The organism is Pseudomonas sp. FP818, from assembly GCF_030687335.1.
GTDB lineage: Bacteria > Pseudomonadota > Gammaproteobacteria > Pseudomonadales > Pseudomonadaceae > Aquipseudomonas > Aquipseudomonas shahriarae.
Genome location: NZ_CP117427.1, coordinates 403,194 through 633,879, shown reverse-complemented (window position 1 = coordinate 633,879; position 230,686 = coordinate 403,194). Strand labels below are relative to the sequence as shown.

Genomic DNA, 230,686 nt, shown 5'->3' with positions numbered 1-230,686 from the left:
AACCGCGATGGTGATCATGCTCGCCCTGGCGATTGTTTTCCCGCTGGTCGGCGCCTCGCTGATCGTGGTCTGGGTATTGGATCGGCTGGTCTTGTCACGCCTGTTCAAGCAACGTGAATCGGCCTCATCTTCTGCATGAGGTAGGCGAGATGCCCTACATAGAGGCGTTATGTAGTCTTACGCGGGCTTTCATCCTCCACGTAAGAAGTGTTAACTTATAACACTTATTGCACTGTCCCCACTCGCCGCGCCCAGCGGCGAGTACCGTCTCGAAGAAGCGATCTGCCGCCCGATGAACAAGTACCTTGCCAGCGGCCTGTGCCTGCTTGCCTTGCACAACAGTGCCCAGGCACTGACCCTGCCCGTCAGCCCCGTGACCGCCCCGGCGGTGGACAGCGCACCGGTCGACCTCAACACCCCGACCACCGCCGGTTCGCGCCTGGGCCTCAGTGCCCTGCAAACCCCCGGCAGTGTCGAAAGCCAGACCGGCGAGCAGATCCGTGAACGCGCTGATGCCAGTGTGCAGGACGCCATCTCCCGCGCCACCGGCATCAGCCGCACCGGCACCCCGGGCGACGGCGGTACCTCGCTGCAGGCTCGGGGTTTTGCCGGCCAGGGCTCAGTGATGCAACTGTATGACGGCAACCGCCTCTACAACGGCATGGGCACCTCGACCTTTCCGGTCGACACCTGGGCCGTCGAGCGCGTGGACGTGCTGCGCGGCCCGGCATCGGTGCTGTATGGCGAAGGTGCCACCGGCGCGGTGGTCAATACCGTCGCGAAAAAGCCCTTTGAGGGCGAGATCGAAAACCACATCCGTCTCGGCTACGGTTCCTATGATCGCCAGCAACAGGCCCTGGACAGTGGCGGCTCGCTGACCGACACCCTGAGCTATCGCCTGAACCTCAATCGCCTGCGCAGCCATGGTTTTATCGACCGTGGCGACTCGGCCAGCGATTTTGCCAGCGGCGCCCTGCGCTGGCAGGCTGCCGACAACCTGAGCTTCACCCTGGCCCACGACTACGGCGACCAGCGCCCGCAGAACTACTTCGGCACACCACTGCTCAACGGCCACTTGCACAAGGGCCTGCGTGACAAGAACTACAACGTCAGCAACGACACCCAGCATTACAACGACCAGTGGACCCGCCTGAGCAGCGAGTGGCAGATCAACGACAGCGTCAGCGCGCGCAACGAGCTGTACTACCTCAAGGCCCAGCGCCGCTGGCAGAACGCCGAGAACTACAATTTCAGTGCCGGGCAACTGACCCGCAGCGGCTTCTACGGCATCAAGCACAACCAGGAACAGGTCGGCGACCGCCAGACCTTTACCTTCAAACACACCCTGTTTGGCCTCGACAGCCAGACCGTGACCGGCGTGGAATACAACCGCATCCGCTTCCGCCTGGCCAGCAACTATCCGTTTACGGATGCAGTGACCGACGGCCAGCCCATTGACCTGAAACACCCGGCCCAAGCACCGTTTGAAAGTGCCACCCCGTTCCTGCCGCTGTTCGCCACCACCACCAAGCAGTTCGCGGGCTTTGCGGAAAACCGCCTGCAACTGACTGACCGGCTCTCGCTGATCACCGGCATCCGTCGCGACTACGTGCACCTGGACCGCGATGAACTGCGCAGCGGTGAACGCAACGACAAGACCCTCACCGGCAACAACTGGAAGGCCGGCCTGGTGTTTACCCTCACCCCGGACACCTCGGTCTACGGCCAGTACGCCACCAGCACCGATGGGGTCGGCGGCCTGATCTCCCTGAGTTCAAGCCAACAGGCGTTCGACCTGTCCACCGCCAAACAGACGGAAATCGGCATCAAGCAAGCCTTCTGGGACCAGCGCGGCGAGTGGACCCTGGCGGCCTACCATATCGTCAAAAAGAAACTGCTGACCGATGTACCGGGCAACCCGCAGTTCAAACAGCAGGTGGGCCAGCAATCCTCCGACGGCCTGGAGGCCAGCCTCGACCTGCAACTGCCCCACGCCTGGCAACTGCAGGCCAATGCGGCCATCGTGCGGGCGCAGTACGACGACTTCCAGCAGGACGTCGGCGGCGTGCAGGTTTCGCGCGACGGCAATCGCCCGGTGGACGTGCCGCGCCGCACCGCCAACCTGTGGCTCAGCAAGGCCGTGACCGACGACATCCGTGCCGGGGCCGGCGTGCGTTATGTGGATGCGCGTTACGCCGACATGGCCAACCGCAATGAGCTGCCCAGCTACACCGTGGTCGACGCCACTGTTTCGTGGAAAGCCCTGCGCAACACGACATTGGGCCTGCAATTGAATAACCTGTTCGACCGCACCTATGCCGTAAGCCAATACAATGACGGCCAGCAATGGATTCTGGGGGAGCCGCGCTCGTTCTTCGTGACGGCGGACTACACCTTCTGACCCCCACCCCGGATCGCTGTTTGACTTGAGATATTTGATGCCCACACTCAACCTTCACCACCTCGCCTGGTCCCCCCTGGGGCATGGCCACTGCCATCACCAGTTCCATCTGCGTGATGCCAGCCTGCAGGTGGGTGCCGGGGAGTTTGTCGGGTTGATCGGGCCCAATGGCAGCGGCAAGACCAGCCTGTTGCGCTGCGCCTACCGCTTCAGCAAACCCGAGCAGGGCGAAGTGCACCTCGATCACCAGAACGTGTGGAAGCAATCCTCGCGCTGGTGCGCCCAGCGCATCGCCGTGGTGCTGCAGGAATTCCCCGATGCCTTCGGCCTGCGGGTCGATGAAGTGGTCGCCATGGGCCGCACTCCGCACAAAGGGCTGTTCGACAGCGATACCCTGCACGACCGCCAATTGATTCAACAGGCCCTCGAGTCCGTCGGCCTGCTGGGCTTTGAAGACCATGCCTTCGCCACCCTGTCCGGCGGTGAAAAGCAGCGCGTGATCCTCGCCCGCGCCCTGGCCCAGCAACCGCAACTGCTGATCCTCGACGAGCCGACCAACCACCTTGACCCGCGCTACCAGCTGGAGCTGCTCAAGCTGGTCAAGCGCCTGCAGATCGGCACCCTGGCCAGCATCCACGACCTGAACCTGGCCGCGGCCTTTTGTGATCGCCTGTACGTGATCAACCATGGCCGCATCGTCGCCAGCGGCACGCCCCACCAAGTACTGACCGTCGAGCTGCTGCGTGAGGTGTTCGGGGTTGATGCCTTGATCGACACCCACCCTTTGTCCGGCTACCCACGAATCACCTGGATAACCCAACCATGATCCTGCGTTCCCTGCTGTGCCTTACCCTGCTGTGCGGTGCAACCCAGGCCTTTGCCGAAGCCACCCGCTACCCGTTGAAGATCCAGAGCTGCAACCGCGAGGTAACCTTCAATCAAGCCCCTGAACACGCGGTCAGCCACGACATCAACATGACCCAGATGATGCTCGCCCTGGGCCTCAAGTCGCGCATGGTCGGCTACAGCGGCGTGACCGGCTGGAAGGCGGTGACCCCGCAAATGGCCACCCTTCTCGACGGCCTGCCGGAGCTGGCGGCCAAGTATCCGTCGGTGGAAACCCTGCTCAATGCCAACGTGGATTTCTTCTTCGCCGGCTGGGACTACGGCATGCGCGTCGGTGGCGACCTCACCCCGCAAACCCTGCAACCGTTGGGCATCAACGTGCTGGAATTGACCGAGTCGTGCGCATTCGTGATGAAGCGCCCGGCTGCGACCCTGGACGACACCTATAACGACCTGCGCAACCTGGGCCGGATCTTCGACGTGCAGGACCGCGCCAATGCCCTGATCGCCCGGATGCAGGCCCAGGTCGGCGCCGTGCAGAAAACCCTGCCCGCCGAACAGCCACGGGTATTTCTCTACGACAGCGGCGAAGACCGCGCCATGACCTCCGGCCGCCTGGGCATGCCCCAGGCGCTGATCGCGGCCGCCGGCGGGCGCAATATCCTCGACGATGTGGATGCCAGCTGGACCCGGGTCAACTGGGAGACCGTCGTCGAGCGTAACCCCCAGGTGATCGTGATCGTCGACTACAGCGAAATCACTGCCGAGCAGAAAATCCAGTTCCTGTTGGATAACCGGGCCCTGCAATCGGTGGATGCGATCAAGCAGCGGCGCTTTATCGTGATCCCCTACGTGCAGGCCACGCCGGGCATCGACAATGTGCTGGCGGTGGAAACCCTGGCCAAGGGGTTCCACGGCCAATGATCGAGCGCCGCTATGCCCTGCTGCTCGCCGCCCTGGGTGCGGTGCTGCTGGTGTCCTGTGTGGTCTCGCTGGGCTTCGGCTCGGCGCGGGTGCCGGTGGACGTGGTGTGGCGGATTCTGTTGCACAAGGCCCTGGGAATCGGCGAAGTGGATTGGTCGGTGGGCCAGGAGCATATCGTCTGGCTGATCCGCGTGCCGCGCATGGTGCTCGGGGCACTGGTGGGCGCCGGCCTGGCGCTGATCGGCGCGGTCTTGCAGGCAGTCACCCGCAACCCGCTGGCCGACCCGCACCTGCTGGGCGTGACCTCGGGCGCCACCCTGGGCGCGGTGATTGTGGTGCTGCATGTCGGCCAGATCATCGGCCTGCTGACCCTGCCCATCGCCGCCTTTATCGGCGCCTTGCTGAGCATGCTGGTGGTGCTGGCGGTAGCCAGTCGCAACGGCCGGCTGGAGAGTGATCGCCTGTTGCTGTGCGGCGTGGCGGTGTCGTTTGTGATGATGGCGGCAGCCAATCTGCTGCTGTTCATGGGCGACCATCGTGCCGCGTCGGCGGTGATGTTCTGGATGCTCGGCGGCCTCGGCCTGGCACGCTGGGAACTGCTGGCGATTCCCAGCGCCACCGTGCTGTTGGGCCTGCTGTTGCTGCTGGGCATGGCCCGCCCACTGAACGCGCTGATGGCCGGCGAGCAGACCGCCGTGACCCTGGGCCTGAATGCCCGCACGGTACGGCTGCGGGTGTTTTTGATTGCCTCGCTGATGACCGGCGTACTGGTGTCGATCAGCGGCTCTATCGGCTTTGTCGGGCTGATGGTGCCGCATATCGCCCGGCGCCTGGTGGGCGCCGAGCACCGGCGCTTATTGCCGGTGTGCGTGCTGGTGGGCAGCCTGTTCCTGGTCTGGGTGGACGTCGCCGCGCGCACCCTGATCGCCCCCGAAGACCTGCCGATAGGCGTAGCCACGGCGGCGATTGGCGGGCTGTTTTTTATTGGCCTGATGCGCAGGCGCTAGGCCTCCTCAACACTCATCGACCGGCGGCGTATCGGCAGGTGACCCTCGCCCTTACAACTCATCGCGGTCGCGTATCCTCAACGCTTCATCCATCTGGATTTCTTCGGTTTGCGTGTCGTCGCGGGTATCGACCTGAGCGTCTGACAGGCGTCCCTCGTACCGCCATAACGCATCCCGCTCCAGTACAAAAAGCTCACCGCTACTGGTCACGCGTTTCAAAAAGACACTGGGCTGAAGACCGGTGCCCAACACCATGACCTCCTCTTCCATCCTGGAAAAACTCGGGATGTATTTGAGGAGCGCCCCTTCGCGAACCGACAGATAAACGCTGGCTGGCCGTTGCGCATGGGCACGTACCACGCGCAGATAGAATCCGAGGAGGGTCGGGCCGACAAAGTTATTGATCAGCCTCTGTTCCTTGGGATCACTGCTTTGAGTAGACGGCATGCTTTTATAGACAAGCTGGGCAGCGACCACTTCATAGCGCGACGGGAACACGGGTAACGGCACCGGGCGGCCCACCGGCTGTACCAGAGGCTGTACCGGCCCGTCGGGCCCCGTGTAGAAAAGTGCCAGTTGCTGCGCCGTATCGAGCCCGGCCGCCAATGGTTGCGTTCCGACAAACGAGGTGCGCGTGGGGTTGCCCAATACGGCGGCCAGGTACTCCCGCCCCCGATACGGCGCGAGCCTGCGATGGATGGCGCGCGCTGCATCGTCGGCAAGGGAAAAGAGCGGGCCACAAGCCTGCCAGGTTGCAAAAAAGCCTTCCCCCGTACCGGGTCGCCAATCGGCGGCGACCCGCACAGTGCCGGACCAGACACGGCCCTCGATCAATATATCCAGATTGCCTCGGGCAATCAGGCTGCGCACGTAGTCGAGCATGCGGGCGCCCCCCTGCAGTAGCTGCAAACGCAGGGTCTGTAGCGTGCTCAGGGTGTCCAGTTGCTCATCAGTGCCAAGGTACTGATACCTGAGCAGCGCGCCGTCCAGGCACGACAGGTAAAACGTTAGTTTTTTGTCCTTGAGCCCGTGAATGGAGAAGCGTATCCCCGTATCAATATCCGAGGGCAGAAAGAACGCCTGATGCAACGGGTCATCCTCCGCTGTCAGAACCTCCCGGGTAGCACAGAGGTAGAAACCTTCGAGCGTATAGCCCTGGGGAAACAGGCCCTGGGGGAAAACCTGGTTGTAGTCGCGATAGCTCTGGCGCACCAGCGGCAGACTGACCATGTAATGCCCCGATCTGTGCGACTTGAAGATGTAGCCGAACTGCAGGCTTTCGCCGTGCCTGCAGTGCTCATGGGCATAGCGCACGGCATCCTGTTCCTGAGTGAAGACCGGGCTGAACGGCGGATCGGCCAGCGAGTTCCTGATCAATAACGGCTCAGGTCGGTCGAGGTTGGCAATGAACGGGGTGCTGATCCTGCGGGGCAGACCCCACACCTGGCTCCCCTCCACGACCCGCAATACACCGGCCTGGCCCAACCGGGAAACAAACTCGACCGGGGTCAGCGTGCCATCGCGCATCTGGCGCTCGACAAGGTTATCCAACAGTTCCGCCCGTTCGAGCTTCAACGGCAGCAAGGCCTTTTTCAGCTCATCCTCCAGGACTGTATGGCTTCGGGTGTAACTGAGCACACAGCCGTCACTGCCCAATAGATACTCACGGGTCAGGCGCGTGTCCGGGGACTGCAACGATGAACTGATCACCCGGGTGGAGAGCATGTTGCGATAGACGTTTTTTTGCGTGACCTCCAGAGCAAACGGCAACTCCCGCACCGGGCTGGTGCGGTAGCGCGCGACAATCGTGTGTCCCGCCGGAAAGCCCCCGGAGGCGACCACTTCATCCGGCAGGATCCACTTGGGATCGAAATCTTCCCGAGGCACCCTCAACGGTTCGGTCGCCACGAACAGGCCGTCAGAGCGTTTGAGGATCACCCCCCCCATCCCTCCGTTATCGTGATTGCTCAGCTGCGAGCGCACATGCCGCACCGCATCATCCTGCTCCTGGAAAGCCGGCCCCAGGCGACGACGGATAAAGTTCCTGTAGGGCCGCCATAACACAGCGTTTTCGCTCACCGGGCCCCGTCGGTCCCAGCACTGGCTGCTGTACAACACCCGCAAGTCTCCGGCCTTGGCAATCAGCGAAATATAGCGGCGGGTATCCAGGGAGCCATTGCGCAGGCTCATGCCCTGGATCGTCACACCGTCCCCGCCACTACTCTGCTTGAGCAATGACGAAGCCTGGGGCTGATACCGCAGCAAGGCCCCGTCCAACGTCGAAAAATACACCGGCAGCACGGGAGTGGTGGAAGACCGCGGTAAATTCCGGGCATCCTCTTCAGCACGCAACAACACCTCGGGCGTGACAAAAAAACTCGTCAGCCAGGCCTCTGTCGTGGATAGCCCCACGGGCAGCCATTGCTGTGAATACAGCAGGCCCACCAGGACAAACCCCTTGGCGAAATCGCCACCGGCCAGATACCCGGCGCCTCGGGTGGAATCACTCAACCAACGCCCGTCCGGCTTGACCGGCAACAGTTCACTGACCACGAATTCATCGCGTTGTGGGTGTTTGAGGATGTAGGCCGCCCCTCCCTGGGCATCCAGGTTCCTGCCGTACCAGCGAACGTGGGCGTTGAGTGCCGCCGCGTCCTGGCTGTTGAAAATCGCACCAAACGCCGGGGCTTGCAGAGCCACTTCGGCGTACTCGAAGTTGGGCGTCCAGTCGTTGTAGACCTTGCCACGCGGCCCCCACAACTGGCTGCGAATCAGCACCTGCAGATTGCCCGCCTCCGCCAGGCGGCTGACAATGTCCACGGGCTTGAGCTTGCCGCTTTCCAACCGTTCGAAATACCCATGCTGGCCCGGCTCGCGGGTGGTGTTGTTGAGCACCAGCAATTCATTGGCCGAGCCACTGGGGGTGTAGCCGATCAGGTTGTTCGGCGACCCGCTCAGATAGGCCGGCTGCCGGGACTCGATCACCGAGCGGATCTCCCTGTCCGAGAACATCGTGATATTCACCTCCAGGTCGGCAAGGGTCCAGCCAAGACGCCGCTGGCGCCCCAGGTCACTCAAGGACAAAGCCGCATGGGACGCGTAGCGGGCATGAATTTCATAACCCGCCGGGGGCACCAGCAAGCCACTGCCCTGTGTCGGCAGCAGCAGGTCGGAGGCAAAGCCGTCACCGTGGATGCTCACCGGATCAGTGAACACAAACCGCCCGTCGGTCTTCTTGAGGAGGTAGCCACCCAGAGCGGTCCCACGGCGAAAGCCGATCTTCTCGTGGGCATGGCGTGCGGCGTCATCGGCCGTCAGGAACGAGGCACTGAGCACCATGGCGCCCGAGCCCAACGGCAGTTGCTCAAGGTCATGCATCGGCCCCAGGACGTTCCATAACCCGCCCTGCTGAAGCACCACCAACTCCCCAGCGCGGATGACCCGGCGCACGAACTCGCGCGGGGTCAGCGAGCCATCGAGCAAGGCGGCCTGGTTGCCGTTGTCGGTTACTGCCTGGCCCGCCACGCTGAACAGTTCGTTGGCGGTCTGCGCACTCGGCACCTGCCAATGCAGCAGCGCGTTGTCGGCGGTCTGCAGATACAGCTTGAACCCCAGTCCGGCGATTTGCAGGCCGAAGGTGGCGATGGCCTGAGTCATGGCGTCCACCCACAGCGCCGGGCTGGCAAAGCGCTTGTACAACCAGGCTTCGCTGGCCGGCAATTGCCCGGGCTCGAAGCGCGGTGCGTTCCGGTAGACGCCGACCACCCGATAGTTAGAGAGCAGTTTCGGCTGACCGTCGGCGCGGGTCGGGAACAGGCTTGCCAGGGTCGAGCCCGCCGCCACCGGTAACGTCGCGACATACGACGAGCGGGTCTGATGCTTGAGGACAAACCCCTGGTATGCAGCAGGCGGCAGCGAGTCGAGATTATTCAGGGCGATCAGCGCCGCCACATGCCCCATGCCGGCGACCGGCGTAAAGAACGGCTGTTCCTGCACACTGCCGGCGGGGGCGACCGGGTTGCCGAGACGCCAGCCTCTGGATATCCGACCGCGAGCACCGCCCCAGACACGATTGGGCAAAACCACCCGCAGGTCTCCAACATCCGCAAAGCCCCAGATGGCCCCTTCAAAGTCAGTGAATGGCTCGATCTCCAGCTCGCCGGTCAGTTGCTTGAGCAGCTTCTGCTCCGCTGCCGAGCCGCTGCTCATGTACTTGAGCAAAGAGCCCTCCGGCCCCGAGAGATAGTGGGCCGGGGCGAACTCGCGGTTACCGATGATAAACGCCTGGTCGGCCGACGAGAAAAAGCTGATAAACACCCTGACCTGGTCGGCGGAAAACTGTTCGTGCAGCTGTTGTTCCCCAGCGGAGCCTGCCGGATGCGAATGGTAGAAGGCGTGGCAGTCATAGGGCGACGGTGCAATGAAGTAGTCATGCTCGTCGGTGGCCATGATGGTGCGGAAATCAAACTGAATGGACGCACCGGCCACCGGTTCAGTGGCGAAATAACGCCCGCCCTGTTTCAGTACCGCGCCGCCATACTCCTTGTCACGCCGCTCGCCGATCCGATTGTGGGCCCAGCGGGCAGCATCGTCGGCTGTGGCAAAAGGCGGGCTCAAGACGGGCTTGGGAATCAACGAACAAGCACGCCAGTGCCCATCGACCGGGCCAACCTTGTCCCAGATCTTCCCTGCCCGGATCACCGCCAAATGCCCGGCCGCTGCCACGCGCAGTACAAAATCCCGCGGCCGCAACGTGCCGGCAAGCAGCGCCGAATCAATCTGGTTATCCACCACCCGACCGCTGGGCGCGACGCGAAAAAGCTCCGTCTCAGCCGCCGAAAACCCACAGGTGTATCGCAACAACGCGCCATCGTTGAGGTTGCGATAGAACCACAGCTGGCGCCCCGGCCCCAGTAAATCCGTGGCCTGGTGCCCCTGATAAAGCTGGGTCGCCAGCTCAAGCGGAGTAAAGAAGTTACGGTACAGCCAGGGTTCCAGGGCGGCGAGCCGCACTGGCGTCGGGGTTTTTCCCAGATAGACCCCGACCCAATGAAAATGGTCGTGCACCACGCGCTTGCCATCCGGGGTGCGCGGGAAGAGCTGTTGAACCGACAGCGCCGGTGCGCCATCGGCCTGGGGTTCGCTCAGCACATAGTCTTCTTTGTCGACGTGCTTGAGGATAAACACCGGCCGTGTCCGCTGGGGGCTGCGCGCCTGCAGCACCGCCAACGCAGCCGTCAGTCCCGCCTGGACAGGCCCGCAGGCAGGCAGGTCGTAGGTGTGTGAGGCAAAGGGTGAATACGCCTGCCACTGCTTGGGAACGGTGCCCACCGAACCGCCCCACAAGGGACTGGACACCACAAAGGACAGTTGGCTGACACTGAGCACCTTCTTGATAAGGCTTTCCGGTTTGTTGTCGGGGATCCCGTCCTCATGATTGAAGTGCAGCTTTTGATCAAGCCAGACCCCGAAACGGCGCTCCTCTTCCGAGCCGCTGGTGACATGCTTGAGCAGCGCGCCGTCGGGAGCGGACAGATAGGACGCAGAGAAAAAACCGCGCTCCAGAATATTGATGGCCAGATCAATGTCCGAAAAAAAGCCGTTCAGCGCCCGGACCTGACGATCGGAAAACTGCGGATTATTGGCTTCGAACTCATCGAACAGATCGGGGTGAGAGTGGTAGTCGGCCACACACCGATAGCCTTCCGGGGCCAGGTACTGCCCATTGCTGTCGACTTTCAGTACCTTCCAGTGATCGAAACTATTGCGCTCCCCGGCGATGGGCTCGGTGGAATGAAAGTAACCATCCGCCAGGCTCTCCAGAATCACTCCGCCGTACTCCACATCCCGCCGCCGACCAATCTGCTGATGAGCATAACGAGCCGCATCATCCATGCTGGCAAAGGCCGGCCCCACTGGCGGCAGCACCGCATCTGACTGCAAACCGCCCCCGAACCAGCCGCGTTTAGGTCGCTCCATGACATCCCCTCCAATTGGATAATCGCTGTGGCCAGACGCTGGCCACACAACCAGCCAAATAATCACCGCTGCGGCCAGGCAGGGGGCGCTAGATAGTTATCTGCCGCCGCGCCCTGCCCTATTCGGGCGCGCGTCACGCACCAGCATGCAAAACAGGCCCTCACTTGGTGCAGCGTGCCTTGCCCACCCAGTCGATAGCCCCTGCAACCGCGCGGTGCAGGCACTAGGCACAGCCTTTGCAAACGCTCCAGCAATGCCCCTATCTGCCCTCATGAAAATAATCAGTTCTGGAGATCGCACCATGAAGCGTCGCAGCTTGATCAAGGCTTTCACTCTGTCGGCATCCATTGCCGCCATGGGCCTGACCTGGACCGTCCAGGCCGCCGAGACCATCAAGGTCGGCATCCTGCATTCGCTGTCCGGGACCATGGCCATTTCCGAAACGTCCCTCAAGGACATGGCGCTGATGACCATCGACGAGATCAACGCCAAGGGCGGAGTGAACGGCAAGATGCTCGAAGCGGTGGTGGTCGACCCGGCCTCCAACTGGCCGCTGTTCGCCGAGAAGGGCCGACAGTTGCTGACCCAGGACAAGGTCGCGGTGGTGTTCGGCTGCTGGACCTCGGTGTCGCGTAAATCGGTGCTGCCGGTGTTCGAAGAACTCAACGGCCTGCTGTTCTACCCGGTGCAATACGAAGGCGAAGAGATGTCGCCCAACGTGTTCTACACCGGCGCCGCGCCGAACCAGCAGGCGATCCCGGCGGTGGAATACCTGATGAGCGAAGAAGGCGGCAGCGCCAAGCGTTTCTTCCTGCTGGGCACCGACTACGTGTACCCGCGCACCACCAACAAGATCCTGCGTGCGTTCCTGCATTCCAAAGGCGTGGCCGACAAGGACATCGAAGAGGTCTACACCCCGTTCGGCCATAGCGATTACCAGACCATCGTGGCCAACATCAAAAAGTTCTCGGCGGGCGGCAAGACCGCCGTGGTCTCCACGGTCAATGGCGACTCCAACGTGCCGTTCTACAAGGAACTGGCCAACCAGGGCCTGAAGGCCACCGAGGTGCCGGTGGTGGCGTTCTCGGTGGGCGAAGAAGAACTGCGCGGCATCGACACCAAGCCGCTGGTGGGCAACCTGGCGGCGTGGAACTACTTCCAGTCGGTAGAAAACCCGGTCAACGCCAAGTTCGTCGCCGACTGGAAAGCCTACGCCAAGAAACACAACCTGCCGGGCGCCGATAAAGCGGTGACCAACGACCCGATGGAAGCCACCTACGTCGGCATCCATATGTGGGCGCAGGCCGCTGAGAAAGCCAAGTCCACCGACGTCGACAAGGTGCGCGAAGCCCTGGCCGGCCAGACTTTTGCGGCACCGTCGGGCTACACCCTGACCATGGACAAGACCAACCACCACCTGCATAAGCCGGTGATGATTGGCGAGATCCAGTCCGACGGCCAGTTCTCGGTGGTGTGGCAGACCGAAGGGCCGATCCGTGCCCAGCCGTGGAGCCCGTACATCCCTGGCAATGACAAGAAGCCGGATCACGCGGTGAAGAGCAACTAAACCGCACCACAGATCAAATGTGGGAGCAGGTCGAATCGCCGCTCCCACATAAACCTAGTCCGCGCATGACCAGGACATTTGTTTATGCCCACTGCCCTCCACCGCTTCCTCCTGGCCTGCCTGCTGCTGCTGCCCCTGGCCGCACACGCCGGTGATGCCGAAGACTTCCTCGCCGCCAACCCGAGCCAACAAGCCAAGCTGTTGCAGGACTGGGCCGCCCAGCCTGACCCGGCGCGCATCGAGTTGGTCAACGCCCTGCAACAAGGCCAACTCACGGTCAACGGCGAACCCAAGACCGTGCGCCTGAACAACCGCCTGCGCGGCCTGATCGACAATGTGCAGGCCAGCCAACAACTGCTCGCCGCCGATCCCACGGTGCGCCTGGCCGCTGCGCGAACCCTGCAAAAAAGCGCGCAGCCTGCGCAACTGAAATTCCTCGACCAGCAACTCGCCAGCGAAGCCGACGACGACGTCCACAGTGCCCTGAGCCTGGCCCTGGCCAACCTGCAACTGGTCGACCCCGATCCGGCCGTGCGCCTGGCTGCCGTGCGCCTGCTTGGCAGCACCGGCGACCCGCTCGCCCGCACGCGCCTGGAAGCCTTGCTGGCGCCCGGCGTGGAAACCGATGCCGGGGTGCACACCGCCGCCGAAACCAGCCTGGCCCAGGTCAAGCGCAAGTTGCTGGTGGGCGAGATCCTCGGGCAAGCCTTCAGCGGCATGTCCCTGGGTTCGATCCTGCTGCTGGCGGCCCTGGGCCTGGCGATCACCTTCGGCTTGCTCGGGGTGATCAACATGGCCCACGGCGAGATGTTGATGCTCGGTGCCTACTCCACCTACGTGGTGCAGTTGCTGATGCAGCGCTACATGCCCCAGGCAATCGAGTTCTACCCGCTGATCGCGCTGCCGGTGGCGTTTTTTGTCACCGCCGGCATCGGCATGGCCCTGGAACGCACGGTGATCCGTCACCTCTACGGCCGCCCCCTGGAAACCTTGCTCGCCACCTGGGGCATCAGCCTGATGCTGATCCAACTGGTGCGCCTGCTGTTCGGTGCACAGAACGTCGAAGTGGCCAACCCGGCCTGGCTGTCAGGCGGGATCCAGGTGCTGCCCAACCTGGTGCTGCCGTACAACCGCATCGTGATCATCGGCTTTGCCTTGTGTGTGGTGGTGCTGACCTGGCTGCTGCTGAACAAGACCCGCCTGGGCCTCAACGTGCGTGCCGTGACCCAGAACCGCAACATGGCCGCCTGCTGCGGCGTGCCCACCGGGCGTGTGGACATGCTCGCCTTTGGCCTCGGCTCGGGTATCGCCGGCTTAGGTGGCGTGGCCCTGAGCCAGATCGGCAACGTCGGCCCGGACCTGGGCCAGAGCTATATCATCGACTCGTTCCTGGTGGTGGTGCTCGGCGGGGTCGGCCAGTTGGCCGGCAGCGTCATGGCCGCCTTTGGCCTGGGGATCGCCAACAAGATTCTCGAACCGCAGATCGGTGCCGTACTCGGCAAGATCCTGATCCTCGCGCTGATCATTCTGTTTATCCAGAAACGCCCGCAAGGACTCTTCGCACTGAAAGGACGGGTGATCGACTGATGAACCAGCCATTGATGCTTACAGCCGCGCAAAAGGCCGGCCCCAAGGTAACGATCGCGGTGGGTGTGGTGATCCTCGCCGTGCTGCTGGCGTTGCCGCTGCTGTCGCTGCTGCCTGCCGATAACGCATTGCATGTCTCGGCCTACACCCTGACGCTGGTGGGCAAGATCCTCTGCTACGCCATCGTCGCCCTGGCCCTGGACCTGGTGTGGGGCTACGCCGGTATGTTGTCCCTGGGGCACGGCCTGTTTTTTGCCCTAGGCGGTTATGCCATGGGCATGTACCTGATGCGCCAAGCCGCCGGCAGCGAGTTGCCGGCGTTCATGACCTTCCTGTCGTGGACCGAACTGCCGTGGTATTGGCTCGGTACCCAGCACTTCCTCTGGGCCTTGTGCCTGGTAGTGTTGGCCCCGGGTTTGCTGGCGCTGGTGTTCGGCTTTTTCGCCTTTCGCTCGCGGATCAAGGGCGTGTACTTCTCGATCATGACCCAGGCCCTGACCTTTGCCGGGATGCTGTTGTTTTTCCGCAACGAGACCGGCTTTGGCGGCAATAACGGCTTTACCAACTTCCGCAGCATCCTGGGCTTCGGTATCACCGAGCCCGGTACCCGCGCGGTGCTGTTCCTGGCCACGGTGCTGCTGTTGGTGGGCAGCCTGTTTATCGGCTGGCGCCTGGCCCGGAGCAAGTTCGGGCGGGTGCTGACGGCCCTGCGCGACGCGGAAAACCGCCTGATGTTCTGCGGCTATGACCCGCGTGGCTTCAAGCTGTTTGTGTGGGTGTTGAGCGCGGTGCTGTGCGGCCTCGCCGGGGCGCTGTACGTGCCGCAAGTGGGCATCATCAACCCTAGTGAAATGTCGCCGACCAACTCTATCGAAGCCGCCGTATGGGTGGCCCTGGGCGGGCGCGGCACACTGATCGGCCCACTGCTGGGTGCCGGCGTGGTCAACGGCATGAAGAGCTGGTTCACCGTGGCCTTCCCGGAGTACTGGCTGTTCTTCCTGGGGGCACTGTTCATTATCGTCACCCTGTACCTGCCCAAGGGCATCATCGGCCTGCTGAAGAAAAGGGGCGAACAATGAGAGTCACGGCAACCGACCAGTTCATGCTCGAACCGATCATCGAACCGAACCGCGACCAGGGCACCAGCCGCGACGCCATCGGCCTCGGCCAGGCCGCCGGCAAGGGCCTCAATACCCGCCATGGCACGATCCTGACCCTGGAAGATATCAGCGTCAGCTTCGATGGTTTCAAGGCCCTCAACGACTTGAACCTGTACATCGGCGTCGGCGAATTGCGCTGCATCATCGGCCCCAACGGCGCGGGCAAGACCACGCTGATGGACGTCATCACCGGCAAGACCCGCCCCAGCCACGGCAAGGCGTGGTTCGGTGAAACCCTGGACCTGACGCGCATGAGCGAAGTGCAGATCGCCCAGGCCGGTATCGGCCGCAAGTTCCAGAAGCCCACGGTGTTCGAGGCCCTGAGCGTGTTCGAGAACCTGGAGCTGGCACAGAAGACCGACAAATCGGTGTGGGCCAGCCTGCGCGCGCGTCTGAGCGGTGAACAGAAAGACCGCATTGAGGAGGTGCTCGACACTATTCGCCTGACCACGTCGGTACAGCGCCCGGCCGGCTTGCTGTCCCACGGCCAGAAGCAGTTCCTGGAAATCGGCATGCTGCTGATGCAAGACCCGCAACTGTTGCTGCTCGACGAGCCGGTGGCCGGCATGACCGACGCCGAGACCGAGTTCACCGCCGAACTGTTCAAGCGCCTGGCGGGCAAGCATTCGCTGATGGTGGTGGAGCACGACATGGGCTTTGTCGGCTCGATTGCCGACCATGTGACGGTGCTGCACCAGGGTAGCGTGCTGGCCGAAGGGTCGCTGGAGCAGGTGCAGGAAAACGAGCGGGTGATCGAGGTGTACCTCGGTCGTTGAGCCAGACACAGACCGCTTACTGTGGGAACCAAATCAAATGTGGGAGCTGCCTTGTCGGATCGCCGCATCGCTGCGATCCAGACAACTCGGTATGTCTGATGGACCGAGGTGATGCCATCGCAGGCAAGCCAGCTCCCACAGTTGATCCGGTTCCTACCAGGGATTTGAGGAGAGTTTGAACATGTTGCAAGTCGACAAGCTGCACCAGTACTACGGCGGCAGCCACATCCTGCGCGGCCTTTCGTTCGACGTGAAAGTCGGTGAAGTCACCTGCCTGCTCGGCCGTAACGGTGTGGGCAAGACCACCCTGCTCAAATGCCTGATGGGCCTGCTGCCCGCCAAGGAAGGCGCGGTGAACTGGGAAGGCAAGGCCATCACCGGCTTCAAGCCGCACCAGCGGGTACACGCCGGCATCGCCTACGTGCCCCAGGGCCGCGAGATTTTCGGCCGGCTGACGGTGGAAGAAAACCTGCTGATGGGCCTCTCGCGTTTTCCCGGCAGCGAAGCCAGGGAAGTCCCGGCGTTTATCTACGAGCTGTTCCCGGTGCTGCTGCAAATGAAGCACCGGCGCGGTGGCGACCTGTCCGGTGGGCAACAGCAACAACTGGCCATCGGGCGCGCCCTGGCCAGCCGTCCGCGCCTGTTGATCCTCGATGAGCCCACCGAAGGTATCCAGCCGTCGGTGATCAAGGAGATCGGCGCGGTGATCAAGAAGCTCGCCGAGCGCGGCGACATGGCAATTTTGCTGGTGGAACAGTTCTACGATTTTGCCGCCGAACTGGCCGATCAATACCTGGTGATGTCCCGGGGTGAGATCGTCCAGCAGGGCCGTGGTGAAAATATGGAGGCCGACGGTGTACGCGGCCTGGTTACCATCTAATCTGTAGCGTCCCGTTGATTAAGCCCTGACCATGACCGTTCCTGCCCCCACCGCCCTGTTCACCCCCAGCTGGCACGCCGCGCTGGAGTTGGGCTATGCACGCTTCGGCGCCAGCACACGCCCGGTGATGCGCCGCCACCTGGGCCCGCTGCGGGTGCAAAAGCACCTGTACGCCGAAGGCCCCGAGGTGTGCCAGCACATCATCGTGCACCCGCCGGGCGGGATTGCCGGAGGGGATCGCCTGGAGATCACCGCCCACCTGGCTGAGGGCGCGTGGGCGCAATTGACCAGCCCCGGCGCCGCCAAGTGGTACCGCGCCAGCGGGCCGGCCTATCAGCAGGTGGCTTTGACGGTCGAGGCCGGCGCCACCCTGGAGTGGCTGCCCCAGGAAACCATCGTGTTCAGTGCGGCCCAGGCCGAACTCAGCACCCGCATCGACCTGCACGGCGACGCCCGGCTGTTGTACTGGGATGTGGTGGCGCTGGGGCGCCCGGCCAGTGGCGAGCGTTTCGAGCGCGGGCACTTCCAGTCGCACCTGGACATCCGCCGCGACGGCCAGTTGCTCTGGCATGAGCGCCAGCGCATCGTCGGCGACGACGGCCTACTCGACTCGCCGATCGGCCTGGATGGCCAGCCGGTGTTTGCCACCTTGCTGGTGACCGGTGAAATCGACAGTGAACTGCTGGAACAGTGTCGCGCCCTGTCCCATGCAGTACGCGGCGACCTGACCCAGTTGCCGGGCTTGCTGGTGGCGCGCTGCCTGGCCAGCGAGACCCTGCTGGCGCGGGCGTGGTTGATTGATTTATGGCGACTGTTGCGCCCGGCACTGCTGGGGCGTGAGGCTGTACCCCCAAGAATTTGGAACACATGAAGGTGGAACCGGGCTTGTGTGGGAGCGGGTTCCCACAATGAATCTTCGGTGTTTTTTAGAATGCTTTTTATGACGGACTGCTGACCATGGACCTGACCCCAAGGGAAAAAGACAAACTGCTGATCTTCACCGCAGGCCTAGTGGCCGAGCGCCGCCTGGCGCGCGGGGTGAAGCTCAATTACCCGGAAACCATCGCCTATATCTCCGCCGCCCTGCTTGAAGGCGCGCGCGACGGGCGCACCGTGGCCGACCTGATGCACTTTGGCACCACCCTGCTCAGTCGCGAGCAAGTGATGGAAGGCATCCCGGAGATGATCCCGGATATCCAGGTTGAAGCCACTTTCCCGGACGGCACCAAACTGGTGACCGTCCACCAACCCATCGCCTGAGGCCCGGCCATGTCCTTGCTGATTCGTGACGCGGTACACGGCGACCTGCCGGCCATCTGCGATATCTACAACGATGCCGTGCTCAACAGCACCGCCATCTGGAACGACCAACCCGTGGACCTGGGCAATCGCCAGGCCTGGTTCAGTGCGCGCCAGGCGCAGTGCTATCCGATCCTGGTGGCGGTGGAAGCCGAGGAGGTGGTCGGCTATGCCTCGTTCGGCGATTGGCGGCCCTTCGACGGTTTTCGCCACACCGTCGAACATTCGGTGTACGTGCGCAACGACCAACGCGGCAAAGGCCTTGGCCCCTTGCTGATGCAGGCACTGATCGAACGCGCCAGGGCCTGTGACAAACACGTGATGGTCGCCGCCATCGAAAGCGGCAACCAGGCCTCGATCCGCCTGCATGAGCGCCTGGGCTTCAGTGTCACCGGGCAGATGGCCCAGGTAGGCACCAAGTTTGGCCGCTGGCTGGACCTGACCTTTATGCAACTGCTGCTCAACCCTGGCGCCCAGCCGCCGGCGGTTCACAAGGAGTAATAGCGATGAACGCTGCCCAACTGCGTCGAGTGAATGCCGAAAGTTTTGCCCATTACCGCCAGGGCTTGATTGAGTTGTTGCTGGACGCCGTGCAGCACGGCGCATCGGTAGGTTTCATGGCCGACCTCGACGCGGCCCAGGCGCGCAGCTACTTCGATGGCGTACAAGCCGGCGTCGAGGACGCCAGCGTGTTGCTGTGGGTGGTGGTGCGTAATGAGCAAGTCCTGGCCAGTGTGCAACTGGCGCTGTGCCAGAAAGCCAATGGCCTCAACCGTGCCGAGGTGCAGAAACTGTTGGTGCGCAATGACGCCCGGCGCCACGGCCTCGGCCAGCAATTGATGAGCGCCCTGGAGCTGTGCGCGCGCCAGCACAAGCGCGGCCTGCTGTACTTGGACACCGAAGCCGGCTCCCCCGCCGAAGCCTTCTACCAGGCCCTGCGCTACACCAAAATCGGCGAGCTGCCGGATTACTGCCAAAGCCCGGACGGGCGCTACAGCCCGACCGCCATCTACTACAAGACCCTGGGGCAACCTGCATGATTCCTGGCCAATTCCAGATCCAGCCTGGCGACATCGAATTGAATGTGGGCCGGCGCACATTGAGCCTGAGCGTGGCCAACAGTGGCGACCGGCCGATCCAGGTCGGCTCCCATTACCATTTTTTCGAGACCAACGACGCGCTGACCTTTGACCGCGCCCTCAGCCGCGGCATGCGCCTGAACATCCCGGCGGGCACGGCGGTGCGCTTTGAACCGGGGCAGAGTCGCGAGGTGGAGTTGGTGGAGCTGGCAGGGTTGCGCCGGGTGTTTGGCTTTGCCGGACGGATCATGGGCGACCTCGACTGACTGATCGTTCCCACGCTCCGCGTGGGAACGCCGCCTGGGACGCTCCGCGTCCCGCTCTTAACGTCGTGACGCAGAGCGTCAGCGGATGCATTCCCACGCAGAGCGTGGGAACGATCAACACAAATTTTTCAGGACACCCCAATGAAAATCAGCCGCCAAGCCTACGCCGACATGTTCGGCCCCACCGTCGGCGACAAGGTCCGCCTGGCCGATACCGAGCTGTGGATCGAAGTCGAACAGGACTTCACCACCTACGGCGAAGAAGTGAAGTTCGGCGGCGGCAAGGTCATCCGGGACGGCCAGGGCCAGAGCCAACTGCTGGCCGCCGAGGTGGTCGACACAGTGATCACCAACGCGCTGATCATCGACCACTGGGGCATCGTCAAGGCCGATGTCGGCCTGAAAAATGGCCGCATCGCCGGGATCGGCAAGGCCGGCAACCCGGACATCCAGCCCGGCGTGACCCTGGCCATCGGCGCCAGCACGGAAGTGATTGCCGGCGAAGGCATGATCCTCACCGCCGGCGGCATCGACACCCATGTGCACTTCATTTGCCCGCAGCAGATCGAAGAGGCGCTGACCAGTGGCGTCACCACCATGATCGGCGGCGGCACGGGCCCGGCAACCGGCACCAACGCCACCACCTGCACCTCCGGCCCGTGGCACCTGGCGCGCATGCTGCAATCAGCCGACGCGTTTGCGATGAACTTGGGCTTTACCGGCAAGGGCAACGCCAGCCTGCCCGAGCCTTTGATCGAGCAGGTCAAGGCTGGGGCGATTGGCTTGAAGCTGCATGAAGACTGGGGCACCACCCCGGCCAGCATCGACAACTGCCTGAGCGTGGCCGACGAGTACGACGTGCAGGTGGCAATCCACAGCGACACGCTCAACGAGTCGGGCTTTGTCGAAACCACCCTCGCCGCCCTCAAGGGCCGCACCATCCACACCTATCACACCGAGGGTGCCGGCGGCGGGCATGCGCCGGATATCATCAAGGCCTGCGGCTTTCCTAACGTGCTGCCCAGCTCCACCAACCCGACCCGGCCGTTCACCCGCAATACCATCGACGAACACCTGGACATGCTGATGGTCTGCCATCACCTCGACCCAAGCATTGCCGAGGACGTGGCCTTCGCCGAAAGCCGCATCCGCCGCGAGACCATAGCCGCCGAAGACATCCTGCATGACCTCGGCGCCTTTTCGATGATCAGCTCCGACAGCCAAGCCATGGGCCGCGTAGGCGAAGTGATCATGCGCACCTGGCAAACCGCCGACAAGATGAAGAAACAGCGCGGGCCGCTGCCCGGCGACGGCGAGGGCAATGACAACTTCCGCGCCAAGCGCTATATCGCCAAGTACACCATCAACCCGGCGATCACCCACGGTATCAGCCATGAAGTGGGCTCCATCGAAGTCGGCAAATGGGCAGACCTGGTGTTGTGGCGCCCGGCGTTCTTCGGTATCAAGCCCACGTTGATCCTCAAGGGCGGAGCAATTGCGTCCAGCCTGATGGGCGATATCAACGGCTCGATCCCCACCCCGCAGCCGGTGCACTACCGCCCGATGTTCGCCAGCTTCGGCAGCTCGCTGCACGCCACCAGCCTGACGTTTATCAGCCAGGCGGCGCTGGCCGAGGGCCTGCCGCAGGCGTTGGGCCTGAAGAAGCAGATCGCCGTGGTCAAGGGGTGCCGCCAGGTGCAGAAGACCGACCTGATCCACAACGACTACCTGCCAGACATCGACGTAGACCCGCAGACCTACCAGGTCAAGGCCGATGGCGAACTGTTGTGGTGCGAGCCGGCGGACGTGCTGCCGATGGCCCAGCGTTACTTCCTGTTCTGACCGTTCATCGGCAGATACCCGCCGTGCCAGTGAAGCGAAGAGGTGTAAGGCGCTACGATGCGCCACGCTTCTTCACTGTCTTGCACTTGGGAACCTGGCTATGCGCCTATCCGAATTCATCGTGTTACATGCCGACCGGATCGTCGATGAATGGGAACAGTTTGCCGAAACCTTGACCCCGGCCGCCGAAACCCTGAACCGCACGCAACTGCGCGACCACGCGCACTCCATCCTGCTGGCCGCTGCGCGGGACATGAACACCCGCCAGAGCGCCAGCGAACAGGCGGCCAAGGCCAAGGGCGAAGGCCTGGAAAAAACCCCGAGCCTGGACGAAGCCGCCGCCAGCCATGGCGAGCTGCGCCATACCGTTGGCTTTGACCTGGTACAGATGACCTCCGAGTTCCGCCACCTGCGCGCTTGCGTGATCCGTCTGTGGGTCAATCACCTGGAATCGCCAGAGCTGACCTATTTCCAGGACATGATCCGCTTCAACGAAGCCATCGACGAAGCCCTGGCCGAATCCACGGCGGCCTACGCCGAGCAGGTCAATCGCTCGCGGGATATCTTCCTCGCCATCCTCGGCCACGACCTGCGCGCCCCCTTGCAGGCGGTGAAGATGTCCACCGAGATGTTGTTGCGCAAAGCCCCGCTGGACAGCAAAGGCCTGAGCCTGGTGGGCAATATCCAGAATGGCGCCCGGCATATGGGAGCGATGGTCAGCGATCTCTTGGAGTTTGTGCGCAGCCGGCTGGGCAGCAGCCTGCCGATCGAGCCCAAACCGATGAACCTGGCCGATGCAGCCAGGGAGGCCATCGCCGAAGCGTGCGCAGGCCGCCCGGATTGCCAGGTTCACTTGCATACCGACGGGGACACCCAAGGGCAGTGGGATCGCGGGCGCATTGATCAACTGCTGCAGAATCTGATCGGCAATGCGTTACAGCACGGGCTCAACGGCCAGGCGCCGACCCTGAGCCTCGACGGCACCGCCGACAGCGTGGAACTACGCATGCACAACTTTGGCCCGCCGATTCCCCAGGCGGCGCTAGGTACCGTATTCGACCCGCTGGTGCGCAGCGCCACTGAAGAACTGGGCAGCAACTCGACCAGCCTTGGGCTGGGGTTGTTTATCGTCAAGGAAGTGGTGCAGGCCCACCGAGGCACGATTGAAGTGGCGTCCAGCGAGGCGGCGGGCACCACGTTTACCGTGGTCCTGCCACGCCGATAGGCCACGCAAATCCTTTGTGTGTCGAGCTTTAGCGAGGCTGCGATAGCGGTGGGTCAGCCAACATCAATACTGGCAATGCCGCCGCCATCGCAGCCTCGCTGGGGCTCGACAGCTCCCACAGTAAACTTGCGTTCCTGACACAGATTGAGAGGCGCCGCCAATCCCTGTGGGAGCTGTCGAGCTTTAGCGAGGCTGCGATAGCGGTGGGTCAGCCAACATCCACGCTGGCAATGCCGCCGCCATCGCAGCCTCGCCGGGGCTCGACAGCTCCCACATTGGGCTTGTGTTCCTGACACAGATTGAGAGGCGCCGCCGATCCCTGTGGGAGCTGTCGAGCCCCAGCGAGGCTGCGATAGCGGTGGGTCAGCCAACATCAATACTGGCAATGCCGCCGCCATCGCAGCCTCGCCGGGGCTCGACAGCTCCCACATTGGACTGGTGTTCCTGACACAGATTGAGAGGCGCCGCCAATCCCTGTGGGAGCTGTCGAGCTTTAGCGAGGCTGCGATAGCGGTGGCTCAGCCAACATCCACGCTGGCAATGCCGCCGCCATCGCAGCCTCGCCGGGGCTCGACAGCTCCCACAGTAAACTCGCGTTCCTGACACAGATTGAGAGGCGCCGCCGATCCCTGTGGGAGCTGTCGAGCTTTAGCGAGGCTGCGATAGCGGCGGGTCAGCCAACATCAACGCTGGCAATGCCGCCGCCATCGCAGCCTCGCCCGGGCTCGACAGCTCCCACATTGGACTGGTGTTCCTGACACAGATTGAGAGGCGCCGCCAATCCTGTGGGAGCTGTCAGCGGCTCCAGGTTTCCCGTGGATCAAAGTTGGCCTTTTTCGCCAACTCCTGCCACAACGCCTTGACCTCTTCGTCGCTGCTTTTTGGCATCACCGCCTTGAGCTGCACAAACAGATACCCGCGCTGCCCGGCCTTGTTCAGCAAGCCATGGCCCTTGGCCCGCATGCGCTGGCCATTCTGGCTGCCGGCCGGGACTTTGAGGTTGATCTTGCCGGTCAGGGTCGGCACCGCGACTTCTGCACCCAGGGCCAATTCCCACGGTGCCAGCGGCAAATTAATCACCAGGTTTTCGCCTTCCACCTCAAACTTCGGATGCGGCGCAAAGCGGATGATCAGGTACAGGTCGCCATTCGCGCCGCCACCAATCCCCGGTGCGCCCTGGCCCTTGAGGCGGATGCGCTCGCCATCGGCCACGCCGGCCGGGATCTTCACGTTCAGGCTCTTGGTGGTGTTGCTGACGTGCTGGCCCGCCGCATTGTATTGCGGCACCTGGAAGCTGATCGCCTTGGACTCGGTAGACAGCGTCTCTTCCAGGAACACCGGCAGTTCCATCTCCACATCCTGGCCGCGACGGCCGGGGCTGCGCCCTTGAGCGCCGCCGAAGCCGTTGCCACGCGAACCAAAGATCGAGCTGAAGAAGTCCGAAAACTCGCCCGTGTCCTGGCCACCGCCAAACCCGCCACGGCTCTGCCAGCCTGGCGGCCCCTGGAAAGGTTGACCGTGCTGGCCATAGCGGCGCAATTCGTCATATTCGGCGCGCTTGTCGGCACTTTTCAGTGCTTCATAGGCTTCCGAGGCGTCCTTGAACTTCTCTTCCGCGTCCTTTTCCTTGCTGACGTCGGGATGATACTTACGGGCCAGCTTGCGATAAGCGGCCTTGATTTGCTTGTCATCGGCCGTCGGCTCGACACCAAGAATCTTGTAATAGTCTTTGAAATCCATGGGGGCATCACCATCCGTTATCGAGATCGCACAGTCGAGCCCTGCCTGCCGGGGCATTGCGGGGCGATTCGAGGTGCGTCAGAAAAATATCGGCGGCTTGCAGGACACACTTGATCCTTTCGACAGCCACCAACCGTATGCACAGGAGTTGGGGGCAAGGAGCCGACCTTTCAAGGTAACAAGTCTGCTGTATTTAGCGGATAGTCGGCCTACGCATCTGCACGCGAGTGACATACACTGCGCGGCCGTTTTTTAACCGGAACCTGTTAGACATGAACAACACCTCCCCAGCCCGTGCCTGCGGCATCGACTTCGGCACGTCCAACTCCACTGTCGGCTGGATCCGTCCCGGCATGGAAACGCTTATTGCGCTGGAGGACGACAAGATCACCCTGCCGTCGGTGGTGTTCTTCAACTTCGAAGAACGCCGCCCGGTGTACGGCCGCCTGGCGCTGCACGAGTACCTGGAAGGCTACGAAGGCCGCCTGATGCGCTCGCTCAAGAGCCTGCTGGGCTCCAAGCTGATCAAGCACGACACCAGCGTGCTGGGCACGGCCATGCCGTTCAAGGACCTGTTGGGCCTGTTTATCGGCCAACTCAAGAACCGCGCCGAAGCCACCGCCGACCGTGAATTTGAAGAAGTGGTGCTGGGCCGCCCGGTATTTTTCGTCGACGACGACCCGATGGCCGACAAAGAGGCCGAAGACACCCTGGTGGACGTGGCCCGCAAGCTCGGTTTCAAGGAGGTCTCGTTCCAGTACGAGCCGATTGCCGCGGCCTTCGACTACGAGTCCACCATTGAAAAAGAAGAGTTGGTACTGATTGTCGACATCGGCGGCGGTACCTCCGACTTCTCCCTGGTGCGCCTGTCGCCCGAGCGACGCAAGCATGACAACCGCCACGACGACATCCTCGCCACCGGCGGCGTGCATATCGGCGGTACCGACTTCGACAAACAGCTCTCGCTGGCCGGCATGATGCCGCTGTTCGGCTATGGCAGCCGCATGAAAAGCGGCGCCTACATGCCCACCAGCCACCATATGAACCTGGCCACCTGGCACACCATCAACTCGGTGTACTCGCAAAAATCCCAGCTGGCCCTGGGCAGCATGCGCTACGACATCGAAGACACCGGCGGCATCGACCGCCTGTTCAAGCTGATCGAACAGCGTGCCGGCCACTGGCTGGCCATGGAAGTCGAAGAGACCAAGATCCACCTCACCCACGAGGACAGCCGCCATGTGCCGCTGGACCGGGTAGAACCGGGCCTGAGCGTGGAACTGAGCCGCGCCCTGTTCGAGTCCTCCATCGACAACCTGCTGGAACGGGTGCGCAACAGCGTGACCCAACTGCTCGACGACGCCTCGGTGGATGTGGCCCAGGTCGACACGGTGTTCTTCACCGGCGGCTCCAGCGGCATCCCGGCCCTGCGCCAGAGCATCTCGGCAATGTTGCCCAATGCCCGGCACGTGGAAGGCAACATCTTCGGCAGTATCGGCAGCGGGCTGGCGATTGAGGCCAGTAAGCGTTACGGCTACTGAGTGAAGAAATCGCCTCGTGATGGCACGGGGCGATTCATCACAACTTACCTGTGGCCAACTGATCGACCCATGCCTTGAAGGTATCGGCATAGTCATAAAAACCGACAACCGTACGGACTAATTTTCCGTCCCGGAAAAACAGCGTGGTTGGCGCGGACTGCACGTCATAAGCAGGCGTTTTCTCGATTGGGCCATTGACCTCCAGCGTCTTGTCGAGGAACTCAATAGCCGTGCCCTGATCCCGGGCTGCAGCCTCCAGTGTCACGACCATTCTGTTTGAAGAGGGCTTGCTGGCATTACTGAACAGCACAATCACTGGGGTCGTGGCCTTGAGCACACGACTTTCAAAGCTGCTGGCATCTACCGTAGGCAAAGACATGATTTAGCTCCTGTCGAAACGAAAAATGATATTCCGCACTCAGGAGCAGAGCAGCAAACCCGTGGTGGGTCTACTGTCAGAAGTAACAGGTGTGAACCAACGTCAGCCTCTTACCGCGGCTCTCTACACCATCCCGCCCAGCTTCAATTCACTCTTCAAATACGCATAGTAGATCGGCCCCGCCACCACTCCCGGCAGGCCAAAGGCGGCCTCGAACACCAGCATCGCCAACAGCAACTCCCACGACTTGGCGCTGATCTGCCCGCCGACGATGCGCGCATTGAGGAAGTACTCGACCTTGTGGATCACGATCAGGTAGCCCAGCGCCGCCACCGCCACCCAGATCGACACCGACAACGCGACGATGGTGATCAGGGTGTTGGACATCAGGTTGCCGATCACCGGCAGCAGGCCCAGCAGGAAGGTGAGGACGATCAGGGTCTTGGTCAGCGGCAGGTGGATCCCCGCCAGCGGCAGCACCACCGCGAGGAATATCCCGGTGAAGATGGTGTTGAGGGCGGCAATTTTGATTTGCGCGAAGACAATGTTGCGAAAGGCCTGGACCAGCAGGTGCAGGCGGTCGAACAGCACGGCGGCCAGGGGTTTGCGCTTGGTCAGGTCGGGCACCCGCTGCAGGGCGATGATCGCCCCCAGGACCATACCGATCAGCAAGGTTACGAACATATGGGCGGCGTCTTTGCCCACCAGTTGCAGTTCGCTCAGGTGCTTGCTCAGCCATTCGCCGATGGCCACGCGAAACTCGGCGGCGCTGGCTGGCAGGTAGGCGTCGAGGAACGGCGGCAACTGGCCGCGCGCGCGGTCGACCACGCCCATGAATTTATCGAGGGAGGCCCCGGGGTTTTCCGCTTCGTGCAGCAGGAAACTGATGGCGCCAGCGAAAATCAGGGTCAGCGCGCTAACAATCACAGTGCCAAGCAACGCCACCGCCAGCCAGCGCGCACGCCGGCCTTCGATCAGGCGTTGCAGCTGTGGGGTAAGCATGTTGACCAGTTCGAAAACCAACAGGCCGGCCAACAGGCTGGGCAGCAGTTTTAACGGTAGGACCAGCAACAAGCCGCCGAAAATGATGATGTAGCTGGCCAGCAACAACACATGACGCTGAGAAAACGTTGGCATACAGCCTCTAAACGAACGGCGTTAAAGGATGGGCAGTCTGCCAGCCTTGGGACAATCAAGCGAGAAGTCTGATGGCTGTAAACGCCATCGACTGTGGGAGCGGGCTTGCCCGCGATGGCGCTGGCTCAGTCGATATCTCGCCGGCTGACACACCGCAATCGCGGGCAAGCCCGCTCCCACAGGGGTATTTAAGCGGGTCAGCCTTTGAGGCAGGTGCTCATAAAGGTTTTACGCGCATCGCCGGTCAGCGCCTTGGTTTTTGCCGACGCGTTGCAGTCCTTCATTTTTTGCTGCTGCGGGGTCAGGGTCTTGGCGTCGTTGGCGGCCGGGGCCGAGAGGCAGGTTTTCATGAAGGCCTTGCGCTCGTCGCCCTTCAAGGTCTTGGTCGAGGCTTCGGCATTGCAGGTGGTCATTTTGTTTTGCTGGGCAGTGGCCGCAAACCCTTGGGAACAGAGCAGCAGACCGATCATCAACAACGGAATACGCAACATCTTCATGGAGTTTTCTCCCTGTTACCACGCCGAGGGGCGCGGCCTCCCCTGCAGTGTAGACAAAGCCTGTTACACCTTCACCTGCTACGTAAGTTCGTTCGTCGATACTGCTCCGGCGTACAACCGGCCTGGCGCTGGAACATCGCAATAAACGCCGAGGCGGTGCTGTAACCCAGGTCAAACGCCACTTCCTGCACGCTGCGCGTGCTTTCCAGGGCCTCGATGGCCGCCAGAAAGCGCAGGCGCTGACGCCACTCGCCAAAGCTCATGCCCAGTTCGCGCACAAACTGCCGAGCCAGGGTGCGCTCGCTGACATGCACCTGCTGCGCCCACAGCGCCAGCGCACGGTTGTCCCCAGGATCGGCCTGCATGCCTTCAAGCACGCTGAGCAGGCCGGGGCTGCTGGCATACGGCAGGAAACAGTCATGCACCGGCGCCTGCTGGAGTTGGTCCACCAGCACCTGGGCCAGGCGCACGTCGGCTTCGTTGGCCGGGATATTCACGTCGCGCTCGGCGAAATCACTGAGGATCGCCTTGAGGATGTTGCTGATGGTCAGGGTGCAGGGCTGCTTGGGCAATAGCTCGCACAACGACGGCGACAGGTACACCGAGCGGTAGACAATCGCCTGGGCGTTGTAGGAACTGTGCTGGGTGTTGGGCGGGATCCACACCGCGTATTGCGGCGGCGACATAAACCGGTTGCCGCCCACTTCAAAGCGCATCACGCCACGGGCCGAGTAGTCCAGGGAGCCCCAGGCATGCTGATGGCGGGAGGCGCGGCTGTCGGCGGCAAACTCCGAGTAGCGGAAGTACACCGGGGCCGGTAGCACGTCGAAATCGGGCAGGTTGATGTAGGTCTTGGACATATTGTCTGGATACAAAGGCGGCTTGTCTGGATCGAAGTATAGGCTTCGATCCAGACAAAGGATAATCAACCCTCACTAACGTTCCTGGTTCCTTGCAATGCAATACGCTTATCCGCTGCTGGCCATCTTTATCTGGGCTGGCAATACCGTGGTCAACAAACTCGCCGTGGGCTCGATTTTCCCGGCCGAGATCGGTTTTTATCGCTGGCTGCTGGCGGCCATCCTGTTCACCCCGTTCATGCTCAAGCCGGTCATTGCCAACTGGGCATTGATCCGCCCCAACCTAGGCAAGATCGCTGTGCTCGGCGTGCTCGGCATGGCGGTTTACCAGAGCCTGGCGTACTACGCCGCGAGCCTGACCAGCGCCACCAATATGGGGATCATCCTCTCGCTGATGCCATTGATGGCCCTGACTGCGGCGATTATCAGCCTCGGCCAGCGCCTGACCTTCGGCGCCCTGACCGGGGCGGTACTGTCGTTTGCCGGGGTGGCGGTGGTGGTGTCGGCCGGCAGCCTCGGCGCGCTGCTGCAACACGGGGTGAACCTGGGCGACGCGATGATGTTGGTGGCCACCCTGGCCTACGCGATCTACAGCACCCTGTTGAAAAAATGGCAGCTGCGCCTGCCGCCCCTGGTGCTCCTGTATTTGCAGGTGCTGGTGGCTGTAGTGGTGCTGTTTCCACTGTTCCTGGCCTCGGACAAGGTCGGCCTCGGCCCGTCGAATATTGGCCTGGTGGTGTACGCCTGCCTGCTGGCCTCGATGATTGCGCCGCTGGCGTGGATGCATTCAGTCAAGCAGTTGGGGCCGAGCCGGACCACGCTGTTTTTTAACCTGCTGCCGTTGATCACCGCGCTGATTGCCGCAGTGGTGCTCAAGGAACAGCTGGCGCTGTATCACCTGGTCGGCGGCGTACTGACGCTGGGCGGGGTGATTTTGTCGGAGCGCTGGACGACGCCCGTAAGACGTTAGAGCCCGGCCGCCTTCAACCGCTGAGCATGCTCGACAAACAGGCGGATCGGCTCGGCCCCCTTGCCCACCAGGCCCAGCGACTGGTTGACGATATCGAAATGGTCCAGCGCATAGTCGTCACCGATCACCGTGCCCAAGTGTGAGCTGTAGCGCCCGACCATGCCGTCGCACTGGCCTTTCTCCTTGACGAAGGTCCGCGCAAACAGCCGGCAACTGCGGTTGGTGCCGTCCAGCAGGTTGCGCCCGCGATCGGTCTTGCCCGGCTGCAGGGTGCCGGACCAGGAGTAATAGCGCACACCGCCCACTTCCTCGGCGCCCTGCCCGCCCCAGGTGTCTGGCAGGCCCTGAGGGTACTGGCGATTGAACAGCGCCACACCCTCGCTGGTCAGCGACTGATGGGAGGCGTGGATATCCGCCGCAAAACGCGGGCCGCGATAGCCGGTTTCCAGAAGCCCCATCAGCACGCCCACCAGGCGCAACAGCGCACTCATGATCCGGCCCTTGGCGCTGTCGGCCGGGTAGTGGGTGTGCAGGTAGTCTGCCAACTCCGAGCCGTGATTGGGTCCCGCCACCGACGTCACCGAAGCCACCCATTCCGGGCGTTTGGCCGCTGCGTAACGGGCGGTGAGCGAGCCCTGGCTATGGCCGATCAGGTTGACCTTGTCGGCGCCGGTCTGGCGGCGTATCTGCTCGATCTGCACCAGCAACTGCTCGCCACGCACCTCGCTGGAGTTGAGCGGCGCCACCTGCACCGCAAACACCTGCGCCCCGCCGGCACGCAAGGCCGGGATGATGCCGTACCAGTACGGGTACAGCACCAGCCGTACAAACCCGAGCATGCCCGGCACCAAAACCAGGGGATAACGTGTAGCCAATGTCTGCGTCATAGGGGCAAACGTCCTTGAAAGAGGCGATTAGGCTGATCCTAGACCAGCCCTGCCGCCACCGATATGACACCCGGCAACATCCGATAAAACTTTTTGCGCCGCGCAGCACTCACAACTTGGAGCGATCACACCCCGAGAGTGTGGCGCAAAACCGGATTAGCCTCAGGAGATTGAAATGACTGACATGCATTTGTCTGACGTAAGCACCCTTCGCGAACGTGCACGCAAGAATGTGGAAAACGGCGCGGTGACCGAAGGCTACAGCGCCGACCGCGAAGAGATCCTGCGCCTGCTCAATGAGTCGCTGGCCACCGAACTGGTCTGCGTGCTGCGCTACAAGCGCCACTACTTCATGGCCAGCGGCCTGAAAGCCAGCGTCGCCGCCGATGAGTTCCTGGAGCACGCCAACCAGGAACTGGAACATGCCGACAAACTGGCCGAGCGCATCGTGCAACTGGGCGGCGAACCCGAGTTCAACCCGGACCTGCTGTCCAAGAACTCCCACGCGCAGTACGTAGCCGGCAAGACCTTGAAGGAAATGGTCTACGAAGACCTGGTGGCCGAGCGCATCGCGGTGGACAGCTATCGCGAGATCATCCAGTACATCGGCGAAAAAGACCCGACCACCCGCCGCATCTTTGAAGACATCCTGGCCCAGGAAGAAGAGCACGCTGACGATATGGCGGACATTCTCAAAGACCTGTAAGGCTCTGCCAGCACAGCTAACGACGGTGGGAGCGGGCTTGCTCGCGAGAGCGGTGTATCAGTCAGCATTTTAGCAACTGACCCACAGCTATCGCGGGCAAGCCCGCTCCCACATTGAGCTATCGGTTTCTTCAGTTAGCCTTTCACCGTTTTCGGTGCCTTGCCTTCCCGCATCTGCTGCAACAGCGGCACGCACTGGTTCGGCTCATCCCCACTCGGCGCCACCAGCGCCAGCAAGCCCGCCGCAGGGGCGACGATCACACCCAGCGCCACCATGCCTGCGCCACGCAACAACAGTGGCACCGTCTTGACCCCGGCATTGGGCTTGATAAACGGCCCGTTGACGTACAACGGCGAACGCAGCGAGAACAGGCGAAAGCCCTTGGACTCTGGGCTGATCGTCAGGTCCAGCTGTTCGCTGGCCATGTTCGCGGTGCCGTCGATGTAGATGATCGCGTTCTCGGTATCGAACACAAACAGGCGGGTGGTGGCCAGGCCGGTCTTGATGCCGAAATCTGCCGCCGCGCAGTTGATCTTCACTTCCTTGTCGCCAAACAGTTTGCCAATCACATAGTTGCCCACGTTCAGCCCGGCGATTTCCATCAAGCCACGGCTGATGGCTCCGTCGTTGATGAGCATTTTCAGATCGCCATTGGCACTGCCCAGCAACGCTGCCACCGAGTTGCCGCGCCCGGCGATATCGGCATCGCCATTGAGCTCGCCGAAGCTGGTCTTCATCGGTTCAAAGGTGGGGAACAGTTGCTTGAGCTTGAAGTTGCGCGCCGTCAGTTTCGCCCGGCCTTCCAGCGGGGTGATGCGGCCATTGAGGCGAATCTGCGCATCGAGCTTGCCGCCCGCCACACCGAAACGCAGGGGTTCGAGGCTCAGTTGGCCGTCGTTGAGCACCAGGTGCGTGTAGAGGTCGGTAAAGGGCAATTCGGCACTGTGGACGATGCGTTTGCCGGTGAACTCGACATCCGCGTCCATATCGCGCCAGCGCTCGGTGCGGAACTCCTCCACCGGCAACACCTTGGTCGCCGGTTGCTTGCTTTCACCGCCACGAGCTTTTTGCTTGGCATTGGAGTCGGCACCGATCAGCGGCGCGAGGTCGGCCAGCAGCAGTTGATTGGACACCAACGCGCCGCTGAGCTTGGGCCGTGGCTGACTGGCGACATAGGCCAGGTCGCCGTGGATGTCGCTGTTGCCGATCTTGCCGTTGAAGTTCTCATAGCGGAACGACGCACCGCCGGCCTCCTGCAACTTGGCGATCAGGCGCCCATCGGTGGAATAGGCCGGCGAGTCCGGCAGGGTCACGCCAGTCAGTGGGTAAAGGTTGCCCAGGCTGGTACCGGACAGTTTCAGGCGCAGGTCCAGGGCGCCGAGGTTCAGTGGGTCGGTCAGGGTGCCGGCCAAGGCAATACTGGTATCACCGATTTTCGCCTGGGCTTGCAGGGGGAATGGCTTGGCAGCGTCCTGCAGGGCCAGCAGCCCGCCGATCTTGCCGCTGCCCGCGAGTTTCTGGCCGTGGTACTGGCCGCTGACCTTGAGGCCGAAGGCATAGTCCTGGGGTGTCGCGCCCTGCTCCAGGGCCTTTTTGGCATCGCGCTCGCCGACGATTTCGCTGAATGCGATGGGTTTGCCCAGGAGGTCGATCAGCACATCGAGACGGGTCTTGAGGGTCTGGTCGTCGAGGGTCACGTGGCCCTTGTCGAAACCGATGGCACCGATATCCACCACCCAGTTGGACGGTTCGGCATTCGGATCCTTGGGATCAAAGGTGAAGGTCCAGTTGGCGCGGCCATCGGCCAGGCGCTGCAGCTCGGCGCTCGGTTCGGTCAGGTCGATGCGCGGGATCACCACGCGCTGGGCCAGCAAGGCCAAGGGCGAGATGCGCAGTTCAACGCGCTTGAGGGTGACCATTTGCGGTTTTTTCGACCACTCGGGGTTGCCCAGGCTCAGGTCTTCGGCCACCACATGGGGCCACGGCACCCAGGCGCGCCAACCGCCCTCGTCCGGCTCGCGCTGCCAGACCACCGCCAGGTTGCCATTGATGGCAAAGGCGCGATGCAGCTCTTCGGAGACTTTGGCATTGAGTTGCGGCTTGATCCGGTTCCAATCGAAGAACACCAGGATCAGTACCACTGCGGCGATCAGCAGGACGAAGCAAGCACTGCTCCAGGCGAGAATTTTACGAGTGCGCGTCATTGCACAGGGCTCCTGATTACGACTGCGCGTGCCACGGGCCACGCGCGCAAGGGCTAAAGCTTATATGGCTACGACTGGCAAATGGCCTGGGGGTTTAACCGCAGAGGGCAATTAGCAGTGAAAAGCGTTTTTTCTGACTAATCCGACAGCTTCTTTCATCAATGACGCACCATTGTTACCCACGCCCGTGTCAAAAATACCCACCTCGGTGCAAAAGCGCGTGCTTGAGAGCCGCGATTTAGAGCCTCGGCGCAGAACAATCAATTCTGTTGATTATTACCATTGCGTTTATGAACTTTTATATCGAGATATCGAGAGTAGCATTGGCTCCGTACCCACTTTATCGCCCTCCCAAGGAGCCACTCTCATGAAACGCCAATTACTGCTCAGTGTTGCACTCTCCGTCCTGGCCACCAGCGCTTTTGCCCTGCCAGCCGCAGAACAAGCCATCCCACAAGCCAAGGCTGACGCCGCGCACATCAGCCAGACCGTTGCCGAAGGTGGCCGCGATCGCCTGGAACAGAAAGGTCTGGTTGAAGGCGGTTCCGACCGTCTGCAAGAGCGCAACGCCGTCGCCGAAGGCGGTCGCGATCGCCTGGAACAGAAAGGCCTGGTTGAAGGCGGTTCTGAGCGTCTGCAGAAACGTGAATTCGTAGCCGAAGGCGGCCGTGATCGCCTGGAACAGAAAGGTCTGGTTGAAGGTGGCTCGGACCGCCTGCAACAGCGCGAATTCGTTGCCGAGGGCGGCTCCGACCGTCTGGATGACATGCATAAAGCTACGAGCTAAGCCCGTGCCGGCCCTGAAAAAAGCCCGATCCCCAGTGATCGGGCTTTGACTTTGTGGGACCTACCCCCCTTTTGCCCTGTTTCAAGTTCGACGCCGGTAAAGTTGTTTTGCTAGAGTGCGTCGCTGTCCTTGTCTACAAAGCCCAGCTGCCAATGCTCCCCCGCGCCGAACAGAAGCAACAGACCCGCCTTGCCTTGATGGACGCAGCCCGCCATCTGATGGAGGGTGGCCGTGGGTTTGGTAGCCTGAGCCTGCGTGAAGTGGCAAAGAGCGCCGGCATCGTGCCCACCGGTTTTTACCGTCACTTTGCCGATATGGACCAACTGGGCCTGGTGCTCGTCAGTGAGGTCGGCCAGACCTTCCGCGCCACCATCCGCCTGGTACGCCACAACGAATTCGTCATGGGCGGCATCATTGATGCCTCGGTGCGGATCTTTCTCGATGTGGTAGCGGCCAACCGTTCGCAATTCCTGTTCCTGGCCCGCGAGCAATACGGCGGTTGCCTGGCCGTGCGCCAAGCCATCGGCGCGCTGCGCGAGGACATCACCTCGGACCTGGCAGCCGACCTGACGCTGATGCCCAAGCTCCAGCACCTGGATGCCGACGGCTTGCATGTGATGGCCGACCTGATCGTCAAGAGCGTGTTCGCCACCCTGCCCGACATCATCGACCCGCCCGCCGCCGCCCTGCCGCCGCATCTCACGCCCCAGGCCAAGATCACCCAGCAACTGCGCTTCATCTTTATCGGCCTCAAGCACTGGCAAGGCCTGGGCAGCACCGAGTAGCGCGGTCAACGCACCGTGTGAAAACGCTTGGCGGTGGTGTAGTTCTTCTTCCAGTAGTTGTTGGCCAGGGAGTCGATGCGGATGCTCTTGCCCTTGCGCGGCGAATGAATGAACTTGCCCTCACCCACATAAAGGCCGACATGGCCGACCTGGCTGCTGCCATTGGCCTTGAAAAACACCGCATCGCCGGGCTGCAGCGCATCACGCTTGATCGTCGCCGCCGTTGACCGGTGCATCGCCGCCGTGGTGCGCGGGATGACAATATTGGCCTCGGTCTTGAACAGATAGACCAGCAACCCGCTGCAATCGAACCCCTGCTCCTGGGAGCTGCCGCCCCACTTGTACGCGGTGCCCAGCAACTCATGGGCGCGGTCGACCACACTCTCGATGGTGGGTTGCGGCACGGCCTGCAACGATGAACTGAAAGGGGCCAGGGAAGTGGTGCGCTTATTGAAGTTGGCCGAAGCCGATGAGGTGATGCCAAACAGACCGACCATGACTACACATAAAAATGACTTAAACATGAGGAACGTCGCAATGGATTAAACACGGGGGCGAAATCCTAGTGAAACGACGCGTAGAAATATGAGCGAGGAATCCCCTATGCGCGTAGGAGCAATCCCAAATCAACCCTGGGACAAGTAGCTGAAGGAAACGCCCTGCAAAACAGCTGGCGGGGCCCGCCAAAACCGCCCAATTCGGGTGCTTGCGCAGCCCATGACGCACCACAATGAATCACTCCCTCACCACCCCCTCGCCCCGTTTAGTGGCGCAACGCCCCAGACCTACGGCGTTTTCCTACGTCCAGCAGGGTTGGCAAGCCCCTTGCTCTAGCCTGTTTATCGCTCATAGCTGGAAGCTTCCTGATGCTGGTGATCCACCGCCGAATCGCCCCCCAACCCACCTGGGCCGCAGAGTTGCTGCTGAACTTCGAAGCCCGCAGCAAAAGCCGCCTGCGCTGTTTCAGTGCCGAGGGAGAAGACGTCGGCCTGTTTCTGGAGCGCGGTCAGCCGCCGCTGCACGATGGGGAATTCCTACAGGCTGAAGACGGACGTGTCGTACGTGTCTGCGCGCGCCCTGAACAACTGCTGCACGTAACCTGCAGCAGCGCCTTCGAGCTGACCCGCGCGGCCTATCACTTGGGCAACCGCCATGTGGCCCTGCAAGTGGGTGACGGCTGGCTGCGCCTGCTTGATGACTACGTGCTCAAGGCCATGCTCGAGCAATTGGGGGCCCATGCCGAAACCCTCGAAGCACCGTTCCAGCCCGAGCACGGCGCCTACGGTGGCGGTCATCATCACTCACGCCACGGTGACGAAGACTTCAACTACCCGCCCAAACTGCATCAGTTCGGCGTGCGCCTGTGAACCCGGCCTGGGCGCTGTTGCGTCTGGCCAGTCCGCAATTGCCGATTGGCGGCTACAGCTATTCCCAGGGCCTGGAAATGGCCGTGGACAATGCCCGTGTCAGCGATGCCGACAGCGCCCGACGCTGGATCAGCGACCAACTGCTACTCAACCTCGCACGCTTCGAAGCGCCGCTGTTGCTTGCCCAGTGCCAGGCCGCCGCCGACCAGGACTGGGCGCGCCTGCGCCAGCTCTGCGAAGAGCATCGTGTCAGCCGCGAAACCCGCGAGCTGTTCCAGGAGAGCCGGCAAATGGGCTACTCCCTGCAACAACTGCTCAACGGTCTGCCGGAACTGGATGACGCAGCGCGCCGCTTTCTCGACGCCACCCCCGAACCCCACCTGGCCCTGGGCTGGGCACTTGCCGCGCGCGCCTGGGCGATCAGCCCCGAGGATGCCCTGGCCGCCTGGCTGTGGAGCTGGCTGGAAAACCAGTTGGCGGTGCTGATGAAGACCCTGCCCCTGGGCCAGCAGGCCGCCCAACGCCTGACCAGCGAGCTGCTGCCGTTGCTGCAACAAGCCCAGCAGGACGCCCGCCAGTGCGATCCCCATCACGTTGGCAGCGCCGCGTTCGGCCTGTCCCTGGCATGCATGGCCCACGAGCGCCAGTACAGCCGCCTGTTCCGTTCCTAGGAGAAACCCATGAACACACAACCTCTGCGCGTCGGTATCGGCGGCCCCGTTGGCTCCGGCAAGACCGCCCTGACCCTGGCGCTGTGCCTGGCCCTGCGTGATCGCTACAACCTGGCGGTGGTCACCAACGACATCTATACCCGCGAAGACGCCGACTTCCTGGTGCGCAACCAGGCCCTGGCACCCGAGCGCATCATCGGCGTAGAAACCGGCGGCTGCCCGCACACGGCGATTCGCGAAGACGCGTCGATCAACCTCGAAGCCGTGGATCAACTGAACCGGCGCTTCCCAGGCCTGGACCTGATCCTGGTGGAGTCGGGCGGCGACAACCTGTCGGCCACCTTCAGCCCCGAGCTGTCGGACCTGACCATCTATGTGATCGATGTGTCGGCCGGCGACAAGCTGCCACGCAAGGGCGGGCCGGGGATCTGCAAGTCGGACCTGTTGGTGATCAACAAGATCGACCTGGCGCCGCTGGTCGGCGCCTCGCTGGAACTGATGAACAGCGACACCCAGCGCATGCGCGGCGGCAAGCCGTTTGTGTTCAGCAACCAGAAAACCGGCGTCGGCCTGGAAGAAATCGTCGCCTTTATCGAACGCCAGGGCCTGCTGACCGCAGCCTGATCCCTTACCAAGGAGCTGTTTATGAGCCTCAACAAACTGTTTGCCGCCGCCACCCTGCTACTGGTCCCAGCCCTGGCCTTTGCCCATCCGGGCCACGGCGACAATGGCCTGGTGGCCGGCATCAGCCATCCCCTCGGCGGGCTGGACCATCTGCTGGCGATGCTGGCCGTCGGCCTATGGGCGGCGCAGCAACAAGGGGCGGCGCGTTGGGCGCTACCATGTACGTTTGTCGGCACCATGCTGCTCGGCGGCGTGCTGGGGTTTGAAGGGTTGGCCTTGCCGGCCCTGGAAAGCGGGATTGCCGCGTCGGTACTGGCCCTGGGCCTGGCGGTGGCCTTGGCGATTCGCCCGTCGGTGGCGCTGGCCGTGGCCGCAACAGCGGTGTTTGCCCTGTTCCATGGCGTGGCCCATGGCCTGGAGCTGCCGGACATGACCAGCCCCTGGGCGTATGCAGCCGGGTTTGTCGGGGCGACGGCGGTGCTGCACGCGGCCGGGTATGCGCTGGTGCGCTTCTTGCCGGCTGCGGCGGCGCCGCTGGTGCGGCTGGCGGGCGCGGCTTCGGCGGCGACCGGGGTCTGGTTGCTGGCGGGCTGAGCCTTGCGGTGCCTGTAAGGGCCCCATCGCAGGCAAGCCAGCTCCCACATTTGAAGGGGTTCACACTTCAAAAATGGGGAGCGGGCTTGCCCGCGATAGCGCTCGCACAGACACCACTGTTCTCAAGCCTGCTACCATGCGCGGCAAACACCCCTGCCGTGACGACGCCAGCCGATGCCCATCGCTCCAAGCTCCGCCCACAAGCCTCAATTGAACGCCGTGCTCACGCACTTCAACGACCTGATCGTGCCGCTCTGGCAGGGTCCGGGCTGGAATGCCGAGCTGGCGTTGCCCTATGAGGCGCTGGACGCCGACCATCGCCCCTTGCCCCCGCAACGCTACCGCGCCATGGCCTGTGCCCGGCAGTTGTATGTGTTTGCCAGCCTGATCGGCGAGCCAGGCAAAGCGTTTGCGCAAGAGCGCGCTGCGGCGTTGTTTCGCTCGCTGCAACGGCACTTCCATGACGCCGAGCACGGCGGCTGGTTCTACAGCATCGACCCCCACGGCAATCCGCTGGACCAGCGCAAAGACCTCTACACCCACGCGTTTATCATCTTCGCCTGCGCCCATTACTGGGCCAAGGTCCGCGAGCCGTTGGTGGAGTCGGTGCTCAATGCCGCCCTGGAAGTAGTCGCCGAGCGCTTTGCCACGGGCGACGGCCTGTATGAGGCGGTCCTGGAGCGTAACTGGTCGTCCCTCAAGTCCGGCCCGCTACAGAACCCGCTGATGCACCTGGCCGAAGGCTTCCTCGCCACCCTCGCGGTGCGTGAAGACGCGGCGGTGCAACAGGCCCTGCTGGCACTGGCGACGGCCATGCAACAGCGCTTTATCGAGCGCCAGCATGGCGTGATGATGGAAAAACCCCTGGGCGCTGTGGATAACTGGTTCGAGCCGGGGCATCAGTTTGAATGGTTCTTCCTGCTGGAGTCCTCGCCCCTGCTGCGCGGCACTGCGCTGCATGCCTCGCTGAGCCGGGCATTTGCCTATGCCGAGCAAACCGGTGTGGATAACCTCACTGGCGCCGTCAGCGGCATGTTGGCGCTGGACGGCAGCGTGCGTGACGCCACCCAGCGCATCTGGGCCCAGGCCGAGTACCTGCGGGCACTGACCTTGCGCCCGGGCAGCGCGGCGGTGCTGGAGCGCCAGTTGCTGGCGTTGCAGCAGCATTTCCTGCATGCCAGGGGCTGGAATGAGTGCCTGGATGCCAAGGGTGAGGTGAGCCGGCGGGATATGCCGTCGACTACGCCTTACCATTTGGCTACCTGCTATCAGGGGTTGAGCGAGTTTCTCGGCTGATTTTCCCGGCCCCATCGCAGGCAAGCCAGCTCCCACACTTGAACGGTTTCCATCGTTGGAACGCAGTCGAATGTGGGAGCTGGCTTGCCTGCCAGAGCCTCACCTCGGTCTAACGGCCGATCACGCAATCCACTTGCGATCCCCAGTAAAACTGATCGTCAGCCACCGCGCCTTGTCCGGCGCGCCCAGCCCTGTGGATATCTCTTCACGTAGCCCGTCGAGCGTCGCAACCTTATCCACCGGGTAATCGGCCGGCAACACCACATGGATCTCGATAAACCGCGCCCGCCCGTGTTTCTGCACGTAGGACACGTAATCCTCGAAACCATGCCGGGCCTGGGCCGCATCCATCACTTCGCGCACCTTGTCGTCCAACTGGTCCGGGGCAATCCCCAGCACGTCGCGCAAGGCCGGGCGCAGGATCTTCAAGGCCGGCGCCAGCATGCTCAGGGCCAGCAGGATCAGGATCAAGGGGTCGACATACACCGCCCACTCGCCGTAGCCCTGGGACTTGAGCAACAACGCGGCCAGGAAGCTCACCAGCAGGCCCACGGAGAGCATCGCGTCCACCAGCCAACTGATATTGTCGAACTGGATCAGCGACGACTGCAGCTTGCGGTTGCGGTGGCGCACATAGAAGAAGTAGGCGAACTCGACCACGGTAAACACCGCGGCGTAGATGATCACCAGCCCCAACTCGATCTCGCGCCCGCCATTGATAATGCCGAACACCCCGTTGAGAAACGCGTAGATGGCGATCAACAGCAGGAAACTGCCCTCGATCAGCAGCACCATGGGTTCCAGGTGCCAGTAGCCGAACTGGAAGCGGTCATTGCTTTTCTTGGCGATCAGCTTGGCCGTGATCAGCATCAGCACCTTGATAAAGGTCGCGATCAGCGAGAAAAAGCCATCGAATAAAATGGATTGGGCGCCTGATATCACACCCGTGACAATCCCGGCGATCGCCACGGCGAACATCAGGATGGTCGATTGTTTGAGCAGTGCCTGCTCACCTCGGTTACTCACATATCCTCCTGTCAAAACCTTTAAACCGCTGGTTGCGGTGGGGTTTTCAGGAGTGGAGTGTACCTTATGTCGCCTTTTGGCCGATTTGCCGCCTTCGCTGGCAACCCCGGCTCCCCCATTTGATTGCATTTCAGAAGAGGGAGCCGCGCTGCGACGATTCGACTTGCCCGCGCTGCAGGCGGCGCGGTGCTAAGCCTTATTTAGCCCCACGCTCAATCGCAAACCCAGCCCAGGTCTGGCTGACCGGCATCAGCTCCAGGCGGTTGATGTTCACATGCGCCGGGGTGTTCATCACCCAGAAGATGGTGTCGGCAATATCTTGCGGCTGGATCGGCTCGGCGCCCGCATAGGTGGCGTCGTAACGCGCCTGGTCACCGCCGAAGCGCACCAGGGAGAACTCGCTCTCGCACAGGCCCGGCTCGATGTTGGTCACGCGTACGCCGGTGCCTTGCAGGTCGCAGCGCAGGTTCAGGGAGAACTGTTTGACGAACGCCTTGGAGCCGCCATACACGTGGCTGCCCGGGTACGGGTAGTTACCGGCGATGGAGCCCAGGTTGATGATCCCGGCGCCACGACCATGGGCGATCAGGCGCGGCAGCAGCAGGCTGGTAGTGGTCAGCAGGCCCTTGATGTTGGTGTCGACCATGGTTTCCCAATCGTCGAGGCTGCACTTGGGCGCCGGGTCGGTGCCCACGGCCAGGCCGGCATTGTTGATCAGCCCACGCAGTTTGCTGAACGATGGCGGCAGGTTGGCAATTGCCTCCTCCATGCCCTTGCGATCACGCACGTCCACCACCAGGCCATGCACCTCGGTCTGCTTGGAAAGCTCTTCGACCAGGGCATTCAAGCGCTCGGCGCGCCGACCGGTGAGCACCAGTTTCCAGCCAGCCTCGGCAAAGCGACGGGCACAGGCTTCGCCGAAACCTGAAGTTGCGCCAGTAATAAACAGCGTGTTGGACATGGTGTTCTCCTTGCGGGCATCGGGAAAAAATCAGCCAGCAGAATGCCCTTACGCCGCCGTTGCGGCAACCGCTATGCACATAACTTCATGCACACCTGATCACTTTTTAACCACCCCAGGTAAAGCCTTGTAAACCGTGGCCTGCAGCCATATGCGCGCAGGTTATCCACAGCTGCGCCCACAGTCTTTGGGGGCAAGTACAAAACCCTCCAGGCCCCTATGTACAAGGCTTTCAGGGCGATTCAAAAAGTTTTTTGCTTGACCTTGGGCGGGCCATATGTAGGCCCCTGCGGGAGGATGAGTCGGGATGCATGGCTCCAGGCCAGTAAATCCGGCCTCTACACCAGTCTTTCCAGAGTTTAACCACAGACTTATCCACAGGCTTGAAGGTCATGTTTCGGTCATATACCTGTGTCTATGAACAGGTTGACAAAACCTGCGACACTCCACAAAAAAGCCCCTGATCAAAAAACAACCATAGCGCTACAGGCCACGTAGATAAAGGCTTGTAGCCAGCTACTCCCATGTTACCCACAGCCGGTTCCACAGTGGATGGGGACAAGTCATTTGTGTGACAAAACAGGGATTGGCGGCGGCTATATGTCGCGCTTGAGGAGGTGTGTGGATTTGTTTTCCACAATTTGCCGGAGGGCCTGTGGACGACCGAAAAATGCAGGCACCCGCTGATCGTTCCCACACTTCGCGTGGGAATGCCGCCAAGGACGCTCTGCGTCCCAAAGCGTGACGCGGAGCGTCACAGGATGCGCTCCCACGCGGAGCGTGGGAGCGATCAGGCCGGGTTAGTGCCCGCCGAGGTAGGCGTTGCGCACTTCCTCGTTCACCAGCAACTCCTTGCCGGTGCCGGTCAAACGGATTTCGCCGTTGACCATCACATACGCCCGGTCAGACAGGCGCAACGCATGGTTGGCGTTCTGCTCCACCAGGAAGATGGTCATCCCCGTGGCGGCCAGCTCGCGCAAGGTGGCGAAGATCTGCTTCACCACAATCGGCGCCAGCCCCAGGCTCGGCTCATCGAGCAGCAACAGCTTCGGCCGGCTCATCAATGCCCGGGCAATGGCGAGCATTTGCTGTTCGCCACCGGACATGGTCATCGCCCGCTGGTTACGCCGCTCCTTGAGCCGTGGAAACAGCTCGAACATGCGCTGCATATCTTCGCTGGCGTGCTTGTCGCCAATGGGGATGGTGCCCATCAGCAGGTTTTCCTCGACGGTCATGTCCGGGAACACCCGCCGCCCTTCCGGGGACTGGGCGATGCCGTTGGAGGCGATGTAGTGGGACGACTTGTGGGTGATGTCCACGCCCTGGTAGAGGATCTGCCCGGACTCGGCGCGCGGCTGGCCGAAGATCGACATCAGCAGCGTGGACTTGCCCGCGCCGTTGGAGCCGATCAGGCTCACCGTTTCACCTTCGTCGATGTGCAGCGAGACTTTTTTCAGGGCCTGGATCGGGCCGTAAAACACGTCCAGGTCCTTCATTTCGAGGATAGGCGTACTCATACCAACTCCTCTTCATCGGCGCCCAGGTAGGCCGCAATCACTTTCGGGTCGTTACGGATCGCTTCCGGCCCGCCCTCGGCGATGACGTTGCCGTGGTCCAGCACCACGATGTGGTCGGAAATACTCATCACCATGCCCATGTCGTGTTCAATCAGCACCACTGTGAGGTCGTGTTCGTCGCGCAGCAGGCGAATCATCGCGCTGAGGGCTTCGGTTTCCTGGGGGTTGAGGCCCGCTGCCGGTTCGTCCAGGCAGATGATCTGCGGCCGGGTGCACATGGCACGGGCGATTTCCAGGCGGCGCTGCTGGCCGTAGGAAAGCTCGCCGGCCAGGCGGTTGGCACAGTCCACCAGGTCCACCACTTCCAGCCAGTAGAAGGCGTGGTCCAGTGCATCGCTTTCTGCCTTGCGGTAGCCCTTGGTGTTGAGAATGCCCGCCAGCATGTTGCGGTTGACCCACATGTGCTGGGCCACCAGCAGGTTTTCCACCACCGACATTTCCTTGAACAGGCGAATGTTCTGGAACGTACGCGCCAGGCCGGCACGGTTCACCAGGTGGGTGCCGCCGAACATCTTGTAGTACACCCGGCTGAAAAAACTCTTGGGCGACACGAAGTCGGTGGGCTTGAAGCGTTCGCCGAGCAACTGGATCACGTTGGTCTGTTTGCCACGGATATTGAGTTCGATCTTGCCGCCGCTGGCTGTATAGAAGCCGGTCAGGCAGTTGAACACCGTGGTCTTGCCAGCGCCGTTGGGGCCGATCAGGGAGAAGATCGAGTTGCGTTCGACCTTGAGGCTCACATCGCTCAAGGCCTTGATGCCACCGAAGTGCATCATCAGGTGTTCCACGTTGAGGACCACTTCCTTGCTCATGGCGCTACCCCCTTGCGTGGTGTCACGCCGCTACGGCTGATCCGGATCAGGCCACGCGGTCGCCAGATCATCATCACCACCATCAACACGCCAAACAGCAGCACACGGTACTCGGAGAAGCTACGCAGCAGTTCAGGCGCCACGGTCAGCACGAACGCGGCAATCACCACGCCCACCGTCGAGCCCATGCCGCCCAGTACCACGATGGCGAGGATCAATGCCGACTCGAAGAAGGTGAACGAAGACGGGTTGACGAAGCCCTGGTAGCTGGCAAAGAACACCCCGGCCAGACCGGCCGTGGAGGCGCCGATGGTGAAGGCCGAGAGTTTGACCAGCACATGGTTCAGGCCCATGGAGCGGCAAGCGATCTCATCTTCACGCAGGGCTTCCCAGGCGCGACCCACTGGCATGCGGGTCAGGCGGTGCTTGATGTACAGCACGGCCAGCACCACCAGGAACAGCACGATGTAAATGAACAGGAATTTCACGTTGGGGTTGTAGGCAATGCCGAAGAACTCATGGAACGGCACCCCGCCTTCTTTGGCGCGGCGGCCGAACTCCAGGCCGAGGAAGGTCGGCGATGGCACCGGCATACCGTTCGGCCCGCCGGTAAACGACAGCCAGTTGTTGAGCACCAGGCGGATGATTTCACCGAAACCCAGGGTCACGATGGCCAGGTAGTCACCGTGCATTCGTAACACCGGGAAGCCGAGTATGCACCCCGCCAACGCGGCCGCAATGGCCGCCAGCGGCAACACCGTCCAGAACCCCAGCCCGAGGTATTGGTACCCCAGGGCCAGGCCATAGGCGCCGATGGCGTAGAAAGCCACGTAACCCAGGTCGAGCAACCCGGCCAGGCCCACCACGATGTTCAGGCCCAGGCCCAGCAACACGTAGATCAGCCCGAGGATCACCACGGTCAGCAGGTATTTGTTGGCAAAAAACGGAAAGACAATGGCGATCACGATCAGCGCCGGGATGATCCAGCGCAGCCGCGACTTGTAGTCCGGCGCCAGCACATGCACCCCGGAGCCCGAGCTTTCAAAACCCTGGAGGATCTTCAAGCCCTTGGGCGTTTGCAGGAACAGGCTCATGACCAGCCGCCCGGCCATGACGATGGCGACCAGCAAGCCCACGCGGGCCGGCTCCAGGTTGAAGCTGTAGCCGTCCAGGACCACGCCGACGATAGGGCCGAACACGATCAGGGAAATCAGCCCGGCGAGGACCGCATCGACCACACTTTTCTTGATATCAATAGATTTGGCAGCAGACATGTTTACACCTTCGCCACGAGAGGGCGACCAAGCAGGCCCTGGGGACGGAAAATCAGAATCACCACCAGCAGGGAGAAACTGAACACGTCTTTGTAGTCAGAGTTGATCAACCCCGAGAACAGCGACTCGGAAATCCCCAGGATGATCCCGCCCAGCATCGCCCCAGGCAGGGAGCCGATGCCGCCGAGTACCGCTGCGGTAAATGCCTTGATGCCGATGATAAAGCCGGCATAGAAGTCGAACGTGCCGTAGTTCAGGGTAATCAGCACACCGGCCAGGGCCGCCATGGCGGCACCGATGACAAACACGTAGGAAATCACGCGGTCGGTGTTGATCCCCAGGATCGAGGCCATCTTGCGGTCTTGCTGGGTCGCACGGCACATGCGGCCGAGCTTGGTGTACTTGATGATGTAGGTCAGCAGCGCCATACCGGCAAAGGCTGCGACCAGGATAAACACCTTGGTGTAGGTCAACTGGACGAACCCGGTGCCGATATCGACGCGCCAGGCGCCGGCCAGCAGGGTGGGAATGCCTTGTTGCTTGGCGCCCTGGGCGATCTGCGCGTAGTTCTGCAGGATCAGCGAAATCCCGATGGCGCTGATCAGCGGGGCCAGGCGCGTGGAGTTACGCAACGGTTTGTAGGCGACACGCTCGATGACCCAACCGTAGACGCCCGTGACGACAACGGTGAACACCAGGGTGCCAAGAATGAGCAGCGGGAAGGATTCGAGGCCGAAGTAAGCCAGCAGTGCCAGACTGATCGCCGCGAGGTAAGCGGAAATCATATAAACCTCGCCGTGGGCGAAGTTGATCATGCCAATGATGCCATAGACCATTGTGTAGCCGATGGCGATCAGGCCATAGACCGACCCGAGGGTCAGACCGTTGACCAGTTGCTGCAGGAAAATACCATCCATAACGCAATCTCACGCGGTGAGAACCTGCACACCGTGGGGTGTGCGGTCCTTCTGGAGGAAAAGACAGATCTGGTGCCGGACGCAATGGCCCGGGCAACCGCGATCCAGTGTGGGAGCTGGCTTGCCGGCGATAGCGGTCTCACATTCAACACAGGTGCTGGCTGTCAGTCCGTCATCGCGGGCAAGCCCGATTCCCACAAGGGGTCGGTGGTGGCTGGTTGATTACTTCTGCTTTTCCAACTGGTGGTATTTGCCGTCCTTATCCCACTGGTACACCACGTAGTCGGAGACTTTCAGGTCACCCTTGGTATCCCATTCTTTCTTGCCCATCACGGTTTGCACCGGGTTGGCCTTGAGCCACTTGGCTGCATCTTCGCCCTTGTTGGACTTGGCGCCGTTGAAGCCGGCGGCCAGGGCCTGGATCGAGGCGTAGGCATACAGGGTGTAGCCTTCAGGCTCGGTGCCATTTTTGCGGAACTCTTCCACCACGGCCTTGCTGTCTGGCAGCAGGCGCGGGTCGGCGCCGAAGGTCATGTAGACGCCATTGACGTACTGCGCACCACCGGCGGTCGCCACCAGTTCGTCGGTCACGACACCGTCGTCGGACATGAACTTGACGTCGTTGAGGCCGGCTTCACGGATCTGGCGTACCAGTGGACCGGCTTCCGGGTGCAGGCCGCCGAAGTACACAACGTCGGCACCCAGCGAGCGGATCTTGGTGACCAGGGCGCTGAAGTCTTTTTCGCCACGGGTCAGGCCTTCTTCCAGCACCGGCTTGACGCCGCGCTTGGTCAACTGGGCGGCGGTGGCATCGGCCAGGCCTTTGCCGTAGGTGTCCTTGTCGTTGATGACCGCGACTTTCTTGCCCTTGAGCACGTCGACGATGTAGTCGCCGGCCACGATGCCTTGCTGGTCGTCACGCCCGCACATACGGAACATGGCCGCCAGGCCACGCTCGGTCACTTGTGGGTTGGTGGAGCCTGGAGTGATAGCGATGATGCCCGCTTCGTCGTACACCTCGGAGGCTGGAATGGTGTTGGACGAGCAGAAGTGGCCGACCACGCCGATCACTTTGTCCTGGTCGGCCAGGCGGTTGGCCACGGCCACGGCCTGCTTGGGTTCGCACGCATCGTCACCGGCCACCAGCTTGATCTGTTCGCCGTTGATCCCGCCCGCCTTGTTGATCACATCGGCTGCCGCCTGGGCACCTTTCATGTACTGCTCACCGAAGGCTGCGTTGGCGCCCGTCATCGGCCCCGCCACGCCAATCTTCACATCAGCTTGAACAAACGTAGAAACACCCAGCGCGGCAGCTACCGCGAGGGCCAGGAAACCTTTCTTGTAAAACGTCTGGGACATGAGTGGTGCTCCGAGTTTTTTGTTGAATGGGCACTGCAATTTCACTTCAAACTTTCACTTGAAACCTTCACCGGAAAGCTGAGAGCAAGCGGCGTGCCATTGCGTTTTTATATTTCAAAAAGACACGGTGTCATTGTTATTACAGGCGTTTCGGTGCCTTTTTGCCGGGACGTGCAACCCTCTGGAACGCAGAGGTGCAACCAAAGGCCCGAAAGAGTGAAACCCGCCGATTGGACTGATGTCAGCCAGCCATCAAGCGCCCCTTCGGACATCTGTAACCACGCGCGTAACGGAAGTGCACATTTACAGTGCGTCACTGCTACGACTCGCACCAATACAGATTAGTAGCCGGCTAAGAAAACGCCGGCTTTTGGGCGGTATTTCGCTGATCAGATGACAATTCGCAGGCATTGGCCGGCGTGATACAACGAAAACCCGGCTTCATACAGGCAACTGCGCAGGCCCACCCCGGCCAGAGGCTGCATCGGTGCAAACGGAATCGGCAGAGCCTGGGGATCCTGGTGACACAGGTAGTCGGCAAATGCCTTACCCACCACCGTCCCGGTGGTCACGCCACGCCCGTTGTAGCCAGTGACGGCCACCAACCCGGGCGCGGGCTCGAACAGCCGCATCAGATGGTCCGGGGTAAAGGCGATACAGCCGGTCCAGGTGTATTCCCAGTCCACCGCCTTGAGGTACGGGAAATAGTGCTGCTGCACACGGTCGGCCCAGGCCTTGAGGAACCAGGCGGGCTTCTGGTTACCGTTGCCCAGGCTGCCCAGCAACAGACGCCCGTCGGCATCACGCCGGATACTGCTCAGCACCTGACGGGTATCCCAGGAACCCTGGCCGCCCGGCAGGATTTGTTGCGCGGCGGCATCGGTCAACGGCGCGGAGGCTACCTGATAGTAATAACCGGGGAAAAAGTTGCGCCGCAGCTCGGTCCATTCACCTTCGGTGTAGGCGTTGGAGGCGATCACCACTTGTGCAGCCTGCACCGCGCCCTGGGCAGTTTGCACAGACCAGTGCTGCCCCTGGCGCTCCAGTTGGGTCACCGAGGAATGATCGAACAATTGCCCACCCAGGCCCACGGCTGTATGGGCCAGGCCGCTGGTGTAGGCCATCGGGTTCAAGGTACCGGCACGCCGGTCGAGCAAGGCGGCGGCGATCTTTCGGGTGCCGGTGGCCTCCTCGCACGCGGCCCCCGTCAACAGTTCGACCGGTGCACCACGGCGCTTCCACTGCTCCTCGCGGCTACGCAGGTCCGCTTCGCCACGGGCGTTGTGCGCCATGTGCAACGTGCCCTCGCGGCGCAGCTGGCAATCAATGTTGTATTTGTCGATCAGGCTGAACACCAGGGACGGTGCCGCACCGAGCATGCGGTTGAGCTGGCTGCCCACCGCCGTGCCGAAACCGGCCTCGATCTCGTCCGGAGGAATCCACATCCCGGCGTTGACCAGCCCCACGTTGCGCCCCGAACCGCCATGGCCGGTGCGATGGGCCTCCAGCACGCAGACACTTTTGCCTTGCTCCAGCAGGTGAATGGCCGCCGACAAACCGGTGATACCGGCGCCGATCACGCACACATCCACCTTGACCTCACCCTTGAGGGCGGCGCGATCCGGCCGGCCAGGGGTCAGTTGTTCCCACAAACACGCTTCGCGTAATGGCATTGCCAGACTCCGGGATCTAACCAACAACGCTTATTCTGAATTGCGAACCCAATCGGATGTGGGAGCTGGCTTGCCGGCGATAACGATGGTGAGTCCAATACCGCTATCGCCAGCAAACCAGCTCCCACATTGACCGCACCTGATTCAGTCGAAGGTAATGCCCTGGGCCAACGGCAGTTCCAGCGAATAGTTCACGGTGTTGGTCTGCCGGCGCATATACCCGCGCCACGCGTCCGAACCCGACTCACGCCCGCCACCGGTCTCTTTCTCGCCGCCAAACGCGCCGCCGATCTCCGCGCCACTCGGGCCGATATTGACGTTGGCGATCCCACAATCACTGCCCACTGCCGACATGAACTGCTCGGCCTCGCGCACATCGGTGGTGAAGATGCACGACGACAAGCCCTGCGGCACCGCGTTATTCAGGCGCAATGCCTCGCTGAAGTCCTTGTAGCCGACCACATACAGAATCGGCGCGAAGGTTTCACTGCACACCACATCGCTCTGCTCGGGCATTTCGACGATGGCCGGCGACACGTAGTAAGCGTTGGGGAACTGGTCCTGCAACTGACGCTTGCCGCCAAACACCTTGCCGCCTTCGCTCAAGGCCTGCTCCAGGGCGTCCTGCATGTTTTCAAAGCTGTGTTTGTCGATCAGCGGGCCGACCAGGTTGCCTTGCAGCGGGTGACCGATGCGCACCTTGGAATAGGCGGCCTTGAGGCGCGTGACGATTTCGTCCTTCACCGACTCGTGGGCGATCAGCCGGCGCAGGCTGGTGCAGCGCTGGCCTGCGGTACCGACCGCACTGAACAGGATGGCACGCACGGCCATGTCCAGGTCGGCGCTGGGACCGAGGATCATCGCGTTGTTGCCGCCCAGTTCCAGAATGCTGCGAGCAAACCGTGCGGCGACTTTCGGCGCCACTTCGCGGCCCATGCGCGTGCTGCCGGTGGCGCTGATCAGCGCCACACGCGGGTCGTCCACCAGGGCGGCGCCGGCATCGCGCCCGCCGATGACCACCTGGCAGAGATACGGCGGCGCGTCGCTGAAGTTTTTCGCGACACGTTCAAACAGTGCCTGACAGGCCAGGGCGGTGAGTGGGGTCTTTTCCGAGGGTTTCCAGATCACCGCGTTGCCGCACACCAGCGCCAGCGCCGTGTTCCACGCCCACACCGCCACCGGGAAGTTGAAGGCGCTGATCACACCCACCACGCCCAACGGGTGCCAGGTTTCACGCATATGGTGGCCAGGGCGCTCGGAGGCGATGGTCAAGCCGTACAGCTGACGCGACAGGCCCACGGCGAAGTCGCAGATGTCGATCATTTCCTGCACTTCACCCAGGCCTTCCTGGGTGATCTTGCCGGCTTCCCAGGACACCAGTTCGCCCAGGTCGGCCTTGTACTCACGCAGCAGGTCGCCGAACTGGCGCACCAGCTCACCGCGACGAGGCGCCGGCACCTTGCGCCAGGCGTCGAATGCATGCTCGGCGCGACTGACCTGCTGCTCGACCTCGGCCGCCCCTTCCCAGTGCACACTGGCGATGCGGCTGCCATCTATAGGTGAATGCACAGGCTGCTTCCCCGCCTGGTACAACGCCGGGTCTACACCGAGACGATCAAGCAATGCGGCAACCATGGGTCACTCCTTCAATCCACCAACAGAAAAATTGCGCCGTGGCCCGCACGACGATCCAGGCCTTATTTGTAGCTGGCCCAGGACTTGCCAACAAACGACGATTAGGCGAGATATCATTCCGTTTATTCATGCAAAACAAAAAAAGAGGCGTGCCGTGCTCAATAAAAGACATTTGCCCTCGATCACCGCCCTGCAGTGCTTCGAGGCCGTGACCCGCCACCTGAGCTTCACCCGCGCCGCCGAGGAACTGAACCTCACCCAGAGCGCCGTCAGCAAGCAGGTCGCACAATTGGAGGAGTTGCTGCAGCACCTGCTGTTTCGCCGGGTCCGCCGGCGCTTGCAGATGACCCCGGCGGGCGACCTGTACCTGGTGGAAGTACGCAAGATTTTGAGCCAGGTGGAGATGTCGACCCACTACCTGCGCTCCTACGGCGGCGAAACCGAAGTGCTGCGCGTATCGACGCCCTACACCTTTGGCGCGCGCTGGCTGGTGCCACGGCTCAAGGGCTGGCGCCTGCGCCACCCGCAGATCCACCTGGACCTGTGCAACGAGCAGACGCCGGACGAGTTGCTGCAAGGCAAGGCCGACCTGGCCTTCTACTTCGGCACAGGCGCAAGGCCAGGCACCGAAAGCCTCAAGCTGTTCAGCGAGGAACTGGTGCCGGTGTGCGCCCCCGACAGCCTGCCGGCCCAGCCCTTCAGCGACCCCACGCAACTGAGCGAGTTGGTGCTGCTGCAAAATGCCTCGCGCCCCCAGGGCTGGCATGACTGGTTCGCCAGCCTCGGCTACCAGACCGAACACAGCTACCACGGGCCGCGCTTTGACACCTTCTATATGTGCATCCGCGCCGCGCAGGTAGGTTGTGGCGTGGCGCTTCTACCGCGGTTTTTGGTGGAAGAAGAGTTGGCAGACGGCAAGTTGGTGATCCCCTGGCAGCACGCAATGCCCAGCCAGGATGCGTACTACCTGGCGTATCCGGAGCATTCGGCAGAGGTGCCCAAGGTGCGGGATTTTGTGAAGTGGATGATGGAGCAGGTTGTTTAGCCCCTGGAATACCGCCATCGCAGGCAAGCCAGCGCCCACATTTGGAATGCATTCTCCTGTGGGAGCTGGCTTGCCTGCGATGACGCCAGAGGCCACGACAAAAAAACCTCTGGCAAAACAACACAGGTCTATGCGCCACTAGCGCCATTCTTGTCTGGAGATTCCCGTTATGAGCGAGAGTGTGTTTGCCGATCGCATCGTGCAGAACCTGCTCGACACCGACTTCTACAAGCTGACCATGATGCAGGCGGTGCTGCACAACTACCCCAACGTGGAAGTTGAATGGGAATTCCGTTGCCGTAACAGCGAGGACCTGCGCCCCTATCTGGCAGAAATCCGCTACCAGATCGAGCGCCTCGCCGAGTTGAGCCTGAGCCCGGACCAGTTGGGTTTCCTGGAACGCATCAGCTTTATGAAGCCGGACTTCCTGCGCTTCCTGGGTTTGTTCCGCTTCAACCTGCGCTATGTGCAGACCGGCATCGAGAATGGCGAGCTGTTTATCCGCCTGCGCGGCCCCTGGCTGCATGTGATCCTGTTTGAAGTGCCGCTACTGGCGATTGTCAGCGAAGTGCGTAACCGCTATCGCTACCCGACCATCATCCTGGAGCAGGCCCGCGAGCAGTTGTATCGCAAGTTCGACTGGTTGACCGCCAATGCCAGCAGCGACGAGCTGGCCGAGTTGCAGGTCGCGGACTTCGGTACCCGCCGGCGCTTCTCCTACCGCGTGCAGGAGGAAGTGGTGAATGTGCTCAAGCACGACTTCCCCGGCCGTTTCGTCGGCACCAGTAACGTGCACCTGGCCCGCGAACTGGACATGAAGCCCCTGGGCACCATGGCCCACGAATGGATCATGGCCCACCAGCAACTGGGCCCGCGCCTGATCGACAGCCAGATCGCCGCCCTTGATTGCTGGGTCCGCGAGTACCGTGGCCTGCTGGGGATCGCCCTGACCGATTGCATCACCACCGATGCCTTCCTCAGCGATTTCGATCTGTACTTCGCCAAGCTGTTCGACGGCCTGCGCCATGACTCCGGCGACCCGGTGCAGTGGGCCGAAAAAGCCATCGCCCATTACCACAAGCTGGGCATCGAGCCGATGAGCAAGACCCTGGTGTTCTCTGACAGCCTGACGCTGCCCAAGGCCCTGGAGATTTTCCGCGCGCTGCGCGGTCGGATCAATGTCAGCTTTGGCATCGGTACCAACCTGACCTGTGACATTCCAGGTGTGGAACCGATGAGCATCGTGCTTAAAATGACCGCCTGCAATGGCCAGCCCGTGGCGAAGATCTCCGATGAAGCGGGCAAGACCCACTGCACGGATCCGAACTTCGTCGCCTATTTGCGCCACGTTTTCAAAGTACCTGCCATCTCTAGCGAGGAGTGAATCATGCAAGCCGTACAGCGTGAGATTGCTGAACAGCTCAAGGTCCAACCACCGTTCCAGGACCACGCCGCCCTCGAAGCGGAAGTGGCCCGGCGGATTACCTTTATCCAGGACTGCCTGCTCAATTCGGGGCTCAAGACCCTGGTGCTGGGCATCAGCGGCGGCGTCGACTCCCTGACCGCCGGCCTGCTGGCCCAGCGGGCGATGAAAGAGCTGCGCGCGCTCAAAGGCGATGACGCTTACCGCTTTATCGCGGTGCGTCTGCCTTACGAGACCCAGTTCGACGAACACGATGCCCAGGCCAGCGTTGACTTCATCAACCCCGACGAACGCCACACGGTCAACATCGGCCCGGCGGTCAAGGCCCTGGCCAATGAAGTAGCGGCCTTCGAGGGCAAGGCGGCGGTGTCCCGCGATTTTGTACTGGGCAATACCAAGGCGCGGATGCGCATGGTCGCGCAATACACTATCGCCGGCGCAGCGAGCGGCCTGGTGATCGGCACCGACCATGCGGCGGAAGCGGTGATGGGGTTTTTCACCAAGTTTGGTGATGGTGCCTGCGACCTGGCACCGTTGAGCGGGCTGGTGAAAAACCAGGTACGGGCGATTGCCCGGTACTTTGGTGCGCCCGAGTCGCTGGTGGAGAAGATCCCGACAGCCGACCTGGAAGACCTCTCACCGGGCAAGCCGGATGAAGCGTCCCATGGCGTGACCTATACCGAAATCGATGCGTTCCTGCACGGCCAGCCGGTGCGTGAGGAAGCGTTCAGGATTATCTGCGAGACCTATCGCAAGACTGAGCACAAGCGGGTGATGCCGTTTGCGCCTTGAGGTGAGGCGGGTGGTTGTGTATTGATTGTCAGGCCGCTATCGCGGGCAAGCCCGCTCCCACAGTTGAATGTATTCATACATCAAAATGTGGGGGGCGGGCTTGCCGGTGACGAACGATAACGCGGTCTGTGGCCTTACTTCAGGGTCACAGTGCCTTTCATCATCGCGATGTGGCCTGGGAACGAGCAGAAGAACATGTACTTGCCGTCAGCCTTGAGCTTGGACACATCGAAGGTCACCGAGTCGGTCTCGCCCGCGCCGATGATCTTGGTATGGGCGATGATGCGGGTGTCGTCTTTTTTCAGGTAGTTGTTGTCGATACCGGCGGCCATGCCCTCGGTTGCAACCGGCTGCATATCAGCCTCAGTGGTCAGCACCCAGTTATGGCCCATGACGTTCTTCGGCAGGTTGCCCGAGTGCTTCAGCTCAACGGTGAACGTCTTGCAGCTCTTGTCGATTTCAATGGCCTTGGTGTCGAAGGACATTTGGTCGGTGGAGTCGACAGTGACCTTGCACTCTGCAGCGAGCAACTGACCGCTGGCCAGAGTCAGCAGGGAAACAGCAACGATTTTGGCGAACATGTGAATCTCCAAGGCAGGGTTTAAAAAACGCATATGCGACAAGGGTGCCTGAGGCAGGCAGATGTTCCAATGATCTGAATCAACAGATTGTATACAACTTTAGGCTATCAGACTGATCGACAGAATCAACCAGCCAAAGTGCCGCACGCTGCCTATGATCGGCTCATCTTTCCTTCCTGGAGTCCGAGCCATGCACCTCAATAGCCTGTTATGCAGCCTGCTTGCCGCTTACGCCTGTGGCGCCAGCGGTACTTACGAAACGGTTAATGTCGACTAACGTTTAGTCAGCAGAGACGATTCTGAAACCCGATTACCCCTTGGAGCCCGTTTAAAGGCAGAATACCCGCCGCTCAACCTCACCTTCGACCCCAGAGGATCGCCCATGGCAAAACCTAATTACTCCTTCGCCAAACGTCAGAGAGACTTGGCCAAGGAACAGAAGAAAGAGGAAAAGCTGCAACGTAAGAAAGCTGCGGCCGACGAAGAAGCAGGCGCACTGAACCCGGATGCTGAAGGGGAAGTGATTGCTGACGAAACTGAAACCCCGAAAGACCCGGCACCCGAGGCCTGAACCCCCGCCTCAATGAATGCCTGACCTGTGGCGAGCAGGCTTTATGTGGCGAGCGGGCTTGCCCGCGTTGGGGCGCGAAGTGGTCCCAGAACTGGGACGGCTACGCAGTCCAGCGGGAGCAAGCGCCCTCGCCACAGCACACGCTCGCCACAGCGGCCTGCTCTCCACGGGAGCATTGGCCACACCGCATCGGTTATTCCAGCGGCATCACCGTCACCCGTACTTCCGGGTCATGGCTGCCCCCTCCCAGAATCACCCCGCGCAACGGCGAGACATCGGAAAAATCCCGGCCCCAGGCCAGGGTGATGTGCTCCAGTGCCGGCTGCACATTGTTCGTCGGATCAAAATCCACCCAGCCCGACAACGGGCAAAACACCGACACCCACGCGTGCGACGCATCAGCGCCGATCAGCCGTGGCTGGCCGGGCGGTGGCTGGGTCAGCAGGTAGCCACTGATGTAACGCGCCGCCAGGCCCCGTGAGCGCAGGCAGGCAAGCATCAGGTGGGCAAAGTCCTGGCACACCCCCCGTCGACGCTCCAGCACCTCCACCAGCGGCGTGGCGACCTGGGTGGCTTCGGCATCGAAGGTAAACTCGCTGAAAATCTTCTCCATCAACGCCTGCACGCCCAGCAACAGCGGCCGGCCAGCCGGAAAGCAGCTCTCGGAAAAATCGACGAAGTTTTTCTTCAAATGCACGTAGGGCGATTCGAAACGATAGCGGCACGCCTCGATCGCCTCTGCCGACAACGGCTGGCCACTGTAGGTCAGGCGGTTGCGGGTCTGGTCCCAGGGCGGTGACTGGTTGAAATCCAGCACAGGCCGGGCCAAAACCTCCACGGTCAGGCCGGCGTTGACTAGCAATTCATCATGGGGCCGCTCGAACGCCAGCCGGGTGATCGGGTTGCCGAACACATCCAGCTCATCACGGCGCGCCGTCGGCTCGGGGCTGATCTCCAATTGCCGTGAAGTGCAGCGCTGCCACGCACACGGGCGCGGCCATAAGTGCGCCAGTTGCTGGGCCAGGGACACCGGGCTGTCGTAGTGATAATGGGTATCGTGGAAAATCTGATAGCGCGCGCTCATTACACAGACACCGTTTGCTGGCTGACATCATCCACATGGGCAAAATGGCGCAGGGCCAGGCGATCAGAGACTTGCCCGCTTTCATCGGCGACCGCCTGCAACAGGTCCGCCAGGCCGTCGAGGGCCGCGCGCACGCTGGCGTCACCAAACAACGGGTTCTCCAGGCAACCCAGGTCAAAGCGCGACAGGCGCTCCACCAGCGGCGCCAGCCCGGTCTCCCGAGGCACGCCGAAGTCATCGTTGAGGCGACGCAGGGTGCGACTCACCAGCTTGAGCTGGAACACCACCGCGTGGGGGTTCTGTTCATCCAGCAGCAACAGGTCCAGCACCGGAATCAATTGCGGCACTGCCAGGTAACGCGAGCGGTAGGTGATGCTGCTGTTGCCCAACTCCAGCAACCACTCCAGCCCGGCCTGGTCGAACACCGCCACGCCGCGCAGGAAGGCCGCGAGGCTGCTGCTGAGAAACTGCAGGCGCTCGATGCGCCGGCCCATCATCAAAAAGCGCCAGCCTTCGTCGCGGGTCATGTCGTCGAGGGCAAAGCCGGACAAGGCCGCCAGCGACATCACCAGGCGATTGAGAAAATCCAGCAGCTCGCCAAAATCCGGCGTCTCGCGCTCCAGCTCCAGGGCTTCGCGCTGCAACTCCACCAGAGCCTGCCAGTTCTCCCGGGACAGCTTGCCGCGCACCTGGGATGCCGCCCACTGCAAGCGCTGCAAGTTGGCGCGCAGGCTCGACGGCCAGTCATCACCGAGCAGGGCCTGCAGCAGGCGCTCGGGCAACTCGCCCTCCTCCGGCAGCAGGCGCAGGCTCTCACCGAGTTCTACGGCGGCCTGCAGGGCCAGCGGGTCGTCACCATCGACATAGCGCGCGAGCACCACACGCAGCCAGCGCGCACTGTTATCGCAGCGCTCGCAGTAACGGCCGAACCAGAACAGGTTTTCCACCACCCGCGAAGGCAGGTAGGGGTCGCGACGCACCAGGTCATGGGTGCCGATCACCCGCTGCGCACGCCATTGCTCGCCACCGGGGGCCCGCTCGCCCAGCACCCAGGTGTCCTTGCTCGCCCCGCCACGTTGCATAGACACCACTTCGGCGTCCGCGTGGGCTGCCACGCGGGTCAGGCCGCCCGGCAGCACCCGGTAACCATCCTCACCGGCCACCGCGTACACGCGCATGCCAATGGCGCGATGTTGCAGATGATCATCCACGGTGTGCCAGACCGGCGCCTGGGACAGCTGCGCCAGCTCCTGGGCCACGTAGGCGTATGGGCGCGCCTGCATGCGTTCGGCCAGGGCCTGGCGTTGTTCGTTGTTCAAGTCGCGGCCAAACACCGGGGCAAAACTTTGCGAAGGAAACGCCGGCTTGATCAGTAACTCCGGCAGTTTTTCCAGGGCTTCGGCCAGTACCGGGGCCTCGCCGCACCACCAGGTGGCGATGGACGGCAGGATCAGTTCTTCGCCAAACAGAAATTGATTGATCTTCGGCAGGAAACCCAACAGTCCAGGGGACTCCAGCACGCCGGCGCCCAGGGCATTGGCCACCAGCACATTGCCCTGGCGTACCGCATCCAGCAGGCCGGGCACGCCCAGGGCCGAGTCGGTGCGCAGTTCCAGGGGGTCGCAGAAATCATCGTCCAGGCGGCGCATGATCGCGTGCACGCGGCGCAGGCCGCTGAGGGTCTTGAGGTACACCGTGCTGTCGCGCACGGTCAGGTCGCCGCCTTCTACCAAGGGGTAGCCAAGCTGACGGGCCAGGTACAGGTGTTCGAAATAGCTTTCATTGAAGCGCCCCGGGGTCAGCAGCACGATCAGCGGCGGCTGGTCATCACCGGGCGCCTGGCGGGCCAGGGTTTCCTGCAGGGTGCGGAAGAACCCGGTGAGGTGCTGCACCTGCAAGTCGCGATACAAATCCGGGAATGCACGGGAGACGATGGTGCGGTTTTCCAGGGCATAACCGGCGCCGGAGGGCGCCTGGGTGCGGTCTGCCGTGACCCACCAGCGGCCATCCGGGGTGCGCGCCAGGTCCACCGCGTACAGGTGCAGGAACACTCCATCGGGCGGCTGGATGCCCTGGCACGGCCAGAGGAAGTTGTTATGCCCAAACACCAGTTCTGCCGGCAGCAAGCCTTCGGCAATCAGGCGTTGCGGGCCATACAGGTCGGCCAGCACCGCATTGAGCAAGCGCGCACGCTGGGCAATGCCTGCCGACAAGTGCGCCCACTCATCCGCCGCCAATACGTGGGGCAGCAGGTCCAGCTCCCATGGGCGGTCGGCGCCCTTGGGGTCGGCATAGACGTTGTAGGTCACGCCGTTTTCCTGGATCTGCCGCGTCAGCAACGCCTGGCGCTGGGCCAGTTGCGCCGGGGTGCTGCGCTGCAGGTGGTCGAGCAGGCGCTGCCAATGGGCGCGCACCGCGCCGCTGCCATCCAGCAGTTCGTGATAGGTGCCCGCAGTCAGCGGGTAACGGTCGAGCAAGTCGGACATGGAACGCTCGGCAGGGGCAAGGGAAGCCAGATTAACCTAACAAACACTGCAAATCCTCTGTGGAAACTGGCCGTGTGGAGAAGCGGGCTCGCTCGCGATAGCAGTGCGTCAGCCAATGCATGTCCTGGCTGATACTCGGTCATCGCGGGCAAGCCCGCTCCCACATAAGCCCGCGCCTACAGGTGGGGTTGTGTTTAGTCATTTTTATTGGGGAACCGCCGCAGATCCAGGGTCATTGGCAGTTCATCGTTGATCACCATCGCCGGCACCGGCAATTTGCCCGGGCTGTGGCCCAGGCGGAAAAACCGCGCCATGCGCCGGCTTTCCGCTTCGTTGGCATTCACCGGCAAGCTGTCGTAATTGCGCCCACCCGGATGGGCCACGTGGTATTGGCAGCCGCCCAGGGAGCGTTGCATCCAGGTATCCAGCAAATCGAACACCAGCGGTGCATGCACCGCGATGGTCGGCTGCAGGCAATTGGCCGGTTGCCAGGCGCGATAACGCACGCCCGCGACGAACTCCCCCACCCGGCCGGTGGCGTGCAGTGGCACCGCCACCCCGTTGCAGGTCAGCACATAGCGCTGCGGCGCCAGGCCGCTGAGTTTTACCTGCAAGCGCTCCAGGGATGAATCCACGTAGCGCACCGTACCGCCCGCCGCGCCCTCTTCGCCCAGCACATGCCAGGGCTCCAGGGCCTGGCGCAGTTCCAACTCGATACCGCTGACGGCATAGTCGCCGACTTTGGGAAAACGGAATTCCAGGTGTGCCGCGAACCACTCGGCGCGCAGTGGATAACCGGCGGCGTTGAGCTCGACGATCACGTCGGCAAAGTCCTGCTCGATAAAGTGCGGCAGCAGGAAGCGGTCGTGTAGCTCCGTGCCCCAGCGCGCCAGCTTCGGCGGCGCGTAGGGCTCACGCCAGAAGCGCGCCACCAGGGCGCGCAGCAGCAGCTGTTGGGTCAGGCTCATGCGTGCATGGGGCGGCATCTCAAAGGCGCGCAGCTCCAGCAGGCCCAGGCGCCCGGTAGCACCGTCCGGCGAGTAGAGCTTGTCGATGCAGAATTCGGCGCGGTGGGTATTGCCGGTGACGTCGATCAGCAAGTTGCGCAGCAAGCGGTCCACCCGCCACGGCGGGCATTCCTCGCCTGGCGCGGGCATCTGCGCAAAGGCGATTTCCAATTCGTACAACGCGTCATTGCGCGCCTCATCCACCCGTGGCGCCTGGGAGGTCGGGCCGATAAACAGCCCGGAAAACAGGTACGACAACGACGGATGGTTATGCCAGTAACTGATCAGGCTGCGCAGCAGGTCCGGGCGGCGCAGGAACGGCGAATCCTTGGGCGTGGCCCCACCCAGCACAAAGTGGTTGCCTCCGCCGGTGCCGGTGTGGCGCCCGTCGATCATGAACTTTTCGGTGGTCAGGCGGGTTTGCCGGGCCTCTTCATAGAGGAACTCGGTGCGCTCCACCAGTTCGTCCCAGGTGGCGGACGGCTGCACGTTGACCTCGATCACGCCAGGGTCTGGCGTCACGCGGAAGTTGCTCAGACGCGGGTCGCTCGGCGGCTCGTAGCCTTCCAGCAATACCGGGCAATGCAGTTCCTGGGCGGTGGCCTCGATGGCGGTCACCAACTCCAGGTAATCCTCGACCCGCTCCAGGGGCGGCATAAACAGGTAGAGCCGCCCTCCCCGTGCCTCGGCGCACAAGGCGGTGCGGGTCAGCCAGTCGGCAGACTCGTCGACCTTGGGCACACGCTCGTCGCTGGGGGCCGGCTCGCCCGGGCCTGACGCGCTGATGGCCAGCGCCGGCAGATCTTGATTGGGATCGGTGGGGTGCACAAAGGGGTAATCTGCCGCCGTCACCCAGGGCTGCGAAGCCAGGGGCAAGCGATAGCCCAGCGGCGAATCACCCGGCACCAGCCGGCAATGGGTGTCGCGCAGGTACCAGCGGCCGCTCTGCCAGCGATCATTGGCTGCGGTGCGCGCCAGGGGCAGCACATGACCGATGATTTTATCCAGGCCCTGGCTGAACACCTTGCGCAGGCGTTCGCGCTCCAGCTCATCCTCCAGGCGCGAATCCTGGGCGCTGACGTTCTGTGGCAAGGCACCTTCGCGCCACAGGTAGTAAAAATTGTCCTCGAAGGCTGGGAATACAAAGCGCGCAGGGAGCTTCAGGCGCTCGGCAATGCTCGCCAGGAAGCGCCCGGCCATGACCTCATCCGCGCCGTAGTCTTGCTGCTCGTCGGCAATCAGCGCGTCGTTGTGCCAGACCGGCACACCGTCCCGACGCCAATGACAATTGAGCGACCAACGCGGCAGTTGCTCGCCGGGGTACCACTTGCCCTGGCCGAAGTGCACCAGGCCCTTGGGCGCGTAGTGCTTGCGCATGCGCTGGAACAGCTCGGCGGACAGTCGGCGCTTGTCCGGGCCCAGAGCAGCGGTGTTCCACTCGGCACCGTCGGGGTCGTCGATGGACACAAAGGTCGGTTCGCCGCCCATGGTCAGGCGCACATCGTCCTTGAGCAGGTCGCTATCAATCTGCCGGCCCAGGGCCTGGATCGCCAGCCATTGTTCTTCGGTGTAGGGCTTGGTCACCCGAGGGGCTTCCCAAATGCGCTCCACCGACATTTCGTGGGTGAACTCACACTCGCACGGCTCCACCAGCCCACTGATCGGGGCGGCAGACGATGGATCGGGACTACAGGCCAATGGGATATGCCCTTCACCGGCGAATAGACCGGAGGTGGCATCCAGGCCGATCCAGCCGGCGCCGGGCAAATACACCTCGCACCAGGCGTGCAAGTCGGTGAAGTCCACCTCGGTGCCGGAGGGCCCGTCGAGGGCTTTGACGTCGGCGGTCAACTGGATCAGGTAACCGGAGACAAACCGCGCCGCCAAACCCAGGTTGCGCAGCAGCTGCACCAGCAGCCAGGCCGAGTCGCGGCACGAGCCGGAGGCGTTTTCCAGGGTGAATTCCGGGGTTTGCACGCCCGGTTCCATGCGGATCAGGTAGCCGATATCCGCCGCCAGGCGCTGGTTGAGGCCGACCAGGAAATCCACGGCCGGCAGCGGCGTGCGGTCAATACCGGCCAGGTACGCAGCAAACTTCGGCGTCAGCGGCAGAGTTTCCAGATACGGCGCCAGCTCGCGCTGCTCGTCGGCGGCGTAGCTGAAGGGGATTTTTTCGGCGTAGGGCTCAAGAAAAAAGTCGAACGGATTGAACACCGCCATCTCGGCGACCAAGTCGACCTCGATACGCAGCTCATCGGTCTTTTCCGGAAACACCAGGCGCGCCAGGTAATTGCCCTGGGGGTCTTGCTGCCAATTGATGAAATGCTGCTCGGGCAGCACCTTCAGCGCGTAGGACAGGATCCGCGTGCGGCTATGGGCCGCCGGTCGCAGACGCACAATCTGTGGGCCAAGCTCCACAGCGCGGTCGTAACGGTAATGCGTAACATGGTGCAACGCGACATGAATCGACACGGCGGCCTCCTGCGAGCCAGAGCATGAACACAAAGCGCGCAAGACTTATGCCAGAGCGGCGGTCATTGCGCTTTATCGAGGGAGCCGGTGCAGTACAGCACCAAAACGGCGCGAGAGCGGCCGTCGTGGTGCGAGGGTTGCACATATTTGTGGCGCAAGTGCGGGGCGCAGTGGTGAATCTACCCAATCAGCGCTTTTTGCGCGTTGCGTTGAAACCGGTTATCGAAGGCAACGCCTTCACATGCGACTACTCGATCTAGCGGTTGATTTGACAGACTGCCGAATGCGACGGATTCCAACGAGTTTTGTACGCATCTCTCGTTGAACCTTGCTGTTAAGTGTCAACAATCCAAGGAATGGGAATAACAGCGCCAACCCATAGAGAACTTTATGAGGCTGGTACTGAACCATTGGAACTACAAACACTAGACAGGCGAGGTAGATACCGACCATCACCCACACCCAGGAGGGTCGGCCCCGCAAAATCATAAAGTTGCTATGGACCGTCAACAGAATGAGCAGCGCCCCGACCAACATGATCTTGAGCCCCACTTGAGCCAGCGGCACATCACGAAAATAAGTGACGAACGCCAGCGCAACAGCCAATGCCAACGAAAAATACGCAGCGAATACACCACCCAGAAACGTCAGAAAGTATTGCCTGAAAAAGTCGCGTAGCGTCATTAACTCGTTCATTCGCTTACCCCATCAACGCTTTTTGCGCGTTGCGATTACGGCTTGGCGCAGGTGGCGTATTTCGAGCAGCCGCTGGCGCATTTCGCGATGGCGCTGACTATTGAGCAACAGCAAGCCCAGCAGTGGGAACAATAAGCTCAAGCTATAGATCAACGGATGCTGCTGATCACGGATGGCGGGCAACACACCTAGGAAGCACAACCCCAGGAGCACCGCCAGCGGCCGCACCCATTGCGGACGCCCGCGAGCAATCATGAAATTGCAGTGCACCACCACCAAAGTGAGCGCGATGCCACCCAGGAACGAATACTTTGCATTGTCCTCCATGGGAAGGTCCTGAAAATAGCTGTCGAAAAACAACGGAACTGCAAATACCAACGTAAAAATGGACGCGAATATCCCCCCCATAAAGACCGGAAAATACTGCGACAGAAAACTACGAATGCTGGGAATCTCATTCATTGCTCAATCTCTTCGTACAGGCCTACAGCAACAGTCCGAACATTCCCCGAAATCGCACTGCCGGTAAAACCGACCGCAGCACCCAAGGCATCCTTAATTTGCGTGACTGTTGCATGCTTGACTTCGGTAGGCGCGAAACGCTTGGGGAGTTCACGGCTAGTGAATCTGCACAATCACCGTTTTTTGTACTTTGCGGTCGCAGCCTGGCGCAGATGGCGCAGCTCGACGAGTTTCTGTCGCATTTCCCGATGACGCTGACTATTGAGCAACAGCAACCCCGCCAACGGAAACAGCAGCCCCATTACATACGCTGCCATATGTGGCCGATAGCTATAGGTTGGCAACACGACCAGCAAACATACAACGTAGAAGGCTGCGATAGCCCAAGCCCCCCATTCTCGCCCTCTGATCATGACGAAATGGCTGAACGCCAAGAGCAAGCCCAAGAAAACTGCCGCCAGAAAAGAGTAACGCGCCCGCTCTGGGTCACTGCGAAAAAATGTACTTGATGCCAATGAAATAGCGGCAGAGAGAGAGAAGCAGGCAAGGAAGAACGCGCATATAAACGCTGGAAAATATTGCGCCAAAAAAGCTCTTAATGAACCAGGACGATCCATCACTCAACCTCCTCATAGAGGCCAACTGCAATCGTTCGAATGTTGCCTGATATAGCGCTCCCGGTAAGACCAACGGCAGCCCCGAGGGAGTCTCTGATCTGCGTCACAGTAGCGTGATTGATCTCGCTAGCTGAATAGCGCTTGGCCAGCAGACCGGAGCGCTGGCGCAGTTTCAAGAGTTTATTGCTCAGTCTTGGATCTTTCAGGCTCAGCAACTCTTTGGTGAGCGCCTTGCGTTGCTGGCGGGTCAACCCCTTGGACAACTCGTACCAACTTCTGCCAGTGGTCACCTTTCGAGCCTGCAGCAGCCGAAGAGTGGTCAGAGTAGAGGCGCCGGCACCCAGCAGTGAAGCGGCGTCCAATACCGGCATTGCATAGCGATACCAGTCCTCGCTATCCATATCGTCGTTGGCTGCCGGGTCATTGAGTTCGTTGATAGTTCTCACCCCCCCGACGACACATTGCGCAGTACTGGCCGCTGCAGCCGTCGCACCGATGCCCGCCACCACCAGGCTCGCGCCACCCGTGAAAGGCACGGCGACTGTACCGCTGAACACAACAATCCAACCGAGGATTGCGCCCGCACAAGACAGGGTCGTATTGACTGCTTCGCCCACCAACCGGGACTCACGCGGGTTGTTAGCCACCTGATTGGCAAACTGCGCCGGCGAAATGTACCTCTGCGCCTCACGCAAAATGATGCGCTTGGGCTTGATGCTGCAGATCGGCTTGAACTCGCGCAGGGTAATGACATTGAAGTCAGCGTCGATATACACCACCCCTGCGCCGACGATGCCGGGGTCGGCGTCGATGGCCGCGAACAGCCGTGGCAGGTTGATCTGGCTTTCGATGCGCTGGCGCGCCATGAACTGGGAGCGGTTGGAGTCCATGCCGATGTTGAGCAAGGGGTTGCTCATGGGGTGTTCTTCCTTGAAATAGGTGGTGTCTGAACTGGCGCCTTCGCGAGCAAGCCCGCTCCCACAGTTGACCGAGTTCCAGCATGAGAATGCGGTCGAATGTGGGAGCGGGCTTGCTCGCGAAGGCGATTCAATGGGCGCCACCTTAACAAACAGGTTTCCCACCCGCTAGAAAGCAAAACGCCAGCACGAGGCTGGCGTTTTGCATTTCAGGCTGCGATCAACGCGGTACGACCGGCTTACGCGCAGGCTTCTTGCCTTTGCCCTTGGCCGCGTCGGTGCGCTCTTTAGCCGCCTGCTTGTTGCGGGCCATGGCCGCGGCCTTGGCTTGTTCGCGCTTGTCCCACGGGTTGCTGCCGTCGCTGCCACGAGGCGGCAGGCCGGTGTGCTGGGTGAGGATCCTGGTGGTGGTTTCCTTGGCGACCTTATGGCTGCCCACCGGCGTCGAGTTCTTGCGACGGGCGCTCTGGTAGCTGTCGGTGGACGGCTGATGCAGCGGAATCAACTGATCCTTGCCCGGCCCGATCAGGTCGGCGCGGCCCATGCGGGTCAGCGCTTCACGCAGCATCGGCCAGCCTTTGGGGTCGTGGTAGCGCAGGAACGCCTTGTGCAGACGGCGCTGTTCTTCGCTCTTGACGATGGTCACCGCGTCGCTCTTGTAGGTGACCTTGCGCAGCGGGTTCTTGCCCGAGTGGTACATCGCGGTGGCGGTGGCCATTGGCGACGGGTAGAACGCCTGCACCTGGTCGGCGCGGAAGCCATTGCCCTTGAGCCACAGGGCCAGGTTCATCATGTCTTCATCGGTGGTGCCGGGGTGGGCGGCGATGAAGTACGGGATCAGGTACTGCTCCTTGCCCGCTTCCTTGGTGTACTTCTCGAACATGCGCTTGAACTTGTCATAGCTGCCAATGCCCGGTTTCATCATCTGGTTGAGCGGACCTTCCTCGGTGTGTTCCGGGGCGATCTTCAGGTAGCCACCGACGTGGTGGGTCACCAGCTCTTTGACATATTCCGGCGACTCCACGGCCAGGTCGTAACGCAGGCCGGAAGCGATCAAAATCTTCTTCACACCCGGCAAGGCACGGGCGCTGCGGTACAGCTGGATCAGCGACGAGTGGTCGGTGTTCAGGTTCGGGCAGATGCCCGGGAACACGCAGGACGGCTTGCGGCACGCGGATTCGATTTCCGGGCTCTTGCAGGCGATGCGGTACATGTTCGCGGTCGGCCCGCCAAGGTCGGAAATCACCCCGGTGAAGCCTGGGACCTTGTCGCGGATCTCTTCGATCTCGCGGATGATCGACTCTTCGGAACGGTTCTGGATGATCCGGCCTTCGTGCTCGGTGATCGAGCAGAAGGTGCAGCCGCCGAAGCAGCCACGCATGATGTTCACCGAGAAGCGGATCATGTCGTAGGCCGGGATTTTTTCCTTGCCGTACACAGGATGCGGGACACGGGCGTAAGGCATGCCAAACACGTAGTCCATTTCTTCGGTGGTCATGGGAATGGGCGGTGGGTTGAACCACACGTCCACTTCGCCGTGCTTCTGCACCAGGGCGCGGGCGTTGCCTGGGTTGGTTTCCAGGTGCAACACGCGGTTGGCGTGGGCATACAGCACTGCGTCGCCACGGACCTTTTCCACCGATGGCAGGCGGATCACGGTCTTGTCGCGGGTCATGCGCGGGCTGGCGAGGATCTGTACGACCTTGGCTTCTTCCGGGTCTTCAACCGGGCCCTTTTCCTGCTCGATGGCGCAGGCCTGGGTGTCCTGGGTATTCACGTACGGGTTGATGATCTTGTCGACCTTGCCCGGGCGGTCGATACGGGTGGAGTCCACTTCGTACCAGCCCGCTGGCGTGTCACGGCGAATGAACGCGGTGCCACGCACGTCGGTGATGTCTTCGATCTTGTGGCCCCACGACAGGCGCTGGGCAACTTCGACAATCGCCCGCTCGGCGTTGCCGTACAACAGGATGTCGGCGGTGGCGTCGATCAGGATCGAGTTGCGCACCCGGTCCTGCCAGTAGTCGTAGTGGGCGATGCGGCGCAGGGAAGCCTCGATGCCACCGAGCACGATCGGCACGTTCTTGTAGGCTTCCTTGCAGCGCTGGCTGTACACCAGGCTCGCACGGTCCGGGCGTTTGCCGGCCATGCCGCCAGGGGTGTAGGCGTCGTCGGAGCGGATTTTCTTGTCGGCGGTGTAGCGGTTGATCATCGAGTCCATGTTGCCGGCCGCGACGCCGAAGAACAGGTTCGGCTCGCCGAGCTTCATGAAGTCGTCTTTGGACTGCCAGTTGGGCTGGGCAATGATCCCGACGCGGAAGCCCTGGGACTCCAGCAGCCGGCCAATGATCGCCATGCCGAACGAAGGGTGGTCCACGTAGGCATCACCGGTGACGATGATGATGTCGCATGAATCCCAGCCAAGCTGATCCATCTCCTCCCTGCTCATGGGCAGGAATGGCGCTGGACCGAAACATTCGGCCCAGTACTTGGGATAGTCAAATAACGGCTTGGCTGTTTGCATGACGGTGACCGGTGTTGAGATGAAAAATCGCGGGCGCGGAATATAGCACAAAATTTGACCAATTCCGACGGTAATGGTCGGAATTGTGCTGACTCCATCGCGGGCTAGCCCGCCCCCACACTTGAATGGTGAATGCTTTCAAATGTGCGGGCGGGCTTGCCTGCGATAGGGCCCTTATAGACGCTGGAAACTATTCGTCGTCGTCGAAGTTATAACTGCCCGGCGCCAGGTTCTCGAAGCGCGTGTACTTACCGATGAACGCCAGGCGGATAAAGCCGATCGGCCCGTTCCGCTGCTTGCCGATGATGATTTCGGCAATGCCCTTGTGCTCGGTTTCCGGGTGATACACCTCGTCGCGGTACACGAACATGATCACGTCGGCGTCCTGCTCGATCGCTCCGGATTCACGCAAGTCGGAGTTCACCGGGCGCTTGTTGGGACGCTGCTCCAGGGAACGGTTGAGCTGGGACAGCGCCACCACCGGGCAGTTGAATTCCTTGGCCAGGGCTTTGAGGGACCGGGAGATTTCGGAAATCTCGTTGGTCCGGTTGTCGCCGCTGGAGCCGGGGATCTGCATCAACTGCAGGTAGTCGATCATGATCAGGGCGATATCGCCGTGCTCACGCACCAGGCGCCGGGTACGCGCACGCATCTCGGACGGGCTGATACCGGCGGTGTCGTCGATAAACAGCTTACGGTCGTTGAGCAGGTTGACCGCCGAGGTCAGGCGCGGCCAGTCGTCGTCTTCCAGGCGACCGGCACGCACTTTGGTCTGGTCGATCCGGCCCAGGGACGAGAGCATACGCATGATCAGCGATTCGCCTGGCATCTCCAGGGAGTACACCAGCACGGCCTTGTCGCTGCGCAGCACGGCGTTTTCCACCAGGTTCATCGCAAAGGTCGTCTTACCCATGGATGGACGGCCGGCGACGATGATCAGGTCGGACGGCTGCAGGCCGCTGGTCTTCTCGTCGAGATCGGTGTAGCCGGTGGAAATACCAGTGATGGCGTTGTCAGTGTTGAACAAGGTGTCGATACGGTCGATGGCCTTGGTCAACAGGTCGTTGACGCTGACCGGGCCGCCGGTTTTCGGGCGGGCCTCGGCGATCTGGAAGATCTGCCGTTCGGCTTCGTCGAGGATCTCGGCGGCGGTGCGGCCTTCAGGGTTAAAGGCACTGTCGGCGATTTCGGTGCTGATGCCGATCAACTGGCGCAGGGTCGCCCGCTCGCGCACGATCTGGGCATAGGCCTTGATGTTGGCGACGGACGGGGTGTTTTTTGCCAGCTCACCGAGGTAGCCGAGGCCACCGACTTGCGAGGTCTGGCCTTCCTTGTCCAGTTGCTCGGCCAGGGTCACCACGTCAATCGGTGAGTTCTGGTCGGCCAGCTTGGCAATGGCGCGGAAGATCAGGCGGTGGTCATGCCGATAGAAATCACCGTCCGAGACCTGATCGAGCACACGTTCCCAGGCGTTGTTATCCAGCATCAAGCCACCGAGCACGGCCTGTTCGGCCTCGATGGAATGCGGCGGCACCTTCAGGGCAGCGGTTTGCAGATCGTATTGCTCAGGAGCTGAAATATCGTTCATGGCCACTTGGAATTAGGGGGTGTGAAAAAAACAAAAGGCACGACCTGTAAACAGGATCGTGCCCGATGTTAACCGCCTGGCACGCGAGGTGCCAGTCAGTTAAGTGCTACTTAAGCTGCTACCACGACAACGCGTACGGTGGCTTCAACTTCAGCGTGCAGGTGCACGGCTACGTCGAATTCGCCTACGTTGCGGATGGTGCCGTTCGGCAGACGAACTTCGCTCTTCTGCACTTCAACGCCGGAGGCGGTCAGTGCATCAGCGATGTCGTGGGTGCCGATCGAACCGAACAGCTTGCCTTCGTCACCGGCGGTGGCAGTGATAGTCACTTCCAGCTCGGCCAGTTGGGCAGCACGGGTTTCAGCCGAAGCTTTCTTGTCTGCTGCGGCTTTTTCCAGCTCAGCGCGACGCTCTTCAAACGCGGCCAGGTTGGCAGCGGTTGCAGCGGTGGCTTTGCCGTATGGCAGCAGGTAGTTACGACCGTAGCCGGCCTTAACGTTTACTTTGTCGCCCAGGTTGCCCAGGTTGGCGACTTTTTCCAGAAGGATCAGTTGCATGTGAAAATCCTCTAACTTTTAACCTTCACCGTTCGCGTTGTCGGCGTCTTTCGGCGCCAGACGACCGCGAAAATCAATCAGGCCGTCGACAATGGCCAAGACCACGAGTAACGGATAGATCAGCTGCATAAACAGCAACAGCGTCACGTACAGCCCCACCAGCCAGAACTTGGCCAGGCGCTTTTGCGCCACCAGCCCGTGCATCAGGGCCAGCCCGGCAATCACCAGCGGTACGCTGCACAACGGCGTCAACATGGCCATTTGCGGACCAAAGTTCGGCCCTACAAGCATGCACGCCAGCAGCAACATCGCTGGTCCTGCGGGGATTCTGATACTGCGAAACTCGCGACCAAAACCACCCGGGTTATACAACAACGCCTGCCAGTAGCGCCCAAGAATCAGGCTCAGCACACTGACGATCTGCAACAGTGCCGCTATCAGGCCGGTAAGGACCGGAGCAATCAGTGTGGCCATGCGCGCTCGCTCATCTACCGACAATTGCTGGTAGAGATCCCCGAGGGCCAGTGGCAGGATTTTTACCAACTCCTGCGACAGCGCCTCGATTTGCGGGCGGAAAGCCGCGCCAAGCACCACTGAATACACCACTCCCAATGCCACGCTGACCAGCAGCGTACGGACCCAGGACTCACTTGCGCGTAAAACCAACGCAAGGCTCGAAGACCCCAGCAGTACCAGAAGTACCCGTGGATCGTCGAATTGCAGCCACCAGATCAAGGCCGGCAGCAACCCCAGGGCAAGAACGCCCAGGGCGTCCTTCAAACCGCGCCGCAGCAGCACAAGGCTTCCTGCGGCGGCACCCAACCAATACAACAACGGCAATGCAGCACATCCAGCCACTACCAGAGTGGCCTGCACACGACCGCGCATGATGAACTCAGCTAAGGCGCGCATGCATTCAATCCCTTACTACTTGTCGACTGCCCGGTCTCAGCGGCCGTGGCTGTCGGTGTAGGCCAGCAGGGCCAGGAAGCGGGCGCGCTTGATAGCGGTGGCCAGCTGACGCTGATAACGAGCTTTGGTACCGGTGATACGGCTTGGAACAATTTTGCCGGTCTCGGATACGTAGGCTTTCAGAGTGTTGAGATCTTTGTAGTCGATCTCCTTCACTTCTTCAGCGGTGAAGCGGCAAAACTTACGACGACGGAAGAAACGTGCCATTTGATAGGCTCCTTAATAAGGTCCGTGGATTACTCGTCAGCGTTATCGCTGTTGTCGCTGTCATCACTATCAGCGCTTTCAGCGCCTTCGTGCTCAGGACGGTCGCGACGCTCACGGCGCTCACTGCGGTTTTCTTCAGCCTTGAGCATCTCGGATTGGCCGGTAACGGCTTCTTCGCGACGGATGACCAGGTTACGGATCACTGCATCGTTGTAGCGGAAGTTGTCTTCCAGCTCGGCCAGGGCCTTGCCAGTGCACTCAACGTTCAGCATCACGTAGTGAGCCTTGTGAACATTGTTGATTGCGTAGGCCAGTTGACGACGGCCCCAATCTTCCAGACGGTGGATTTTGCCGCCGTCTTCTTCGATCAGCTTGGTGTAACGCTCTACCATGCCGCCGACTTGCTCGCTTTGATCCGGGTGGACCAAAAAGATGATTTCGTAATGACGCATGAATGCTCCTTACGGGTTGTAGCCTGCCGCTCAAAAACGGTCAGACAAGGAGTGAATGACACTTAGGAATCTTGCCACTGGGAGGCACATGCGTGCCCGCCGGGAAGGCAAGGGGGCGCAATTGTAGAGAAGGGGGAGAAAGGGCGCAAGGCAATTGGTGATTATTTGTACAACCTTCCAAACCCTGCAAACCAGTGTGGGAGCGGGCTTGCTCGCGAATACGTTAGGCCAGCCAACATCTATGGCGACTGACACTGCGCATTCGCGAGCAAGCCCGCTCCCACATTTGGACCTGCGCCAGACCTGATTACTTCTTGGACTTGGCCTTGGCGCCACGCTGACGCTGGGCTTCGAACAGGCAGACGCCCGTCGCGACTGAAACGTTGAGGCTGCTGACGCTACCCGGCCATCGGCAAGTGCACCAGGTAGTCGCAATGCTCTCGGGTCAGGCGCCGCATGCCCTTGCCTTCAGCACCCATGATCAGGATGGTCGGGCCGGTGAGGTCCTGGTCATAGATGCTGACCTCGGCCTCACCCGCCGTACCCACGACCCACAAGCCGCGCTGCTGGAGTTTTTCCAGGGTGCGCGCCAGGTTGGTCACGGCCACCAACGGAATCACTTCCGCTGCGCCGCAGGCGACTTTACGCACGACCGGGGTCAAGGTAGCCGACTTGTCTTTCGGCACGATCACCGCCAGCGCGCCGGCAGCGTCCGCCGAACGCAGGCAGGCGCCGAGGTTGTGCGGGTCGGTCACGCCGTCCAGCACCAGCAACAGCGGCGCACCTTCGGTGCGGTCGAGCAGCTCGTCGAGCATGGCCTCGCCCCAGACCTGGCTCGGACTCACGTCCGCCACCACGCCCTGGTGTACGCCTTCGACCCAGACGTCCATTTCGCGCCGCTCGGCCTGACCGATGGCAACTTTATTCTGGTTGGCCAGCTCGACCAACGCTTGAACGCGCGGCTCGCTACGACCCTCGGCCAACCACACTTGCTTGACGCGCTTGGGGTGGTGACGCAGCAACGCTTCTACGGCGTGTACGCCGTAGATTTTTTCCAGACTCATGACTTGGCCTTAGGTTTGCGCGACCCGCCGCTCTTGGCAGGGGCCGAACCCGCTTTTGGCGGGCCTTTACGGTGTTTACTCGGTTTGCTCGACGGCTTGTCGGCGGCCTGGGACTTTCCCCCAGACGCCGCTTTACCACCGCTTTTGGCTTCGTTGAGCAACTGCTGCTTCAACTCGCGACTCTTGCGCAACTCGGCGTTTTTCGCCGCCGCATCACTGGGGCGGTACGCGTCGCTGACCTTTTCCTTGGCCGAGGAGCGGCGCGCAGGCTTGGCCGGCGCAGGCTCGGCAGCCGCTGCAGCTTTCGCAGGAGCGCCTTTTTTCGCCGGCGCCGTGGTTTCGGCACCCCGTTTTTTGCGGCCAATCGGCGCTTCGAGGGTTTTTTCAGCCATCTCGAAGTCGATCTTGCGTTCGTCGAGATCGACGCGCATGACCCGTACTTCTACGGTATCGCCCAAACGGAAGCTGCGACCGGTGCGCTCGCCCGCCAGGCGGTGATGCACAGGATCGAAGTGGTAGTAGTCACCCGGCAAGGCGGTGACGTGCACCAGACCTTCGACGTAGATGTCGGTCAGCTCGACGAACAGACCAAAACCGGTCACGGCGGTGATCACGCCTGGGAACGACTCACCTACGCGATCCTTCATGAACTCGCACTTGAGCCAGTTCACTACGTCACGGGTGGCTTCGTCGGCACGGCGCTCGCTCATGGAGCACTGCTCGCCCAACTGTTCCAGGGCCGCTTCGTCGTACGGATAGATCCGTGCCTTCGGAATAGTCATGGCACCGGCGCGCTTGACGTGCGGGGTGTTCTGCTTGGAATGGATCACGCTGCGGATGGCGCGGTGCGTGAGCAAGTCCGGGTAACGGCGGATCGGCGAGGTGAAGTGGGTATACGCCTCGTAATTCAGGCCGAAGTGGCCCTGGTTGTCGGCGCTGTACACCGCCTGGCTGAGGGAGCGCAGCATCACGGTCTGGATCAGGTGGAAGTCCGGACGGTCCTTGATGCTGGCCAACAGAGCCTGGTAATCCTTCGGCGACGGGCCATCCTTGCCTTTGTGCAGGGACAGGCCAAGCTCGCCCAGGAAGGCGCGCAGTTTTTCCAGGCGCTCCGGTGGCGGACCATCGTGCACCCGGTACAGCGCAGGAATCTCGTGCTTCTTCAGGAATTCGGCGGTGGCCACGTTGGCCGCCAGCATGCATTCCTCGATCAGCTTGTGCGCGTCATTGCGGGTGGTCGGCGTGATTTCCGCGATTTTGCGCTCGGAACCGAAGATGATCCGGGTTTCCTGGGTTTCAAAATCTATCGCGCCACGGACATGACGTGCGCCCAGCAACACCTTGTACAGCGAGTAGAGCTGCTTGAGGTGTGGAACTACGTCAGAGTACTGGCTGCGCAAAGCCTTGGCTTCGCTGGTTTTCGGCGTTTCCAGGATGGTGCTGACCTTGTTGTAGGTCAGGCGGGCCTGGGAGTGGATCACCGCTTCGTAGAACTGGTAGTCGGTCATTTCGCCGGTTTTCGAGATGGTCATCTCGCACACCATGGCCAAACGGTCGACTTTCGGGTTCAGGGAGCACAGGCCGTTGGACAGCTGCTCAGGCAGCATCGGGATCACGCGCTCAGGGAAGTACACGGAGTTGCCGCGCACCTGGGCTTCGTTATCCAGGGCCGAACCGATCTTCACGTAGCTGGATACGTCGGCAATCGCGACGAACAACTTCCAGCCGCCGGAGAACAGGCGCAGCTTGCCGGGCTTGGCTTCGCAGTAGACCGCATCGTCGAAGTCGCGGGCATCTTCGCCGTCAATGGTGACGAACGGCAGATGACGCAGATCTATGCGTTTCTCTTTGTCTTTTTCTTCGACTTCCGGCTTGAGCTTGGCGGCTTCTTTGAGCACAGCCTCAGGCCAGACGTGAGGAATATCGTAGGTGCGCAGCGCAACATCGATTTCCATGCCCGGCGCCATGTAGTTGCCGACCACTTCGACGATATCGCCCTGTGGCTGGAAGCGCGGGGTTGGCCAGTGGGTGATTTTCACCTCGACGAACTGACCGACCTTGGCGGCGCCATTGCGGCCCGGGGTCACCAGCACTTCCTGCTGGACCTTCGGGTTGTCCGGAATCACGAAGCCGATGCCGCCTTCCTCGAAGTAGCGACCGACGATGGATTCGTGGGCACGGGACACCACTTCGACGATCACGCCTTCGCGTCGACCGCGACGGTCCAGGCCGGACACGCGCGCCAGGGCGCGGTCGCCATCGAACACCAGGCGCATTTGCGCCGGGCTCATGAACAGGTCGTCACTGCCGTCATCAGGGATCAGGAAGCCGAAGCCATCACGGTGACCGGCAATGCGGCCAAGGATCAGGTCGAGCTTGTCCACCGGCGCGTAAGTGCCGCGACGGGTGTAGATCAACTGTGCATCGCGCTCCATGGCGCGCAGGCGGCGGCGCAGTGCTTCGAGTTGGTCTTCGGTGGTCAGACCGAATTCTTCAACCAGCTGCTCGCGGCTAGCAGGCGAACCCCGATCGGCGAGATGCGCCAGGATCAGTTCGCGGCTAGGAATAGGGTTTTCATATTTTTCCGCTTCACGAGCGGCCTCGGGATCGAGGGACTGCCAATCGGCCATTAGAGAGTTTTCACCTTGTCTATATGTGGGTTAGTTTGGCATACGCGTATTGAAACGGGAAATTTCAAGCAATAACTAGCCCGCAAATGCGTTTTATAGCCGCGCAAAACCACCTTGCGTGACCGCCTGCGAAATTTTCCAGGCTTTTTTGATGACGGGGGTTTACAGCTCAAAAGCCACTCCGTATAGTGCGCGCCATCGACGACGGCAACGTTGAAGATACTGCCCAGATGGTGAAATTGGTAGACACGCCAGCTTCAGGTGCTGGTGACCGCAAGGTCGTGGAAGTTCGAGTCTTCTTCTGGGCACCAATTCAAAACTTGAGGTTTGCGCCTTGAGTCTCACAAAAACCCGCGAAAGCGGGTTTTTGCGTTATAGCCCTTTGATTTTTAACCCAAAAGTTGATTTATAAAATCAAATCAGGGGTTTACAGATCAAAAAGCCCGCCGTATAGTTCGCCCCATCAACAGCGGCAACGTTGCTTGATAATGCCCAGGTGGTGAAATTGGTAGACACGCCAGCTTCAGGTGCTGGTGATCGCAAGGTCGTGGAAGTTCGAGTCTTCTCCTGGGCACCAAATTCAGATCAAACCCGCGAAAGCGGGTTTTTTCGTTTCCGGGGTTTAAAAACTCCACCCGCAATTCCCGCTGCGCCCGCACTTGAGAAGTTTTATCGTTTATCCTTGCAATGATTTGTTGCACTCAAGTGAGGAACACCCCGGATGATGATCCGCGATATCCGTCTCAAGACATCCCTTCTGCGTGGCCTGACCATCACTCTGCTCGGCCTGACCCTGCTCTCTCCCACCGCCTACTCGGCCGACAAGGTTGAACTGACCCTGTACAACGGCCAGCACAAGGAAGTCGGCGATGAACTCGCCAAGGCCTTCGAAGCCAAGACCGGCATTCATGTGAATGTACGCAAGGGCAGCAGCAACCAACTGGCCAGCCAGGTCGTCGAAGAGGGTGAGCGCTCCCCCGCCGACGTGATCTACACCGAAGAATCCCCACCACTGAACAAACTTGGCGAACAAGGCCTGCTGGCCACTATCGACGCCAGTACCCTGGATGTCCTGCCCAAGGAATACGTGGCCGCCAATGGCGCCTGGATGGGCGTCACCGCACGTACCCGGGTAGTGGCCTTCAATCCGAAATTGATCAAGGAAGAAGAGCTACCCAAGTCGGTACTGGATTTCGCCAACCCCGAGTGGCAGGGCAAAGTGGGCTTCGTCCCCACCAGCGGCGCCTTCCAGGAACAGGCCGTGGCCATCATCAAACTGCATGGTCGCGATGCCGCCGAAGAATGGCTGACCGGGCTGCGCGCGTTCGGCAAGGTCTACAGCAATAACATGGTCGCCCTCAAAGCCGTGGAAAACGGCGAAGTAGCGACGGTGCTGGTGAATAACTACTACTGGTTTGCCCTGAAAAAGGAAAAAACCAACCTGGATTCGCAACTGCACTACTTCACCGATGGCGATGCTGGCGGCCTGATCACCGTATCGGCAGCAGCGGCATTGAAATCCAGCAAGCACCCCAAGCAAGCCCAGCAACTGCTGGCGTTCATGGCCAGCGAAGAAGGCCAGCGGGTTATCACCAACACCTCCGCCGAGTACCCGCTGCGCAAGGGCATGCAGTCCAACCGCGGCCTCAAGCCATTCAGCGAACTGCAACCGCCCAAAGTCACTCCCGCCGACCTGGGCAACGCCGAAGAAGCCCTGGAGCTGGAACGTGACGTTGGCTTGAACTGATGACCCCATCGCAATCTGCCCCCGCCTTGCGCGGCGGCTTTAGCCCCCGGCGCAAACGCCCGTCAATCTGGCTGCTGCTGCCGGTCTTTTTACTGGTGGGCTTGAGCCTGCTGCCGTTGGTGTATGTGGGCCTCAAGGCCTGGCAAGCCGGCTGGGCCGAGGCTGTGCATCTGCTGTGGCGCCCGTATGTGTTCGGGCTACTGCGCAACACCTTGGCATTAATGGTCGGCGTGACCGTCGCCTGCGCGGTGATCGGCCTGTCCCTGGCCTGGCTGCTGGAGCGCAGCAACCTGCCGGGCCGGCGGATCTGGGGCGTAATCCTGTGCCTGCCGTTTGCCGTGCCGGCGTTTGTCAGCAGCTTTACCTGGGTATCCCTGAGCGCCCAGTTCGAAGGCCTGGGCGGCGCCATCCTGGTCATGACCCTGTCCAAATACCCCCTGGTGTTCCTGCCGGTGGCGGCCACCCTGCGCAACCTGGACCCGTCCCTGGAAGAGTCGGCCCGCACCCTGGGGCTCAATCGCTGGAGCGTGTTTTTTCGCATCACCCTGCCGTTGCTGTGGCCGTCGCTGCTGGCCGGCGCCCTGTTGATCGCCTTGCATATGCTGGTGGAGTTCGGCGCCCTGTCGATCATCGGCCTGCAGACCTTCACCACGGCGATCTACCAACAGTTCGAATTGGAGTTCAGCAACGCCAATGCGGCGATGCTGTCTGCGGTGCTGCTGGTCATGTGCCTGACCCTGCTGTGGCTGGAACTGCGCGTGCGCGGCAAGGGCCGGCATGTGCGCACCGGACAAGGCGCGGCGCGGCATGCCGAACAGGTTCGACTGGGCAGATGGGCGCCATTGGGCCAGCTGTACTGCCTGATGCTGGCGATCATTGGCAGTGGCATTCCGTTGGGGATGCTCGGCTACTGGCTGGCCGTGGGTTCTTCAGCAGCCTTCCCGATAGCCGAGATCAGCGAGGCGCTGCTGTCCTCCCTGGCGCTGTCCCTGGGCGGCGCGGCACTCTGCCTGGCGCTGGCCTTACCGGTGGGTCTTCTGGTGGTGCGCTACAAAGGCCAACTGGCGCTGTGGGCCGAACGCCTGCCCTACTTGCTGCACGCCCTGCCCGGCCTGGTGATTGCCCTGACCCTGGTGTATTTCGCCCTGCATTACGTGCCGGCGCTGTATCAGACCTCGGCGTTGCTGCTGATCGCCTACGCGCTGCTGTTCCTGCCACTGGCCCAGGCGCCGATCCGTACCGCCTTGAACAAGGCTGCACCGCAACTGGAAGAGGCGGCCCGCACCCTCGGCGCATCGTCGTTCAGCGCGTTTTGTCGGGTGACCCTGCCGATTATCTTTCCGGCATTGGGCGCGGCGTTTGCGCTGGTGTTCCTCGATGCGATGAAGGAGTTGACCGCGACTTTGCTGCTCAGTCCAACCGGGTTGAATACCCTGGCCACGGCGGTGTGGGCGCACACCTCGAATGTGGAGTTTGCGGCGGCGGCGCCTTATGCGGCGCTGTTGATTCTGGTGTCGGGGCTGCCCGTCTACCTGCTCACGACACGGATGTATCTGAGCCGCTGAGAGCGCTATCGCAGGCAAGCCAGCTCCTACATTGGAGTGGGTTTGCCCGCGATAAGGCCCGAGCCGCCAACCTCAGGCCCGGAACTGCCCCAGGCTGGCCTTCAACTGCGCCGCCAAGCCATCCAGCACCTTGCCGCTGGCCGTGGTTTCCACCACCGCCTGCGCTGCGCGCTCGGCCTGGGCATGGATCACCTCGACCCGCCCCCGCACCGCATGCGCGCCCTGGGCCTGATGTTCGGCAGCCCGGGTCGCCAGGCCAATCGCCGCATGCACCTGCTCCACTGAGTCTTGCACCGTTTGCTGCAAGCGCACACTTTCGCGCAGAACCAGCAGACCCTCGCTGGCCTGGCGCCCGGCCTTGCCGATGGTCTCCACCGCCTCGCGCGCGCCTTGCTGCAACGCCACGATATGCGCCTGGATATCACCGGTAGAGCTTTGGGTTTTACTGGCCAACGCCCGCACTTCGTCTGCCACCACCGCAAAACCCCGCCCGGTTTCACCGGCACGCGCCGCCTCAATGGCGGCATTCAGGGCCAGCAGGTTGGTTTGCTCGGCAATGCCGTGGATCACCGTCAACACCACTTCAATCTGCTCGCTTTGCTGGGCCAGGCGCTCGATCACCTTGGAACCGGCCTGCACCTGCCCGGCCAAGGCCTCGATCAAACTGCCGACCTCGGCCGAAGTACGGGAGTTTTCATCCGTGGCCTGACGGATATCCACCACCTGCTGCAACGCGGCCTGCATGGCATGGCTTTCAGCCTGGGCCTCGTCAGCCATTTGCGACAGCGCCCGCAGGCTCTCGGCCACTTCATCACGCTGCAAACCTGCTGCGGCATCGGCGCCGGCATTGCGCAGGGTCATCGCGCCGATTTCCACGCCGGTACGCTGGGCCACATCGCCCGCCTCACGCACGATGGGCTGCAACTTATCCACAAACCGATTGACCGCCGAAGCCATGGCGCCGATTTCATCCTTGCTGTTGATCTGCACACGCTTGGTCAGGTCACCGTCACCGGCCGCCAAATCATCCATAGCCGCGATCAGCAGCTTGAGGCGATTGACCACCCGCCGCCCCAGCACCACGGCAATCAGCAACAGCACACCCAGGCCCACCACCGCCAGACCCAGACCGATACGCCAGCGCAGGGCCTGCGCGGCCTCTTGTACGGCGCTGGAGGTATTGGCGGTCATTTGCGTGGCCGTGGCCTGCGCCGACTGCAGACGGGCACCCATGGCCGCCGCACTGTCCGCCGCCGCGCCTTTGAGGCTGTCGCCCACCAATTGACCGCCATTGGCGATCAGCGCGGCAAAACGCTGGTCCAGCGCCGCCAGGTCCGCCTCGACCGCAGCGGTGGAAACCCCCATCAGCACCTTGCCGATCTCTACACCATTGGGGCTGATGGACGCTTCGACGTAGTACACCGAAGGGTCGCTTTTCGCAGCACTCAACACTTTGTCCAACGCACGGTCGCCCTGGCCTTTTTCCAGGAGCGCCTTGTTGATCGGGTTTGCCCGGTTCAAATAACGAGTCAGGTGCTGGCCTGTGGCGTCGTCATACACCACAAACAGTACATTGGGATTGCGCTGGGCACGCCGAGCGAACTCCGACAACGCAGGAACATCGCTGTCCCACATTGCACGGGGCGCAACCGAGGCCAGCAACTGCGCCATATCATTGGCAGAGTCCCTCAGGTCCTTTTCCAGGGTCGTACGCAGTTGCTGCTGCTCTTGCTTCAATCGCGCAGAAAGCCCGGCCGTGAGGCGGTCGCTGGTGCTGGACGACAAGCTATCCAGGCTGGACGTCACTTCCTTGCCGGCCTGGGTCAATTCGCCCGACAGTTTCTGGCTGTCCACACCCAGGCGTTTGCCCAAATCGGCTTCCAGGGCCGTGACTGTGCTCCGGGTCAGGGCGACCGCCACCAGCACTTGCACCAAAAGAGCGATACCAAGGGTAACGAACACCGGCCGCAACAGCCGGCTTTGTAACAATGAGAGAACGGCAGACATCGGGAATCCCTCCACCACGGGTGCCATTAAATTGATAGCACCGCGAAAGAGAGAAACATAGCAAGGGTCGTGCCGTGCGCACCGCAGAAACGACAAAGGGCCCCCGAAGGGACCCTTTGCTTTTTACATCAACAGCTTATTAAGCGAACGGATGACGCAAAACGATGGTCTCGTTGCGGTCCGGGCCCGTCGAAATAATGTCGATCGGCGCGCCAATCAGCTCTTCAACGCGCTTGATGTAGGCGCGGGCGTTAGCTGGCAGTTCTTCCAGGGTCTTGGCACCCACGGTCGATTCGCTCCAGCCCGGCACTTCTTCGTACACAGGCTGCAGGCCCACGTAGCTGTCAGCGTCGGTCGGGGCAACATCATTACCTTCGGCGTCTTTGTAACCAACGCAGATGTTGATGGTTTCCAGGCCGTCGAGTACGTCCAGCTTGGTCAGGCAGATACCCGAGATGCTGTTCACGTCGATAGCGCGACGCAGGATGACAGCATCGAACCAGCCACAACGACGGGCACGACCGGTCGTCGCGCCGAACTCGTGGCCTTGTTTGGCCAGGTGCGCACCGACGTCGTCGAACAGCTCAGTCGGGAACGGACCCGAACCTACGCGCGTGGTGTAGGCCTTGGTGATGCCCAGGATGTAGTCCAGGAACATCGGACCAACGCCCGAACCCGTCGCAACGCCGCCAGCGGTGGTGTTGGAGCTGGTCACGTACGGGTAGGTACCGTGGTCGATGTCCAGCAACGAGCCCTGGGCACCTTCGAACATGATGTCTTTGCCGGCGCGACGCAGGTCGTGCAGTTCGGCAGTCACGTCCAGCATCAGCGGCTTGAGCAGCTCGGCGTATTCCTTGCACTCGGCCAGGGTCTTGTCGAACTCAATGGCTGGCTCTTTGTAGTAACCGACCAGCATGAAGTTGTGGTAATCCACCAGTTCACGCAGCTTGTCTTCAAAGCGCGGCATGTTGAGCAGGTCGCCCACACGCAGGCCACGACGTGCAACCTTGTCTTCGTAGGCCGGGCCGATACCGCGACCGGTGGTGCCGATCTTCAGCTCGCCACGGGCCTTTTCACGGGCCTGGTCCAGCGCAACGTGGAAGGACAGGATCAGCGGGCAGGACGGGCTGATACGCAGGCGCTCGCGCACCGGTACGCCTTTCTCTTCCAGCTTGGTGATCTCGCGCAGCAGGGCGTCAGGTGCAACCACCACGCCGTTGCCGATCAGGCACTGCACGCCTTCGCGCAGTACGCCCGACGGGATCAGGTGCAAGACGGTTTTTTCGCCATCGATGACCAGGGTGTGGCCAGCGTTGTGGCCACCTTGGTAGCGCACTACGGCGGCAGCATGTTCGGTCAGCAGATCAACGATCTTGCCTTTGCCCTCATCACCCCATTGGGTGCCCAGGACTACGACATTCTTACCCATAACACTTGTCCTCATTCGCGCAAACTTGGTGCCGGCGTTGGCCGGCAGGAAAACTCAAGAAGCCAGTGGCGATACTTGCCAAAGCCCGTTCTGCTGAATCAATTGCCGGTCGCAGTCCGCTTCACGGGCGGCGGCCAATGGCTGCCCAGGCAAGGCCTGGACGACACGCTGACCCTCACTGCGCAACTGGCAGACCTGCTGCCAGAGTGCCGCGTCCGTACTGTCTGGCATCCAGATACCGCCAGACGGTAGCTCGACTTCAGCACGCCCCAGGGTCACCAGGGTTTTCAAATCGGTGGAAAAGCCAGTCGCCGGACGGGCACGACCGAAGTCGGCGCCGATATCGTCATAACGACCGCCCTGGGCGATGGCTTGGCCAACGCCCGGAACAAACACCGCGAACACCACACCGGTGTGGTAGTGGTAGCCGCGCAACTCACCCAGGTCAAAATACAACGGCAGTTGCGGGAAGCGCGCCGACAACTGCTCGGCAATCGCCAGCACGTCGTCCAGGGCCGCCAGCACCGGGGCCGGCGCGTTGGCCAGGCGATCACGGGCAGCGGTCAGCACTTCGCGACCACCACACAGGTCCACCAGCGCACGCAGCATGCCAGCCAGGTCGGCAGGCACGCCTTCGGTCAGGGCGATCACTTCGTCGATGGCCTTGCGCTGCAGGGCATCGAACAACTGCTGCTCCACTTCGCCGGACAAACCGGCCGCACGGGCCAGGCCACGGTAGATACCGACATGCCCCAGGTCCATGTGGACATCCGGCACATCGGCCAGTTGCAGCATCGCCAGCATCAGGCTGATGACTTCAACGTCGCTGCTCGGGCTCGCATCGCCATACAACTCGGCGCCCAACTGGATCGGGCTACGGGACGATGACAAGGCGCGCGGTTGCGCATGCAGCACGCTGCCGGCGTAGCACAGGCGGCTCGGCCCTTCACGACGCAAGGTATGCGCATCAATGCGCGCCACTTGCGGCGTGATGTCGGCGCGAAAGCCCATTTGCCGGCCCGATTGCGGGTCGATGACCTTGAAGGTGCGCAGATCCAGGTCCTGGCCCGCGCCGGTCAGCAGGGATTCCAGGTACTCGATATGGGGAGTCACGACAAACTCGTAACCCCAGCTCTGGAACAGATCCAACACCTGGCGACGCGCGATTTCAATACGCGCAGCCTCTGGTGGCAGTACTTCTTCGATGCCATCTGGCAGCAGCCAGCGGTCTACCGTTGCCATTACGCCATTCCCCTATGACCCGGCCTGCCCTTGGGCGAGCCTTGAGTGAAGCAGAAAATACCCGGCCCCTGCATAAACCACGCGCAAGAGCGACGTGACGAATGGCCTGTAGACGGCCTCGTCGGGCACTTTCCTCGAAAAACCTGTCACGCCTGCAACGCACAACAACAATCAAACATGCAGACGCAAAAAAGCCGGGAATTTCCCGGCTGCCGCATCATACACCCGTTTTCCGAAAGGATCACCCCGCCGAGCGTTTTAGCCGCCCGACGGAGTGGAACCAGCCAGTCAGCGGGTTACTTGGACTTTTCCAGGTAGCGGAAGAAATCGCTACTTGGGTCCAGCACCATGACATCGGTTTTGTTCGCAAAGCTTTCACGGTAGGCACGCAGGCTACGGTAGAACGCGTAGAACTCCTGGTCCTGGCCATAAGCCTTGGCGTAGATCGACGCGGCTTGGGCATCACCATCACCACGAGCCTCTTCGGACTCACGATAGGCCTCTGCCAACAGTACGCGACGCTGACGGTCGGCATCCGCACGGATACCTTCAGCCAGTTCGTTACCCTTGGCACGGTGCTCACGCGCCTCACGCTCACGCTCGGTGCTCATACGCTCGAACACGCTGCGGTTCACTTCCTTGGGCAGGTCAATGGCCTTGACTCGAACATCGACCACTTCGATACCCAGCTCTTTTTCCGCCATGGTGTTCAGCGAACGGGTGATGTCAGCCATCAGCGCATCACGTTCACCGGATACCACCTCGTGCAGGGTGCGCTTACCAAACTGGTCGCGCAGGCCCGATTCCAGACGACGGGACAAACGCTCGTCGGCAATCTGCTTGAGGCCGGAAGTCGCGGTGTAGAAGCGCTCGGCATCCTTGACGCGCCACTTGGCGTAGGCGTCAACCATCACGGCTTTCTTTTCCAGGGTCAGGAAACGCTGTGTCGGTGCATCCAGGGTCATCAGGCGGGCGTCAAACTTGCGCACCTGGTTGACGTAGGGGACTTTCACATGCAGGCCCGGCTGGACATCCGCCTGAACCACACGCCCGAATTGCAGCAACACCGCACGCTCGGTCTGAGCCACGATGTAGAAGCAGTTCCAGGCAGCGATGACCACGACGACGCCCACAATCAGGGCGGTCAGCGATTTATTGCTCATCAACGACTCTCCCGGGAACGTGTTTGCTGTTGCTGCAAGTCAGCGGCCGCACGGGCGCTCGCTTCGTTGGCAGCGGCAGTCGAACTGGCGGAAGACGAAGTACTGCCGGCACTACGACCACCTTCGATCATCTTGTCCAGCGGCAGGTACAGCAGGTTGTTCTGCCCACCCTTGTTGCCGGTCACGAGAACCTTGCTGGTGTTGGTGAAGACTTCCTGCATGGTGTCCAGGTACAGACGCTCGCGGGTGACTTCCGGTGCCTTGCGGTACTCGGCCACCAGCTTGGTGAAGCGGTCAGCCTCACCCTTGGCGCGGGACACGACTTCGTCGCGGTAACCGTTGGCATCTTCAATGATGCGCTGGGCCTGACCACGGGCTTCCGGCACCACGCCGTTGGCGTAGGTTTCAGCCTGGTTGCGCGAACGCTGCTCGTCTTCACGGGCACGGATCACGTCATCGAAGGCTTCCTGCACTTCACGCGGTGCCGCTGCGCTCTGTACGTTGACCTGGGTAACGGTGATACCGGTGCGATAGGTATCGAGGAACCGTTGCAGGCGCTCCTTGATCTCGCTGGCCATCAGTTCACGGCCTTCGGTCAGCACCTGGTCCATCGCAGTGGAACCCACTACGTGGCGCAGGGCGCTTTCGGTCGCGTGCTGCAAGCTGATTTCCGGCTGGTCGACGTTAAGCACGAAGTCCTGCAGATTGCTGATCTTGTACTGCACGGTCAGCGGCACTTCGACGATGTTCTCGTCTTCGGTCAGCATCTGGCCCTGCTTGGTGTAGGCACGCTCACGCGTGACGTTCTCCATGTACTTCTTGTCGATCGGCGGGAAGTAGATATTCAGGCCGGGGCCGACAGTCTCGTAGTACTTGCCGAAGCGCAGCACCACGGCTTGCTCCTGCTCGTCCACCACATAGACCGCGCTGTACAGCCAGACAGCCGCCAGCGCCACGAGGCCCAGGCCAAGCAGGCCGTAGCCGCCGCCCTTGCCTGTGCGACCGCCGTCGTCACCACCACGTTTTTTTCCACCACCGAACAACCCATTCAGGCTTTCCTGCAGCTTTCGGAAGGCCTCGTCGAGATCTGGTGGCCCCTTGCGGTCGCCATTATTGCGGCGTTTACCACCCCAAGGATCCTGATTATTCGAGTTGCCACCCGGCTCATTCCAAGCCATAGCGCTCTCCATCTGATAAAGCAAAGACGCACCCACGGCGCGCCGACCAATGCTACAGAATGCCTGCCACAGCGGCACAACCGCTTTCTCAGGCTTTTATTGCAAAGTGTGTTGTTCGAGGAACTCCGTCGGTACAACGCCCTCACGACTCACCAGCCGATTGAGCTCCGAACGAGGCAAACGAACAGCCAGCAGGCTGACACCCTCTTCGTCGTGTTCTTCTTTCTGTACGGCACCCAGTTCAAAGAACTGAGCACGCAGTCGAGCAAAACGCTGAGGCAAGCGCAAGGTGCCGACGAACAAATCGCCACCGAGCAACTCGGCAATCGCCTGCTCAAGCAATTCCAGACCACTACCGTCCCGCGCCGACAGCCAGACCCGCTGGGGCCTGCCGTTTTCGTCGCGCTGGATTTGCGGCTCCACACCTTCAAGCAAATCGAGTTTGTTATAGACCTCGAGGATCGGCAAGTCCTGGGCGCCAATCTCACCCAGTACTACCATGACCTGCTCGATCTGCAACATCCGGTCAGGCTCGGCCGCATCAATGACGTGCAGCAGCAGGTCGGAGTTGCTCGACTCTTCGAGCGTAGACCGGAATGCCTCGACCAGCTTGTGCGGCAAGTGGCGGATGAAGCCCACAGTGTCGGCCAGCACAATCGGCCCCAGGTCGTCGAGTTCCAGACGGCGCAAGGTCGGGTCAAGGGTGGCGAACAATTGGTCTGCCGCGTACACGTCCGATTTGGTCACGTTGTTGAACAGCGTGGATTTACCGGCGTTGGTGTAGCCCACCAGGGACACGGTAGGGATATCCGCACGGGTACGGCCGCGTCGCGATTGCTCGCGCTGACTGCGCACCTTCTCCAGCCGGCCCTTGATCTGGCGCAGGCGCACCCGCAGCAGACGCCGGTCGGTTTCGAGTTGGGTTTCACCCGGCCCACGCATGCCGATACCGCCACCCTGACGCTCAAGGTGCGTCCAGCCGCGAACCAGGCGGGTGCTCATGTGGTCAAGCTGGGCCAGTTCGACCTGGAGCTTGCCTTCATGGGTACGGGCGCGTTGGGCGAAGATATCGAGAATCAGGCCGGTACGGTCAATCACGCGACACTCGAAAACACGTTCGAGGTTACGTTCCTGACTGGGCGTGAGGATGTGATTGAAGATAACCAGATCGGCTTCTTCGGCATGGACCAGGTCGCGCAGTTCCTCGACCTTGCCGCTGCCAATCAGAAATTTGGCGGTTGGCCGATGACGCGGCACGTTAAAAAACGCGACGGTCTCGGCGCCGGCCGAATTTGCCAGCTCCTGAAACTCCTGCGGATCTTCGCGCGCCTCAGGGTCCTGTCCATCCAAGTGAACGAGGATTACTCGCTCACCACCACCGTGGCGCTCAAAGAACAAAGGAGACTCCTATCAGGCGTTACCTGGCTCAGCGTCACCCTGTTCGGATTCGGTTGCGCTAGGCAGACGAATTGGACGAACCGGCACTACTGTCGAGATAGCGTGTTTGTAGACCATCTGGCTGACGGTGTTTTTCAGCAGGATCACGAACTGGTCGAAAGACTCGATCGTACCTTGCAGCTTGATGCCGTTGACCAGATAGATGGAAACCCCAACTTTCTCTTTACGTAAAGTATTCAAGTAAGGGTCTTGTAGCGAATGCCCTTTTGACATGTGCCGCACTCCTTTAAGGATCAATAATAAAAAATCGGAAAAATAGATAGCTTGTGACCGTCACACCCCCAAGGATAGACGGCAATTGCAAGGACTCAGCTCAATATGGAGACCGTTCCCAAGTATTTCAAGGCGCGTGACAGATTGTCGCAATCCAGACTGTCCAGCCAATGCAGGTCAGTCCAACTGCGCAGCCAAGTGAACTGGCGTTTTGCCAATTGGCGCGTGGCAATAATGCCGCGCTCCTGCATTTCGGCTGACGTCAGCTTGCCATCCAGATGATCCCAGACTTGGCGGTAGCCTACAGCACGTATCGAAGGCAATCCCGGATGCAGATCACCTCTTGAACGCAGTGCTACGACCTCCTCCACGAACCCCTGTTCCAACATAATTGTGAATCTTTGTGCAATTCGTTCATGCAGCACCTGCCGATTCGCCGGAGCGATAGCCAGATTGGCGACAGTATAGGGCAATTGTCCCGGTCCAGAGGTGCCTGCGTCAGTACTTTGCGCAGATTGTCTGAGGCGATGGGCCGTCATTGTCTGGCCACTCACGCGCCAGACTTCCAGAGCCCGGCTCAGGCGCTGGGGGTCGTTGGGGTGAATGCGCGCGGCAGATACCGGGTCAATCGCCGCCAATTGCTCGTGCAGGGCCTGCCAACCAAGGCGCGCAGCCTCTTCTTCGATTTCGGCGCGCACCTGCGGATCGGCGGGCGGCATGTCGGCCAAGCCTTCCTGCAGCGCCTTGTAATAGAGCATCGTACCGCCCACCAGCAGCGGGATATTGCCCCGCGCGGTGATTTCAGCCATGGCCGCCAGGGCATCGGAACGAAAATCCGCCGCCGAGTAGCTTTGCGCCGGATCAATAATGTCGATCAGTCGATGGGGATGGGCGGCTAACAGCTCCTTGGACGGCTTGGCGGTGCCAATGTCCATGTCCCGGTAAACCAGGGCTGAATCGACACTGATCAGCTCACAGGGCAAAACCTTGGTCAGCTCGATCGCAAGGTCTGTCTTGCCGGCGGCCGTCGGGCCCATCAGGAAGATGGCGGGAGGTAGAGAGCTCATCAGCGGCCGCGCAGGAATAGTTTGTCCAGATCATCCAGCCCCATTTGGGTCCAGGTCGGTCGGCCATGGTTGCACTGGCCACTGCGCTCGGTGTTTTCCATGTCCCGCAGCAGGCCGTTCATTTCCGGCAGGGCCAGGCGCCGGTTGGCGCGGATCGCGCCGTGGCAGGCCATGGTGCCGAGCAGTTCGTTGATATGCGCCTGGATCCGGTCACTGGTGCCGTATTCCATCAGGTCCGCCAGCACGTCGGCCACCAGCCGATTGGCCTCGGCCTGCTTGAGCAGGGCGGGAATCTGCCGGATGGCCAGGGTTTCCGGGCCCAGGCGCTGCAACTCAAAACCCAGTTTCTGGAACACCGCGTGGTGCTCCTCGGCGCAATCGGCTTCCCGCTGGCTCACCGCCAGGGACTCCGGCACCAGCAATGGCTGGCCGCTCAGGCCTTCACTGGCCATGGCGATCTTCAGGCGCTCGTACATGATCCGTTCGTGGGCCGCGTGCATGTCCACCAACACCAGGCCGTGGGCGTTTTCCGCGAGGATATAGATGCCCTTGAGCTGGGCCAGGGCATAACCCAGGGGCGGGATATCACCGCCGCCTTCCGGCAGGGCCACTGCGCCCGGCTCGGCACCGGGCAGCGGCGCGAAGAATTCGCGATAGGCCGCCTGGGCCTCGGCCACCGGCACCGCCGATTGCGGACGCGGGGTGTATTGATACTGATAGCCCGCCCCCGCGCCGGAACCCGGCGCCGGGTAACTTGGCTGCGCTTGCGGCGATTGCAGCAGGTTGGCCGCCAGGCTCATTTCGCCCTGGGGCCCGAATTCACCGGCCTCCGGCCCTGTCGGGCGGACGACGGCGGTGACAATCGGCGCCGCCAGTTGATCGTCCGGGCGCACATCGCCCAAGGCGCGGTGCAAGGTGCCATAGAGGAAGTCATGGACCATGCGCCCGTCACGGAAGCGCACCTCGTGCTTGGTCGGGTGCACGTTGACGTCGACCACCGCGGGGTCCACTTCAAAAAACAGTACAAAGGTTGGGTGCCGGCCATTGAACAGCACGTCGCGATAGGCCTGGCGCACCGCATGGGCCACCAGCTTGTCGCGCACGGCACGGCCATTCACAAAGAAATACTGCAAGTCTGCCTGGCTGCGGGAGAACGTCGGCAGGCCGACCCAACCCCACAAATGCAGGCCGTTACGCTCGATCTCAATCGGCAGCGCCTGTTCCAGGAAGCCTGCGCCGCAGATTGCCGACACGCGTCGGGCGCGGGCGGCATCGTCATTGGCCTCGTGCAGGCTGAGGATGGTCTTGCCGTTGTGGCGCAGGTGGAAGGCCACATCAAAACGCGCCAGGGCCAGGCGCTTGATGACTTCTTGCAGGTGATCGAATTCGGTTTTTTCGGCCTTGAGGAATTTACGCCGCGCCGGGGTATTGAAGAACAGGTCGCGCACTTCCACCGAGGTGCCCACTGGATGGGCTGCCGGCTGGACCCGAGGGGCCATGTCGCGGCCTTCGGTTTCTACCTGCCAGGCCTGTTCGGCGCCACGGGTGCGGGAAGTCAGGGTCAGGCGCGCCACGGAGCTGATTGACGCCAGCGCCTCACCACGAAAGCCCAGGCTCATCACCCGCTCAAGGTCTTCCAGGTCACGGATTTTGCTGGTGGCATGGCGTGCCAGTGCCAGCGGCAGGTCGTCCGAGGAAATCCCGCTACCGTCGTCGCGTACCCGCAGCAACTTGACGCCGCCCTGCTCGACATCCACGTCGATGCGCTTGGCGCCGGAGTCGAGGCTGTTTTCCAGCAGTTCCTTGATCACCGAGGCCGGGCGCTCAACCACCTCGCCCGCAGCGATCTGGTTGGCCAGCCGCGGGCTGAGCAGTTCGATGCGCGAAGCGCTGTTCAATACCGATTCGCTCATTACTGTGCTGCCAATTCAGTGCCGGGGATGGTCAACACCTGGCCGACTTTCAGTTCATCGGTTTTCAGGTTGTTGGCGCTGCGCAAGGTGGCGGCCGAGACCTGGAAACGCACGGCCAGCATGGCCACGGTGTCGCCGGGCTGCACCCGATGGTCACGCGGGCCCTGGGCGATTTTCCCGGAGTCCCGCAGCCAGGCGATATAGGTGCCCGGCGGCGGGTTCTGCTGGAAGAACTGACGCACGCCGGAACTGATGGAGCGCGCCAGCGCCTGCTGGTGGCTGGCGCTGGCCAGCTTGTTGGCTTCGTTGGCGTTGGAGATAAAGCCGGTTTCGACCAGGATCGACGGGATATCCGGCGACTTGAGCACCATAAACCCGGCCTGCTCCACCCGCTGCTTGTGCAACGGGGTGACCCGGCCCATGTTGGTCAGGACTTTCTGCCCGACGTTCAAGCTGGAGGTCAGCGAGGCAGTCATCGACAGATCCAGCAATACACCCGCGAGCATGCGGTCCTTGTCATCCAGGGACACGTTGCCGGCACCGCCGATCAAGTCGGAACGGTTTTCGCTGTCGGCCAGCCAGCGTGCGGTCTCGGATGTGGCGCCACGATCCGACAGGGCAAACACCGAGGCGCCAAAGGCGGCCTTCGACGGGGCGGCGTCGGCGTGGATCGACACGAACAGGTCGGCGCCCTTCTTGCGGGCGATTTCGGTACGCCCGCGCAGCGGGATGAAGTAGTCGCCGGTACGGGTCAATTCGGCGCGGTAGCCTTTCATCCCGTTGATCTGGCGCTGCAATTCGCGGGCGATGGCCAGGACCACGTCTTTTTCGTGCTGGCCACGGGAGCCCGAGGCGCCCGGGTCTTCACCGCCGTGGCCGGCGTCGATCACCACGATGACGTCACGTTTGCCGGCCGGGGCTGGCGGCAGCGGTGGCAACTTGACCTGGGGCTGCGCGGGGCTGACCGGCACGGCTGGCGTGGTGGCGACAGAAGGCGCAGGTGCAGGGGCTGGTGCCGCATCGGCAGGGTTATCGAACAGATCGACCACCAGGCGGTTGCCATACTGGGCGTTCGGCGCGAGGGAAAAACTCTTCGGCGTCACGACCTTTTTCAGGTCGATGACCACCCGCAGGTCAGTCGGCGTGCGCTGGGCCGAGCGCATCGCGGTAATCGGCGTGTTCGCAGTGGAGACCTTCAGGGGCGCGGCCAGGGTCGCACCGTTGATGTCAATCACCAGGCGATCAGGCGCCGTCAGGGTAAAGACACTGTGCTGGACCGGGCCAGACAGGTCGAACACCAGTCGCGTGTTATCCGGAGCTCGCCACAGGCGCACACTTTTCACCTGTGAAGCAGCCAGAGCATTGACAGTCATTGCCGCAAGCAACACCCCCACGACAGCAACCAACGCGCGAAAGCGCATACCTAACCCACCCATTATTAGAATTTCAAAGCCAAAGCGGCACACCAGGACTCACTGCGCGCGCTCTGGGACAACAATTTCAACTGACGCCCATGGTTATGCGCAGTAATGGTAATGGTCAGGTCGGGCTTTGGCAAAAAGCCTGTGCCCTTGTCCGGCCACTCGATCAGGCACAAGGCGTCGCCATCGAAGTAATCGCGGATGCCCATGTACTCCAATTCCTCGGGATCCACCAGGCGATACAGGTCGAAATGGAACGCCCGCACCTCACCGATCTCGTAAGGCTCTACCAGGGTGAACGTCGGACTTTTCACTGCACCACTATGCCCAAGCCCGCGAATGATGCCGCGCGACAGCGTGGTTTTGCCGGCGCCCAGATCACCTTGCAGAAAAATCAGGCCCACACCCCCGGTGATCTCGGCAATGCTCTTGCCGAGAGCCACCATGGCCTCTTCATCCGCTATAAACAGCGTTACTTCAGACACGGTGACTGCTCCTCCAACAACTGACGAATGGCGGGAATCAGGTCACTGGCCACCAGGCCGCGACCCAAGGTGCCCTGACGATCGCCCGCCGTGGCGTGCAACCACACTGCCAGGCTGGCGGCCTCGAACGCTGGCATGCCTTGGGCCAGCAGCGCGCCGGTCAAGCCGGCGAGCACATCCCCCAGGCCCGCCGATGCCATGGCCGGATGCCCCTGGTCACAGCGCGCCACCCGCCCATCCGGGCTGGCGATCAGGCTGCCCGCGCCCTTGAGCACCGTGACTGCATTGAATTTCTGGCTCAGCGCGCGCGCCACCTTAAGCCGGTCGGCCTGAACCTCGGCTGTCGAGATCCCCATCAGCCGCGCCGCCTCCCCTGGGTGCGGAGTGATCACGCAATCGGCCGGCAAGGTTACATGGCCTGCGGCCAGCAGGTTCAGCGCGTCTGCATCCCAGACCTGGGGTTGCCGGGCATTGGCGGCCACCGACAGCAGGCTTTTGCCCCACGCCATGTCGCCCAGGCCAGGGCCGACAACCATCACCGAGACTTTTTCCAGCAAACCCATCAACTGATTGGCCGAATGCACGCCGCGCACCATGACTTCCGGCAAGCGGGTCAAAGCGGCGGGGACATGTTCACTTCGGGTCGCCAGGGACACCAGGCCAGCACCGCTGCGCAAGGCGCTTTCAGCACTCAGTAGCGCCGCGCCGCCAAAGCCATGGTCGCCACCGATCACCAGGACGTGGCCAAACTGCCCCTTGTGGGCCTCTGGGGAACGCGCAGCCAGTTGCGGCAATTGGCCGGGCAACAGGGGCTGCACGTCGGTTATTTCGTGTTTTGTCTGCGGCATGCGTCTTCAAGCTCCGATGTCTGGCAGAATTATACGCATCTAACCTGCGGTTTCTCTCGTCTCATGCCTGCTATTACCACCGATCTGCCCGCCCTCGCCCAATCGATCAAAGACTGGGGTCGCGAGCTGGGCTTTCAACAAGTCGGCATCAGCGGCCTGGACCTGGCTGAGCATGAACAGCACCTGCAGCGCTGGCTCGACGCGGGCTACCACGGCGAGATGGACTACATGGGCGCCCATGGCAGCAAACGCTCGCACCCGGACGAGTTGGTACCCGGCACCTTGCGCGTGGTGTCCCTGCGCATGGATTACCTGCCCGGCGATACGCAAATGGCGCAACTGCTGGCCCAACCCGAAAAAGCCTATATCTCCCGCTACGCCCTGGGCCGCGACTACCACAAGCTGATCCGCAAGCGCGTGCAGCAACTGGCCGACCGCATCCAGGCACAGATCGGCCCGTTTGGTTTTCGCGCCTTTGTCGACAGCGCCCCAGTGCTGGAAAAAGCCATCGCCGAACAAGCCGGCCTGGGCTGGATCGGCAAAAACACCCTGGTCCTCAGCCGCAAGGCCGGTAGCTACTTCTTCCTCAGCGAACTGTTCGTCGACCTGCCACTGCCCGTCGACCCGCCCCACAGCACCGAACACTGCGGCCGCTGCACCGCCTGCCTGGACATCTGCCCCACCAATGCCTTCGTCGGCCCCTATGTGCTGGACGCCCGGCGCTGCATTTCCTACTTGACCATCGAACTCAAGAGCGCAATCCCCGAGGATCTGCGGCCACTGATTGGCAACCGCGTGTTCGGCTGCGATGACTGTCAGATCGTTTGCCCGTGGAATCGTTTCGCCCGACCTTCAGGAGAAAGCGATTTCAAGCCGCGCCACAACCTGGATAACGCCGAACTGGCCGAGTTATTTATGTGGGATGAGGATAAATTCCTCAGCAGCACCGAAGGCTCGCCGCTACGCCGCGCCGGTTATGAGCGTTGGCTGCGTAACCTGGCCGTGGGCCTGGGCAACGCGCCTTCCAGCATTCCGGTGCTGGAAGCCTTGAAGGCGCGCCGGGACTACCCCTCCGAACTGGTCCGCGAACATGTCGAATGGGCGCTGAACCAGCACGCGACGCGTCAATGTTCGTCGTTGTAGACGAACTTGGGCATTTCCCAGTGAAAGCGGATGGCCAGCAGTCGCAGTAGAAAACCGCTGAACAGGGTGAGCAGAATCGCTTGCTCGCTGGGCAGTTCGAGGTAGATGCACAGCATGTAGCACCAGGCGGCGAGGAACGACACGCTGGCATACAACTCGCGGCGGAAGATCAACGGAATATCGTTACAGAAAATATCCCGCAGGATCCCGCCGAAGACTCCGGTGATCACCCCGCTGACCGAGGCCACCAGCATGCCGTGCCCCATTTCCAGGGCCGTCATGCAGCCGATCAGGGTGAAAGCCACCAGCCCTACGGCGTCCAGCGCCAAAAACAGTGAGCGCAAGTGGCGCATCAGCGGGGCGATAAAGATCGTCACCAATGCCGCTACCGAGGTCAGCACCAGGTATTCCGGATGTTTGACCCAGGTCAGCGGGTAATGGCCGAGCAACACATCGCGCACCGAACCGCCACCCAGCGCCGTCACGCAGGCGATCAACACCACGCCAAACCAGTCCATGCCACGACGGCCGGCGGACAAGGCGCCGGTCATGGCTTCGGCGGTGATGGCGATGAGGTAGAGCATCAGCAGCATGATGGCGATCCTTGCAAAGAGGCGCGCAGTCTAATCATTTGGCGAAGGCTCCAAAAGGGGGCGCTCGGCGAAAGACCGAGCATGCCCACACGTGGAATGCGATCAAATGTGTGGCTTGCCTGCGATAGCGGTAGGTCAGTCGATACATCCTTACTTGTCCCACCGCCATCGCGGGCAAGCCCGCTCCCACAGGGGATCTGGGCAGGGCACAGAACTTTGCACACACCACACAGCAACTGTGGGAGCGGGCTTGCCCGCGATGGCGCCAGCCCTGGCGCCACGAACTCAAGCCTTGATGAAATGCTTGCGGTAATGCTGCAACTCGGCAATCGACTCGCGGATATCATCCAGGGCCAGGTGGGTGCTGCCCTTATGGAAGCTGTCCTTGACCTCTGGCGCCCAACGCGCGGCCAGTTCTTTCAAGGTCGACACATCGAGGTTGCGGTAGTGGAAGTAGCTTTCCAGCCCCTTCATATGGGTATAAAGGAAGCGGCGGTCCTGGCAGATGCTGTTGCCACAGATCGGCGACTTGCCCTTGGGCACCCACTTTTCCAGGAAGGCAATCGTCTGGGCCTCAGCCTCGGCCATGCTGATGCGGCTGTCGCGCACGCGCTGGGTCAGGCCCGAGTTGCCGTGGGTGCGGGTGTTCCACTCGTCCATGGTGGCCAGCACTGCGTCGCTGTGGTGGATGGCGATCACCGGACCTTCGGCCAAGGTGTTGAGGTTGCTGTCGGTGACAATGGTCGCCATCTCGATGATGACGTCGGTGTCAGGGTTCAGACCGGTCATTTCCAGATCGATCCAAATCAGGTTCTGTGGGTTTTGCATGTCGTGGTTCCTTGGCACCTTGGCGTAGCTGCGCAGTTTAGCAGGCGGGGCGTGCTAGACTCGCGACCGTTTTATCCAACCTTTGCATTATCGACACGGAACACCAATGGCCAAACGCCAGCTCAACCGTCGCCAAAACTGGCGCATCGAAAAAATCCAGGGTGAACGCGCTGCCCGCGCCGCCAAACGTGAATCTTCCGCCGTGGAAGCGCTGGAGGGTGGCGACCTGGGCCCCGAACAAACGGGCCTGGTGATTGCGCACTTTGGGGTGCAGGTCGAAGTCGAGGCCCTGGAGGGCGAGCTGGCCGGCGAAGTGTTCCGCTGCCACCTGCGCGCCAACCTGCCGGCCCTGGTAACCGGCGACAAAGTGGTGTGGCGTGCCGGCAACCAAGGCATCGGGGTGATCGTCGCGCAACTGCCGCGCAGCACCGAACTGCGCCGCCCGGACAGCCGTGGCCAACTCAAGCCGGTGGCGGCCAACGTCGACATGATTGTCATCGTCTTCGCCCCGCTGCCCGAGCCACACGCCAACCTGATCGACCGCTACCTGGTGGCGGCCGAGCACGCTGGCATCCGCCCGCTGTTGCTGCTGAACAAATTCGACCTGATCGACGACCAGAACGCCCCGGCGCTGAATGCGTTGCTTGCGGTGTATCGGCAGTTGGGCTACCCGGTGCTGGAAGTCTCGGCACACCATGGCAACGGCATGGAACAGCTGCAACAGCAGTTGGACGGGCGCATCAGCGTGTTCGTCGGCCAGTCGGGCGTGGGTAAGTCGTCGCTGGTCAACAGCCTGCTACCGGAAGTCGAGACCCGCGTCGGCCCGCTGTCGGAGCTGTCCGGCCAGGGTACGCACACCACCACCACCGCACGCCTGTTCCACTTCCCGGGCGGTGGCGAGCTGATCGACTCCCCCGGCATCCGTGAATTCGGCCTGGGCCACGTCAGCCGCGCAGATGTAGAAGCGGGTTTCATCGAGTTCAACGACTTGATCGGCACGTGCCGCTTCCGCGACTGCAAGCACGACCGCGAGCCGGGTTGTGCGTTGCTCAAGGCCCTGGAAGACGGGCGCGTGCAGCAGCAACGCATGAACAGCTATCGCTCGATCATCGCGAGTTTGCCGGAAAGCAGTTACTGAGTGGCCATGCCTCAATACACTTTAAGTGCAGCCTGCAACCCCCTACTCCATTGATTTAATAGGGGCCGGCATCAAGAATTCAGGACAACTGGGTGGCTCGTTGACACAAGCCAGCTTGAATTCGGAATTCCTGATGCCCATAATCACTCCGTTACCGGCGAAAGTCGGCAGGAGTCTGGATCCTTCCCGGAGTTGATCCAGCGGCGCAGAAGGGGCGAAGCAAGCTCCACTGCGTGTCGAATGAAGCCGCCTTCGGGCGGCTTTGCTTTTGTGGGACATTCGATTGACTCTCTACTATCACCCCAAACAAGGCGATGTTCTTCTCTGCGATTTCACACGAGGCTTTGTCGCCCCTGAAATGCTGAAGATCCGTAAAGTCGTGGTGATATCCCCTACCTCCAGCCACAATCGCAGGCTGTGCACTGTAGTCCCGATCGCCTCTACTGCCCCCGAAGTCCAGCATGCCTGGCACCACCTGTTACACATCAACCCCCTTCAGTCCGATGGCTACAAAGAGCTGTGGGTGAAGTGCGACATGATCTATACCGTGAGTTTCGAGCGCCTCGACAAGCTGCATAGAAAGACCCGCTCCAAAGGTCGGGAGTACTTCGTACCGCGGCTGAATACCGATGATATGCAAGGCGTGATCAGTGGCGTCAAAGCCTACCTCCCACTTTGAGCACAAGTAAAAACGCCCCGACTGATCGGGGCGCTTTCATTTAGACGGTACGCCTACGAGCCTGGCGCAGGCACCGTAGGAGCCTTTACCCCGCCCTCATCAAACAGATTCAGCTTCTGCCGCAACTCATGGGCCGGCAACGGCTGCTGCTCGGGTGGCAGGGCATTCGGGTCTACCGGCACTTCACCCGGCGCGCCCTCGCCCTGGGTCGGTACCGGCGCAGGGGCACCCTGCTCGCCTTCGATGGCACGCTGGGCCTTTTTGGTCAGCACCACAATATCAATGCGCCGGTTGATCGGGTTGAACGGGTCCTGGACATCAAACAGCTGGGATGAAGCAAAGCCCACGACGCGCGCCACCTGGGTATCCGGATAGCTGCCGGCCACCAGGACACGGCGGGCGGCGTTGGCACGGTTGGCCGACAACTCCCAGTTACCGAAATCGCCCAGGCCCGAATACGGCTTGGCATCGGTGTGGCCGCTGACGCTGATCTTGTTCGGCACCGCCTTGATGGTGTCGGCCATGGCCAGCAGGATGTCTTCGAAGTAAGACTTCAGGCGCGCACTGCCAGAGTCGAACATCGGTCGATTGGCCGCATCCATGATCTGGATACGCAGGCCGTCCTGGGTGATATCGAAGTGGATCTGATCCTTGAATTTTTGCAATTGCGGGTTTTCATCGACCTTGTTCTGCAACTCTTGCAGTAACAGCTCCAGGCGTTCCTGCTCGACCTGTTCGGCCATGCTCTCGACGGTCTGGCGTTCGATCGGGATATTTTCCTGGGGCGCTTCGGTTTGCACCTCCGGGTTGATGGTGCGCTCAGGGGCCAATTCGGGCGAGCCGCCCAAGTCGATCACAAACGGCGTGCCGCTCTCGGAAAACCCAATGGGGTCCTTGAAGTAACCGGCGATGGCGATCTTCTGTTCCGGCGTCGCGGTGGACATCAGCCACAACACCAAAAAGAACGCCATCATCGCCGTCGCAAAGTCAGCGAAGGCAATTTTCCAGGCACCACCGTGGTGCCCGGCAGCGAAGCGCTTGACGCGCTTGATGATAATCGGCTGGTTGTTTTCCATGGCTTAGCGACCGCGAACTGCTTGTTCCAGCTCGGCAAAGCTTGGACGGTGCTTCGGATACAGCACCTTGCGCCCGAACTCCACCGCCAGGGATGGCGGCATACCGGAAGCCGAAGCCACCAGGGACGCCTTGATCGCTTCGTAGATATTCAGCTCTTCCTTGGCGTCGTGGGCCAGGGAGGTGGCCAGCGGGCCAAAGAAGCCATAGGCCGCGAGAATACCGAAGAAGGTCCCCACCAGCGCCGCGCCGACGTGCATACCGATGGCCGCCTGGTCGCCTTCGCCCAGGGACGCCATGGTCACCACGATCCCCAGTACTGCCGCGACAATACCGAAACCGGGCATGCCGTCGGCGATACCGGTCACGGCGTGGGATGGGTGCTCGAGTTCTTCCTTGAGGCTGAACAGCTCCATGTCGAACAGGCCTTCCAGCTCGTGGGGGGCCATGTTGCCGGAGGACATGATGCGCAGGTAGTCGCAGACATAGGCGGTCATGCGGTCATCCTTGAGCACGGCAGGGTACTTGGCGAAGATCGGGCTCGCTGCGGCGTCCTCGATATCAGCCTCGATGGCCATCATGCCTTCGCGGCGGCTCTTGTTAAGGATCTCGTAGACCAGGCCCAGTACTTCCAGATAGAACGTGTGGGAAAAGCGCGAGCTGAACATGCCCAGCGACTTTTTGATCACGTGCATGGTCATGTAGCTAGGGTTGGCCTGCAGGAAAGCGCCAAACGCCGCACCGCCGATGATCAGCACTTCGAAGGGCTGGATCAGCGCAGCAATTTTACCGTGGGACAGAACGTATCCGCCGAGCACGCTTGCGATGACGACGATGATGCCGATAATTTTAGCCATAGGGGATGAGTACTTGCGCCGTCGGGTTCATGGACATATTCGGAAGATCTAAAAACTCTTCTTCTACTTATCGGCAAAACTGCGCCAGACTATAGCCCGTTAAGGCGAAAAGCCAGTTCGGCCCACTCCGGGCGTGTTGACCGCAAGTGATGATCGCGCCCCAATCATGGCAAACGAAACGACAGTCCCAACTACAAAACCCAACTCTCTGGCTGGCTGGATCAAGCGTCTGGACGAGGTTCTCCTGCCCGTCCCGCAGGCGAGCCACATTGCCGTGTGCAAGGCCATCGGCGACAGTCGCCGTTCGTTGCGAGATATTGCAGAGCTGATGCAAGACAGCCCGGCACTGGTCCTGAGCGTCATGCGTGAAGCCAACAACCAGGCCCACGGCAGCCTGGCAGAGCCCGCAGAAAACCTTGAAGTGGCGATCAACCGCCTCGGCCTCAAGCGCACCGAAGAACTGCTCGCGCGCCTGCCGTCGGTGCCGCTCAATGAAATCCCCGTGGCCCTGCGCCAATTGCAGCTGATCAGCCAGCATGCCTCGCAGCAAGCCAGCGGCCTGTTTGCCAGCCGCCTGGCGCGCCTGTGGCAGGATATTCATTGGGGCAGCCTGCTGTTTCTTTCACCGCTGTGGCCGATGGCCGTTGCCTACCCCAAGCTCCTGGAGGAATGGGAGCTGCGGGTGATCCACAAGGGTCAATCGGCACGCAAGGTCGAACAGGAATTGTTTGGCGTGCCCCTGCTGGCACTGTGCCTGGAGCTGACCGAGGCCTGGCGCTTGCCGATCTGGGTATCCCAGGGCTACCAACTGCTGCTCAAGGAACAACGCTTACTGGTCAAGGCCCTGCACATCGCCCGCGATGAAGTGCCGTTGAGCCAGCAGCAAAAACTCGATGCCGACCCGGCGCTGCGGCGCTGGCTGAACCAACCGGCCAATACCGTGCTACTGGCCAATGGCATGGCACTGGCGGCCCAGGAATCCTGGGCCTGCCCCCATACCCAGCGCTGGCAGTACCTCACCGCGTTGTACCTGCAACAACCACTGGCCGACGTGCAGCAACAGGTGCACCAACAGGCGGTCATCAGCGCGCGCCATACCCTGACCGCCGGTCTCTGGCATCCGGCACTGGCGTTGATCTGGCCCTGGCATGTGCAACGAGTGCATCGCGGCCTGCTGCCCGCACCGCCGCCGACCGCCGAAGCCCTGGCGGTGTGGCGCAAGCGTTGTACTGAGCTGCTGGTGGAGCCCAGCCGCTTCGCCAATGCGATGCACTTGACCACCTGCGCCAAGGAGGCCCTGGTTGCCAGTGGCATGCAGCGCGTGATGTTGCTGATGGCCGACAAGGCCTTGGCCACTTTGCGCGTGCATCAGGTCGACGGCCTGCCCAAGGACGCTGCCAACCTGAGCCTTGAGTCCGCACAAAGCACACTGCTGCAACGCTTGCTGGAGAAGCCTGCGCAAGTGCGCCTCAACCCGGAAAATCACGCACAATTCGCGGTGCTGCTGCCTGCTTCATTGCGGCGCCTGTTCGTCGGCGAGCATTTGCTGCTGCGCTCCCTGAGCTGTAACGGCCGGGTGGTGATGCTGATGATTGCCGACCAGGGGGGCGGGCCGTTCTCCGAAACCACCGTGCAGGCCTTCGGCAAAACCGCCCAATGCATCGAGAAAGCCCTGCACTGCTTTACCAACCGCACCGCTTGATGCTTGCGTTACAATCGCCCTCTTTTATCACCCAACCTAGCGCCCGGGAGACCTCACATGCCTGACTTTTCTGGCTTGCCGCTGGTGATCGAACCCAGCGACCTGCTTAGTCGCCTCGCCGCCGAGCCGTTGATTCTGGTGGACCTCACCAGCACCGCCCGTTATGCCCAGGGGCATATCCCCGGCGCGCACTTTGTCGATCCCAAGCGCACCCAGTTGGGCCAGCCACCGGCCCCAGGGCTGCTGCCGGCCAAGGCCGACCTGGAGAAACTGTTCGGCGAACTGGGCCACACCCCGGATGCCACCTACGTGGTGTATGACGACGAAGGCGGCGGCTGGGCCGGGCGGTTTATCTGGTTGCTCGACGTGATCGGCCACAAGAAATATCACTACCTTGATGGCGGCCTACTGGCATGGCTGGATGAACAGCACCCCGTGTCCACTGAGGTCACCGCAGCCGTCGGCGGCCCGGTCAGCCTGACCCTGCACGACGAGCCCACGGCCACCCGCGAATACCTGCAAAGCCGCCTCGGCGCTGCCGACCTGGGCATCTGGGATGCCCGTGGCCCGCTGGAATACAGCGGCGAAAAAGTCCTCGCGGCCAAGGGCGGGCATATTCCCGGCGCAGTCAACTTCGAATGGACGGCGGGCATGGACAAGGCACGCAACCTGCGGATCCGCCGCGACATGCCGCAGATCCTCGAAGGCCTGGGCCTGACCAAAGACAAAGAAATCATTACCCACTGCCAGACTCACCACCGTTCTGGCTTCACCTACCTGGTGGCCAAGGCGCTCGGTTATCCGCGAGTCAAAGGTTATGCCGGTTCCTGGGGCGAATGGGGCAACCACCCCGACACCCCCGTCGAGATTTAAGGTTTAAGGACAGTTCATGAAAAAGCGTTTGTTTATCCTCAGCCAGTACCTGCTGCCCCACCACCTGCTGTCGCGCCTGGCCGGCTGCATTGCCGAATGCCGTGTGCGCTGGTTCAAAAATGCCTTCACCACCTGGTTCGCCAAGCGCTATCAGGTGGATATGTCCCAGGCGCTGGTAGAAGACGTGACCGCTTACGAGCACTTCAACGCCTTCTTCACCCGCGCCCTGAAAGACGGCGCCCGCCCCCTGGACCCAACCCCAGGCGCGGTGCTGAGCCCGGCAGACGGCGCAGTCAGCCAGCTCGGCCCGATCGAGCACGGCCGCGTGTTCCAGGCCAAGGGCCACAGTTTCAGCGTGCTGGAACTGCTCGGTGGCGACGCCGCCGTTGCCGCACCGTTCATGGGCGGCGACTTTGCCACCATTTACCTGTCGCCGAAGGACTACCACCGCGTGCACATGCCACTGGCCGGCACCCTGCGGGAAATGGTCTACGTGCCTGGGCGGATTTTCTCGGTCAACCAGACCACGGCCGAAAACGTGCCGGAGTTGTTTGCGCGTAACGAGCGTGTGGTTTGCCTGTTCGACACCGAACGCGGCCCGATGGCCGTGGTATTGGTGGGCGCGATGATTGTCGCGTCGATTGAAACCGTATGGGCCGGCCTGGTAACGCCGCCCAAGCGCGAGCTGAAAACCGTGCGCTACGACGAAGCCGCCCGTGCGCCGATCCACCTGGAAAAAGGTGCGGAACTGGGGCGTTTCAAGCTGGGTTCGACCGCTATCGTGCTGTTTGGGCCGGATCAGGTGAAGTGGGCTGAAGAACTGGTGGCGGGAACGCCGGTGCAGATGGGCCAGGGTATCGCGCTGCCAAAAGCCTGATCCGAATACAGCGAAAATCAAATGTGGGAGCGGGCTTGCTCGCGAAAGCGGTGTGACACCTTAGTTGACTGACACACCGCCTTCGCGAGCAAGCCCGCTCACACATTTTTGACCGCGTTCCTGTCGTTATTGACCGTCGCGGTCACGCAGCCCCAACAGATACAACACACCATCCAACCCCAAGGTCGAAATCGCCTGCTTGGCCGATTGCTTGACCAGCGGCTTGGCCCGGAACGCCACGCCCAACCCCGCAATAGCCAGCATCGGCAGGTCGTTGGCGCCGTCGCCGACCGCAATGGTCTGCTCCAGACGCAAACCTTCCTTGTGCGCCAGCTCCTTGAGCAAGTCAGCCTTGCGTTGCGCATCGACAATCGGTTCGACCGCCACGCCCGTCACCTTGCCATCCACCACTTCCAGCTCGTTGGCGAACACGTAGTCGATGCCCAGCTTGGCCTGCAATTGCTTAGCGAAGTAGGTAAAGCCACCCGAGAGGATCGCGGTCTTGTAGCCCAGGCGCTTGAGTTCGGCGAACAGGGTTTCGGCACCTTCGGTCAAGCGCAGGGAGGCGCCGATGGAATCGAGGACGCTGACGTCCAGGCCCTTGAGCAATGCCAGACGCTCCTTGAAGCTGGCGCGAAAATCCAGCTCGCCGGCCATGGCGCGCTCGGTGATCGCCGAGACTTGCTCGCCCACACCTGCGGCCTTGGCCAACTCGTCGATAACTTCGGCTTCGATCAGAGTCGAGTCCATGTCGAACACCGCCAGGCGCCGGTTACGACGGAACAGCGAATCTTCCTGGAAGGCGATATCCACGTTCAGTTCCTGGGCCACGCTGAGGAACTCGGCGCGCAAGGCTTGCGGGTCAGCCGGCTCACCGCGTACGGAGAACTCGATGCAGCCCTTGCCCTGGTCCGCCGGGGTGTCCAGGGGCATGCGACCCGACAGACGGTCGATATGGTCGATATTCAAGCCATATTGCGCAGTGATCGAGCTGACCCGCTGCAATTGTTCAGCCGTGACCTTGCGCGTCAGCAGGGTGACGATGTGGCGTTTCTTGCCTTGGCCGGCCACCCAGTGCTGGTAATCCGCTTCGGATACCGGGGTAAAACGCACCTGCTGGTCCAGCTTATAGGCGGTAAACAGGATGTCCTTGAGCACAGACGACGCCTGTTCGGTATCTGGAATCTCCACCAGGATGCCGAACGACAGGGTGTCGTGGATCACGGCCTGGCCGATGTCGAGAATGGTCACGCCACCCTGGGCCAGAACACCGGTAATGGCTGCGGTAAGACCCGGACGGTCAACACCGGTGATGTTAATCAGGACAATTTCGCGCAAAGCGCACCCCCGAGCTGGAAAAAAACCGCATTCTACCCACTTTCAGTGACCATCGGGCACAGCCAACGCTTTGCCGGTCTTGGGCCTGTCGCTATACTGCGCGTCAACTTCACGGACCAAGAGCCGAGCGCAAGTGAACCGGCCCACGCCAGTAAAAACCGATAACTTCTTCCTGCTGATCTTCCGGGCACTGCGCCACCGCCGTGTACCGATCGCATTACGCATCGCCAGCCATAACGTGATCCTGGTCGCCCTGGCCCTGGTAATCTACGCCTGCGTGATGGGTTTGCAGTTCAAACAGGCCATGCACGAGCAAGCCGACGCCCTGGGCGAGAGCTTGACGACCCAGACCGCCACCTCGGCGACCGAGCTGTTGGTGTCCAATGACATCCTCAGCCTCAACGTGCTGCTCAACAACCTGACCAAGAACCCGCTGGTGGCCCACGCGGCCATCTACAGCGTGGACAACCGGATCATGGCCGAAGCCGGGCAACGCCCGAGAAACGGCCTGCTGGGTGAGGCCGAAGGCCTGTACCAGAGCAATATCACGTTTCAGGATGTGAAAGCCGGCCAATTGCGCATCAGCCTGGACATGCAACAGTTCCAGCAGCCGATGACCATCAGCCTGCAAAGCATGGGCATCCTCAGCGCGATCCTGCTGGCCTTGGCCCTGGCCTTGAGCCTGCGCCTGGGCCGGCATATCTCCACGCCGCTGATGCAGTTGCGCATCTGGCTGCGCGACATCGACGAACACACCCCGGCCACCGACCGCCAGGATGAGATCGGCGACCTTGCCCGCCAGTTGCACACCAGCTTTGCCCCGGAGCCGGTCATACCTGAAGCCAAGCCCGAGCCGGAGTTCGACGACACCGACTATGACGACGAACCCGAGTTCGAAGTGCGCAACCTGCGCGATCCGAGCTTCGACGAGTCGACGCCGATGGCTGGCCTCAAGCCGGCACCGCGTACGGCCATCAAGGCCGAAGAAGACCGCCTGGACGATGACGATCCGTTTGCCGACCTGCGTGACGAGTCGGCGCCAAGCCCGGTGGTCGCGCCCCGGCCTGCGAGCAGCCAGCCCCAGCACAGCGCGGTATTGGCCGTGCAACTGGGCGCCCAGGAGCAATTGCGCCGCCTGCCACGGGCACGCCTGACCGAGTTGCTGGAACGCTACCGCGATTGCCTGGACCAGGCAGCCTCGCTGTACCAGAGCGAACTGCACACCCTGAACGACGGCAGCACGTTGATGCTGTTCCACAGCGAAGACAGCGGCGAAGACTACCTGACCAATGCCATCTGCTGCGGTGAACTGCTGCGCGCCCTGGGCCATGCCTTGCAGATCGAAGTCGCCGACAGCGGCATCACCCTGCAACTGCAACTGGGCCTGACATTGGGCGATGATCTGTATGGCATGAGCCAGATTGATCTGCTGCTGACCGAAAACGCCCAGGACGCCCTGGCCTTGTCGCAACACAGCCGCAACCTGCTGCTGGTGGAGCGCAAGATCAGCGACGACGCCTTGATCCGCCAACGCGCACGTATCCGCCCGATTGCCAGCCCTGAAGGCGCGTGCTGTGTAGAGCGCTTGATGGAACCTTACCCGTCGATGCTGGAACGTCAGCTGGCACGGATGCATGAGACCCGCAACAAGCCAGCAATGTGACACAGGCTTGTGTGGGAGCGGGCTTGCCCGCTATAGCGCTGGATCAGTCATCAAGTGTCGACTGACACTGCGCTATCGCGGGCAAGCCCGCTCCCACATTTGATCTGCGCCAAACAAAAAGGCCCGCTTACTCAGCGGGCCTTTTATTTGGCTGCGATTCAGGTCAGAACCTGAACACTTCCATATCCGTACGAATCGGCGATGCCATCGGGATCTTCGGCTTTTCCGGGGCTGCCGGCTTGGCCGGCGCCGGGGCCTGCTTGCGCGGGGCCTCGGCAATCGGTGGCTGGTTGGCCAATGGCTTGAGGGCAACCGACAACTGCTCAGCCAAACGCTGCAACAACACGCCCTGGGCCTGGACCTGGGAAGCGGTGCTGCCGGCATGCTGCTCCTGCAGATGCACAATGCGGTTGTCCCGCACCTGGCCACGGCGGTCGATCAGGCGCCATTGCGCGTCAAGGATGGCCGGCTGCGAAGCCCCGGAGTCCAGACGCGTGATAGTCAGCAACACCTGCACATCCGGCGTAAAGCTGGTGGGCGCCGGCGACAGCACCACACGCTGGCTGTCCAGATGGCCGGCCACCTGGCGCAGCATCAACTGGTTGATATCCGACGACAGGCTACCGGCCCAACGGCCGTCGATGGAGCCTTGCAGGCTGCCATCGTCCTGGCGTTGCAGCAGGGTTTCACGTTGCAGGTAATCGGCAACCACGACCGGCCCGAGCAAGACCGCCATGCCAGCACTTTGCGCAGGCTGCGCCGGATTTCCGCTATCCAGCTGGTACAGCGACACCGGTTGGTGCGTAGTGCAACCCGCCAACCCCAAAAGGCCAGCGAGCATCAAAAATAAAGGAAGGCGTGGAGCAGTCATCATCCCATCCAGGTGGCTGCCACAAGGCAAACCACAATGTAATACTAAAAATAACCTATACGCGCTCAGCCACGCCGGCGCTGGAAAGGCCATATCATCCGTGAATATGCGCCATGACTCCAGCGCGAAAGCGCCGATCTACGCGTTAAATCGTAGATCGGGTGCTCTATATCGCTTTAAGCAGGTGTTTCTACCAGCAAAGCATCCACCCGCTGGAAGCCACGGGGCAATTTGTTCCCGCGGCGTCCACGTTCACCCTTGTAATGCTCAAGGTCATCAGGGCGCAGGGACAGCGTACGCTTACCGGCCTGCAGCACCAGGGTAGAGCCTTCCGGGATCACCGCGATGTCGGTCACGTACTCTTCGCGACTGGCCACCCGCTCCCCTGGGATACCAATGATCTTGTTGCCCTTGCCCTTGCCCAACTGCGGCAGGTCGCTGATCTTGAACACCAGCAAACGCCCCTCGGTGGTCACCGAGGCCAGCCAATTGCCTTCACGGTCCTCGACCGGACGCGGCAGGATCACCTTGGCGTTGTTCGGCAGGCTCAACAGCGCCTTGCCCGCCTTGTTCTTGGCCTGCAAATCCTCGCCCTTGACCACGAAACCGTAGCCGGCGTCAGAGGCGATGACGTACAGCGAGTCATCATCGGGCAGCAATACACATTCAAAACTTGCCCCTGGCGGCGGCGCCAGGCGGCCGGTCAACGGCTCGCCCTGGCCCCGTGCAGATGGCAGGGTATGGGCCGGCACCGAATAACTGCGCCCGGTGGAGTCGATAAACACCGCGAACTGGTTGGAACGCCCGGCTGCGGCGGTCTTGAACCCATCGCCGGCTTTGTACGACAAACCGGTGGCATCAATATCATGCCCCTTGGCGGAACGAACCCAACCCTTTTCCGACAGAACGACGGTAATTTTCTCGTTGGGCAACAGCTCGGTTTCGGTCAGGGCCTTGGCTTCGGCGCGCTCGACAATTGGCGAGCGGCGGTCGTCGCCATAGGTTTCGGCATCTTTGATCAATTCGCTGCGCACCAGCTTCTTGAGCTTGGCTTCGCTGCCCAGCAGGGCTTGCAGCTTGGCTTGTTCCTTGAGCAGCGCGTCCTGTTCGTCGCGCAGCTTCATCTCTTCCAGGCGCGCCAACTGACGCAGGCGGGTGTCGAGGATGTAGTCGGCCTGGATCTCGCTCAGCTCGAAACGCGCGATCAGCTCGGCTTTCGGGTGCTCGGCGGTGCGGATAATGTGGATCACTTCATCCAGGTTGAGATAGGCGATCAGCAAGCCGTCCAACAGGTGCAGGCGACGCTCGACCTTGTCCAGGCGGAACTGCAGGCGGCGGCGCACGGTATTGACCCGGAACTCCAGCCACTCCACCAGCAGGTTGCGCAGGTTTTTCAGCTGCGGCTTGCCGTCCAGGCCAATGATGTTGACGTTGACCCGGTAGCTGGATTCCAGCTCGGTGCTGGCAAACAGATGCTGCATCAGCACTTCGTGATCGACCCGGCTATTGGTCGGGATGATCACGATGCGGCAAGGGTTCTCGTGGTCGGACTCGTCACGCAGGTCCGCCACTTGCGGCAGCTTCGACGGCTTGGCCTGCATCAGCGCGGCAATCTGTTCCAGCACCTTGGCGCCGGAGACCTGGTGCGGCAAGGCGGTGACGATGATGTCGCCATCTTCGATGTGGTACACCGCACGCATGCGCACCGAGCCCTTGCCGGTCTCGTACATTTTCAGCAGGTCGGCACGCGGCGTGATGATTTCCGCTTCGGTCGGGTAATCCGGGCCCTGGATATGCTCACACAGTTGCTCAACCGTGGCCTTGGGCTCATCGAGCAGGCGCACGCAGGCCGTGGCGACTTCACGCAGGTTGTGCGGTGGCACATCAGTGGCCATGCCCACGGCGATGCCGGTGGTGCCGTTGAGCAGGATATTGGGCAGGCGCGCCGGCAATACCAATGGCTCGTCGAGGGTGCCGTCGAAGTTCGGGCCCCAGTCTGCCGTGCCTTGGCCCAGCTCGCTGAGCAGCACTTCGGAGTAGCGCGACAGGCGCGCCTCGGTATAACGCATGGCAGCGAACGACTTGGGATCATCCGGCGCCCCCCAGTTGCCCTGGCCATCGACCAGGGTGTAGCGGTAGCTGAACGGCTGGGCCATCAGCACCATGGCTTCGTAGCACGCCGAGTCGCCGTGGGGGTGGAACTTGCCGAGCACGTCACCGACGGTACGCGCCGACTTCTTGTGCTTGGAGTCCGCGTCCAGGCCCAACTCACTCATGGCGTAGATAATGCGCCGCTGTACCGGTTTCAGGCCGTCGCCGATGTGCGGCAAGGCACGGTCCATGATCACGTACATGGAGTAGTTGAGGTAGGCATTTTCGGTGAAGTCAGCCAGCGACCGGCGTTCTACGCCGTCTAAGCTGTCTGCAAGGATGTCACTCATGCGGGCCTCATCATTGTCTGGTCTGGCGTAGCAGCAAGGTGCCGCCACGCTGGGTAAATTCAAGTTGTTTCAATGCGCTCATGCCCAACAGCACTTGCTCGCCACCCAGCCCCGGCGCCACCAGGGCGCGCACGTCCTGCAGGACGATATCGCCCAACTGCAGGCGGTCGAGGTGGGTGCGATAGCCCTGGCTGCGGCCGTTGGCGGTGCTCAAGGTCACCGGCAAACCGCGCTTGAGCCCCAGGCGTTCGGCCAACTCGGCCGGCACCGCCACATCGGTGGCGCCGGTATCGAGCATGAAATCCACCGGCTGGCCGTTGATCTGGCCAGTGGCGACGAAATGCCCCTGGCCGTTACCGACCAGTTTCACTTCGATATAACCCTCGTGTTGCTGTGAGGTGACCACGGCATTGGGGTTTTCCTGCCGCGCCTCCCATTGCCCGAAAAACCGCGTGGCCAGAAACAGTCCGGCACCCCAGGCCACGAACATCAACACCCGCCCGGCACGCTTGCCCGGTGGTTGCGCACTCAAGGCTGGGCGCTCCAGCCACCGGCCGGGGCGGCAAAACGATAGACCATCGGGCGTTTTTCAGCATCGGCCCGAGCGCCGAAATTATTGTCGATGCCAATCCAGGCGCCGTCGGCGTCAATCAACAGGGCTTCCGCCAGGCCGTAGTTCTGGGGGTAACGTCGATTTGGCACCAGGGCCTCATCGGCATACGACCAGCACAACTCGACCTTGGCCGTCACGCTGTCGCGCCGGCAGATCTGGAACGCGTTGCGCTCCAGGGTAAACAGCTTGCCGTTGAACAACGCCAGGTCAGCAAAGTCCTTGGACACCGCCCTGGCCCCCGGAAACTGCGCCGGTTGCATTTCCTGGCCGGCTTCGCTCAACAGTACGCACGGGCCATCACAATCCCAAACGCTTTGCCCGCGCTTGATCGAGATCAGCCCGCGCCGCTCACGCTCGGCTGCCAGCCAGATCTGGTTGCCCTCGGGGTTGACCGCCAAGCCCTCAAACAGGGCATTGAAGTGCAACAACAGGCCACTGGCCCGCGCCTCGCGGACCATGCCAGGGGCAATCTTCAGCCACTCGGGATCACCGCTTGCCGGCACCTGCAGCACGGCCGCATGGGCTTCGCTGACGATATAGCGATTACCCGCGGCGTCACAGCTGATGCCTTCAAAATCCAGGTCGCCGCCGCGAATTACCGACGCCGCCGTGGTGCGTGCGCGCAAGCCCCAGGGCAGGCCAGACTCGGGCACCGGCGGCACGTTGATCGTTACCGTCTCGGCCTGCCAGGTGTCGGCGCGGGTATCGAGGCGGTAGATCTGGTCGTCGTCGCGGTCAGAGACCGTCCACAAGTCCTTGCCACACAAGGCCAGGCCCGACAGGTTGCCGCCGCGCATGCCGTCTACAGGGTGTTCGGACAACAACTTGAGCTCGGCCGCAGGCTGGGCAACCACTGGGGTAGCAGCCAACCCGCTCAACAACAGTATCGCCAGGGCGAAACCGCTGCGCATCAGCCCAATACCTCGGCCAGGTTGCCTTTGGACTCCAGCCAGGCCTTGCGGTCGCCGGCGCGCTTCTTGGCCAGCAACATGTCCATCATTTCCGAAGTGGCGGCATAGTCTTCGAGGGTCAACTGCACCAGGCGCCGGGTGTTCGGGTCCATGGTGGTTTCGCGCAGTTGCGGCGGGTTCATTTCACCCAGGCCCTTGAATCGGGTGACTTGTGGCTTGCCGCGCTTCTTCTCGGCCACCAGGCGGTCGAGGATGCCGTCGCGTTCGGCCTCGTCCAGGGCGTAGAAGATTTCTTTGCCCAGGTCGATGCGGTACAGCGGCGGCATGGCCACGTAGACGTGACCGGCATCCACCAGCGGGCGGAAATGCTGGACGAACAGTGCGCAGAGCAACGTGGCAATGTGCAGACCATCGGAGTCGGCGTCGGCCAGGATGCAGATCTTGCCGTAGCGCAACTGGCTCATGTCCTCGGCGCCTGGATCGACGCCAATGGCCACGGCGATGTTGTGCACTTCCTGGCTGGCCAGGACTTCGCTGCCATCGACTTCCCAGGTGTTGAGGATCTTGCCGCGCAGCGGCAGGATCGCCTGGAATTCCTTGTCCCGCGCCTGTTTGGCCGAACCACCGGCGGAATCACCTTCGACCAGGAACAGTTCGGAGCGCATCGGGTCCTGGCCGGCGCAGTCCGCCAGCTTGCCGGGCAACGCCGGGCCCTGGGTAATGCGCTTGCGCTCGACCTTTTTGCTGGCCTTGAGGCGACGGCCGGCGTTGTTGATCGCCAGCTCCGCCAGGGCCAGGCCCAGTTCCGGGTGCTCGTTGAGCCACAGGCTGAACGCATCCTTGACCACGCCCGAGACAAACGCCGCGGCCTCGCGGGACGACAGGCGTTCCTTGGTCTGGCCGGAGAATTGCGGCTCCTGCATTTTCATCGACAGCACAAAGGCGATGCGTTCCCAGACGTCTTCCGGCGCCAGCTTCACGCCGCGCGGCAACAGGCTGCGGTATTCGCAGAATTCGCGCATGGCATCCAGCAAGCCCTGGCGCAGACCGTTGACGTGGGTACCGCCCTGGGCGGTGGGGATCAGGTTGACGTAGCTTTCCTGGACGCTGTCGCCCCCTTCGGGCAGCCACAGCAAGGCCCAGTCCACGGCCTCCTTGTTACCTGCCAGGCTGCCGCAGAACGGCTCGTTGGGCAGGCGTTCGAACTCGCTGACCGAGTCTTCGAGGTAGGAGCGCAAGCCGTCTTCGTAGTGCCACTCGACCTTTTCGCCGGTGCCTTTGTCTTCAAAACTGACCAGCAAGCCCGGGCACAGCACGGCCTTGGCCTTGAGTACGTGCTTGAGGCGGCTGATGGAGAATTTCGGGGAATCGAAGTACTTCGGGTCCGGCGCGAAGTACACGCTGGTCCCGGTATTGCGCTTGCCGACCGTGCCGACCACTTCCAGCTCGGTGGCCTTGTAGCCATCGGCGAAGGTCATCTGGTATTCGTTGCCGTCGCGCTTGACCTTGACCCGCACCTGCGTGGACAAGGCGTTGACCACGGAAATACCCACACCGTGCAAGCCGCCGGAAAACTGGTAGTTCTTGTTGGAGAACTTGCCGCCCGCGTGCAGCTTGGTGAGGATCAGCTCGACACCCGACACGCCCTCTTCCGGGTGGATGTCCACCGGCATGCCGCGCCCGTCGTCGGACACTTCCAGGGAATGGTCGGCGTGCAGGATGACCTGGACCGACTTGGCATGCCCGGCCAAGGCTTCGTCGACGCTGTTGTCGATGACTTCCTGGGCAAGGTGGTTCGGCCGACTGGTGTCGGTGTACATGCCGGGGCGTTTGCGCACCGGGTCGAGGCCCGAGAGGACTTCGATGGCGTCGGCGTTATAAGAGCTAGCGCTGGGAGTGGCCATGGGGTCTCGTCGTGAGTCGTTCGATTAAAAAGTAACCTGCGGTTTCACAATGCGGTGAAATCGAAGGATTGGTACTGATCTGCGCCAATGCCGGCAAAACTCAACAACGCCGGCAACTGTCGGCCAAAGCCCTGGTAACCGTGGTCGCCGCCAGCCTGGATACGCAAGGCACAGGCCCGGTAATACTGCTCGGCGAGGCGATAATCCAGTGTTTCGTCCCCGGTCTGCAACCACACCTGATAGCGCTGGGCATCCTGGGGCGCTGCAACCTCAAGCTCAGCCAGGGCCGCGACGTGATCGTGGGTCAGTTCCCAGGTTTCATCGGTGTAGAGGTTCTTCTGGGTGCCCAGGTAACCGTCGAACATGCGATGGGGGCTGACAGCCGGGTTGACCAACAGCGCCTTGAGGCCATGGTGTTCGGCAAGATGGGTTGCATAGTAGCCGCCGAGTGAGCTGCCGACCAGCAGCGGCCGCCCCAGCTCGCCGATCGCCTGCTCCAGCTGGACCATCGCCTGGCGTGGGTGGTGATGCAAGGCCGGCACCCGCAGTTGGTCGGCCAGACCGAGACTGTCCATCACGCCCATCAGTAAGCTGGCCTTGGTCGAGGCCGGCGCACTGTTGAAACCGTGGATATACAAGATCGAAGCGGACATGCAGGGCTCTCCGTGCGTTATCAGCCAAAGGGGCGCAGTTTACAGGGAACGCGGGGGTTGTGGGTGCAGCCCATCGCCGCTGGCGGTACTATCGCTGACGCCGCGTTGATGAGCCGCCAGGCAGGAAAACCGCATGCAACTAGAATGGCTTGAGGATTTTATCGAACTGGCCCGCACCCGCAGCCTGTCGCGGGCCGCCGAAAATCGCTGTGTCACGCACCCGGCGTTCGGCCGACGTATCCGCGCCCTGGAAGAATGGGTCGGTACACCCTTGATCGAGCGCAAACAGCCCCTGTCACTGACGCCTTGCGGCGTGCTGTTCCTGGACGCCGCGACACAATCATTGCAACTGCTGACCACTGTCAGGGCGCAATTCAAAGGCACCACCCTGAGCCGCGACGAGCCTGTGCGCATCGCCACCGGCCGGACCCTGGCCAGCGATTTTTTCCCGGACTGGTACGAGTCATTGCACCAGCGCCTGGGCAATTTTGCGGTGTCATTGGTCACCAGCGGGGCGCAAGAAGCGATCAGCAAGTTATCCGCCGGTGAGGTCGACCTGCTGTTGAGCTTTTCCAGCCCATTGACTCAGACACTGCTGGGCGCGGAGCGTTGCGACTCCCGGGTACTGGCCAATGAGGAACTGTTGCCGGTCAGTGCGCCGGACGCCAATGGCCTGCCGCGCCAGCAGATCTGCACCGCGCCCTGCGCCATGAGCATCCCCTGGCTGGCCTTTTCTCCGTCCCTGGCACTGCGCGGCGTGCTGGCCCAGCACCTTGAGCGGCTGCCACAGCACCTGGCGCTGCGCATGGTCTACCAGGCGGACTCTTATGACGCCATCCTGGAAATGGCCAAGCGTGGCAGAGGCCTGGCATGGCTGCCGCGCATGGTGGTCAAGGATGCGCTGGCCTCGGGCGAGTTGCTGATTGCAGGCGGCCCCGAGTTTCACGTCGCCTTCGACGTCTCGCTGCATCGCCTGCACGCCAACCAGAGCGAAATGGTCATGAAGATCTGGGAAGGTCTGTGAACCTGTCGTTGCGCCAACAGCGTTTGCGCTCATAGCTTCTGGCATTGCATCAACTCCAAGATGCGTAAAACCCAATGCCTGTCGGCCCCGTGCCAAAACAGCTCAAACCTGTGCCGAAACGGCAATTGCTGTTCGTGCGCACTTGATTCAATTTCACCCGGGCTTTCACCCATAACAATTAATGCCTTCGATCTCGTCAGGCCGCGCTGCGGTTCGGCGAATCCGAATGCCAACTGTGAAACAGACCCGGTGCACACCCATGACAGTCCCATCATCCGTCTTATCATCGGCACAGGCTCCAACCCAGCGAGGTCCATGGAAGGAGATCGTCGCTGCCAGTGTCGGTAACGCCTTGGAGTTTTATGATTTGCTGATCTACGGCTATTTCGCGGTAGTGATCAGCAAACAGTTTTTCCCGTCCGATAACGAAACCACCTCACTGCTGCTGGCCGTAGGCTCGTTTGGCATTTCCTTCCTGATGCGCCCCCTGGGCGCCATCGTGCTCGGTTCCTACACCGACAGGGCCGGGCGAAAGGCATCGTTAACGATGTCGATCATGATCATGCTGATCGGCACCGCAATGATTACCTTCGCCCCGACCTATGAGCAGATCGGCTTGGCAGCGCCGCTGTTGATCATCGTTGCGCGCATGCTCCAGGGCTTTTCTACGGGCGGTGAGTTTGGTGCGGCGACCGCATTCATGGTCGAGCACGCCGATGCCAAACGCCGTGGCTTCTTTGCCAGTTGGCAATTGTCGACCCAGGGCCTGGCGACCATACTGGCCGCGGGGGTCAGTGCAATCCTCAGCTATGTGCTGTCGGATGTGCAGTTGAACGACTGGGGTTGGCGTGTGGCCTTCGGCTTCGGCCTGCTGATCGGGCCGGTGGGTTTCTATATTCGCACGCAAATCGATGAAACCCCGGACTTCAAGAAAACCGCCGCCAGCACAAAGTTGAAGACGCCGCTGCGCGATGTGTTGGTCAAAGGGCACGTCAGCCTGTTGCTGGCTATCGGCGTGGTGGCCGGGGCCACAGCATTCAACTATGTGCACAAGCTGTACATGCCCATTTATGCCCTTAAACAACTGAACATCACCGCCACCTCTTCGTATCTCGGGGCGCTGATGACTGGCGTGACCCTGATGTTGATGGCCCCGGTATTTGGCGGCTTATCCGATCGCTACGGACGCTTTCGGGTACTGACAATCGCCTTGCTGCTTACCGGGTTTTCGTCCTATCCGATGTTCGCCCTGCTCAACGCCTTCCCCAGCTTTTCTACGCTGCTGACCGTGCAGGCGATTGTCGGGTTGTTGATCGCTGCCTGCCTGGGGCCCATCCCGGCGATGCTTGCCGATATTTTCCCAACCAGCATTCGCGGGACCGGCCTGGCGCTGAGCTACAACTTTTCCGTCACCCTGTTTGGTGGTTTTGCGCCCTTGATCGTGACGTGGATGATCGACGCCAGCGGCAGCAAGCTGGCCCCCAGCTTTTATGTCATGGCGACCATTCTGATCAGCGTACTGGCGATTATCTGCCTGGGCCGACGCATGCGCGGCACCCACCCCGCTGCCCATTAAACAAACCCTTCTTGCTTGTCGCGCGCCAAGCCCGCGCGGCAAGTGCACACCTCGGTCAGTCGGAGACTGAAATGAAAACCCTTGAGCAGGTTCGTGCAGCACTCAAACCCTACCCCGTGGAGGTCCAGTTCCCTGATCTGAGCCAATGGAAAACCGGTAACTGCGGGATCGACTACATACACAGCTTCGACAGCGGCACGCCAGGGCCCCATGTGCTGATCATGGCACTGACCCATGGCAATGAAGTCAGCGGCGCAATCGCGGTGGACGCCCTGTTGCGTAGCGGGGTGCGCCCGCGCCAGGGGCGATTGTCACTGGGCTTTGCCAACATACAGGCCTATCAACGCTTCGACCCACAGGACATTGATGCGACCCGCTTTATTGACGAGGACATGAACCGCGTCTGGCTGCCATCAACCCTCGACGGCCCGCGCGACTCCGCCGAATTGCGCCGCGCCCGGGAGCTGCGCCCGCTGATCGACAGTGTGGATTTGCTGCTCGATATCCACTCAATGCACGAAGAATCACCGCCGCTGATGATGTGCGGTGCATGCGCCAAAGGCCTGGCGTTCGCCCAATCATTAGGCGTACCGGCAACCATCGTCGCAGACGCCGGCCACGCCAACGGCCGGCGCATGCGTGACTACGGCGGATTCGGCGATGCCGCCAGCCCCAAGAATGCGCTGCTGATCGAGACCGGCCAGCACTTTTCGAAAACCAGTGAACGGGTCGCCCTCGACGTGGCGGCCCGCTTCCTGATTGCGACTCAGGCAGTCGTCGAGGCGGATGTATCGACGTTTCTCAGCCAGGAAAAACCTGCAGCCCAGCAATGTTTGCAAGTCACCGACCCAGTGATCGCCCACAGCATGGACTTCAGTTTCACCGATGACTTTCGTGGCCTGGAGCGGATCAGCCACGCTGGCACGGTGATCGCCCGGGATGCCCAGCGCGAAATCGTCACGCCGTATGACAACTGCGTGTTGATCCAGCCTTCACTGCGGCATCTGGGGCAAGGCGTTACGGTGGTGCGGTTAGCGCGGGACTACCGTCAATAGATCAGTAGCCATTGCTACCGTAATCGACGGTGAAGGCAAACCCCTGGACCCGCTCTACGCCTGTTTCCAAGCGTCCATCGGCATGCAAACGCAGCCAGCGATAGCCAGGGGCCTGTTCGCTGACGTTGAAATCCTCACTGCCCGGGGCGAACTGGATACAGGTCGACGGCGACGCCAGCAGGCGCACGCCATGGCGTTCGCGGTCGATTTCCTGGTGCACATGCCCCCACAGCACCGCCCGTACCTGGGGAAACCGGTCGAGGACGGCGAACAGCGCCTCAGGGTTACGCAGGCCAATCGGCTCCATCCAGGCACAGCCGATAGGCACGGGGTGATGATGGAAGCACACCAGGTGATGGCGGCCCGGTGCTTCGCTCAACGCCTGGGCCAAGAGCTGCAGTTGCACATCCGCCAGATAACCCGGCACAGAGCCCGGCACGGCGGAGTCCAGCATAATGACCCGCCAGTTGCCCACATCCACCACCGGCTCCAGCAACGCACTGCCCATGGTGGCCTCGGCCATGACCTGCGGCTCATCGTGGTTGCCCGGGATCCAGCGCGCCGGGGCGCCGACCTGCTGGCTCAGTTCACGAAACAGCTGGTAGGACGCAAGCGTGCCGTCCTGGGACAGGTCGCCGGTGGCCAGCAGCAAATCAATCTGCGGCTGCTGGGCGCGGACCAGGTCAATCACCCGCTGCAGGCTGTCACGGGTGTTCATGCCCAGCAGCGTGCCGTCGGCCTCGGCAAACAGGTGGCTGTCAGACAGTTGCACCAGCAACGCCGGCGCATCAGGGTTCACGATGGATACGCTCGGCAAGGCGTTCTCCCAGGGCGATCACGAAAAATGGACAATGGGCGCAATTATGCTGGGGCAGGATACAAAGAGGAAACCCGTGAAGCAGACGCAGTTCACATCTACCGCACGACTTCAAACTCATGGCCCAACGCCAGGCAATGGCTCAACCACTCGCCGAGGAACACATTGAGCTGGGCTTTCTCATCGGGCTGGTGCATGAACACATTGGGGTAAGGATAGATGCTGCGAAAGCGCCGTGCATGTTCGGCGCTGACTACTTCGGCCATCTGTGCATCGTGATACACCTGCACTTCCAACTGCGGCACCGGCAGCCACGGCAGGCTGTGCTCCTGGCGCACCCGCAGGGTGCTGGTGTAGGGGCAGGTGAGGATCACTTCCAGGTTCAACACGCCGAGCATCTGGTCGCCGTGGGTCACGGCGATCCGGCGCGCTTCGGGCGCGTGGCGCATGTCCGGCAACAGGCGCATCAGCCGCGCGTAGTTGGCCTCGCAAGCGGCTTGCAAGCCGATCAGATCAACCCGGTAGCGTTCCCGTACCTTTACTGCCATAGCCCCCTCACTTCCGCGCGATTAAGCGCAAGCCATTGCAGGGCGATAATGCTGGCTGCGTTGGAAATTTTACCGTCGCGTACCGCTTGCAGGGCATCTTCAAAAGCCCAGACGGTGACACGGATATCTTCTGCCTCCTCGGCCAGGCCATGGATACCGCCGGCACCGGCACTGTCGCAACGCCCCAAAAACAGGTGGACGAATTCGGTGCTGCCACCCGGCGAGGGGAAATATTTGGTGATCGGCCACAGCGCGGAGAAGGTCAGCCCAGCTTCCTCTTCGGCTTCGCGGTGTGCAACCTCCTCCGGTTGCTCGTCCTTGTCGATCAGGCCGGCCACCATTTCCACCAGCCAGGGGTTGTCGGTGCGACCCATGGCGCCCACACGAAATTGCTCGATCAACACCACTTCATCGCGCTGCGGGTCGTAGGGCAGTACACACACGGCATCGTGGCGCACAAAAATCTCACGGTTGATAACCGGGCTCATGCCGCCATCGAACAACTCGTGACGCAGTTGCACGCGATCGAGCTTGTAGAAGCCGCTGTAGGCATTGTCGCGCTGAACCTCTTCGAATCTGGTCGGCGTCGATTTCGCACTGTCGGTCATATCAACCCTCGTTTAATCCGGTGTGTGTCTTAGCATCGCGCCATCCTACAGCGCTCGCGCGCCTCGGTGCAGCCCCTTTGCGGTTGCCGGGACGGGCGGCGGCGGTCACACTCACTGTAATCAGCTTAGTGGCGAACTGACTGGGATGCCGATAGTCGAAGCCCCATATCTTTCGCTCTTCTCCGCTTTATGAAGGACGCCCATGTCGCTGTTAAAAGTCGCCTCCGTGGCCTGTATTGCCCTGACGCTCGGTGCTTGCCAGAGCCTGTTCCAACCCAGCTACCGTGCGCCGCTGGAAGCCACTCGCGATGCCTCAGAGGTGGTGCAACCCGGCTGCACCACTGCCGATTGCCCGCTGGTGAACATCGATACAGTGCATTTCGCCAGCGAGCCCAAGCTCGATGCGCTGATCGAGCAACGCCTGCTGGAAATGACCCGCACCACCCCCGGCGCCCCGGTGCCGGCGACCTTGAATGCCTATCGGGAAAAATTCCTGCGTGAGTCCGGCCCGCGCAACAGCATGTATTTGCAGGCCAAGGTACGGGAGCAGCATGACGGCTTGGTGATCATCGAGCTGTCCAGCTACCTGGACACCGGCGGTGCCCACGGCGAACCCGGCCGTGGCTTCATCAACTACTCGCGCCAACAGCAAAAAAACCTGACCCTGGCGGACATGCTGCGCCCCGGCAAGGAAGACGCGTTCTGGAAAGCCGCCCAGGTGGCCCACAACAGCTGGCTGATCAGCACTCGCCTGAGCCTGGAGCCGGAGTACGTGAAAAGCTGGCCCTTCCAGAAAACCCCGAACGTGGCGCTGACCTACGGTGCCGTGGTGCTCAAGTACCCTACGACCACCATTGCGCCTTACGCCATGGGCCACGTCGAGTTGCAGATTCCTTACGCTCGCCTCGACGGCATCATCAAGCCTGAACTGGTGCCCGTGCGCCGCTGAAAGCGCGCCCAAGGATAAATTGCAACAGCCCTGCCAGCGCCAGTGCCGGCAGGGTCGCGCCAATATCCGGGTACAGATTGGCCAGCAGATGATAGGTACTGATTCCTCCCAGCCAGGCCAGCAATGCCGGCCAGCGCAGGCTTGTAGCCAGGGCCTGGCCACGCCGGCGCAGAATGAAGTGGTCCACCAGCACCACGCCAAACAGCGGCGCGAATACCGAGCCGATCAACAGCAGGAAGTTCTGATACTGGGCCAAGGGCGCAAAGCAGGCGATCAGCGTGCACACAAGCCCAATCGCCAGCGCCAGGTGCTCGACTTTCAGGCGCAATAGCATGCCGCTGGACACCGCCGCCGAGTGAATATCAGCGAAGGCGTTTTCTGATTCATCCAACAGAATCAGCAACAGCGGAATCCCCAGGCCAGCCCCGGCCAACGCCAGCAACAGCGCATTGACTTCACCACTGGGCGCAAACGCCAGGGTGTAGGCCACGCCCAGGCTCATCAGCCAGAAATTACCGATAAAAAAGCCCAGGGCGGTGCCGCCGAACACACGGGTGGCGCGCTGGCCGAAGCGTGAGTAATCGGCAATCAGCGGCAGCCAGGACAACGGCATGGCAATGGCGATATCAAACCCGACGGCAAACGGCAGCGAACCATCGCCGGCCTGGGCCCACAGCGTGGCCAGGTCGGCCTTGGCGAACAAGTTCCAGGTCAGCCACAGGCACGCCGCCAGCAACAGCCAGATCCCCCACTTGCGCAGGATCTGCCGCACGAAGGTCAACGGGCCGCTGACTGCGAGCAAGGTGGCGAGGCCGCCGAAGAACACGGTCCAGAGCAACGGGCTGGCCCACAGGCTGCCGGCGCTGAAAGCCCGGGTGCCCAGCAGGCTGGCGGCATCGCGCATGACAATAATCTCGAACGAGCCCCAGCCGATCAGTTGCAACAGGTTCAACAGCGCCGGCAGGCTCGCCCCCTTGGCGCCGAGGCTGAGCTTGAGGGCGGCCATGGACGACAGGCCGGTGTCACTGCCGATCACCCCGACGGCAGCCAGCAACAGCACGCCCACCAGGGTACCGAGCAAGATCGCCAACAACGACCCCGACATGCCCAGCCCCGGCGCCAACAGTGCACCGGTTTGCAGGACCATCAGGCCGATGCCGAGGGAGAACCATAGGGAAAACAGATCGCGGGCGCCGAAGACTCTTTTATCGGCAGGCACCGCGATGTCAGGGGAATAGGTGCTGGGTTGAATGCTCAAGGGGGTTATCTCAGAGGGACATGATCGTTGCCACGCTCTGCGTGGGAATGCCGCTTTGGACGCTCCGCGTCCGCTTTGTGACGCGCAGCGTCACGGGATGCATTCCCACGCGGAGCGTGGGAACGATCATTGGGGTCAGACCTTTTTGTAGAGCTGACTGCCTTCCTGCTTGAACCGCTCCGCCTGCTCGGCCAAGCCCTTGGCCACATCCACGTCCACCGCCTCGATGCGCTGGTTGGCCGCGTACTCGCGCACTTCCTGGGTGATTTTCATCGAGCAGAATTTCGGCCCGCACATCGAGCAGAAATGCGCGACCTTGGCCGAGTCCTTGGGCAGGGTTTCATCGTGATAGGAACGTGCGGTGTCCGGGTCCAGGCCGAGGTTGAACTGATCTTCCCAGCGGAACTCGAACCGCGCCTTGCTCAAGGCGTTGTCGCGGATCTGCGCGCCCGGATGACCTTTTGCCAAGTCGGCCGCGTGGGCCGCAATCTTGTAGGTGATGATCCCGGTCTTCACGTCATCCTTGTTCGGCAGGCCCAGGTGTTCCTTGGGCGTGACGTAGCAGAGCATGGCGCAACCGAACCAGCCGATCATCGCCGCGCCGATGCCCGAGGTGATGTGGTCGTAGCCCGGTGCAATATCGGTGGTCAGCGGGCCCAAGGTGTAGAACGGCGCTTCGTCACAGCACTCCAGCTGCTTGTCCATGTTCTCCTTGATCAACTGCATCGGCACATGGCCAGGGCCTTCGATCATGGTTTGCACATCGTGTTTCCAGGCGATCTTCGTCAACTCGCCGAGGGTTTCCAGCTCACCGAACTGCGCCGCATCGTTGGCGTCGGCAATCGAGCCTGGGCGCAGGCCATCGCCGAGGGAGAAACTGACATCGTAGGCCTTCATGATTTCGCAGATTTCGTCGAAATGCGTGTAGGTGAAGTTCTCTTTATGGTGCGCCAGGCACCACTTGGCCATGATCGAGCCGCCCCGGGACACAATGCCGGTGACGCGCTTGGCGGTCAGCGGTACATAGCGCAGCAACACGCCGGCGTGGATGGTGAAGTAGTCGACGCCCTGCTCGGCCTGTTCGATCAAGGTGTCGCGGAACAGCTCCCAGGTCAGGTCTTCGGCGGCGCCGCCGACTTTTTCCAGGGCCTGGTAGATCGGCACGGTGCCGATCGGCACCGGCGAGTTGCGGATGATCCACTCGCGGGTTTCGTGGATGTGCTTGCCGGTGGACAGGTCCATCACCGTGTCCGAGCCCCAGCGAATACCCCAGGTGAGTTTCGCCACTTCTTCTTCGATGGACGAACCCAGGGCGCTGTTGCCGATATTGCCGTTGACCTTCACCAGGAAGTTACGGCCGATGATCATCGGCTCCAGTTCGGTGTGGTTGATGTTGGCCGGAATGATGGCGCGGCCACGGGCGATTTCTTCGCGCACAAATTCCGGGGTGATGATTTTCGGCACACTGGCCCCGAAGCTGTGCCCGGCGTGTTGCTGGTCGAGCAGGCCAGTGGCGCGAGCCTCTTCAAGCTTCATGTTTTCGCGGATGGCGACGTATTCCATCTCGGCGGTGATGATGCCTTTGCGCGCGTAATGCATCTGGGTGACGTTGGCCCCGGCCTTGGCGCGGCGCGGGTTTTTCACGTGGGCAAAACGCAGGGCGGTCAGCTCGGCGTCGCTCAGGCGCTGCTGGCCGAAGTGCGAACTGAGGCCCGCCAGGCGCTCGGTGTCGCCACGGGATTCGATCCACGGCGAGCGCACATCGCCCAGGCCTTTGCGCACGTCGATGATGATGTTCGGGTCGGTATACGGCCCGGAGGTGTCGTAGACCACCACTGGCGCATTGATTTCGCCGCCGAAGTCGGTGGGGGTCACGTCCAGGCTGACTTCACGCATCGGCACGCGGATATCCGGGCGAGTGCCCTGCACATAGACTTTTTGCGAGCGGGTAAACGGCTGCACGGATCCGGAATCGACCTTGGCCGACTCACTCAAATGCACGGTGTTTTTTAGTTTTGTACTCATCACGGGCTCTCCAGACACATCCAGGCAGTGGATTTTTGTCGGAGTGAACCTGTGGCGGACGAACGCACTGGAAGCAGTGCTGTGCTTGGCGCACGAGGGCTGTTCGATTGTCGAACAACATCCCGGACGAAGCACAAGAGGACTCGCCGGGTGACGAGAAATCTTGTTCCCTACGCAGGCGCTAACCTGATCAGGTTCAACGGGATCCGGTATTTACCGATCTCAGCCTCATAGCAAGGCACCCCGACAAGAACGCGGCCAGTCTAGACCATGGAGCAGGCAAATTGCCAATAGCGGTGCATTCAGCGTGATGAATGGCGCAATTACAGGATTGTTGTGCCGGGGTACGGCCACTACACTCGGCTCCTGCCTCAGCGGCTTGACGCTATGGATTGCTCGTCGTAGCCTTGAACGCTAAATTATTGTCGTAATATTTATCTAGGGATCGCCTCATGCTGCGCAAACTTTCACTGGCTCTTGCCGTGTCTTGTGCGACCAATGGAATGGTCTGGGCAGCAGAAGCGCCCTTGTCGACCAAAACCGACCTGGTCAGCGTCTACCAGGAGGCGGTGGACAACAACGCCGACCTGGCCGCCGCCCGCGCCCAATATGGCGCGCAAAAAGAAGTGGTGCCCCAGGCCCGTGCCGGCTTGCTGCCCAACCTTTCGGCCGGCGCCGACGTGAACAACGTACGCACCCAGATCGACACCCCGTCAGCCACCGCCAATCGCGATGCCCACACCTGGCGTGCGACCCTGAGCCAGCCACTGTTCCGTGCCGACCGCTGGTTCCAGTTGCAGGCGGCCGAAGCGGTCAATGAACAGGCCGCACTGCAGCTGTCGGCCACCGAGCAGGAACTGATCCTGCAAAGCGCGGAAAACTACTTCGCCGTGCTGCGCGCCCAGGACAACCTGGCCTCGACCAAGGCCGAAGAAGCCGCTTTCAAGCGCCAGCTGGACCAGTCCAACGAGCGTTTCGACGTGGGCCTGTCGGACAAGACCGACGTGCTGCAATCCCAGGCCAGCTACGACACCGCGCGGGCCAACCGGATCCTCGCCCAGCGCCAGGTGGATGACGCGTTTGAAGCGCTGATCACTCTGACCAACCGCCAGTACAACGCGATCCAGGGCATTGTCCACACCCTGCCCGTTTTGCCGCCAGCGCCGAATGACGCCAAGGCCTGGGTCGACACCGCCGGACGGCAGAACCTGAACCTGCTGGCCAGCAACTATGCGGTCACCGCTGCCGAAGAAACCCTCAAGCAACGCAAGGCCGGCCACGCGCCGACCCTGGACGCGGTGGCGCAATACGAAAAAGGCGACAACGACGCCCTCGGTTTCAGCAACCCCAACGCGTTCGGCCAGCCCTATCGTGGTGATGTCGAGCAACGCACCATCGGCCTGCGCCTGAATATCCCGCTGTACAGCGGCGGCCTCACCAGCTCCCAGGTACGTGAATCCTATTCGCGCCTGGGCCAGACCGAACAGCAACGCGAAGGCCTGCGCCGCCAGGTGGTGGAAAACACCCGCAACCTGCACCGCGCGGTGAACACCGATGTGGAACAGGTACAGGCACGCCGCCAGTCGATCATCTCCAACCAGAGCGCAGTGGAAGCCACGGAAATCGGTTACCAGGTGGGCACACGCAATATCGTCGACGTGCTCGACGCCCAGCGCCAGCTGTACACCTCGGTGCGCAACTACAACAACAGCCGTTATGACTACATCCTCGACAACCTGCGCTTGAAGCAGGCGGCAGGGACGTTGAACCCAGGGGATCTGCAGGATCTGGCGCGGTACCTGAAGGCTGACTACAACCCGGACAAGGATTTCCTGCCGCCGGATCTGGCCAAGGCCGCGTCCGAACAACTGAAGGCCAGCCCCAACAATTGAGCCACACCACAACAGCCGTGTGAGAGTTGGCTGGTGTGGGAGCCGGGCTTGCCCGCGATACAGGCACCTCGGTTTATCTACACGTCTCTTTAGTGATTCTTAGGTTTGTGTACATATCCGTTGCTGCGGTCATGGCCACTTAGGGTTCCGCCCTTACGGCGGCTCACTTTGGGGCTTTCCAAAGTGAGCCGCCGTAACCGCAGCAACGGAAATGTACACAACCCCAATAAGCACTAGATAAAAGAGTTATGTAGATACCTATGGCTATCGCAAGCAAGCCAGCTCCCACATTTTTGACCGAGCGGGGGTCAGGGTTTGATTAGTCTGTCCAAGCCATCGAGCAAACGCTTCAACGCGCCCTGATTAGCCTGCATCACCTTAAGCCCCGCCAGCGCCCGCTTGCGCGCATCCTGCGGTAGCTCGAACAGCTGCCGCACCACCTCGGCCAACCCCTCGGCCTCATCCACTTCCTGCAACGCTCCGGCCTCGCGCATCATCGCGGCGATTTCGAGGAAGTTGAACAGGTGCGGGCCACTGATCACCGGTTTGGCCAGCGCCGCCGGCTCCAGCAGGTTGTGCCCGCCATTGGGCACCAGGCTGCCGCCGACAAAGGCGCTATCGGCCAAGGCGTAGAGAAACAGCAGCTCGCCCATGGTGTCGCCGAGCAATACCGAGGTGTCGGCACCGACCGGCGCGCCGCTGGAGCGCTGCACCGTAGCAAAACCCTGCTGTTGGCAAAGCTCCAGCACTGCGTTGAACCGCTCCGGGTGACGGGGCACCAGGATCAGCAGCGCGTTGGGGTAACTGGCCAGTAGTTGTCGATGGGCAGCCAGCACCACTTCATCTTCGCCCTCGTGGGTACTGGCGGCGATCCATACCGGGCGCTCGCTGGCCTGCCATTGCTCGCGCAACGCAGCGGCGCGCGCCAGCAGTTCGGGGTCGATGGTCAGGTCAAACTTGATCGAGCCGGTGACTTCGACTGTTTCCGGGCGTGCGCCCAGGCTGCGGAAGCGCTCGGCCTCGGTGGCGGTCTGCACGGCAAACAGGCTCATTTCTGCCAGCATTGGCGCAGTCAGCTTGGCGAAACGCCCGTAACCCTTGGCCGAACGTGCCGACAGCCGCGCATTGGCCAAGGCCACGGGAATCCCGCGCTTGGCACATTGGTGAATATGGTTGGGCCACAATTCGGTTTCCATGATGACCGCAAGCCTGGGCTGCACCCGGTCCAGAAAACGCTTGGCGGCACACGGTAAATCGTAAGGCAGGTAGCAATGCTGGATGCGCGGTTCATCGGCGAACAGCGCCTGGATCCGCTCCGAACCGGTGGGCGTCATGCAGGTGACGGTGATCGGCAACTGTGGATGCCGCTCCAGCAAACCGCGGATCATCGGCGCGGCGGCGATGCTCTCGCCCACCGACACCGCGTGCACCCAGATCCCGCCGGGCTTGAGTACCGGCAAGCCGTAGGAAAAGCGCTCGCTGACGCGCTTGGCGTAGGCCGGCGCCTTGCGGGCCCGTAGCCATAGACGTAAGGCCACCAACGGCAGCGCCAGGTAAAACAGACAGCTATAGAGAGTTCTATTCATGGCGGCGGAGTTTATCGGCTTTTTCAGCCGATCGCCTGCAAACACGCGGTAAAACGTTCGGCCAGAAAGCGCGCCGCCGGACCAAGGGGCTCATCGCGCCGCCACACCAATTCCACCACCAGGGCCGGTGGCGTCCACTCGCTGTCCAACTCGACCATCTGCCCCTGATACGTCGGGTACTGCACCACATGCCGGGGCAACCAGGCCCAGCCCAGGCCGCGCACCAACCATTCGGCCAGCACGTAGAAACTGTCGGCGCGCCATACCTGGGGGCTGGCCGCCTCGCTGCCGGGGTAGACGCTGGTCTGGGTCGACATCAGCAATTGGCGAAACTGCGCCAGACGCTGGCAATCGACAAACCCACCCCTGGCCAGCGGGTGCCCGACGCCACACACCGTGACCATTTCCACACTGCCGACCACCCGCCGTTCAAGGGCCTCAGGGATCTGATCGTGGTAGAACAGCAACCCCAGGTCGGCCTTGCGCTCCACCAACTTGCGAGCGACATCGCCCTGGGCCGTGCTGGACAATTGCACCTCCAGACTGGGAAATTTCCCGGCCAGCGCCTCAAGGCTGTCGAGTACCGGCTGATACAGCATGGCTTCGTCCTGGGCCAGACGCAGCCGCGCTTCTTCGCCGCGCATCAGGGACAGGGCGCGGCCGTTGAGGCGCTCACACTGGCGCAGCACTTCCCGGGCTTCCTCCAGCAATACCGTGCCGGCCTCGGTCAGGCGTGGCTGACGACCGCTGCTGCGATCAAACAGGCTCACGCCCAGGTCGGCCTCCAGCAGGGCGATGCCATTGCTCACCGCCGATTGCGCCTTGCGCTGGTCCCGTGCCACCGCCGAGAACGAGCGCTGCTCGGCGACGCTGACAAACAGGCGCATCTGCTCCAGATTCCACTGCACGCTCATTGGCTCAACCCATCTTGAATTCGGATAGGTAATGACTTTACCCCATCTGCGGATTCTCTAGAATGCCGGCCTTATTACACGCCCCAATTCCGAGGAACACCCCATGAACGCCGCCTACTACTACCTGGCCATTGCCATCTGCTCGGAAGTGATCGCCACCGTTTCCATGAAAGCGATCAAGGGCTGGAGCACGCCAATCCCCCTGCTGCTGGTGATCGTCGGCTATGGCGTCGCATTCTGGATGCTGACCCTGGTGGTGCGCACCGTGCCCGTGGGCGTGGCCTACGCAGTGTGGGCGGGGCTGGGGATCGTCATGGTCAGCATCGCGGCGCTGTTTATCTACGGGCAAAAACTCGATCTGCCGGCGATGCTGGGGATGGGCATGATTGTGCTGGGGGTGGTGGTGATTCAGTTGTTTTCGAAAACCGCGGGCCACTGACCTTCTACAGTTGTTGATCCTGGGCAAAGATCCCGCTGTCGAGTCTGTATACTTGGCCTCTTGTTCCGAACACTGAGGTCGCCCCATGCCATCCGTTATTTCCACCGACGTCCTGATTGTCGGCGCCGGGGTTGCCGGCCTCTGGCTCAATGCGCGCCTGCGCAGCCAGGGGTTCTCCACGATTGTGGTGGAGAACGCGACCTTGGGTGGCGGGCAGAGCGTGAAGTCCCAGGGGATCATTCACGGCGGTGCGAAGTACGCCCTGCATGGCGCCCTGACCGGCGCCTCCGAAGCCATTGCCGATATGCCGCGACGCTGGCGGGAAGCGCTGGCGGGCAGTGGCGAGCTGGACCTGACGGGCGTGCGCCTGTTGTCCCAGGCTCATTACCTGTGGTCGCCGGGCACCCTGGCCGGCAACCTCACCAGCTTCTTCGCCAGCAAGGCGGTGCGTGGCCGCGTCGATCAGGTCAAGGGTGACGATTTGCCGCCGGCCCTGCAAGACCGCCGCTTCAAGGGCAAGGTCTATCGCCTGGCCGAACTGGTGGTGGACGTGCCGAGCCTGATCGAGCGCCTGGCACAACTGGCCGGCGACGGCCTGCTCGCCGGGCAACAGATCGAACCGCTGCTGGAAGATGACATCCTCGTCGGCCTGAAAGTCGACGGCCGGGCGATCCGCGCCCAGCGCATCGTGCTGAGTGCCGGCGGCGGCACCGCCGAGCTGCTGACGGCCCTGGGCCTGAGCCAGCCGGCCATGCAAAAACGCCCGCTGCATATGATCATCGCCAAGGGCCCCGGCCTCAAACCTCTGTACGCGCACTGCCTGGGTGGCGGCACCAAGCCTCGGATCACCATCACCACGCACCCGGCCGCCGATGGCCGTTGGGTGTGGTACATGGGCGGTGATATTGCCGAGACCGAAGGCGTGCACCGCACGCCCGCCGAGCAGATCGCCACGGCGCAAAAGGAACTGGCGCACCTGCTGCCATGGATCGACATGAGCCAGACCCAATGGGCGACCCTGCGAGTAGACCGCGCCGAACCCCTGCAAACGGGCCTGACCCGGCCGGACAACGCGTTCCTCGCCGAACAGGGCCGCTTGCTGGTGGGTTGGCCGACCAAGCTGGCCCTGGCGCCGGACTTCGCCGACCGGGTGCTCAGCGCCCTGCAACGTGACGGCATCCAGCCAACGCCAAGCACACCGCTGCCCGAACTGCCGCGCCCGGCCATCGCCCAACCTGCCTGGGAGCAATTGTTGCCATGAGCCTACCGACCCTGCATGACCTCCATCGCCCCCTGGGCAGCACCGGCCTGCTGGTGTCGCCACTGGGCCTGGGCACCGTGAAGCTGGGGCGCGACCAGGGGGTGAAGTACCCCAATGGTTTCCAGATCCCCAATGATGAAGAAGCGCGCATGTTGCTGCGCCAGGCCCGCGAGCTGGGGATCAACCTGATCGACACCGCCCCCGCCTACGGCCATAGCGAAGAGCGCCTGGGGCCGTTGCTGCGAGGCCAGCGCCAGGACTGGGTGATCGTCAGCAAGGTCGGCGAAGAGTTTGCCGACGGTGTGTCCCATCACGATTTCAGTGCCGCCCACACCCGGTTGTCCGTGGAGCGCAGCTTGAAACGCCTGGAAACGGATTTTATCGACCTGGTGCTGGTGCATTCCGACGGTAATGACTTGCATATCCTCAACAACTGCGAGGTGTACCAGACTCTGGCGGAGCTTAAGCGCGAGGGCAAGATTCGCGGTTTCGGCTTCTCCGGCAAAACCGTCGAAGGCGGGGTGAAGGCTCTGGAACAAGGCGATTGCGCCATGGTCACCTACAATCTGAGCGAGCAAAACGAAAAAGCCGTGATTGATTACGCTGCCGCCCATGGCAAAGGCATCCTGGTGAAAAAGGCCCTGGCCAGTGGCCATGCCTGCCTTGAACCGGGAGTGGATCCAATTCACGCCAGTTTCACCTTGTTGTTTGCGCAAACGGGCGTGGCCAGTGCTATTGTCGGGACCATCAACCCGCTGCACCTTGCCCATAATGTGGCAACCGCTGCCAAGATCATTCGCCAATCCTGATGCCGCCGACGCGGCCGACCCCGACGCAAGAAGGAGCCGACATGCCGCGAACGCTCATAAGAAAAAACCCCAGTAATTTCAAAACACTGCCGCTGTACGTCGAAGCCACCCCCGAAGGCCTGAGCTACCAGAGCGTGGGCATGCCGCTCAACTTTGCCCAGACCCTGCAGCGGCGCAAGCCAGTGGACGTAGCAGACGCCGAACGCTTTGCCCTGGAACTGGCCAACCTCGGGGTGTCGGTGCGCCTGACGCTGCACTGGCAAAACCGCGATTACTGGGTGTTGGTGCGCCAGCGCCGGCAGGACCGTGGCGATGTGGTGCTCAAGCTGATTTCCGGCTACGTGCCAGCCCATGAACTGAACCTGCCGCTGCACACCGCTATTCAGGAAATCGCCGAGGAATGCCTGCTGGAAACCCCGGAGGGCTGGCTCGGCGGACGTTTCAATGACACTTGGCTGCCGGCGCCCTACTCCAGCGCCCTGCACTACCGCGAGGCATTGCCGTTTCGCCTGTCGCCGCTGTCCGGCGCTGCCCGCCCGGTGCGCTGCGCCAGCATGCAGTTGATCGAACGCCCGCGGGCCTATGTGCACCTGCCCACGGCCTCACTGCAATTGATCTATGACCTGCGCCTGGAAGTGCCCAAGGAAGCCAAGTCCCTGAGCCTATTCCATGTGGACGAACGCCTGGAGGGCGACCAACTGGTGGCCCGCCTGGACCGCCAGCGCCCGGATTTGTACCTGATGCCCCTGAAGGACGGCCAGCCGTGCGCCGAGCTGTATACCCTGAAGAAGGATCAACTGATCCCGGCGAGCACCCGTGGGTTGTACCTGGCGGAGAGTTTTGCCCAGCAGGAGGGCTGGTTGGTGCGTGATGAGCGGATCCGCTGGAAGGACTGGCTCAGGCAACAGGGCCTGAGCGCGCCGGAGAAGGAATCGAAGTTGAAGCAATTGACTGGGCGGGCCAGGCAGATCTTGCGCAAGATGGTGCCGAAGAAGGCGGGTCGCTGAAGCAGCCCCGCCTGTGGCGAGCGGTACCTACTGGTTGAGTAGTCGCTCCAGACCAACCTTCAGCGGCGTCGGCTCAGGCAATGTGAAGCTTGCCGCCAAGCGCTGGTTGTTGGCTCTGGAGTGCCGGATATCCCCCGAGCGCGGCGCTGTGTAGCTGACAGCCGGCAACGAGCCGATGATTTCCGACAGCGCCTGCAGCAACTGCTTGAGGGTGGTGGTGTGGTTCCAGCCGACATTGATCGCGCCCAGGGGGGCATCCGCCATTTCCACGGCTTGCACCAGTACCGCTACCAGATCCCCTACGTACATGAAGTCACGGGTTTGCTCACCGTCGCCGAATACGGCAATCGGCAGGCCTTTTTGCGCGCGCTCGCTGAAGATGCTGATCACCCCGGAATACGGCGATGACGGATCCTGGCGCGGGCCAAAAATATTGAAGAAGCGGAAAATCACCGGCTCCAGGCCATGCTGGCGGCGATAGAAGTCAAAGTAGTGCTCGCTGGCCAGCTTGTCCGAGGCATATGGCGTCAACGGCGCCTTGGCGGTTTGCTCGTCGATCGAGTCGCCCTCGCCGTTATTGCCATACACCGCCGCACTGGAGGCAAACACCACGCGCTTGACCCCAGCCTGGCGCATGGCCTCGCAGACATTCAGGCTGCCCACGAAGTTGCTCTGGTGCGTACTGACCGGGTCATCCACCGACGCCTGCACCGAAGCAACCGCCGCCAGATGCACCACCGCCGTCGCCCCCACCGCTGCGCGGGCGACCAGTGCGGCATCGGCCACATCGCCTTCGAGCAGTTGCAGGCGCGGGTTATCCAATGGCAGGTTACTGCGCTTCCCGGTGGACAGGTTATCCAGCACGCGCACCGCATAGCCCTTGGCTAGCAGTGCATCGACCAGATTGGAGCCGATAAAACCAGCGCCGCCGGTAATCAGTACGAGAGCATCAGACATAGCGGTAAACCTATCGGGCGGCATCGTTGGTTTGACGAATTTTATCGACAATCGCGGTGGTCGAGCTGTTCTCCACCAATCCCAGGACTTTGACCTTGCCGCCATAGGCATTGACGATATCGGCACCGACCACCTGGTCGACCGAGTAATCCCCGCCCTTGACCAATACATCTGGCTTGACCTGGGCCAACAGGTTTTCCGGGGTGCCCTCGGAGAAGCTGATCACCCAGTCCACCGCGCCTAACCCAGCCAGCACCGCCATGCGCCGATCCACGCTGTTGATCGGCCGGCCAGGGCCTTTGAGGCGACTGACCGAAGCATCGTCGTTGATCGCCACGATCAGGCGATCACCCTGGGCGCGAGCCTGCTCCAGGTAAGTCACATGGCCAGCATGCAGGATGTCGAAGCAACCGTTGGTGAAGACAATGCTTTCGTTATGGGCGCGGGCATCGTCAATCGCCAGCAGCAACTGCTCAAGGCTCAACACGCCACGCTCCGAACCTTCCTCACGCTGGATCGCGCGACGCAGTTCCGGGGCGCTGATGGACGCCGTACCCAGTTTGCCGACCACGATGCTCGCCGCCAGGTTGGCCAGGGCCACCGCGTGGGGCAACTCCTCGCCGGCGGCGATCGCCGCCGCCAGGGTGGAGATAACGGTGTCGCCGGCGCCGGTGACGTCGAACACTTCCCGCGCTCGCGCAGGCAGGTGCATGGCCGGGTGACCGGGGCGCAGCAGGGTCATGCCGTGTTCACCACGGGTCACCAGCAACGCGCCGAGGTCGAGGTCGGCCATCAGGCTTGCGCCTTTGCTCACCAAGTCGTGCTCATCGACGCAGCCGCCGACGATGGTTTCAAATTCGCTGAGATTCGGCGTGATCAGGCTGGCGCCCCGGTAGACCGAGAAGTCCTTGCCTTTGGGGTCGGCCAGCACCGGGATACCCCGGGCCTTGGCGGCCTGGATCAGCACCTGGTGGTTTTTCAGTGCGCCTTTGCCGTAGTCCGACAGCACCAGCACCTTGATGCCTTCGAGCAACGCGTCGACCTGATCACTGAGGGCCAGGGCGTCGGTGGCAAAGGGTTCTTCAAAGTCGATACGCAGCAATTGCTGGTGACGGCTCATGACCCGCAACTTGACGATGGTCGGCTGGTGGGCAATGCGCTGGAACAGCGCACGCACGCCAGCGCCGCGCAGGCTGTTGGTCAGGCTGTCGGCGGCTTCGTCGTCGCCGGTCACGCCGACCAGGGAGGCCGGGGCGCCGAGCGCGGCGATGTTAAGGGCAACGTTGGCAGCGCCCCCTGGACGGTCTTCGATTTGCTCGACCTTGACTACCGGTACCGGTGCCTCAGGGGAAATCCGTGAGGTACCGCCATGCCAGTAACGGTCGAGCATGACATCGCCGACCACCAAGACAGGGGCTTGATCGAATCGCGGCATGGACAACTTCATGGAGCAACCCACATACAAAATGAACAGGGGCGCGATATTAGCACAGGGAAAAGCATCGACCGATTCAATCCTGGCGGTCAATGCCAGCCTGGCTGCAATGGCGCCTCAATAGGCATCTGTCACGTGGGAGGGCGCCACCGGGTCACCTTCTTCGAACTCCTTGGCGTGCAACCGCGCGTAGTAGCCATTCTTCGCCAGCAACTCGACGTGGGTGCCGCGCTCGACAATCTGGCCGTCATCCATCACCAGGATCAGGTCGGCTTTCTCGATGGTGCTCAGGCGGTGGGCAATCACCAGGGTCGTGCGGTTCTTCACCACATGGTCCAGGGCAGCCTGGATATGGCGCTCGGACTCGGTATCCAGGGCCGAGGTGGCCTCGTCGAGAATCAACAGCGGCGCATCCTTGAGCAGGGCCCGGGCAATCGCGATGCGTTGGCGCTGGCCACCGGACAGCAACACGCCGTTCTCGCCCACCAGGGTTTCATAGCCCTGGGGCATCTTCACGATGAACTCATCGGCATAGGCTTCGCGAGCGGCATGATGCACCGCGTCGGTGGGCGCGCCGGCCAGGTCGCCATAGGCGATGTTGTTGGTCACGGTGTCGTTGAACAAGGTGACCTGCTGGGTCACCAGGGCGATTTGCCGGCGCAGGTTACGCAGGGTGAAATCCTGCACGCGTACGCCATCGAGCAGAATCTGCCCCTGTTCGTGCTGATAGAAGCGTGGGATCAAGCCCGCCAGGGTGGATTTGCCGCTGCCCGAACGCCCTACCAGTGCGACCATTTGCCCAGGCTCGACGATAAAGCTGATGTCGTTGAGCACCTTCTTGTCGCTATCCGGGTATTGGAAGCTGAGGTTGCGCACTTCAATGCGCCCCGCCAGACGCTCATGTTCAATCACGCCCTGGTCAACTTCTACCGGCTCATCCAACTGCTCGAAAATACTTTCGGCGCCCGCCACACCCTTCTGGATGGTCGAGCTGACTTCGGAAAGCTGGCGAATCGGCTTGGGCAACAGGCCGGCCATGGTGATGTAGGCCACCAGATCACCCGGCGAGGCATCGCCACGCAAATACAGGACCAGGAACATGACCACGGCCATCGCACTGTAGGTCACCAACTGCAGCATCGGCGTGTACACCGCGCCGGTCTTGGTCATCGCCAGCTGCTTCTCGGTGTTGCTCAGGCTCGCCTGCTTGAAGCGCACCTTTTCATACTGCTCACCGCCAAAGCTGCGGACCACGCGGTAGCCGTGGATCGTCTCGGATGCCACATGGGTCACGTCGCCCATGGACACCTGGATTTTCTTGCTTTGCTTGCGGAATTTACGACTGGTGCTGTTCACCATCATGCCGATCACCGGCAGGATCGCCAGCATCACCAGGGTCAGTTTCCAGTTCATCCACACCAGGGTGCAGAACAGGAAAATCACGGTCATGCCTTCACGGATAACCACCTTGATCGCATCGGTGGCAGCACCGGTGACCATGGTCACGTTAAAGGTAATGCGCGAGATCAGATGGCCGGAGTTGTTCTTGTCAAAGAAGCGGTTGGGCAACTCCAACAGCTTGTTGAACAGCACTACACGCAGGTCGTGGACCAACCCCAGGGAAACCCGGGCCAGGAAGAAGTTGCCGAGGAACGAACCTACGCCCTGCCAGGCCGCGATCAGCACGATCATCAGCGGCACGGTTTCCAGCAACTGCAACTTGCCCAGATAGGGGTTGCCGGGGAACAGACTGGCCTCGGGGTTCGCCAGGCCATCGACGAAATATTTGAGGATATAAGCGAGCATCGGCTGGGTCGATGCGAAGATCAGGAACCCGACGATACTCAGGATGAACAGACCCACATAAGGCCGTACGTAAGTCAGGAGGCGAAAGTAAATCGCCAGCGTCGACTGGGTTTTCGGTTCAGGACTGCTCATGGGAATCCGCGCAAATCAGTAAGGCGCGGATCATATCACAGGCCTCTTCAGCCCAAAAAACATGAGCAGGGGCCAGCCTTGCACCAAGTCGGTTAAGATAACCGGCTATTGATGGGAGTCAGGCATGCAAGTAATCGATCACAACACCTATGAGGCACTGCGCGCCGGCGCGCAGGTGCTGGAAGCCGATGGTTCTGGCGACAAGGTGCTCCGGTTGACCGATGGTTGCATGCTCAAACTGTTCCGGCGCAAGCGCCTGCTCAGTTCGGCGCTGTTCTACCCGTATGCACAACGTTTCGCCAACAACACCCGCGCCCTGCAGCAACGGGATATCCCCTGCCCGCGCATCATTGCGGTGTATCGCATCCCCAGCATTGCGCGGGATGCGGTGTACTACAGCCCGCTGGCCGGGGAAACCATCCGCCAGTTGCAGCTTGCCAAAACCGAGGCCGACGCCCTGCGTGTGCGTCTTGGCAGCTTCATTGCGCAATTGCATGAGAAGGGCGTGTACTTTCGCTCGCTGCACTTTGGCAACGTGGTCCTGACACCGGAAAACACCCTGGGGCTGATCGACATTGCCGACCTGAGTTGCCAGACCGCCCCCCTGAGCCAGAGCAAGCGCCTGCGTAACTTCAGCCACCTGCGACGCTACCCTGAGGACCGCCAGTGGCTGCTGGGCGATGATGCCGGGCAAGCCTTTTTCGATGGCTATCGCCAGGGCTTGCCGGCAGGCAGTCAACAGGCGCCGTTGATTGAGCGCCTGCGGCAACTACTGGACTGATCTTACTGGGTGATGACCAGTACCGTGGCGCCTCGACGATTGGCGAAGCGCTCGACGATGCGCAGGTTGCGCTCGGCCAGCCAACTGGTGAGCCAGGGCTCGTTGCCGCGGGCTTCGATCAGGAAGTAGCGGAATTTATCCGCATAGGCCGGTGACATTGCCACCTCCCGCGTCAATTGCTTGAGCAGATAACCCCGTCCAGCGTAATAGCCGATACGACCATCATCGAAGTAAGCAGGCACATCCGGCTCGACATTCGCCGCCATCCAGCGCCCCGCCTCGACGTACTGGACCTTGCCCGGCCCGGTGGACACCACATTGGACAGCATCACCAATAGGCATATCGCCACCAGCGCCTTGCCCAGGCGCGGGAACTGCTGGGCAAACATCTGCAGCGCCATCGCCAGCGCTGGCACCAACAGCAGGTTCAAGAAGCTCATGTAGCGCATGTTCATGAACTGCTGCTGGATAAAGAACAACAACAATACCAGCAGGTACAACACCGCCGCCCAGGCAAAAGGCCGGTATTCATGCCAGTAGCGCTTGATCGCCTGCCAATTGCGGCCCCGTAAAAACGGCACGGCAAACGGACCGCAAATATTCACAAAGCTGATGGCCATGGCCGCCAGGATGCCAAAAAAGATGATGCGTCCGGCTTCATCCTGGGAGTACTTGTTGATCAGCGAGTTGGCGAACTGCTCGCGCAGCAAATCAAATGACGCCAGGACACTGCTCGGGTTGATCAGGTCCATATAGTAGGCAACGCGCGCCGATGAAAAACCACCCGTTGCCGTGACCAACACCATCCCCGCAACCACGCCGAGCAGCGGTAGCGCAATAAACTGCAGGAGTGCCAGGCGCCGCTCACGCACCCACAGGCCAGGCAACTGCCATAAGCCCAGCGCAGGCAACAGCAACAACGCTTCCAGCCGGAAGGCTGCCGCCGCGACAATTGCCAGGTGGATGGTTGCCGCACGCAGCCACCCCCCTCGAGCCTGCCAACGCATGGCCAGCCAGAGCGTCAGGGTGCAGAAAAACCAGAAGCCGAACTCACGCAGGATCTCACCGCGAAACTCGTTGAACGCCGGCATCGCCAGCACCACCAGGCAGGCCCAGGGCGCAACCTGCACCGAGCGCTGGCGAACGCAGTCAACCAGCAGGGCACAGGTCCCGGCGGCAAACAGCGAACACCACAAGTAAGCACTCAGCTCTATGGGCAGGGCTGTAACCGAATGGGTGCCCGCCAGGAGCAGGGAGAACCAGGGCCAGTTGAACAGGGCAAAGGCGGCTTTAGGGCCGTGGACGTGAGCGTCCTGGGCAATGGTCAGGTAGAACGCCGCATCACGCCCGACTGTCGCGGCGCCCAATACGGCGATCAGGGATAGCAGCAAACTCCCGAAAAATGCCACTCGAACGGGCTGTTCGACGACAACACTCAAAACCCGGGCCCACAATTTACTGCCGATACCAACCACACCCCCCCCTTAAAACCTGGCGTCACATCGTGTGCACAAGATTTGAAAACATATGTTCCAGAAAAACCACCACGCCACAAAAAAACCAACGCCCGGTCATTGCAATCAACTCAGGCGCTTCATAGGTCATTCCAGGCGTAGCGTAACAGGCTACAAAACGCTTACTTGAACATCAGCTGAAGCGCCTTGCGTGTGTACGACCAACGCGTCAGGGCGCGCCAGTCTGTACGTACCGCCTGGCAGTAAAACTGCCTGGCAAGCGTGTATTCACCAGCACTGAAGCAATTGCGAAACAAAGACAGGCAGCGCTGCGCGAGAAACGCACGGCGCAAGCCTTGCAACTCTGCCGGCATACGCACTGGCGAAAACACCTCGTCAACCAGGCTCACACCCGCCGCCACACTGTGCTTGATGTCATGCCGCAAGCTGTCTGCATGTTTGTAGATCAAGGCCAGCGGCTGGTCGATAACCGTGCAGGGCACGCGCGCCAGGGCCTGGGCAAACACCGGGATATCCTCGGCGTTGCGCATGCGCTCCGGGTAGTTGCCTACCGCAAAAATCTCCCGGTGCATGGCGCAGGCGCCATTGGAGATGGCGATGGTCTTGTCCAGCAAATACCCGCGCACCCGCAGATAAGGCGTAGCAGGCAACGGCTTGACGGCATGCAGGCGGCGCTTGCCATCTTCAAATACCGACCAGTGGCCACCGATGATCAGGCGGCTATCCGGGTGAGCAGCAATATGCTGCGCAACCAGGGCCAGGGCGCCCGGGGCCATTTCATCATCGGCGTCCAGGAACATCAGGTACTGGCCCGCAGACTCCTCAATGCCACGATTGCGCACCGAGGCCAGGCCGCCATTGGGCTTGCGCAACACCTGGAAGCGTCCCGGATGCTTGGCCAGCAGAGCGTCCAGCACCTGCGGCGTGTCGTCGGGTAGAGCCGTCATCAATCACCAACAACTGCGCATCGGCTTCGTCGAGTTGCGCCAGCACCGACTCAACCGCGCGCCCCAGGGTGCGCGCGTAGTTGTAGGCAGGGATGACGACGCCAATCAGTGCTTCAGTCAACGGCTTGCCCCTTCCACACCATCTTTGACGACCAGGATGTCTTCCATGATCAGGTACTGCAGGTCGGAGCCGAAGAACATGTTCAATGCGTCGGTCGGCGAGCAGATCATTGCTTCGCCACGGCGGTTGAGCGAGGTGTTCAGGGACACACCGTTGCCGGTCAGCACTTCCAGCTCTTTCATCATGTCGTAGTAGCGCGGGTTGTACTCGCGCTTGAGCACCTGGGCGCGGGAGGTGCCATCTTCATGGACCACTTCCGGCACGCGGGTTTTCCACTCTTCGGCGACTTCAAAGGTGAAGGTCATGAACGGGGCCGGGTGATCGACCTTGATCATCTGCGGGGCCACGGTGTCGAGCATCGACGGGCAGAAGGGCCTCCAGCGCTCGCGGAACTTGATCTGGTGGTTGATCCGGTCAGCCACGCCCACGGCGCTCGGGCAACCGATGATCGAACGACCGCCCAAGGCGCGCGGACCGAACTCCATGCGTCCCTGGAACCAGGCTACCGGGTTGCCGTCGACCATGATCTGGGCGATGCGCTTGGGCATATCGTCGATCTGGCGCCACTTCGGCTTGCTCGGGTGCTTGGCACACGCGGCAATCACTTCTTCGTTGCTGTAGGACGGGCCGAGATAGACGTGCTCCATCTTCTCTACCGGTACCCCACGGGCATGGGACACATAGGCCGCCGCGCCCACGGCGGTGCCGGCATCGCCGGACGCCGGCTGCACGAACAGCTCCTTGACGTCATCGCGGGCAATGATCTTCTGGTTCAACTTGACGTTCAACGCGCAGCCGCCGGCGAAGGCCAGCTTGCCGGTTTCCTTGAGGATATCGCCCAGGTAATGGTCGATCATCTGCAACGACAGCTTCTCGAACAGAGCCTGCATGCTGGCCGCGTAGTGGATGTACGGCTCGTCGGCGATATCGCCTTCGCGCTTGGGGCCCAGCCACTCGATCAGTTTTGGCGAGAAGTAGAAGCCCTTGCCCTTCTCTTTATAGCGGCGCAGGCCGATGACGTTGGCATAGTCGGTGTTGATCACCAACTCGCCATTTTCAAAAGAGGCCAGGCGCGAGAAATCGTACTTGCTGGCATCGCCATAGGGTGCCATGCCCATGACCTTGAACTCGCCGTCGAGCATCTCGAAACCGAGGAACTCGGTGATCGCGCCGTACAGGCCGCCCAGGGAGTCCGGGTCGTAGAATTCTTTGATCTTGTGGATCTTGCCGTTCTCGCCATAACCGAAGAAGGTCGTGGCGTACTCGCCTTTACCGTCGATCCCGAGGATCGCGGTCTTCTCCTGGAAGCCCGAGCAGTGATAGGCGCTGGAGGCGTGGGCCAGGTGGTGTTCAACCGGTTCGATCTTGATCTTCTTCGGATCGAAGCCCAGTTGCTCCAGGCACCAGACAATCTTGTTGCGATAGCGCTTGTAGCGCCGGTTGCCCATCAGGATCGCGTCAAGGGCGCGGTCCGGGGCGTACCAGTAACGCTTGGCATAGTGCCAGCGAGCCTCGCCGAACAAGCTGATCGGGGCAAACGGGATCGCCACCACATCAACGTCGGAGGGTTTGATGCCAGCCTGTTCCAGGCAGAACTTCGCCGATTCGTAGGGCATGCGGTTCTTTGCATGTTTATCACGTACGAAGCGCTCTTCTTCGGCCGCCGCGATCAGCTTGCCGTCGATATACAGGGCTGCGGAAGGATCATGGCTAAGGGCGCCGGACAGGCCAAGAATCGTCAATGCCACTGGGGTCTAGCCTCTTTTAGTCTGCATGCAGGCGCTGGCGCCTGAAAAATATGTGCCCCTCGCCTCGGCGAGAAAAGCTAAAGGGCGGGATTATAGCTTAAAAGCGGCAAAACGCCTCTAGCCGCAAATGGCAGGGAGAAACAAGAGGCATCATCGGAAAATCTCGATACTGCCATCGCGGTTCTGTCGGTAGACGGTGTAGGGCAGTACCAAAGTATCGAGGACACCCGACAGGGCAAAATCAATGGCAATCCAGGGTACCGAGGCAATCTGCTGGTCTTCCAGGCTTTTCTTGCCGTTGGGTTCGCCATTCAGGGAGCAGAAGTCATACACCACCCCGCTGTAGATACGGGGCACGCTCTCGCAGTGGCTGCGCAGGTCCTTGAGTTTCTGGCTGGCTACTGCGTCTTCGCGAAACACCGTGTCGAGGGTGCCGCAGGCGGTGGTCGAAAGGACAATGGCGGCAAGCAGCAGAATATTTGTAGGATTCACGGGCAACCCTCTTTGGCATGGGGCGGACAGCCTAACCCAAGATGGCGTAAGACGAATATGCCGGCATTTTGCGGGAATATTCGTCGGAAACGCCACGCAGAATCGTTAAACTCGCGCCCTTTTTTCCGCGCCCGCGCTGCGCGTCATAGAAGTTGGTTCGCTCATGAAAGTTGTTGCTCCCACCTGTTTTGCGATGTTGCTCCCCAGCCTGCTGGGCCTGCAGCAAACGGCCCTGGCCGAAGAGGCCCCACTGATTCTCGACCCCAGTGTGGTGACGGGCTCGCGTAGTGCCAGCCGCAGTTTCGACCTGCCCTACTCGGTGGACAGCATCAGCCGTGAGCAGATCAGCGACGGCCAGCTGGGCATCAATGCCTCGGAAGCCCTGTCCCGCGTGCCGGGGCTAGTGGTGCAGAACCGCCAGAACTATGCCCAGGACCTGCAGATTTCCTCCCGTGGCTTTGGCGCGCGCTCGGCGTTTGGCGTACGCGGGATCAAACTGATTGCCGATGGCATCCCCGCCAGCACCCCGGACGGCCAGGGCCAGGCCGCCACCTTCAACCTCGACACCGCCGACCGCATCGAAGTCCTGCGCGGCCCGGCCGCCACCCTGTATGGCAGCAACGCCGGCGGGGTGATCCAGATGTTCTCGCGCAACGGCGAAGGCCCACCCCGTATCGGCGCCGAAACCCTGGTCGGCAGCGATGGCCTGAACAAGCATCACCTCAGCGCCGAGGGCGCGGTGCAGGGCGCCGGTTTTGTCCTCGATGCCTCACGCATGGACACCGACGGCTACCGCGACCACAGCAGCGCCCGCCGCGACCAGACCTTCGCCAAGCTCAACCTCGAGCCCGATGACGACAGCAAGCTGGCCCTGATCTACAGCAGCCTGGAGCAGAACGGCACCCAGGACCCGCTGGGGCAGACCTGGGCAGGCTACAAGGCCGACCCGCGCTCGGTGAGCAGCAATGCCCTGGCGTACAACACACGCAAGAGCATTGATCACCAACAGGTAGGGATGAATTACGAGCGGTACATTGGCGATGCGACATTGCAGGTGAATGCCTACACCGGGCGCAGGAATGTGATTCAGTATTTGTCGATTCCAAAGTTCACGGTGAACGGGGGGCTTAACCCGGCCAACGAACGCGGCGGTGGCGTCGTGCAATTCGACCGCAAGTTCTACGGCGGTGGCGTGCGCTGGATGCAGCCCATCGACAGCATGCCGGGCGAATTGATGATCATCACCGGCCTGGACTTCGACCAGAGCGAAGATAGCCGTCACGGCTACAAGAACTACAACGGCAACACCCTCGGCGTGAAAGGCGAATTACGCCGCAATGAAATCGACACCGCCCGCAGCCTTGACCCGTATATCCAGGCCAACTGGGCCATCGACCGCTGGACCCTGCAAGCCGGGCTGCGCCACAGCACCATGGAAATGGACGTCGATGACCAGTTCCTGAGCAATGGCGATGCCAGTGGCAACAAGACCTACCAGAAGAACACGCCGTCGATGAGCGTGATGTACGCGTTTACCCCTGAGCTGCACGGCTATGTCAGCGCTGGCAAGGGCTTCGAAACGCCGACCCAAGCCGAAATGGCCTACGCCCCGGGCGCCATCGAAGGTTTCAACTTTGGCCTGAAGCCGTCAGAAAGTACTCAATATGAAGTGGGTTTGAAGGCGCAGGTGAACAACAGCACGCGGGTCAATGCCGCTGTGTTCCAGATCACCACCGAGGATGAGCTGGTAGTCGCACAGTCCAATGGCGGACGCACCAGCTACCAAAACGCCGGCCGCACCCTGCGCCGTGGCTTTGAGCTGGGTATCGAAAGCCAACTGAGCGAACAGTGGAGCGCCAACCTCGCCTACAGCCGCCTGCAAGCCACCTACGACAGCAACTTCAGCAACAGCGGCAAAACCGTGGAGAAGGGCAACTACCTACCCGGCGTCCCACAGACCACGCTCTTTGCCGAACTGAACTGGAAACCACGGGACTGGGTCAGCACCGCCGTCGAAGGCATGTACCGCAGCAAGATCTATGTCGAAGACACCAACCAGAAGCATGCTGCTCCGGCTTACAGCGTTTTCAACTGGCGTGCACGCTTTGAACAGAAAGTCGAACACTGGACCTTTCACCAGACCCTGCGCCTGGACAACCTGCTGGATCGCCAGTACATCGGTTCGGTGATTGTCGGCGATGGCAACGATCGTTATTACGAAGCCGCGCCCGGCAGGTCGTGGTATGCGGGCGCAGGAGCCCAGTACAGCTTTTGAGTGATAAAAACCAATGGGCAAATAACATTGCCCATTTGGCTCCCACATTAATAACAGAAACTTCCTATAACCCGCCCCCTACACTTTGAAAAGTACCCACCAAAATTACAAAGAACCACAAACAAAAATACCCACTCAACTTTTAAGCAATCATCCATCAGCTTTTAATTGCCACTCCCCATTGGCTCCGTAAACCAGTTCATGATCTATGGGCTCTCGATAGGGATCACCAAAGTTCACATAACTGCCATCACCTTTGCCATTAGAGGCGGTTGGCTGCCATTCCTGGGTATCGGCGTTAAAAAATTCGGCGTCATCACCAGCGGTTGTGTCCTTTGGATTGCGCACACCCGACTGCACTTTATCTATTGGGCTTGTTGGATTCACCGGATCTATCGGCTTATTTTTACCGGCCAGATCACTGTAAAAAGAAAACGGATGAAAGCCTGTTATCGAAGTCATTTGCACACTCCCGGAATTAACATTTCGACCATTCAACAAACATCTATATAAGATATTCTTATCAAGCGTCGATACAACCTATTAACCCCAACAAACAATGTCCAGAGCACTACTTAATCAAAATATTAAGTAATGCCCCTTGCCTTCGAAAACACTGTGATTTCCCAGACCTGAAGAAATCGCTACGACTTATGACGGCCTCACGCGGATCACCCAACTAACTCGCTCACCTTGGGCAAGCGCTGATCAATCACACGATACAAAGCACTATCAACCGGCCAGTTGCGCATAAACCGCGCACGGTCCTTGGCAAACGCCGGTGCGAAGCTGCTCAGCGAGCCATGCTGACACATCGAATCCAGATCAATCAGCACCCAACGCCCTCCTTGCCAGAACAGGTTGCGCCCCTTGAAGTCGCCATGGCTGATCCGCTCGCGAATCAGCTCGCCAAACAGGCGATCCAGGGCCAATAGCTCAGGCTCGGGCACCTCGCCGCTGTCCACGTAAGGGGCCAGGTGTTCGATCAGGTCGGGCCCGGACAGGTGCTCGGTGACCAGATAAGCCCGGCTGCGCAGCCAGAAAAAGCGTCGCTCCAGAAGCGCCAGGGGCTTGGGCGTGGCAATCCCCAGGAATGTCAGGCGGTTGCCTTCGCTCCAGGCGTGCCAGGCGCGGCTGGGCCTCCAGAAGCGCCTGAGCCAGTGCATAAAACCCTTGATGTTGTAGCGCTTGATCACCAGCGCTCGACCCGCAGCATCAACCCCGGCCACCGTGGCCGAGGCGCCGGCCTTGTACATTTGGCCCTGGTCGACAAGCCTATCGACGTTTGCCAGTACCGGCAGCAGGGTAGCTTCTTCTTCACGCCGGATGGCGCGCAGCCCAAAGGCCCCGCGCACTACGCTGAACAAGGTGCACTCACGGCCAATCTTGCCCATGAAGTCTTTCAGGCGCCAGGCGCGCACTTTGCGCACCTGTTTTTGCAAGGCTTCCAGGGGCAACGCGTGCTCGCCGTTGCTTAACAGGTAGTGCACCAGTAATTCTTCGGTAAACGGTTCGAGGTCGCTCGGTAACTGGGCAAAAAACACCCCGAGGTTTTCCAGCACCCGGTTACGTGACAGGGGTTTACCCGCCTGTTCGACGCAGATCCCCCCCCCGTCGATCAAATACAGCTTGTCAGCCTGACGCATCAAGTTGTCCAGGTGCAGATCTTCCTGCCACAAACCCTTGGCGTGCATCTGGGCAATCGCACCCAGCGCTTCGGCCAGTACCGCCTGTTGCTCATCGGCCAAGGGCGGCAAGGCTTCGACTGCCGCCCAGGCGTCGGCCAGGCTTTGGGCCCCTTCCAGAAACTCGAACAGCAGCCAGCCACCCTCACCGTCTTGCAGGCCGTCGGCGAGCAACAGCGGGGTAGTGAGGCCTTGCTCGGCGAGCAGGCGCACGCCCTGGAGTTCGCGCTGGAAATGTCGCGCGGCGTTGCTACCCACCAGCAACTTGGCCAGCACCGGCCGGCCACGCCAGATGGCCGCGCCCACATAACGCTGGCCGGGCAACACCCGCAACAGGCTCAGCAGTTGCAACTGCCCAGGGCCCGCTGCATCCGCCAACTCAATACTCAAGGGCAACGTGGGCGTACGCCCGGCGTTTTTGAGCTCAGACAACCGCATCAGCGGGCCTCCTTGTGACTGCGCCGCCCCGCCAGGTACTGCGCCCAGGTATCCACCAGCGAACTGTCCTCCGGCTGGTCGAGGTAGGCCGCCAGGAATTGCCGCACCTGCGCTGCCGTCCATGCGCCAGCACGGCGCAGCAATGGCTCAAGGTCTTTGACCCGATCACGCCGGCCCAGCAACAGCGGCCGGGTTTTTTCCAGGTCGATCAACTGCGCTGCGTAACCGTCGCCGGTGGCCTGCAGGAAGATATGTTTGGGGTAAAAACAGCCATGCACCTGGCCGACGCCATGGAGCTTGCGCGCCAATTGGCCGCAAGCCACGAGGATCGCGTGGTGCTGGGCGGCACTCAGGGCCGGCCACTGCTCGAGCAGTGAGTCCAGGTCATTCCAGCCATCCAGCGCGCGGGTCAGCAGCAAGGCGCGGTATTCGCCGGCAACCTTGCGCTCGCCATAAAAAGCGGCCTGCAAGGCCGGGATCGCCTTCTGCCGATAGCGGCTGATATTGCGAAACTCACGGGCAAAGGTCGGCTCGCCAAAGGGCCGATGCAGGGTGCGCGTCAGGTAGTTGCTCTGGCGCTTGAGGTAATAGCCACGGCCTTCGAGTTCCAGGCGGAACACACTGCTCCAGCCGCCGCGACTGGTGTTGGGCTCATCCACTGCGTCCAGTTGCCTAGCCCACAGGGCGTCGAAGTCAGCCAGGCCATTGCGCTCCAGCAAGGCCCGATCTTCAGTTGCCAGGAAGTCATTCATTCGCGTCCCTCGAAAAACTTCAGCACATGGCGAATCCGCTGTTTATCCGACGTATTCAGGTGCTTGCGCCGACAATATTGCATGTAGAAGCGTAGGCGCTGGGTGGCCGACAAGTGGTATTTGGCAACCTTGTCCAGGCACGCCAGGTCCTTGGTGATCCGGTACTTGAGCCAGAACCCGCGCCAGAAGTCGCCGTTGGGGCAGTCGATCAGGTACAGGGTCTGCTGGTCGTCGATCAACAGGTTGCGCCACTTCAAATCGTTGTGGGTAAACCGGTGGTCGTGCATGGTCCGGGTGTATTCGGCGAGCTGGCGGCTGACCTTGTCGACCCATACCGGGTCGGACAATTGCGGATCCTTGCGTTCAGCCAGGGCCGCCAGGTCTTCGGTGCGGGGCAACTCGCGGGTGATCATCGCCCCACGATCATAGGCCAGGCCCTTGCGCTCCAGGCCCCAGGCCACGACTTCGGCCGTGGGAATGCCCCACTTGGCGAAGCGCTTGAGGTTCTGCCATTCGGACTTGACCCGTGGCTTGCCCAGGTAACGCCGCAACCCCTTGCCGGCGCCGGTGTAGCGCTTGACGTAATAGTTGACCCCGCCGCGCTGCACACGAATGACTTCGGACAGCGGATCACGGGTCAGCCGCTCGCCTTGCAGGGCAAACACCGCATCGAGGCTACCAAAATCGTCCACAAGCTCCGAGTAAGCAGGTTCCAGGTTCCAACCCGCCATCAGAGCGCACCTCCGTACCGGACTTTACGGTCATAGAGCTTGCTGGCCTTGCGCTCCAGCCACTGCAGCAGCGCGCCTTCCTCGGCCAGGATCTGGCGCAGGGGTTGCTGGAAGTAGCCTTTGAGGAAGCGCAACTTGTCGCGGCGGGTCAGGCCGATATCCAGGATCGAGAAATACAGGGCCGCCAAATCCTTGTTGCGCCAGCGCTGACTGATGCGCGGGCGCACTTGGGCACGGTGCAGGTCGATCACCGACAGTTTGAAGTCATCGGCCGTCACCGGTTTGTCGGTGTGCAGCAGGAAGTGGCAGATGTAGCAGTCACGATGGTTGACGCCAGCGCGATGCATCATCCCGGTCATGCGGGCCACTTCGGCAATCAGCGCGCGCTTGAGACGCGGCTCGGGTGGCTGCTTGAGCCAGTCCATGCTCAAGTCTTCCAGGCTGATGGTCGGCGCCAGCTCTTGGGTGACAATAAAGGAATGCTGGTCGGCCGGGTTGGCGCCGCGCTCGCCGTAGGCCACGGCGGTCATGGTCGGTACGCCCACTTCATGCAGGCGCTGGATTGCCTGCCACTCCTGCCCGGCGCCCAGCACCGGCAGTTTGGCGGTGAACAGGTTCTTGAAAATTTCACCCCAGCCGATGCCACGGTGGATTTTCACAAAGTAGCCGCGTCCATCCACCTCGGTGCGCAAGGTGCGACGGGCTTCCAGTTCACGGTAAACCTCACCCTCCAACAGCTCGACTTCGGCGAACGCATCGCGCCCGGCCCAAAGGCTCTTGAACGGTTCGGCAAGAATCAACTTCATCAGTGTTGCTCCGCCAGAATTACATCCGCAGCGTGCTGCGGCATGCTATAGAGGTCGGCCGTCTCGGCGAAGGCCAGACCATTGCGGCTCCAGGCCGCACGTTGCTGCTGATCACTGAGCATCCCGGCCAGGTACTGGTTGAGCTGGGCCTGTTCGAAAGGCTCGTCCAGCACACGCCCGCAATCAGCTTCGCTGATGTAATGGGCATAACCACACACCGCTGTGACCAGTACCGGCAACCCGGCCACCAGGGCTTCGAGCAGCACGGTCCCGGTGTTTTCGTTGTACGCCGGGTGAATCAACAGGTCGGCGCCCAGCAGGAAACGCGGGATATCACTGCGCCCCTTGAGGAACTGCACATTGTCGCCCAGGCCCAGGGTAGCACTCTGCAATTGGAATACTTTGGGGTCGTCCTGGCCAATTACAAACAGGCGGGTGCGCTTCTTCAGGTCTGGCGGCAGTGCGGCCAGCGCCTTGAGGCTGCGGTCCACGCCCTTGGTCTTGAAGCCCGAACCGATCTGCACCAGCAGCAGATCGTCGTCCGCGAGGTTGAATTCGGCACGGAAGCCGGCGCGGATCTCGGCCGCATTCGGCGGCGCCCGACGGTCCTGGGCGATGCCCGGTGGCAGCAGGTGGAAGCGCGCCAGCGGCGTGTCGTAGTGTTTGATAAACAGCGGCTGCTGGACCTCGGAGATCATCAGCACTTGGGTCTTGGCCTCCTTGGCAAACACCGCGCGCTCGTACTCGGCAAAGTGCCGGTAGCGGCCAAAGCTGCGATACAGCGAATGCCGCAGGTTCTGTGCCTTGTCCTCAAAACAGCCGTCTGCCGCGTAGTACACATCCAGGCCGGGCATTTTGTTGAAGCCGATCAAGCGGTCCACCGGGCGTTTGGCCAGGTCGGCCTGCATCCAGGCGGTCAACTTCTCGTTGCGCCGATGGTTGAAGAACGCCTTGACCGGCGCCACCAGCACTTCAAAACCGGGTGGCACGTCGCCTTCCCAGATCAAGGTGTACACACGAATCTGGTGACCGCGCTGCTGACACTCCAGGGCGATGCGCATGAAGTCGCGCTGCAAGCCACCAAAGGGGAAATATTTGTACAGTACAAATGCCAGTTGCATCAGTGCAGCTCCTCAGCCAATAACAACGTGCTCAGTCGGCTGGCCACACGCTCAGGGTTCAGGCGAGTAAAGCACAGTGGCCACTCGCGCTTGAGATCAAACCGGCGCTGGTCTTCAGCGCTCGGTTGGTAGGTGCATTTCTTTTGCAGGCAGGGCGCGCAGGGGAAATCGCTGCCCAGATGAATCTGCGCCTTGCCATAGGCACCGGTCAGGCCCGGGTTGGTCGGGCCGAACAGGGAGATCGTCGGCACATCCAGCGCAGCGGCCAGGTGCCCGAGGCCGGTATCCACCGCCACACAGGCCCTGGCGCCGGCCAATACCCGCGCCACACCGGCCAGGTTCAGCTTGGGCAAGACTTCGGCATTGGCCAGGCCCTGGGCCAGGCGTTCGGCGCGGGCTTTTTCGGCGGCATTGCCCCACGGCAGTTTCACATCCACTCCCAGGCTGCCCATGCGCTCGGCCAGCTCGCGCCAGTAGGCTTCGGGCCAGTGCTTGGTGTCCCAGGTGGTGCCGTGCAGCAGCAGCACAAAAGGCTTCTTAGGCGGCAGGCCGAGCAGTTTCTCAGTGCTCAGGCCGTAATCCCCAAGGCCTTTGGGCAGGTCATAGCCCAGGGCCACGGCGAACAGCTGGCGCAAGCGCTCCACCGCATGCTGGCCACGAGCAACCGCCAGGCGCCGGGAATAGAAGCGCGCAGCAATGGGTTCGCGAGCTGAATCTCTGTCAAAGCCCGCCACCGGCGCCCGCACATAGCGGGTCAGCCAGGCGCTTTTAAGCAGGCCCTGGGCGTCGATTACCAGGTCGTATTTAGTCGACTGGATCTGCTTCTTGAAGCGGCGCCACTCGCCACTCTTGAAGGTCTGCCAGAGGTTCTTGCGCCAGCGGCGAATCGCCACGGGGATCACCTTGTCCACCGCCGGGTGCCAGGTGGGGATTTCGGCGAAGCCTTCTTCCACCACCCAGTCAAAGCGAATCCCCGGGATCGCCCGGGCCGCGTCGGTCAATGCCGGCAAGGCGTGGATCACATCGCCCAGGGATGAGGTCTTGATTACCAGTACCCGCAACTCAATGAACCTCGACCACGTTGCCCTGCAAACGCTGCAAGGCTTCGGCTACCGCATCGGGCAGCAACTGGCGCAGGCAATTGTAGTGGCCGAAACGGCAGGTGCGGTCAAAGCACGGGCTGCAATCGAGGCCCAGGCGCACCACTTCGACCTTGTCGGCCAATGGCGGGGTAAAGCCCGGCGAGGTGGAGCCGTACACCGCCACCAGCGGGCGGTTCAGCGCGGCGGCCACGTGCATCAGGCCGGAGTCGTTGGACACCACCGAGTCGGCGCAGGACAGCAGGTCGATGGCCTCGGCCAATGACGTATCGCCACTGAGATTGACCGCTTCTTCGCGCAGGCCGGGGATCAGGCGCTGGCGGATATCCTCGCCCACCGAGTGATCGTTTTTCGAGCCAAACAGCCAGACTTGCCAACCTTCGCGGATTTTCAGCTCGGCGACCTTGGCGTAATGCTCCGACGGCCAGCGCTTGGACTCGCCAAACTCGGCGCCTGGGCACAGCGCCAGCACCGGCCGATCGAGGCTCAGGCCGAACTTGGCCAGGGCCGCGTCGCGGGTGACCGGGTCGATGAGCAGGCTCGGCCGTGGATACGGCGTCGGCAACTCGGCATTGGGCGCATAGGCCAGGGCCATGAAGCGCTCGATCATCAGCGGGTAGCGGGCCTTGTCGAGCTTGCGCACGTCATTGAGCAAGCCATAGCGGAACTCACCGCGCCAGCCGGTACGCTTGGGGATGCCGGCGAAGAACGGCACCAGGGCCGACTTCATCGAGTTGGGCAGCAGGATCGCCTGGTCGTACTGGCCGGCCAGAGACTTGCCGATCCGCCGCCGGGTCGCCAGCTCCAGCGCGCCATGGCCGAGCGGGAAGCTCAAGGCCTGCCGTACCTCGGGCATGCGCTCCAGGATCGGCCGGCTCCACTCGGGGGCGAGCACGTCGATTTGGCAGTCGGGATGACGCTGTTTCAGGCACTGGAACAGTGTCTGCGCCATTACCATGTCACCGACCCAACTGGGCCCAACGATCAGAATATTCATGTAGTTTCCACAAACGATTCGGGGAGGCTCATGCCTCCCCGCCTCGATAATTACTGTAGGTCACGGTTTGTGTGGGAGCGGGCTGGCCCGCGATAGCATCACCGCGTGCTGTCAGCCAGACCGCAGCGCCTGCATCGCCGGCCAGCCCGCTTCCACCTAAAGCCGGTCTCCACATTCAATTGGGGTCGCCGTAGTGTTTTAGCTTAACCCCAGTTCTTGCCAGATCCGTTTCACCTGCCGCCGTTCGTCGGCAAACTGATCCCCGGCCACCACACCCGCCTCGTTCTGCAAGGCCTGGCGATGGGCTGCCGAGCGGTAGGCCTTATACACCTCGCGCAACAGGTGGGCATCGGCGGCGGGCATCAGCCCGACCTGCTCCAAGCCTTCCAGGATGCGGATATTGTCGGTATAGCGCAGCAGCAATGGATGTTGCGCAGACCACGCCAAAGCGGCGTATTGCACCATAAATTCAATATCGACGATACCTCCTGCGTCCTGCTTGAGATCGAACAGCGCCGTGGGCTCGAAGGCATTCGCCGCGGTGCCGGCTGCGGTCGACTTGGTGCCCAGGTTGTCACGCATCTTGGTGCGCATCTCGCTGACCTCCTGGCGCAGCTTCGCCAGGTCCTGCGTGCGCCCCAGTACCCGCGCCCGTACGGCCTCAAACGCCCGGCCCACGTCCTGGCTGCCGACCAGCACGCGCGCGCGCACCAGGGCTTGATGCTCCCAGGTCCAGGCCTCGTTTTCCTGATAACGGGCAAATGCCCCCAGGGAGCTGACCAGCAGGCCGGATGCGCCAGAAGGTCGCAGGCGCATATCCACTTCGTACAATTGCCCGGAGTTGGTCTGGGTGGCCAGCAGGTGAATGATCCGCTGGCCCAGGCGGGTAAAGAACTGCGCGCCATCAATCGGCTTGGCGCCGTCGGTTTCGGCCTGGGGGTCACCGTCGTGGATAAACACCAGGTCCAGGTCCGAGCCATGTCCCAGTTCGATACCGCCGACCTTGCCATAACCGACGATGATAAATCCGGGGTCGCACAAGGTACCGTCCAGGCGTTGCGGCGTACCGTGGCGGGCCACGGTCTGGCGCCAGGCCAGGGCCAGCACCTGCTCCAGAATCGCCTCGGCGAGCCAGGTCAGGTAGTCGCTGACCTTCATCAGCGGCAGGCTGCCAGCGATTTCCGAGGCCGCGACCCGCAACCGGTGCGCCAGCTTGAAGTGGCGCAGGGCTTCCATTTGCTGCTCAAGGTCATCCTCAGGGATGCGTGTGAGGCGCTCGCGCAGTTCGGCGGCCAGTTCCGGCGCCAAGGGCGGTTTGAACAGGCGGCCTTCGTTAAGCAATTCGTCCAGCAGCAGCGGGAAGCGGGTGATCTGCTCGGCAATCCACGGGCTGGCGGCGCACAGGGTCAACAACCGACGCAAGGCGTCAGGGTTTTCCGTCAACAGCACCAGATAAGCAGAACGCCGCGCGACGGCCTCTACCAACGGCAGCACACGCTCCAGCACCAGGTCCGGGTTGGCATGTTCGACAGCCTGGGCCAGCAGGCGCGGGATAAACGCATCCAGACGCTCACGCCCCAGGCGCTGCATCGCGCGCAATTGCGGGCTGCCGCGCAGGCTGGCCAAGGCTTTCAAGGCCTTGGGCGCGTCGGCAAAGCCGCCTTCGGCCAATTGGCGACAGGCGGCCTCCTCATTTTGGGATTCTTCCCACAAGGGCAGCCACTCGCCACCCACCACCAATTCGCTTTCCACCCCCTCCTCTTCGTCCGGATCGGCAATCACCTGGCGGAAATGCCAGTCCACCCGGCCACGCCAATACATCAACTGTTCATGGAACGCCGTCCAGTTGGCAAAACCCAACATAAAGGCAATGCGCGCCTGGTCCTCGTCCGTGTTGGGAAGCATTTGCGTCTGGCGATCGGCAATGGCCTGGATCGCATGCTCGGTGTAGCGCAGGAACTCATAGCCGGCACGCAACTCGGCAATCACCGCCGGCGGCAGGTAGCCCTGGCCTTCCAGGGTGCCCAGCACCTTCAGCAGCGGCCGTTGTTGCAGGCTGAGGTCGCGGCCACCGTGAATCAGCTGGAACGCCTGGGCGATAAACTCCACCTCGCGGATGCCGCCAGCCCCCAGCTTGATGTTGTCAGCCATGCCCTTGCGCCGCACTTCCTGCTGGATCAAACTGCTTCATGGTGCGCAGCGCTTCGATCGCAGAAAAGTCCAGGTAACGCCGATAGACAAACGGGCGCAGCAGGTCGAGCAGTTGCGCGCCGGCCACCTGGTCGCCGGCCACCACCCGCGCCTTGATCATCGCGTAGCGTTCCCAGTCGCGGCCCTGGTCTCCTGGTAGTACTGCTCCAATGCGTTGAAGCTCAACACCAGCGCCCCGGCGGAGCCGTAGGGCCGCAGGCGCATATCGACCCGGAACACAAAGCCGTCGACAGTCATCGGGTCCAGGGCCTTGATCAGCTTCTGGCCCAGACGGATAAAGAACTCCTGGTTGTCGAGGGCCCGCTTGGCGCCCACGGTCTCGCCGCCTTCGGGGTAGGCGAAGATCAGGTCGATGTCCGACGACAGGTTCAGTTCCACCGCACCCAGCTTGCCCATGCCGAGGATGACCATCTGCTGCGGCTCGCCGCTGCGCCCGCCGATGGGGGTGCCGAATTGCGCGCAGTGGCGCTGGTACAGCCACTGGTAAGCCTGGTCGATGCTGGCGTCGGCCATGTCCGACAGGTCGCGGCAGGTCTGTACCAGGTCCGCCTGTCGGGTCAGGTCGCGCCAGATGATCCGCACTTGCTGGCGGGTGCGCTGGCGACGCAGCACACGCCCCAGCTCATCTTCTGTTTCAGCCTGTTGCACGGCTGCGGCAATCTGCCCACACAGCTCATCAGGCGCAAAGCCGCGGTCCAGCTCGCCCCAGGCCACCAGCTCAAGCAACATCAAAGGGTCACGAACACTCTGTTCAATCACAAAATCGCTGGCGGCACACACCCGGGCGAAGTCGGCCCAACGTTGCGGCGTCCACGCAGACAGGCCATGATCGGCATCCAGCATGGCCGCCGCGTCACGAAATGACTGCTCGGCCCGGTTGGCAAATGGCAACAGAACGGCTGGGAGTTCAACCAGCGTTGGAAGGCTCATGGTCTATCCTTGATCGGCGCGTGAATGGCGAGTGGCTGTGAACGCAAGAACCACGCTCGATGAAGGACTGTCGAACAAAAGTTAGAAATAGCTGAAAAATCATTAATTTTGGCAGGCAACATTAAACTTCTACCTTTTCTTGTTCGCAAAAGATCAACAATAACGATTATGCTCACCAGCCAGACCGAGCAACCACCTCGGTCTTGTGTAGTTTTACTACTCGTATATACATTCGAAAGGCTGAAATGGCCGACGATTTGTAGTAAAACTACAGGACGCCGAAGCAACCTTCGGCCATCCAAGAATTTATGTCGTCTGCCCACAAGGCCAGTCGCAAACTTCAGGCAACCGATTCTGGTAGCCTTTCCGCCCTGGAGCAAGCCATGCAAGACCTCGATCCCGTCGAAACCCAGGAATGGCTGGACGCCCTGGAATCGGTTCTCGACAAAGAAGGCGAAGACCGTGCTCACTACCTGATGACCCGTATGGGCGAACTCGCGACCCGCAGCGGCTCGCAACTGCCCTACGCCATCACCACGCCATACCGCAACACCATCCCCGTTACCCACGAAGCACGCATGCCTGGCGACCTGTTCATGGAACGCCGCATTCGCTCGCTGGTACGCTGGAACGCGATGGCGATGGTTATGCGCACGAACTTGAAAGATTCTGACCTGGGCGGTCACATCTCCAGCTTCGCTTCCAGCGCAACCCTGTATGACATTGGCTTCAACTACTTCTTCCAGGCCCCGACCGAAGAACACGGCGGCGACCTGATCTACTTCCAGGGTCACACCTCGCCAGGCGTCTACGCCCGTGCGTTCATGGAAGGTCGCATCACCGAAGACCAGATGAACAACTTCCGCCAGGAAGTCGACGGTGGCGGCCTGTCGTCGTACCCGCACCCTTGGCTGATGCCTGACTTCTGGCAGTTCCCGACCGTATCCATGGGTCTGGGCCCGATCCAGGCGATCTACCAGGCACGTTTCATGAAGTACCTGGAAGCCCGTGGCTTCATCCCCGAAGGCAAGCAGAAGGTCTGGTGTTTCCTGGGCGACGGCGAGTGCGACGAGCCGGAATCCCTGGGCGCCATCTCCCTGGCCGGCCGCGAGAAGCTGGACAACCTGATCTTCGTCATCAACTGCAACCTGCAGCGCCTCGACGGCCCGGTTCGCGGCAACGGCAAGATCATCCAGGAACTCGAAGGCGTGTTCCGCGGTGCCCAGTGGAACGTAACCAAAGTCATCTGGGGCCGTTTCTGGGACCCACTGCTGGCCAAGGACGTCGACGGTATCCTGCAACGCCGCATGGACGAAGTCATCGACGGCGAGTACCAGAACTACAAAGCCAAAGACGGCGCGTTCGTACGTGAACACTTCTTCAACACGCCTGAACTCAAGGCGATGGTTGCCGACCTGTCCGACGACGAGATCTGGAAACTCAACCGTGGCGGCCACGACCCGTACAAGGTCTACGCGGCGTACCACGAAGCGGTCAACCACAAAGAACAACCAACCGTCATCCTGGCCAAGACCATCAAGGGTTATGGCACCGGTGCCGGCGAAGCGAAGAACACCGCGCACAACACCAAGAAAGTCGATGTCGACAGCCTGAAGTTGTTCCGCGACCGCTTCGACATTCCGGTCAAGGACGAAGAGCTGGAGAACCTGCCGTTCTTCAAGCCCGAGCCAAACAGCGCCGAAGCCCGCTACCTCAGCGAGCGTCGCACTGCACTGGGCGGTTTCGTACCACAGCGCCGCGCACAGAGCTTCAGCGTACCGACGCCGGACCTCAGCACCCTCAAGGCAATCCTTGACGGTTCGGGCGACCGTGAAATCTCCACCACCATGGCCTTTGTGCGGATCCTCGCGCAGCTGGTCAAGGACAAGGAAATCGGCCCGCGCATCGTCCCTATCATCCCGGACGAAGCCCGTACCTTCGGTATGGAAGGCATGTTCCGCCAGTTGGGCATCTACTCCTCCGTCGGCCAGCTCTACGAGCCAGTCGATAAAGACCAGGTGATGTTCTACAAGGAAGACAAGAAGGGCCAGATCCTCGAAGAAGGCATCAACGAAGCGGGCGCCATGAGCTCCTTCATCGCTGCCGGTACTTCGTACTCCAGCCACAACCAGCCGATGCTGCCGTTCTACATCTTCTACTCGATGTTCGGCTTCCAGCGCATTGGCGACCTGGCTTGGGCAGCAGGCGACAGCCGTACCCGTGGTTTCCTGATCGGCGGTACCGCCGGGCGCACCACGCTGAACGGCGAAGGCCTGCAACACGAAGACGGTCACAGCCACATCCTGGCTGCCACCATCCCGAACTGCCGCACCTTTGATCCAACCTACGGCTACGAGCTGGCGGTGATCATCCAGGACGGCATGAAGAAGATGACCGAAGAGCAGCAGGACGTTTTCTACTACATCACCGTGATGAACGAGTCCTACCAGCAACCTGCCATGCCGGCCGGTGTTGAAGAAGGCATCATCAAGGGCATGTACCTGCTCGAAGAAGACACCAAGGAAGCGGCACACCACGTGCAACTGATGGGCTCCGGCACCATCCTGCGCGAAGTGCGTGAAGCGGCGAAGATCCTGCGTGAAGAGTTCAACGTCGGCGCTGATGTGTGGAGCGTTACCAGCTTCAACGAACTGCGTCGCGACGGCCTGGCCGTAGAGCGCAGCAACCGCCTGCACCCAGGCCAGAAGCCTGCGCTGAGCTACGTCGAAGAGTGCCTGGCTGGCCGTAAGGGGCCGGTTATCGCCTCTACCGACTACATGAAACTGTTTGCTGAACAAATTCGCCAGTGGGTCCCGTCCAAGGAATTCAAAGTCCTGGGCACCGATGGTTTCGGCCGCAGTGACAGCCGCAAGAAGCTGCGTCACTTCTTCGAAGTCGACCGTCACTTTGTGGTGTTGGCAGCCCTGGAAGCCTTGGCTGACCGTGGTGAGATCGAACCCAAGGTGGTGGCTGACGCCATCGTCAAGTTCGGGATCAACCCGGAAAAACGCAACCCACTGGACTGCTGAGGAGACTTTTTGTGAGCGAACTCATTCGCGTACCTGACATCGGCAGCGGTGAAGGTGAAGTAATCGAGCTGTTTGTAAAGGTCGGCGACACCGTCGAAGCCGACCAGAGCATCCTGACCCTGGAGTCGGACAAGGCGAGCATGGAAATCCCTGCTCCCAAGGCCGGCGTGGTCAAGAGCCTGAAAGTGAAGCTGGGCGACCGCCTGAAAGAAGGCGACGAACTGCTGGAGCTGGAAATCGAAGGTGCCGCTGATGCGGCCCCGGCGGCGGCGCCTGCTGCCGCTGCTGCACCGGCACCAGCCGCCGAAAAACCTGCTGCTGCCGAGGCGCCTGCTGCCCCGGCCGCAGCTCCGGCCGCTGCCACTGTCCAGGACATTCACGTCCCGGACATCGGCTCGTCGGGCAAGGCCAAGATCATCGAGCTGCTGGTCAAAGTCGGCGACACCGTCGAAGCCGACCAGTCGCTGATCACCCTGGAGTCCGACAAGGCCTCCATGGAAATCCCATCGCCGGCTGCCGGCGTAGTGGAAAGCATCGCGGTCAAGCTCGAAGACGAAGTCGGCACTGGTGACTTCATCCTCAAGCTGAAAGTACAAGGCGCTGCGCCTGCTGCTGCTCCGGCGCCTGCCGCTGCTGCTCCGGCCGCCAAAGCTGAAGCTGCACCGGCTGCTGCCGCCCCGGCTCCTGCGGCAAAAGCCGAGGCCGCACCGGCCCCGGCGGCTGCCCCTGCGCCAAGTGGTGCCAAGGCTCACGCCGGCCCTGCCGTGCGTCAACTGGCCCGTGAATTCGGCGTCGAGCTGAGCGCTGTCAGCCCTACCGGCCCACATGGTCGCGTGCTCAAGGAAGACGTGCAGGTCTACGTCAAGTCCATGATGCAAAAAGCCAAGGAAGCTCCGGCTGCCGGTGCTGCTACCGGTGGCTCGGGCATACCGCCGATCCGCACCGTAGACTTCAGCCGCTTCGGCGAAATCGAAGAAGTGCCGATGACGCGCCTGATGCAAATCGGCGCAGCCGGTCTGCACGCCAGCTGGCTGAACATTCCGCATGTGACTCAGTTCGACCAGGCCGACATCACCGACCTGGAAGCTTTCCGCGTTGCGCAGAAAGCTGTGGCCGAGAAGGCTGGCGTCAAGCTGACCGTGCTGCCACTGCTGCTCAAGGCCTGCGCGCACCTGCTCAAGGAGCTGCCGGACTTCAACAGTTCGCTGGCACCAAGCGGCAAGGCGATCATTCGCAAGAAATACGTGCACATCGGCTTCGCCGTCGACACCCCGGATGGCCTGCTGGTACCGGTCATCAAGAACGTCGACCAGAAGAGCCTGCTGCAACTGGCTGCCGAAGCGGCTGCACTGGCTGCCAAGGCCCGCGACAAGAAGCTGACTCCGGACGACATGCAAGGTGCCTGCTTCACCATCTCCAGCCTCGGGCACATTGGCGGCACTGGCTTCACGCCAATCGTCAACGCGCCGGAAGTGGCGATCCTCGGTGTTTCCAAGGCCACTATCCAGCCTGTGTGGGACGGCAAGGCCTTCCAGCCGAAGCTGATGCTGCCACTGTCGCTGTCCTACGATCACCGCGTGATCAATGGCGCGGCCGCTGCACGCTTCACCCAGCGCCTGAGCCAGTTGCTGAACGACATCCGCACCATCCTGCTGTAAACGGCAGCGGCCTCCCCTTCACCGGGGAGGCCTGGCTGCAACGATTTCCGAGCGCCACGCTCGTACCTCAACCCCGCCAACTTGGCGGGGCTTTTTTTGCCCGCCTCAATTGCCCAGGCGCCTACAAAGACCACGCAGGATAACCGTCCATCATTGCGACTGTAGAAATCCGCTGCACGGCCGATAACCCACTTATAGCACTTAGCCTTCATCCTCTCTTGTCAGTCCGTGCTGCATGATGCAACCTTGCCGCAGACAGCAACAAAGAGGGCGATAGCCCAGCGCGATGCGCATTTTTCCAAGCGAGCTCCCCCATGAAAAGCCAACCCGATGTCGCCCGAACGGCGGCCGAGGTCGTGACGCAATTACCGGTGCCTTCGCGCCTCGGTATGCTGCGTTTCGAGCGGCTGAATGAGGCCAGCTGGGCGCTGCTGTACCTTGACCCCAATTGTGAACGCCAATTCGGCTTGCCCGCCGTAGAGCTGTGCTCGCTGATCGGCTCGCCCTACGCCAGCCTGATGGAGCCCCAGGCACGCTACCAGTTGCATGACGCGATCCAGCAGCAACTGACCGCCAGCCCCCACTACCTGGTGCGCTACACCTTGCACACCAACGACGGCCAGTTGAGCCTGCTGGAGGTCGGCGAGGCCTACAAGCAGCACAATCGCCACCTGCTACGCGGCTACCTGATGGTGGTAGACGGCTTGTTCAGCAACCCGGCGCCGATGCCCACCGCCGACCTGGAGGACCAGAACAGCCGCCTGCAGATCGCCCTGGAGCTCAACCAGCGTGCACAACAGGAACAGTTACAGCACCTGGAGCGGGTGCGCGCCCAGCAGGAGCTGATCCTGCTGCTGGCCCGCCAGCGCTACAGCACCAACAATTCCCTGCAAGAAGCCGCCGAACTGATCACCCGCAGTGCCTGCGATATCTACCAGATCGACTGCGCCAGTATCTGGAACCTCGAAGGCCAGCAACTGGTGCCGATTTCTGCTTTTCACCGCGCCGACCAGCAGCACCATCTGCCCTTGCCGATTGATGCCAGCGGCTTCCCGGACTACCTGGAAGCCCTGCAAAGCAGCCGCGCCATCGACGCCGGCAATGCCCTGCGCGATCCCCGCACCCGGGACATGGCCGAAAGCCTGCGCCCCCTGGAAGTCCACGCCATGCTCGACGCCAGTATCCGCGTGGATGGCCAGGTGGTGGGCGTGCTGTGCCTGGAACAAAGCACTTGCACCCGAGATTGGCTGTCCGATGAAATTGCCTTTGCCGGTGAATTGGCCGACCAGTTCGCCCAGGTCATCAACAACCACAACCGTCGCACCGCCACCAGCGCCCTGCATCTGTTCCAGCGCGCCGTGGAGCAAAGTGCCAACGCCTTCCTGCTGGTCAATTGCGACGGCGTAGTGGAGTACGTCAACCCCAGCTTTACCGCAATCACCCAGTACAGCACCGAAGAAGTCCACGGCCATCGCCTGGCCCAGTTGCCGGCCCTGGAAAACCTCAGCGAACTGCTGTTCGACGCGCCCTCCAGCCTGGCCCAAAGCAACAGCTGGCAGGGCGAGTTCAAGAGCCGGCGCAAAAACCTCGAACCGTACTGGGGCCAGCTGTCGATTTCCAAAGTGTATGGCGACAACCGCGAACTGACCCACTACATCGGCATCTACGAAGACATCACCCAGGCCAAGCTGGCCCAGCAGCGTATCGAGCGCCTGGCCTACACCGACAACCTGACCAACCTGGGCAACCGCCCGGCGTTTATCCGCAACCTCGACGAACGCTTCGCCCGCGACAGCGACGCGCCCATCAGCCTGTTGCTGGTGGATATCGACAACTTCAAGCGGATCAACGACAGCCTCGGCCACCAGACCGGCGACAAGTTGCTGATCAGCCTTGCCCGGCGCCTGCGCAACAGCCTCAATGCCGGCGGCAGCCTGGCGCGTTTTGCCAGTAACGAATTTGCGGTGCTGCTCGACAACGCCGACCTTGAAGTCGGCCAGCAAATGGCCTGCCAGTTGTTGATGACCCTCGACAAACCGATGTTCGTCGACAACCAGTTGATCAGCGTCACCGGCTCCGTGGGCCTGGCCTGCGCCCCGCTGCATGGCCGCGACCCACAGACCCTGATGCGCAACGCCGGCCTGGCGCTGCACAAGGCCAAGGCCAACGGCAAGCACCAGGTGCAGGTGTTTACCGAAACCCTGAATGCCGAGGCCAGTTACAAACTGTTCGTGGAAAACAATCTGCGCCGCGCCCTGACCCAGAACGAGCTGGACGTGTTCTACCAGCCCAAGCTGTGCCTGCGCAGCGGGCGCCTGCTCGGCATGGAGGCGCTGTTGCGCTGGAACCACCCGGAAAAGGGCATGATCCGTCCGGACCAGTTCATCAGCGTCGCCGAAGAGACCGGCCTGATCATCCCCATCGGCAAATGGATCGCGCGCCAGGCCTGCCGCATGAGCAAGCAGTTGAGCGCCGCGGGCATGGGCAACTTGCAGGTGGCGATCAACCTGTCGCCCAAGCAGTTTTCCGACCCGGACCTGGTGGCATCCATCGCCAGCATCCTCAAGGAAGAACAGCTACCGGCCAACCTGCTGGAGCTGGAGCTGACCGAGGGCCTGCTGCTGGAAGCCACCGAGGACACGCGCCTGCAACTGGATCAGTTGAAGAGTTTCGGCCTGACCCTGGCCATGGATGATTTCGGCACCGGCTACTCGTCCCTGAGTTACCTGAAGAAATTCCCCATCGACATCATCAAGATCGACCGCAGCTTTATCCATGAAATCCCGGACAACCAGGACGACATGGAAATCACCTCGGCGGTGATCGCCATGGCGCACAACCTCAAGCTCAAGGTGGTCGCCGAAGGCATCGAGACTGCCGAGCAACTGGCGTTCCTGCGCCGCCATCGCTGCGACGTCGGCCAGGGCTACCTGTTCGACCGGCCAATCCCCGGCTCCGAGTTGCTGGACAGGCTCAAACGCTATCCACGCGGGCCAATCGCCTGACAGCGCTGTAACACTCGGGCACACTGGTGGTCTGAACTGTTAACTCAACCTGACGAGAGGACTGATCATGGTCTTGCGCTCGGAAATCCTGGTGAATAAAAACGTGCTGCCTACTGCCGAACAAGCCCTGCCTGGTCGTGAAACCCCGATGAATCTGCCCGAGACGCACTTCGTCAACGGCAACCCGCTGCTGGGCCCGTTTATGGACGATGTGGGGTTTGCGATTTTTGGCCTCGGCTGTTTCTGGGGCGCAGAACGCAAATTCTGGCAGCGCGACGGCGTGGTCAGCACCGTGGTCGGCTACGCCGGCGGCTTCACACCAAACCCGACCTACGAAGAAGTCTGCTCGGGCCTGACCGGCCATAGCGAAGTGGTGCTGGTGGTGTATGACCAGGCCAAACTCAAGTACGAAGACCTGTTGAAAATGTTCTGGGAACTGCACAACCCAACCCAGGGCATGCGCCAGGGCAATGACATTGGCAGCCAGTATCGCTCGGTGATCTACGCGACCACGCCTGAGCAACTGGAGGCTGCGAAGGCCAGTGCACAGGCCTATCAGGAAGAACTGACCAAGGCCGGCCTGGGCGAGATCACCACGGAAATCGACGAGGCGCCCACGGTGTACTTCGCCGAGGCCTATCACCAGCAGTACCTGGCGAAGAATCCCCAGGGTTATTGCGGGATCGGCGGTACTGGCGTGACCTGCCCGATCTGACGTCAAAAGCATCGCGGGCAAGCCCGCTCCCACATGGGATCACATCACCATGTGGGAGCGGGCTTGCCCGCGATAGCACTCTAAAGAGCGATGCCGTTACTCGGCGATCAGCCAATCCATCTGCCACCCACCCTGGGTCTGCCCCAGTTTTTTCGACAGCCACGGCAGCAGCTCACGCAACTCCTCCTCCAGCCCCCACGGCGGGTTGGCAATCGCCAGGCCCGAACCGGTCAGGGTGTTGGGGGTATCCAGCGGATGCACCAGCAACTCCACGCGCAGCAGCTTTGGCGCGCCGGTGCCGGCCAGGTCCTGGTAGAAACGGCGCAACATGCGCTGGTCCTTGACCGGGTACCAGATCGCGGCGACCGTCTGGCGCATGCGGCCCACGGCTTCCTTGAGGGAGGCGGCGCAACGCTGCATCTCGTCGAGTTGCTCGAACGGCGGGTCGATCAGCATCAGCGCGCGCTTTTCCGGCACCGGCAGCAAGGCCCGTGGCACATGCCAGCCTTCGCCCAGATGGACCTTCACACGGCGGTCGCCCTTCATGTTGTCCTTGAGCAACACGCCGTCTTCCGGGTGTTTTTCGTTGAGCAGCACGCGGTCCTGGGGGCGGGTCAGGCGTCGCGCCAGTTCTGGCGAACCAGGGTAATAGCGCAATTGGCCATCCGGGTTCATCTCGTGCAGCACCCGCATGTAGTCAGCGGTCAGCGCCGGCAGGTCCGCCTCGCCCCACAGGCGGGCAATGCCTTCCAGGTATTCACCGGTGCGGTTGGCCTGGTCGCCTTGCAGGTCATACAGACCAATCCCGGCGTGGGTGTCGAGATAGGCAAACGGCTGTTCCTTGCGCGACATCAGGGCGATGAGGCGGGTCAAGGTCAGGTGTTTGAAGACATCGGCGTGGTTGCCGGCGTGAAAGGCGTGACGATAATTCATGGTTGCTCCTGCGCAGGGGGCGAAGTTTACCTTTTACGCGGGCAAAGGTGCAGGGCTGCATGCCGGGCGGTGCTTATGTCGCAAATGTAGGAACAGCAGCGAAAACGTTCTAGCGAGTTATGTGCGAGCGGGCTTGCCCGCGATGCAGGCGACGCGGTATTACCCGTACTCTGCGCTGATGCCATCGCAGGCAAGCCAGCTCCTACCTTATCCGGGGCTGCCCCATGCAATCCAGGGAGGTCAGTATCCACCATGAAAGACGCCACAATCGCATTGCACCACGGCTTCAAATCGGACCCGACCACCAAGGCGGTCGCCGTGCCGATCTACCAGAACGTCGCCTTCGAGTTCGATAACGCCCAGCATGGCGCCGATCTGTTCAACCTCGACGTACCCGGCAATATCTACACGCGGATCATGAACCCCACCAACGACGTGCTGGAACAGCGCATGGCCGCGCTGGAAGGCGGGATCGCGGCCCTGGCCGTGTCGGCGGGCAGCGCGGCCATTCACTATGCCATCCAGGCCCTGACCCGCGCCGGCGACAATATCGTCTCCACCCCACAGCTGTACGGCGGCACCTACACCCTGTTCGCCCACCTGCTGCCGAGCTTCGGCGTTGATGTGCGCTTCGCCCGCAACGACTCGGCCGAGGCCATCGCCGAGCTGATCGACGACAACACCAAGCTGGTGTACTGCGAAAGCATCGGCAACCCGGCGGGCAATATCGTCGACCTGCAGGCCCTGGCCGACGTCGCCCATGCCCGCGGCGTACCGCTGATGGTGGATAACACCGTCGCCACGCCGATCCTGTGCAAGCCGATCCAGTTTGGCGCGGATATCGTCGTGCATTCCCTGACCAAGTATGTCGGCGGCCACGGCAACTCCCTGGGCGGGGTGATTGTCGACAGCGGCACCTTCCCCTGGACCGACTACCCGCAGAAATTCCCCGGCCTCAACCAACCCGAGCCGGCCTACCATGGCGTGGTGTACAGCGAGAAATTCGGCCCCGCAGCCTTTATTGCCCGTGCCCGCACCGTGCCGCTGCGCAACACCGGTGCCGCCCTGGCCCCGATGAATGCCTTCCTGCTGCTGCAAGGCCTGGAAACCCTGGCCCTGCGCATGGAACGCCACACCGAGAACGCGTTGAAAGTCGCGCAGTTCCTGCAGGCCCACGAGCAGGTGGAATGGGTCAGCTACGCCGGCCTGCCGGATCACCCGCACCATCACCTGGCGCAAAAGTACATGCAGGGCAAACCCTCGGCGATCCTGTCCTTCGGCCTGAAGGGCGGCTATGCCGCCGGGGTGCGCTTCTACGATGCGCTGCAGATCTTCAAGCGCCTGGTGAATATCGGCGACGCCAAGTCCCTGGCCTGCCACCCAGCGTCCACCACCCACCGGCAGATGAACGAGCAGGAGCAGGCCAAGGCCGGCGTACGTCCGGAGATGATCCGCCTGTCGGTGGGCATCGAGGCGATCGAGGACCTGCTCGATGACTTGCAGCAGTCACTGAACGCCTGACTCAACCCCGCTCGCCGGCCAGGTAGGCAATCAATGCCTGCTGCCCGGCGTAAGGTGGGCGCACAAAGTACGCGACCTTGTGCTGCAAGGTCGCTGGCGCGAAGGCGTCGTGCACGTCGGGATGCTCCTGGGCCAGCCATTGCAGCAGGTTATCCACCAGGGTCACGCTGGACTGTTCGCCAAGCTGCTTGAGTAGCGTGGGGGGCACCTCCCACCAGGGACTTTTCCTCGCCGCCCCCACTCCCGTGGCCGGCACTTCCTGGAGCTGGCCGTTGATCCAGTAGCGTCGAAATACCGCAAGCACCTCCCCCGCACCAGGCCCCAGCCCTTGCAGGATCGGCAGCAGGTAACCACCATCCCAGAAGCGGAAAAACACTTCCTGCCCCTCGGGCAAACGCACCTTGGTCAGGCTGGCGAGATGTTCGACCACCGTGGGCAGCGGGCTGGAGGAAATGGCCAACCAACCCCAATCGGTAGCCGCGCATTCGGCCACCCAGTCGAGAAACCCACTGCTCTCGCTGACCAATGCCACATAGGGCATCACCTCAGCCCAGGCGGCGTACTCGCTGCCGGCCCACACCGGGCTCAATGGCCCGCCATCTGCCTGGCGCCAGGCCGCCACCGGCTGACACTCACTGGTACTGGCCAGGATGACAAACAGCTGCTCGCCGTCCTGCAGCGGCTCCTGGGCCAGCCACTCACGGGGGGTCATCAGCGCAAGCCCCCCACTCGATGCTGCGGAGTGTCGCAGACGCCATTTTTGCAGCGCTCACACTCCTCACAGAACGGCGCACTGCGCTTGAAGCTGAACACCTGTGCGGCACTCAACGTTGCGGCCAACGCCGCCAGCAGGGTTTCCTGTCCCCCCGGACGCAGGGGTGATGGCGCCGTGGCAGCCGACGGCGCACCGCCCAACTGAATCGGTGTGCTGCTGAAAATCCCCCCGGCCGACAATGTGATCCATTGCCCCCCGGCCTGCAGCGTCAGGCTGGCGCCGCCATCGACCACCATTTGCTGGCCTGCGCCGAGGCTGATCTGCTCGCCCGCCTGCAACGAATAGCGCGCCACTTGCACCTGTTGCTGCCCCGCGATCACCAGGTGATCGTCCTGCTTGAGTTCCGTCAGCCGGTTGCCGTGGGTAATCCGCTGCTCTTCGCCGTGCAACTCGTGGTGCGACTCGCCACTTACCTGCACATGCCGCTGGTGATCCACCTGCAGGCGCAGATCGTGGAGCACGTGCTGGGTCCAGTCGCGCTGGGCACGCAGGTAGATCTGCTCGGCGCCCTTGCGGTCTTCGATGCGCAGCTCGTTATAGCCGCCACCCCCTGGGCTGCTCTGACTGCGGAAGATGCTGCGAGTCTTGTCCGCCGGCAGGTCGAGGGGCACTGGCGTCGCGCCATTGGTCAGGCAGCCGACCACCAGCGGCATATCGACATCGCCGTTGACGAACCCCACCAGCACTTCCATGCCCACCCGCGGGATCACCACGCTGCCGTAGTGCTCGTGGGCCCAGGCGCTGGCAACCCGCAGCCAGCAGCTGGAGTGTTCGCTGTATTGGCCGTGGCGATCCCAGGCCAGTTGCACCTTGACCCGGCCAAACTCATCGCAATGGATTTCGCTGTCGACCGGCCCGGTGACCACAGCGTTCTGAAAGCCTGCAACCGGCGCCCTCGCCGCAGGCAGCGGCGGGCGAAACGGCACGTCCCAGGGCGTGGCGAAGAACTCGTTGCGATACCCCTGCTCATCCATCGCGCCGACAGACTCCTCCAGCACTTGCGGTTGCCGGCCCTGGTGGATCACCCGCGTCACCAGCCACAGGCCATTCCATGCCTGGCGCGGATGGTCGGCCAGTGTGAGGAACTGTCCGCTGACCAGCGCCGTCTGGTCGCCCTCGCCGTAGGCTTGCCGCTGGTCGCTGCGATGACGCTCCAGCGCCCGCTGCGCCAGGTGCTTGCCATGGGTACGGTCGGTGAAGTGCCCAGGGTAGCCCTGGGCCTCCAGCGGCGGTAGCTGCTCGCCGAGGGCGGCGCTTTCCAGCACCAGACGCGGCTTGCGAAAATCATAGTCGCGCAGGTTGACCCCGGTAGTCCGCGCCTCCAGGCGCACCGTGAAACGCTTGATCACCGGCGCCGCCGCCACCATGCCCGAACCCGGCGCATAGCCCGTCGGCTGGTCTGCCTGGGCAAACACCGTCTGATCATCGCCGAACACCAGCAGATGCCCGTCCGGCCGGTGTTGAAAGTGATAGTGAATCCCCAGTTCGGCGCACAGCCGCTGGATAAATGCCAGGTCGGTTTCATCGAACTGCACGCAGTACTCGCGCTCGGGATAGGTCGCGCCCAGTCGCCACTCAAAGGCATCGCGCTGGATGCCCTGCCCCTCCAGCACCAGGCTGACAATCTGCGGCACCGTCTTGTGCTGGAAAATGCGTTGCCGGGCACTGTGTTGCAGATAGGCCAACTGCGGCACCAGGCTCAATTGATAATGGGTCAGGCGCCGGCCCGAGTCACCTTGCGCGACCCGCTGGATTTGCCCATGGATGCCATGGCCCTGGGCATCAAAGGCGAGAAAGGCCTGGCGGTGCAGGAGGTTTTCCAGATCCAGGTCCGGCTGTTCGCTGACCAACTCAAGATCGAAACGATAGGGCTGGCTGATAGCCTCCTCGCCCCTGAACGCCAGGACCTTGAGATCGCTGGGCTGGCCATCGACGGTCAGGCTAAACGCACTTTGATTGGCAGGAGCGAACATCCGGTGTTTCTCTGCAAGTGGAGGGCCTGGGATTCTGCACCAGCCATTTGCCGAGCTGCGTACGCTGCAGGCAATTCAGTTAATCCCTACAACGCAGGCTCCATCGTCGCACCCAAAAAAAACGGCCCGACATCCAGGGATGCGGGCCGCTTTCAGTTCAGCAGGCCATCAAGGCCTGCATGAACGCCTCACTTGTTGAGGTTGTAGTCTTTCTCGGCAGCTGTGAAGCGCTCAACCATACCGGCAGTCGGGGCGCCCATCTTGCTCACGAAGTAGATCGCCAGGCTGGCGAACAGGAAGCCTGGGATGATTTCGTACAGACCCAGCAGCTCGAAGTGTTTCCACACGATCACGGTGATCGCGCCGACCAGGATACCGGCCAGTGCGCCGTTGCGGGTCATGCCTTTCCACAGGACCGAGATCAGGACCACAGGACCGAACGCGGCGCCGAAGCCGGCCCAGGCGTAGCTCACCAGGCCCAGTACGCGGTTTTCCGGGTTGGCAGCCATCGCGATGGCGATCAACGCAACCACCAGCACCATGATCCGGCCGACCCATACCAGCTCAAGCTGGGAGGCGCCCTTGCGCAGGAACGCCTTGTAGAAGTCTTCGGTCAGGGCGCTGGAGCACACCAGCAACTGGCAGCTCAGGGTGCTCATCACGGCAGCCAGGATGGCCGACAGCAGCACGCCAGCAACCCAAGGGTTGAACAGCAGCTTGGCCAGCTCGATGAACACACGCTCTGGGTTTTCGGTCACGGGACCGGCCACTTCCGGGTGTGCCGAGAAGTAGGCAATACCGAAGAAGCCTACGGCCACGGTGCCGGCCAGGCACAGGATCATCCAGGCCATGGAGATGCGACGCGCCTTGGCAATCGACTTGACCGAATCCGCCGCCATGAAACGCGCGAGGATGTGCGGCTGGCCGAAGTAGCCCAGGCCCCAGCCCATCAGCGAGATGATGCCGATGAAGGTGGTGTTTTTCAGCATGTCGAAGCTGGTTGGATCCTTCGCTTCAATAGCCAGGAAGGTGGTATCGACACCGCCGGTGGCCAGCAGCACGATGATGGGCGTCAGGATCAACGCGAAGATCATCAGGGTGGCTTGTACGGTATCTGTCCAGCTTACTGCCAGGAAACCACCGATAAAGGTGTAGGCAATCGTCGCCGCAGCACCGGCCCACAGCGCCGTCTCGTAGGACATGCCGAAGGTGCTTTCGAACAGACGGGCACCGGCCACGATGCCGGAAGCGCAGTAGATAGTGAAGAACACCAGGATCACTACCGCCGAGATAATCCGCAGCAGGCCGCTCTTGTCTTCAAAACGGCTGGAGAAGTAGTCCGGCAGGGTCAGGGCGTCGCCGTTGTGTTCGGTCTGCACGCGCAGGCGACCTGCCACAAACAGCCAGTTCAGGTAAGCACCGACGATCAGGCCGATGGCGATCCAGCTTTCCGACAGGCCCGACATGTAGATGGCACCTGGCAGGCCCATCAACAACCAGCCGCTCATATCCGAAGCGCCAGCCGAGAGTGCGGTGACGACGCTGCCGAGGCTGCGACCACCGAGGATGTAATCGGAAAGGTTATTGGTGGAGCGATAGGCCATGAGACCAATCAGCACCATTGCCGCGATGTAGATCACAAATGTGATCAAGGTTGGATTACTTACGCTCATTGAGTTACGCCCTGGCTTTGTTTTTATGTAGCGGCGGTCTGTCAGGCCATCTACAACCGAGTAGTGTGTAGACGAAGCTGCGTGCCGCGCATTTATGACTGACGTTTCCCCAGGAAAGCCATCAGCCGATGAACCGAACCCTAGGGTTGGTTGCACCTTGGGCGTGAATGCTATTCAACAAAGCAAATAAGGTGCAACCAGTTTCGTGAGAATTAGTTGCACCCTGGCGCGTTTTTCGGCAAACGGCGGTTTTTTGCTCCTTTTCGGAGCAAGAACAGCCAAATCCAGAAGCAAATGCACCAATATTCAGCCGATTTGGTCGAGTGAAAATGATTTCTGACGAGCAGCGTGAATTTCATGAAGAAAATGGGTTGCACCCGGTTGCACCTCGTACGGCGCAAAGCTAATCTTGCCGCCAGCTGATGCCACACAGTAGTGGCACCCATGAGGATAAAAATATGGCTACGACCACCCTTGGGGTCAAACTCGATGACCCAACCCGCGAACGCCTCAAGGCCGCCGCGACCTCCATTGATCGCACGCCGCACTGGCTGATCAAGCAGGCAATTTTCAATTACCTGGAGAAACTCGAGGGTGGTGCAACCCTGACCGAGTTCAACGGTTCGGGCCTCAAGGACGCAGACGACGCGGGCGAGGTGCAGAACGACCACGCTCACCAGTGCTTCCTCGAATTTGCCGAAAGCATCCTGCCGCAATCGGTGCTGCGCGCCTCGATCACCGCCGCTTACCGCCGCCCCGAGCCGGAAGTGGTGCCGATGCTGATCGAGCAGGCTCGCCTGCCGGCCCAGATGGCCGAAGCCACCAACAAGCTGGCGGCCTCGATTGCCGAAAAACTGCGTAACCAGAAGAGCGCCGGCGGCCGTGCCGGTATCGTCCAAGGCCTGCTGCAGGAATTTTCCCTGTCGTCCCAGGAAGGCGTGGCCCTGATGTGCCTGGCCGAAGCGCTGCTGCGGATCCCCGACAAGGGCACCCGTGACGCGCTGATCCGCGACAAGATCAGCACCGGCAACTGGCACCCGCACCTGGGCAACAGCCCATCGTTGTTCGTCAACGCCGCCACCTGGGGCCTGCTGCTGACCGGCAAACTGGTCGCCACCCACAATGAGGCCGGCCTGACCTCCTCCCTGAGCCGCATTATCGGCAAGAGCGGCGAGCCGATGATCCGCAAGGGCGTCGACATGGCCATGCGCCTGATGGGCGAGCAGTTCGTCACCGGCGAAACCATCGCCGAAGCCCTGGCCAATGCGAGCAAGTTCGAAGCCAAGGGCTTCCGCTACTCCTACGACATGCTCGGTGAAGCTGCACTGACCGAACACGACGCACAGAAGTACCTGGCCTCGTACGAACAAGCCATTCACTCCATCGGCAAAGCCTCTCACGGCCGTGGGATTTATGAAGGCCCGGGCATCTCCATCAAGCTGTCGGCCCTGCACCCGCGCTACAGCCGCGCCCAGTACGAGCGCGTGATGGACGAGCTGTACCCGCGCCTGCTGTCCCTGACGCTGCTGGCCAAGCAATACGACATCGGCCTGAACATCGACGCCGAAGAAGCCGACCGCCTGGAGCTGTCCCTGGACCTGCTCGAGCGCCTGTGCTTCGAGCCGCAACTGACCGGCTGGAACGGTATCGGTTTCGTGATCCAGGCTTACCAGAAGCGCTGCCCGTACGTGATCGACTACGTGATCGACCTGGCACGCCGCAGCCGTCACCGCCTGATGATCCGCCTGGTAAAAGGCGCGTACTGGGACAGCGAAATCAAGCGCGCCCAGGTCGAAGGCCTGGAAGGCTACCCGGTCTACACCCGCAAGGTGTACACCGACGTTTCCTACATCGCCTGCGCACGCAAGCTGCTGTCGGTACCGGAAGTCATCTACCCGCAGTTCGCCACGCACAACGCCCACACCCTGTCGGCCATCTACCACATCGCCGGCCAGAACTATTACCCCGGCCAGTACGAGTTCCAGTGCCTGCACGGCATGGGTGAACCGTTGTACGAACAAGTTGTAGGCAAGGTTTCCGAAGGCAAGCTGAACCGTCCATGCCGCGTGTACGCGCCGGTCGGCACCCACGAAACCCTGCTGGCCTACCTGGTGCGTCGCCTGCTGGAAAACGGCGCCAACACCTCGTTCGTCAACCGTATCGCCGACCAATCCATCTCGATCCAGGAGCTGGTGGCCGATCCAGTGGCCAGCATCGAGCAGATGGCGACGCTGGAAGGCGGCTTCGGCCTGCCGCACCCGCGTATCCCACTGCCACGCGACCTGTACGGCAGCGAGCGCGCCAACTCGGCCGGTATCGACCTGGCCAACGAACACCGCCTGGCGTCGCTGTCCTGCGCCTTGCTGGCCACCGCGCACAACAACTGGAAGGCCGCGCCGATGCTCGGTTGCGCGTCCAGCAATGAAGCCGCTGCGCCGGTGCTGAACCCGTCCGACCTGCGTGATGTGGTTGGTCACGTCCAGGAAGCCACGATCGAAGACGTCGACAACGCTATCCAGTGCGCCCTGAATGCCGCACCGATCTGGCAGGCCACCCCGCCGGCCGAACGCGCCGCGATCCTCGAACGTGCCGCCGACTTGATGGAAGGCGAGATCCAGCCACTGATGGGCCTGCTGGCCCGTGAAGCCGGCAAGACCTTCGCCAACGCCATCGCCGAAGTGCGTGAAGCCGTGGACTTCCTGCGTTACTACGCCGTGCAGGCGCGTAACGATTTCACCAACGACGCCCACCGCCCACTGGGCCCGGTGGTGTGCATCAGCCCGTGGAACTTCCCGCTGGCGATCTTCAGTGGCCAAGTCGCCGCCGCACTGGCCGCCGGTAACCCGGTATTGGCCAAGCCGGCCGAACAGACCCCGCTGGTCGCCGCGCAAGCCGTGCGCCTGCTGCTCGAAGCCGGCATTCCGGAAGGCGTGCTGCAACTGCTGCCGGGCCAGGGCGAAAGCGTTGGTGCCCGCCTGGTGGGTGATGATCGCGTCAAAGGCGTGATGTTCACCGGCTCCACCGAAGTGGCGCGCCTGCTGCAACGCAATGTCGCCGGACGCCTGGATGCCCAGGGCCGCCCAATCCCGCTGATCGCCGAAACCGGTGGCCAGAACGCGATGATCGTCGACTCCTCGGCTCTGACCGAACAGGTGGTGATCGACGTCGTCTCCTCGGCCTTCGACAGTGCCGGCCAGCGTTGCTCGGCCCTGCGTGTACTGTGCCTGCAGGAAGATTCGGCAGACCGCGTCATCGAAATGCTCAAGGGTGCCATGGCCGAATGCCGTCTCGGCAACCCGGAGCGCCTGTCTGTGGATATCGGCCCGGTAATCGACGCCGAAGCCAAGGCGGGCATCGAGAAGCACATCCAGGCCATGCGCGACAAAGGCCGTACCGTGTACCAGGTGGCAATTGCCGACAGTGAAGAAATCAAGCGCGGCACCTTCGTGATGCCAACCCTGATCGAGCTGGAAAGCTTCGACGAGCTGCAACGGGAGATCTTCGGCCCGGTCCTGCACGTGGTGCGCTACAAGCGTAAGGAAATCGACCAGTTGATCGGTCAGATCAATGCTTCTGGCTACGGTCTGACCCTGGGCGTGCACACCCGTATCGACGAGACCATCGCCAAGGTGATCGACAACGTCCATGCCGGTAACGTCTACGTTAACCGCAACATCGTCGGTGCCGTCGTCGGCGTGCAGCCATTCGGTGGCGAAGGCCTGTCGGGTACCGGCCCGAAAGCCGGTGGTCCGCTGTACCTGTACCGCCTGCTGTCGACCCGCCCTACCGATGCGATCGAGCAATCCTTCGTACGGGGCGATGCACTGGCCGCACCGGATGTGCGCCTGCGTGACGCCATGAGCCAACCGCTGAGTGCCCTGAAAACCTGGGCCGACGGCAACAAGTTCAGCGAACTGAGCGCCCTGTGCAGCCAGTTCGCCGCGCAATCGCAAAGCGGTATCACCCGCCTGCTGGCCGGCCCGACCGGCGAGCGCAACAGCTACGCCATCCTACCCCGCGAGCACGTGCTGTGCCTGGCGGACGTAGAAGGCGATCTGCTGGCGCAACTGGCGGCCGTACTGGCTGTGGGTAGCTCGGCAGTGTGGCCGGAATCTGACCTGACCAAGGCACTGTTCCCACGGCTGCCGAAGGAAGTTCAGGCGAAGATCCAGCGTGTAGCCGATTGGACCAAGGACGAAGTGATCTTCGACGCCGTCCTGCACCACGGCGATTCCGACCAACTGCGTGGGGTTTGCCAGCAAGTGGCGCAACGCAGCGGCGCGATTGTCGGGGTCAATGGCCTGTCCTCGGGCGAAACCAACATTGCGTTGGAGCGCCTGGTGATCGAGCGTGCGTTGAGCGTCAACACCGCTGCGGCGGGTGGTAACGCGAGCCTGATGACTATCGGCTAGTCACCACCGAGCACTCCCACGCTCTGCGTGGGAGTGCAGCCCAGGACACTCCGCGTCCGCGACGCAGAGCGTCGCAAGAGGCGTTCCCACGCAGAGCGTGGGAACGATCTTGTACATTCATCCTGCCTTTGTTTTGCTGCTCCATCACCCAGATCAATCTTGCTATCGCGCCTCTATTCGCGCACTTAGACTGCGGCCTATTCCCAAATAGGTAAGCCGCCATGTCCGAGACGCTCCTCAGTTCCCGCAATCTGGCTTTCGAGCTGTATGAAGTCCTCGATGCCGAGGGCCTGACCCAGCGCGAGCGGTTTGCCGAACACACTCGCGAAACCTTCGATGCCGCCATCGGCACCGCCCGCCACATCGCCGAAAAGTACTTCGCCCCCCACAACCGCAAGGGCGACGAGAACGAACCGCGCTACGAAGATGGCCAGGCGATCCTGATCCCGGAAGTGAAACCTGCCGTGGATGCCTTCCTCGAAGCCGGCTTTCTCAATGCGGCGCGCAGTTTTGAAGCCGGTGGCATGCAACTGCCGACGCTGCTGTCCCAGGCCTGTTTTGCGCACTTTCAGTCAGCCAATGCGGCTTCCACCTCGTACCCGTTCCTGACCATGGGCGCGGCCAACCTGATCGAGAGTTTTGGCACCGAGGAGCAGAAGCAACGCTTTCTGCAACCGATGATCGAGGGCCGCTTCTTCGGCACCATGGCCTTGACCGAACCCCATGCCGGCTCGTCGCTGTCGGATATCCGCACCCGCGCCGAGCCGGCGGCGGATGGCACCTACCGCCTCAAGGGCAACAAGATCTTTATCTCCGGTGGCGATCACCCGCTGTCGGAAAACATCGTGCACATGGTCTTGGCCAAACTGCCGGACGCGCCCGCCGGGGTGAAGGGCATTTCGCTGTTTATCGTGCCCAAGTTCCTGGTCAACGACGACGGCAGCCTGGGCCCGCGCAATGATGTGCTGCTGGCCGGGCTGTTCCACAAGATGGGCTGGCGCGGCACCACCTCCACCGCGCTGAACTTCGGCGATAACGGCGAGTGTGTCGGCTATCTGGTGGGCAAGCCGCACCAGGGTCTGGCCTGTATGTTCCAGATGATGAACGAGGCGCGGATTGGGGTCGGCATGGGTGCGGTGATGCTCGGTTATGCCGGTTACCTGTACTCCCTGGAATACGCCCGGGAACGCCCGCAAGGCCGCCTGCCCGACAGCAAAGATCCGAACACCGCGCCGGTGTCGATCATCCAGCACGCTGATATCAAGCGCATGTTGCTTACGCAAAAAGCCTATGTAGAAGGCGCCTTCGACCTGGGCCTATATGCCGCGCGCCTGTTCGATGACACCACCACCCTGGACAGCGAAGCCGGGCGCAGGCAGGCCCATGAGTTGCTGGACCTGCTGACCCCGATCGTCAAATCCTGGCCCTCGGAGTTCTGCCTGAAGGCCAACGAGCTGGCGATCCAGATTCTCGGCGGCCACGGCTACACCCGCGAATATCCGGTGGAGCAGTACTACCGCGACAACCGCCTGAACCCGATCCACGAAGGCACCCACGGCATCCAGTCCCTGGATCTGCTGGGACGCAAGCTTGCGCAAAATGGCGGTTCGGGCCTGAAGCAGTTGATTCGCCTGATCGCCGAGACCGGCGCACGGGCCCAGCAATACCCGTCACTCACGGCCATGCGCGAACCACTGGAGCAGTTGGTGGCGCGCCTGCAAAGCGTGACCCTGGGGCTGTTGACGGATCTCGCCCAAGGCAAGGTCAACAGCAGCCTGGCGAACTCGGCGCTGTACCTGAAAGTGTTTGGGCATACGGTGATTGGCTGGCGCTGGCTGGAACAGGCGATCCGCGCCGAAGAAGGGCTGGCCAGGGGGAATGCGACGGATGTGACTTTCTATAAAGGCAAGCTGCAAGCGGCCCGGTACTTCCTGACGTGGGAAGTACCGGGCTGCCATCATGAACTGTCGATCCTGCAGGCGCGGGACGATACGTGCCTGGCCATGCAGGATGAATGGTTCTGATCAGGGCTGGCCGATGGCCTTGGCAATCACGTCGACCGTGGCGCTGACTTGCTCTTGGTAACGGTCGAGTTCCTGCTGGTGACGCTGCTGCATGTCGATCTGTTCGGCACATAGATTCAGCGCCGCCAGCACCAGCAGCTTGTCGCCGATCAGAGTCGGGTACTTCTGCTTGGTGGTTGCCAGGGACGCCTTGAGCAGGGTCACGGCCTTGAGCAGGGTGCTGTCTTCCCCATCCGGGGCCTTGATCGAGTAATCCTCACCGAGAATCGAAACGACCTTTATCCCTTCACTCATGCGCTGACAGGACCTGCGCTCACACGCTCAACCAACGCCTGGATACGGGCTGCGGTGGCGCCCTGCTTTTCTTCCTGCTCCATCAGGTTCAGTTGCAAGCTGTCGTTCTCATCCTTGGCGCGGGCCAGCTCGGCCTTGAGGGATTCGTTGGTGCCCAGCAGAGCTTGATTCTGCTGCACCAGGTCACTGACCAGTTGTTCCAGTTGGCTGAGGGATGTTTCTAACATTTTGAATTCTCGGGCTTTTTCAAAGGGCGGTGACGATAAAGAAAATTCACCGTGGAAGCCAGGGTTATCCTGGCGCGCAGCCCCGATTTCACGGGTCAGGCCACGCTGTGGAGCCTTAGTGACTGCATTTACGCCATCTGGTTCCTGAATCCATTCCAATCCGCGCAGGATGCGACAAAAACGCGCACCCCCTCAAGACTTTAGTCGTACGTCCGATAGGTCATGCTTACCCCGCCTCAAAGCCGCACGGATCGCGCCTCTCCCAGGACCACTGCATGTCTCTTCGTAATATGAATATCGCGCCGCGCGCGTTTCTCGGCTTCGCGTGCATTGGTGCGCTGATGTTGTTTCTCGGTGTTTTTGCGCTGAATCAGATGGGCAAGATCCGGGGTGCCACCGAAGACATCACCCTGAGCAGCGTGCCGAGCATTCGCGCCCTCGACGACTTCACCCAACTGACCCTGCGCCTGCGTGTGTTGTCCTACCGCCTACTGACCAACCGCGAGCCGGAGGTGCAACAAAAGACCCTGGAAGCCTTTGAACTGCGTAACCAGCAGATTCGGACAGCCCAGAGCGTGTATGAAAAGCTGATCGACAGCCGCGAGGAACGCTCGGCCTACGACGATTATGTGCGCCTGCTGGGCCAGTACCGGCAGATCGAAGAGCGGATGAAGAGCCTGTCGCGCAACAATCAGATCGAAGAGCTGCGCACCTTGCTCAACACCGAACTGCTGAGCAACTCCGAGGCAGTCAACGCGGTCCTGACGCGTCTGCTGGACATCAACAATTCGATGGCCAACGACAGCAACCAGAAAGCCGCCGAGCAATATGATTCGGCCTTCGAGCTGGTGGTCGCCCTGCTGGTGCTGGCCACGGCGCTGACCATGCTATTTGCCTGGCTGCTGACCCGCAGCATCACCCTGCCCATCGCCCAGGCCCTGGACGCGGCCGAGAAGATTGCCGAGGGCAACCTGACCCAGCCGATCAAGGTCGATGGCGATGACGAAGCCGGCCGCCTGTTGCGCGCGATGAATAAAATGCAGGAGAAATTGCGCGACACCCTGCAGCGCATTTCCGGCTCGGCCACCCAACTGGCCTCGGCTGCCGAAGAACTGAACGCCGTCACCGATGAAAGCGCCCGTGGCCTGACCCAACAGAACAACGAGATCGAGCAGGCGGCCACCGCCGTCAACGAGATGACCAGCGCCGTCGAAGAAGTGGCGCGCAATGCCGTCAGCACTTCCGAAGCCTCGAAAAACGCCACCGCCTCGGCCGGCGATGGCCGCGACCTGGTGCAGGAAACCGTCAGCGCGATTGAGCGCATGAGCGGCGATGTGCAGGGCACCGCCACGCTGATCGGCGCCCTGGCCGAAGAGTCGCGGGATATCGGCAAGGTATTGGATGTGATTCGCGGCCTGGCCGACCAGACCAACCTGCTGGCCCTGAACGCCGCCATCGAAGCCGCGCGCGCCGGGGAAGCCGGGCGCGGGTTTGCCGTGGTTGCCGATGAAGTACGGGCCCTGGCCCATCGTACCCAGCAATCGACCAGTGAAATCGAGCGGATGATCGGCAGTATCCAGGCCGGCACCGAACAGGCAGTGGATTCGATGCGCAACAGCACCGAGCGCGCCGAATCGACGCTCAATATCGCCAAAGGCGCGGGGATGTCCCTGGATACCATCAATAGCGCAATTATCGAGATCAACGAGCGCAACCTGGTGATCGCCAGCGCCGCAGAAGAGCAGGCGCAGGTCGCGCGGGAAGTGGACCGCAACCTGGTGAACATCCGCGACTTGTCGGTGCAGTCGGCCACCGGCGCCAGCCAGACCAGTGCGGCGAGCAGTGAGTTGTCGCGCCTGGCGGTGGATTTGAATGGGATGGTAGGCAGATTCCGTCTCTAACAGACACTGCATCATAAATGTGGGGGCTTGCCTGCTCCCACATTGGTTCTGCGTAAACCTGAAAAGCTTTTTGACAGCGCAGCAATTCAACAGGTTAGAATCGCTGGCACGCAGACTGCATGGTCAGTCTGCGCCCGCCTTATTTTCGGAGTACTGCCTTTGAATGCGACGACCATCAACAGCCTGTTCTTGATCGGCGCGTTGCTGGTAGGTGCGAGCATTCTGGTGAGTTCTCTTTCGTCTCGCCTGGGGATCCCGATCCTGGTGATCATCCTGGCCGTGGGCATGCTGGCCGGCGTCGATGGCGGCGGGATCATTTTCGATAACTACCCAACCGCGTACCTGGTGGGCAACCTGGCATTGGCAGTGATCCTGCTCGATGGCGGCTTGCGGACCCGGGTCGCGAGTTTTCGCGTGGCACTGTGGCCAGCCCTGTCGCTGGCGACCGTGGGGGTGTTGATAACCACCGGCCTCACCGGTATGGCGGCGGCCTGGCTGTTCGACCTCAATATCATCCAGGGCCTGCTGATCGGCGCCATCGTCGGCTCCACCGATGCCGCCGCCGTGTTCTCGCTGCTGGGCGGCAAGGGCCTGAACGAACGAGTCAGTGCCAGCCTGGAAATCGAATCCGGCAGCAACGACCCGATGGCGGTGTTCCTCACCGTGACCCTGATCGACATGCTTGCCAGCGGCCAGACCGGCTTGCACTGGAGCCTGTTGACCCACCTGATCCGCGAGTTCGGCATCGGCGGCATTATCGGCCTGGGCGGCGGCTGGTTGATGCTGCAACTGGTCAACCGGATCAACCTGGCCAACGGTCTGTATCCGATCCTGGTGATCGCCGGCGGCCTGTTCGTCTTCGCCCTGACCAACGCCTTGCACGGCAGCGGCTTCCTCGCCGTGTACCTGTGCGGCCTGGTGATCGGCAACCGCCCGGTACGCAGCCGCCACGGCATCCTGCATATGCTCGACGGCATGGCCTGGCTGGCGCAGATCGGCATGTTCCTGGTGCTGGGCCTGCTGGTCACGCCCCATGACCTGCTGCCCATCGCCCTGCCGGCCCTGGGCCTGGCGCTGTGGATGATCCTGTTTGCGCGGCCGCTGTCGGTGGCCGTCGGCCTGCTGCCGTTCAAGGCCTTCCATGGCCGCGAAAAAGTGTTTATCGCCTGGGTCGGCCTGCGCGGCGCGGTGCCGATCATTCTCGCGGTGTTCCCGTTGATGGCCGGCCTGCCCCACGCCCAGCTGTATTTCAACCTGGCGTTCTTTATCGTGCTGGTGTCGTTGCTGGTGCAAGGCACCAGCCTGCCGTGGGTCGCCAAGCTCTTGAAAGTGACAGTACCACCCGAGCCTGCGCCGATTTCCCGGGCAGCCCTGGAAGTGCACGTCACCAGCGAGTGGGAGCTGTTCGTCTACCGCCTGGGTGCGGAGAAATGGTGCATCGGCGCGGCCCTGCGCGAGCTGAAAATGCCCGAAGGCACACGGATCGCCGCGCTGTTTCGTGGCCAGCAACTGCTCCATCCGTCGGGTAGTACGGTGCTGGAAGCCGATGACCTGCTGTGCGTGATCGGCCATGAACACAACCTCGCCGCCCTCGGCAAGCTGTTCAGCCAGGCACCACAACGGGGCCTGGACCTGCGCTTCTTCGGCGACTTCGTGCTGGAGGGCGACGCCCAGCTGGGCGCGGTTTCGGCGCTGTACGGGCTCAAGCTCGACGGCATCGACCCGGACATGCCACTGAGCAGCTTTATTACCCAGAAAGTCGGTGGCGCCCCGGTTGTCGGCGACCAGGTGGAGTGGAACAACACCATTTGGACGGTTGCCGTGATGGACGGGAACAAGATCGGCAAAGTCGGCGTCAGATTCCCCGAAGGAAGTCGCCCGGGGCCCGGACTCTTCCTCTAAACTGCGGGGCGACGATGCGCCAGTGGCCATCAGCACGCCCCCTATTCTTCATCTTGTTCGATCGGTCTCTATGACATTCCTGCGCACTTTTTTAGCCACTGCCCTGCTCGGTCTGACCCTCTGCGTCAACCCCGTATATGCCGCCGCCCCGCCAAGCATCGAGAGCGTGCAACAGACCCTGGACAAGCTGCCTGACCGCAAACTGCCCGACGCCGACATGAAGGCGCTGCAAAATGTGTTGCAGCAGACCCTGACCCTGCTGGGCAACAAGCAGGATTACGAGCAACGCCTGACTGACCTCAAGCGTCAGCTCGAAGGCGCGCCCCGCCAGACCACGGAAAACTCCCGTGAACTGGCCCGCCTCAAAAGCACCAAAGTGGTGCCTGTGGCCCAGCGCTACGCCAGCCTGCCGGTGCCCCAGCTCGAACAACTGCTGGTGCAGCGCAGCACCCAGCAGGGCGACCTGCAAAAGGAGTTGGCCGACGCCAACAGCCTGAGCATCGCCGCCCAGACCCGCCCCGAGCGCGCCCAGACCGAAATCAGCAAGAGCCAGACGCGCATCCAGCAGATCAATGGCATCCTCAAGGCCGGCAAGGACAATGGCAAACCCCTCAACGGCGACCAGCGCAACCTGCTGAATGCCGAACTGGCGGCGCTCAATGCCTTGATCCCGCTGCGCCGCCAGGAGCTGGCGGGCAACAGCCAGTTGCAAGACCTGGGCAACAGCCAGCATGACCTGGCGGTGGAAAAAACCACGCGCCTGGAGCAGGAAATCCAGGACCTGCAAACTCTGATCAACCAGAAACGCCTGGCCCAGTCCCAGGAAACCGTGACCCAGCAGTCCATCGAAGCGCAGAAGGCCGGCGGCAGCAGCCTGCTGACCACGGAAAGCGCGGCCAACCTGAAACTGTCCGACTACCTGCTCAGAAGCACCGACCGGCTCAACGAGCTGACCCAAGAGAACCTGAAAACCAAGCAGTTGCTGGACAACATGACCCAGAGCGATTCGGCCCTGGACGAGCAGATCAACGTGCTCAAGGGCAGCCTGCTGCTGTCGAAAATTCTCTATCAACAGAAACAGGCCTTGCCGCGTCTGAAGGTCGACCGTGACCTGGCGGACGATATCGCCAACATTCGCCTGTACCAGTTCGAGGTCAACCAGCAGCGCGAACTGATCAACTCGCCGAGTGCCTACGTCGATAACTTGCTGGCCAACCAGCCCGAAGACCAGGTCACCCCGCAATTGCGCCGCACCCTGCTGGAACTGGCCGTGACCCGCAGCGACCTGCTCGAGCGCCTGAGCCGGGAACTGAGCGCACTGCTCAACGAATCCATCACCCTGCAACTGAACCAGAAACAGCTGCTCAGCACCGCCGCCAGCCTGCGCGCGACCCTCGACGAACAGATGTTCTGGATCCCCAGCAACAAACCGCTGGACGTCGAATGGCTGGAAGCCGTGCCCACCCGCCTGGAAAAACAGGTCAACACCCTGCCCTGGGCCTCCAGCCTCAGCGAACTGTATGACGGCCTGACCCAGCGCCCGCTGCTGTTCTTGCCCCTGCTGCTGTTGATCGGCGCCCTGCTATGGCGACGTAACAACCTGTACGAGCGGCTGAAAAAAATCCATATGGATATCGGTCACTTCAAACGTGACAGCCAGTGGCACACCCCGATCGCCATCCTGGTGAATATCCTGCTGGCCTTGCCGGTGACCCTCGGCCTGGCGCTGTGTGGCTACGCCCTGCAAATCGATGCCCGTGGGCAGAACGCCAACCTGGGCATGGCCCTGGTACAGATCGCCCAGGCGTGGTTAGTGTTCTACACCGCCTATCGCATCCTGGCGCCGGGCGGTGTGGCCGAACTGCATTTCCGCTGGGAAAAACCCCAGGTCGAATTCCTCCAGGGCTGGATCCGCAAACTGGGGCTGGTGGTGTTGGCGCTGGTGGCCGTGGTGTCCATCGCCGAACATCAGCCGGCGGCCCTGGCCAACGATGTGCTGGGGATCGCTGTGGTCCTGACCTGCTACGGGCTGATGGCCTGGCTGCTCAGTCGCCTGTTGCTCAATAGCCCGACCCATGAAAAGGCCTCGCTGTTTCGCAAGGTGGTCGGCGTGGCGTTTACCGCGCTGCCCATCGCGCTGTTTATTGCCGTGTGTTTTGGCTACTACTACACCGCGCTCAAACTCAGCGACCGCCTGATCAACACCCTGTACCTGCTGATGTTCTGGCTGGTGATCGAAGCCACCTTCGTCCGTGGCCTGGGTGTGGCCGCACGGCGCCTGGCCTACTCCCGGGCACTGGCCAAGCGCCAGGCGGCCAAGGAAGCCGGCGACGGCGAAGTGGTGATCGAGGAACCGACCCTGGATATCGAGCAGGTCAACGAGCAGTCCATGCGCCTGATTCGCCTGGCCTTGCTCGGCGGCTTTATCGCGGCGCTGTACTGGGTCTGGTCAGACCTGATCTCGGTGTTCTCCTACCTGGACAACATCACCCTCTACGAGTACACCAGCGGCACCGGCGCCAATATCAGCATGGTGCCCATCAGCATCGGCGACATGCTCGGCGCACTGATCATCATCGGCATCACCTTCGCCCTGGCGCGCAACCTGCCGGGCCTGCTGGAAGTGCTGGTGCTGTCCAAACTCGACCTGGCCCAGGGCAGTGCCTATGCCACCACCACCTTGCTGTCGTATGTGATTGCCGGTGTGGGCTTTGTGTCGACCCTGTCGACCCTCGGGGTCAGCTGGGACAAGTTGCAATGGCTGGTGGCCGCGCTGTCGGTGGGCCTGGGTTTCGGCATGCAGGAGATCTTCGCCAACTTTATCTCCGGCATCATGATCCTGTTCGAGCGCCCGGTGCGCATCGGCGACACCATTACCATCGGCAACCTGTCGGGGACGGTGAGCAAGATCCGCATCCGCGCCACCACCATCACCGACTTCGACCGCAAGGACATCATTGTCCCGAACAAAACCTTTATCACCGGGCAGTTGATCAACTGGTCGCTGACCGACACCATCACCCGGGTGACCCTCAAGCTTGGCGTGGACTACGGCTCCGATCTGGACCTGGTGAAGGAATTGTTGCTCAAGGCCGCCAGGGATAACCCACGGGTACTGAAAGACCCGGAACCCCTTGTGTACTTCCTGAACTTCGGCGAAAGCACCCTCGACCACGAATTGCGCATGCATGTACGCGATCTGGGCGACCGCAACCCGGTGATTGATGAGGTCAACCGCTTTATCAACCGTGAGTTCAAGAAGCAGAGCATCAACATTTCGTTCCGTCAGATGGAGATTTACCTGAAAAACCTGCACGGCCAGGAATACAAGCTGGTGGAAGTCGAACCCGTGAGCAAGCCGGCGAATGACGGCTCGCCACAACCCACACCGCCGGCCAAACTCGACTAACCGCGCTATCCCCAGCAGAATGCTCGGACATTCTGCTGGAGATGGCCGGTGAAAGCCCTCGACGACCTGACCTTCGACAACCGCTTCGCCCGCCTGGGCGATGGTTTCTCAACCCACGTATTGCCCGAGCCCATCGACGAGCCACGGCTGGTGGTGGCGAGCAACGCCGCCATGGCCCTGCTGGACCTCGACCCGGCCGTGGCCGACACGCCGGTGTTCGCCGAACTGTTCGGCGGCCACACGCTGTGGGCCGAGGCCGAACCGCGGGCGATGGTCTATTCCGGGCATCAGTTTGGCTCTTACAACCCGCAACTGGGGGACGGCCGCGGCTTGCTGCTGGGCGAGGTGTATAACGCGGCGGGCGAGCACTGGGACTTGCACCTCAAGGGCGCCGGGCAAACGCCTTACTCGCGCATGGGCGATGGCCGCGCGGTGCTGCGTTCGTCGATCCGCGAGTTTCTCGCCTCCGAAGCCTTGCACGCCCTGGGCATCCCCAGCAGCCGCGCCCTGTGCGTGATCGGCTCCGACACCCCGGTATGGCGCGAGAAGCAGGAACGCGCGGCCATGGTGCTGCGCCTGGCGCCGAGCCATATCCGCTTTGGGCACTTCGAATACTTCTACTACACCCAGAAAACCGAGCTGCACCAGCAACTGGCCGAGCATGTGCTGAAGCTGCACTTTGCCCAATGCCAGGAGCAACCCGAGCCCTACCTGGCAATGTTCCGCGAGATCGTCGAGCGCAATGCCGAGCTGATCGCCAAGTGGCAGGCCTACGGGTTTTGCCATGGGGTGATGAACACCGACAATATGTCGATCCTGGGGATTACCTTCGACTTCGGGCCGTTTGCCTTCCTCGATGACTTCGACGCCCACTTCATCTGCAACCACTCCGATCACGAAGGCCGCTATTCCTTCAGCAACCAGGTGCCCATCGGCCAGTGGAACCTCAGCGCCCTGGCCCAGGCGCTGACGCCATACATCAGCGTTGAAGCCCTGCGCGAGACCCTGGGCCTGTACCTGCCGCTGTACCAGGCCCATTACCTGGACCTGATGCGCCGCCGCCTGGGCCTGACCACCGCCGAGGACGATGACCAGAAACTGGTGGAGCGCCTGCTGCAACTGATGCAGAACAGTGGCGTGGACTACACCTTGTTTTTCCGCCATCTGGGCGACGAATCCGCCGCACTGGCCGTGGCGCGCCTGCGTGATGACTTTGTCGACCGCGCGGGCTTCGATGCCTGGGCCGACGAGTACAAGGCCCGGGTTGAGCGCGACGGTACTGGCAGCGAGGCAGAACGCCGCGAGCGCATGCACGCGGTCAACCCGCTGTATATCCTGCGCAACTACCTGGCACAAAACGCCATCACCGCCGCCGAGTCAGGCGACTACAGTGAAGTGCGAAGACTGCATGAGGTGTTGAGCACGCCATTTGAAGAACAGCCGGGGATGGAACAGTACGCGCAGCGGCCGCCCGATTGGGGCAAGCATTTGGAGATCAGTTGCTCGTCCTAACCCTGCTCAATGAATACGCTCATTTCCGGTCATTCCTTCCACTTGCCGTTATCGCATCTTGCTATGAGCGTTAGTCCCGGGATCAAATTATCGCAGTATGCGATAAGCGCTCAGCAGACCAGTGGCGGTATCTCATACCTGCGTAGGCAGCCTGGATACGCCGTCAAACATGTGCACAGGCAAAAATGTGAGCCCGTGCGTCGCTACCGCCTAACCTTGATAATCTTGGCCCTGGCTCCAAATAGTTTTCATTGGCAACGTCAACGGAACCCCATCATGTCCGATTCTCTTGTAATCCCCTGCCCACACTGCAACGGCCTCAACCGCATCCCCCACGAACGCCTGGGCGATGCCCCGAAGTGCGGGCGCTGCAAGCAGCCGATGTTGCTGAGCAAACCGTTTGAATTGAACCAGGGCGATTATTCCAGCCAGATCAAGGGCGATTTACCGCTACTGGTGGACGTGTGGGCCGCGTGGTGCGGGCCGTGCAAGGCGTTTGCGCCGGTGTTTGAACAGGCCGCCGGGCAGTTGGCCGGCAAGTGCCGGCTGGCCAAGCTCGATAGCGAGGCCAACCAGCAGCTTTCGGCACAATTGGGGATTCGCTCGATTCCCAGCCTGATCCTATTCAAGAACGGCCGGGAAGTAGCGCGCCAGAGCGGGGCGTTTCCGTTACCGCAACTGATGAGCTGGTTGCGTAGCCAAGGGGTGTAACCCCAGATGACAGTGGGTCAGTTGATGCCTCTGCAAGCTGGCCCCCCCTGATCGCAGGCAAGCCAGCTCCCACATTGAGCGTGTTCACTCTTCAGATCAGGCGTTTTCCAGCAAGTTATGCAGCTCCACAAACTGCAGGGTCAGTTTGTGGCGCGGGTCCAGGTGGATCAGCGGTTTGCTTTCCTGATGGGACTCGCGCATGCGCACCGAGCTGGCCAGGTACACCGGCAGCACCGGCAGGCCTTCGGCAATCAACTCGTCCAGCATCTTCTGCGGCCGGCTCGCGCGGGCCTGGAACTGGTTGACCACGATGCCTTCCACTTCGAGGCCTTCGTTGTGGTCCTCCTTGAGTTCTTCGATTTCCGCCAGCAGGCCATACAGCGCCTGCCGTGAGAAGCTGTCGCAGTCGAAAGGGATCAACACACGATCAGCGGCGATCAGCGCCGAAACCGCATAGAAGTTCAGGGCCCGCGGCGTATCCAGGTAAATCCGGTCGTAATCCTCGGACAATTCATCCAACAGCTTTCGCAACTTGTTGATCTTGTGCTTGGCCTCGAGCTTGGGCTGCAGGTCCGCCAGCTCTGCGGTGGCAGTGATGACATGCAGGTTGTCGAAGGGGGTTTCGTAGATATCCACCTGGTTTTTCTTCGAAAACGGCCCGGAAGACAGGGTCTGCTTGAAGAAATCGGCAATACCCATGGGAATATCGTCGCCCGTCAGCCCCGTCAGGTACTGGGTCGAGTTGGCCTGGGCATCGAGGTCCACCAACAGGGTTCGATAGCCTTCACTGGCACTGACCGCCGCCAGGTTGCAGGCGATGCTGGATTTGCCAACGCCGCCTTTTTGATTGAACACCACGCGCCGCATGGAAAAACCTCCGTGTATCAATGAATGCCCGAGTGTAGAGGGCAAAAGCGCCCGCTCGCTACCTTGATCAAGCTTGTACTACAGCATCTGGGGATGGATCCCGCATAACTATCTCGTAACACGCCAACCAATACAGAGTTACCTGACACCAGACACCCGTAGCCATTGGCGGACAATCACTGATCCTTTTTCGCCGACTTTGTAATATCTCGTGAACAATTCTTTACCAAAGTTTGCTAGAACCCCACAGCACCGGGATAATGCGCGCCACTCGGCCATCGCGCCATGTCCCGTCGCGGCGGGGCAATTTGCAGCACAAGGAAGCCCGCAGGGGCGGGAAATCTTCTCAGTGATCAACTTCAACATCGCCCAATGGCGTGCCTGGGCCCCTGGGCTCGACAGCGAGGATGCCTGGCGCGACTGGTGCCATGCCAAGGTGTTGCTCGCCCAAAGCGATGCCGCGCCCGATGTGTCGTTCCTGCCGGCCATGCAGCGCCGGCGCCTGAGCCGCCTGGCGCGGATGGCCTTCAGCGTCGGCTGGCCATTGGCCGAAGGTTTGCAGGATCTGCCGCTGGTGTTTGTTTCACGTCACGGCGAAACCCCACGCACCCTGGATATTCTCAGCGACCTGGCCAATGACCAGCCCCTGTCGCCCACCCAGTTCAGCCTGTCGGTGCACAACGCGGTAATTGGCCTGTGGTCGATCCTGCGCAATGAAACCAGCGAAATGACTGCCCTGGCAGCCGCGGGCGACGGCCTGGAGCACGGCATGCTCGAGGCCGCCGCCCTGCTCAACGAGGGCGCGCCGGCGGTATTGCTGGTGATTACCGAAGAGCAGCCACCTCCAGCCTACGCACGCTGGATCGACGACGTGCCGTTCCCCTACGCCCTGGGCCTGCTGCTGACCCCAGGCGACGAATGGCAACTGGCGCTGCACACCGCGACTGTCCAACCTGCCAAGACCCAGTGGCCCCATGCCCTGAACCTGCTGTGCGCCCTGCTTACCGAGCAGGGGGCCTGCCAACATGCCTGGAAGAACCGAGTATGGAACTGGCAACGCAAACCCTGACCGACAAGCCCCGGGACGCCTATTACTGGCGCCTGTTCGCCACGGCCGCCAGCTTCGTGCTGTTCGGCCTGGGCGGCCTGTGCCTGCGCCTGCTGGTGTTTCCCCTGCTCAGTTGCCTGCCGGGGGATGCGCAGCAGCATCAGCGACGTGCGCGCCTGACCATCGGCCGCCTGTTCTGGTTCTTTATCAACATGATGTACCGCGCCGGCATTCTCACCTACAGCGTCGAGGGTGCCGAAAAACTCGGGCGCCCCGGGCAGATGATCATCGCCAACCACCCGTCGCTGATCGACGTCGTCGTGCTGATCGGCCTGGTGCGCGATGCCAATTGCGTGGTCAAGCAAAGCCTGTGGCATAACCCTTTCACCCGTGGCCCGGTGAGCGATGCCGGCTATATCAGCAATGACGGCAGCATCGACATGCTCGATGCCGCCGCAGGCGCCCTGAGGGGCGGCCAGACCCTGATTATCTTTCCCGAAGGCACCCGCACCGTACCGGGCAAAGCCCCGGCCTTTCATCGCGGGGCCGCCGCCATCGCCCTGCGCGGTGCGACAATCATCACCCCCGTGGTGCTCAAGGTCAGCCCGACCACGCTGACCAAGGCCGAGCCCTGGTATCGCATCCCCCACCGCCGCTTTCACTTCAGTTTGCAGGTGGGTGCCGATATAGACCCACAGGTGTTTGCCTCACAAGGGCCAGCGCCTCAGGCCTCACGCAAGCTCAACGATTACCTGCATCACTATTTCATTAAGGAGCTCGCCGAAGATGAGCAACCCAAACAGCCTTGAGCACGAAATCAAAACCCTGATCATCGAGGCCCTGGGCCTGGAAGATATCGACGCCTGCGACATTGGCAGCGAGCAACCCCTGTTCGGCGAAGGCCTGGGCCTGGATTCGGTAGACGCCCTGGAACTGGGCCTGGCGATCCAGAAAAAGTACGGCATCAAGATCGACGCCGACGCCAAGGACACCCGCAATCACTTTATCAACGTGGCCAGCCTCGCGGCGTTCGTCACGGCCAGACAGGCAGCTTGAGACCCAACCATGCAAACTCGTGACGATATCTTCAACACCCTGCGCGACGCCCTGGTGGAACTGTTTGAACTGGACCCGGCACGGGTCACTCTCGACGCCAACCTGTACCAGGACCTGGAAATCGACAGCATCGATGCCGTGGACCTGATCGACCATATCAAGCGCCAGACCGGCAAGAAAATCGCCGCCGAAGAGTTCAAGGCCGTGCGTACGGTCAATGACGTGGTCGAGGCGGTCTACCGCCTGGTCCAACCGGCCGCATGAGCCGGCTGATCGGCCTTGGCCTGTTGCTGGTAGGGCTGCTGTACCCTTTTGCGGTGTATTACGGCACGGAGCATTTCGCTCCGTGGCAATTCGGCCTGCTGCTGGCCAGCCTGTGGTTGCTGCGCGCGCTGACCGGCCCGCGACGCCCTGGCAGTGGCTGGATGGCGGCGGCTGCAATTGTGTTTTGCCTGCTGCTGGCCTGGTTCGACAACCCGCAACTGCTGCGCTGGTACCCGAGCCTGGTCAGCGTGTTCATGCTGGCGCTGTTCGGCCTGAGCCTGAAATACGGCCCGCCGATGGTCGAGCGCCTGGCGCGCCTGAGCGATCCGCAATTGCCCGAAAAGGCCATTGCGTACACACGCCAGGTCACCGTGGCATGGAGTGTGTTTTTCTTGTGTAACGGCCTGCTCGCCGCCGCGCTCACCCTGTGGGCACCGCTGAGCTGGTGGACGTTGTACAACGGTCTGATCGCCTATGGCTTGATGGGGCTGTTGTTTGCCGTGGAATGGCTGATACGACAAAGGGTTCGAGGCCGCGTATGAATTGGGTCAATCTTGAGCATCTGTTGCTTGAGCCTGTAGAACTGCGTTTGGTCACTACCGAACCGTCGATGAATCACGCGCAACTGTGCGAGCGGGCCCTGAGCCTCGCGTCCGGCCTGCAAGCCCGTGGCATCCAGCGCCTGGCGGTGCACCTGAACGACGCCGGCGAGCTGGCGATCGCCTTGCTGGGCGCCTGGCAGGCCGGGGTCAGCGTGTTGCTGCCCGCCGACCTGCAACCCCAGACCCGCCAACGCTGGGCCGCTGATGTTGACGCCTGGCTGACCGAAGCGGGCGACCTTGACGCGCTCTACCAGCCCGCAGTTGCCGCCGCCGCCCTTGACCTGGATACCTGCCAGTTGAGCCTGTGCACCTCCGGCTCCAGCGGCGAGCCTAAGCGCATCGACAAAACCCTGCGCCAACTGGCCAATGAGGTCCAGGCCCTGGAAGCCTTGTGGGGCGCCGACCTGGGCCAGGCCTGCATCATCGGCAGCGTCGCCACCCAGCATATCTACGGCCTGCTGTTCCGCGTGCTGTGGCCGCTGTGCGCTGGGCGCACGTTTGTGCGTGAGCAACTGCCGTTCCCCGAAGACTTGCAGCGCGTCAGCCGCCAGCACCCGCACTTTGCCTGGGTGGCCAGCCCGGCCCTGCTCAAGCGCATGGGCGATAATCTTGACTGGGCCGCCTTGAGCACGGTCAAGCGCGTGTTCTCCTCCGGTGGCGCACTGCCCGCCGACGCGGCCGACAGTCTGCATCAACGCCTGCAGCAGTGGCCGACGGAGATCCTCGGCAGCTCGGAAACCGGCGGCATTGCCTGGCGCCAGGGCCACGCGCCGTGGCAGCCGTTTGCCGATGTGCAACTGAGCCAGGATGCCGACGGCACCTTGCGCATTGCCTCGCCGTACCTGCCAGCGGGGCATGTCGAGCAGACTGCCGATGCCGCCCAGATCCACGCCGACGGGCGCTTCGAACTGCTCGGGCGCCTGGATCGGATCGTCAAGCTGGAAGAAAAACGCATCTCCCTGCCGATGCTCGAACAAGCCCTGGCGGATCACGCCTGGGTCGCCGAAGCGCGCCTGGGCGTGGTCCAGGAAAACCGCGCGTCCCTCGGCGCCCTGGTGGTGCTCAGTGGCGACGGCCTGCACGCCTTGCGCAACCAAGGCCGACGGACCGTCACCCAAACCCTGCGCCAACACCTGAGCCAGCATTGCGAAGCCCTGGCCCTGCCCCGCCGCTGGCGCCTGTTGCGGCAGTTGCCGCTCAACCCCCAGGGCAAGCTGCCCCAGGCGCAAATCGAAGCCCTGCTGCAGGCGCCGCGCCCCAAGGCGCCGGACGTCCTGGCGCAGGTCGAAAGCGACGGCGAATGGACCCTGCAACTGAGCATTCCGCCGGACCTGGCCTACTTCAGCGGCCACTTCCCCCACACCCCGGTGCTGCCGGGGGTTGTGCAGGTGGAATGGGCGTTCAATCTGGGCCAGCAACTGCTCGATCTCCCGCCGACCTTTGCCGGCATGGAAGTGCTCAAATTCCAGCAACTGGTGCGCCCGGGCGATGTGGTCGAGTTGCACCTGCGTTTTGATCGCGAGCGGGGCAAGTTGTATTTCGCTTATCGCAATGACAGTGCGGCGTGTTCCAGCGGGCGGGTTTTGCTGGAGAATTCTCATGCATAGGTTGGGTGAGCGCTGCGCGCTCAATCGCGGGCAAGCCCGCTCCCACAATGGATACACATTCCCAATGTGGGAGCTGGCTTGCCTGCGATGCAGGCAACTCGGTCCATCAGGTGTCCGCCACCATGCATAACCCCTGCGCCCTGATCCCGGTCTACAACCATGAAGCCGCCGTGCCCGCCGTGGTCCGCAGCCTGCTGGAGCATGGCCTGCCCTGCCTGCTGGTGGACGATGGCAGCAGCCCCGCCTGCGCCGCCGTACTGGCGCAACTGGCCAGCCTGGACAACGTCTCGCTGATCACCCTGCCCACCAAACCAGGGCAAGGGCGGTGCGGTGCAAGTCGGTTTTCGCGAAGCCGCACGCCTGGGCTTTACCCATGCCCTGCAAGTGGACGCCGACGGCCAGCACGACCTGCGCGAAGTCGCCCTGTTTATCGACGCCTCGCGCACTCACCCCCGATGCGGTGATCTGCGGCTACCCCGAATACGACGACAGCGTGCCCAAGGGCCGCCTCTACGCCCGCTACCTGACCCATGTCTGGGTGTGGATCAACAGCCTGTCGCTGCAGATCCGCGATTCGATGTGCGGCTTTCGCATCTACCCGCTGGCACCGGTGCTGGCGCTGATGGACTCGGCGCGGATCGGCAAGCGCATGGATTTCGACTCCGACATCCTCGTGCGTTTGTCATGGCGCAACCAGCCGATGCGCTGGCTGCCGACCAAGGTGCATTACCCGGCCGATGGCCTGTCGCACTTTCGGATGTTCCACGACAACCTGCTGATTTCGTCGATGCACACCCGGCTGTTCTTTGGCATGTTGCTGCGTGCGCCGCTGATCCTCTGGCGACGGTGGCAGGCATGAGCGAAAACACCCGGCATTGGGCCGACCGCCAGGAGCGCGGCAGTTTCTGGCTGATGAAGCTCACCGCGTTCGCCGCCAAGGTCCTCGGGCGCCGGATGCTGAGCCCACTGCTGTATGGCATCGTCCTGTACTTTTTCGTATTTGGTCGCGCCGCGCGCCAGAGCATCTGGCAATACCAGCAGCGCCTGGCCGACTGGAGTGGGCGCGACGAGCTGCGCCCCAGCCACAAAAAGGTCTTCAGCCAATTCATGGCCTTCGCCGACGCCTTGCTGGACAAGCTCGACGTATGGAACGGCAAGCTGCGCCTGGAACAGATCGAGATCATCGACCCGGCCCAGTTGCGCGGGCAACTGCGCGGCGAACGTGGGCAGATGCTGGTGGGTGCGCACCTGGGCAACCTGGAAGTGTGCCGGGCCCTGGCGGAGCTGGGCGAGAAAGTCACCATGAATGTGCTGGTGCACACCAAGCATGCCGAACAGTTCAACCGCCTGCTGGGCGAAGCCGGGGCGAGCAACCTGCGGCTGATCCAGGTCAGCGAACTGGACCCGGCGGTGATGCTGCTGCTCAGCCAGCGCCTGGACGACGGTGAATGGCTGGCGATTGCCGGCGACCGAATCCCGCTGCATGGCGGGCGCACCGTGCGCGTGGACTTTCTCGGCCATAGCGCGGCCTTCCCCCAGGGCCCGTGGTTGCTGGCCGGGCTGCTCAAATGCCCGGTCAACCTGCTGATGTGCCTCAAGCACCAGGGCCGCTATCGTTTGATCATCGAGCCCTTCGCCCAATTGATCGAATGGAAACGCAGCGACCGCCCGCAAGTGATCGCCCACTGGGCCGCCCGCTACGCCGAACGCCTGGGCCAGTTCTGCCTGGAAGCGCCCCAACAATGGTTCAACTTTTACCCTTTCTGGAAGACCGATGACGACGCATCTGCTTGAGCCGGTAACCTTCGGCGAACTCCCTTTGCGCATCGAAGACGTGCTGGCCCTGGCCAACCGTCAGGCGCCCACTCGCCTGCAAGACGATGCCGGGTACCGCCAGCGCATCGCCAAGGGCGCGCAGTTCCTCGATTCGCTGCTGGACAAGGAAGGCGTGATCTACGGCGTGACCACCGGCTATGGCGACTCGTGCGTGGTGGCGGTGCCGTTGCAGCATGTCGAGGCATTGCCGCGCCACCTGTACACCTTCCACGGCTGCGGCCTGGGCAAGTTGCTCGACGCCCAGGCCACCCGTGCGGTGCTGGCGGCGCGTTTACAGTCGCTGTGCCATGGCGTGTCCGGGGTGCGGGTTGAACTGCTGGAGCGCCTGCATGCGTTTCTTGAACACGACATCCTGCCGCTGATCCCGGAAGAAGGCTCGGTCGGCGCCAGCGGCGATCTGACGCCGCTGTCATACGTGGCCGCGACCTTGTCCGGCGAGCGTGAAGTGCTGTTCCGGGGCGAGCGCCGCCAGGCTGCCGATGTCCATCGCGAGCTGGGCTGGACCCCGCTGGTGCTGCGACCCAAGGAAGCCCTGGCGCTGATGAACGGCACCGCGGTGATGACCGGCCTGGCCTGCCTGGCCTTCGCCCGCGCCGACTACCTGCTGCAACTGGCCACACGCATCACCGCGCTGAACGTGGTGGCGTTGCAAGGCAACCCGGAGCACTTCGACGAACGCCTGTTCGCCGCCAAACCACACCCCGGGCAGATGCAGGTCGCAGCCTGGCTGCGCAAGGACCTGGCGATCGACGCCCCGACCGCGCCGCTGCACCGCCTGCAAGACCGCTACTCGCTACGCTGCGCGCCCCACGTCCTCGGCGTGCTGGCCGACAGCCTGAACTGGCTGCGCTCGTTTATCGAGATCGAACTCAACAGTGCCAACGACAACCCGATCATCGACGCCGAAGCCGAACGTGTGCTGCACGGCGGGCACTTCTACGGCGGGCATATCGCCTTTGCCATGGACAGCCTGAAGAACCTGGTGGCCAACGTCGCCGACCTGCTCGACCGGCAACTCGCGCTGCTGGTGGACGAGCGCTACAACCATGGCTTGCCGAGCAACCTGTCGGGCGCCCCGGCGGACCGCGCAATGATCAACCACGGCTTCAAAGCGGTGCAGATCGGCACCAGCGCCTGGACCGCCGAAGCGTTGAAAAACACCATGCCGGCCAGCGTGTTTTCGCGCTCCACCGAATGCCACAACCAGGACAAGGTCAGCATGGGCACCATCGCCGCCCGCGATGCGATCCGCGTCTTGGAGCTGACCGAACAAGTGGCCGCCGCCACCTTGCTCGCCGCCAACCAGGGCGTGTGGTTGCGCGCCCAGGTCAAGGATGCACGGCCGTTGCCGCCAGCCCTGGCTGCGATGCACGAGGCACTGGCCAAGGACTTCCCGCCGGTGATCGAAGACCGGGCCCTGGAGGGCGAACTGCGCCTGTGCCTGCAACGCATCGCCGCGCAACACTGGAGGCTGCATGCGTAGCCCCGGCGTATTGCACAGCGACACACAAATCCTCGTACCGTTCTTCGACATCGACACGATGAACGTGGTCTGGCACGGCCACTACGTGAAGTACCTGGAAATCGCCCGTTGCGCGTTGCTCGACAAGCTCGGCCACAACTACACGGCAATGCTCGAATCCGGCTATGCGTGGCCGGTGATCGACATGCAACTGCGCTACGTGCGTGGCGCCACCTTTGGCCAGACCCTCAACGTGCGCGCCAGCCTGGTGGAGTGGGAGAACCGCTTGAAGGTCAACTACCTGATCACCGACCTTGCCAGCGGCGAACGCCTGACCCGCGCCAGCACCGTGCAAGTGGCCGTAGAAATTGCCAGCCGCGAGATGCAACTGGCCTCGCCAACCGTGTTCACCACCGCCGTCGAAAGGGCCTTGAAATGCTGACCCCTGTGGGAGCTGGCTTGCCGGCGATGGACGTCAACGCTAACGCAGGGGCCCTGACACTGCGCAGCGCCCTGAGGTTTTTTGCGAGCAAGCTCGCACCTACAGCGGCAGGGTTGTTGCTGAGCTTCGGGGCTTATGCTTTTGACCTGCAACAGCTCAGCGATCAACTGGCCAAGCCTACGGTGATCCACGGCAACTTCATCCAGGAAAAACACCTGCGTGCCCTGCCCCAGCCGCTGACCAGCACAGGTACCTTCGTCCTGGCCAAGGACCACGGCCTGCTCTGGCTGCTGAAAACCCCGCTGCAGCAGGACTACCGCATCAACGCCCAGGGTATTGCCCGCCGTGATGCAAACGGTTGGCAGCCACTGCCGAACAAAAGCGCCGGCGCCGAGCAGAACCGTTTGTTCCTCGCCGTCCTGCAAGGCGACAGCAGTGGCTTGCAGCGCGACTTCGAGTTGCAGCTGCAAGGCGAAGCCAAGGCCTGGAAACTCACGTTGATCCCGCGCTCGCTGCTGCTCAAGCAAGTGTTCACCCAAATCAATATCGACGGCGGCGAACTGGTGCACACCATCGAGTTGCTGGAAACCCAGGGCGACAGCACCCTGTTGCGCATGCAGGACAGTACCAGCACGCAACCTTTGAGCGACGCGGAGCAACACGACTTTGCCCAGTGAGCGTTGGTTGCCGCGCCTGTTCCTGATCCTGCTGGTGGCCGTGCTGGCCCTGGCCGGCTGGCAATGGCGCCAGGGCGCGCCGTTGTCGGCCAACCTGATGGAACTGGTGCCAGGTAACACCCCGGACGCCCTGGAGCTGGCGGCCGAGCAGCGCATGCAGGAACCCCTGAACCGCGAGATGCTGGTGCTGGTCGGGCATGCCGAGCGTCAGCAGGCGGTGGCCATGGCCGAACAATTGGGCGAGCGCTGGCAGGCCAGCGGTCTGTTTGAAAAAGTCACCTGGACCCTGCAAGCCGACCTGCCCGCCCTGCGCCAGCAATTGCTGCAAGGGCGCCTGGCGATGCTGTCGACCAAGGACCGCGAACAGTTGATCGGCGAGCCTGCGGCGTTTATCGCAGAGCGGGTACACACACTGTTCGATCCCTTTACCGGCTTCAGCCTGGTCCCCAGCCAGGACGACTGGCTGGGCCTGACCGGACGCATCCAGAGCAGCCAGCCACAACACGGCGCGGTGCAACTGGATATCGGCAGCGGCGCGCTGATCGCCGACGCCGACGGCAAGAGCTGGGTATTGCTGCGTGCGCGTACCCAGGGCAATGCCTTTGATATGAAGCTGCCGCTGCAAGTCGCCGACTTGCTGCAAGCCAGCCGCGAACAGGCCGCCCAGCACGGCGTGCAACTGCTCGCCGCCAGCGGCCTGCTGTACGCGGCCAACGGTCAACAACAAGCCAGCCGCGAGATGACCTGGGTCGGCGGTGGCGCAACGGTGGGGATCCTGTTGCTGTTGCTGCTGGCGTTTCGTCGCTGGCGGGTGTTGCTGGCGTTTGTCCCGGTGCTGGTGGGCATGCTGTTTGGCGCGGTGGCCTGTGTGGCGCTGTTCGGCCATATGCATGTGATGACCCTGGTGCTGGGCGCGAGCCTGATCGGCGTGGCCGTCGACTACCCGCTGCACTACCTGTCCAAGAGCTGGAGCCTGCAACCCTGGCGCAGCTGGCCAGCCTTGCGCCTGACCCTGCCGGGCCTGAGCCTGAGCCTGGCCACCAGTTGCATCGGCTACCTGGCCCTGGCCTGGACGCCGTTCCCGGCGCTGACCCAGATCGCCGTGTTCTCCGCCGCCGGCCTGGTGGGCGCCTACCTGTCGGCGGTGTGCCTGTTGCCGGCGCTGCTCAACGGCATGGACCTGCGCCCGGCGCAATGGCCGCTGCGGGTCGCCGAGTTCCTGCTGGGGGTGCGTGAGTCGCTGCTCAAGCGCCTGCCGAGCCAGGCATTGCTGGTGCTGGCCCTGCTGTTCTGCGCCGGTGGCCTGTGGCATCTGAACAGCAAGAACGATATTCGCCAGTGGATCAGCGCGCCGCCGCAACTGCTGCAAGAAGCCCAGGCGATTGCCCGCATTACCGGCTACCAGCCCACCAGCCAGTTCTTCCTGGTACGCGCGGACAATCAGCAGCAGTTGCTGGAACGCCAGGCTGCGTTGAGCCTGCGCCTGGATCAACTGGTGCACATGGAAAAACTGCAAGGCTACCTGGCGCTCAATCAACTGGTCAGCCCCCCCGGCGAACAGCAGCAATTGCGCGAAGCCCTGAATCAACTGCCCGCCCTGTGGCAGCCGCTGCTCGACCTCGGCATCCCCGCCAGCGCCCTGCAAGCAGAGCTGGCGCAGTTGCAGGCGCTGCCCACCGCCGACATCGACGCCGCCCTGGCTGGCCCGCTGGCCGAGCCGTGGCGCCTGCTGTGGCTGGGCAATGTCGAGGGCGGCGTGGCGGCGATGGTCAGCCTGCAAGGCTTGAACAACCCGGCGCTGCTGCGCATCCAGGCCCTGGACCTGCCGGGCGTGCAACTGGTGGACCGCCTCGGCGACTTGAACCAGGTATTTGCCGCAACCCAGATCAGCGCTGCCGAATTGAAATTATTGTCCTGTGTACTGATCGTCTTGCTGCTGATTCTGCCCTTTGGCCTGGGCGGCGCGCTGCGGATTGTCGCCCTGCCGCTGCTGGCGGCGCTGTGCAGCCTGGCCAGCCTCGGTTGGCTGGGGCAGCCGTTGACCCTGTTCAGCCTGTTCGGCCTGCTGCTGGTGACGGCGATCAGCGTCGATTATGCAATCCTCATGCGCGAACAGATCGGCGGTGCCGCTGTCAGCCTGCTGGGGACGTTGCTGGCAGCCGTCACCACCTGGCTGTCCTTTGGCCTGCTGGCGGTGTCCAGCACCCCGGCGGTGAGTAATTTCGGCCTGTCGGTCAGCCTGGGCCTGGCCTTCAGCTTTATGCTGGCGCCATGGGCCGGCCGCCAGGAACATGCGCAATGATGCCCACTAATTTTTTTGAGTTGAATGTAATGATCGCCAACCCGGCAAGGAGCCACAGTGCCCACAGTTGAAATGGAACGCCGCCAGGTCGTGGTGATCGGTGCCGGCCCGTCCGGTGCCATTGCGGCCGCGCTGCTCAAGCGTAACGGGCATGATGTATTGATCATCGAGCGCGAGCACTTCCCGCGTTTTTCCATCGGCGAGAGCCTGCTGTCCCACTGCATAGACTTTATCGAAGAAGCCGGCATGCTCGAGGCCGTCAACGCCGCCGGTTTCCAACTGAAAACCGGTGCCGCGTTTGCCTGGGGCGAGCGCTACAGCGCCTTTGATTTCGGTGACACGTTCAGCGACGGCAAGCCCACGACCTTCCAGGTCCAGCGCGCCGACTTCGACAAGTTGCTGGCCGATCAGGCGGCGCTGCAAGGCGTAGAGATCCGTTACGGCCAGACCCTGGTCGGGGTGGATTTCGCCGCCGGCCACCGCTACCTGCATGTACGCCGCGAAAACGGTCGCGAATACCACATCAAGGCCGGCTTCGTCCTCGACGCCAGCGGTTACGGCCGCGTGCTGCCACGCCTGCTGAACCTGGAGGCGCCGTCGAACTTCCCGCTGCGCCAGGCGGTGTTCACCCACGTCGAAGACCGTATCGAACATCCGGGCTTCGACCGCAGCAAGATCCTTATCACCACCCACCCGACCCAGCGCGATATCTGGTTCTGGACCATCCCGTTCAGCAACGGGCGCTGCTCGGTGGGCGTGGTCGCGGCCAAGGAGCATTTCGCCGGCTGCGATGGGGATCTGGATGCCTGCCTGCGCCGCTTTATCGAACAAACCCCGAGCCTGTCCAGTGTGCTGGCGAATGCCGTGTGGGATACCCCGGCCCGGACCATTGGCGGCTACTCGGCGAACGTCACCACCCTGCATGGCCCGGGGTTTGCGCTGCTGGGCAATGCCGCGGAGTTCCTCGACCCGGTGTTCTCGTCCGGCGTGACCATCGCCATGCGCTCGGCCAGCATGGCCGCCGGCCTCTTGCACCGCCAGCTCAAGGGCGAAAGCGTGGACTGGCAAACCGAGTTCGCGGTGCCGCTCAAACGCGGGGTCGACACCTTCCGCTGCTACGTCGAAGGCTGGTACGCCGGCACCTTCCAGGATGTGATCTATCACCCTGGCAGCTCGCCGGAAATCCGCCGCATGATCAGTTCGATCCTCGCCGGCTACGCCTGGGATGAACGCAACCCCTTTGTCAGCGAACCCAAGCGCCGCTTGCGGATGCTCTCGGAAATTTGTGCGGCAGAAAACCTATGAGCAGCCCACCTGTGTCAAAAGAGTACTTGAGCAAAAACTACGTCGAAGAAACCAAATTCGGCTTCTGGTTCCTGCGCAGCCACACCTGGCAGCATCATGTGCTGCGCGTGGCAATCAACGACCTGCGCAGCCTGTTCAGCACCCCGCTGCCGGAAGCTCCAGTGCTGCTGGATGCCGGTTGCGGCCAGGGCAAGTCGTTCCGTTATTTGCAGCAGGTGTTCGCCCCCCAGCGCCTGATCGGCCTTGACGCCGACCCCCACAGCCTCGACCTGAGCCGTGCCGAAGCGGCGCGCCAGGGCATTGATATCGAGTTGATCGGCAGCGATTGCGCAACCCTCAAGGTGGCCGATGAGAGTGTCGATATCCTGTTCTGCCACCAGACCTTCCACCACCTGGTGGAGCAACAGCGGGCACTCACCGAGTTCTATCGGGTGCTCAAGCCGGGCGGCTACCTGCTGTTCGCCGAGTCCACCGAAGCCTATATCGACACCTGGGTGATTCGCTGGCTGTTCCGCCACCCGATGCATGTGCAGAAAAGCGCCGCCGAGTACCTGGAGATGATCCGCGACCAGGGTTTCGAGTTTGGCCCGCAGAATGTGTCGTACCCGTACCTGTGGTGGAGCCGCTCGGCTGACTTCGGCCTGCTGGAGCGTTGGGGCCTGCGTCAGCCCAAGCCGTTTGGCGAGCGTGAAGAGACCCTGGTGAATGTGGTTGCACGCAAGCCACTCGCAGGCCCGCCAGCATGATCCGCGCGTTGTTGATCGGCTGCCTGTTGCTGCTGGCCGCGTGCGCCAGCCAGCCGCCACTGCCGGTGCATACACCGAGCCTGGCCTTGCCCCTGCAATTGCATATCGAGCGCGAGCAGGACGGCCAGCGCCAGGACTGGTTGCTGGTGATCCAGCGCGAAGGCGAGGCCCTGCGCTGGTCACTGATGGACCCGCTGGGCATCCCCCAGGCCCGGCAAAAGCTGGTGGCCGGCCGTTGGCAGGCAGATGGCCTGCTACCGCCCAACCCCCAGGCCCGCGAGCTGTTTGCGGCGCTGCTGTTCGCCCTGACCCCGGCCGCTGAAATGCCCGGCAACTACCCCCAAGCCCGTGAAGGCGATGGCGTACGGGTACTCAAGCCGCACTGGCAGGTGATCTACCGCGCGCCCCTGACCTTCAGCGTGAACATGCCCGGCCAGCACCTGAACTATCGCGTCACCGCGCTTGAGAGCAGCCCATGACCGCCTACCTCAATGCCCTGGGGATCATCTGCGCCCTAGGCCGCGGCCAGCAGGCCGTGCGGCGCAATCTGTTTGCCGGGGATTGCTCGGGTATGCGCGCCGAGAGCGGCTGGGTGCCCGAGCGAGTACTGCCGGTGGGCAGCGTGCCTGGCGAACTGGCGCCACTGCCGCCGCACCTGGCCCAGCAGAGCAGTCGCAATAATCAGCTGTTGCTGGAGGCCGCCTTGCAGATCGAAGGCCCGATCCGGCAGGCGATCGACACCTTTGGCGCCTCGCGTATCGGTGTGGTGCTGGGTACCAGCACCTCGGGCATTGATGAAGCCAGTCGCGGCATCGCCCATTACCTGCGCGAAGGGCAGTTCCCCGAGGCCTATGACTACCGGCAACAGGAACTCGGCGCCCCGGCCAACTTCCTCGCCGACTGGCTGCAACTGAGCGGCCCGGCCTATGTGATTTCCACCGCCTGCACCTCCAGCGCCCGCGCAATGATGAGCGCACGCCGCCTGCTGGACCTGGGCCTGTGCGATGCGGTGCTGTGTGGCGGGGTCGATAGCCTGTGCAAGCTGACCCTCAATGGCTTTACCTCGCTGGAAGCGGTCTCCAGCGAACGCTGCAACCCGTTTTCGGTGAACCGCAACGGCATCAATATCGGCGAGGCGGCGGTGCTGTTCCTGATGAGCAAAACCCCGGCGCCCATCGCCCTGCTGGGTAGCGGCGCCAGTTGCGATGCGCACCATATTTCTGCGCCGGAACCCAGCGGCAAGGGCGCATTGCAGGCCATGCGCAAGGCCCTGGCCAGCGCGAAACTGGCGCCGGCGCAGATCGGTTACCTGAACCTGCACGGCACCGCCACCCAGCATAACGACGCCATGGAAAGCCTGGCCGTGGCAAGCCTGTTCCCCGCCGGTGTAGCCTGTTCCTCGACCAAGCCCATGACCGGCCATACCCTCGGCGCCGCCGGGGCGCTGGAAGCGGCATTCTGCTGGCTGAGCCTGATGGAAGGTGCTGTGCCGCCCCATATCTGGGACGGCCAAGCCGACCCGGCGCTGCCCGCCCTGCGCTGGGCCAAGGTCGGCGACCTCCTGGAAAAACGCTGCCTGATGAGTAACTCGTTTGCCTTCGGCGGCAATAACGTCAGCCTGATTATCGGAGACGCCCTATGAGCCATTGGCCACTCGCCGAACTGCTGCCCCACGCCGGGGACATGATCCTGATCGACCAGGTGTTGGCGTTCGATGAAGAACAGATCCGCACCCGCGTCACCGTCAAGCCCGGCGGCCTGTTCAACCGCCCTGACGGCAGCCTGCCGGCCTGGGTCGGCGTCGAGTTGATGGCGCAAAGCGTGGCCGCCTATGCCGGCTGCCGCGCACGCCAGAACGGCGAAGCAGTGGAGTTGGGCTTCCTGCTGGGCACGCGCAAATTCGAATGCAATGTCGAGCACTTTCCCGCCGGCAGCGAACTGACCATCCACGGCCTGCGCTCCCTGGAAGACGACAACGGCATGGGTGTGTTCGAATGCCACCTGACCGGCGACGGGATCCAGGCCAGCGCCCGCCTGAACGTATTTCGACCGCCCCAGGCGGCCAACTATTTAGCTGAATCGAAGGACACGCGTCATGACTGAATCCGTACTGGTCACCGGCTCCAGCCGGGGTATCGGCCGCGCTATCGCCCTGCGCCTGGCCCAGGCCGGCCATGACATTGTGCTGCATTGCCGCAGCGGCCGCGCCGAGGCAGATGCCGTACAGGTCGAAGTCGAGGCCCTGGGCCGCAAGGCGCGGGTACTGCAATTCGACGTGGCGGACCGGGCCACCTGCAAGCAGATCCTTGAAGCCGACGTAGAAGCCCACGGTGCCTATTACGGCGTGGTGCTGAATGCCGGGCTGACCCGCGATGGCGCGTTCCCGGCGTTGTCGGAAGACGACTGGGACGTGGTGATGCGTACCAATCTCGATGGTTTCTATAACGTGCTACACCCAGTGATGATGCCGATGATCCGGCGTCGTGCGGCCGGGCGCATTGTATGTATTACCTCGGTCTCGGGGCTGATCGGCAACCGTGGCCAGGTCAACTACAGCGCGTCCAAGGCCGGCCTGATCGGCGCCGCCAAGGCCCTGGCCATTGAGCTGGGCAAGCGCAAGATCACCGTCAACTGCGTGGCCCCGGGCCTGATCGACACGGCAATGCTCGATGAGAATGTGCCGGTGGAAGAGCTGATGAAAATGATCCCCGCGCAACGCATGGGCACCCCCGAAGAGGTCGCCAGTGCGGTGAACTTCCTGATGTCAGCCGAAGCCGGCTACATCACCCGCCAGGTCCTGGCCGTGAACGGGGGCCTGTGCTGATGAAACGTGTGGTAGTCACCGGCATGGCCGGCATGACCTCCCTGGGCAGCGACTGGGACACCATCGTCGCCAACTTCCGCGCCCGGCGCAGCGGTATCCGGCGCATGGACGAGTGGGATCGCTTCAGCGAACTGAACACCCGCCTGGCCGGGCCGATTGACGACTTTGTGGTGCCCGCCCACTGGACCCGCAAACAATTGCGCAGCATGGGCCGGGTCTCGCGCCTGGCGGTGTGGGCCGCCGAGCAGGCGTTGCAAGACGCCGGCCTGCTGGGCGATGCGTCGATCAAGGATGGGCGCATGGGTGTGGCCTGCGGCTCATCCACCGGCAGCACCGACGAGATCAAGGCATTCGGCAATATGCTGCTCAACTCGGTGGCCGAGGGTCTGAACGCCAACTCCTACGTGCGCATGATGCCGCACACCACGGCGGCCAATATCAGCATCTTTTTTGGCCTCACCGGGCGCCTGATCCCCACGTCCAGCGCGTGTACCAGTGGCAGCCAGGGCATCGGCTATGCCTATGAAGCGATCAAGTTCGGCCGCCTGCCACTGATGCTCGCCGGTGGCGCCGAAGAACTGTGCCCCACCGAAGCCATGGTGTTTGACGCGCTCTACGCCACCAGCCTGAAAAACGACGCGCCGCAAACCAGCCCACGGCCCTACGACAGCGGTCGCGACGGCCTGGTGATCGGCGAAGGCGGCGGCATGCTGGTGCTTGAGGAGCTGGAACATGCCCTGGCCCGTGGTGCGCATATCCATGCCGAAATCGTTGGTTTTGGCAGCAACGCCGACGGCCAGCACACCACGCGACCTGAACAGACCACCATGCGCCGCGCCATGGAGCTGGCCCTCGAAGATGCCGGCCTGGCGCCGGATGCCATCGGTTATGTGAACGGCCACGGCACCGCCACCGAACAAGGTGACATTGCCGAAACCCTGGCCACCAGCAGCCTGTTCGGCAGCCGCATGCCCATCAGCTCGCAGAAGAGTTTCCTCGGCCATACCCTGGGCGCCTGCGGGGCGCTGGAGTCGTGGTTCAGCATCGAGATGATGAACCGCGACCAGTACGTGCCGACCTTCAACCTCGATCAAGTGGACCCGCGCTGCGGCGAGCTGGATTACCTGCGCGGCGAGTTCCGCCAGATGCACAACGACTACGTGATGAACAACAACTTTGCCTTTGGCGGCGTCAACACGTCGCTGATCTTTCGCCGCTGGCAGTAAGCCTTTTATTTGATTGGAGAGAACGCAATGTCTTCGTTGCTACGCGCCACCCTTATCGCCCTGACGCTGCTGACCGCTGCCGGCTGCACCAGCAAGCCGGTGCTCAACACCCAGCACGCGCTTGCCGCCAACGAGCAGGTCAGTGAAGAGAAAATGAAACAGAGCATCCTCACCGCCCTGGACAAGCGCAACTGGACCGTGCAACGCGCCGACCCACGCCTGATCCAGGCCCAGATCAATGTGCGCAACCGCTACTACGCCGAAATCGACATTCGCTACACCGGCACCAGCTACGCCATCACGTATCGCGACAGCCAGGAACTGGGCTACAAGAACGGCAAGATCCATCGCAACTACAACCGCTGGGTGAGCATGCTCGACCGCGACATCATGGCCGCGTTGCGCTCTAACGGCGCCGCGCAAGCGGGTACCGCGGCGCAGTTGTTCAAGGAGACGGGGACGTCGAAGCAGAACTGATCGGCGCCTGAAAAACCGGCATCTACCTTGCACCAGAAACGACAAAGGGCGCCTTTCGGCGCCCTCTTCACAAGCAGGCTGGCTTGGCCTTAACAGCTAAAAACTGCTCACTGGAAAGTTCAGCGATTTTGTAAGTTCGTTTGCCATGCCGATCCTTACGCTTGATTCGATCAAGTCGTCCAAGGCTGACGGTGGCAACGCTGTCGCATTTCGCCCAGCACACTGGGTTAGCTTTCAAGCTGCAAGTGGTGTGCGAGTACCGTCTGCGGCGCCGTGGTACTTAGGGGCACAACCGTTACCAACAGCTTATTGGTCCTGTGCCTGCGTATCACAATGACGGGTCTGATCTTGATGATTTCCGGCACCTCATAGCCTCGAAAATCACGAATCAACACACTGCCTTCTTTGGGCTGATAGAGAAGTGTCATCCATGTCACTCAGTGAAAAACAAACGGTTCCGGTACCTGATATGTGAACGCCGCTACACCAACGCCTTACGCGTCAGCAGCTCGACAAACGCCTTGGCCATGGGTGACTGCTGGTCCTTGCGCTGAACCAGCCACACTGCCGTTACCGCCTCCGGGTCGAGCAAGGTGCGGTAGACCACACCGTCGATGCGGATGCGCTGGTATGACGCCGGCAACACCGAGACTCCCAACCCCGCCGCCACCAGGCCGATGATGGTCATGGCCTCGCCCGCCTCCTGGGCGAAGTGCGGGCTGAAACCGGCATCGCGGGCCAGGTTGATCAACTGTGCGTACAAACCACTACCGTAGGCCCGTGGGAAGAATACGAAGGATTCTTCAGCCAACTGCGTCAGGTGCAAACCGCGCTCGCTGCCTTGCGCCAACGGATGCCCGGCACTGAGTACCGCCACCAGGGGCTCACGCATCAGCTCTACGACACTCAATGCATCGGGCAATGGCAACGGGCGCATCAAGCCGACCTGGATCGTTTCATCCCCCAGCGCATCAGCCACCTCGGTGCTGCTCATCTCCTGCAAATTCAAATGCACTGCCGGGAAGGCCTGGCGAAAAGCAAAAATCGCCTGTGGGATGCTGGAGTTGAACGGCGCCGAAGAGGTGAAGCCAATCTTCAGTTCCCCCAGCTCCCCCAACTGCGCTCGGCGTGCCACATCCGCAGCCTTGTCGACCTGGGCCAGTACCAGGCGGGCTTCCGTGAGGAACAAGCGCCCGGCCTCGCTCAGCTCGACCCGACGATTGGTGCGTTCGAACAACCGGGCGCCGACCTCCTGCTCCAGCGCCTGGATCTGCTGGCTCAAGGGCGGCTGAGAGATGCCCAGGACCTGGGCGGCCCGGCCGAAATGCAGCTCTTCAGCCACGGCGATGAAGTAGCGCAAGTGGCGTAATTCCATGAAAACCTCATTAGGTCGTAAAAGCTATCAAACAGGTCGAACAATATATTGGAAAGAATCATTAGCCAGCTATATTCTTTTTTGCATGGCCAGTCCTGGCTGCCTTTGCTTCCCGAGGTCCCGCGTGAAAGCTGCTGTCGCTCCGCTTGCCCAAGAACGTCCGCCCACTGCCCTGGATGAGGTGGTGGCGCAACTCAACGACGTGTACATCGAAAAAGGTACGCCGTTGTTTATGCGTACAGTGCTGGCGCTGTTTTCCGGGGGCTTTGCCACCTTTGCCCTGCTGTATTGCGTACAGCCGATGATGCCGGTGCTGTCCCACGAATTTTCCATCAACGCCGCGCAGAGCAGCCTGATCCTCTCCGTCTCCACCGCGATGCTCGCCTTTGGCCTGCTGATCACCGGGCCGATTTCCGACCGCCTGGGGCGCAAACCGGTGATGGTCACCTCGCTGTTCTGCGCAGCCGTGTGCACCATCGCCAGCGGCCTGATGCCGACCTGGGAAGGCATCCTGTGGATGCGCGCGCTGCTCGGTCTGTCCCTCAGTGGCCTGGCGGCCGTGGCCATGACCTACCTCAGCGAAGAGATCCACCCGCAGCACATCGGCCTGGCCATGGGCCTGTACATCGGCGGCAACGCGATTGGGGGCATGAGCGGGCGCCTGATCACTGGCGTATTGATCGACTTTGTCAGCTGGCACACGGCAATGCTGATCATCGGCGCACTGGCGCTGATTGCGGCGACGGTGTTCTGGAAGATTCTGCCGCCCTCGCGCAACTTCCGCGCCAGCAGCCTCAAGCCGCGCAACCTGATCAACGGTTTCGTCATGCACTTCAAGGATGCCGGCCTGCCCTGGCTGTTTCTTGAGGCCTTTGTGTTGATGGGGGCGTTTGTCACGCTGTTCAACTACATCGGCTACCGCTTGCTGGCCGATCCCTATGACCTGAGCCAGGCGGTGGTGGGCCTGCTGTCGGTGGTGTACCTGTCGGGCATCTACAGCTCGGCGAAGATTGGCTCGCTGGCCGACCGCCTCGGCCGCCGTCGCGTACTCTGGGCCACGATTGTGCTGATGCTGGCCGGCATCACCCTGACCCTGTTCAGCCCGCTGCCACTGATCATCATCGGCATGCTGATCTTCACCTTCGGCTTCTTCGGCGCCCACTCGGTAGCCAGCAGTTGGATCGGCCGCCGCGCCCTGCAATCCAAGGGGCAGGCGTCGTCGCTGTACCTGTTCAGCTATTACGCAGGGTCGAGCATTGCCGGGACGGCCGGTGGGTTTTTCTGGCATTACGCCGGATGGAACGGGATTGGCGGGTTTATCGTCGCGCTGCTGATCGTGGCGTTGCTGGTGGCGTTGAAGCTGGCCAAGTTGCCACCGCTCAAACTGTAGGAGCTGGCTTGCCAGCGATGTGGCCCGAAGAATCACCACAAGGCTCAGGCATGTCATCGCCGGCAAGCCGGCTCCTACAACAATCGTCAGCCAATAAAAAACCGGCCTGAGCCGGTTTTTTATTAGCTGATGCTTACTCGTGATACTGCGCCGACAACTCATGCACCGCACGCAGGAACGCGCCTGCATGCTCTGGGTTCACTTCCGGGGTGATGCCATGGCCGAGGTTGAACACGTGGCCGCTGCCCTTGCCGTAGCTGGCGAGGATGCGGCCCACTTCGGCGCGGATCGCTTCCGGCTTGGCGTAGAGCACGGTCGGGTCCATGTTGCCTTGCAGGGCCACCTGGTTGCCGACGCGGCGACGGCGACGGCTTCGCCCAGGTCGCAGGTCCAGTCCAGGCCCAGCGCATCGGCGCCCGCATCAGCGATGCTTTCCAGCCACAGACCGCCACCCTTGGTGAACAGGATCACCGGCACTTTGCGGCCTTCGTGTTCGCGGATCAGGCCACTGACGATTTTGCGCATGTAGGCCAGGGAGAACTCCTGGTACGCCGCCGCCGACAGGTTGCCGCCCCAGGTGTCGAAGATCTGCACCGCTTGCGCGCCGGCCATGATCTGGCCGTTGAGGTAGGACACGACCGACTGCGCCAGCTTGTCCAGCAGCAAGTGCATGGCTTGTGGGTTGTCGTAGAGCATGGCCTTGGTCCTGCGGAAGTCTTTCGACGAACCGCCTTCGACCATATAGGTGGCCAGGGTCCACGGGCTGCCGGAGAAGCCGATCAGCGGTACGCGGCCATTGAGTTCACGGCGGATGGTGCTGACGGCGTCCATCACGTAACCGAGGTCTTTGTGTGGGTCCGGGATCGGCAGGGCTTCGATGTCGGCCAGGGTGCTGATCACTTTCTTGAAGCGTGGACCTTCGCCGGTTTCAAAGTACAGGCCTTGGCCCATGGCATCGGGGATGGTCAGGATATCGGAGAAAAGAATGGCCGCATCCAGTTGTGGATAGCGGTCCAGCGGCTGCATCGTGACTTCGCAGGCGAACTCCGGGTTCATGCACAAGCTCATGAAATCGCCCGCGTTGGCGCGGCTGGCGCGGTACTCCGGCAGGTAGCGACCGGCTTGACGCATCATCCACACGGGGGTGACGTCTACGGGTTGCTTGAGCAGGGCACGAAGGAAACGGTCGTTCTTGAGGGCAGTCATGTCGGCATCCGCAAAAAAAGTGCGGGCATTTTCTCAGAGCCGGACGCAAAAGGCACGGTTACAGGTCAGCCTTTTGTCTATCGGGTCAATTTGTCGCGGACATGAAAGCACCGCAAAACAAATGTGGGAGCGGGCTTGCTCGCGAATGCGGGTTGTCAGTGGACATATCTGGTCACTGTTAGATCGCATTCGCGAGCAAGCCCGCTCCCACATTTTTGATCCCATTCCAGGGGGATCAGTATTAGACCTGCAAGTAGTCCAGGATGCCCTCGGCGGCGTTGCGGCCTTCGAAGATCGCCGTCACCACCAGGTCAGAGCCGCGCACCATATCGCCACCGGCGAAGATTTTCGGGTTGCTGGTCTGGTGCTTGTACTGGCCTTGTTCCGGGGCCACGACGCGGCCCTGGCTGTCGGTCTGGATCTGGAACTGCTCGAACCACGGCGCCGGGCTTGGGCGGAAGCCGAAAGCGATGACCACGGCGTCAGCCGGGATGATCTCTTCGGAACCCGGGATCGGCTCGGGGCTGCGGCGGCCCCGGGCGTCCGGTTCGCCGAGACGGGTCTCGACCACCTTCACGCCTTCGACGCGGTCTTCACCGACAATCGCGATCGGCTGGCGGTTGTAGAGGAATTTCACGCCTTCTTCCTTGGCGTTCTTCACCTCTTTGCGCGAGCCCGGCATGTTGGCCTCGTCACGGCGATAGGCACAGGTCACCGACTTGGCGCCCTGGCGGATCGACGTGCGGTTGCAGTCCATCGCGGTGTCACCACCGCCCAGTACCACGACCTTCTTGCCTTTCATGTCGACGAAATCTTCCGGCGACTTTTCAAAGCCCAGGTTGCGGTTGACGTTGGCGATCAGGAAGTCGAGCGCGTCATACACGCCCGGCAGGTCCTCACCGGCAAAGCCGCCCTTCATGTAGGTGTAGGTGCCCATGCCCATGAATACCGCATCGTATTCTTCGAGCAGTTGCTCCATGGTGATGTCTTTGCCGATTTCGGTGTTGAGACGGAACTCGATACCCATGCCGGTGAAGACTTCGCGGCGATTACTCAGCACGGTCTTTTCCAGCTTGAACTCGGGGATGCCGAAGGTCAGCAGGCCACCGATTTCCGGGTTCTTGTCGAACACCACCGGGGTCACACCGCCACGCACCAGCACGTCAGCACAACCCAGGCCCGCCGGGCCCGCGCCGATAATCGCCACGCGCTTGCCGGTCGGCTTGACCTTGGACATGTCCGGGCGCCAGCCCATGGCGAACGCGGTGTCGGTGATGTACTTCTCCACCGAGCCGATGGTCACCGCACCAAAGCCGTCGTTGAGGGTGCAGGCACCCTCGCACAGACGATCCTGGGGACAAACCCGGCCGCAGACTTCCGGCAGGGTGTTGGTCTGGTGCGACAGCTCGGCGGCGGCGAGGATATTGCCCTCGGCCACCAGCTTGAGCCAGTTGGGAATGAAGTTGTGCACCGGGCACTTCCATTCGCAATACGGGTTACCGCACCCCAGGCAGCGGTGGGCCTGATCGGCCGAGTGCTGGGGTTTGAAGGGTTCGTAGATCTCCACGAACTCTTTCTTGCGTTGACGCAACAGTTTCTTCTTCGGATCTTTGCGCCCGACATCGATGAACTGGAAGTCGTTATTCAGACGTTCAGCCATGTTAAAACCTCATCAAACTCTTCAGGCGCATATCACTGCGGGTTGGCACGGATGCTGGAAAGCAACGATTTCAGGTTGGCAGCCTTGGGCTTGACCAGCCAGAAACGACGCAGGTAATCATCGAGGTTCTCGGCGAGGTTACGACCCCATTCGCTGCCGGTTTCCTCGACGTACTCGTCCAGCACGTGCTGCAAGTGGTTCCGGTAGGACTCCATGGCCTCGCCGCTGATCCGCTGGATCTCGACCAACTCGTGGTTGACCTTGTCGACGAAGGTGTTGTCCTGGTCCAGCACGTAGGCGAAACCGCCAGTCATGCCCGAACCGAAGTTGTAACCGGTCTTGCCCAAGACGCAGACGAAACCACCGGTCATGTACTCGCAGCAGTGATCGCCAGTGCCTTCGACCACGGTGTGGGCACCGGAGTTACGCACGGCGAAACGCTCGCCGGCCGTACCGGCAGCGAACAGCTTGCCACCGGTAGCGCCGTACAAGCAGGTGTTGCCGATGATGGCACTGTCCTGGGTCTTGTAGATGCTACCCGCTGGCGGAACGATCACCAGCTTGCCGCCGGTCATGCCCTTGCCCACGTAGTCGTTGGCGTCGCCTTGGAGGTACATGTGCAGGCCGCCGGCGTTCCACACGCCAAAGCTCTGGCCCGCAGTGCCCTTGAAGCGGAAAGTGATCGGCGCCTTGGCCATGCCCTGGTTGCCGTGTTTGCGGGCGATTTCGCCGGAGATCCGCGCGCCGATGGAACGGTCGCAGTTGCAGATATCCAGGGCGAACTCGCCACCGCTGGCGTCATTGATCGAGGAGCCGGCCATGTCGACCATTTTCTCGGCCAACAGGCCTTTGTCGAACGGCGGGTTGCGATCCACCTGGCAGAATTGTGGCTTGTCTGCCGGGATGTGATCGCTGCCCAACAGCGGCGTCAGGTCCAGGTGCTGTTGCTTGGCGGTCTGGCCTTCGAGGATGTCCAGCAGATCGGTACGCCCGATCAGCTCTTCCAGGGAGCGCACGCCGAGCTTGGCCAGCCATTCACGGGTTTCTTCGGCGACGTAGGTGAAGAAGTTCACCACCATGTCGACGGTGCCGATGTAGTGATCCTTGCGCAGCTTCTCGTTCTGCGTGGCCACGCCGGTCGCGCAGTTGTTCAGGTGGCAGATGCGCAGGTATTTGCAGCCCAGGGCGATCATCGGTGCGGTACCGAAGCCAAAGCTTTCGGCGCCGAGGATCGCGGCCTTGATCACGTCGAGGCCGGTTTTCAGGCCTCCGTCGGTCTGCACCCGGACCTTGCCGCGCAGGTCGTTGCCGCGCAGGGTCTGGTGAGTCTCGGCCAGGCCCAGCTCCCACGGTGCACCGGCGTACTTGATCGAGGTCAGCGGCGAAGCGCCGGTGCCGCCGTCATAGCCGGAGATGGTGATCAGGTCGGCATAGGCCTTGGCCACGCCAGCGGCGATGGTGCCGACGCCGGCTTCCGCGACCAGTTTCACCGAGACCAGGGCCTGCGGGTTGACTTGCTTGAGGTCGAAAATCAGCTGCGACAAGTCTTCAATCGAGTAGATGTCGTGGTGCGGCGGCGGCGAAATCAGGGTCACGCCCGGCACTGCATAACGCAGCTTGGCGATCAGACCGTTGACCTTGCCGCCTGGCAGTTGGCCGCCCTCACCGGGCTTGGCGCCCTGGGCGACTTTGATCTGCAGCACTTCGGCGTTGACCAGGTATTCCGGGGTTACGCCGAAACGGCCAGTGGCGACCTGCTTGATTTTCGAACTCTTGATGGTGCCGTAGCGCGCCGGGTCTTCGCCACCTTCGCCGGAGTTGGAACGCGCACCCAGGCGGTTCATGGCTTCGGCCAGGGCTTCGTGGGCCTCGGGAGACAAGGCGCCCAGGGAGATACCGGCAGAGTCGAAACGCTTGAGGATCGACTCCAGTGGTTCGATTTCGCTGATAGCCAACGGCGTGTCCAGGGTTTTCACCTGGAACAGGTCGCGGATCATCGACACCGGGCGGTTATCCACCAGCGCGGTGTATTCCTTGAACTTGGCGTAGTCGCCCTGCTGCACAGCGGCTTGCAGGGTGCTGACCACGTCCGGGTTGTAGGCGTGGTATTCGCCACCGTGCACGAACTTGAGCAGGCCACCTTGCTGGATCGGCTTGCGCGCGCTCCAGGCCTCCAAGGCCAGGGCTTTCTGCTCGGCTTCGATATCGACGAAACGCGCGCCCTTGATGCGGCTTGGCACGCCACGGAAACTCAGTTCGCAGACTTCTTCCGACAGGCCGATGGCCTCGAACAACTGCGCGCCACGGTAAGAGGTGACGGTGGAGATGCCCATCTTCGACAGGATCTTCAGCAAGCCCTTGGTGATGCCTTTACGGTAGTTCTTGAATACCTCGTAGAGGTCACCCAACACTTCACCGGTACGGATCAGGTCGCCCAGCACTTCGTACGCGAGGAACGGGTAAACGGCCGAGGCGCCAAAGCCGATCAGCACCGCAAAGTGGTGCGGGTCGCGGGCGGTGGCGGTTTCGACGAGGATGTTGGAGTCGCAACGCAGGCCTTTTTCGGTCAGGCGATGGTGCACCGCGCCGGTAGCCAGGGAAGCGTGGATCGGCAGCTTGCCTGGGGCGATATGGCGGTCGGTCAGCACGATCTGGGTACGACCGGCGCGCACGGCTTCTTCAGCCTGATCGGCGACGTTGCGCACAGCGGCTTCCAGGCCGAGGCTCTCGTCGTAGTTCAGGTCGATGATCTGCCGGTCGAAGCCTGGACGCTCCAGGGTCATCAGCGAACGCCACTTGGCCGGGGAAATCACCGGCGAGCTGAGGATCACGCGCGAAGCGTGCTCTGGCGATTCCTGGAAGATATTGCGCTCGGCACCGAGGCACACTTCCAGGGACATGACGATGGCTTCACGCAGCGGGTCGATCGGCGGGTTGGTGACCTGGGCGAACTGCTGGCGGAAATAGTCATACGGCGTGCGCACGCGCTGGGACAGCACGGCCATCGGCGTATCGTCGCCCATGGAGCCGACCGCCTCGTAGCCTTGCTCGCCGAGTGGGCGCAGCACCTGGTCGCGCTCCTCGAACGTGACCTGGTACATCTTCATGTACTGCTTGAGCTGGTCGACGTCATAGAACGCCGAACCGTGGTCGTTGTCTTCCATGGTCGCCTGGATGCGCAGGGCGTTCTTGCGCAGCCATTGCTTGTACGGGTGACGCGACTTCAAGCGGTTGTCGATGGCATCGGTGTCGAGGATCTGCCCGGTTTCGGTGTCCACGGCAAGGATCTGACCAGGGCCGACGCGGCCTTTGGCAATCACGTCTTCAGGCTGGTAGTTCCACACGCCAACTTCCGAAGCCAAGGTGATGAAGCCGTTGGTGGTGGTCACCCAACGCGCCGGGCGCAGGCCGTTACGGTCGAGCAGGCACACCGCGTAGCGACCATCGGTCATGACCACCCCGGCCGGGCCGTCCCACGGTTCCATGTGCATCGAGTTGTACTCATAGAACGCCCGCAGATCGGGGTCCATGGTCTCGACGTTCTGCCACGCAGGCGGAATGATCATGCGCACGCCACGGAACAGGTCGATGCCGCCGGTGACCATCAGTTCGAGCATGTTGTCCATGCTCGAGGAGTCGGAACCCACACGGTTGACCAGTGGGCCGAGCTCTTCGAGGTCCATCAGGTCGTTGGCGAACTTGGTGCGACGGGCCACGGCCCAGTTGCGGTTGCCGGTGATCGTGTTGATCTCGCCGTTGTGGGCGAGGAAGCGGAATGGCTGGGCCAGCGGCCATTTCGGCAGGGTATTGGTGGAGAAGCGCTGGTGGAACACGCAGATCGCGGTTTGCAGGCGCTCATCGCTCAGGTCCGGATAGAAGGCGGTCAAGTCCGCCGGCATCATCAGGCCTTTATAAATGATGGTCTTGTGGGAAAAGCTGCAGATGTAGTGATCGGTGTCCAGGGCGTTGGCCACGGACGAACGGCGACGCGAGGTGAACAGCTTGATCGCCATGTCCTGGTCGCTCAGGCCGTCGCCTGCGATAAACACTTGTTCGATCTGCGGCAGGCGCTCATGGGCCAGGCGGCCGAGCACGCTGGTGTCGATCGGCACTTTGCGCCAGCCAACGAGTTGCAGGCCGGCAGCGAGGATCTCGCGGTTCATGTTCTCGCGAGCGGCCTCGGCTTTGACCGGGTCCTGGTTGAAGAACACCATGCCCACCGCGTATTGCTTGGGCAAATCGGCGCCGAAGGTTTCCTTGGCGACAGCGCGCAGGAACAGGTCGGGCTTTTGAATCAGCAAGCCACAACCGTCACCGGTTTTGCCGTCGGCGTTGATCCCACCGCGGTGGGTCATGCAGGTCAGGGCCTCGATAGCCGTTTGCAGAAGGGTATGACTGGGTTCGCCCTGCATATGGGCTATCAGGCCGAAACCACAGTTATCCTTGAATTCGTCGGGTTGGTACAGACCTGCTTTCATAGACACTTTCTCACCAGGCTGCCTCTTATTTCGAGGCAAATTTCTTTTCAATTCAACCGGTTACCTTCCACGCCGAACGTACGCCGGCTTAGCGGGGGCAAAAGGGAGGTCATTGTACACACCGACACAGACGCCCACAAATTTGGCGACGAACTGTCGCAAATCTATGTCGCATTTATGAAAGGTTTAAAGCGATATGCTGTGCTAGTCAAAACTTTTTTAATTCTGACTGCTACTACTCAAAAGCCACTGTGGCGCAGACACCACAAAGCGCGCGGCCTTCAGGGCTGCACGCTGTTGTAGTTTTTTTGAGGTGCTGGGAGGGCGACCTGGGTAAGGTCGCCGGTTCTTCAGCGAGTTGTTGCGAGTTCTTGTTGAACGCTGGCAACAGTGCGAGGCCAAGGTTTACCAGCCTGGACCTTCGCTGGCAAGGCTTTGATAGCGGAATCGGCAGCCGCACGGCTCGGGAAACTGCCGTAGGTGATCACGTAGAGAGGCTTGCCGTTGAGCACTTTCTTGAAGTAACGGTACTCGCCGCCGTGCTCTTTGACGAACGCCTGGGCGTTGCCTTCGGAGCTGGTGCCGAGGATCTGCACCACATAGTTCTTGGCCGGTTGGCTGCCGTACCAGCCGCTGCCGGCAGCAGCCTTGGCCACGGTCACCGGTTTTTCAGCAGGCTTGGCGGCTGGCGCGGGCTTGGCCACCGGGGCTGGCGTCGGCTTGACCACTGGCGCCGGGGCTGGCTTGGCGGTGGCAACCTGGGTCGGCGCAGGCGTTGGCTTGGCCGCCGGCACAGGTGCCGGGCTGGCTGTTTCACCAGGTGGCGGAGCTACGGTGGTAACGGTCGGCGGCGTGGCGCTGGAGCCTTCTACCGGCACACCGTCGTCGCCTTCGGAGATGGCGCCGGCCTCTTCTGCCAACGGGCCACGCATGACCGGCTGGCCAACCATCGGCAGGTTGGTAGGCTGGCCGGAACCGGCAAACTCAACGGCAGGTGCGCCATTGGTGGTGGGCTTGCCCAGTGGCAGTTGTGCCTGCTCGGTAGGCGCGCCTGGTGCGGTCGGTGCCTTGCTGCGGCCAGGAATCAACCAGGCGGCGGCTACGGCAACCACGACAACGGCAGAAATCGCCAGTACGTGTTTCTTCGGCATGGTGAACCCCATCTTTGGACGCTTAACCGCAGAGCGGCTGGCAATCATGGCTTCGATCATTGCATCGCGGGCAACCTGGTTGATGGTGCCAGGCCAGCCGTCGGAGCTTTCGTGAATATCAGAGATCTGCTGGGCAGAGAAAAGTTCGATGCCCTGGCCGGCACCTTCAAGGCGCTGGGCCAGGTACTCGCGGGTTTCTTCTTCTTCGTAGGGCTGCAATTCGATGACGTGAAACAGCTCTTGCTCGCCACTGAGCTGCTCCAGATCGGCAATCAGCGACGCCTCACCGAACAGGAAGACATGGGGACGACCTTCCGGCGTACCCGCCGCCAGGGCCAGCAACGCTTCCAGAGCGGACTCGTCGAGCTGCTCGGCATCGTCCACCAGCAGGTAGACTTCCTGGCCGGTCAGGCCCAACTGCACCACTTGCTTGAGAATGGCGGTGGGCTCGGCATTCGCCACGTCCAGCGCCTGGGCAACCTGGCGCAACACGCCTGCCGCATCGCCGGCACCACGGGCGGAAACCACCACGCTCTGCACCGATTGCTTGTTAGTGCTGGCCACCAGGGCCTGGCGCAGCAAAGTCTTGCCGCTGCCCAGAGGGCCAGTGACCACCAGCAGCAACTGGCTGTAGCGCGCCAGGTGATGCAACTGCCCCAGCACCGGCTTGCGCTGCGCAGGGAAAAACTTGAAACCGGGAACCCGTGGCGCAAAAGGGTCGTGGCTCAACTGGTAATGGCCGAGGAAAGCCTCGTCGGCATGCAAACTAGTCATCGGGATCTGGTTAACCTTTCAGCTGGGCCAGGGCGCGGTAATCCGCTCCCAGCGTGGCCTGTAGAATCTCTTTCGGATAATCGTCGGTCACTACCGCTTCGCCCATTCGGCGCAACAGCACCAGACGCAAACGACCATCGATCACTTTTTTGTCTATCGCCATATGTTCAAGGAAATCAGCCTCGGTCATCTCCTCAGGGGGGATGACCGGCAACCCGGCGCGCTGGAACAGGCGGATACCGCGATCACGCTCTTGGACACTGATCCAGCCCAGGCGTTGCGACATCTCCAACGCCATCACTGTGCCAGCCGCTACGGCCTCTCCATGCAACCAGACACCATAGCCCATGTGAGTTTCAATCGCATGGCCGAAGGTGTGGCCCAGGTTCAAGGTGGCACGCACACCAGACTCACGTTCGTCGGCATTGACCACCAGCGCCTTGGCCGCGCAGGAGCGGGAGATAGCTTCGGTCAGCGCCACCTGATCCAGGTTGCGCAAGGCATCGACGTGCTCTTCAAGCCAGGTCAGGAACGGCTCGTCGCAGATCAACCCGTACTTGATGACTTCCGCCAGGCCCGCCGACAGCTCGCGGGGCGGCAAGGTGTTGAGGGTAGCGGTGTCGATCAACACAGCATTGGGCTGGTAGAACGCGCCAACCATGTTTTTGCCCAGGGGATGGTTGATCCCGGTCTTGCCGCCCACCGACGAATCGACCTGGGACAGCAGGGTGGTCGGCACCTGGATAAAGTCCACACCACGCTGGTAACAGGCCGCCGCAAAACCGGCCATGTCGCCGATCACGCCGCCACCAAGGGCCACTACCGTGGTCCGCCGGTCGTGGCGCGCGGTGAGCAGGCCGTCAAAAATCAGCTGCAGGGTTTCCCAGTTCTTGAAGGCTTCGCCGTCGGGAAGAATCACCGAGATCACCGAATACGCCGCAAGGCTGCGACTCAGGCGCTCAAGGTAGAGCGGCGCCACGGTCTCGTTGGAGATGATCGCCACTTGTCGCCCGGCAATGTGCGGCGCGAGCAACTCGGGCTGGTCCAACAAACCCTCGCCAATATGGATCGGGTAGCTACGCTCGCCAAGATCGACCTTAAGTGTCTGCATGTGTCCCCGCGCTGAAGATGGAAGCAGGCATCCTGCCCTGTATTAACGTTGTCGGCACCGTCGAGATCGGACGCTGCCTGATGGCTCTACGCCACACCTCGGACGGCTGTAACGCGCTGCCGAGGATAGCGCATTTCGGCCCTGGCCTTAACGGGGCGGCAGTTGCTGCAGGCGCTCGAGAATGTCGATTACGACCATGCGCGGTGGCCGTTCATCGGTTTCCACCACCAGATCGGCGATTTCCCGATAAAGCGGATCGCGCAGCGCCAGCAAGTCCCGCAGGGTTTTCTCGGGGTTGGCGGTGCGCAGTAATGGCCGGTTGCGGTCACGTGCGGTGCGCCCGACCTGCTGCTCGACCGACGCATGCAAATAGATCACCCGACCGCCAGCATGCAGCGCGCGCCGCCGATTTTCCTCGCGCATCACGGCGCCGCCGCCGGTGGCCAATACCACGCCATCGCAGCCGCACAGCTCGGCAATCATTGCCTGCTCGCGATCACGAAAGCCCAGCTCGCCTTCCTTATCGAAGATCCACGGGATATTGGCGCCCGTGCGCAATTCAATTTCCTTATCGGAGTCTTTGAATGGCAGGCGCAGCTCTTTGGCCAGCAAACGGCCGATGGTGCTTTTTCCAGCCCCCATCGGCCCTACAAGAATCAAATTTCGCACAGAATCAACGACTCACAGCAATCGCCTGGTTATTCATAATACGCGGAGTCAGGAATACCAGCAGCTCGGATTTTCTTTGGGCAACCACATCACGCCGGAAAAGGCGGCCAAGATACGGCACATCGCCCAAAAATGGCACTTTATCTACCACCTTGCTTTGGTTTTTGGAGAAAACCCCACCGAGGACGATGGTCTCGCCGTCCCTGACCAGAACCTTGGCGTTGACCTCGTTCTTCTTGATCGGCGGCACATCGTTGAGTTTGTTCAGGTAGTCGGGCTCATCCTTGGTCACCCGAACCTCCATGATCACCTGGTCATCGGGGGTGATTTGCGGCGTCACCTCCAGGGACAGCGAGGCTTCCTTGAACGAGACCGAGGTCGCCCCCTCGGACGTGGCTTCCTGGTAAGGAATCTCGGTGCCCTTGAGAATCCGCGCAGTTTCCTTGTTGGAGGTGACCACCTTGGGCTGGGAGATCACTTCGCCATTGCCGCCTTTTTCCATGGCCGTGAGTTCCAGGTCCAGCAGCACGTTATCGGTGATAAAGGCGATGCCCAGGCCGGAGCTCGGGCTGACCACGCCCAGGTCAACGAACGGTGAGCTATCGGGCGACTCGCCCTCACCGGACGGTTTTTTATCGACCCCGCCCCCACTCCAATTACCTTTACTGCGCAGCAACCCGCCCCAGCGCACCCCCACGCTTTTGTCATAGTCGACATTGGCCTCGACTATCCGCGCCTCGATCATCACCTGGCGTACCGGCACATCCAACTGACTGACGATGCGCCGCAGCTCCTCCAGGCGCTCGCCCGTCTGGTAGGCGATGATGTTGTTGGTGCGGTCATCCACCGTCACCGAACCGCGCTCATCGGTCGCCCCCTCCAGCCCGGTCACCGACTGGAACAGCTTGGCCAGCTCAGACGCCTTGGCGTAATTGACTTGCAGCAGCTCCCGACGCAGTGGCGTCAGCTCGGTCATCAACTTGCGCGACTCCAGGGCCAGCAACTCCCGTGCGGCCAGTTCCTCGGCCGGGGCCACCAGCAGCACGTTGGCGGTCACCCGCCGGTCCAGGCCCTTGGCCTGCAACACCAGGTCCAGGGCCTGGTCCCACGGCACATCCTTGAGGCGCAGGGTTATCGAGCCTTGCACATCATCACCGGCCACCAGGTTGAGCCCGGCCACATCGGCAATCTGCTGCAAGACGGCGCGCACCTCAATGTCCTGAAAGTTGAGGGACAGCCTGTTGCCGGTAAATGGGCCACGCGCTGTGTTCAAGGGCGAACTACCGGGAGGAGGCAATTGAATCAGGTCGATTCGCTTGGGCACAGCCTCAGTCATCGGTGCTGTGAACGCTATCCATAGCGCCACACCGAAGGACGAAATAATCCTTTTCATTTTTTGCTTCCGTTATGAGTTCACGTTCAATACCAAAGTGCGCGGACGCTCAAGCCAGGCGCCCTCACCATCGGGGAAAAGCTCGACCAGCTCCAACTGCCCCTCATGGATCGCCACCACGCGCCCATGATCAGTCCCCAGGTAATCCCCCACCGCCAGGCGATGAACACCCGCCGCGCCGCGTAGCAGGGCAAACCTCTGCGCGCCCAGCGACAGGGTGCCGACCATCTGGAACTGATCCACGGCAAACCCTTCGAGAAACTGCCGGGGGCGGTCGAGGTTCGGCGCAGCTCCAGGCTTGCCGGTAGGACGACTGGCGGGCTGGTCCGGCGGCTGGAAGGGGTCACGCAGGGGTGGCGAGCTGGAGACAAACCGTGATCCCGGTCTCGCCACGGGCACCTCATCCGCAAGAGGCTGCGCTTGCTGGCGAATCGTTTGCAACTCGTCATTCAGTGCCTGCAACTGCGGGTCACTGTCGCATCCAGCAAGCAATACCAGGCCCAGGCCCACAACCTTGAAACGGCTCATGGCAATGCTCCCTGCTCGCTGTACCTGTAGGTCTTGGCGAGCATCGTCAGGCTCAACAAGGCCCCACCCTCGGAATCCGCAGGGCGAATGACAAAGTCATGCAGGGTAACGATCTGCGGCAACCCGGCCACGCCACTGACGAAGGCCAGGAGGTCGTGATAGGTGCCTAGCAGCTTGAGCTGCATCGGCCGCTCGACGAACACCGGCTGCACGTGTTCATCCAGCACACTGAGCTGCTCCACCAGTACCCCGCTGAGCTGCCCCAGCCGAGTGAAGTCGTCCAGCAGACCGGGCATTTGCCTCAGCGTCGGCATTTGGCGCAACTGTTCAGTGAAGGCGGTGCGCAGGGTTTCAAGCTCGCGCACCACGCTGTCATGCTGCGCGGCTTGCCGGGCTTTGGCAGCAAACTGCTGGCGCAGGCTTATCTCTCCCACCTCGTGACGCTGCAAGACCTCGCGCGCGCTGCTCAGGTAGACAGCATTCCCGACCATCAGCACCAGCAAGGCAAGCACCGCGCCCACCACAATCCGGCCAGCCAAAGGCCAGTGGGCGGTGTTGCGGTACAGCGTGGAGAGTTGCGGGAGTGCCAGCCCTGACAGGCTGGACCCAAGGCTCACCGCAGCGTCTCCTGATGCTCCCCATGGTCCACCATCAACTGGAAGGCGCTACTCGCACCGCCCTCCTCGGCCCGTACATGGCGCAGATTAGGCGCACGCAGGGTATTGGAGGCTTCCAGGCTACGCATCAGCCGGGTGACATCATCGCTGGACACCGCCGTACCAGTGACCTCCACCGATGTGCCACTGACGCTGACCTCGCTCAGTTGAACCCCATCTGGCATGGCGCGGGCCAACTGGTCGAGCAACTCCTGGCCCGATGTGCGATGGCCCTGGAGGTCTTCGACCACCTTCATCCGCTCCATCAGTTGCTGACGCTGCTCACGCAGTTCGTCGATGGTCTTGATACGCGAATCCAATACCGTGACTTGCTTGCTCAAGTGGTTGTTACGAGCCACCTGCCGATCAATCGCGCGGTCGATGACCCGGTCGGCCAGCCAGACGGCGACCAAGGCAATAGTGGTAATTGCCAACAGGAAAATCAGGAAAAATTTGCGACGGCGCTCAGCGCGTTCTTCACGCCAGGGTAAAAGGTTGATTCTTGTCATCAATCGAAACTCCTGAGGGCCAAACCGCAGGCGACCCGCAATCCCTGGGCATCGGCAGCCCATTGTGCACTATTGATCCCACTCCCCGGCGCTATCCGGGCGACCACCTGATCGGTCATCCGCGCCAGGGCAAACGCCTCTACATCCACCACTCGAGCAACCAGGCCGGCCATGGCCAACACCGCTTCGCGCGCTTCTACCTGCTCCTTGAGGCATGCCACAAGCAGCACATCAACATAACCGGGTTCACGACTCGATGGGCCCTGGACCTGAAAATCAATTGCAACCTCATCCAACGGATAAGGAATGTACTGGTCAGCTTCGCAGCGCAGGCGCTGCTCCATCTCGCCTGCTTCAAGCCCCGCCTCCAGCGCAACCACCCGGCTGATCACCGAAGGGCCCGCCACGGCAACCGCCGCATGGGCGACCTGGGTCTGCGCCCGGAACAATGCCTTGGAAAGGGTCTGCGCGACAACCTCCAGATCAACGATATTACTGTCGACTACCGCATGCCCCGGTAAAGCCTGGCTCGCATACGCGTGCACTGCATATCCATCGCCGGCGCGGGCCAGCTCCAGAACCTTCACGCCGCTGTCCTGGATGTCCACCCCCAGCACGGTATCGGCTTTTTGCCTGAAAAATCCCTTTCTCATAAAACTCCCTAAAGCTTTGCCTGTCTCAGGGCTGGTCAGTTCCGGGCTTGATGCATTCGGTCGGCTCGGTTGAGCGGCGCCCATGACGCCCCGAGGCGAAAAATGCTTTAATGCCCAGCGTTTTTTCCCGCTTTTTATCTGCAGGTCGGGTCGGTACATCCTTAGTCATGCCTATCCCGACACCTAACCCATTCTTTTCTCTGGAAATCCAAAAGCCTTGATTCGTCTGCTGAAGTTTTTCGGGTACTCCTTCGTCGCTATCGTTTGCGGGCTGCTGCTCGTGTTCAGCGGCGCCTATCTCTACCTTAGTCCGGGATTGCCCTCGGTAGAGGCCCTGAGAAGTATCCAGTTGCAGATTCCTTTGCGGGTCTACAGCAGCGATGAAAAACTGATCGCGGAGTTCGGCGAAATGCGCCGCACCCCGATCCGTTTCGCCGACATTCCACCCAATTTCATCAATGCCCTGTTATCGGCCGAAGACGATAATTTTGCCAACCACTATGGCGTGGACCCCAGCAGCCTGGTGCGTGCAGCCACGCAGCTGGTAAAAAGCGGACACATTCAATCGGGCGGCAGCACCATCACCATGCAGGTGGCGAAGAACTTCTTCCTCACCAGCGAGCGCAGCTTCTCGCGCAAAGCCACGGAAATCCTCCTGGCGCTGCAGATCGAACGCCAACTGACCAAGGACGAAATCCTTGAGCTGTACGTCAACAAGATCTACCTGGGCAATCGGGCCTATGGGATCGAGGCAGCGTCCCAGGTGTACTACGGCAAGTCGATTCGTGATGCCAGCCTGGCACAAATGGCAATGATTGCCGGCCTGCCCAAGGCCCCGTCACGCTTTAACCCGCTGGCCAACCCGGCCCGCAGCAAGGAGCGCCGCGACTGGATCCTGGGGCGCATGTACAAGCTGGGCAAGATCGACCAGAGCGCCTATGAAAGCGCGGTGGCCGAGCCGTTGAACGCCAGCTACCACGTGCCGACGCCCGAGGTCAGCGCGCCGTATATCGCCGAAATGGCCCGCGCCGAAATGGTCGGCCGCTATGGCAGCGATGCCTACACCGAAGGTTTCCGTGTCACCACGACCATTCCGAGCAACTTGCAGGAAATCGCCAACCACGCGGTGCATGAGGGCCTGATCGCCTATGACCAGCGCCACGGCTACCGTGGGCCGGAATCGCGCCTGCCAGGCAAGACCCTGAGCGCCTGGACGGTTGAACTGGGCAAGCAGCGCTCCATCAGCGGCCTGGATCCGGCCATCGTCACCCAGGTTAAAAAAGATGGCGTGCAGGTCCTGACCCGCAGCGGCGAAGAACATGTGGCATGGGACAGCATGAAGTGGGCCCGCCCTTTCCTGAACACCAACAGCATGGGGCCGATGCCCAAGCAGCCATCTGATGTGGCCCAGGTCGGCGACCTGATCCGCGTGCAGCGCCAGAAGGACGACAGTCTGAAATTCAGCCAGGTCCCGGTCGCCCAGGGCGCCCTGGTCTCCCTGGACCCGCAGAACGGTGCGATCCGCGCCCTGGTCGGTGGCTTCGCCTTCGAGCAGAGCAACTACAACCGCGCCACCCAGGCCAAGCGCCAGCCGGGCTCCAGCTTCAAACCGTTTGTCTACAGTGCCGCGCTGGATAACGGCTATACCGCCGCCAGCCTGGTCAACGACGCGCCTATCGTGTTTGTCGACGAGTACCTGGACAAGGTCTGGCGTCCGAAGAACGATACCAATACCTTCCTCGGTCCGATCCGCGTGCGCGAGGCGCTGTACAAGTCGCGCAACCTGGTGTCGATCCGCTTGCTGCAGGCGATGGGCGTGGGCAAGACCATCGACTACATGACCCGCTTCGGCTTCAACAAGCAGGACCTGCCGCCAAACCTGTCCCTGGCCCTGGGCACCGCGACCCTCACGCCAATGGAGATCGCCACCGGCTGGAGTGTATTTGCCAACGGCGGCTACAAAGTCACGCCGTACCTGATCGACAAGATCGAAAGCCGCAACGGCGACACACTGTTTCTCGCCAACCCACCGAGCGTGCCCAACGGCGTCGTCGCCAGCGATGGCCTGGCTGCACCGGCCAACGGCGGTATCACCATCGAACCGACACCCGGTGCTGCACCCACTGATGCCACGCCGGCTCCAGCCGCACCAGCGGTGGCGGAGCGGATTGTCGATGGCCGCACCACCTATATTCTCACCAGCATGCTGCAGGACGTGATCAAGCGCGGCACCGGCCGCCGCGCCCTGGCCCTGGGCCGTACGGACCTTGCGGGCAAGACCGGTACCACCAACGAATCCAAGGACGCCTGGTTCTCCGGTTATAACGCCGACTACATCACCACCGTCTGGACCGGCTACGACCAGCCAGAAAGCCTCGGTCGCCGCGAATACGGCGGCACCGTCGCCCTGCCGATCTGGATGAGCTACATGGGCGGCGCCCTCAAGGACAAGCCGGCCCACACCCAGGCCGAGCCGGAAGGCATCCTCAGCCTGCGCATCGACCCGATCAGCGGCCGCGCCGCCGCACCGGGCACGCCGAATGCGTACTTTGAACTGTTCAAGAGCGAAGACACGCCGCCGTCGATGAATGAACTGGGCAATGGCGTGGCACCGGGCAGCCCGTTGCCGGCGGATGAATCTGCGCCGATCGACTTGTTCTGATCAACACAGATTCAACTGTGTGCGGGCTTGTGTGGGAGCGGGCTTGCCCGCGAAGACGTCGGCCCAGCAAACATTGATGTTGACTGACCCACTGCTTTCGCGGGCAAGCCCGCTCCCACATTGGACGGTGCACACTCCCCCCGTTTTGCAGCCACAAAAAAAGCCCCGACTCGCAAGAGCCGGGGCTTTTTGTTGGTGCGCTACAACGGCTTAGCCGTTGAACACATCATCCACGCTTTGCAGCGGGTAGTTCTTCGGATACGGCAGGGTTGCCACACCTGTCTCGATGGCGGCCTTGGCCACGGCATCGGAGATCACGGTGATCAGGCGCTTATCCATTGGTTTTGGAATGATGTACTCACGGCCGAATTCCAGCTTGGCGCCACCGTAGGCGTCGCATACGTCCTGGGGCACTGGCAGCTTGGCCAGTTCACGCAGGGCGTTGGCGGCAGCCACTTTCATCTCTTCGTTGATGCGCTTGGCGCGAACGTCCAGGGCGCCACGGAAGATGAATGGGAAGCCCAGTACGTTGTTGACCTGGTTCGGGTAGTCCGAACGGCCAGTGGCCATGATCACGTCATTACGGGTGGCGTGTGCCAGTTCCGGGGCGATTTCCGGATCAGGGTTCGAGCAGGCGAACACGATCGGGTTGGCCGCCATGGACTTCAGGCCTTCAGCGCTCAGCAGGTTCGGGCCGGACAGGCCAACGAACACGTCAGCACCATCCAGTGCGTCAGCCAGGGTGCGCTTGGAGGACGGGTGGGCAAACATCGCCTTGTACTGGTTCAGGTCGGTACGCTCGGACTGGATCACGCCCTTGCTGTCGACCATGTAGATGTTTTCAAGGCGCGCGCCCATGCTCACGATCAGCTTCATGCAGGAGATAGCCGCTGCACCAGCGCCAAGGCAGACGATTTTCGCGTCGGACAGGGTTTTGCCAGCGATTTCCAGGGCGTTGATCATGCCGGCCGCAGTAACGATCGCGGTGCCGTGCTGGTCATCGTGGAATACCGGGATGTCGCACTGTTCGATCAGGGCCTTTTCGATCTCGAAGCACTCAGGTGCCTTGATGTCTTCCAGGTTGATGCCACCAAAGGTGATGGAGATGCGCTTGACGGTGTCGATGAAGGCTTGCGGGCTTTCGGAGTCGACTTCGATGTCGAATACGTCGATGCCGGCAAAGCGCTTGAACAGTACGCCCTTGCCTTCCATCACTGGCTTGGAAGCCAATGGGCCGAGGTTACCCAGGCCGAGAATCGCGGTGCCATCAGAAATCACTGCAACCAGATTGCCCTTGCCGGTGTATTTGTAGGCCAGTTCAGGATCGCGGGCGATTTCACGCACGGGCTCGGCTACACCGGGGCTGTACGCCAGCGACAGGTCGCGTGCGGTAGCAGTGGCTTTGGTGAGCTCGACACTCAGCTTTCCTGGACGAGGATGGGCATGATATTCGAGAGCGGCAGTTTTCAAATCAGACATATCGGCATTCCGCTTTTTACTGTTGGACGACGGACCGCCGAGGATACTCGCCTCGCAAAGTCCCTACAAGACTGGGTAGTCACCGGTGTCAAGGGCCCTGCCCTACGACTTTCGGCCAAGAGCCACGGGATACAAGGCCTACAACTGTTCACAATCGACAGAAAAAATGTCTACAATTTTTCTTATTGTGCCAATTGCAGCATGCCGGGATCGGTCAAGGGGAGCAGCCAGCGCGCCTGGCCACTTTTCAGGCCGCCACGCCGGGAGCGATCCAACACCCAGCCACGGGCCTCGATATCCTGGCCTTGCAGGCGCTTGAGCAGGGCATTGTCGAATTGCCCGACCAGATTGGGTGCAACCCGTAATACCAGGGAGTCCTGCAGTTCGATCCAGATCCCGCCGCGATTGCGTTCGACCTTGCTCACGCGACCGCTGACTACGGCGAAGCCCGACTGCTGGATTTGCCCGGCTTCTTGCACAGGCGACTGACGCCACAGGCCCAACCTGGCTGCGCGCGCACTGCGCTCGGCAGCTTGCTGGCAGGCGACCAGGTCGACATTGGGGGCCACCGCCACCAGGAACCCGAGCCCCTCGGCGAGCAGTTGGGCCTCCAGATTCGCGCCGTTGGCCCCATACAGATGGGCCAGGGTTCGCCCATAACGGTCCTTGCCCTCGCGACCTGGCACGACCCCGACCCGATCGTCGCTGGCATCCACCAAGCCTTGCAGGCGTTGGCGCGCAGCCACGGCGAACGGCTCGTCCGGGCGGCCTTTCTTGCCGGTCTCAGGCGCATTGACGCCGATCATGCGCACACTGCGCCCGTCCTTGAGACGGACGGTGTCGCCATCCACCACGCGCTGTACCTCGAAGGTGCTGACCGCCGCAGGCGCAGGGCAAAACACCTCGGCCTGGGCGGTCGACAGCCAGATCGCAGGCACAAAAAAGGCGCCCGCAAGGGACGCCTTCTTCATAAGCAGGTAAAAGCCCATCAGGCTTTCGAACCTTACTCTGCAGCAGCTGGAGCTTTCTTGCCGAAAGCACCGAAACGGTCGGCGAAGCGCTGTACACGGCCGCCAGTATCCAGAGTCTTCTGCTTACCGGTGTAGAACGGGTGGCACTCGTTGCATACGTCAGTGCCCAGTGGCTTGCACAGGTTCGAACGGGTTTCGAACTTGTTGCCGCAGCTGCAAGTAACTTGGATGGTTTCGTACGCTGGATGGATATCGGCTTTCATGGTGTCTTCCTCAGGCTAGCGTGCCGCCACTCGACACTATTGTCGAATACCGCACGTAATTAGGCCGCGGATTCTACCAGAGCTTTTTAAACGCGCAAGCGCCGCCATGCCCCCTTTCATCAGAAACTGTGGCAGGACACTCCCCTGCGGGTCTGCTAGGCTCGCGCCCTTCTCCACCGCCTGCCATATGAGAACCTCCCGCGTGCCCGACGCCATTTTGCGCCTCGCCCTGCCCTCGCCCCTGCGCCGTCTGTTCGATTATCGGGCGCCTGCGGGTGTCGTGCGGTCGCAGTTGCAGCCGGGGATGCGCGTGCGCGTGCCGTTTGGCCGGCGGGAGATGATCGGGATTCTGATCGAGGTGGCGGACCACAGCGAAGTGCCGGCAGAAAAGCTCAAGCCGGCCCTGGCCATCCTCGATGCCACGCCACCGCTGCCGGCGTCGCTGTTCAAGCTGTGCCTGTGGACCTCCCAGTATTACCAGCACAGCCTGGGCGATACCTTGAGCTGGGCCTTGCCGGTGCTGTTGCGCCAGGGCGAGCTGGCCGAGGCCCGCCAGGAGCGTTTCTGGTCGATGGCCCCCGGCGCGCGTCTGGACGACCCACGCATCGCCCGCGCCCCGCGCCAGCGTGAGGCCCTGGCCACCCTGGCGCAGCATCCCCATGGCGTTGCTCACCAGTTGCTGAGCAAGCTGATGTTGAGCAAGGACAGCCTCGACCTGCTGCTGGCCAAGGAGCTGGTGCAAGTGGAAATCCGCCGCCACGCCCCCGGCGAACGCCATGAACACTGGCTGGCCCAACCGGAATTGCCGCTGAACCCGGAACAACGCGCGGCCTTTGAGGCCATCAGCGCCGGTGCCGACAGCTTTCACGCGTTCCTGCTGGCCGGTGTCACCGGCAGCGGCAAGACCGAAGTCTATTTGCAACTGATCCGCGAAACCCTGGAAGCCGGCAAGCAGGCACTGGTGCTGATCCCCGAGATCAACCTCGGCCCCCAGACCCTGGCGCGCTTCGAGCAACGGTTCAATGCACGGATCGCCCTGGTGCACTCGGCCGTCAACGACCGCGAACGCCTGGAATCCTGGCTCGCCGCCCGGGACGGCGAAGCCGACATTATTATCGGCACCCGCTCGGCGCTGTTCACGCCGATGAAAAACCCCGGCCTGATCATCATCGACGAAGAACACGACGGCTCTTATAAGCAGCAGGAAGGCCTGCGCTACCATGCCCGCGACCTGGCCCTGGTGCGTGCGCGCCAGGAAAACATCCCGATTGTGCTTGGCTCGGCCACCCCCTCCCTGGAAAGCCTGCACAACGCCTACACCGGGCGCTACGGCCTGCTGCGCCTCAACGAGCGCGCGGGCGGCGCCAAGCAACCGCGCTTCCTGCGCCTGGATGTGAAAAGCCGGCCACTGGACAGCGGTATTTCCGGGCCGATGCAACAAGCCATTGGCCAGACCCTGGCGGCCGGCCAGCAAGTGCTGGTGTTCCTCAACCGCCGGGGCTTTGCGCCGACCCTGCTGTGCCATGACTGCGGCTGGATGTCCGAGTGCAACCGCTGCGATGCGCGCATGACGGTGCACCAGCGCTCCGGCGAGTTGCGCTGCCACCATTGCGGCCATGTGGAGCGAGTGCCACGCCACTGCCCGCAATGCGGCAAAGTCGACCTGCGGCCGGTAGGCGCCGGCACCGAGCGCGCCGAGGAGCGCCTGGGGATTCTGTTCCCGGACTTCCCGGTACTGCGGGTGGACCGCGACAGTACGTCGCGCAAGGATGCAATGAACCAGCTGTTCGCCACGATCCAGAAAGGCCAGCCGTGCATCCTGGTGGGTACGCAGATGCTTGCCAAAGGTCATCACTTCCCCCGCGTGACCCTGGTCTCGATCCTGGATGCCGATGGCGGCCTGTTCTCCGGGGACTTTCGCGCCAGCGAACGCATGGCGCAGCTGATCGTGCAGGTCGCAGGCCGCGCCGGGCGTGCCGAAGAGCCTGGCAAGGTGATCATCCAGACCCACCTGGCCGACCACCCATTGCTGATTCAACTGACAGAACAAGGCTACTTCGCCTTCGCCGAGCAGGCCTTGAGCGAGCGCCGCTCCGCCGGTTTGCCCCCCTTTGCGCACCTCGCGCTGTTGCGCGCCGAGGCCCATAAACCGGGGCAGGCCGAAGGTTTCCTGGATGAAGCGTGCAGCGCGGCTGAACGTTTGCTCGGCGAGCTGGGTCTGAGCGGCATCGAGTTGCTGGGCCCTGTGCCTGCACCGATGGAGCGCCGCGCCGGGCGTTATCGCGCACAGCTCCTGTTGCAAGCCACCGCCCGCGCGCCGCTGCATCGGCTATTAAGTAGCTGGTTGCTTGCTCTGGAGCAAATGCCCAGCGGGCGACAGGTGCGATGGTCGTTGGATGTCGATCCGGTGGATTTGTACTGATAGGTAAATCGCTATCGCCGGCAAGCCAGCCTACATTTTGAACGGTGGGCTTGCCCGCGATGAGGCCCGCAGGTCCAGTAACCGACCTTGATGGTTGGCAAGCCCGCCCTCGCACCGGATAATGTCCAGTTTTTCCACCTGCGCATCGCGCGCCGCCGCATGCGGTCGAAAGAGAACACCATGAAAGACACAATTCGCCAGTTGATCCAACAAGCCCTCACCCAACTCGTCAACGAAGGTGTGTTGCCTGAAGGCCTGACGCCGGCGATCCAGGTGGAAAACTCTCGAGACAAGACCCACGGCGACTTCGCCAGCAACATCGCGATGATGCTGGCCAAGCCCGCGGGCATGAAACCGCGCGACCTCGCGGAAAAAATCATTGCCGCACTGCCATCTGATCCGCAGGTCAGCAAGGCCGAAATCGCCGGCCCCGGTTTTATCAATATTTTCCAGAACACCCAGGCCCTGGCTTCGCGCCTGGACGCAGCCCTGGCCGACGCCAAGATCGGCGTGCGCAAGGCCGGCCCGCTGCAGCGCGTGGCCATCGACCTGTCGGCCCCCAACCTGGCCAAAGAGATGCACGTCGGCCACCTGCGCTCGACCATCATTGGCGACGGCGTGGCGCGGGTCCTGGAGTTTCTCGGCGACACCGTGATCCGCCAGAACCACGTAGGCGACTGGGGTACCCAGTTCGGCATGCTGATGGCATACCTGCAAGAAAACCCCATCACCAGCAACGAGCTGTCGGACCTGGAAAACTTCTACCGCGCCGCCAAAAAGCGCTTTGACGAATCCGAAGAGTTCGCCAACCGCGCCCGTGGCCTGGTGGTCAAGCTGCAGGCCGGCGACCCGGAGTGCCTGGAGCTGTGGACACGTTTCCGCGATATTTCCCTGTCCCACTGCCAGAAAATCTACGAGCTGCTGAACGTCAAACTGACCATGGCCGACGTGATGGGCGAAAGTGCCTACAACGACGACCTGATCAACGTGGTCAACGACCTCAAGGCCAAGGGTCTGCTGGTTGAGAGCAACGGCGCCCAGTGCGTGTTCCTCGA

185 protein-coding genes, 2 tRNA genes, 6 pseudogenes and 1 riboswitch (2 of these 194 only partly in view) are annotated in these 230,686 nt (G+C 61.9%); of the genes and pseudogenes, 89 read left to right on the top strand and 104 right to left on the bottom strand.

The window, feature by feature from the left end; translation table 11 throughout:
- The 5 genes from PSH80_RS02740 to PSH80_RS02720 all read left to right on the top strand — a co-directional run.
- Nucleotides 1–139 carry the final stretch of a PepSY domain-containing protein gene (locus PSH80_RS02740; RefSeq protein WP_057958196.1) on the top strand. The gene continues 1,244 nt to the left of window position 1, outside the view, so the window shows 139 of its 1,383 coding nt (coding positions 1,245–1,383); its start codon lies off the left edge, out of view; it ends in the stop codon at nucleotides 137–139.
- 153 nt (nucleotides 140–292) lie between these two features.
- Entirely contained in the window at nucleotides 293–2,401 is a 2,109-nt protein-coding gene (locus PSH80_RS02735) for a TonB-dependent siderophore receptor (protein WP_057958195.1), read from the top strand.
- A 37-nt stretch (nucleotides 2,402–2,438) separates the two neighbouring features.
- Nucleotides 2,439–3,227 (top strand): ABC transporter ATP-binding protein, encoded by a 789-nt coding sequence (locus PSH80_RS02730; protein ID WP_057437525.1) that lies wholly within the window; start codon nucleotides 2,439–2,441, stop codon nucleotides 3,225–3,227.
- Nucleotides 3,224–4,171, top strand: coding sequence for an ABC transporter substrate-binding protein (locus PSH80_RS02725; RefSeq protein WP_170044487.1), 948 nt, complete (start codon nucleotides 3,224–3,226; stop codon nucleotides 4,169–4,171). Before PSH80_RS02730 ends, PSH80_RS02725 begins: the two co-directional genes overlap by 4 nt.
- Nucleotides 4,168–5,178: an iron ABC transporter permease gene (locus PSH80_RS02720; RefSeq protein WP_057958193.1), complete on the top strand. Its 1,011-nt coding sequence runs from the start codon at nucleotides 4,168–4,170 to the stop codon at nucleotides 5,176–5,178. Before PSH80_RS02725 ends, PSH80_RS02720 begins: the two co-directional genes overlap by 4 nt.
- 51 nt (nucleotides 5,179–5,229) lie before the next feature.
- On the opposite strand, the gene PSH80_RS02715 is transcribed toward PSH80_RS02720, so the two are convergent.
- Nucleotides 5,230–11,157 carry a DUF4329 domain-containing protein gene (locus PSH80_RS02715; protein WP_305419092.1) on the bottom strand — a complete coding sequence of 1,976 codons (5,928 nt, stop codon included), beginning with the start codon at nucleotides 11,155–11,157 and terminating at the stop codon, nucleotides 5,230–5,232.
- A gap of 301 nt (nucleotides 11,158–11,458) precedes the next feature.
- On the opposite strand from PSH80_RS02715, the gene urtA reads away from it, so the two are divergent.
- The 12 genes from urtA to PSH80_RS02655 all read left to right on the top strand — a co-directional run bounded on the left by urtA (nucleotide 11,459) and on the right by PSH80_RS02655 (nucleotide 22,838).
- A complete protein-coding gene (gene urtA, locus PSH80_RS02710) occupies nucleotides 11,459–12,724 on the top strand; it encodes an urea ABC transporter substrate-binding protein (protein ID WP_057437515.1) in 1,266 nt (421 codons plus the stop codon).
- Nucleotides 12,725–12,808: 84 nt separating this feature from the next.
- The gene (gene urtB, locus PSH80_RS02705) at nucleotides 12,809–14,311 is read left to right on the top strand and encodes an urea ABC transporter permease subunit UrtB (protein ID WP_128593127.1); all 1,503 of its coding nucleotides are present in this window, start codon (nucleotides 12,809–12,811) and stop codon (nucleotides 14,309–14,311) included.
- Nucleotides 14,311–15,390 carry an urea ABC transporter permease subunit UrtC gene (gene urtC, locus PSH80_RS02700; RefSeq protein WP_057437513.1) on the top strand — a complete coding sequence of 360 codons (1,080 nt, stop codon included), beginning with the start codon at nucleotides 14,311–14,313 and terminating at the stop codon, nucleotides 15,388–15,390. Before urtB ends, urtC begins: the two co-directional genes overlap by 1 nt.
- Complete coding sequence (urtD, locus tag PSH80_RS02695; protein WP_057437511.1) at nucleotides 15,387–16,247, top strand: urea ABC transporter ATP-binding protein UrtD; 861 nt, start codon at nucleotides 15,387–15,389, stop codon at nucleotides 16,245–16,247. The genes urtC and urtD overlap by 4 nt, the downstream gene beginning before the upstream one ends.
- 181 nt (nucleotides 16,248–16,428) lie before the next feature.
- On the top strand, nucleotides 16,429–17,127 hold the full coding sequence (gene urtE / locus PSH80_RS02690) for an urea ABC transporter ATP-binding subunit UrtE (RefSeq protein WP_057437509.1): 699 nt from the start codon (nucleotides 16,429–16,431) through the stop codon (nucleotides 17,125–17,127).
- Between the two features lie 31 nt (nucleotides 17,128–17,158).
- Entirely contained in the window at nucleotides 17,159–17,998 is an 840-nt protein-coding gene (locus PSH80_RS02685; protein ID WP_128593128.1) for an urease accessory protein UreD, read from the top strand.
- 86 nt (nucleotides 17,999–18,084) lie between these two features.
- On the top strand, nucleotides 18,085–18,387 hold the full coding sequence (locus PSH80_RS02680) for an urease subunit gamma (RefSeq protein ID WP_032862374.1): 303 nt from the start codon (nucleotides 18,085–18,087) through the stop codon (nucleotides 18,385–18,387).
- A 9-nt stretch (nucleotides 18,388–18,396) separates the two neighbouring features.
- On the top strand, nucleotides 18,397–18,927 hold the full coding sequence (locus PSH80_RS02675) for a GNAT family N-acetyltransferase (RefSeq protein WP_115127280.1): 531 nt from the start codon (nucleotides 18,397–18,399) through the stop codon (nucleotides 18,925–18,927).
- Nucleotides 18,928–18,932: 5 nt separating this feature from the next.
- Nucleotides 18,933–19,466: a GNAT family N-acetyltransferase gene (locus PSH80_RS02670; protein WP_057437504.1), complete on the top strand. Its 534-nt coding sequence runs from the start codon at nucleotides 18,933–18,935 to the stop codon at nucleotides 19,464–19,466.
- Nucleotides 19,463–19,771: an urease subunit beta gene (locus tag PSH80_RS02665; protein WP_057958190.1), complete on the top strand. Its 309-nt coding sequence runs from the start codon at nucleotides 19,463–19,465 to the stop codon at nucleotides 19,769–19,771. Before PSH80_RS02670 ends, PSH80_RS02665 begins: the two co-directional genes overlap by 4 nt.
- A 141-nt stretch (nucleotides 19,772–19,912) precedes the next feature.
- Entirely contained in the window at nucleotides 19,913–21,613 is a 1,701-nt protein-coding gene (ureC, locus tag PSH80_RS02660) for an urease subunit alpha (protein ID WP_115127279.1), read from the top strand.
- A gap of 100 nt (nucleotides 21,614–21,713) precedes the next feature.
- Nucleotides 21,714–22,838: a sensor histidine kinase KdpD gene (locus PSH80_RS02655; RefSeq protein WP_057437498.1), complete on the top strand. Its 1,125-nt coding sequence runs from the start codon at nucleotides 21,714–21,716 to the stop codon at nucleotides 22,836–22,838.
- A 795-nt stretch (nucleotides 22,839–23,633) separates the two neighbouring features.
- Here the strand turns inward: PSH80_RS02655 and PSH80_RS02650 are convergent.
- A complete protein-coding gene (locus PSH80_RS02650) occupies nucleotides 23,634–24,578 on the bottom strand; it encodes a DnaJ C-terminal domain-containing protein (RefSeq protein ID WP_057437496.1) in 945 nt (314 codons plus the stop codon).
- A gap of 272 nt (nucleotides 24,579–24,850) precedes the next feature.
- Here PSH80_RS02650 and PSH80_RS02645 point away from each other — a divergent pair, with 272 nt between their 5' ends.
- Nucleotides 24,851–26,119, top strand: coding sequence for an Hsp70 family protein (locus PSH80_RS02645; RefSeq protein WP_170059995.1), 1,269 nt, complete (start codon nucleotides 24,851–24,853; stop codon nucleotides 26,117–26,119).
- Nucleotides 26,120–26,156: 37 nt separating this feature from the next.
- On the opposite strand, the gene PSH80_RS02640 is transcribed toward PSH80_RS02645, so the two are convergent.
- The 4 genes from PSH80_RS02640 to PSH80_RS02625 all read right to left on the bottom strand — a co-directional run bounded on the left by PSH80_RS02640 (nucleotide 26,157) and on the right by PSH80_RS02625 (nucleotide 28,992).
- Complete coding sequence (locus tag PSH80_RS02640) at nucleotides 26,157–26,498, bottom strand: co-chaperone YbbN (protein ID WP_057437492.1); 342 nt, start codon at nucleotides 26,496–26,498, stop codon at nucleotides 26,157–26,159.
- Nucleotides 26,499–26,621: 123 nt separating this feature from the next.
- Nucleotides 26,622–27,635, bottom strand: coding sequence for an AI-2E family transporter (locus PSH80_RS02635; protein ID WP_057958180.1), 1,014 nt, complete (start codon nucleotides 27,633–27,635; stop codon nucleotides 26,622–26,624).
- Nucleotides 27,636–27,832: 197 nt separating this feature from the next.
- Nucleotides 27,833–28,132 carry a PsiF family protein gene (locus PSH80_RS02630; protein WP_057437488.1) on the bottom strand — a complete coding sequence of 100 codons (300 nt, stop codon included), beginning with the start codon at nucleotides 28,130–28,132 and terminating at the stop codon, nucleotides 27,833–27,835.
- A 71-nt stretch (nucleotides 28,133–28,203) separates the two neighbouring features.
- Nucleotides 28,204–28,992 (bottom strand): helix-turn-helix transcriptional regulator, encoded by a 789-nt coding sequence (locus tag PSH80_RS02625; protein WP_120734393.1) that lies wholly within the window; start codon nucleotides 28,990–28,992, stop codon nucleotides 28,204–28,206.
- A gap of 97 nt (nucleotides 28,993–29,089) precedes the next feature.
- Between PSH80_RS02625 and PSH80_RS02620 the strand changes: the two genes are divergently transcribed.
- Nucleotides 29,090–29,962 (top strand): DMT family transporter, encoded by an 873-nt coding sequence (locus PSH80_RS02620; protein ID WP_057437486.1) that lies wholly within the window; start codon nucleotides 29,090–29,092, stop codon nucleotides 29,960–29,962.
- On the opposite strand, the gene PSH80_RS02615 is transcribed toward PSH80_RS02620, so the two are convergent.
- On the bottom strand, nucleotides 29,959–30,849 hold the full coding sequence (locus tag PSH80_RS02615) for a triacylglycerol lipase (RefSeq protein WP_305419075.1): 891 nt from the start codon (nucleotides 30,847–30,849) through the stop codon (nucleotides 29,959–29,961). The two genes, PSH80_RS02620 and PSH80_RS02615, sit on opposite strands and share 4 nt — an antisense overlap.
- Nucleotides 30,850–31,024: 175 nt before the next feature.
- On the opposite strand from PSH80_RS02615, the gene PSH80_RS02610 reads away from it, so the two are divergent.
- Nucleotides 31,025–31,555, top strand: a complete 531-nt coding sequence (locus tag PSH80_RS02610; RefSeq protein ID WP_029297770.1) for a bacterioferritin — start codon at nucleotides 31,025–31,027, stop codon at nucleotides 31,553–31,555.
- 134 nt (nucleotides 31,556–31,689) lie between these two features.
- On the opposite strand, the gene PSH80_RS02605 is transcribed toward PSH80_RS02610, so the two are convergent.
- Entirely contained in the window at nucleotides 31,690–33,759 is a 2,070-nt protein-coding gene (locus PSH80_RS02605; RefSeq protein WP_186625845.1) for an AsmA family protein, read from the bottom strand.
- 367 nt (nucleotides 33,760–34,126) lie between these two features.
- Here PSH80_RS02605 and PSH80_RS02600 point away from each other — a divergent pair, with 367 nt between their 5' ends.
- Nucleotides 34,127–34,546 (top strand): hypothetical protein, encoded by a 420-nt coding sequence (locus PSH80_RS02600; RefSeq protein ID WP_057437478.1) that lies wholly within the window; start codon nucleotides 34,127–34,129, stop codon nucleotides 34,544–34,546.
- Nucleotides 34,547–34,698: 152 nt separating this feature from the next.
- Nucleotides 34,699–35,331 carry a TetR family transcriptional regulator gene (locus tag PSH80_RS02595; RefSeq protein ID WP_057958175.1) on the top strand — a complete coding sequence of 211 codons (633 nt, stop codon included), beginning with the start codon at nucleotides 34,699–34,701 and terminating at the stop codon, nucleotides 35,329–35,331.
- 5 nt (nucleotides 35,332–35,336) lie between these two features.
- Here PSH80_RS02595 and PSH80_RS02590 read toward each other — a convergent pair whose 3' ends face one another.
- Complete coding sequence (locus tag PSH80_RS02590) at nucleotides 35,337–35,855, bottom strand: C40 family peptidase (RefSeq protein WP_128593132.1); 519 nt, start codon at nucleotides 35,853–35,855, stop codon at nucleotides 35,337–35,339.
- Between the two features lie 342 nt (nucleotides 35,856–36,197).
- Here PSH80_RS02590 and ureE point away from each other — a divergent pair, with 342 nt between their 5' ends.
- The 5 genes from ureE to PSH80_RS02565 all read left to right on the top strand — a co-directional run bounded on the left by ureE (nucleotide 36,198) and on the right by PSH80_RS02565 (nucleotide 39,883).
- Complete coding sequence (ureE, locus tag PSH80_RS02585) at nucleotides 36,198–36,698, top strand: urease accessory protein UreE (protein WP_057437471.1); 501 nt, start codon at nucleotides 36,198–36,200, stop codon at nucleotides 36,696–36,698.
- Nucleotides 36,695–37,369, top strand: coding sequence for an urease accessory protein UreF (locus PSH80_RS02580; RefSeq protein ID WP_057958174.1), 675 nt, complete (start codon nucleotides 36,695–36,697; stop codon nucleotides 37,367–37,369). Before ureE ends, PSH80_RS02580 begins: the two co-directional genes overlap by 4 nt.
- Nucleotides 37,370–37,378: 9 nt before the next feature.
- The gene (gene ureG / locus PSH80_RS02575) at nucleotides 37,379–37,993 is read left to right on the top strand and encodes an urease accessory protein UreG (RefSeq protein WP_003217431.1); all 615 of its coding nucleotides are present in this window, start codon (nucleotides 37,379–37,381) and stop codon (nucleotides 37,991–37,993) included.
- Nucleotides 37,994–38,014: 21 nt separating this feature from the next.
- The gene (locus PSH80_RS02570; protein WP_305419070.1) at nucleotides 38,015–38,587 is read left to right on the top strand and encodes a HupE/UreJ family protein; all 573 of its coding nucleotides are present in this window, start codon (nucleotides 38,015–38,017) and stop codon (nucleotides 38,585–38,587) included.
- A gap of 174 nt (nucleotides 38,588–38,761) precedes the next feature.
- A complete protein-coding gene (locus PSH80_RS02565) occupies nucleotides 38,762–39,883 on the top strand; it encodes an AGE family epimerase/isomerase (protein ID WP_057437461.1) in 1,122 nt (373 codons plus the stop codon).
- A gap of 120 nt (nucleotides 39,884–40,003) precedes the next feature.
- On the opposite strand, the gene PSH80_RS02560 is transcribed toward PSH80_RS02565, so the two are convergent.
- The 9 genes from PSH80_RS02560 to PSH80_RS02520 all read right to left on the bottom strand — a co-directional run bounded on the left by PSH80_RS02560 (nucleotide 40,004) and on the right by PSH80_RS02520 (nucleotide 51,117).
- Nucleotides 40,004–40,909 (bottom strand): cation diffusion facilitator family transporter, encoded by a 906-nt coding sequence (locus PSH80_RS02560; RefSeq protein WP_057437459.1) that lies wholly within the window; start codon nucleotides 40,907–40,909, stop codon nucleotides 40,004–40,006.
- A gap of 196 nt (nucleotides 40,910–41,105) precedes the next feature.
- A complete protein-coding gene (locus tag PSH80_RS02555) occupies nucleotides 41,106–41,870 on the bottom strand; it encodes an SDR family oxidoreductase (RefSeq protein WP_057437457.1) in 765 nt (254 codons plus the stop codon).
- Between the two features lie 800 nt (nucleotides 41,871–42,670).
- Nucleotides 42,671–43,387, bottom strand: a complete 717-nt coding sequence (locus tag PSH80_RS02550) for an ABC transporter ATP-binding protein (RefSeq protein WP_057437450.1) — start codon at nucleotides 43,385–43,387, stop codon at nucleotides 42,671–42,673.
- Nucleotides 43,384–44,259 carry an ABC transporter ATP-binding protein gene (locus tag PSH80_RS02545; RefSeq protein ID WP_057958172.1) on the bottom strand — a complete coding sequence of 292 codons (876 nt, stop codon included), beginning with the start codon at nucleotides 44,257–44,259 and terminating at the stop codon, nucleotides 43,384–43,386. Before PSH80_RS02545 ends, PSH80_RS02550 begins: the two co-directional genes overlap by 4 nt.
- A complete protein-coding gene (gene livM / locus PSH80_RS02540) occupies nucleotides 44,256–45,533 on the bottom strand; it encodes a high-affinity branched-chain amino acid ABC transporter permease LivM (protein ID WP_057958171.1) in 1,278 nt (425 codons plus the stop codon). The genes PSH80_RS02545 and livM overlap by 4 nt, the downstream gene beginning before the upstream one ends.
- Before the next feature lie 2 nt (nucleotides 45,534–45,535).
- Entirely contained in the window at nucleotides 45,536–46,450 is a 915-nt protein-coding gene (locus PSH80_RS02535) for a branched-chain amino acid ABC transporter permease (protein ID WP_057437447.1), read from the bottom strand.
- A 222-nt stretch (nucleotides 46,451–46,672) separates the two neighbouring features.
- Entirely contained in the window at nucleotides 46,673–47,809 is a 1,137-nt protein-coding gene (locus tag PSH80_RS02530; RefSeq protein ID WP_057437446.1) for a branched-chain amino acid ABC transporter substrate-binding protein, read from the bottom strand.
- Between the two features lie 389 nt (nucleotides 47,810–48,198).
- The gene (locus tag PSH80_RS02525) at nucleotides 48,199–49,482 is read right to left on the bottom strand and encodes an FAD-binding oxidoreductase (protein WP_057958170.1); all 1,284 of its coding nucleotides are present in this window, start codon (nucleotides 49,480–49,482) and stop codon (nucleotides 48,199–48,201) included.
- A 144-nt stretch (nucleotides 49,483–49,626) separates the two neighbouring features.
- On the bottom strand, nucleotides 49,627–51,117 hold the full coding sequence (locus PSH80_RS02520) for an aldehyde dehydrogenase family protein (protein WP_057958169.1): 1,491 nt from the start codon (nucleotides 51,115–51,117) through the stop codon (nucleotides 49,627–49,629).
- Between the two features lie 154 nt (nucleotides 51,118–51,271).
- On the opposite strand from PSH80_RS02520, the gene PSH80_RS02515 reads away from it, so the two are divergent.
- The 3 genes from PSH80_RS02515 to nadE all read left to right on the top strand — a co-directional run bounded on the left by PSH80_RS02515 (nucleotide 51,272) and on the right by nadE (nucleotide 54,377).
- Nucleotides 51,272–52,162 (top strand): LysR family transcriptional regulator, encoded by an 891-nt coding sequence (locus PSH80_RS02515; RefSeq protein WP_057437442.1) that lies wholly within the window; start codon nucleotides 51,272–51,274, stop codon nucleotides 52,160–52,162.
- A 169-nt stretch (nucleotides 52,163–52,331) separates the two neighbouring features.
- On the top strand, nucleotides 52,332–53,546 hold the full coding sequence (pncB, locus tag PSH80_RS02510) for a nicotinate phosphoribosyltransferase (protein ID WP_057958168.1): 1,215 nt from the start codon (nucleotides 52,332–52,334) through the stop codon (nucleotides 53,544–53,546).
- Nucleotides 53,547–53,549: 3 nt separating this feature from the next.
- Nucleotides 53,550–54,377, top strand: a complete 828-nt coding sequence (gene nadE / locus PSH80_RS02505; RefSeq protein WP_057437440.1) for an ammonia-dependent NAD(+) synthetase — start codon at nucleotides 53,550–53,552, stop codon at nucleotides 54,375–54,377.
- A 134-nt stretch (nucleotides 54,378–54,511) separates the two neighbouring features.
- Here the strand turns inward: nadE and azu are convergent, their stop codons facing one another.
- Nucleotides 54,512–54,958, bottom strand: coding sequence for an azurin (azu, locus tag PSH80_RS02500; RefSeq protein WP_057437438.1), 447 nt, complete (start codon nucleotides 54,956–54,958; stop codon nucleotides 54,512–54,514).
- 382 nt (nucleotides 54,959–55,340) lie between these two features.
- Here azu and PSH80_RS02495 point away from each other — a divergent pair, with 382 nt between their 5' ends.
- Complete coding sequence (locus PSH80_RS02495) at nucleotides 55,341–55,529, top strand: hypothetical protein (RefSeq protein ID WP_057437435.1); 189 nt, start codon at nucleotides 55,341–55,343, stop codon at nucleotides 55,527–55,529.
- 193 nt (nucleotides 55,530–55,722) lie between these two features.
- On the opposite strand, the gene PSH80_RS02490 is transcribed toward PSH80_RS02495, so the two are convergent.
- From PSH80_RS02490 to rnr, 16 genes and pseudogenes are all read right to left on the bottom strand, one after another.
- Entirely contained in the window at nucleotides 55,723–56,613 is an 891-nt protein-coding gene (locus PSH80_RS02490; protein ID WP_115127263.1) for a transglutaminase family protein, read from the bottom strand.
- Nucleotides 56,613–59,099 (bottom strand): circularly permuted type 2 ATP-grasp protein, encoded by a 2,487-nt coding sequence (locus PSH80_RS02485; protein WP_057437433.1) that lies wholly within the window; start codon nucleotides 59,097–59,099, stop codon nucleotides 56,613–56,615. Before PSH80_RS02485 ends, PSH80_RS02490 begins: the two co-directional genes overlap by 1 nt.
- 194 nt (nucleotides 59,100–59,293) lie before the next feature.
- Nucleotides 59,294–62,578: a DUF2126 domain-containing protein gene (locus tag PSH80_RS02480; RefSeq protein ID WP_305419056.1), complete on the bottom strand. Its 3,285-nt coding sequence runs from the start codon at nucleotides 62,576–62,578 to the stop codon at nucleotides 59,294–59,296.
- Nucleotides 62,579–62,815: 237 nt separating this feature from the next.
- Nucleotides 62,816–63,274 (bottom strand): hypothetical protein, encoded by a 459-nt coding sequence (locus PSH80_RS02475; RefSeq protein ID WP_057437428.1) that lies wholly within the window; start codon nucleotides 63,272–63,274, stop codon nucleotides 62,816–62,818.
- Nucleotides 63,275–63,286: 12 nt separating this feature from the next.
- On the bottom strand, nucleotides 63,287–63,736 hold the full coding sequence (locus PSH80_RS02470; RefSeq protein ID WP_057958161.1) for a hypothetical protein: 450 nt from the start codon (nucleotides 63,734–63,736) through the stop codon (nucleotides 63,287–63,289).
- Nucleotides 63,733–63,894, bottom strand: a pseudogene (locus PSH80_RS02465) (NAD synthetase); the annotation flags it as partial. The gene PSH80_RS02470 and the pseudogene PSH80_RS02465, both read right to left, overlap by 4 nt.
- A gap of 15 nt (nucleotides 63,895–63,909) precedes the next feature.
- The gene (locus PSH80_RS02460; protein WP_057958160.1) at nucleotides 63,910–64,353 is read right to left on the bottom strand and encodes a hypothetical protein; all 444 of its coding nucleotides are present in this window, start codon (nucleotides 64,351–64,353) and stop codon (nucleotides 63,910–63,912) included.
- Nucleotides 64,353–65,270, bottom strand: coding sequence for a hypothetical protein (locus tag PSH80_RS02455; RefSeq protein ID WP_057958159.1), 918 nt, complete (start codon nucleotides 65,268–65,270; stop codon nucleotides 64,353–64,355). Before PSH80_RS02455 ends, PSH80_RS02460 begins: the two co-directional genes overlap by 1 nt.
- A gap of 220 nt (nucleotides 65,271–65,490) precedes the next feature.
- Nucleotides 65,491–67,794, bottom strand: coding sequence for a YgiQ family radical SAM protein (locus tag PSH80_RS02450; protein ID WP_057958158.1), 2,304 nt, complete (start codon nucleotides 67,792–67,794; stop codon nucleotides 65,491–65,493).
- Nucleotides 67,795–67,984: 190 nt separating this feature from the next.
- On the bottom strand, nucleotides 67,985–69,382 hold the full coding sequence (gene dnaB / locus PSH80_RS02445; RefSeq protein ID WP_017138451.1) for a replicative DNA helicase: 1,398 nt from the start codon (nucleotides 69,380–69,382) through the stop codon (nucleotides 67,985–67,987).
- 110 nt (nucleotides 69,383–69,492) lie between these two features.
- Complete coding sequence (rplI, locus tag PSH80_RS02440; RefSeq protein WP_003171376.1) at nucleotides 69,493–69,939, bottom strand: 50S ribosomal protein L9; 447 nt, start codon at nucleotides 69,937–69,939, stop codon at nucleotides 69,493–69,495.
- Nucleotides 69,940–69,957: 18 nt separating this feature from the next.
- Nucleotides 69,958–70,851 (bottom strand): hypothetical protein, encoded by an 894-nt coding sequence (locus PSH80_RS02435; protein ID WP_057437422.1) that lies wholly within the window; start codon nucleotides 70,849–70,851, stop codon nucleotides 69,958–69,960.
- A gap of 36 nt (nucleotides 70,852–70,887) precedes the next feature.
- Nucleotides 70,888–71,118: a 30S ribosomal protein S18 gene (rpsR, locus tag PSH80_RS02430; RefSeq protein ID WP_003171373.1), complete on the bottom strand. Its 231-nt coding sequence runs from the start codon at nucleotides 71,116–71,118 to the stop codon at nucleotides 70,888–70,890.
- Between the two features lie 29 nt (nucleotides 71,119–71,147).
- On the bottom strand, nucleotides 71,148–71,570 hold the full coding sequence (gene rpsF, locus PSH80_RS02425) for a 30S ribosomal protein S6 (RefSeq protein WP_003217491.1): 423 nt from the start codon (nucleotides 71,568–71,570) through the stop codon (nucleotides 71,148–71,150).
- Nucleotides 71,571–71,877: 307 nt separating this feature from the next.
- Nucleotides 71,878–72,634, bottom strand: a pseudogene (rlmB, locus tag PSH80_RS02420) (23S rRNA (guanosine(2251)-2'-O)-methyltransferase RlmB).
- A complete protein-coding gene (gene rnr, locus PSH80_RS02415) occupies nucleotides 72,631–75,264 on the bottom strand; it encodes a ribonuclease R (RefSeq protein ID WP_057958157.1) in 2,634 nt (877 codons plus the stop codon). The pseudogene rlmB and the gene rnr overlap by 4 nt, the downstream one beginning before the upstream one ends.
- A 224-nt stretch (nucleotides 75,265–75,488) precedes the next feature.
- Here rnr and PSH80_RS02410 point away from each other — a divergent pair.
- The 4 genes from PSH80_RS02410 to PSH80_RS02395 all read left to right on the top strand — a co-directional run bounded on the left by PSH80_RS02410 (nucleotide 75,489) and on the right by PSH80_RS02395 (nucleotide 78,576).
- Nucleotides 75,489–75,575, top strand: a tRNA-Leu gene (locus PSH80_RS02410).
- Between the two features lie 179 nt (nucleotides 75,576–75,754).
- Nucleotides 75,755–75,841 (top strand) — tRNA-Leu (locus PSH80_RS02405).
- Nucleotides 75,842–75,985: 144 nt separating this feature from the next.
- Nucleotides 75,986–77,011 carry an extracellular solute-binding protein gene (locus tag PSH80_RS02400; RefSeq protein WP_057958156.1) on the top strand — a complete coding sequence of 342 codons (1,026 nt, stop codon included), beginning with the start codon at nucleotides 75,986–75,988 and terminating at the stop codon, nucleotides 77,009–77,011.
- Nucleotides 77,011–78,576: an iron ABC transporter permease gene (locus tag PSH80_RS02395; RefSeq protein ID WP_186625913.1), complete on the top strand. Its 1,566-nt coding sequence runs from the start codon at nucleotides 77,011–77,013 to the stop codon at nucleotides 78,574–78,576. The genes PSH80_RS02400 and PSH80_RS02395 overlap by 1 nt, the downstream gene beginning before the upstream one ends.
- Before the next feature lie 72 nt (nucleotides 78,577–78,648).
- Here the strand turns inward: PSH80_RS02395 and PSH80_RS02390 are convergent, their stop codons facing one another.
- The 12 genes from PSH80_RS02390 to PSH80_RS02335 all read right to left on the bottom strand — a co-directional run bounded on the left by PSH80_RS02390 (nucleotide 78,649) and on the right by PSH80_RS02335 (nucleotide 93,000).
- Nucleotides 78,649–80,583 (bottom strand): methyl-accepting chemotaxis protein, encoded by a 1,935-nt coding sequence (locus PSH80_RS02390; RefSeq protein WP_186625914.1) that lies wholly within the window; start codon nucleotides 80,581–80,583, stop codon nucleotides 78,649–78,651.
- 139 nt (nucleotides 80,584–80,722) lie between these two features.
- Entirely contained in the window at nucleotides 80,723–82,012 is a 1,290-nt protein-coding gene (locus tag PSH80_RS02385) for an adenylosuccinate synthase (RefSeq protein WP_057437412.1), read from the bottom strand.
- A 54-nt stretch (nucleotides 82,013–82,066) separates the two neighbouring features.
- On the bottom strand, nucleotides 82,067–83,254 hold the full coding sequence (locus tag PSH80_RS02380) for an ATP phosphoribosyltransferase regulatory subunit (protein WP_057958153.1): 1,188 nt from the start codon (nucleotides 83,252–83,254) through the stop codon (nucleotides 82,067–82,069).
- Between the two features lie 296 nt (nucleotides 83,255–83,550).
- Nucleotides 83,551–84,417, bottom strand: a complete 867-nt coding sequence (gene hflC / locus PSH80_RS02375) for a protease modulator HflC (protein WP_017849753.1) — start codon at nucleotides 84,415–84,417, stop codon at nucleotides 83,551–83,553.
- Entirely contained in the window at nucleotides 84,417–85,595 is a 1,179-nt protein-coding gene (hflK, locus tag PSH80_RS02370) for an FtsH protease activity modulator HflK (protein ID WP_057958152.1), read from the bottom strand. The genes hflC and hflK overlap by 1 nt, the downstream gene beginning before the upstream one ends.
- 96 nt (nucleotides 85,596–85,691) lie before the next feature.
- Complete coding sequence (gene hflX / locus PSH80_RS02365) at nucleotides 85,692–86,993, bottom strand: ribosome rescue GTPase HflX (RefSeq protein ID WP_029299582.1); 1,302 nt, start codon at nucleotides 86,991–86,993, stop codon at nucleotides 85,692–85,694.
- Nucleotides 86,994–87,005: 12 nt separating this feature from the next.
- A complete protein-coding gene (gene hfq / locus PSH80_RS02360; protein WP_010221594.1) occupies nucleotides 87,006–87,266 on the bottom strand; it encodes an RNA chaperone Hfq in 261 nt (86 codons plus the stop codon).
- A gap of 95 nt (nucleotides 87,267–87,361) precedes the next feature.
- A complete protein-coding gene (miaA, locus tag PSH80_RS02355) occupies nucleotides 87,362–88,333 on the bottom strand; it encodes a tRNA (adenosine(37)-N6)-dimethylallyltransferase MiaA (protein ID WP_305419041.1) in 972 nt (323 codons plus the stop codon).
- The gene (gene mutL / locus PSH80_RS02350; protein ID WP_162947781.1) at nucleotides 88,333–90,231 is read right to left on the bottom strand and encodes a DNA mismatch repair endonuclease MutL; all 1,899 of its coding nucleotides are present in this window, start codon (nucleotides 90,229–90,231) and stop codon (nucleotides 88,333–88,335) included. The genes miaA and mutL overlap by 1 nt, the downstream gene beginning before the upstream one ends.
- A 14-nt stretch (nucleotides 90,232–90,245) precedes the next feature.
- Nucleotides 90,246–91,667: an N-acetylmuramoyl-L-alanine amidase gene (locus tag PSH80_RS02345; protein WP_115129351.1), complete on the bottom strand. Its 1,422-nt coding sequence runs from the start codon at nucleotides 91,665–91,667 to the stop codon at nucleotides 90,246–90,248.
- 17 nt (nucleotides 91,668–91,684) lie between these two features.
- Nucleotides 91,685–92,152: a tRNA (adenosine(37)-N6)-threonylcarbamoyltransferase complex ATPase subunit type 1 TsaE gene (gene tsaE, locus PSH80_RS02340; RefSeq protein ID WP_057437400.1), complete on the bottom strand. Its 468-nt coding sequence runs from the start codon at nucleotides 92,150–92,152 to the stop codon at nucleotides 91,685–91,687.
- Entirely contained in the window at nucleotides 92,140–93,000 is an 861-nt protein-coding gene (locus PSH80_RS02335; protein WP_057437392.1) for an NAD(P)H-hydrate dehydratase, read from the bottom strand. The genes tsaE and PSH80_RS02335 overlap by 13 nt, the downstream gene beginning before the upstream one ends.
- Before the next feature lie 63 nt (nucleotides 93,001–93,063).
- Between PSH80_RS02335 and queG the strand changes: the two genes are divergently transcribed.
- Nucleotides 93,064–94,143, top strand: coding sequence for a tRNA epoxyqueuosine(34) reductase QueG (gene queG, locus PSH80_RS02330; protein WP_305419040.1), 1,080 nt, complete (start codon nucleotides 93,064–93,066; stop codon nucleotides 94,141–94,143).
- On the opposite strand, the gene PSH80_RS02325 is transcribed toward queG, so the two are convergent.
- Together PSH80_RS02325 and orn are read right to left on the bottom strand one after the other, a co-directional pair.
- Complete coding sequence (locus tag PSH80_RS02325) at nucleotides 94,125–94,739, bottom strand: trimeric intracellular cation channel family protein (RefSeq protein WP_169851492.1); 615 nt, start codon at nucleotides 94,737–94,739, stop codon at nucleotides 94,125–94,127. The genes queG and PSH80_RS02325 overlap by 19 nt on opposite strands.
- A 282-nt stretch (nucleotides 94,740–95,021) precedes the next feature.
- Nucleotides 95,022–95,564, bottom strand: a complete 543-nt coding sequence (orn, locus tag PSH80_RS02320; protein ID WP_003188046.1) for an oligoribonuclease — start codon at nucleotides 95,562–95,564, stop codon at nucleotides 95,022–95,024.
- Nucleotides 95,565–95,670: 106 nt separating this feature from the next.
- On the opposite strand from orn, the gene rsgA reads away from it, so the two are divergent.
- Together rsgA and PSH80_RS02310 are read left to right on the top strand one after the other, a co-directional pair.
- Entirely contained in the window at nucleotides 95,671–96,702 is a 1,032-nt protein-coding gene (gene rsgA / locus PSH80_RS02315) for a small ribosomal subunit biogenesis GTPase RsgA (protein WP_057437388.1), read from the top strand.
- A gap of 283 nt (nucleotides 96,703–96,985) precedes the next feature.
- Nucleotides 96,986–97,381 (top strand): type II toxin-antitoxin system PemK/MazF family toxin, encoded by a 396-nt coding sequence (locus tag PSH80_RS02310; RefSeq protein WP_200659362.1) that lies wholly within the window; start codon nucleotides 96,986–96,988, stop codon nucleotides 97,379–97,381.
- A 53-nt stretch (nucleotides 97,382–97,434) separates the two neighbouring features.
- On the opposite strand, the gene motB is transcribed toward PSH80_RS02310, so the two are convergent.
- Together motB and motA are read right to left on the bottom strand one after the other, a co-directional pair.
- Entirely contained in the window at nucleotides 97,435–98,457 is a 1,023-nt protein-coding gene (motB, locus tag PSH80_RS02305; protein WP_128593134.1) for a flagellar motor protein MotB, read from the bottom strand.
- Nucleotides 98,458–98,460: 3 nt separating this feature from the next.
- Nucleotides 98,461–99,312 (bottom strand): flagellar motor stator protein MotA, encoded by an 852-nt coding sequence (motA, locus tag PSH80_RS02300; RefSeq protein ID WP_120731393.1) that lies wholly within the window; start codon nucleotides 99,310–99,312, stop codon nucleotides 98,461–98,463.
- A gap of 166 nt (nucleotides 99,313–99,478) precedes the next feature.
- Between motA and PSH80_RS02295 the strand changes: the two genes are divergently transcribed.
- From PSH80_RS02295 to asd, 3 genes are read left to right on the top strand one after another with little or no spacing between them, the layout of a single operon-like run.
- A complete protein-coding gene (locus PSH80_RS02295) occupies nucleotides 99,479–101,014 on the top strand; it encodes an HDOD domain-containing protein (protein ID WP_120731391.1) in 1,536 nt (511 codons plus the stop codon).
- Between the two features lie 57 nt (nucleotides 101,015–101,071).
- Complete coding sequence (locus tag PSH80_RS02290) at nucleotides 101,072–101,887, top strand: rhodanese-like domain-containing protein (protein WP_200659355.1); 816 nt, start codon at nucleotides 101,072–101,074, stop codon at nucleotides 101,885–101,887.
- A gap of 16 nt (nucleotides 101,888–101,903) precedes the next feature.
- Complete coding sequence (gene asd, locus PSH80_RS02285; RefSeq protein WP_057437374.1) at nucleotides 101,904–102,764, top strand: archaetidylserine decarboxylase; 861 nt, start codon at nucleotides 101,904–101,906, stop codon at nucleotides 102,762–102,764.
- 126 nt (nucleotides 102,765–102,890) lie between these two features.
- Here asd and serB read toward each other — a convergent pair whose 3' ends face one another.
- Entirely contained in the window at nucleotides 102,891–104,102 is a 1,212-nt protein-coding gene (serB, locus tag PSH80_RS02280) for a phosphoserine phosphatase SerB (RefSeq protein ID WP_115127251.1), read from the bottom strand.
- 133 nt (nucleotides 104,103–104,235) lie between these two features.
- On the opposite strand from serB, the gene PSH80_RS02275 reads away from it, so the two are divergent.
- A complete protein-coding gene (locus PSH80_RS02275; RefSeq protein WP_169989284.1) occupies nucleotides 104,236–105,765 on the top strand; it encodes an AhpA/YtjB family protein in 1,530 nt (509 codons plus the stop codon).
- Nucleotides 105,766–105,928: 163 nt separating this feature from the next.
- Here PSH80_RS02275 and PSH80_RS02270 read toward each other — a convergent pair whose 3' ends face one another.
- The 6 genes from PSH80_RS02270 to PSH80_RS02245 form a co-directional block, all read right to left on the bottom strand.
- Nucleotides 105,929–106,636, bottom strand: coding sequence for a membrane integrity-associated transporter subunit PqiC (locus tag PSH80_RS02270; protein WP_057444497.1), 708 nt, complete (start codon nucleotides 106,634–106,636; stop codon nucleotides 105,929–105,931).
- 176 nt (nucleotides 106,637–106,812) lie between these two features.
- Nucleotides 106,813–109,077, bottom strand: coding sequence for a DNA topoisomerase IV subunit A (gene parC, locus PSH80_RS02265; RefSeq protein WP_057437367.1), 2,265 nt, complete (start codon nucleotides 109,075–109,077; stop codon nucleotides 106,813–106,815).
- 10 nt (nucleotides 109,078–109,087) lie between these two features.
- A complete protein-coding gene (locus tag PSH80_RS02260) occupies nucleotides 109,088–109,609 on the bottom strand; it encodes a TIGR02281 family clan AA aspartic protease (protein WP_057437365.1) in 522 nt (173 codons plus the stop codon).
- Nucleotides 109,606–110,601 carry an esterase-like activity of phytase family protein gene (locus tag PSH80_RS02255; RefSeq protein ID WP_057958140.1) on the bottom strand — a complete coding sequence of 332 codons (996 nt, stop codon included), beginning with the start codon at nucleotides 110,599–110,601 and terminating at the stop codon, nucleotides 109,606–109,608. The genes PSH80_RS02260 and PSH80_RS02255 overlap by 4 nt, the downstream gene beginning before the upstream one ends.
- Nucleotides 110,601–112,505 (bottom strand): DNA topoisomerase IV subunit B, encoded by a 1,905-nt coding sequence (gene parE, locus PSH80_RS02250; protein WP_057437361.1) that lies wholly within the window; start codon nucleotides 112,503–112,505, stop codon nucleotides 110,601–110,603. The genes PSH80_RS02255 and parE overlap by 1 nt, the downstream gene beginning before the upstream one ends.
- A 44-nt stretch (nucleotides 112,506–112,549) precedes the next feature.
- A complete protein-coding gene (locus tag PSH80_RS02245; RefSeq protein ID WP_057437354.1) occupies nucleotides 112,550–113,158 on the bottom strand; it encodes a YqiA/YcfP family alpha/beta fold hydrolase in 609 nt (202 codons plus the stop codon).
- Between the two features lie 133 nt (nucleotides 113,159–113,291).
- Between PSH80_RS02245 and PSH80_RS02240 the strand changes: the two genes are divergently transcribed.
- From PSH80_RS02240 to PSH80_RS02230, 3 genes are all read left to right on the top strand, one after another.
- Complete coding sequence (locus PSH80_RS02240; RefSeq protein WP_057437349.1) at nucleotides 113,292–114,182, top strand: LysR family transcriptional regulator; 891 nt, start codon at nucleotides 113,292–113,294, stop codon at nucleotides 114,180–114,182.
- A gap of 352 nt (nucleotides 114,183–114,534) precedes the next feature.
- Nucleotides 114,535–115,758 carry an MFS transporter gene (locus PSH80_RS02235; RefSeq protein WP_233100725.1) on the top strand — a complete coding sequence of 408 codons (1,224 nt, stop codon included), beginning with the start codon at nucleotides 114,535–114,537 and terminating at the stop codon, nucleotides 115,756–115,758.
- A gap of 71 nt (nucleotides 115,759–115,829) precedes the next feature.
- Nucleotides 115,830–116,813: a M14 family metallopeptidase gene (locus PSH80_RS02230; protein ID WP_120731380.1), complete on the top strand. Its 984-nt coding sequence runs from the start codon at nucleotides 115,830–115,832 to the stop codon at nucleotides 116,811–116,813.
- 1 nt (nucleotide 116,814) lies between these two features.
- Here PSH80_RS02230 and cpdA read toward each other — a convergent pair whose 3' ends face one another.
- The 3 genes from cpdA to PSH80_RS02215 all read right to left on the bottom strand — a co-directional run bounded on the left by cpdA (nucleotide 116,815) and on the right by PSH80_RS02215 (nucleotide 118,786).
- Complete coding sequence (gene cpdA / locus PSH80_RS02225) at nucleotides 116,815–117,630, bottom strand: 3',5'-cyclic-AMP phosphodiesterase (RefSeq protein WP_057958135.1); 816 nt, start codon at nucleotides 117,628–117,630, stop codon at nucleotides 116,815–116,817.
- A gap of 98 nt (nucleotides 117,631–117,728) precedes the next feature.
- Nucleotides 117,729–118,178, bottom strand: a complete 450-nt coding sequence (locus PSH80_RS02220) for a DUF1249 domain-containing protein (RefSeq protein ID WP_057437343.1) — start codon at nucleotides 118,176–118,178, stop codon at nucleotides 117,729–117,731.
- Entirely contained in the window at nucleotides 118,169–118,786 is a 618-nt protein-coding gene (locus PSH80_RS02215) for an NUDIX domain-containing protein (RefSeq protein ID WP_057437341.1), read from the bottom strand. The genes PSH80_RS02220 and PSH80_RS02215 overlap by 10 nt, the downstream gene beginning before the upstream one ends.
- Before the next feature lie 202 nt (nucleotides 118,787–118,988).
- Between PSH80_RS02215 and PSH80_RS02210 the strand changes: the two genes are divergently transcribed.
- Entirely contained in the window at nucleotides 118,989–119,735 is a 747-nt protein-coding gene (locus PSH80_RS02210) for an RsiV family protein (RefSeq protein ID WP_057437337.1), read from the top strand.
- Here the strand turns inward: PSH80_RS02210 and cytX are convergent.
- Together cytX and thiC are read right to left on the bottom strand one after the other, a co-directional pair.
- Complete coding sequence (cytX, locus tag PSH80_RS02205) at nucleotides 119,704–120,993, bottom strand: putative hydroxymethylpyrimidine transporter CytX (RefSeq protein WP_200656265.1); 1,290 nt, start codon at nucleotides 120,991–120,993, stop codon at nucleotides 119,704–119,706. The two genes, PSH80_RS02210 and cytX, sit on opposite strands and share 32 nt — an antisense overlap.
- 135 nt (nucleotides 120,994–121,128) lie before the next feature.
- Nucleotides 121,129–123,018, bottom strand: a complete 1,890-nt coding sequence (thiC, locus tag PSH80_RS02200; RefSeq protein WP_057437335.1) for a phosphomethylpyrimidine synthase ThiC — start codon at nucleotides 123,016–123,018, stop codon at nucleotides 121,129–121,131.
- Between the two features lie 150 nt (nucleotides 123,019–123,168).
- Nucleotides 123,169–123,274: riboswitch (TPP riboswitch) on the bottom strand.
- A 196-nt stretch (nucleotides 123,275–123,470) separates the two neighbouring features.
- Here thiC and PSH80_RS02195 point away from each other — a divergent pair.
- Nucleotides 123,471–124,910 (top strand): TolC family outer membrane protein, encoded by a 1,440-nt coding sequence (locus tag PSH80_RS02195; RefSeq protein ID WP_305419022.1) that lies wholly within the window; start codon nucleotides 123,471–123,473, stop codon nucleotides 124,908–124,910.
- Between the two features lie 308 nt (nucleotides 124,911–125,218).
- On the opposite strand, the gene waaA is transcribed toward PSH80_RS02195, so the two are convergent.
- Together waaA and PSH80_RS02185 are read right to left on the bottom strand one after the other, a co-directional pair.
- Entirely contained in the window at nucleotides 125,219–126,496 is a 1,278-nt protein-coding gene (waaA, locus tag PSH80_RS02190; RefSeq protein ID WP_216312465.1) for a lipid IV(A) 3-deoxy-D-manno-octulosonic acid transferase, read from the bottom strand.
- 23 nt (nucleotides 126,497–126,519) lie between these two features.
- Nucleotides 126,520–127,410 carry a LysR family transcriptional regulator gene (locus PSH80_RS02185; protein WP_057958130.1) on the bottom strand — a complete coding sequence of 297 codons (891 nt, stop codon included), beginning with the start codon at nucleotides 127,408–127,410 and terminating at the stop codon, nucleotides 126,520–126,522.
- A gap of 103 nt (nucleotides 127,411–127,513) precedes the next feature.
- Here PSH80_RS02185 and PSH80_RS02180 point away from each other — a divergent pair, with 103 nt between their 5' ends.
- The 4 genes from PSH80_RS02180 to PSH80_RS02165 all read left to right on the top strand — a co-directional run bounded on the left by PSH80_RS02180 (nucleotide 127,514) and on the right by PSH80_RS02165 (nucleotide 130,926).
- Complete coding sequence (locus tag PSH80_RS02180) at nucleotides 127,514–127,849, top strand: multidrug efflux SMR transporter (protein ID WP_057437331.1); 336 nt, start codon at nucleotides 127,514–127,516, stop codon at nucleotides 127,847–127,849.
- A gap of 85 nt (nucleotides 127,850–127,934) precedes the next feature.
- Nucleotides 127,935–129,110 carry an FAD-binding oxidoreductase gene (locus tag PSH80_RS02175; RefSeq protein WP_057958129.1) on the top strand — a complete coding sequence of 392 codons (1,176 nt, stop codon included), beginning with the start codon at nucleotides 127,935–127,937 and terminating at the stop codon, nucleotides 129,108–129,110.
- On the top strand, nucleotides 129,107–129,919 hold the full coding sequence (locus PSH80_RS02170) for an aldo/keto reductase (RefSeq protein ID WP_057958128.1): 813 nt from the start codon (nucleotides 129,107–129,109) through the stop codon (nucleotides 129,917–129,919). The genes PSH80_RS02175 and PSH80_RS02170 overlap by 4 nt, the downstream gene beginning before the upstream one ends.
- Nucleotides 129,920–129,960: 41 nt before the next feature.
- Nucleotides 129,961–130,926 (top strand): hypothetical protein, encoded by a 966-nt coding sequence (locus PSH80_RS02165; RefSeq protein ID WP_057437325.1) that lies wholly within the window; start codon nucleotides 129,961–129,963, stop codon nucleotides 130,924–130,926.
- 27 nt (nucleotides 130,927–130,953) lie between these two features.
- On the opposite strand, the gene PSH80_RS02160 is transcribed toward PSH80_RS02165, so the two are convergent.
- The 3 genes from PSH80_RS02160 to msbA all read right to left on the bottom strand — a co-directional run bounded on the left by PSH80_RS02160 (nucleotide 130,954) and on the right by msbA (nucleotide 135,256).
- The gene (locus PSH80_RS02160; RefSeq protein WP_057958127.1) at nucleotides 130,954–131,883 is read right to left on the bottom strand and encodes an NAD-dependent epimerase/dehydratase family protein; all 930 of its coding nucleotides are present in this window, start codon (nucleotides 131,881–131,883) and stop codon (nucleotides 130,954–130,956) included.
- 10 nt (nucleotides 131,884–131,893) lie between these two features.
- Nucleotides 131,894–133,330: a bifunctional D-glycero-beta-D-manno-heptose-7-phosphate kinase/D-glycero-beta-D-manno-heptose 1-phosphate adenylyltransferase HldE gene (gene hldE, locus PSH80_RS02155; RefSeq protein WP_115129349.1), complete on the bottom strand. Its 1,437-nt coding sequence runs from the start codon at nucleotides 133,328–133,330 to the stop codon at nucleotides 131,894–131,896.
- 105 nt (nucleotides 133,331–133,435) lie between these two features.
- A complete protein-coding gene (gene msbA, locus PSH80_RS02150; RefSeq protein WP_120731370.1) occupies nucleotides 133,436–135,256 on the bottom strand; it encodes a lipid A export permease/ATP-binding protein MsbA in 1,821 nt (606 codons plus the stop codon).
- Nucleotides 135,257–135,380: 124 nt separating this feature from the next.
- Here msbA and PSH80_RS02145 point away from each other — a divergent pair, with 124 nt between their 5' ends.
- Nucleotides 135,381–136,037 (top strand): phosphotransferase, encoded by a 657-nt coding sequence (locus PSH80_RS02145; protein WP_169989278.1) that lies wholly within the window; start codon nucleotides 135,381–135,383, stop codon nucleotides 136,035–136,037.
- Between the two features lie 2 nt (nucleotides 136,038–136,039).
- On the opposite strand, the gene PSH80_RS02140 is transcribed toward PSH80_RS02145, so the two are convergent.
- From PSH80_RS02140 to PSH80_RS02125, 4 genes and pseudogenes are all read right to left on the bottom strand, one after another.
- Nucleotides 136,040–137,428, bottom strand: a complete 1,389-nt coding sequence (locus PSH80_RS02140) for a hypothetical protein (RefSeq protein WP_305419000.1) — start codon at nucleotides 137,426–137,428, stop codon at nucleotides 136,040–136,042.
- A 245-nt stretch (nucleotides 137,429–137,673) separates the two neighbouring features.
- A pseudogene (locus PSH80_RS02135) lies at nucleotides 137,674–138,580 on the bottom strand (glycosyltransferase family 2 protein).
- Nucleotides 138,577–140,328 carry a carbamoyltransferase gene (locus tag PSH80_RS02130; RefSeq protein ID WP_305418997.1) on the bottom strand — a complete coding sequence of 584 codons (1,752 nt, stop codon included), beginning with the start codon at nucleotides 140,326–140,328 and terminating at the stop codon, nucleotides 138,577–138,579. The pseudogene PSH80_RS02135 and the gene PSH80_RS02130 overlap by 4 nt, the downstream one beginning before the upstream one ends.
- Nucleotides 140,329–140,478: 150 nt before the next feature.
- Nucleotides 140,479–140,820, bottom strand: a complete 342-nt coding sequence (locus PSH80_RS02125; protein WP_057437310.1) for a YceK/YidQ family lipoprotein — start codon at nucleotides 140,818–140,820, stop codon at nucleotides 140,479–140,481.
- Between the two features lie 163 nt (nucleotides 140,821–140,983).
- Here PSH80_RS02125 and PSH80_RS02120 point away from each other — a divergent pair, with 163 nt between their 5' ends.
- The gene (locus PSH80_RS02120) at nucleotides 140,984–143,095 is read left to right on the top strand and encodes a TonB-dependent receptor (RefSeq protein ID WP_305418995.1); all 2,112 of its coding nucleotides are present in this window, start codon (nucleotides 140,984–140,986) and stop codon (nucleotides 143,093–143,095) included.
- Between the two features lie 150 nt (nucleotides 143,096–143,245).
- Here the strand turns inward: PSH80_RS02120 and PSH80_RS02115 are convergent, their stop codons facing one another.
- The 9 genes and pseudogenes from PSH80_RS02115 to glnE all read right to left on the bottom strand — a co-directional run bounded on the left by PSH80_RS02115 (nucleotide 143,246) and on the right by glnE (nucleotide 153,866).
- Nucleotides 143,246–143,557, bottom strand: a complete 312-nt coding sequence (locus tag PSH80_RS02115) for a hypothetical protein (protein WP_282405192.1) — start codon at nucleotides 143,555–143,557, stop codon at nucleotides 143,246–143,248.
- 209 nt (nucleotides 143,558–143,766) lie between these two features.
- Nucleotides 143,767–145,218 (bottom strand): lipopolysaccharide kinase InaA family protein, encoded by a 1,452-nt coding sequence (locus PSH80_RS02110; RefSeq protein WP_120731362.1) that lies wholly within the window; start codon nucleotides 145,216–145,218, stop codon nucleotides 143,767–143,769.
- The gene (locus PSH80_RS02105; RefSeq protein WP_120731360.1) at nucleotides 145,218–145,970 is read right to left on the bottom strand and encodes a lipopolysaccharide kinase InaA family protein; all 753 of its coding nucleotides are present in this window, start codon (nucleotides 145,968–145,970) and stop codon (nucleotides 145,218–145,220) included. Before PSH80_RS02105 ends, PSH80_RS02110 begins: the two co-directional genes overlap by 1 nt.
- A complete protein-coding gene (locus PSH80_RS02100) occupies nucleotides 145,967–146,701 on the bottom strand; it encodes a lipopolysaccharide kinase InaA family protein (protein WP_057958119.1) in 735 nt (244 codons plus the stop codon). Before PSH80_RS02100 ends, PSH80_RS02105 begins: the two co-directional genes overlap by 4 nt.
- Nucleotides 146,701–147,507 carry a lipopolysaccharide core heptose(I) kinase RfaP gene (gene rfaP / locus PSH80_RS02095; RefSeq protein WP_057958118.1) on the bottom strand — a complete coding sequence of 269 codons (807 nt, stop codon included), beginning with the start codon at nucleotides 147,505–147,507 and terminating at the stop codon, nucleotides 146,701–146,703. The genes PSH80_RS02100 and rfaP overlap by 1 nt, the downstream gene beginning before the upstream one ends.
- Nucleotides 147,507–148,628 (bottom strand): glycosyltransferase family 4 protein, encoded by a 1,122-nt coding sequence (locus tag PSH80_RS02090; protein WP_115127231.1) that lies wholly within the window; start codon nucleotides 148,626–148,628, stop codon nucleotides 147,507–147,509. Before PSH80_RS02090 ends, rfaP begins: the two co-directional genes overlap by 1 nt.
- On the bottom strand, nucleotides 148,628–149,689 hold the full coding sequence (waaC, locus tag PSH80_RS02085; protein ID WP_057437702.1) for a lipopolysaccharide heptosyltransferase I: 1,062 nt from the start codon (nucleotides 149,687–149,689) through the stop codon (nucleotides 148,628–148,630). The genes PSH80_RS02090 and waaC overlap by 1 nt, the downstream gene beginning before the upstream one ends.
- A gap of 1 nt (nucleotide 149,690) precedes the next feature.
- On the bottom strand, nucleotides 149,691–150,725 hold the full coding sequence (waaF, locus tag PSH80_RS02080) for a lipopolysaccharide heptosyltransferase II (RefSeq protein WP_115127229.1): 1,035 nt from the start codon (nucleotides 150,723–150,725) through the stop codon (nucleotides 149,691–149,693).
- Nucleotides 150,726–150,923: 198 nt separating this feature from the next.
- A pseudogene (gene glnE / locus PSH80_RS02075) lies at nucleotides 150,924–153,866 on the bottom strand (bifunctional [glutamate--ammonia ligase]-adenylyl-L-tyrosine phosphorylase/[glutamate--ammonia-ligase] adenylyltransferase).
- A gap of 383 nt (nucleotides 153,867–154,249) precedes the next feature.
- Between glnE and aceE the strand changes: the two are divergent.
- The 4 genes from aceE to msrA all read left to right on the top strand — a co-directional run bounded on the left by aceE (nucleotide 154,250) and on the right by msrA (nucleotide 162,273).
- Complete coding sequence (aceE, locus tag PSH80_RS02070) at nucleotides 154,250–156,895, top strand: pyruvate dehydrogenase (acetyl-transferring), homodimeric type (protein WP_057958114.1); 2,646 nt, start codon at nucleotides 154,250–154,252, stop codon at nucleotides 156,893–156,895.
- 11 nt (nucleotides 156,896–156,906) lie between these two features.
- Complete coding sequence (gene aceF / locus PSH80_RS02065; protein ID WP_169989274.1) at nucleotides 156,907–158,553, top strand: dihydrolipoyllysine-residue acetyltransferase; 1,647 nt, start codon at nucleotides 156,907–156,909, stop codon at nucleotides 158,551–158,553.
- Nucleotides 158,554–158,867: 314 nt separating this feature from the next.
- Nucleotides 158,868–161,558: a bifunctional diguanylate cyclase/phosphodiesterase gene (locus PSH80_RS02060; protein ID WP_120731356.1), complete on the top strand. Its 2,691-nt coding sequence runs from the start codon at nucleotides 158,868–158,870 to the stop codon at nucleotides 161,556–161,558.
- Between the two features lie 67 nt (nucleotides 161,559–161,625).
- A complete protein-coding gene (gene msrA / locus PSH80_RS02055; protein WP_057444633.1) occupies nucleotides 161,626–162,273 on the top strand; it encodes a peptide-methionine (S)-S-oxide reductase MsrA in 648 nt (215 codons plus the stop codon).
- A 96-nt stretch (nucleotides 162,274–162,369) separates the two neighbouring features.
- Here the strand turns inward: msrA and PSH80_RS02050 are convergent, their stop codons facing one another.
- On the bottom strand, nucleotides 162,370–163,206 hold the full coding sequence (locus PSH80_RS02050) for a 23S rRNA (adenine(2030)-N(6))-methyltransferase RlmJ (protein WP_057958111.1): 837 nt from the start codon (nucleotides 163,204–163,206) through the stop codon (nucleotides 162,370–162,372).
- A gap of 252 nt (nucleotides 163,207–163,458) precedes the next feature.
- On the opposite strand from PSH80_RS02050, the gene PSH80_RS02045 reads away from it, so the two are divergent.
- Nucleotides 163,459–164,727, top strand: a complete 1,269-nt coding sequence (locus tag PSH80_RS02045; protein ID WP_057437305.1) for an O-acetylhomoserine aminocarboxypropyltransferase/cysteine synthase family protein — start codon at nucleotides 163,459–163,461, stop codon at nucleotides 164,725–164,727.
- A gap of 1 nt (nucleotide 164,728) precedes the next feature.
- Here PSH80_RS02045 and PSH80_RS02040 read toward each other — a convergent pair whose 3' ends face one another.
- The 3 genes from PSH80_RS02040 to putP all read right to left on the bottom strand — a co-directional run bounded on the left by PSH80_RS02040 (nucleotide 164,729) and on the right by putP (nucleotide 169,148).
- Nucleotides 164,729–165,439, bottom strand: coding sequence for a DUF4123 domain-containing protein (locus tag PSH80_RS02040; protein ID WP_057958110.1), 711 nt, complete (start codon nucleotides 165,437–165,439; stop codon nucleotides 164,729–164,731).
- Nucleotides 165,439–167,475: a type VI secretion system tip protein VgrG gene (locus PSH80_RS02035; protein WP_305418981.1), complete on the bottom strand. Its 2,037-nt coding sequence runs from the start codon at nucleotides 167,473–167,475 to the stop codon at nucleotides 165,439–165,441. The genes PSH80_RS02040 and PSH80_RS02035 overlap by 1 nt, the downstream gene beginning before the upstream one ends.
- A 188-nt stretch (nucleotides 167,476–167,663) precedes the next feature.
- Complete coding sequence (gene putP, locus PSH80_RS02030; protein ID WP_057958108.1) at nucleotides 167,664–169,148, bottom strand: sodium/proline symporter PutP; 1,485 nt, start codon at nucleotides 169,146–169,148, stop codon at nucleotides 167,664–167,666.
- A gap of 458 nt (nucleotides 169,149–169,606) precedes the next feature.
- Between putP and putA the strand changes: the two genes are divergently transcribed.
- The gene (putA, locus tag PSH80_RS02025) at nucleotides 169,607–173,560 is read left to right on the top strand and encodes a trifunctional transcriptional regulator/proline dehydrogenase/L-glutamate gamma-semialdehyde dehydrogenase (protein ID WP_305418978.1); all 3,954 of its coding nucleotides are present in this window, start codon (nucleotides 169,607–169,609) and stop codon (nucleotides 173,558–173,560) included.
- Between the two features lie 221 nt (nucleotides 173,561–173,781).
- Nucleotides 173,782–175,584 carry an acyl-CoA dehydrogenase gene (locus tag PSH80_RS02020; protein ID WP_057958106.1) on the top strand — a complete coding sequence of 601 codons (1,803 nt, stop codon included), beginning with the start codon at nucleotides 173,782–173,784 and terminating at the stop codon, nucleotides 175,582–175,584.
- Here the strand turns inward: PSH80_RS02020 and PSH80_RS02015 are convergent, their stop codons facing one another.
- Together PSH80_RS02015 and PSH80_RS02010 are read right to left on the bottom strand one after the other, a co-directional pair.
- Complete coding sequence (locus PSH80_RS02015; protein ID WP_057437293.1) at nucleotides 175,585–175,878, bottom strand: cell division protein ZapA; 294 nt, start codon at nucleotides 175,876–175,878, stop codon at nucleotides 175,585–175,587.
- On the bottom strand, nucleotides 175,875–176,105 hold the full coding sequence (locus tag PSH80_RS02010; RefSeq protein ID WP_029299225.1) for a hypothetical protein: 231 nt from the start codon (nucleotides 176,103–176,105) through the stop codon (nucleotides 175,875–175,877). Before PSH80_RS02010 ends, PSH80_RS02015 begins: the two co-directional genes overlap by 4 nt.
- A 275-nt stretch (nucleotides 176,106–176,380) precedes the next feature.
- Between PSH80_RS02010 and PSH80_RS02005 the strand changes: the two genes are divergently transcribed.
- The 5 genes from PSH80_RS02005 (at nucleotide 176,381) to trxC (ending at nucleotide 185,540) form a co-directional block, all read left to right on the top strand.
- Complete coding sequence (locus PSH80_RS02005; RefSeq protein WP_057958105.1) at nucleotides 176,381–178,006, top strand: methyl-accepting chemotaxis protein; 1,626 nt, start codon at nucleotides 176,381–176,383, stop codon at nucleotides 178,004–178,006.
- Nucleotides 178,007–178,165: 159 nt separating this feature from the next.
- Entirely contained in the window at nucleotides 178,166–179,908 is a 1,743-nt protein-coding gene (locus PSH80_RS02000) for a potassium/proton antiporter (RefSeq protein ID WP_200656257.1), read from the top strand.
- A gap of 70 nt (nucleotides 179,909–179,978) precedes the next feature.
- Nucleotides 179,979–183,317, top strand: coding sequence for a mechanosensitive channel MscK (gene mscK, locus PSH80_RS01995; protein WP_305418975.1), 3,339 nt, complete (start codon nucleotides 179,979–179,981; stop codon nucleotides 183,315–183,317).
- A gap of 48 nt (nucleotides 183,318–183,365) precedes the next feature.
- Nucleotides 183,366–184,829, top strand: coding sequence for a protein adenylyltransferase SelO (gene selO, locus PSH80_RS01990; RefSeq protein WP_057958102.1), 1,464 nt, complete (start codon nucleotides 183,366–183,368; stop codon nucleotides 184,827–184,829).
- 276 nt (nucleotides 184,830–185,105) lie between these two features.
- Complete coding sequence (gene trxC, locus PSH80_RS01985) at nucleotides 185,106–185,540, top strand: thioredoxin TrxC (protein WP_057958101.1); 435 nt, start codon at nucleotides 185,106–185,108, stop codon at nucleotides 185,538–185,540.
- A gap of 96 nt (nucleotides 185,541–185,636) precedes the next feature.
- Here trxC and PSH80_RS01980 read toward each other — a convergent pair whose 3' ends face one another.
- Nucleotides 185,637–186,407 carry a ParA family protein gene (locus tag PSH80_RS01980; RefSeq protein WP_305418972.1) on the bottom strand — a complete coding sequence of 257 codons (771 nt, stop codon included), beginning with the start codon at nucleotides 186,405–186,407 and terminating at the stop codon, nucleotides 185,637–185,639.
- Nucleotides 186,408–186,756: 349 nt separating this feature from the next.
- Between PSH80_RS01980 and PSH80_RS01975 the strand changes: the two genes are divergently transcribed.
- The 20 genes and pseudogenes from PSH80_RS01975 (at nucleotide 186,757) to PSH80_RS01880 (ending at nucleotide 204,281) form a co-directional block, all read left to right on the top strand.
- Nucleotides 186,757–187,476: a beta-ketoacyl synthase chain length factor gene (locus PSH80_RS01975; RefSeq protein ID WP_057958099.1), complete on the top strand. Its 720-nt coding sequence runs from the start codon at nucleotides 186,757–186,759 to the stop codon at nucleotides 187,474–187,476.
- A complete protein-coding gene (locus tag PSH80_RS01970) occupies nucleotides 187,452–188,264 on the top strand; it encodes a 1-acyl-sn-glycerol-3-phosphate acyltransferase (RefSeq protein WP_057437274.1) in 813 nt (270 codons plus the stop codon). The genes PSH80_RS01975 and PSH80_RS01970 overlap by 25 nt, the downstream gene beginning before the upstream one ends.
- The gene (locus tag PSH80_RS01965) at nucleotides 188,242–188,511 is read left to right on the top strand and encodes a phosphopantetheine-binding protein (RefSeq protein ID WP_057958098.1); all 270 of its coding nucleotides are present in this window, start codon (nucleotides 188,242–188,244) and stop codon (nucleotides 188,509–188,511) included. Before PSH80_RS01970 ends, PSH80_RS01965 begins: the two co-directional genes overlap by 23 nt.
- A 9-nt stretch (nucleotides 188,512–188,520) precedes the next feature.
- A complete protein-coding gene (locus tag PSH80_RS01960; protein ID WP_032862153.1) occupies nucleotides 188,521–188,775 on the top strand; it encodes an acyl carrier protein in 255 nt (84 codons plus the stop codon).
- Entirely contained in the window at nucleotides 188,772–189,317 is a 546-nt protein-coding gene (locus PSH80_RS01955; RefSeq protein WP_057958097.1) for a hypothetical protein, read from the top strand. The genes PSH80_RS01960 and PSH80_RS01955 overlap by 4 nt, the downstream gene beginning before the upstream one ends.
- Entirely contained in the window at nucleotides 189,314–190,984 is a 1,671-nt protein-coding gene (locus tag PSH80_RS01950) for an acyl-CoA synthetase family protein (RefSeq protein WP_057958096.1), read from the top strand. Before PSH80_RS01955 ends, PSH80_RS01950 begins: the two co-directional genes overlap by 4 nt.
- A gap of 122 nt (nucleotides 190,985–191,106) precedes the next feature.
- A pseudogene (locus PSH80_RS01945) lies at nucleotides 191,107–191,843 on the top strand (glycosyltransferase family 2 protein).
- Nucleotides 191,840–192,778 carry a glycosyl transferase gene (locus PSH80_RS01940; protein WP_186625793.1) on the top strand — a complete coding sequence of 313 codons (939 nt, stop codon included), beginning with the start codon at nucleotides 191,840–191,842 and terminating at the stop codon, nucleotides 192,776–192,778. Before PSH80_RS01945 ends, PSH80_RS01940 begins: the two are co-directional and overlap by 4 nt.
- Nucleotides 192,759–194,303: a histidine ammonia-lyase gene (gene hutH, locus PSH80_RS01935; RefSeq protein ID WP_057958094.1), complete on the top strand. Its 1,545-nt coding sequence runs from the start codon at nucleotides 192,759–192,761 to the stop codon at nucleotides 194,301–194,303. Before PSH80_RS01940 ends, hutH begins: the two co-directional genes overlap by 20 nt.
- Nucleotides 194,296–194,724: a thioesterase family protein gene (locus PSH80_RS01930; RefSeq protein ID WP_057958093.1), complete on the top strand. Its 429-nt coding sequence runs from the start codon at nucleotides 194,296–194,298 to the stop codon at nucleotides 194,722–194,724. Before hutH ends, PSH80_RS01930 begins: the two co-directional genes overlap by 8 nt.
- Nucleotides 194,718–195,401, top strand: coding sequence for an outer membrane lipoprotein carrier protein LolA (locus PSH80_RS01925; protein ID WP_233096763.1), 684 nt, complete (start codon nucleotides 194,718–194,720; stop codon nucleotides 195,399–195,401). The genes PSH80_RS01930 and PSH80_RS01925 overlap by 7 nt, the downstream gene beginning before the upstream one ends.
- A complete protein-coding gene (locus PSH80_RS01920) occupies nucleotides 195,391–197,703 on the top strand; it encodes an MMPL family transporter (protein ID WP_057958092.1) in 2,313 nt (770 codons plus the stop codon). The genes PSH80_RS01925 and PSH80_RS01920 overlap by 11 nt, the downstream gene beginning before the upstream one ends.
- 57 nt (nucleotides 197,704–197,760) lie before the next feature.
- The gene (locus PSH80_RS01915) at nucleotides 197,761–199,008 is read left to right on the top strand and encodes an NAD(P)/FAD-dependent oxidoreductase (RefSeq protein ID WP_143110322.1); all 1,248 of its coding nucleotides are present in this window, start codon (nucleotides 197,761–197,763) and stop codon (nucleotides 199,006–199,008) included.
- An 11-nt stretch (nucleotides 199,009–199,019) separates the two neighbouring features.
- The gene (locus PSH80_RS01910) at nucleotides 199,020–199,754 is read left to right on the top strand and encodes a class I SAM-dependent methyltransferase (RefSeq protein ID WP_170044510.1); all 735 of its coding nucleotides are present in this window, start codon (nucleotides 199,020–199,022) and stop codon (nucleotides 199,752–199,754) included.
- A complete protein-coding gene (locus PSH80_RS01905; protein WP_057958090.1) occupies nucleotides 199,751–200,233 on the top strand; it encodes a hypothetical protein in 483 nt (160 codons plus the stop codon). Before PSH80_RS01910 ends, PSH80_RS01905 begins: the two co-directional genes overlap by 4 nt.
- Nucleotides 200,230–201,396, top strand: coding sequence for a beta-ketoacyl-[acyl-carrier-protein] synthase family protein (locus PSH80_RS01900; RefSeq protein ID WP_057958089.1), 1,167 nt, complete (start codon nucleotides 200,230–200,232; stop codon nucleotides 201,394–201,396). Before PSH80_RS01905 ends, PSH80_RS01900 begins: the two co-directional genes overlap by 4 nt.
- Nucleotides 201,393–201,857 carry a hotdog family protein gene (locus tag PSH80_RS01895; protein ID WP_057437248.1) on the top strand — a complete coding sequence of 155 codons (465 nt, stop codon included), beginning with the start codon at nucleotides 201,393–201,395 and terminating at the stop codon, nucleotides 201,855–201,857. The genes PSH80_RS01900 and PSH80_RS01895 overlap by 4 nt, the downstream gene beginning before the upstream one ends.
- On the top strand, nucleotides 201,850–202,578 hold the full coding sequence (gene fabG, locus PSH80_RS01890) for a 3-oxoacyl-ACP reductase FabG (RefSeq protein WP_057437246.1): 729 nt from the start codon (nucleotides 201,850–201,852) through the stop codon (nucleotides 202,576–202,578). Before PSH80_RS01895 ends, fabG begins: the two co-directional genes overlap by 8 nt.
- On the top strand, nucleotides 202,578–203,804 hold the full coding sequence (locus PSH80_RS01885) for a beta-ketoacyl-ACP synthase (RefSeq protein ID WP_057958183.1): 1,227 nt from the start codon (nucleotides 202,578–202,580) through the stop codon (nucleotides 203,802–203,804). The genes fabG and PSH80_RS01885 overlap by 1 nt, the downstream gene beginning before the upstream one ends.
- A gap of 27 nt (nucleotides 203,805–203,831) precedes the next feature.
- Nucleotides 203,832–204,281 carry a hypothetical protein gene (locus tag PSH80_RS01880; RefSeq protein ID WP_057958088.1) on the top strand — a complete coding sequence of 150 codons (450 nt, stop codon included), beginning with the start codon at nucleotides 203,832–203,834 and terminating at the stop codon, nucleotides 204,279–204,281.
- 227 nt (nucleotides 204,282–204,508) lie between these two features.
- On the opposite strand, the gene PSH80_RS01875 is transcribed toward PSH80_RS01880, so the two are convergent.
- Together PSH80_RS01875 and PSH80_RS01870 are read right to left on the bottom strand one after the other, a co-directional pair.
- Entirely contained in the window at nucleotides 204,509–204,709 is a 201-nt protein-coding gene (locus PSH80_RS01875) for a type II toxin-antitoxin system PemK/MazF family toxin (protein WP_225923832.1), read from the bottom strand.
- A 53-nt stretch (nucleotides 204,710–204,762) separates the two neighbouring features.
- A complete protein-coding gene (locus tag PSH80_RS01870; RefSeq protein ID WP_198799425.1) occupies nucleotides 204,763–205,656 on the bottom strand; it encodes a LysR family transcriptional regulator in 894 nt (297 codons plus the stop codon).
- A gap of 172 nt (nucleotides 205,657–205,828) precedes the next feature.
- On the opposite strand from PSH80_RS01870, the gene PSH80_RS01865 reads away from it, so the two are divergent.
- Nucleotides 205,829–207,046, top strand: a complete 1,218-nt coding sequence (locus PSH80_RS01865) for an MFS transporter (protein WP_233096771.1) — start codon at nucleotides 205,829–205,831, stop codon at nucleotides 207,044–207,046.
- A gap of 133 nt (nucleotides 207,047–207,179) precedes the next feature.
- Here PSH80_RS01865 and hemE read toward each other — a convergent pair.
- From hemE to pilM, 11 genes and pseudogenes are all read right to left on the bottom strand, one after another.
- Nucleotides 207,180–208,252, bottom strand: a pseudogene (gene hemE, locus PSH80_RS01860) (uroporphyrinogen decarboxylase).
- 241 nt (nucleotides 208,253–208,493) lie between these two features.
- Nucleotides 208,494–209,912: an FAD-dependent oxidoreductase gene (locus PSH80_RS01855; protein ID WP_034105894.1), complete on the bottom strand. Its 1,419-nt coding sequence runs from the start codon at nucleotides 209,910–209,912 to the stop codon at nucleotides 208,494–208,496.
- A gap of 32 nt (nucleotides 209,913–209,944) precedes the next feature.
- Complete coding sequence (gene gltB, locus PSH80_RS01850) at nucleotides 209,945–214,390, bottom strand: glutamate synthase large subunit (protein ID WP_120731332.1); 4,446 nt, start codon at nucleotides 214,388–214,390, stop codon at nucleotides 209,945–209,947.
- 350 nt (nucleotides 214,391–214,740) lie between these two features.
- Entirely contained in the window at nucleotides 214,741–216,315 is a 1,575-nt protein-coding gene (locus tag PSH80_RS01845; protein ID WP_057958083.1) for an SPOR domain-containing protein, read from the bottom strand.
- 10 nt (nucleotides 216,316–216,325) lie between these two features.
- Nucleotides 216,326–217,426: a 3-dehydroquinate synthase gene (gene aroB, locus PSH80_RS01840; RefSeq protein WP_057958082.1), complete on the bottom strand. Its 1,101-nt coding sequence runs from the start codon at nucleotides 217,424–217,426 to the stop codon at nucleotides 216,326–216,328.
- A gap of 147 nt (nucleotides 217,427–217,573) precedes the next feature.
- Nucleotides 217,574–218,095 (bottom strand): shikimate kinase AroK, encoded by a 522-nt coding sequence (gene aroK, locus PSH80_RS01835; RefSeq protein WP_305418949.1) that lies wholly within the window; start codon nucleotides 218,093–218,095, stop codon nucleotides 217,574–217,576.
- A gap of 4 nt (nucleotides 218,096–218,099) precedes the next feature.
- The gene (locus PSH80_RS01830; protein WP_057958081.1) at nucleotides 218,100–219,431 is read right to left on the bottom strand and encodes a type IV pilus secretin PilQ; all 1,332 of its coding nucleotides are present in this window, start codon (nucleotides 219,429–219,431) and stop codon (nucleotides 218,100–218,102) included.
- Nucleotides 219,432–219,500: 69 nt separating this feature from the next.
- The gene (locus PSH80_RS01825; protein WP_305418947.1) at nucleotides 219,501–220,016 is read right to left on the bottom strand and encodes a pilus assembly protein PilP; all 516 of its coding nucleotides are present in this window, start codon (nucleotides 220,014–220,016) and stop codon (nucleotides 219,501–219,503) included.
- Complete coding sequence (locus PSH80_RS01820) at nucleotides 220,013–220,633, bottom strand: type 4a pilus biogenesis protein PilO (RefSeq protein WP_057958080.1); 621 nt, start codon at nucleotides 220,631–220,633, stop codon at nucleotides 220,013–220,015. The genes PSH80_RS01825 and PSH80_RS01820 overlap by 4 nt, the downstream gene beginning before the upstream one ends.
- Nucleotides 220,630–221,181, bottom strand: a complete 552-nt coding sequence (locus PSH80_RS01815; RefSeq protein ID WP_057958079.1) for a PilN domain-containing protein — start codon at nucleotides 221,179–221,181, stop codon at nucleotides 220,630–220,632. The genes PSH80_RS01820 and PSH80_RS01815 overlap by 4 nt, the downstream gene beginning before the upstream one ends.
- Nucleotides 221,181–221,834 (bottom strand): type IV pilus biogenesis protein PilM, encoded by a 654-nt coding sequence (gene pilM / locus PSH80_RS01810; RefSeq protein ID WP_057958078.1) that lies wholly within the window; start codon nucleotides 221,832–221,834, stop codon nucleotides 221,181–221,183. Before pilM ends, PSH80_RS01815 begins: the two co-directional genes overlap by 1 nt.
- Nucleotides 221,835–222,054: 220 nt before the next feature.
- Here pilM and PSH80_RS01805 point away from each other — a divergent pair, with 220 nt between their 5' ends.
- Nucleotides 222,055–224,496: a penicillin-binding protein 1A gene (locus PSH80_RS01805; RefSeq protein WP_370693729.1), complete on the top strand. Its 2,442-nt coding sequence runs from the start codon at nucleotides 222,055–222,057 to the stop codon at nucleotides 224,494–224,496.
- 210 nt (nucleotides 224,497–224,706) lie between these two features.
- Here the strand turns inward: PSH80_RS01805 and PSH80_RS01800 are convergent, their stop codons facing one another.
- The 3 genes from PSH80_RS01800 to rpmE all read right to left on the bottom strand — a co-directional run bounded on the left by PSH80_RS01800 (nucleotide 224,707) and on the right by rpmE (nucleotide 227,209).
- Nucleotides 224,707–225,975 carry a malic enzyme-like NAD(P)-binding protein gene (locus tag PSH80_RS01800; RefSeq protein ID WP_057958076.1) on the bottom strand — a complete coding sequence of 423 codons (1,269 nt, stop codon included), beginning with the start codon at nucleotides 225,973–225,975 and terminating at the stop codon, nucleotides 224,707–224,709.
- Between the two features lie 182 nt (nucleotides 225,976–226,157).
- The gene (locus PSH80_RS01795) at nucleotides 226,158–226,964 is read right to left on the bottom strand and encodes a thermonuclease family protein (protein WP_305418943.1); all 807 of its coding nucleotides are present in this window, start codon (nucleotides 226,962–226,964) and stop codon (nucleotides 226,158–226,160) included.
- A gap of 14 nt (nucleotides 226,965–226,978) precedes the next feature.
- Nucleotides 226,979–227,209 carry a 50S ribosomal protein L31 gene (gene rpmE, locus PSH80_RS01790; protein WP_029296053.1) on the bottom strand — a complete coding sequence of 77 codons (231 nt, stop codon included), beginning with the start codon at nucleotides 227,207–227,209 and terminating at the stop codon, nucleotides 226,979–226,981.
- A 202-nt stretch (nucleotides 227,210–227,411) separates the two neighbouring features.
- On the opposite strand from rpmE, the gene PSH80_RS01785 reads away from it, so the two are divergent.
- Nucleotides 227,412–229,631: a primosomal protein N' gene (locus PSH80_RS01785; RefSeq protein ID WP_057437227.1), complete on the top strand. Its 2,220-nt coding sequence runs from the start codon at nucleotides 227,412–227,414 to the stop codon at nucleotides 229,629–229,631.
- 180 nt (nucleotides 229,632–229,811) lie between these two features.
- A protein-coding gene (gene argS, locus PSH80_RS01780) for an arginine--tRNA ligase (protein WP_120734391.1) crosses the window boundary here: on the top strand, nucleotides 229,812–230,686 show its 5' portion. Its footprint extends 862 nt past the window's final position; 875 of the gene's 1,737 nt are visible here — the first part of the coding sequence; its start codon is at nucleotides 229,812–229,814; its stop codon lies off the right edge, out of view.

What these genes read in the sequence shown, in the direction of transcription:
- PSH80_RS01965 (WP_057958098.1), top strand. Translation starts at nt 188,242, where the DNA reads ATGAGCAACCCAAACAGCCTTGAGCACGAAATCAAAACCCTGATCATC.
- urtE (WP_057437509.1), top strand. Translation starts at nt 16,429, where the DNA reads ATGTTGCAAGTCGACAAGCTGCACCAGTACTACGGCGGCAGCCACATC.
- PSH80_RS02565 (WP_057437461.1), top strand. Translation starts at nt 38,762, where the DNA reads ATGCCCATCGCTCCAAGCTCCGCCCACAAGCCTCAATTGAACGCCGTG.
- PSH80_RS01870 (WP_198799425.1), bottom strand. Translation starts at nt 205,656, where the DNA reads ATGGAATTACGCCACTTGCGCTACTTCATCGCCGTGGCTGAAGAGCTG.
- PSH80_RS01815 (WP_057958079.1), bottom strand. Translation starts at nt 221,181, where the DNA reads ATGACAAGAATCAACCTTTTACCCTGGCGTGAAGAACGCGCTGAGCGC.
- azu (WP_057437438.1), bottom strand. Translation starts at nt 54,958, where the DNA reads ATGTTCGCCAAAATCGTTGCTGTTTCCCTGCTGACTCTGGCCAGCGGT.
- msrA (WP_057444633.1), top strand. Translation starts at nt 161,626, where the DNA reads ATGGTCTTGCGCTCGGAAATCCTGGTGAATAAAAACGTGCTGCCTACT.
- PSH80_RS02120 (WP_305418995.1), top strand. Translation starts at nt 140,984, where the DNA reads ATGAAAGTTGTTGCTCCCACCTGTTTTGCGATGTTGCTCCCCAGCCTG.
- PSH80_RS02245 (WP_057437354.1), bottom strand. Translation starts at nt 113,158, where the DNA reads ATGTCCGCTTCGATCTTGTATATCCACGGTTTCAACAGTGCGCCGGCC.
- rpsF (WP_003217491.1), bottom strand. Translation starts at nt 71,570, where the DNA reads ATGCGTCATTACGAAATCATCTTTTTGGTCCACCCGGATCAAAGCGAG.
- rsgA (WP_057437388.1), top strand. Translation starts at nt 95,671, where the DNA reads ATGGCCAAACGCCAGCTCAACCGTCGCCAAAACTGGCGCATCGAAAAA.
- PSH80_RS02625 (WP_120734393.1), bottom strand. Translation starts at nt 28,992, where the DNA reads ATGTCCAAGACCTACATCAACCTGCCCGATTTCGACGTGCTACCGGCC.
- PSH80_RS02210 (WP_057437337.1), top strand. Translation starts at nt 118,989, where the DNA reads ATGTCGCTGTTAAAAGTCGCCTCCGTGGCCTGTATTGCCCTGACGCTC.
- PSH80_RS01895 (WP_057437248.1), top strand. Translation starts at nt 201,393, where the DNA reads ATGAGCCATTGGCCACTCGCCGAACTGCTGCCCCACGCCGGGGACATG.
- PSH80_RS02485 (WP_057437433.1), bottom strand. Translation starts at nt 59,099, where the DNA reads ATGTCCGACTTGCTCGACCGTTACCCGCTGACTGCGGGCACCTATCAC.
- PSH80_RS02400 (WP_057958156.1), top strand. Translation starts at nt 75,986, where the DNA reads ATGATGATCCGCGATATCCGTCTCAAGACATCCCTTCTGCGTGGCCTG.
- PSH80_RS02470 (WP_057958161.1), bottom strand. Translation starts at nt 63,736, where the DNA reads ATGAATGAGATTCCCAGCATTCGTAGTTTTCTGTCGCAGTATTTTCCG.
- ureC (WP_115127279.1), top strand. Translation starts at nt 19,913, where the DNA reads ATGAAAATCAGCCGCCAAGCCTACGCCGACATGTTCGGCCCCACCGTC.
- PSH80_RS02670 (WP_057437504.1), top strand. Translation starts at nt 18,933, where the DNA reads ATGAACGCTGCCCAACTGCGTCGAGTGAATGCCGAAAGTTTTGCCCAT.
- PSH80_RS02590 (WP_128593132.1), bottom strand. Translation starts at nt 35,855, where the DNA reads ATGTTTAAGTCATTTTTATGTGTAGTCATGGTCGGTCTGTTTGGCATC.
- PSH80_RS01900 (WP_057958089.1), top strand. Translation starts at nt 200,230, where the DNA reads ATGACCGCCTACCTCAATGCCCTGGGGATCATCTGCGCCCTAGGCCGC.
- urtD (WP_057437511.1), top strand. Translation starts at nt 15,387, where the DNA reads ATGAGAGTCACGGCAACCGACCAGTTCATGCTCGAACCGATCATCGAA.
- PSH80_RS02550 (WP_057437450.1), bottom strand. Translation starts at nt 43,387, where the DNA reads ATGAGTACGCCTATCCTCGAAATGAAGGACCTGGACGTGTTTTACGGC.
- PSH80_RS02050 (WP_057958111.1), bottom strand. Translation starts at nt 163,206, where the DNA reads ATGAATTATCGTCACGCCTTTCACGCCGGCAACCACGCCGATGTCTTC.
- PSH80_RS02015 (WP_057437293.1), bottom strand. Translation starts at nt 175,878, where the DNA reads ATGAGTGAAGGGATAAAGGTCGTTTCGATTCTCGGTGAGGATTACTCG.
- ureE (WP_057437471.1), top strand. Translation starts at nt 36,198, where the DNA reads ATGCTGGTGATCCACCGCCGAATCGCCCCCCAACCCACCTGGGCCGCA.
- livM (WP_057958171.1), bottom strand. Translation starts at nt 45,533, where the DNA reads ATGTCTGCTGCCAAATCTATTGATATCAAGAAAAGTGTGGTCGATGCG.
- orn (WP_003188046.1), bottom strand. Translation starts at nt 95,564, where the DNA reads ATGCAAAACCCACAGAACCTGATTTGGATCGATCTGGAAATGACCGGT.
- PSH80_RS01970 (WP_057437274.1), top strand. Translation starts at nt 187,452, where the DNA reads ATGGAACTGGCAACGCAAACCCTGACCGACAAGCCCCGGGACGCCTAT.
- PSH80_RS02255 (WP_057958140.1), bottom strand. Translation starts at nt 110,601, where the DNA reads ATGCGCAGCGGTTTCGCCCTGGCGATACTGTTGTTGAGCGGGTTGGCT.
- fabG (WP_057437246.1), top strand. Translation starts at nt 201,850, where the DNA reads ATGACTGAATCCGTACTGGTCACCGGCTCCAGCCGGGGTATCGGCCGC.
- PSH80_RS02525 (WP_057958170.1), bottom strand. Translation starts at nt 49,482, where the DNA reads ATGCCATTACGCGAAGCGTGTTTGTGGGAACAACTGACCCCTGGCCGG.
- PSH80_RS02640 (WP_057437492.1), bottom strand. Translation starts at nt 26,498, where the DNA reads ATGTCTTTGCCTACGGTAGATGCCAGCAGCTTTGAAAGTCGTGTGCTC.
- PSH80_RS02090 (WP_115127231.1), bottom strand. Translation starts at nt 148,628, where the DNA reads ATGCAACTGGCATTTGTACTGTACAAATATTTCCCCTTTGGTGGCTTG.
- PSH80_RS02450 (WP_057958158.1), bottom strand. Translation starts at nt 67,794, where the DNA reads ATGCAAACAGCCAAGCCGTTATTTGACTATCCCAAGTACTGGGCCGAA.
- rplI (WP_003171376.1), bottom strand. Translation starts at nt 69,939, where the DNA reads ATGCAACTGATCCTTCTGGAAAAAGTCGCCAACCTGGGCAACCTGGGC.
- PSH80_RS02475 (WP_057437428.1), bottom strand. Translation starts at nt 63,274, where the DNA reads ATGAACGAGTTAATGACGCTACGCGACTTTTTCAGGCAATACTTTCTG.
- PSH80_RS02060 (WP_120731356.1), top strand. Translation starts at nt 158,868, where the DNA reads ATGAAAAGCCAACCCGATGTCGCCCGAACGGCGGCCGAGGTCGTGACG.
- hutH (WP_057958094.1), top strand. Translation starts at nt 192,759, where the DNA reads ATGACGACGCATCTGCTTGAGCCGGTAACCTTCGGCGAACTCCCTTTG.
- gltB (WP_120731332.1), bottom strand. Translation starts at nt 214,390, where the DNA reads ATGAAAGCAGGTCTGTACCAACCCGACGAATTCAAGGATAACTGTGGT.
- PSH80_RS02100 (WP_057958119.1), bottom strand. Translation starts at nt 146,701, where the DNA reads ATGGCGGGTTGGAACCTGGAACCTGCTTACTCGGAGCTTGTGGACGAT.
- PSH80_RS02185 (WP_057958130.1), bottom strand. Translation starts at nt 127,410, where the DNA reads ATGAGCGTGCAGTGGAATCTGGAGCAGATGCGCCTGTTTGTCAGCGTC.
- urtB (WP_128593127.1), top strand. Translation starts at nt 12,809, where the DNA reads ATGCCCACTGCCCTCCACCGCTTCCTCCTGGCCTGCCTGCTGCTGCTG.
- PSH80_RS02680 (WP_032862374.1), top strand. Translation starts at nt 18,085, where the DNA reads ATGGACCTGACCCCAAGGGAAAAAGACAAACTGCTGATCTTCACCGCA.
- aceE (WP_057958114.1), top strand. Translation starts at nt 154,250, where the DNA reads ATGCAAGACCTCGATCCCGTCGAAACCCAGGAATGGCTGGACGCCCTG.
- PSH80_RS02295 (WP_120731391.1), top strand. Translation starts at nt 99,479, where the DNA reads ATGGCAAACGAAACGACAGTCCCAACTACAAAACCCAACTCTCTGGCT.
- PSH80_RS02615 (WP_305419075.1), bottom strand. Translation starts at nt 30,849, where the DNA reads ATGACGCAGACATTGGCTACACGTTATCCCCTGGTTTTGGTGCCGGGC.
- PSH80_RS02555 (WP_057437457.1), bottom strand. Translation starts at nt 41,870, where the DNA reads ATGTCCAACACGCTGTTTATTACTGGCGCAACTTCAGGTTTCGGCGAA.
- PSH80_RS02180 (WP_057437331.1), top strand. Translation starts at nt 127,514, where the DNA reads ATGAACGCCGCCTACTACTACCTGGCCATTGCCATCTGCTCGGAAGTG.
- trxC (WP_057958101.1), top strand. Translation starts at nt 185,106, where the DNA reads ATGTCCGATTCTCTTGTAATCCCCTGCCCACACTGCAACGGCCTCAAC.
- PSH80_RS02215 (WP_057437341.1), bottom strand. Translation starts at nt 118,786, where the DNA reads ATGACCGACAGTGCGAAATCGACGCCGACCAGATTCGAAGAGGTTCAG.
- thiC (WP_057437335.1), bottom strand. Translation starts at nt 123,018, where the DNA reads ATGAGTACAAAACTAAAAAACACCGTGCATTTGAGTGAGTCGGCCAAG.
- PSH80_RS02145 (WP_169989278.1), top strand. Translation starts at nt 135,381, where the DNA reads ATGCAAGTAATCGATCACAACACCTATGAGGCACTGCGCGCCGGCGCG.
- PSH80_RS01880 (WP_057958088.1), top strand. Translation starts at nt 203,832, where the DNA reads ATGTCTTCGTTGCTACGCGCCACCCTTATCGCCCTGACGCTGCTGACC.
- parE (WP_057437361.1), bottom strand. Translation starts at nt 112,505, where the DNA reads ATGGCCACTCCCAGCGCTAGCTCTTATAACGCCGACGCCATCGAAGTC.
- dnaB (WP_017138451.1), bottom strand. Translation starts at nt 69,382, where the DNA reads ATGAACGATATTTCAGCTCCTGAGCAATACGATCTGCAAACCGCTGCC.
- PSH80_RS01795 (WP_305418943.1), bottom strand. Translation starts at nt 226,964, where the DNA reads ATGGGCTTTTACCTGCTTATGAAGAAGGCGTCCCTTGCGGGCGCCTTT.
- PSH80_RS02335 (WP_057437392.1), bottom strand. Translation starts at nt 93,000, where the DNA reads ATGCCGCAGACAAAACACGAAATAACCGACGTGCAGCCCCTGTTGCCC.
- PSH80_RS02530 (WP_057437446.1), bottom strand. Translation starts at nt 47,809, where the DNA reads ATGTCCCAGACGTTTTACAAGAAAGGTTTCCTGGCCCTCGCGGTAGCT.
- PSH80_RS02610 (WP_029297770.1), top strand. Translation starts at nt 31,025, where the DNA reads ATGACTGACATGCATTTGTCTGACGTAAGCACCCTTCGCGAACGTGCA.
- PSH80_RS02635 (WP_057958180.1), bottom strand. Translation starts at nt 27,635, where the DNA reads ATGCCAACGTTTTCTCAGCGTCATGTGTTGTTGCTGGCCAGCTACATC.
- PSH80_RS02620 (WP_057437486.1), top strand. Translation starts at nt 29,090, where the DNA reads ATGCAATACGCTTATCCGCTGCTGGCCATCTTTATCTGGGCTGGCAAT.
- PSH80_RS02720 (WP_057958193.1), top strand. Translation starts at nt 4,168, where the DNA reads ATGATCGAGCGCCGCTATGCCCTGCTGCTCGCCGCCCTGGGTGCGGTG.
- PSH80_RS02675 (WP_115127280.1), top strand. Translation starts at nt 18,397, where the DNA reads ATGTCCTTGCTGATTCGTGACGCGGTACACGGCGACCTGCCGGCCATC.
- PSH80_RS02160 (WP_057958127.1), bottom strand. Translation starts at nt 131,883, where the DNA reads ATGTCTGATGCTCTCGTACTGATTACCGGCGGCGCTGGTTTTATCGGC.
- PSH80_RS02105 (WP_120731360.1), bottom strand. Translation starts at nt 145,970, where the DNA reads ATGAATGACTTCCTGGCAACTGAAGATCGGGCCTTGCTGGAGCGCAAT.
- PSH80_RS02035 (WP_305418981.1), bottom strand. Translation starts at nt 167,475, where the DNA reads ATGTTCGCTCCTGCCAATCAAAGTGCGTTTAGCCTGACCGTCGATGGC.
- nadE (WP_057437440.1), top strand. Translation starts at nt 53,550, where the DNA reads ATGCAAGCCGTACAGCGTGAGATTGCTGAACAGCTCAAGGTCCAACCA.
- PSH80_RS02005 (WP_057958105.1), top strand. Translation starts at nt 176,381, where the DNA reads ATGTCTCTTCGTAATATGAATATCGCGCCGCGCGCGTTTCTCGGCTTC.
- PSH80_RS01940 (WP_186625793.1), top strand. Translation starts at nt 191,840, where the DNA reads ATGAGCGAAAACACCCGGCATTGGGCCGACCGCCAGGAGCGCGGCAGT.
- hflK (WP_057958152.1), bottom strand. Translation starts at nt 85,595, where the DNA reads ATGGCTTGGAATGAGCCGGGTGGCAACTCGAATAATCAGGATCCTTGG.
- PSH80_RS02535 (WP_057437447.1), bottom strand. Translation starts at nt 46,450, where the DNA reads ATGGATGGTATTTTCCTGCAGCAACTGGTCAACGGTCTGACCCTCGGG.
- PSH80_RS02175 (WP_057958129.1), top strand. Translation starts at nt 127,935, where the DNA reads ATGCCATCCGTTATTTCCACCGACGTCCTGATTGTCGGCGCCGGGGTT.
- PSH80_RS02345 (WP_115129351.1), bottom strand. Translation starts at nt 91,667, where the DNA reads ATGCGCTTTCGCGCGTTGGTTGCTGTCGTGGGGGTGTTGCTTGCGGCA.
- hflC (WP_017849753.1), bottom strand. Translation starts at nt 84,417, where the DNA reads ATGAGCAATAAATCGCTGACCGCCCTGATTGTGGGCGTCGTCGTGGTC.
- ureG (WP_003217431.1), top strand. Translation starts at nt 37,379, where the DNA reads ATGAACACACAACCTCTGCGCGTCGGTATCGGCGGCCCCGTTGGCTCC.
- PSH80_RS02495 (WP_057437435.1), top strand. Translation starts at nt 55,341, where the DNA reads ATGGCAAAACCTAATTACTCCTTCGCCAAACGTCAGAGAGACTTGGCC.
- rpsR (WP_003171373.1), bottom strand. Translation starts at nt 71,118, where the DNA reads ATGGCACGTTTCTTCCGTCGTCGTAAGTTTTGCCGCTTCACCGCTGAA.
- urtA (WP_057437515.1), top strand. Translation starts at nt 11,459, where the DNA reads ATGAAGCGTCGCAGCTTGATCAAGGCTTTCACTCTGTCGGCATCCATT.
- aroB (WP_057958082.1), bottom strand. Translation starts at nt 217,426, where the DNA reads ATGCAGACACTTAAGGTCGATCTTGGCGAGCGTAGCTACCCGATCCAT.
- PSH80_RS02045 (WP_057437305.1), top strand. Translation starts at nt 163,459, where the DNA reads ATGAAAGACGCCACAATCGCATTGCACCACGGCTTCAAATCGGACCCG.
- PSH80_RS02240 (WP_057437349.1), top strand. Translation starts at nt 113,292, where the DNA reads ATGCAACTAGAATGGCTTGAGGATTTTATCGAACTGGCCCGCACCCGC.
- PSH80_RS01950 (WP_057958096.1), top strand. Translation starts at nt 189,314, where the DNA reads ATGAATTGGGTCAATCTTGAGCATCTGTTGCTTGAGCCTGTAGAACTG.
- PSH80_RS02460 (WP_057958160.1), bottom strand. Translation starts at nt 64,353, where the DNA reads ATGGATCGTCCTGGTTCATTAAGAGCTTTTTTGGCGCAATATTTTCCA.
- PSH80_RS02195 (WP_305419022.1), top strand. Translation starts at nt 123,471, where the DNA reads ATGCTGCGCAAACTTTCACTGGCTCTTGCCGTGTCTTGTGCGACCAAT.
- PSH80_RS02605 (WP_186625845.1), bottom strand. Translation starts at nt 33,759, where the DNA reads ATGACGCGCACTCGTAAAATTCTCGCCTGGAGCAGTGCTTGCTTCGTC.
- rfaP (WP_057958118.1), bottom strand. Translation starts at nt 147,507, where the DNA reads ATGAAGTTGATTCTTGCCGAACCGTTCAAGAGCCTTTGGGCCGGGCGC.
- PSH80_RS01855 (WP_034105894.1), bottom strand. Translation starts at nt 209,912, where the DNA reads ATGGCTGAACGTCTGAATAACGACTTCCAGTTCATCGATGTCGGGCGC.
- PSH80_RS02655 (WP_057437498.1), top strand. Translation starts at nt 21,714, where the DNA reads ATGCGCCTATCCGAATTCATCGTGTTACATGCCGACCGGATCGTCGAT.
- PSH80_RS02630 (WP_057437488.1), bottom strand. Translation starts at nt 28,132, where the DNA reads ATGAAGATGTTGCGTATTCCGTTGTTGATGATCGGTCTGCTGCTCTGT.
- PSH80_RS02490 (WP_115127263.1), bottom strand. Translation starts at nt 56,613, where the DNA reads ATGAGCGCGCGCTATCAGATTTTCCACGATACCCATTATCACTACGAC.
- PSH80_RS01930 (WP_057958093.1), top strand. Translation starts at nt 194,296, where the DNA reads ATGCGTAGCCCCGGCGTATTGCACAGCGACACACAAATCCTCGTACCG.
- PSH80_RS01830 (WP_057958081.1), bottom strand. Translation starts at nt 219,431, where the DNA reads ATGACTGAGGCTGTGCCCAAGCGAATCGACCTGATTCAATTGCCTCCT.
- PSH80_RS02230 (WP_120731380.1), top strand. Translation starts at nt 115,830, where the DNA reads ATGAAAACCCTTGAGCAGGTTCGTGCAGCACTCAAACCCTACCCCGTG.
- PSH80_RS02380 (WP_057958153.1), bottom strand. Translation starts at nt 83,254, where the DNA reads ATGGCAACGGTAGACCGCTGGCTGCTGCCAGATGGCATCGAAGAAGTA.
- mscK (WP_305418975.1), top strand. Translation starts at nt 179,979, where the DNA reads ATGACATTCCTGCGCACTTTTTTAGCCACTGCCCTGCTCGGTCTGACC.
- PSH80_RS02165 (WP_057437325.1), top strand. Translation starts at nt 129,961, where the DNA reads ATGCCGCGAACGCTCATAAGAAAAAACCCCAGTAATTTCAAAACACTG.
- asd (WP_057437374.1), top strand. Translation starts at nt 101,904, where the DNA reads ATGAAAAAGCGTTTGTTTATCCTCAGCCAGTACCTGCTGCCCCACCAC.
- PSH80_RS02725 (WP_170044487.1), top strand. Translation starts at nt 3,224, where the DNA reads ATGATCCTGCGTTCCCTGCTGTGCCTTACCCTGCTGTGCGGTGCAACC.
- PSH80_RS02010 (WP_029299225.1), bottom strand. Translation starts at nt 176,105, where the DNA reads ATGTTAGAAACATCCCTCAGCCAACTGGAACAACTGGTCAGTGACCTG.
- PSH80_RS01845 (WP_057958083.1), bottom strand. Translation starts at nt 216,315, where the DNA reads ATGACTAGTTTGCATGCCGACGAGGCTTTCCTCGGCCATTACCAGTTG.
- PSH80_RS02645 (WP_170059995.1), top strand. Translation starts at nt 24,851, where the DNA reads ATGAACAACACCTCCCCAGCCCGTGCCTGCGGCATCGACTTCGGCACG.
- putA (WP_305418978.1), top strand. Translation starts at nt 169,607, where the DNA reads ATGGCTACGACCACCCTTGGGGTCAAACTCGATGACCCAACCCGCGAA.
- pncB (WP_057958168.1), top strand. Translation starts at nt 52,332, where the DNA reads ATGAGCGAGAGTGTGTTTGCCGATCGCATCGTGCAGAACCTGCTCGAC.
- rpmE (WP_029296053.1), bottom strand. Translation starts at nt 227,209, where the DNA reads ATGAAAGCCGATATCCATCCAGCGTACGAAACCATCCAAGTTACTTGC.
- PSH80_RS01800 (WP_057958076.1), bottom strand. Translation starts at nt 225,975, where the DNA reads ATGTCTGATTTGAAAACTGCCGCTCTCGAATATCATGCCCATCCTCGT.
- PSH80_RS02730 (WP_057437525.1), top strand. Translation starts at nt 2,439, where the DNA reads ATGCCCACACTCAACCTTCACCACCTCGCCTGGTCCCCCCTGGGGCAT.
- PSH80_RS02595 (WP_057958175.1), top strand. Translation starts at nt 34,699, where the DNA reads ATGCTCCCCCGCGCCGAACAGAAGCAACAGACCCGCCTTGCCTTGATG.
- PSH80_RS01925 (WP_233096763.1), top strand. Translation starts at nt 194,718, where the DNA reads ATGCTGACCCCTGTGGGAGCTGGCTTGCCGGCGATGGACGTCAACGCT.
- PSH80_RS01980 (WP_305418972.1), bottom strand. Translation starts at nt 186,407, where the DNA reads ATGCGGCGCGTGGTGTTCAATCAAAAAGGCGGCGTTGGCAAATCCAGC.
- waaA (WP_216312465.1), bottom strand. Translation starts at nt 126,496, where the DNA reads ATGAATAGAACTCTCTATAGCTGTCTGTTTTACCTGGCGCTGCCGTTG.
- parC (WP_057437367.1), bottom strand. Translation starts at nt 109,077, where the DNA reads ATGAGTGACATCCTTGCAGACAGCTTAGACGGCGTAGAACGCCGGTCG.
- PSH80_RS02395 (WP_186625913.1), top strand. Translation starts at nt 77,011, where the DNA reads ATGACCCCATCGCAATCTGCCCCCGCCTTGCGCGGCGGCTTTAGCCCC.
- PSH80_RS02455 (WP_057958159.1), bottom strand. Translation starts at nt 65,270, where the DNA reads ATGAGCAACCCCTTGCTCAACATCGGCATGGACTCCAACCGCTCCCAG.
- PSH80_RS02650 (WP_057437496.1), bottom strand. Translation starts at nt 24,578, where the DNA reads ATGGATTTCAAAGACTATTACAAGATTCTTGGTGTCGAGCCGACGGCC.
- PSH80_RS02435 (WP_057437422.1), bottom strand. Translation starts at nt 70,851, where the DNA reads ATGCGCGCCTTAGCTGAGTTCATCATGCGCGGTCGTGTGCAGGCCACT.
- PSH80_RS02520 (WP_057958169.1), bottom strand. Translation starts at nt 51,117, where the DNA reads ATGGTTGCCGCATTGCTTGATCGTCTCGGTGTAGACCCGGCGTTGTAC.
- miaA (WP_305419041.1), bottom strand. Translation starts at nt 88,333, where the DNA reads ATGAGCTCTCTACCTCCCGCCATCTTCCTGATGGGCCCGACGGCCGCC.
- PSH80_RS02385 (WP_057437412.1), bottom strand. Translation starts at nt 82,012, where the DNA reads ATGGGTAAGAATGTCGTAGTCCTGGGCACCCAATGGGGTGATGAGGGC.
- waaF (WP_115127229.1), bottom strand. Translation starts at nt 150,725, where the DNA reads ATGAATATTCTGATCGTTGGGCCCAGTTGGGTCGGTGACATGGTAATG.
- PSH80_RS01905 (WP_057958090.1), top strand. Translation starts at nt 199,751, where the DNA reads ATGATCCGCGCGTTGTTGATCGGCTGCCTGTTGCTGCTGGCCGCGTGC.
- PSH80_RS02685 (WP_128593128.1), top strand. Translation starts at nt 17,159, where the DNA reads ATGACCGTTCCTGCCCCCACCGCCCTGTTCACCCCCAGCTGGCACGCC.
- PSH80_RS02735 (WP_057958195.1), top strand. Translation starts at nt 293, where the DNA reads ATGAACAAGTACCTTGCCAGCGGCCTGTGCCTGCTTGCCTTGCACAAC.
- motA (WP_120731393.1), bottom strand. Translation starts at nt 99,312, where the DNA reads ATGGCTAAAATTATCGGCATCATCGTCGTCATCGCAAGCGTGCTCGGC.
- msbA (WP_120731370.1), bottom strand. Translation starts at nt 135,256, where the DNA reads ATGAGCAGTCCTGAACCGAAAACCCAGTCGACGCTGGCGATTTACTTT.
- urtC (WP_057437513.1), top strand. Translation starts at nt 14,311, where the DNA reads ATGAACCAGCCATTGATGCTTACAGCCGCGCAAAAGGCCGGCCCCAAG.
- putP (WP_057958108.1), bottom strand. Translation starts at nt 169,148, where the DNA reads ATGAGCGTAAGTAATCCAACCTTGATCACATTTGTGATCTACATCGCG.
- PSH80_RS02665 (WP_057958190.1), top strand. Translation starts at nt 19,463, where the DNA reads ATGATTCCTGGCCAATTCCAGATCCAGCCTGGCGACATCGAATTGAAT.
- PSH80_RS01960 (WP_032862153.1), top strand. Translation starts at nt 188,521, where the DNA reads ATGCAAACTCGTGACGATATCTTCAACACCCTGCGCGACGCCCTGGTG.
- PSH80_RS02220 (WP_057437343.1), bottom strand. Translation starts at nt 118,178, where the DNA reads ATGGCAGTAAAGGTACGGGAACGCTACCGGGTTGATCTGATCGGCTTG.
- pilM (WP_057958078.1), bottom strand. Translation starts at nt 221,834, where the DNA reads ATGAGAAAGGGATTTTTCAGGCAAAAAGCCGATACCGTGCTGGGGGTG.
- PSH80_RS01875 (WP_225923832.1), bottom strand. Translation starts at nt 204,709, where the DNA reads ATGACACTTCTCTATCAGCCCAAAGAAGGCAGTGTGTTGATTCGTGAT.
- PSH80_RS02290 (WP_200659355.1), top strand. Translation starts at nt 101,072, where the DNA reads ATGCCTGACTTTTCTGGCTTGCCGCTGGTGATCGAACCCAGCGACCTG.
- PSH80_RS01955 (WP_057958097.1), top strand. Translation starts at nt 188,772, where the DNA reads ATGAGCCGGCTGATCGGCCTTGGCCTGTTGCTGGTAGGGCTGCTGTAC.
- PSH80_RS01885 (WP_057958183.1), top strand. Translation starts at nt 202,578, where the DNA reads ATGAAACGTGTGGTAGTCACCGGCATGGCCGGCATGACCTCCCTGGGC.
- PSH80_RS02020 (WP_057958106.1), top strand. Translation starts at nt 173,782, where the DNA reads ATGTCCGAGACGCTCCTCAGTTCCCGCAATCTGGCTTTCGAGCTGTAT.
- motB (WP_128593134.1), bottom strand. Translation starts at nt 98,457, where the DNA reads ATGGAAAACAACCAGCCGATTATCATCAAGCGCGTCAAGCGCTTCGCT.
- hfq (WP_010221594.1), bottom strand. Translation starts at nt 87,266, where the DNA reads ATGTCAAAAGGGCATTCGCTACAAGACCCTTACTTGAATACTTTACGT.
- queG (WP_305419040.1), top strand. Translation starts at nt 93,064, where the DNA reads ATGCCTGCTATTACCACCGATCTGCCCGCCCTCGCCCAATCGATCAAA.
- PSH80_RS02545 (WP_057958172.1), bottom strand. Translation starts at nt 44,259, where the DNA reads ATGAGCAAGGAAGTGGTCCTCAACGTGGAACACCTGATGATGCACTTC.
- PSH80_RS02040 (WP_057958110.1), bottom strand. Translation starts at nt 165,439, where the DNA reads ATGACCCCCCGTGAGTGGCTGGCCCAGGAGCCGCTGCAGGACGGCGAG.
- PSH80_RS02115 (WP_282405192.1), bottom strand. Translation starts at nt 143,557, where the DNA reads ATGACTTCGATAACAGGCTTTCATCCGTTTTCTTTTTACAGTGATCTG.
- PSH80_RS02715 (WP_305419092.1), bottom strand. Translation starts at nt 11,157, where the DNA reads ATGGAGCGACCTAAACGCGGCTGGTTCGGGGGCGGTTTGCAGTCAGAT.
- PSH80_RS02110 (WP_120731362.1), bottom strand. Translation starts at nt 145,218, where the DNA reads ATGCGGTTGTCTGAGCTCAAAAACGCCGGGCGTACGCCCACGTTGCCC.
- PSH80_RS02270 (WP_057444497.1), bottom strand. Translation starts at nt 106,636, where the DNA reads ATGACTGCTCCACGCCTTCCTTTATTTTTGATGCTCGCTGGCCTTTTG.
- PSH80_RS02390 (WP_186625914.1), bottom strand. Translation starts at nt 80,583, where the DNA reads ATGTCTGCCGTTCTCTCATTGTTACAAAGCCGGCTGTTGCGGCCGGTG.
- PSH80_RS02600 (WP_057437478.1), top strand. Translation starts at nt 34,127, where the DNA reads ATGAAACGCCAATTACTGCTCAGTGTTGCACTCTCCGTCCTGGCCACC.
- hldE (WP_115129349.1), bottom strand. Translation starts at nt 133,330, where the DNA reads ATGAAGTTGTCCATGCCGCGATTCGATCAAGCCCCTGTCTTGGTGGTC.
- PSH80_RS01825 (WP_305418947.1), bottom strand. Translation starts at nt 220,016, where the DNA reads ATGAGCCGTTTCAAGGTTGTGGGCCTGGGCCTGGTATTGCTTGCTGGA.
- rnr (WP_057958157.1), bottom strand. Translation starts at nt 75,264, where the DNA reads ATGGCCGATTGGCAGTCCCTCGATCCCGAGGCCGCTCGTGAAGCGGAA.
- PSH80_RS02170 (WP_057958128.1), top strand. Translation starts at nt 129,107, where the DNA reads ATGAGCCTACCGACCCTGCATGACCTCCATCGCCCCCTGGGCAGCACC.
- PSH80_RS02570 (WP_305419070.1), top strand. Translation starts at nt 38,015, where the DNA reads ATGAGCCTCAACAAACTGTTTGCCGCCGCCACCCTGCTACTGGTCCCA.